Genomic DNA, 227,964 nt, shown 5'->3' with positions numbered 1-227,964 from the left:
CGATGTAGTCGGCGACCCGGTTGGCACTGAACATGCCCTGCGCGCCCATCTTGATGCGGCAGTGGGTCACCGTGTCCAGGGCGTGCAGCTGGATGAAGTGCTTGGCCAGCATCACCGAGACGACGGTGTCGCGATCGGTGAGGTCGCTGTTGGCGAGAGAGGTCTTGACCGCGTTGCCGAAGATGGTGCGCGCGACCGTGCCTGCCAGATCGGTGAGCAGGGTGTTGCGCACGTGCGGGATGTCGGCCATGACCGTCGTGGCGGTCGGCGTCAACGGCACCGCGCGCTTGGCGGCGTAGCGCAGCGCGATGTAGAGCGAGGCCCGCGCGGTGGCGTTCAGGCACGACGCGAGGGCCAGGCGGCCGACCGTCAGCTGGCTGATCGCGGAGGCGAACGAACGGCGCTGGCTGTCCTCGTCGTTCCAGGTCAGGACACCGTTGTCGTCGATGGTCGCCAGGTTTCCACCCAGCCAGGCGCTGCGGTCGACGCGGAGATTGTCGAAGCTGATGACCGAGTTGTCCATGATGACCAGCGGCTGCCGGTCGAGCTGGGTGATCGTGACACCGGGTGCGGCCGTGCCGTCGGCCACCCGCAGACGCGCGGTGAACAGGTGCACGCCCTGATCGACACCCGCCGCGTCGATGAAGCGGGCACCGACGACGCACACACGCGAGACCGGGATACCGACGCTCGGCATGAACTTGCGGGCCCTCGGGTTCGGGGTGTTGATGACGAACCCGCCGTCTTCCCACGTCGCCGTGGTCTGCATGAAGCCGATGTTGGAGCCGCAACCGTACTCGGTGAGCAGCATGACGCCGATCGCGGTGGCGTCGTCGAGGTCGTGCAGGTACGGCGCCGCCGAGTCGGAGTCGGTGAGCGTGGACAGCGAGCCCGACGCCAGGTTGAAGTGGCCCGAGATCAAAGGGATGAGGTCGGTCGCCAGCACCGCGGACCAGTCGAACAAGGCGAACAGCTGGGGGAGGTTGGTCGCGACATCGCTTGCCTTGCCGAGTTCCTTGACCAGGTCGCGCAGCTGGGCATAGGCGTTCTCGCGCCGCTGCGCTTGGCCCTGGTGCACGGTGATGGCGTAGTCGGGGTCGATCAGCAGTTGCTGCAACCGTTCCTGAAAATCTCGCTCACCGTGGCGGAGAAGTTCCGAAAGAGGGGTGTCTGCCGTGTTGCTTTGCGCCGTCATCATCGATCCTGCTCTCACGTGGGCGCCACGACGAACAGGTTCACGGCGCCCCTGAATACCGAAAATGCATTGTTGCACAGCGGATTACGCCAATTCTGTGAATCGTCACTTCACAACAGTCGGTGCAGGCAGACGCGGTCTTTCAGGATCGGACGAGTCGCGCGATGGCGTCGGTGGCTTCCTTGATCTTCGCCTCGGCCTCGGGTCCGCCCGCGACGGCGGCGTCGACGACGCAGTGGCTGATGTGGTCTTCGAGCAGTCCCATCGCGACCGCCTGCAGGGCCTTGGTCATGGCCGAGACCTGGGTGAGGATGTCGATGCAGTACTTCTCCTCCTCGACCATGCGCTGCAGGCCGCGGGCCTGGCCCTCGATGCGGCGCAGGCGCTTGAGGTAGTCGTCCTTGGCGGTGATGTAGCCGTGGCCGTGGTGGCCGGCGTGCTCGTCGGCGGGCGCGGTGTCGGGGGTGGGTGTGGTCACCGTGATCTCCTCGTGCGTCGGGCCCGCAGGCTGCGAGCTGATACCCCCCTAGGGTACAGTTTCTCGCCGGACTTGTCAGATATGGTCCCGGTGCTCCGCGCGACCAGGCCGGACGGGAGAATCAGCGGTATGAGTTCGCATCCCCGGCCCGCCCTCGCCGTCATCGGCGGCAGCGGTTTCTATGACTTCTTCGACAACGACGCGGTGCACGTCGACGTCGACACACCGTACGGCACGCCGAGCGCCCCGGTCGCGATCGGCGAGGTGGAAGGCCGCCCTGTCGCCTTCCTCCCGCGCCACGGCAAGCAGCACGAATACGCCCCGCACACCCTGCCCTACCAGGCCAATATGTGGGCGCTGCGCTCGCTCGGCGTGCGCCGGGTGTTCGCGCCGTGCGCGGTCGGCAGCCTGCGCGCCGACTGGGGGCCGGGGACCGTTGCGGTCCCGGATCAGCTCGTCGACCGCACCTCGGGCCGCCCGCAGACCTACTTCGACGGCGGCGGTATCCACGTCTCCTTCGCCGACCCCTACTGCGACGACCTGCGCGGCGCCGCGGTGAAGGCGGCCGGTGCAGGCCAGTTGCGCGTCGAACCGTCGGGCACGATGGTCGTGGTGCAGGGCCCGCGCTTCTCGACGAGGGCCGAGAGCCGCTGGTTCGCCGGGCAGGGCTGGGACCTGGTCAATATGACCGGGCACCCCGAAGCCGTCCTGGCCCGGGAGCTCGAAATGTGCTACGCCGCAGTCGCTCTGGTCACCGATCTGGACGCGGGCCTGGAGGAGGGCCAGGGCGTGCACGCGGTCGACGTGTTCGCGGAGTTCAAGAAGAACCTCGGCCCGTTCAAGGAGCTCATGCGCAGCGCCGTGGCGGCCGTCGACGGCACCGACACCTGCGAGCGCTGCCAGGTGCACGCCGGGGTGTCACTGCCCTTCGAACTGCCCTGAGACGGACTGGCTCAGCCTTCGAACTGCCCCGGGGCGAGTCGCACCTGAGCCAGGACGAACAACGGCGTGCCGTCACCCGGCGCGCCGGGCAGGGGTGACACCTCGACGTCGGCCACCAGCCACTCACCCGACTCGGTGGCCAGCCGCAACCCCGGCAGTGTCGCGTTCGTCGCCCCCGCCAGGATCTGCTCGCGCACCTCGAGGATCCTGACCCGGTCCTCGGGGTGCGGGATGTCGCGGTCGTCGACCTGGTGCCAGCGCACGCCGGGCAGCGGCTCGGTCACCCACCGCACCGGACGCGCCTGCACGGTGTCGATGATGGCCAGATACAGCCCGGGCTGGGTGTCGCGCAGCAATTCGAGGGTGGTCGCCTCGAGTGATTTCGGTTGTGGCGCAATGCTGTCGGTGACGTCGATCGACACCCCGCGCCACTGGAACCGGTCGACGGTCTCGTTGCGGGCGGCGATCAGCATCGACCGAGGCCCGATCCCGGAACGTATGGTGGCGATTCCCGACCAGCGACTGCCCGGCTCCGAGCGATTCAGCGCGGCAACGAGATCGAGCGCCGCGTCGAAGCGCTCCACCAGCTGGTACGGCTCGGCGCCACGGTATTCCCTCGGTTCGGCACCGAAATGGGCGCCGAGGCCGCCCGGCCTGCTGCGCACCCGGCGGGTGCGCGCATCGATCCGGAACGGCGAGACACCGAGCTCCTCGGTGGGCGCTTGCCTGCCCACCCACACTTTCACCGCATGCGGCGGCGAGCCCGGCCAGACCACGGGGACCGCGCGAAAGCGGTGCTCCGACCACGGTTTCCGCGACTTCGGCAACACCTTGTCGACCGGTTCGCCCGAGTCGTAGGCGGCCACGACCAAGGGCCGCAACTGCGCCGAGATCGCCCGCTCGTAGGACGTCCACTCGCGCGGCGTCGTGCCCGAAGTGAGCATCGACCAGGTATGCGCTTCCCCCAGTGTTTCCACCAACTGCCAGCGGTCGAGAATCATGAGCGTCCCCCTTCGTCACACGTCGCCGGAACATGAACGAACGGTGACCATCGTGCCTGATCCGCCCACTCGTATCGGCGCCGGGGCAGCATCGATAGGCTCAGGGTATGGATGAACCACTGCGGTTGGAGGTCATCGTGGCCAGCACCCGGCCCGGCCGGTTCGCGCCCGTGGTGGCCGACTGGTTCCTCGGGGCGCTGGCCGACCGGCCGGAATTCGAGGTGGGGGTGCTGGATCTGATCGATCACCCGATGCCGACCGAGCTCACCGAAACCCCGCAGGTCGAGGCATTCCGGGAGCGGCTCGGCGCCGCCGACGCCTTCGTGGCGGTCACCTCCGAGTACAACCACGGCTATCCGGCCTCGCTCAAGGCCGCGCTCGACAGCGCCAAACACGAATGGCGGGCGAAGCCGATCGGGTTCGTGTCCTACGGCGGGCTGTCGGGTGGATTGCGCGCGGTCGAGCAGTTGCGGCAGGTCGTCGCCGAACTGCACATGGTCTCGGTGCGCGAATCGGTGAGCTTCGCCCAGGCCAAACGTCACTTCGACCCCACCGACGGCGCGGCGGTCGACGCCCGCGAGCGGATGCTTCGCCAATTGGCCTGGTGGGGAACGGTTCTGCGGGAAGCCCGGCCGACCTATCCCGGCTGAGACGCCATCGCCCGCTGACCGCGTGGCTGACCGATGTAGGTCGACTCGCGCGGAATGGAGACCAGCGTGAGGTTCACCCTCGTCGTGCCCGTCCGCAGCACCACCCGGTTGCCGACCGCACCCGGCTGGTAGATCTCCAGATCGGGGCGGGAAGCGGGCCAGCCGTTGGGATCGGCGGTGAGGTAGATCGTGGTGACACCGGCGTGCGGGGCGGGCGCGAGCACACCGTCGACGATGGTCGCGGTGAATCCGGCATCGGACTGGTGTGTTTCGACCGCGATCGTCAACCGCTCGGGATTGCCGACGGTGGTCACCAGCTGCTCCCAGGCGTGAGCGCGATCGGTGCGGATCAGCACCCGCTCGCCGACGGCGAGCGCACGGAACACCAGCTGCTGAGCCAGGTACAGCTCACCGGCGACGTAGACGGTGGAGATACCGGCGCCGATGATGCGCGTCGCCACACCGTTGCCCTCCTCGTCGGAACCGAGCAGCTGCCCGCACCCGGCCGAGGGCAGGTGCAGCGCGCCGATGACGTCGATCGGGTACTCGGTGGTCGGTACCGTGTCGTCGACACCGGGCACCGCGATCGGCAGGTGCGCGAGCAGTGCGTCGCGGTGGCGTCCGTTCATCGAGATCATGCCCTTGGTCTTGGCCTTCTCGGGCAGTTCGCGCGCGGTCAGGCGCCAGGCCGCGCCCACGCTCACCGATTCGGCGTCGCTACCCGGGCGCAGCCGCACGGCGACGGTCGTGCCGCGCGACGGCGCGACCCACAGCTGGGCGAGCAGGTCCGAACCGAGCTGCGCGGGGTCGACCGCGCTGCCGATATTGACCGCGTTGCCGATCTCGGCGTACTTCCAACGCTGGGTGAGCGTGCGCGGATCGAGCCCGACGGTGATCTGCTGCACGGCTTTCCGGATTTCGGGAGCGGTGAGGATGCGGGCGTTGCAGTCGGCGTCTTCCAGCGTGCGCATGATGCGCTGGGTGGCGATGGTGACCGCGCGGGACGCGCCTTCGGTACCGCCGCCGCGTCGGGCCGCGGCCTCGGGGCACTGCACCGCGTCGAAGCTGATCGCCAGCCACACCGTGCGATGCGCGGTGGCGGGCAGCGGGCCGAGCAGCGACTCGTAGATCGCGCCCGCGGGTGTGCCGGAGCGGCTGCGGTGGCCGTGGCTGATGATGTCGATGCCGCTGAGCAGGATGTCGTGCTGGGTGAGGCAGGCGGCGAGTTCGGGCAGCGGCAGCAGGTGGGAGGCGTGCACGGCGGTCCGCGCGATCCGGGTGAGTCCGCCCTTGGGCGGCAGGACCTCGACCACGGTGACCACCCGGCTGCCGTCCCAGTACAGTCCGAGCGAACGGCCGTCGGCACCACGGAAATCCACGGTGTCGCCGAGGGTGTAATCCCGCTTGCTCGCGTAACCGCGGATGGTGGCGAGCCAGTCGAGGATCGTGCGCTTGCCGATCGGGATCAGCGGAACGAGCATCACCGCGACCGCCACCCCGAGCGACGGCAACGCGCCGAGGCCGACCACCAGCGCGACGAGCCCCGCGACGAGACCGAGGACCTGCGCGATGAGCAGATGCGGCAGCGAAATCCGACCGAACAGCGGACGCGGACCCGCACCGGTGAAGTCGGCCATTCGTTCCTCCCCCAAGTACCCGATTACCGATCGACCGATGGCCGAATGCGAACAAGTGCTGCCGGGAACTGTACTGTGTTGCCCGGACAAGAGCACTGTTCGGGGGAGGAACCATGCCTTCAAAACCCACTACGCGCTGGCAGGTCAGCGGTTACCGCTTCCTGGTGCGGCGGATGGAGCACGCCCTTGTACGGCGCGACGTGCGCATGCTGCACGATCCGATGCGCGCCCAAACCCGTGCCTACGTGGTCGGATTGGTTCTCGGCATCGTCGTTCTCGCCGGTTGCGGCGTGCTCGCCCTGCTCAAACCGCAGGACAAGATCGGCGACAACAAGATCCTGATCGGTAAGGAATCCGGCGGCGTCTACGTGGTGATCGACAATGTCGTCCACCCCGCGCTCAACCTGGCCTCCGCCCGACTGGCCGCGGGTGAGGCGGCCAAAGCGGTGATCGTCAAGGAGTCCGAACTCGGCAAGAAGCCGCGCGGTCAGCTCGTCGGTATCCCCGGTGCACCCTCGTCGATCCAGTACGACAAGGACGGCAAGGGCAGGCCCTGGTCGGTGTGCGACCGGCTCAAGGCCGACGGCAGCACCGACCTCACCACCTCCGTCCTCGCGGGCGCCCCCGAACTCGGCGACAAGGCATCCAAGGTCGACACCGGTAAGGCGATGCTCGTCAAGGGCAAGGACGCCACCTACCTGATCTACGACGGCAAGCGGGCCCGCGTGAAGATGGACGACCCGCCGGTCACCCAGGCGCTCGGCATCAGCGGCGAAACACCGCGCCCGATCAGCGAGGGACTGCTCAACGCGATTCCCGAGATGCTGCCGATCATCACCCCGGTCATCGACAACCCGGGCGGCACCCCGCCCTACAAAGTCGGCGGCCACCGGATCGGTGACGTCGTCCAGGTCTTCAACGAGCCCAACCAGAACTATGTCGTCCTCCACGAAGGACTGCAGGCGGTCTCGGCGTTGACCGCCCAGATCATCCGCAACTTCTACCCGACGGACATGCCGGGCACCACGATTCAGGCGACCGACAAGACCTTCGCCCCGCACGTGCAGACCCTGCGGGTCCAGGACTATCCCGCCGAGCGGCCGACCCTGATCACCGCCAAGGACCAGCCGGTCAGCTGCATCTCCTGGAAACCGATCGCCGGTGCCACCGACAACGACGACAGCACCGCTCGCGCCGAACTTTCCCTGATCACGGGAATCGACATGCCGATCCCGAACAAGGCCAAGCTCGTCGACCTGGCTCAGGCCGACGGTGTCGGCCCGAACGCCGACTCCGTCTACATCCCGCCGGGCGTCGGCGCCTACGTGCAGTCCACCGGCATCGAGCCCGACAGCCGCCGCAAGGACAGCCTGTTCTACATCGCCGATACGGGCGTCCGCTTCGGCATCAAGAACGCCGAAGCGGTGAAGGCCCTCGGCCTCGAGAACGTCACCGCCGAACCGGCGCCGTGGGCGATCATCGGGCTGCTCGCCGGCGGCCCGAGCCTCGGCCGTGAGGACGCGATGGTCGCGCACGACGGTGTCTCGCCCGATCCCTCACCCGCGAAACAGCCTGTCGCGTCGGTGAATTAGCCGCCAGGGGTTTCCCGCTCGGTGGTCAGCTCGGCCACCTCGGCACGCAGCGAACGCACCTCCTCGACCAGTTCGGCGAGAGTGCGTTCGGTGCGGTCGGCTACCTCGTCGACGGTTTTGAGCTGCTCGACCACCCAGCTGGTCATGGTGCCGATGGCGAAGGAGATCAGGCCGATGCCGAGCGTCATCAGGACCAGCGACACCAGGCGACCCTCGGGCGTCACCGGGTAGACGTCGCCGTAGCCGACGGTGGTCACCGAGACCGCCGACCACCACAGCGCGTCGGCGAAGGACTTGATCTTGCTGTCCGGTGCGCCGTACTCGGCATCGAAGAACGCCAGGCTGCACAGCAGCAGGATGAGCAGCGAGCTCGTCGCGACGAAGGTCATCAGCCGGGTGCGCGGTTTGGTCGCGCGGTTGAGGCTGTCGAGCAGCAGTAGTGCCACGCGCAGCAGTCGCAGCGGCCGGAACGGTGGGACCAGGACGACGAGCAGGTCGAGCGGGTGTTTGCGGACGAATCGACCACGGTTTGTCGACAGATACAGCCGCACCGCGAAATCCACCGCGAACGCCGCCCAGATTGCGATATCGGCCCAGATCAGGGTGACGTCGAGCGTGGGAGAGGCCTGGGTGTCGAGTACCCGCCAGGCGTAGATGAGCAGGAAAGCGATCGCGAGCACCATCAACGGCAGGTTGGTGCGCTGCTCCCAGCGTTGCCGCCGGGTGAGCGGGCGCTCGGTCGTCGTTGTCATCGCTACCTGCCTCGCTGGACTACACGTCTGAGCAGGACAGTAGCGCGCCCGGCCCACCGCCGAGGACAGTGCTGGACCGACGAAAAAGGGGCTGCCTGCCCACCGGTCGAATCCCGTTGGGCGGCAGCCCCGTCCGTGCGAAAGCTACAGACCGCGCACCAGCGAGTAGAGATCGGCGACCCAGAACACCAGCGGAAGCACCGCGGCGACGAAGCCGTACTCGATGAGTTCGGCGGCCCGGCGCATCGGCGGGGTGGCGGACTGGTTGGGCACGATCAGGCCGATGATCAGCGCGGCGACCAGGATCACCAGCGCGGCCCCGAACACGACGAGCGGCTGTTCCATCCCGACCGCGACACCGATCAGCATCAGCAGCACGATCGCCGAACCACCCGCGATCAGCACGACGGCCTGTTCGGCGCCCGCGTAGGTGCGGCTGCGGAACATCAGCACCACCGCGCAGACCAGGGCGAGCGCGATGCCGGGCCAGTACGGGTCGTCGGCGGACGGGTTGGTCGCGAGCAGCGCGCCGACGACGGTGACCAGCGTGGTCGCGCTGACCAGCCCGGCGAGGTAGTTGCGGGCCCGTTCCGAACGGGCGCGCAGGTTGTCGAGGGTCGGCAGGGCGCGGTGGTCGTCCGGGTCGTCCTCGGTGGGGTCGATCGGGGTGCCGGGGGAGGGGACCGGCGGCAGCGGCAGCTTGGCCAGCAGCATCGAAACACGCGGCGAGAGTGAAAGACCCGCGAGCGCGAGCGCCGCGACGACGGCGCCGATGGCCTTCACCGGCTGATCGGTGAGCAGACCGACCAGTGCGGCGGGAACGACGAACACCGAAATCGTGGCGGTACCGATGAACAGCGCGAGCCCCACCCCGGTCACCCGCCACGCGAGCACCGCCGTCGCACCGAACAGCGCGGCGCCGAGCAACAGATTCGCCCAGCCGTAGTGGTCGGGCACCAGCATCATGCCGCCGGTGAACGCGGTCGGCAGGGCGCAGCCGCCGAGGACCAGCGCGGCGGAGGTGTCGCCGTACATGCGGCTGAGCACGGTTCCGGCGATCACGCACAGCACCGCGACGAACAGGGCGAGCGACCCGCTCACCCAGAACGGCACACCGTCGGGGGCGGCGAGCAGACCGAAGCAGCCGACCAGCATCGTGAGCGCGGCGAGCACGGAACCGGTGATGCGCGCGGTCTTGGGGGTCCAGCTGCGGTAGTGCTCGGCGTCGGCGATCGCGACGTTGTACATGATGTCGTCGAACAGCGGCGTCGGCGCGGTGTGCGAGGCGCTCTCGAGCATCAGCAGCTCACCGTCGCGCACGCCGTGTTCACCGAGACTCAGCGAGTTCGAGAAGGGCGGGTGGCCGATGCGGGCCAGGACCCATTCGGCGGGTTCATAGCGTTCGCCGTCGTTGTCGAAGTCGTTGGAGCGGCTGTGCGCGGCGACCATGTCGACCACACTCGGGATGACGAGCGCGACCGGAACGTCCACCGGAATCGCCATGTCGACCTGTGTGTGCTTGGCCAGAATCGTCACCCGGGCAAGGTCGGGTGCGCGAACGATTCCGCGCGCGGAATCCTCTTCCACATGATCGAGTCGCGCGTGCGTCAAAACTCCCCCAACTCCGTCTCTACCTCGCGTTTCCGCTCGACCGGTCAGCGGTCGACAGTTTGCGGAACCCACCGTTCGGACAGCAGAATGCCTGACGAACCATACGACATGTCGGCCGCGACCTCTACACTGAGCCCGTCGCGAGGACAGACAGCGAGTAGTCAAGCAGGGGGAGTCTTCGACCATGAGCACAGTCCGGTTCCAGCGCCGTGCCCGGCGCGAGATGCCGCGCACGCCCGGTGGCGAAGTCACCCTCCAGCCGCCGCCCGAGATCCCACGCATCACCCCCGGAAATCTGCTGATGAAGCTGATGCCCGTGGTCATGGTGGTCGGCATGGTCGGCATGATGGCGCTGATGTTCACCCAGGGCAGCGGCATGCTGTCCAACCCGATGTCGATGATGTTCCCGCTGATGATGATCATGTCGATGGTCACCATGTTCGGCCAGGGAAACGGCAAGGGTGCCAAGGCCGCCGAGGCCAACGAGGATCGTAAAGACTACTTGCGTTATCTCGATCAGGTCCGCAAGGACGTCGACGAGACCGCCAAGCAGCAGCGCGCCGCCGTCGAGTGGAGTCACCCCGAGCCCGGCCTGATCTGGATGCTCGCCGGCACCAGCCGCATGTGGGAGCGACGCTCCGGCGACAAGGACTTCTGCCACGCCCGCATCGGCCTGGGTGGTCAGCGCCTCGCGACCCGCCTCGTGGCCCCCGAGACCGGTCCCGTCGAAGAACTCGAGCCGATCGCGGCGGTCTCCCTCCGTCGTTTCGTCCGCGCGCACTCCACCGTCCCCGACCTGCCGACGGCCATCGCGGTGAAGGGTTTCGGCACCATCGCCCTCGACGGCGACCGCGCCCAGGCCCGCGACATGACGCGCGCGATGTTGTTGCAGCTGTGCATGTTCCAGGCCCCCGACCAGGTGCTGGTCGCGGTGGTGTGCGGTCCCGACACCGCCCGTGAATGGGAGTGGACCAAGTGGCTGCCGCACACTCAGCACCCCGAGGTGACCGACGGTGTCGGCACCCAGCGCATGTTCTACGGCTCCATCCGCGAAGCGATGTCGGGCCTGCACCCGCTGCTCGGCAACCGGGTGCGTTACTCGCGTAACCAGCCGAACAACCCGAACATGGTGCACGTGGTGATCGTGGTCGACGGCGGTCTGCTCGAGGCCGAGGACGACCAGCTGCGCGAGTCCGGTTTCGAGGGCGTCACCATCATCGACCTGTGCAATTACGCACCGCGCCTTGCTGTTTCGCGCGGCATCAAGATGGTCGTCGAGAACGGTGAATGCCTCGGCCGCGGTGCCACCGGCAATCAGGAACGTTTCGCCACCATCGACCGCGTCAGCGCCGAGCAGGCCCAGCAGGCCGCCCGTCGCCTCGCCCCCTACCGCGCCGCCACCCAGCGCAGCAGCGATGTGGAGACCGACGAGTCCGAGGCCATCACCAGCTGGGCGCAGCTGATGAACCTCGGCGACATCGGCAACTTCAACCCGGCCAGCGCGTGGCGTCCCCGGTACGGCCGTGAACGCCTGCGCGTGCCCTTCGGCCTCGGCGCCGACGGTGCCCCCGTGGAACTCGACATCAAGGAAGCCGCCGAGAACGGCATGGGCCCGCACGGCCTCTGCATCGGCGCCACCGGTTCCGGCAAGTCCGAGTTCCTGCGCACCCTCGTGCTCAGCCTGCTCGCCACCCACTCACCCGACCAGCTCAACCTCGTCCTGGTCGACTTCAAGGGTGGTGCCACCTTCCTCGGCCTCGACGGTGTCCCGCACGTCGCCGCCGTCATCACCAACCTCGAAGACGAAGCCGACCTCGTCGACCGTATGAAAGACGCCCTGGCCGGTGAGATGAACCGCCGCCAGGAAGTCCTGCGTCAGGCGGGCAACTTCGCCAACGTCTCCGAATACGAGAAGGCCCGCGCCGCGGGCGCCGACCTCGACCCACTGCCCGCCCTGTTCGTCGTGCTCGACGAGTTCTCCGAACTCCTCACCCAGCACCCCGATTTCGCCGAACTGTTCGTGATGATCGGCCGCCTCGGCCGCTCGCTGCACGTGCACCTGCTGCTCGCCTCCCAGCGTCTGGAAGAAGGCAAGCTCAAGGGCCTCGAGTCCCACCTGTCCTACCGCATCGGCCTGAAGACCTTCTCCGCCAACGAGTCCCGCCAGGTCCTCGGCGTCCCCGACGCCTACAACCTGCCCAACTCACCCGGTGGCGGTTACCTCAAAGCCGACTCCGGCGAGATCCAGCGCTTCCAGGCCTCCTACGTCTCCGGCCCCTACGTCGGCGGCGGCTCCCAGCGCGAGGTCACCAGCGCGGGCATCGTCGGCGGCGAGATCGACGTCAACGCCCGCCCGTTCAGCGCCACCCACGTCGACTTCCGCACCTCCGACCGCATCCCGCTGCCGGTCGAGGCCGAGTACGAGCCGGAGCCGACGGGCGACGAGAACGACCAGGTGTCGAACCTGAACATGCTCGTCTCCCGCATCCAGGGCCATGGGCGTCCCGCCCACGAGATCTGGTTGCCGCCGTTGGACGAGGCGCCGACGTTGGATCAGTTGATTCCGCGGTCGATTCTCACGGGGGAGTACTCCGCCGCGGCCACCTTGCGCGCGCCGATCGGCATCGTCGACAAGCCTTACGACCAGCGTCGTGACCCGTTGATGCTCGACCTGTCCGGTGCACGCGGCCACGTGGCGATCGTCGGTGGCCCGCAATCGGGTAAGTCGACTGCGTTGCGTTCGCTCGTGATGGCAATGTCGTTGGCGCACACGGCCGAACAGGTGCAGTTCTACTGCCTGGATTTCGGTGGTGGCACCCTGGGCAGCCTCGAAGGCCTGCCGCACGTGGGTTCGGTGGCGAGCCGTCTCGATCCCGACAAGGTCCGCCGGACCGTCGCGGAGATGTCGACTCTGGTTCGGCAGCGAGAGAAGCGCTTCCACCAGCTCGGTATCGAGTCCATGGCCGAATACCGGCGCCTGCGCGCCTCCGACCCCAACAGCAGCCCCGCCGCGGCCGGTGCCCACGCCGACCCCTATGGCGATGCTTTCCTGGTGATCGACGGCTTCGGCACGATCCGCCAGGACTACGAAGCCCTCGAGCAGCAGATCACCAACCTTGCGCTGCAAGGCCTTTCGTACGGCGTGCACGTGGTGATCTCGCTGTCGCGGTGGATGGAAGCCCGCCCTGCCCTCAAGGACCAGATCGGCACCCGCATCGAGCTCCGCCTCGGTGACCCCATGGACTCCGAGATCGGACGCAAGTTCGCCTCGCTCGTTCCGCAGGGCAGGCCCGGTCGCGGTATCACGCCCGACGCCTTGCACATGCTGATGGCGCTGCCGCGGGTCGACGGCAGTTCGGACCCGACGGATCTGAGCACCGGGGTCGCGCACGCCGTCGACTTGATCGCCCAGCGCACCCCGGGCCGCCCGGCCCCGGGCACCCGCACCCTGCCCGACGAGCTCGATCGCGCATCCCTGCTGCGCGCGATGAACGACTGGCCCGCCGGCATCGACCCGTCGCGCCCGAACCTGCAGGTTCCGATCGGCGTCAACGAGTCCGAACTCGCCCCGGTGATGCTGAATCTCGCGGAGACGCCGCACTTCTTGGTGTTCGGTGACAGTGAGTGCGGTAAGACCGCGTTGCTGCGTGGCATCTGCCAGGGCGTGGTGGAATCGAATACGCCCGGGCAGGCGAAGATCATCCTCGGCGACTACCGCCGGACCCTGCTCGGAACGGTCGAGGGGAATCACCTCGCCGGCTACGCGCCGTCGTCGGAAGTTCTTACTCCCTTCGTCCAGCAGGTCGTCGGCATCCTGAAATCACGGATGCCCGGTCCGAACATCACCCAGCAGGAGCTGCGCGCCCGCTCCTGGTGGTCGGGTCCGGAGCTCTACCTGATCATCGACGACTACGACCTGGTAGTCACGTCGTCGGGTAATCCGCTGACGCCTCTGGTGGAATACATCCCGCACGCGAAGGACATCGGTTTCCACCTGATCATCGCCCGTCGCTCGGGTGGCGCGTCGCGCGCCCTCTACGAGCCGGTCATCTCCCGCATGCGTGATGTCGGCTGCATCGGCATGGTGATGAGCGGTAGCCGCGACGAAGGCCAGCTCTTCGGCAATATCCGCCCGAGTGCGATGCCTCCTGGCCGAGGCACTCTGATCACCAGAAATGCGATCGACCTGGTGCAGGTGGCATGGTCGCCGGCGTTGTGAGCGTCATTGACGTAGTAATCGGCGGTGCGCGCATCTGGGCGCGCACCGCTGCCCACCACGCTGATGTGCTCCCTTCGGTACTGCCCGTTCAGGGCGGGATCGCGGTCGGAGCTCCCGTCGGGGCCGAGCAGCCGTCGGCACCTGTGTTGACCATGGCCGACGCGGCATGGATCGGATTCAGTCCGACACCGGTGTCGATGCTCGAAGCTGTGAATGCGGTGGTCGATCAGCTGTTCTCCGGGCTGAGTCCGATAACTCCAGGCTCGGCAATCGCTGTGGCACACCCTGGTTCGTGGTCCTCGGCGCAGCGCGGTGTCTTCGAGAACTCGCTCGCCAGGCATTCGAGTGCTGTGACGCTCGAGCCGCTCGCCACGCGCGTCGCTTCGTTGCGGCAAGCCTTGGCTTCCTCCGAACTGATTGTCGTGGTGGAGGTCGAGCCCCTCCACCTCACGGTCAGTGCCGTCACGCGCGCTCACGATCAGGTGCGGCTCACCGCATGCGAGCACGATCCGACCTTGGGCGCAGAGGAACTGGACGAAGCGGCCTTCGAACGTCTGGCCTCGATGATCCGTCAGGTCGTGGAGGGCCACCGCCCGTCGACCGTGATCGTGATCGGACAGCACGACGGTTCGCTGGATGAGCAGCTCCGCGATTTCGTATCCGAGCTCTGGACCGCTCAGCCACCGTTGGTGCAGTCGTCGGCGTTCACCGCCCTGCTCCCTCCGCAACCCCGCACAAATGGCGCACAAGGCTCGCCAGGCCAACCGAACCGCCGGGATTGGGTCGGAACCTTGCGTGAGCGCGCAGCGGTGTCAGCGCCCAGCCCACGCGCCGGGATGGCGAAAGTTGTTGCGGCGGCCGTAGTTGTACTCGTTCTGGTCTCGTTGGGCGTCGTCGGCCTCATAGCGGTCGATGGCGGTGACGGGGAGGCTTCGGCGGCCGAAGCCGCGCTGACGACAACCACCTCGAGCCCCACTCAGCGACCGCCGACAACACAATCTGTGCCGCTGTCCAGCCGACCGGCAACACCTTCACCCAACCATGTGATGGGCCGCGTCTCCTTCGATATCCCCGCGAACTGGCAGCTCGCGGCGGTTTCGACCCCGGAACGAGCGGTACTGACACCGAAGTCCGCGGCGGCGGCCCGAATCACTGTGACGTACAACACTGTTGCAGATCTCGCCGGATATGATGAAGTGCTAAGGGACATCACGTCACGAATCGAGCGGGCACAGCCTGGTCGCTTCACTACACCGGAACGTGACGTGGTGTTCGCTGGGCGCCGGGGGATCGGCTACCAAGAACTTCCTGGTGACGGGTCCGTCGTCAGGTGGTATGTCCTGCTAGACCATGGTGTCCAAACCAATGTTGGTTGCCAGCATGGAACAGAAGGATGGGGGACTGTCGGATCAGCGTGCGAGGACGTGATGAGATCTGTCGCAATCACGCCGTAGATCCAGGAAATTTTCTCCGAAATGACGGAACCGAACACACCGTCGGTGCGTCCAACCAATATGAAGGGCTCAGATCGCCACCAGGGGGGTCTGGTCCACCGCTGACCACGAAGGAGCCAGAAGATGGGATTCAACGCAACTCCTGCGGAGATCCAGGCGTTCTCCACCAGGATGAAGGACAAGCACGACGCGATCCAGGGGATGATCACGCGGGCCGAGGGGCATGCGAGCGACGTCAATAGTCCTGCGTTCCAGGGTGCTGCGGGCCAGGCCTTCCAGAATTCGATGCAGGAGTACCTCGCCAACGCGAAGAAGTTGAACGACGCTCTGTACCAGGCGTCCGACACCGTTTCGACGATTGCTTCCACGATCGATGACAAGGAAGTCGAGAATGCTCAGCAGATCATTCAAAGCGGCCAGCTGAACATGGACGCCTAGGTCCTCCACTTCTATAGATCTCTCTCGAAAGGAACACAATGGCTGACATCGGTAACATTAGGTACGACTTCGCCGCGATTGATGACGCTGGTTCGGGTCTGAAGGCGCAGGCGCAGAACATCACCACCGCTCTGCAGGACTACGAGAACGAGTTCCAGCGCTTCATCGAGGAGAACTGGTCCGAGGGTGAGGGTTCGGCTGCGTTTACGATCATGCAGACGAAGTGGTCGCAGGACTCGCTCAACCTGAATGCGAGCCTCCAGAAGATCGGTGCGACGACCCTGTCCGGTGCCGAGAGCATGCGCGCCACTGACGCACGCCTGGCGGCGATGCTGGCGCAGTAGCCTCTGAATTGACGAGCGGGTGGGTTCGGCACGGCCGGAACCACCCGCTCGTTGTTTGGTGGATCCGACGGGGAGACCTCGAGTCTCGTACCCGGCGCTGCTCGCAGCTCCTGTCAAGTTCTCCTCTCAGGAGGCTCTCTCAGGAGGCTATGGACGCTATGCGGCGAGTCAAGCAGCTGAAGAGTTCAATTTCGAATCGGCGGAACCAATTGCGCCGCGAATCTTTTTCGCCATATTAAGAAGGCGCGCTGAGTGCTTATCTGACTTCTTAGGGCCCACTGCTGGCGTAGTGGGTCGCCTTTGTTGGATGGCCAGTTGTTTACACCGACCGTCCTGCTCCTACTCGGTTAGGAGGAGGTACTGTGCCGCAGCACGCTGGTAGACGTCCTGAAGATTTGCACCACCGACTCGAACCAAGTACCTGCCTACCGTGAACCTGCAGCTTGGCGGGATGGAACGGTCGGTGTCGCCGACATTGCAGAGCGCTGACGGCATATTTGGCGGCGCGTCAGCCACTTTCATGGGTGCCCCAGATGAAAGCGCATCGCTTCCGAATGCGGCTGCGAGTCGCTCGGCGCCAGCTGAGTCTTTGGCCCTGTAGACAAAGGCGCCACTCCACACGATGTAGTCCACGCCCGCGTCTTTGTATGCGGCGGACACCACCACTGGCTTTTGAGCTTGCGCGACAGCAACATGGGTGGGAATTACACCATTGCGGCTGGTGAACTTCTCTGCTGGAAGAGTGCGACTAAGCATTCCGTCGACATCCAATGGAAGACGAGATATCTCGTTGATCGGAGTTCGAATGTATCCTGATAGCCGTTCAATTTGAGCGTCGTAGAACTTTTCGATGATCTCGGCATTGTCGAGTGGGTCGAACGGTCGACTAACTGGATCCCTGATCTGCAGGTAGAGAACCATGTCATCCTGGACAAGCCAAGAATGCATCTTGGCGGTTACGGATGGCTCAGCTTGGGTCACTTTCGTGTACGCGTCGCCATACTTTGCTAACGAATACGCTGTGCCCGGAGCGAGTGTTGACATTTTGATCGCCGCGTTTCGGGCACTTTCGGGTGTATCGAATCTGACTGTGTACGTGTCAATAATTCTACCCATGTTCATTTCTAATCGGCGGGTGCCGTGGGTGCGCCACCCAGCAACCAAGCCCGGGAATTCATTTGAAAAGTTCTTACGTTCCAGCTTGATTCCGACTTCGTCGGGGTAGGGTGGTTCATCTGGCGTTATTATTTGGCTTCGGTTGTAATCGGGGCCGTACGCAAATCTGCTGTCGTATTCGAACGGGATCGGGGTCACGGCGCCGATGCGGATAGCTTCGCGGATCGAACCGGAGGAAGCGTTGCGTAGGGTCTCCACATCAAAAGGGGTAGTCGCGTAGTTCCCCGCATCCAGCTTAGCTGTGTCGATCGCTGGTGCGGATGTCGCCTTGTCGTTACTGCAGGCTCCGGTGTAAACCAGAAGCACAGTAGCGATCGCTGCGAATCGTTTCTGCATCGCTTACTCGCACTTCTCCAGGATTATGTATTGGGCCGCTGTACGCTCCTGGAGGCCGCTGTCGAGATGCGTAAATCCGGTGGACCTGCCTGAAATAACAGCGACATATCTGCCATGTACGACAGCACACAGGGCGTTGTCTTCGTTGTCATCGATGCTATCGAACCGAACGCATTGTGCGTCCGCGATCCCTGGTGGAGGGTCAAGGGCAGTGTCGTCTTTCCCCCTGCGTGACAGGAAAGTCTGCAGGCTGAAAGCTCCTTCCACATCCCGTGTTCTGAACACGATACTAGCCCGCTTTCCGACGAGATCAACGCCAGATTTCTCAAATTCGTTCTTGGCATCCACAGGGTTTCTCTGGAAGTGCAGGATCCCGGCAGGCAGGTAAACTCCGAAATCGTCAGTGGAAATGATCGTGTCTCTGTTGTCGCGGTCCATTGTTCGCCTGACGATGTTGTCAGGGTCAAGGGGTGTATCGAGGACATCGTCCAGGGGTATCGGGCGCTGTGAATCCAGTGCTTGTTTCTGAACATCGAGCGCGGCGTCCACTTCGGAAATCAGGTCATCGATATTGCCGGCTTGTTCCTTTACGCTGACCAGAACGACGTATGGCCCGTGCTTCTGCCAAGTATCTATCTGCGAATTCCCGAGAGCCGACGAATAAGTACCGGGATTTCCGGGTATCACGGTGCTGTCGCGTTCGCCTGACGCCATTGAAATCCTATTGAGCTCCGCAGCTGCACGGTCGCTTTCTAGTTCGGATTCGAACTGCAGAATTGCGACGCTGATTTCCTTGGGGTTTCGCACACTTCCGTTGTCTCGAACGGAAGCAGCTCCGGCAATGAACTTGACATTGTCTTTTGTCACACTCTTGTGTTCATCCAGAATTCCTGCAGAGACTGGTATCCCTACATGAGTTGCGAACACGGCGGTGGTCCCTGGATTGTGCACGTCCGGATCTATGTCGGAAGGCTGGATCAGGTAATTGAGTATGCGACGGGCCTCGATTAGACGGACACTATCTGGCTCATCGACACCGGTATTCAACTTGAAGGGCGTGGGATCGGTCTGGAACGGTCCTGCTCGAAGTTTGGTCACGTCGACCGTCGTGGTTCCGGGTTGCGGTGTACCGACGACTGTTGAACCACATCCGGTGCAAAGTGCCACGGCCCCGGCAATGGCCGACGATCGCAGGACGTGGAGAAATGAGGAGCGACGACCCGCATGCATCGAGTATCAGCTACTTTCTACTGCAAGGCTTTGGCTATGATCGGTACCATCTTCTCAATGAGAATTTGCTCCGACTGAGCACTCCACACCTGGAATGCTTGGATCGTGGCTGCGTCATCGATGATGACGGTTTTTCCGCTACCGCCAGTTAGCGAATATGGTAGTCCGCGGAATCCGCCATTGCCGGCTTGGCTATCTGTTCGAAAGATGAGCACGACGTCCGTGGTGTTTTTCACGTTGTAGTCGCCGACGGATAGCGCTCTCGGCGACTTCTCGTTACCGACCGCTTTGAATTCCGGATTGTAGTCGAAATCCAAATCTCGCAGGAACTTCCACTGGTCGCTGGGGTTCAAGACTACGGACAGGCTGGAGTTGCCGAAGTTGTAGGCCGTGATGGTTTTGCCGCTGAACTGGGGGTTCTGGGCTCTGGCTTCGCTCATCGGGTCACCAGCAGTTGCCGCACCATCTGGTCTCGTCAGAACAAACACACCTGTGCCGACCAGTGCTGCGACGAGGAGCGCAATCAAGCCAGGTAACAAGAACTTTCGCGCTCGTTTCGGCGAACGCAACGGCTGGGGGTTACGTGCGGTGACGATGTCGCTTTCCGGGACACTGCCGTGGTAGCCGGTGTTCGTAGCGATAGGTCGGCTGGGGTCGGTGGTCCACCGCGGCTGACCGACCGGTTCGGTGGCGATGGTCCTCGGCCCGGTCGTGTGAGCAGTAGGCATGCTCGGCGTCGTGAGGAAGCCTTGCGAGGCAGGGGCTTGCATGGGGGCGCCGAAGAGGGCGGTGTGGGCGTCTTGGACGAACTCACGGCAGGTGTTGTAGCGCTGGGCGGGGTCCTTGGCCATCACCTTGGCGATGACGTGGTCGATCGCGGGCGGAAGGTCGGGGCGGACGGCGGTCGGACGCGGTGGTGGTTCGTGCAGGTGGCCCATCATCACCATGGCCGACACTGTTGCCGGGTAAGGGTTTTGGCCGGTGAGGAGTTTGTAGAGGGAGCAGCCGAGGCTGTAGATGTCGGCGCGGTGGTCTAGCTTGGAACCCATCAGCTGCTCGGGGGGAGCGTAGGCGATGGTGGCCATGATGTTGCCGGTGGACGTGAGTTCCTGGCCGTCGTCCGACGACTTCGCGACGCCGAAATCGGTGAGCAGCACACGCTCCTCGTCACCGTCCTCGGCGGCGGCGATGAGGAAGTTGGCCGGCTTGATGTCGCGGTGCAGCAGCCCGCGGCGATGGGCGTAGTCCAGGCCCTTGCCGACTTCGCCGATGATGCGCAGCGCGCGATGCGCGGGCATCCGCGCCGGGCCCTTCGCGACCTCGGCCGAGGCGTCGGTTCCGTCGATGTACTGCATGGCGATCCAGAGCTGACCGTCCTCGTCACCACGGTTGTACACCGCGACGATATTGGGATGGTCCAGGCCGGCCGCCAGGTTCGCCTCACGTTCGAAGCGGGCGCGGAACTCGGAGTCGGTCGACAAGTCGCCGCTGAGCACCTTGAGGGCGTCGCGGCGTGGCAGGCTGGGGTTCTGGGCGAGGTAGACGGTGCCCATGCCACCGGCACCGAGGACCTTGATCACTCGGTAGCCACCTACAATTGCGCCGGGCCGCAAGGCCATTCGCATCTCCTCATCCTTCGCGCGCCCCGCAGTGCACGTGCCAACCAGGGCAATCTAACAGGTGCCGCGTTACCGCACCGTCCACGCATTCATCAGCTGAAACCGTGCAGGAGCTTGTACTGGGCGGCCAGCTGTTGCTGGGCGTCCTGCAGATTCATGCTCTGGGATTTGATGACATACCGACCTATGGTCGTGATGCACATCGGCGGTGCGTCGGAGGCGTATTTCACCTCGGGTTTGGCGTTGTAGCACTCCGCGCCTGGCATATCGGCCGGTCCGTCCACCTTCATGTGGTCCTCGGTCGTCGAATCGGTTGCTTCGGCGACCATGTACCTGATGGCGGCATCGGCGTCACGCGCACGGAATACCGATCCGCCGGCGAAGCTGGCGTAATCGATGCCCGCATCGGTGATGGCGGCGATCAGCTTGTCGCGGCGCGAGCCCGCCAGATGCAGGACTGCCTGCACCGGGTAGGCCGCGCCCTCGCTTTCCTTCGTTTTCGCCGGAAGGGTGTGGGCGAGGAGACCGTCGACATCGAGCGGTAGTTTCCCGAAATCGGCTACCGGCGTGGGTTTGTACGATGCGAGCAGTTCGAGCTGCTTGTCGAAGAAACGCTTCACGATGTCGGCATCGGCCGCCGCGTCGAACGGAATGCTGATCGGGTCGGACAGACTCGCGTGGATGAGCAGGTCGCCCCGGAGCAGCCAGGCGCGCAAGTACTGGGTCGTGTACGAACCCTTGTTGATATCGACACGGGTCTGGACTTCCGGGTGATCCGGAATCGCGGGACCCGGTACACCCTTGGTCCGCTTGCCGATCTCATCGGCGGCGAAGCGGGCCTGATCGGCGGTTTCGTAACGCACGACCATAGTGTCGATTTCGCGGCCCGCGTTGAACTCCTCACGTCGTTGCCCGGCTGTTTCCCACCCCGCGACCACACCGGGAATGGCAGCCGAAGTGTCTTTGCCGTTCTCGAAATCGGTACCGGGATACCAAGGCGGAGCTTCGGCCGTGACTGCGTGACCGGGACGGGCCGCGAAGACGAATCGATTGTCGTAGTCGTACGGGGTCGGCGAGGCGGCGGCGATCCGGATGGATTCGCGCAACGCGCCCGACATGGCGGTGCGGGTGCTCTCGACATCGAGCGGCGCGGTCGGGTAATTGCCGGAATCCAGCTTCGCCACATCGACCTGGGGTGCGGGCGGTGCGGCCGGTTCCGGATCGTCACCACAGGCACCGAGCAGGAGAGCGAGGGCGGCAAAAGTGCTGTAGGCGCGGGTCTTTCGCATGGTCGTCTACTCGCTCTTCTCGAGGATCAGATATTGCGCGGCGGTCCGCTCCTGCAACACCGGATCGGCTTGGAGCGCGGTGCGAGACGCAGTGGCCATTGCCATCACCACCGCGACGTAACGGCCGTGCACCAGCACGCAGAAGCCGTTGTAGCCGCGGTTGGGGTCGGCATCCGAGAGCCGCACGCACTGGGCGTCGGCAATGCCGGGCGGCGGATCCAGCACGGCGTCTTCTTTGCCACGTCGGGCCAGCGCGGTCTGTAGCAGGAACGCGGACTCGACGTCGCGCGTGCGGTAAACGGTGCTGTAGCGGCGGCCGACCAGATCGACGCCCGCCGCTTCGAATGCCTTGCGGGTCTCGAGAGTGTTGCGTTCGTAGTGCAAGATGCCCGAGTGCTGGAAGGTGCCGAAATCTTCCTGATGAAAACTCATGCCGAACGGGTCACCGGCCGGCGATTTGCCCATGGTCCGGCGCATGATGCCGTCTTGATCCAACGGCAGGTCGAGCAGGTCGTCGGCAGGAACCGGCTTGTAGGAGTCCAGCGCTTTGATCTGGGCGTCCAGCACCATCTGGATCTTCTGCGGCAAGGCCGTGCGGTCGGGCTGGGGCTGCTGGATCGAGGTGACGACCACGAACGGTCCGTGCGCCTGGAACGCATTGACGCTTGCGGTCCCGATGGTGCCGTTGGCCTGGGGGTAGCCGGGGATTTCGATCGGCTGGCGGGGTGGCTCGCCTCGCGTACTCACTTCGAACATGCCGGTGGAGACGTTCTTGGCATTCTCGGCTGTACCGAAATGCAGCACTCCCACATACATCGACTCGGTGGCGCGAGCACTGCCGTTGGTCCGGACTGTCGACACCCCGGACACCAGGTCGTTCTGGTCGACGATCGGGTTGAAAGTGCTCGGCAGGCCGCCGGTCTTCGACATCTCGGACGAATCGGCGAAGATCCGAGTGTGGTCCAGTTCGGTGAGGCTCGGCATGAAATCGATCGGGTGGACGAGAAGATTCAGCAGTTGCCGACCCTCGATCAACCTGATGCGTTGTGCGGTATGCGAGCTGAAATTGAGTTCGAACGGAGTGGGCTCGACGACTTGGGCGCCGGTCTTCAACGCGGCTATGTCGACGGGGGTGACGCCTGGTTTGGCCTGACCGGAAACCGTTGACGCACAGCCTGATCCAAGAGTCAGTACGGTGAGCAGCCCGATAAGCCGCAGGGAATTCTTCATCGCGGATTCCTTATCGAGCGGCCAGCAGAATGTACTGTGCGGTCGTCTGCTGGTGCAGGTCCTGTAGGTTCTTGTTGCGAACCTGAACGGCGTAGCGGTCCACCTGCAGGTAGCAGATGTGGTCGACGGGTTTCACCTGGCCCTCGGAGTCTTTGTAGGTATTGGCGAAACACTTGACGGGCACCGGAAGCTTTTGGGGCGCCTCGACCTCTTGCTTGTCGTCCGCCGGGGCAATCGCCTCCTGATACATGCCATTCGCGCCTGCCGCTGTGGTCGACCGGAAGATGACGGCCTCGCCGAAGGTGATGAGGTCGATCTGATGCTCGGCGAAATCGGCCAGCACATCCGGTGACGGTTCGGCGAACAAGCTCAACGCGCCGCGGCCGGTGGAGTACCCGTCGGGCTGCGCGCGTACGGGTGCGCCGGGATCCGAGGGCAGGGTGCGGCCGAGTAGTCCGGTGGGGTCGAGCGGAACGTGCTCGAGTTTGTCCGAGGGCGTCGGCACGAACTTGTCGAGCAGGGGGATCTGCACCTCGAGTGTCTTCTCCACCTGGCTCGTGAGCCACGGCAGGTCCGGTGCGCGGGTTTCGTCATCGATCTTCATGAAGATGACGTAGCGGTCGTGCACGGTCCACGAACCGATCGACGACACCGACGGACGCCAATGCGCGAAAGTCTTGGGGTACTTGGTGATCGGCACCTTCACGTTCTCGGTGTTGAAGGTGAAGTCGTCGTGCTCGAGCGTCGGACCCACGGACTCCGCGGTTTTCGCGTCGGGGAACATCAGCACCGAGAGATGCAGTTTGCGCGACTTGTTCTCGGCGTCGAGTTCGGTGGCCCACGAGTTCAGCCAGCCGGCGACGAGGTCTTCGGCGACCTCGTCGAAGGTGTCGTTGACGATGAGCCCGCCGAGACCCTTGCGGTTCAACACGATCTGAGTGCTCGGAACGAACGAATCGAATCGCGCGTCACGGACGTACGCGGGATCGACCTCGAACGGGACTGCCACGTAGTCCGCGAGGCGCTGGGCCTCCCACGCTCGCGCCTGGGTCAGACTCTTGGCATTGCCGACCACCCGAGGTTCGGTCTGGTAGTTGCCGAAGTCGAGGCCCGAGGTATCCGGCGCCTCCCGCGTGGCCGAGCCGGACACCTGTCCGCCGCACCCGGCGACAGTGGCGGTGATGACTCCGGCGACTGCCACCTGAACTGCGAAACGGGTTATCGATGCGCCACGACAGAACCTCACGCCTCCCCCTCCAACTAACTCTTTCGATCCGATGTGAGCTCGATGGCCCACCTCGTCCCCGGTGATCTGGTTCGCGGGCATAGTAGCGCACCGATGGTTATGACTTCCTTGTCAGACGCTGGGATCGGAGCCGTCTACAGCATCGCGCCCGACAACTGTCCATTCACCGGTTCTCGAGGATGGGGGCATGGCGGGAGAGGCGGTCGCTCGGAGGCGGCGGTCCAGAACGGATGGCGGTTGCGGTGAGGGGGTCGTTCAAGGGGACGACCGGTGGTTCGGGCAGGAAAGTTGGCAAGCGAAGCCGTGAGACCGCGGCTCTGCGGGCGTAGGAGAGATCGACCTGCTTGCCGAAGAGGTTGATGAATCCGCCTGTCCCTTACGCATCAATGAGTATTGCTATTTGTCCAATATGCTCAGGTCATGAGTGGCTATTGACTCCCGAATTCGATGCTGGGCACTCCACGCGTTCCTCAAGAAATCCAGAAAATTGTTCGCCAATAACTTTACGTCCGGATTGCCTTCCTGGTAGTAGTAAACCGCATCGGATCCGGCTTCAAAGAAATAGACTTTGTATCCTTGATGGTCGCCGAAGTAGAACCTCCTATCCGGCAACATTCGCTCCCCGAGAATATCTTCAGCGGCATCTCTCGAGTCGAGCATGCGGGGGAAGAAAAGGTCGGTCCCCCGGAATAGAGTACCGGCCTGCTTTCCCATGATTTCCAGGAACGATCTGTAAAGCTGGAGAATTGGGAACCCATCGGGCGCAACCGACTCGACCTGAGAAATTTCTTCTGGGTCGCAACCGATGATTGTATCCGGAGTGGCGAAGCCAGAATTTATCAATTCCTGGCCGAATGCTTCAATTGCACGTCTTTGTTGACTATTATGGTCCATATGTTACGTTCACCTCCACGCCGGGATATCTCTGCTTGAATTGGTCGATCACGCTCTGGCATGCATCGCAAGGTGCTCTCTCAGTATATAGGTTGATCGTTCCCTTGGCATCAGGGCTGAGCTGTTGTGCCAGGTTGTCCAGGATTTTGAACTCGGAGTCGTACGGCCGGTCTGTTGTGCCGTCCTCGGATACCGGCCGAAGCGTAGGATTGGCCGGAGCCTCGACTGTACCGCTGGGGGAACTTTGGCCGCTCACCGCATCGAGGTTTATTTCCTCGCCATCGATCTCTCCACGCGCGACCGCTACGTTCTTCTTCTTGCCGACTGTTTCGCCATTTTCTGCCAGGCGATCGCGAAGATCCTGGGCTTCCCGCTGGCCGTCGAAATCAGGATTCTGGCTCTTCGGTTTGCTGTTGTCGCCGCCCGTTCCGGTTGGGCTTTCGTCGTCTAGGTTCTTCGCTTCATCGGTCTTTCGTTTGGAGTCGCCGAGGTCGCGTTGCTTGCGGTTGGCTTTTGCCTGTGCTCTCAGCTTGCGCCAGTCAGCCACCTTGTCGGCAATTTTACGAGCGTAGTCGATGACGGTATCTGCGATCGCGGCCGCGCCGATGACCGCGGAAGCGCCGAAGGTGAGGAAGGATGTGGCTGCGGTGAGGATGAATCGTTCGGCGACTTTGAGGCCGAGTTCTTGGAGGATGCTCCATAGCATCTCTTTTCGCAGGGTCCAGAGTGCGTCTTTGAATTCGGTGCACATCGCTGACAATTCGCCACACGTCGCCAGAACATCACCGACGACCCCTTCGAGACCGCGTAGCTTCTCCGCGATTGCACGGGCGTCGTCGGCGTCGCAGGTGTCCATGAGAGTGGCAGCCTTCGTCAGGACGGAGGAAAGCTGTGCTGTGTAGTCGTGTTGAAGCCGGTTCCAGGCTTCTGCTGCAGCCTGGAGTTGGTCGGTGTCTCCGTCGGGAATGGCGATTCCGACCTTGTTGGCCAGACCGATGACATCGTCGGCGGCATCGCGCAGACCTCCCTGCAGATCTGCGCCCGCTTTGCACGGTGCACCATAGAACCGCCGCTCGACGGTCGGCATAGCTGGCATGGCGGTTGGCGGGGAGACCGGATTGATGATGCTGTTGTAATTCCCCATATAGAGTTCGTAGCCACAATGGACCGCTACCCTACCGAGTCTCTGAACGGCTTCACCGAGATCAGCGACAAGGGTCAGAAGTTCGCTTACGCGGGTGTCGTAATCGGTGGCCCATGCTTTGCCTTCTTCGTCCACACCGGCCATGCCGTCACAATTGTTCAGCTTCCCGGTTTCGGTCGTGAACGCGGCATGCAGGTCATCAGCAAGCCCGAAGCACGCATTTCCGACCGAATAATACGCACCGTAGGTGAGATCCATCTAAAGTTTCCCCCGCAAAATGTGTCGCTACAAACCTAGGCGTTTGAGGTTCGCCGCCATAGCACCGCTGTAATTCGTGTGCGCGGTTTGCGCGGCCTTCTCCATCACGTCCAGCCCGTCCTGCACGTCGGTCGCGCCGTCGGCCCAGTCCTGGTGCGCGGTCTGGTAAGCAGCCGCAGCCTCACCGCTCCAATTGGGCATCACAGCTTTGGCTTTGGCATCCAGGGCGGCGAGCTGGTCCACCACATAAGCTTTCAAGCCACGCATCCGCGCGGTGACCGCGTCGAGGTGTTCGAGATCCACTGCGAATCCATCGTCTGCGGTGCTCATGACATGTTCAACGTGACGGTCGCAGCGGCATTGTCGTCATCGGTCGCACGGAAGTTCTCGGCGGTGATCCCGAGCCGTTCGGCCAGGACGTACAGCGTGTCCCAGACATCCAAGGCTCCACGGTGCATCTCATCCCAACCGGCCAGATAAGAATCGGCGGCCGCACCCTTCCACGTGGCGGTCAGGCCCTGCACCTCGGTATCCAAACTTGCCGAAGCAGAACGCAACTCCTCGGCAATGCGATAGGCCTCACGCCCAAAACTCTGCACATCATCCGGGACAACGCCGACGACTCCGGCGGCAGGCTGCTCGCTCGCCATCTCTCCCCCACAAATCCGCGACAACCTACCTGCCGCCCCCATGTTGCTGCGTACGACCGGCCGACAGCCTACCGCGCCGCAAGAACTGGGGCTCACCGTGCTGTATCTCTGCCGACATGGCTCAGGGCTGGGCTTGGCAGATCTTGCGTCGCGCCCACGTCTGGCCGGCTACTTCACCCGATTCTTCAGGATCGGGACGAGGCGGGAGAGGAGGGTTTGTTCGGAGGTGGTGGTCCAGGTGCGGATGGCGGTGACGGTGAGGGGGTCGTCGATGGGGATGACGGTGGCTCGGGAGCCGGTGAGTTGGTAGGGGAGGCCGAGGAGGCCGCCGCCGCCTGCTTTTTCGTCGCTGCGGACCGCGAGGATGTAGCTGTCGTCGGGGGTGTCGAAGCGGGCGGTGGTGCTGGTGACGGGGCGGGGGGAGGGTTCTTCGCCGGTTTTCGTGTAGTTGAGGTTGTAGACGAAGCCGAGGTCTTCGAAGAATTTCGTGGGGAGGGTGCCGCCGAGGTAGGTGGCGAGTTTGCCGTCGGCGGCCACATCGACCATGAGGACGGTTTTGCCTGCGAAGGCGGGGTTGTCCTTGCGGGCCTGTTCCAGCGGGGTCAGGGCGGCGGTGGTGCTGGTCGAGGGGCCGGGTGGGGCCGAATCTCCGCTCGAGGCCCAGATGCCGATACCGGCGGCGACCGCGACCACCGCCACTGCGGCCGCGCCCGCGAGGAGCAGCTTGTTCCTCGACTTCTCGGGTGCCGGGGCGGCGGCTGCGGGAGGAGTGGGTGGTGACCACTGCTGCGGCACCTGGACGGGGTAGGTGGGGGCGGTGTGGTGGCCGGTGAGGTGCGAACCGGGGACCAGGGCGGCGGTCGCGGCGTCGGTGAATTCGCGGCAGGTGCCGAACCGCTCGTTCGGGTTCTTGGCCATGGCGCGGGCGATGACGTGGTCGATCGCGGGCGGCAGGCCGGGGCGCACCGCGGTCGGCCGGGGTGGCGGTTCGTGCAGGTGACCCATCATCACCATGGCCGGTTGCGTTGCGGGAAAAGGGTTTTGGCCGGTGAGGAGCTTGTAGAACGAGCAGGCGAGGCTGTAGATGTCGGCGCGGTGATCGAGGTGTGCACCCGACAGTTGCTCCGGCGGCGCGTAGGCGATGGTGGCGAGGAAGTTGCCGGTCTGGGTGAGTTCGGAGGCGTCGTCGGTCGACTTCGCGACGCCGAAATCGGTGAGCAGGACTCGCTCTTCGTCGCCGTAGCTGCTCGACAGCAGGAAGTTCGCCGGTTTGACGTCGCGGTGCAGCAGGCCGCGCCGGTGCGCGAAATCCAGGCCCTTGCCGACCTCGGTGGTGATGCGCAGGGCGCGCAGCGGGGTCATGGCCTGCGGGTCGCGGGCGAGTTCGGCGGCGGCGTCGGTGCCCTCGACGAACTGCATGGCGATCCACAGCTGGCCGTGTTCCTCGCCGCGGTTGAAGACGGAGACGATATTCGGATGATCCAGTCCGGCAGCCAGATTCGCCTCCCGCTCGAAGCGGGCACGGAACTCGGGGTCGTTGCTGAGTTCGGCGCTGAGGATCTTCAGCGCGTCGGTGCGGGGCAGGCTGGGGTGGGCCGCGAGATAGACCGAGCCCATCCCGCCCGCGCCGAGCTTCCGGATGATCCGGTACCCGCCGACGATGGTGCCGGGGCTCATCGCCATATCTCACGATCTCCTGACTCGGTGCATCCTGTCCCGCTCGGGCCGGAGCATAGCGAAACCGGCGTGGGCGGGGCGGTCATCGGGTATTGGCGAACAGCGCGTATTGCGCCGCCGCACGCTGGTGCGCGTCGAGCAACTGATTGCCGCCGACGACACCCACGTACTGCTTGTACGCCACCACACAGCTGAAACGCTTGGCCCCGTCCAGGGTTCGGTTCTCGGTGCAGGCCGCGTGGGGCAGATTGGGTGGTGGCGCCGCGTCGGCTTTGGGGTGGTGGGGGAGGAGTTTGTCGGTGACCGCGCGCAGGGCCGAGGCCGGGTCGGCGGTGCGGACGGCCATCGAACCGTGCGAGAAGGCGACCTGTTCGGCATTCATCGCGGCGAATTGCTCGGCGAGGCGGTCGCGTTCGGGGGAGAGCGGGACACCGGAGGCACCGGCGAAGTGGAGGGCGCCGGCCCTGGTGGTGACCGTGTGGGTGCCGTCGCCTTCGGGGAAGGTGAACTGGTCGGGGTTGAGGGTGCGGACCAGCAGGTGGTCGGGGTCGAACGGGAGGGTGTATACCTCTTCGTCGGTGAGGACGGGGACGTCGGCCAGCGCGCCGATCTGCTTGTCGTAGGCGGTGGCGGCCCGGGTGGTGAGGGCGTCGAGGTCGGGTTTGTCGACCGAGAGCAGGAACGCGAGCACGTACGGGCCGTGGGGGAGCAGGGTGCGCAGGAACGGCGAGTCGGGCCGCCAGTGGGAGCGGGCGGCGGGGTGGCCGGGGATGCTGACGGGCTGGTTGTGGCCCTCGTGGGAGGCGAGGTCGGCGTCGTGGAATTCCTGGGCCGCGGCGGTGGCACGGGCGGCGTCGGGGAATTGCAGCACCATGGTGGCGGCGGTGAATTTGTTCGTCGGTTCCTTGGACGGCCACCCGGTCGAGCTCACGGTGGAGTCGGTCGAGGCGCCGGTGGACAGGAATCCGTAAAGCATGTTGTGCTTTTCGGCGATCGGTTCGACGACGTCGTAATCGCCGAGCTCCCACGGGGTTGTGCCGTCGGAGAAGGCACGGGCGCCGGTGCCGTACTTCATCTGCGGATCGATGGCCGCGGCGTCGATGACGTGACCGGCGATACGCATACCGGCCACGTTGTACATCTCGTAGAAATCGGGGACAGGATCGTCGTCGTGGGCGTTCACCGGTTCGGTGGGGAAGCTGCCGACATCCAGGGTGCGGATATCGATCTCGCCGGGCAGCGCGGTACCGGCGACCTCGGAACCACAGCCCGCGAGGACGACGGCGAACAGGGCAATCGCGAGACGGCGGATTCTCATGACGCGTTCACCAGCAGGGCGTACTGGGCGGCCGCGCGTTGCTGCACGTCGAGGAGCTGGTTGGACCACACGTACGCGGCGTAACGGTCGTAGGAGACCGCGCAATAGAAGCGGATCGCGAAGCGCTGATTGCGCCCGATGTATTCCTTGCATCGGGCGCTCGGCAGATTCTTCGGTGGGTCGGCGGCGGTGAATTTGCGGGTGAGACCGCCCAATTCGTCGCGCACGGCCTGCGCGCCCGCGATATCGCGCGCCCGGTAGACGTCGGCGCCGTCGCTGGCGTACAGGTCGACACCGTTGTCGGCGATCATCGCGGTCGTGCTCACCGGGTCGGAGGTGAAATGGCGGGCGGTGCGGCCCGCGTAGACGCCGGGCGGGTTGAGCCAGGAATCCTCGCGCGGGCGGGGCGCGGTGCGGCCGAGCATGCCTTCGCGGTCACGCTGCAGAGTCATCAGATCGGCGGTGGGAGTGAAGTTCGCGACCGAGGGGACGATGGTGTCGAGACTCTTGCGGGTCAGCTCGAGCAGGGCCTGCTTGTCGACCTTGCCGAGCCAGATCTTCAGATAGTCGAAGAACCAGGTGTAGATCACCAGATGTCCGGTGGCGAACCACGATCCGATCGACTGCTGGTCGGGCTGCCAATGTGCTTTCGCCGCAGGGTAACCCGGTATCTCGATCGGCTGATTGTTGGGCGCATAACCGAAATCGAGTTGCTCGAGCGCGGTCGCGGCGGCGGTGGCCTTCTGCGCGTCGGGGAAGATCATGACGGCGTTGACCATGTCGATGCCGTGGTTGTCGGGCTTGGTCTGGGCCGAACTCACGAAACCGCCGATGAAGTCGGGGGCGATCTCGCCGAACCGGTCGACGGCCATGATCTTGCCGAGCGCCGCCTCGGGATCGATGAACACCGAGGCGATCGACGGGTTGGTGTGAATGAACCGGGGATCGATATCGGCGGGGGCGGGGACGTGATCGCCGAGGCGTTCGGCCTCGATGAACCGGGCCTGATCCATGCTCGCGACGGCGCCGACCACCCGGGGCTGCGTCGGGTAGTTGCCCACATCGAGGGCGGCCAGGTCGACCGGCGGATCACTCGCCGCGGCCGCTTCCTCCCCGGAACCGCACGCCAGCAGGCCGGTGAGCAGGACGGTCGCCAGTGCGGCGCAGGCCGGTTTCCTCGACAGCACGGCGATCATTCCTCCCCGAAACGACGGTCGGCGGAATAGTAACCCGTTCTGGCGACCTACAAACTGTTGGCCAGCAGGGCGTATTGGGCGGCGACTTTCTGCCGGATCTCGGGTTCCTGCTCGGCGCCGACAATAGCCAGGTAGCGCTTGTACGGAACGTAGCAGCGGTATTCGGAATCGATGTCGGAGTTGCCCTTCGAATTGAGTTCGAAGCATTTGGCGCCGGGCACGTCGGTGGGCGCGGGCACGGAATCGTAGTGCTCGGCGGAATCGATGAAGCCCTGCATCAGCGCTTCGGCCCCCGCCTGATCGCGGACGCGGGCGATGGCGCCACCTTCGACCAGGGCGTACCGGTCGGCGCCCGCGGCTTCGAGGAGGCGTTCGCGGGCGGTCTCGTCGTCGACCCGGCTCACGATGTGCTCGGGGCTGTACACGGCGAAAGTGCTCTGGTCGGGCTCGGTCTCGGTGGTGTCCTCGACGACGGCGCGGGCCAGCAGGCCGTCGGGGTCGACGGGCAGGTCGGCGAGCTTGTCGTAGGGGGTCGGGGTGAACTTCGCGAGCTGGGCCAGGCTCGCTTCCAGCGACATATCGATCCAGGACACGAGGTCGTCGGCGTCGGCGCGCGGCCGCTGCACGAACAGCGAGATCACGAATTCCTTGTGCGCGTGGAAGGCGCCGACGGTGGGGATGCCGGGACGCCAATGCACGTATGCCTCGGGGTATTTCGTCGAGGCGAGCTTGCGGTTGTCCGGGGAGACGCCGAGGTCGACGTCCTCGAGTTCGCGGGCGGCCAGCGTGGCCGAGGCGCTGTCGGGAAAACGCAGCACCGCGGTGGTGATGGCGGTGGCGTCGGGGCCGGGTCGTTTGCTGCCGTCGGGATCGGCGCGGTCGGCGCCGAGCGTCACGTAGCCGGTGACGAACTTGCGGTTCTCCAGTACCGGACGCGACACATTGGCGATGAAGTCGAGCGCGCGTTCCACCGACGGGATCACGGTCGACCCGCGCCCGTACGACATCGACGGATCGATCCGGACCGTCGGCGGCACGGCGCCCGACATCCGCATGCCCTCCACGAGCGGACCTGCGCTACCGGCCTTTTCATCGTGCGAGCGCTTCTCGACGGCGAATGTCCCCACCTCGAGTTTGCGCACATCGATCTCACCTGCGACGGGGGTGCCACTCACCGCGCAGCCCGTGAGGGCGATCGTGACTGCCGACAATGCGAACGCGACGCGGATCCTGATCATGGCTGCCCCTCGGTGTTCCTCCCGCTGTAGGTGTGAAGTTACCGGAACAAGCCCGCCCAGGGGGCCCTAAGTGTGGTGCTTTGCCATAGTCTGGATGTCATGTCGACGACCCTGCTGCGCGGTTCCGGTGGAGGCCGATACCTGTGAGGGATCGGCAGGTCGAAATCGTGCCAGGCGCGCATGCCGTGGCGCATGTGGCGGGAGCGGTGATCGCGGTGGCGCACCGGCAGCCCGGACGCCTCACCCCGGAATCCACCGCCGCTGTCGCATTGGAATCGCTGGCCGAGCTCGTCCGCACCGCGGTGGAGGCGGAACCGGCCGGGCCGGGCGCCTCGGTCGCGCGGGAGGCCACCCGGTGGCTGATGAAGCACGCCGAGCAGATCTCGCCGGGTGTGCCGATCGACTTCGGGGTCCTCTCGGCCGCCGACAACGGTGGTGTCGCGATCTTCCTGCACGGCGCGGTGACCGCCGTGCTCGCGGGCGACCGGGGACCCGAGTACTACCGCGGTAGTGACGCGGCGTTCACCGTCGACCGGGTGGCCTCCGAACCAGCCAAGGGCGTGGCGCTGTTCGTCGATGATGCCAAAGGCCGCATCCCCGACCTGCCCGCCGAACGCGGCATCGGCTGGCTGGTCGAAGGCATCGCGCAGGCGGCCGGGGCCGTGGTGTGGGCCAACGATGTGCGAAGCCGGGTGCGTACCGCCGACCCGGACGCTCGCCGCCTGCCGCCGCCCACTGCCCGCATCGACCGGGAACCACGCCAACCGCAACATGATTCGCGTCCGGCCGAGGCGCCTGCCACGGGGATGCAGCCCGCGACCTCGATGCTGGACGCGGTGACCGGGACGAACCACGACCTCGTCGACCCGCACAACGCCGAAACCCGCACCGCCGGAACCAATCCCGCCCCCGAACCCGACCCCGATCTGCAGCGCAGGCTCGAGGCGACGGCCCGTTCGACGGTGCTGACGGTGAAGGTGATGGGATTCAAGTGCGCGCGTGCGCATCCCAGCGACCCGCGCTCGGCGTTCTGCACGGTGTGCGGCATGCCGGTCGACCAGACCCAGGCGCTGGCCGAAGTGGTCCGCCCGCCGCTCGGCATGCTCGTCCTCGACGACGGCATGACCTACCTGCTCGCGGCCGATGCGGTGATCGGGCGCGACCCGGAGAATTCCGAAGCGGCCCAACGCGGCCTGATCCCGTTGCGCATCGACGACACCTCCGGTGGCATGTCACGTGCGCATGCCGAAGTGCACCTGGTGAATTGGGACGTGCAACTGCTGGATCGCGGTTCCACCAACGGAACTCGCAGCCGGCTGCCCGGCTACCGCGACTGGATCCGGCTCACCCCGAACCAGCCGCTGGTGCTCGTCCCCGGCACCGAGATCATGATCGGCAACCGGGTTCTGCGCTACGAACCCGCCGCGCCGCCCCCATTCGGCTGAGTCAGCTGTAGCGCGACTCGCAGGTTGTCGCGCCGTTGAGGACGCCCGCGCGGAAGGCGTCGACGCGGGAGAAGCCGCTGGGGACGGTGTTGCCCTCGGCGTCGCTGGCGGCGAGGCCGTCGGTGAGCAGGCCGGAGACCGCTTCGTCCAGGTCGCCCGCCGAGAGCTGGATGTCGCCCTGGCTGACCGGACGGCCGGGCTCGGCGAGTTTGCCGGTGACCACGCCCGACAGGCAGGCCGCGCGCAGGCCCGTCTTCGCGCCGGTGAGCGCTTGGCCGTTGCTGCGCTGCACGGCGAGGGTGTAGCGGGAGATGAACAGGACGTAGCCGTTGTAGTCGCCGCTCACCTTCACCGGGAGCGGGCCGTCGTCGCTGTCGTCGGCGGAACCGCGTTCGGCCAGGCCGGGCACGTCGGTGGCGATCACGTTCTTGGTGGGGCAGTAGGTGACCGGGTCGGTGACGGCACCGTCGTCGCACTCCACCTGCGATCCCGAGTAGTCGTAGGAGGGTGATTGCTGGACCGGCAGAATCGCCTGCAGGGCCTTGCTCAACTCGACCAGATTGCTCTGGGTGATGGGGTATTCGCCGCGTCCCTGGTCGCCGGAGAAACTCTGCGGCAGATTGCCACGGCGCGATTCGATCTCGTCCTCGTCGATGCCCTTGCAGCCGCGCGCACCGTCGGTGAAACCGATCTGCACCGCCGTGACCCGCTCGAACGCCGAACCGTGCACGCTCTCCGGATCGTCGGGGTCGGAATCGCGAATCGAAACCGTCGCGGCCAGTACGGAATTGAGGCCGTCGGAGGTGTTGATGGTGAAGTGCTTCGACTTGCCCTCGGCGACATGACGCATGAACGCCCCCGCGAAACAGTCGGCCTGCTGTTCCTTCACCAGTACCGGGGTCTTCTTGGTGACCATCTTGGCCATGGTCTGGATGGCGTGCCCGTATTCGTGGGCGAGCACCATCACCACCGACATCGGGCCGAAGGTCTCGCTCATCGTCGGCAGCAGCATCGCGCGGTCCCAGCCGATGGAGTTGTCGCTGCGGCAGTAGGCGGCGTTCACCAGGTGGTAGGTGGTTTCCTTGCAGAACTCGACCGCCGAGTTCCGTGGGGCGCGCGCGTCCCAGGAGATGAGGGTGGTGACCGGGTCGAACGTCTCGCCATGGAACTCGGTGCCGAACACCGACTCCCAGTAGGTCTGGATGTCCTCGATGGCGTTGAGGGCGAGGGCGTCGACCTCGCCGCCGTCACCGTTGGACGCGGTGAGCGACGAATCCGCGACGCCCGGTCGTGGGCCGTTCGGGCCGCCGGTGGTCGGCAGACCGGCCACCCGGAAGGGGTCGTCGTAGATCGAGACCGCGCGGCCGTCGACCGCCCGTGTGCAGCCCACACTCAGCAGTGCGCATAGCACGGCGGTGATGGCAACGAGCACTTGGCCTTTCGGCATCGGTCCCCCTGGTCGGCCGGATACACGTGCAGGTCGGTCGCCGGATCGGGTGTGAAGCCGTCTCGGGGGCACCGCCGATGTCCGGGCGATGGCATAGTATCCGCTCCATGTCTTCACCGGGGGCGCAGACCATCACCGTGCGCCATGATGGAACCGAACGAGTCTTCGAAGCGAGCCAGCAGATCACCATGGGCCGTGCGCCCGAGGTCACCCTGTTCGTGGACAGTCCGCTGGTCTCGCGCGTGCACGCCACTCTGCGCTTCAGCAACGGCGCCTGGGTACTCGCCGACAACGGCAGTACCAACGGCGTTTTCGTAGACGCCCGCAGGCTGAGTCAGCCGGTCTCGATCGACCGGCCGACCCAGGTGCGCCTGGGTGACGCGATCAGCGGGCCGCTGCTGCACCTCGTGCCCGCGGCGCCGGGGGCGGGATCGCGGCACGCGGCGACCATGGTCGCGCCGCCTTCGCAGCAGCAACAGCAGCACCGTCCGCCGCAACGCCCGTCCTTCCAGCCACCGTCACATCCGACTCCGCAACAGCAGCAACCACCCGCCCGGCCGCAGTACGTGCCGACCTCGCAGCTGCCGTCGCAGCCGGTCGCGCCGCAGGACAACATCAATATGACCCGCCGCGCCGACTCCTCGATGCTGCCGCCGGTGCGCAAGGCGGCCTCGACCGAACCGGTGGCGCGCGGCGACCGCATCCCACCCGGCGGCCTGAGCATCGGTCGCACCTCCGACAACCAGATCGTGGTGAACGACCCGCTGGCCTCGCGCAAGCACGCGCGGCTGGTTTCCTCGCCGGAGGGGCTGGTCGTCGAGGACCTCGGGTCGGCCAACGGCACCTTCGTCAACGGTCACCGCCAGCAGCGCACGGTGCTGCACGAGCGGGACATCGTCACCATCGGCAACATCGACTTCGTCGTCGCGCAGGGCGCGCTGGTGCACCGGCAGAAGCCGGTCGCCGAGCTGGGTCTCACGGTGCACGGGGTCGGGTTCACCGTCGAGGGCAACAAGCAGTTGCTCGTCGATGTGAACATGCAGGCCGGGCGTGGCACGCTGACCGCGCTGATCGGCCCCTCGGGCGCGGGCAAGTCGACGCTGTCGAAGCTGATCGCGGGCAACACCCAGCCCTCCGGCGGTGTGGTCACCTTCGAGGGCCGCAACCTGCACGCCGAATACGAGGCGCTGCGTTCGCGTATCGGCATGGTTCCCCAGGACGATGTGCTGCACCGTCAGCTCACCGTCCGCCAGGCCCTCGGTTTCGCCGCCGAGCTGCGGCTGCCGCCCGATACCACCAAGGCCGACCGCCAGCAGGTGATCGACGGTGTGCTGCAAGAGCTTTCGCTCACCCAGCACGCCGATACCCGGGTCGACCGGCTGTCCGGCGGTCAGCGCAAGCGCGCGTCGGTGGCGATGGAGCTGCTCACCGGTCCGTCGCTGCTGATCCTCGACGAGCCGACCTCGGGCCTCGATCCGGCGCTGGACCGGCAGGTCATGCAGATGCTGCGCGAACTGGCCGACGCCGGTCGCGTGGTCATCGTGGTCACCCACTCCGTGGCCTGCCTGGACATGTGTGACCAGGTGGTGCTGCTCGCGCCCGGTGGCAAGACCGCGTTCGCCGGCCACCCCGGTGGTGTCGGCGCGGCGATGGGTACCAGCGACTGGGCCGAGATCTTCGCCAATGTCGCCGCCAACCCGGACCAGGCCTTCGCGGCGTATCGGTCGAGGCAGGCCTATGTGCCGCCGCCACCGCCGCCCCAGCCGTTGCAGCGCGGCAATGCCGGTGCGCCGCCGCAGTCCAGTGGCATGCGGCAGTTCAGCACGTTGGCGCGCAGACAGTTGCGGTTGATCTTCGCCGACCGCGGTTATCTGGTGTTCCTGGTGGTGCTGCCGTTCATTCTCGGCGCGTTGTCGCTGGTGGTGCCCGGTGAGAACGGATTCGCCGCGGGGCCGCTGGTCGCCCAGCCCGACGGGTCGTTCGCCAAGTCCGGTGGTAGCGAGACCCAGCAGCTGCTGGTTGTGCTCATCCTCGGCGCGTGCTTCATGGGTGCGACGCTCAGCGTGCGTGACCTGGTCGGTGAGCGGACGATCTTCCACCGCGAACGGGCGGTCGGGCTGTTGCCGTCGGCGTACCTGCTTGCCAAGATCGCGGTGTTCAGCGTGGTCGCGTTCCTGCAGTCCGCGGTGCTGATCGGCATCACCCTGCTCGGCAAGAACCCGCCCGGTGCCGGGTCGCTGATTCCGAACGGCAGCATCGAGCTCTACATCGACATCGCCATGACGGCGGTCTGCTGTGTGGTGTTCGGTCTGCTGATGTCGAGCCTGGCCAAGTCCAACGAGCAGGTCATGCCGATGCTCGTGGTGATGATCATGGTGCAGCTCGTGATGGCCGGTGGTCTGATCCCGGTGACCGACCGCGTCGGCCTCGAGCAGGTGTCGTACCTGTTCCCGGCCCGCTGGGGTTACGCGTCGGGCGCGTCGACCGTCGATCTGAAGAACCTGTTCTGGGGTGCGCAGGACGATTCGCTCTGGACGCACTCGGTCGGCATCTGGATCCTCGACATCGCCATGGTGCTCGTGATCACCGCCGCCCTGGCGTTCCTCACCTGGACCCGCCTGCGATTGAAGCGGTCGCAGGCATGATCGGGCAGGTCAACGTCGTTTCGGCGGACACACTGCGCGTGTCGAGCGCCGACCGGGCACACTTGAGCCTGTGACCGTTCGAGTTGGCGCCCTGCATCTGGGGTGGGATGTGGTGTCTGTCGCCGCGGGTGGCGGTGAGACCCCCATCCGCCCGGTTCAGGTGGAGGGCACCTACACCCCGCCCGCCTACCTGCTCGCCGACGCCGCGGGCAGGTTGCACACCGCCGGTGTCGACCGGCAGCGACCCGATCTGGGGATGGCGATCGCCGACGTGCGCGACATCCTCGGGCACCCGCAGATCGTGATCGCCGGCGCCACCTGGCCCGCCGAACTGGTGTTCCGGGCCCGGCTCTACAACCCGCTGGCCGCCGTCGGCAAGTATCTGCGCGGTAAGCCGCAGCTGGTGGCGTTGCCGTATCCGGACAGCTGGCCGGAGGAGAAGGTCGAGGTCTACGCCGGGCTGGTCGAACAGCTCGACGTGGTCGTCGAACCGCTACCGGAGAGCGTCGCGCTGTCGGGTTACCTGCGCGCGCTCGGCCTGGTCTCGCCGCCGAGCGAGCGGCACCACACCGGCATCGGCGCCACCGGCATCTACTCCGACGGCCGCACGCTGCTGGTCGTCGCGGTGCACAGCGACGACGAGCAGCCGACCGAATCGGTGGAGGTCTCGGTGAACCCGGAGGCGCTGCGCGACGCGCGCACCGCCGACAACGTGGTGATCGAGGCGATGGCCGCGGCCCGTTCCATCGGCGCCGACACCTCGACGGTGCTGCTCGCGGGCAACGTCTGCTTCAACGACGCACTGCGCCTGGCCTTCCAGAACCACCTCGGACAGCGGCTGCAGGTGGCCGATCATCCGATGCACGCGCTGGTGCTCGGCGCCGCGCATCTGCTGGTCACCGAGCCGTTCGACGAGGACGACTACCCCGAGCCGCAGCATCCGGGGCAGGCCTACGCCGCCCAGGTCGGCTGGGGTGCGCCGCCTGCCGCGCCGCCCGCCGCCCAGCCACCGGGGCCCGCCGGTTTCGTGGCCGGACCGCCCGCCCAGTCCGGTGGGCGGCACGCGCTCGACGACGAAGCCGACCAGCGCGGAAAGCTCCTCGGCAAGGTCAAGAAGGGCTTCTTCGGCGCACCCGCCGTGCTCGGTGCGCTGGCGCTCGCCGCCACCGGCTGGCAGACCGACACCACCCTCGCGGCCGACGCCTCGGACTGCGCGTTCACCCCGTACGTCAACACCACGCCGCCCGAGGGCATCGCGACCGCGGACGGCAGCATCGTCGACGGGTGCGCCACCCCCGGCATCGACAACCTGCGCTACCTGATCCCTGGCCCGGCGCGCACCACCGACCCGGGCCCACCGGTGGTCATCTAGTCCGATTGTGGGGGCGTCATACCCGGCTGGTATCGTTGGCCGCTGGCGTGTGGAACGTCGACCCGTTCGCGGTTCGGTGTCTCCGCGATGTCCCGGGTCTCCACCGGCCGCCGGGACAAATCTCGACTACGGGATCCATAACAGTTGGCCGGCAACACCGACGACAGACAGGGAACGACTGTGCCTACGTACAGCCCCAAGGCAGGTGACGTCACCCGCAAGTGGTACGTCATCGACGCCACTGACGTAGTCCTCGGCCGTCTCGCCGTGCAGGCCGCTGGCCTGCTGCGCGGCAAGGGCAAGCCGACCTACGCACCCCACGTCGATGGTGGCGACTTCGTCATCATCATCAACGCGGACAAGGTTGCCATCTCCGGCAACAAGAAGCAGGACAAGCTGATCCACCACCACAGCGGACACCCGGGCGGCCTCAAGTCGCGCACTGTCGGCGAGGTGTTGGCGACCCGTCCCGATCGTCTCGTGGAGAAGGCCGTCAAGGGCATGATCCCGAAGAACAAGCTGGGCAACGCGATCGCGGGCAAGCTGAAGGTCTACGCAGGCCCGAACCACCCCCACGCCGCGCAGCAGCCGGTTCCGTTCGAGATCAAGCAGGTGGCCCAGTGACCGCTCCTGAAGAGTTCACCCCCGAAGAGTTCGACGCGGTCGACGAGACCGTGGTCGAGGTCGTCGAAGACGGCGAAGGCTACGACGAGGGCGAGACCGTCTACGAGGCGTCCTACGAGCCGATCGTCATCGATCGTCCCGTGCAGACCGTCGGCCGTCGTAAGGAAGCCGTCGTCCGCGTGCGACTGGTTCCGGGCTCCGGCAACTTCACCCTCAACGGCCGCACCATCGAGGATTACTTCCCGAACAAGGTGCACCAGCAGCTGGTGAAGTCCCCGCTGGTGACCGTCGAGCGGACCGAGTCCTTCGACATCGTCGCCCTGCTGCACGGCGGCGGCCCCTCGGGTCAGGCAGGCGCCCTGCGTCTGGCCATCGCCCGCGCGCTGATCGAGGTCACCCCCGAGGATCGCCCCGCGCTCAAGCGTGCAGGCTTCCTGACTCGTGACCCGCGTGCCACCGAGCGCAAGAAGTACGGCCTCAAGAAGGCCCGTAAGGCGCCTCAGTACTCGAAGCGCTGATTTCGGCACTGCCGACCACCGTCTTCGCCTACCTTGGCTGAGGCGGTACGGTCTGCGGAGCACGTGTGCGAGAGCAGGCTTCCAGCACGGCTGGTCGCCTGCTCTCGTGCTGTATATGGACCACCTACAAGGGGCAGGTATGGGACAGCTTTTCGGTACGGACGGCGTTCGTGGGCTCGCCAACGAGTCTTTGAGCCCGGAGCTGGCGATGCGGGTCGCCGGTGCGGCGGCGCAGGTACTCAGCCGGGGCAAGAAGCGTCCGGTCGCGGTTCTCGGCCGTGATCCGCGGGCCAGCGGCGAGATGCTCGAGGCCGCGGTGACCGCGGGCCTGACCGCCACCGGTGTCGACGTGCTGTCCGTCGGTGTGCTGCCCACCCCGGCCGTGGCCTACCTCACCGGGCTCTACGACGCGTGCTTCGGCGTGATGATCTCCGCCTCGCACAACCCCATGCCCGACAACGGCATCAAGATCTTCGCGGCGGGCGGGCACAAGCTCGACGACGCCGTGGAACAGCGGATCGAGGCCCTGATCGCCGACGGCACCACCGTGCGCCCGACCGGCGCGGGCATCGGTCGCGTGCGCGGCGACTACACCGTCGAGGGCACCCACGAACGCTATGTCGAGCACCTGCTCGAATCGACCGGGGAGAACCTGTCCGGGCTCACCGTTGTCGTCGACTGCGCGCACGGCGCGGCCGCCGAGGTGGCGCCGCAGGTGTACCGGGAGGCGGGCGCGACGGTGATCGCGATCAACGCCGAACCCAACGGTCTCAACATCAACGACGGCTGCGGCTCCACCCATCTGGACGCGGTCCGCGCCGCGGTGCTCGCCAACGGCGCCGACCTGGGTGTCGCGCTCGATGGCGACGCCGACCGGTGTCTCGCGGTCGATGCCGCCGGCGAGGTGGTCGACGGCGACAAGATCATGGCGGTGCTCGCGCTGGCCATGCGTGAGTCAGGTGAGTTGGTCGAGGACACCCTGGTTGCCACGGTGATGAGCAACCTCGGTCTGCATATCGCCATGCGCGAGGCTGGTATTCGCGTGCTCACCGCCGCTGTCGGTGACCGCTATGTGCTCGAGGAACTGCGTCGCGGCGGGTTCAGTCTCGGTGGCGAACAGTCGGGTCACGTGGTTTTCCCGCGCTACGGCACCACCGGCGACGGTGTGCTCACCGGACTGCGGTTGATGGCGCGGATGGCCCAGACCGGTCGTGGGCTCGGGGAGCTGGCGTCGGTGATGAGCACCGTGCCGCAGGTGCTGGTGAACGTGAAGGTGTCGGACAAGGCCGCGGTCGCCGCTGCCCCCGAGGTGCGCGACGCGGTGGCCGAGGCGGAGCGCATGCTCGGTGAGTCGGGCCGGGTGCTGTTGCGCCCCAGCGGCACCGAGCAGCTGGTTCGGGTGATGGTCGAGGCCACCGATCCGGCGCAGGCGCGTCAGCTGGCCGACGACCTGGCAAAGCAGGTCGCCGCCGTCTGATCGGCTGGCGTGCCGTCGCCGCTGCATCTACTATCGGCGTACGCCGTAAGGACCTGTGTGCCCGTGGCGCGTGTGCTCGCTCGGCGCACCGGAAAGTTAGGCGCGCAGCATGATTCGAAGGGGGCCGATCATGGCGCCGCTGCCTGCCCGCAACTACCAGGATCAGTACTACGAGTACGGCGAGCCACACCGCTGCGGTGGGGCGTGCGGACGGCCTGGGTGTCGCGAAGTGCCGCAGGGGTATTCGCCGACGGTGCCGATCCGCGACGAAGGATATGGTCAGCGCATCGAGGCCGAGACGTCGCGCAGCGGTGCGGTGGCGGTGCCGCGGCCCTCGCCGCGCTCACGGCCGCTGATCGCGGTTGTCGCGATCCTGCTCGCCACGCTCGTGGCCGGATTGGTCGGGATCAAGTTCGGGTCCGATATCGACCTGTTCGGTGCGGCGGAAACGGCTGTGGTCCAATCGATCTGATCAGAACTGGCCGGCGATGAAACCGGTGAACAGCACGAGGAAACCACCGACCTCACCCACGATCAGCCCGTACATCGACAGCTTCAGCGCGCCGGAGATCTGCCCGGCGAACTGGTCGGTGGTGTCGCGGCGCAGGCCGTGCATCGCGTAGCTGGCGATAGCCCCGGCGAAGAACGCGAGAACCACCAGGTCGGCGGCCAGATTCACGAGTGTGGGCCAGGCGCTGAGCTCGGTGAACACGGCAAGCACCAGGCCCGCGAAGGAGTACATCAGGGCCGCACGGTGCGCGATGTCGACGTAGACGTGCGCGGCGCCGTCGACCCGGATGCCGCGATACTTCCAGATCCCGAGCAGCAGCGCGCTCAGGAAGATCAGACCGGCGACGAGCAGGGTGACGCGGGTGTCGATACCTAATGCCATGCGGTGTCCTACTTCTCGGCGAGCTGCCCGGCGGCCATGTGCCAACGACGAGTCGCTCGCACAGAATCCAGCATGCGGCGGTCGTGCGTCACCAGAATCAGGGTGCCCGTGAAGGATTCGACCGCCTGCTCGAGCTGTTCGATGGCGGGCAGGTCGAGGTGGTTGGTCGGTTCGTCCAGGACCAGCAGGTTCACCCCGCGCGCCTGGAGCAGGGCGAGGGCCGCGCGGGTGCGTTCGCCAGGTGAGAGCGTGTCGCACGCCCGGATCACATGCGGACCGCGCAGCCCGAACTTGGCCAGCAGCGTGCGGACATCGGCGTCGGGCCAGTCCGGCATGGCCGCGCCGAAGGTGTCGACCAGCCGGTCGGTGCCGCGGAACAGGCCACGCGCCTGGTCCACTTCACCGATGGCGACACCGGAACCCAAAGCGGCAGAACCGGAATCGGGTGCGATCTTGCCGAGCAGCAACCCCAGCAGGGTGGACTTGCCCGAACCGTTGGCGCCGGTGAGCACGATCCGGTCCGCCCAGTCGATCTGGGTGGTGATCGGTCCGAGCGTGAACTCGCCGCGGGTGACGGTGGCGTTGTTGGCGGTGGCGACCACCGCGCCACTGCGCGGGGCCGCGGCGATTTCCATCCGCAGCTCCCACTCCTTGCGCGGTTCCTCGACCACCTCGAGCCGTTCGATGCGGCGCTGCGTCTGCCGGGCCTTCGCCGCCTGCTTCTCGGTGGATTCGGCGCGCGTTTTGCGGCCCATCTTGTCCGAGTCGTTCTTGCCCTTGCGCCGGGCATTGCGCACACCGTGCTCGAGCCAGTTGCGCTGCATCTGGGCGCGTGCCTCCAAACCCGCTTTGGTGTCGGCGAATTCGTCGAACTGCTCGCGAGCGTGTTTGCGGGCGATCTCGCGCTCGGTGAGATACGCCTCGTAGCCACCGTCGTACATGCCGTACTGCTGCTGGGCCAGGTCCAGTTCCAGCACACGATTGACGGTGCGCGCCAGGAACTCCCGGTCGTGGCTGATCACCATCAGCGGCACCCGCACACCGGTGACGAAACGTTCCAGCCGATCCAGGCCGTCGAGGTCGAGATCGTTGGTCGGTTCGTCGAGCAGCAGAATGTCGAAGCGCGACAACAACACCGACGCCAGCCCGGCACGCGCCGCCTGGCCACCCGACAGGCCAGTCATCGGGGTGTCGAGGCCACCGGCCAGACCATCGATGAGGCCGAGTTCGGCCGCGACCTCCTCGGCCCGCTGCTCGAGGTCAGCGCCGCCGAGGGCGAGCCAGTGTTCCAGCGCGGGGGAGTAGTCGTCGTCTCCGCCCTCGCCGAGGCGTTCGGCCGCGGCGTCCATCACCCGCTGCGCGTGCGCCACTCCCGTTCGGCGGGAGAGGAATTCGAGCACGGTCTCGCCCTCGATGCGCTCGGGTTCCTGCGCCAGGTAGCCGACGGTGGCGTCCGGCGGGCTCAGGGTGATCGTCCCGTCGCCCGCGTCGCGCTCGGCCAGCATCCGCAGCAGCGTCGACTTGCCCGCGCCGTTCACGCCGACCAGCCCGATCACATCGCCCGGGGCGAGGGTGAAATCGAGGTCGGCGAACAGGGTCCGTTCGGCGTGTCCCGCGGACAGGCCGCTGGCGTGCAATGTCGTGCTCACCGCTCGAGTCTGCCCGATCTCAGGGTGTGACCCTGAGATGGGGTGGCCCGAAATCAGGGTGCGGATGGGTCCGTCGACCGATGCCGGGGAGCGGCACCCGACGGCACTGTGGAGTCATCACCGCTCGACCAGGAAGGCGCACCATCATGACTGCCCCCACCCGCCGCTTCACCCGCTCGACCAGCGACAAATGGATCGCAGGCGTCTGCGGCGGCATCGCCGACTACTTCGGGTGGAGCCCGAGCGTCGTCCGCCTCGCCTTCGTCGCCTCCTGCCTGCTGCCAGGACCCCAGTTCCTGCTCTACCTGATCCTGTGGCTGATCATGCCCAAGAAATAACACCCGACGTGGCCGTGAGCCGCTCGCGGATGACAGGATGGTGGAGTTCCGCCGCGCCGTCATCCGCGAGTTTCCCGTTTGAGGAGGAGCCATGGTCACCTCGGGCGACATCCCCGGCTTCGGCCTACCCGACATCGACGCGCACACACCCCTAGACAGCCTCGGCCCCGTCGAACTCAACTCCCCCTCCCAAGACCTCGACACCGACGGCGTAGCCGACTCCCTCACCCACACCGACCCCAACTCCACCACCATCTGGTCCGACTACGACGAGGACGGCCTCGCCGACCACGTGACGGTGATCGAGGAGGACGGGGACTATGCGGCGTGGGAGTACCACCGGCATCCGGATGGGACTTCGGAGTGGAGGAAGACTGATCAGGGGAATCTGGGAAAGTAGATTGCGCGGGAACCAGTGGAAGGGTTCGCGCGTCGAAGTAGGTAGGGCGTCATCCGGGCGCCGTGTGTTGGGGAGGTGGGGGAGATGGGCGACAAAGCTTCCGGCGGACTCATCGTCGACCAGGTCGCGATGAAACAGACCGCCGACACGGTGCAGGAGACCGTGACAGCAACCCGTACCTCGGCGAAGGCGGTCGACACCCTGGAATGGGTCGCGGCCGACGCCGGGAGGGCTTACACCGGCAGCGGACAGAAGATCGATCAGGCATTGGGTCGGGTGGTCGGCTGGGCCAAGGTCTGGACGAGTGCCTCCGAGGGGCTCGCGGATGCGATCGGGAAAGCGGTTGTCGAGTACACCGCTGTCGACGTGAATACCGCGCGCGGGCTCGACGGTGCCGCCCCCGCTCCGGCGAAGTAGGAATGGCCGTGACCAAGTCGATCGACAACCTTCTCGATGACGGTGCTCCCGGCCTGCAGTATTTCGAGCAACTGGGCCCGCGCTATGCAGCCGCCTTCGGTGCAAGCTTCGACTTCTACGCGTTGGTGCGACCGTACGACGACGAGCGTCAGATGAACATCACCAAGCTGGACGCCGCGGCCGTTGCGGTACGCCAGCTGTTGACCACGGCAGACGCCAAAGTCGCTGCGCAACAGTCGGCCGCACAATCAATGCAGTCCGGATGGCAGGGCGCAGCCGCCGAAGCCGCTGCCGCGCAGCTCGGTCGGATCGCCACGATGGCGAGCGAAGATCGCGATGCGGTGCGCAATTTCGAAGCGGCGCTGACAGCGGCGGCGGCACAGATCCCCGGGCTGGTCAAAGCCAAGGCGGATACGGTGCTGAAGCTGATGGACGGCTCGGTGGACAAGTACGTCGGGGGGAACCAGAAGGCGGTGCCGACGGTCGGCGGACTGGATCCGATCGGTATCGACAGTGTGATCGACGGGGCGAAAACCGGGAGCGGTGTCCTCGACAGCGAGCTGACAGCGATGACCTCCCATCGCAACTCGGCCGGCGTGACGGATATTGCAGACACCACTGCGGGTATTGAAAATACGACTTCCCAAGAATACAAGGACGCGATCAAAGACATCTGTAAGCGTTGGCTGTCGATCGTCTTCTTGCCGGACTACAACGACAAGGTGCGGATCTTCAACGACCAGTGCACCACGACCAAAATTGCTATCGAGAATTTGTTCACGGCAGTGGAGACGGCGGCCGCCGGTGTTGTCGAGCGCGGTTATCCGTCTGTGTCGGGAACCGGAGTAGCGCCTGCCCAAGACAAGCAGACCAAGGATGACCAACCTGCGGCCGGTGACCAGTCGAAGGCGAAAGGTGACCAAGGAGGCTCGGGTGGCCAGACAGGGGACGCCGCTGGTCAAACCTCGGCTGCAGGTACACAAATCGGTGACACGTCCAACGGGTCGACTGCGAAGACAGCGACCGGGACTAAAGAATCCACCGACGACGACTCGACGACGACCGATGACTCGACCACCGACATGAGCTCGGCCTTGTCAACCATCGCCTCGACGGTCGGCGATCTCGCCACGACCGCGTCCGAGGCGCTGACCGGCGACCTCGGGACTACGCTCACCTCCACCATCGAATCGGTCGGCACGTCGATCGGCGACGGCTTCGAGCAGCTCACCGAACAGGCGAACAACCTGCTCTCCCAGGAGCACGAGGCCACGTTCCAGCTCGGCGGAACCGAGGTGAGCATCGAGGCGGGCCCGAATGGGTTGTCGCTGACGACAACTGACGCCAGCGGTGCCACGAACCAATACACGCTGTCGTTGGACGAGAACGGGCAACCCGTATTGACGCAGGAATCCGCCCCGTCGACCGCCGAGGACGAGTCCACCGGCATCCTCGGTTCGGGCACACCACAGTCCGGTACAGGCCAAGGTGAAGCCGGTGCCGATACCAGCAGCGATTCGAGCGCCCCCGATGCGACCGGTCCGCAGACTCCCGACCTCAGCGATGCCCCGGTGACAAGCGAAATCGGTTCGGGCGAAGAGTCGTCGGGCTCGGTAGCGGGCGGTGTTCCTGTCGCCCCACGTCCGCTCCAGCAGGGAACCGACGATGAGCATGTACCGAGCATCGATCTACCCGTGAGCGATCCGGGTGACAGCGGAGCGGTCCTTGCCGAGGCAGGTCCACTGTGATCGTTGGCGAATCGCCCTCGATTTCGGAAGGATAGGCGATCGTGGACTACGCGGCAGAGATCGAGCAGATCGCGGCGGAAGCGCGGCGGCGGTCTTCGCTGCTGATGGGCGAGATCGATGAGGCTAATCGGCAGACTGCGATGCGCGCGGAACAACTGGCCGTCGACGCAGCCGCTCGCTTGCGAGAACTGGCCGAGGAGGAAGCTGAGGCAGCCGAAACCGCTGAGCCGCAACCTGTGCAGCCGGAACCAGCTTACGAGGCTCCTGTCCGCACGACTGCGGCCCCCGCCCCCGCTCCCTTCGTACCGGACCCGACCATGACCCCCGAAGAGCAGCGGCAGGCCGAAATCCGGGCGGCGGTCGCCCGGGCACGTGCCGCGCGGCAGGCCAGATCGACGGTCGCCCCCTCGGACGGCGACTACGATCCAGAGGCCGAGTATTACCGCCGCTCGACATGGCTGGACTGAGCCGGTCGATGGGGTCCGAGCAGGATCGATGGAGACGTGTTCGGCGGATGCGTTGGGGGACAGGTTGTTGAAGGCGGAATCGCGGGGTTCCGGGTCCGGCCTCTAGGAGACCGTCACGGTGACTACCCGTTGCGCCGACAGTAGCCCGGTCGCATGCGTATTCTGGGCGGCCGACGAGGGGGAATGAACTGATGAGCATGGGGTCTGTCGCGGGGTATGAGTTTGAGCGGTTGCTCGGGCGGGGTGGGATGGGGGCTGTGTATTTGGCGCGGCATCCTCGGCTGCCGCGGTCGGTGGCGGTGAAGGTGCTCGATGAGCAGATGTTCGGCGATGCGGAGGCACGGGCTCGGTTCGAGCGGGAGGCGGACCTTGCTGCGCGCCTGGATCATCCGAATATCGTGACGGTCTACGACCGGGGGGGTCGAGGGGAATCACCCGTGGATCGCGATGCAGTATGTGCCGGGCACCGACGCTGCGGCGGTGGGAGTACTCGAACCGCCGCGGGCCGTGCGGATCGTGTCAGAAGTCGCCGAGGCGCTGGATTTCGCGCACAGTCGTGGGGTCCTGCATCGGGATGTCAAGCCAGCCAATGTGCTGCTCGCAACGGCGGATCCGGGTCGTCCCGAGCGGGTGTTGTTGGCGGACTTCGGCATTGCCCGGTTGCATTTCGATCGTAGTCCGCTGACCAGGACTGGAACCTTCACCGCTACTTTGGCTTACGCGTCGCCTGAGCAGCTGGCCGGGCTGGCGCTCGGACCGCAGTGCGATCAGTATTCGCTTGCCTGCACCTTCTTCGCGCTGTTGTCTGGTCGCTCCCCATTCGAAGCCACCAATCCGGTAGCAGTGATTCAGGCACACATGTCCGCGACTATTCCCTCGATCGTAGGTGTTCGTCCCGAACTTCCGCCCGCACTGGACGAGGCTCTGGCCCGGGCGACCGCGAAAAGGCCTGTGGATCGGTTCGATTCGTGTGGCGATTTCGCCGCTGCCGTGAGCCGGTCCTTCCTCGGTGAGCCGGTCCTTCCTCGGTGATCCTGATCCTGTCGACGTGTCCCGACGGGCGGTGCCGCACCGGAGCGCGCCGACCATAGTTGTCGATCGTGGCACCCTCGACGCTGGCCCGCCGCGAACACCTGTGGTGAGAAGCGGGCCAATAGGGGTCGCGATGACGACTCGGGCGGGCGTCGACGAACCGGCTATCAGCATGGATTCCGACGGACGGTCGACCAGCTTGGGTCCGCGCGTGATCCTCACCCTGTTCTACGTGTCAGTGCTGGTTATGGTGCTGGCCTGGATCCTCGCCTTCACCAACGTCGCCCGCTGATACCAGCTGACTGTCAGCCCTTGATGAGTTTGGCGATCGTGCCGACGGACAGCTTCGGCGCTTCCACTTCCACCGCGGCGTGGGGGTCGACGACCGTGGTGTGGGGGATGGCGGCTTCGGGGTCGGCGAAAGGTTTGTATTTTTTGTCGCCGACGAGGGTGGTGAGGAGGTAGCCGGTGAGGAGGGCTCGGGTGGCCTTGTCGGTTTTGTATTCGTAGCGGCCCGCGCCGAGGGCGGCGAAGAGGCGGCGGCCTTCGATGATGCCGTTGTGGGTGGCGCCGTCGAGGCGGCGCAGGAGGCAGGGTCCCGACCAGGCGGTGGCGAGGGGGCGGGCATTGGAGTTGATGGAGTCGAGGTCGTCGCCTGCCAGGATCAGGGCGGGGGTGTCGAGGTCGGTGGCGATGTTCTCCGCAGCGGGGGAGGTGGGTGCGGGGAAGAGGGCGGCGACGGTGGCGACGGGGCGCTGGGCGGCGGCGATCACGGCGGCGCCCGCGCCCATGCCGTGACCGGCCAGGGCGAGGCGGTCGGGGTGGACGCTGATGGTGCCGTCGCCGAGGCGGACCTTGCTCAGGATGTCGAGGGTGGTGAGCAGGTCGGTGGCGAGGTCGAGGTGTGACGGGATCGGTCCGCGTTCGGTGTCGGGGGCGGCGACCACGAATCCCCACGACGCGATGTGCTCGAGCAGGCCCTTGTAGTTCTCGGCGCTGGTCAGCCAGCTGTGCGCGAACGCGACGGCGGGCAGGTTCAGCCCGGACTCCGGGGTATAGACCACGCCGGGTTGACCGGCGATCCCGAGGTTGCCACGCAGCACCCGGTGAGGACCGCGCATGGACAGGGTGCTCAGGAGCGATTTCACGGAGTCCGACACGGCGTGAAGAGTATCCGATCAGTAGGGTGGTGGACCATGTGCGGAATCGTTGGCTACGTCGGATACCGGGATGCGCTCGGCGTTGTCGTCGACGCGCTGCGTCGCATGGAGTACCGGGGCTACGACTCCGCGGGGGTGGCGATTCTCGACGGAAACGGGGGAATCGCGGTCGAACGCAAGGCGGGGCGGCTGGCGAATCTGGAAGCTGAACTCGACGCCGCCGACGGCGCGAAATTCGCCGGGACCAGCGGAATGGGCCACACCAGGTGGGCCACGCACGGCGCGCCGACCGACCGCAACGCCCACCCGCACCGTGACCCGTCCGGCAAGCTGGCCGTGGTCCACAACGGCATCATCGAGAACTTCGTACCGCTGCGTCGCGAGCTGGAGGACGCCGGGATCGAGCTGCTCAGCGACACCGATACCGAGGTCGCGGTGCATCTGGTGGCGCGCGCGTACGCCGAGGGGCCGACCGCCGGTGACTTCACCGCGAGCGTGCTCGCCGTGCTTCGCCGCCTCGACGGCGCGTTCACGCTGGTGTTCACCCATGCCGATCATCCGGGCACGATCGTCGCGGCGCGGCAGTCGACGCCGCTGGTCGTCGGGGTCGGGCAGGGCGAGATGTTCATCGCCTCCGATGTGACCGCGTTCATCGAGCACACCCGCGAAGCCGTGGAGCTCGGCCAGAACCAGGCCGTCGTGATCACCGCCGACAGCTACGCCGTCACCGACTTCGACGGCAATTCCGACGTGACGAGCAGGCCGTTCACCATCGACTGGGACCTGGCCGCCGCCGAGAAGGGCGGCCACGACTACTTCATGCTCAAGGAGATCGAGGAGCAGCCGACCGCTGTCGCCGACACCCTCATCGGGCATTTCGTCGTCGACGAGAACGGCGGGCGGATCGTGCTCGACGAGCAGCGCCTCGCCGACCAGGAACTGCGCGAATTCGACAAGGTGTTCGTGGTGGCCTGTGGCAGCTCCTACCACGCGGGCCTGCTGGCCAAATACGCCATCGAGCACTGGACGCGGGTGCCGGTGGAAGTGGAGCTGGCGAGCGAATTCCGTTACCGCGACCCGGTGCTCGACCGGTCGACGCTTGTGGTCGCGATCTCGCAGTCGGGGGAGACCGCCGACACGCTGGAAGCGGTGCGCCACGCCAAGGAGCAGAAGGCGCGCGTGCTCGCGATCTGCAACACCAACGGCGCGCAGATCCCGCGCGAGTCCGACGCGGTGATCTACACCCGCACCGGGCCGGAGATCGGCGTGGCCTCGACCAAGGCGTTCCTGGCGCAGGTGGCCGCCAACTATCTGGTCGGCCTGGCGCTGGCGCAGGCGCGCGGCACCAAGTACCCCGACGAGGTGGCCCGCGAGTTCGCCGAGCTCGAGTCGATGCCGAAGCTGATCGCGCGGGTGCTCGACACCGCGCCGCAGGTGCGTGCCATCGCCCGCGAGCTGGCGCATGTGCCGACGGTGCTGTTCCTCGGTCGCCACGTGGGTTACCCGGTGGCGCTCGAGGGTGCGCTCAAGCTCAAGGAACTGGCCTACATGCATGCCGAGGGTTTCGCGGCGGGCGAGCTCAAGCACGGGCCGATCGCGCTGATCGAAGACGGTCTGCCGGTGATCGTGGTGATGCCGTCGCCGAAGGGCCGCGCGGTGCTGCATTCGAAGCTGCTCAGCAATATTCGCGAGATCCAGGCCCGTGGGGCGCGCACGATCGTGATCGCGGAGGAAGGCGACGACACGGTCCGCCCGTTCGCCGACGACCTCATCGAGATCCCGGTCGCCCCGACCCTGTTCCAGCCGTTGCTGTCGACGGTTCCGTTGCAGATCTTCGCCGCCGAGGTGGCGCAGGCGCGCGGCTACGACGTCGACAAGCCGCGCAACCTGGCGAAGTCCGTCACCGTCGAATAGGGCTTATTCGACGGTGATCTGGCCGCGCATCTCGGGGTGCAGGGAGCACAGGTAGCGGTAGGTGCCGGGCTGGGTGAAGGTGTAGGACCATTCGCCCTTGTCGATGATGGGGCTGTTGATGCCCATCGCCTTGTCGCCGATGCCCTGCACGTTGTGGGGGGCCTTGTCGGAGAACTTCCAGGTGACGGTTTGACCGACCTTGACGGTCGCCTGGGCCGGGCTGTACTTCATGTCGCTGACCTCGACCGTGAGGGCGGCGTCCACCTGGACGCTCGGCGTGGTCGTGGTGCTGACCGGGCGGGGTTTGCGGGTTGTGGTGGTGGCGGCGTTGTCCGCGTCGCCGGAGCAACCGGCGGCGAGCAGGGCGGCGACCACGGTGAATCCGGCGGCAACCCGTGCGGCGCGGTGACGAACCATCGACATGGTTGTGCAGCGTAGTCTGCGAACGATCGCGGGACGGTCGTGGCCCGCGCGGGCGCAGGTGGGAGGCGAACGATGGTTGCTCGGCGTGACTATTTCACCGTCGATCAGGTGCGGGCGGCCGAGGCGGAACTGTTCACCCGGGTACCCGACGGTGTGCCGATGCGGCGCGCGGCGTTCGGGTTGGCGCGGGTAGTCGCCGATGAATTGCGTTCGCGCACAGGGGGAGTGGTCGGGCGTTCCGTTGGTCTGCTGGTCGGTTCCGGTGACAACGGCGGCGACGGGCTGTGGGCCGGTGCGATGCTGCGGCGACGAGGGGTGGCGGTGCAGGCGGTGCTGCTGAACCCGGAGCGCGCACATGCGCAGGGGCTCAGTGCTTTTCGGCAGGCCGGTGGTCGAGTGGTCGATCGGCTGGGCGAGGTCGACGTGGTGGTCGACGCGATCGTCGGTATCTCCGGCAAGGGGCCGTTGCGACCTGCTGCTGCGGAAGTGGTTGCCGCCATTGATGTCCCGATTGTTTCCGCCGACCTGCCCAGTGGTGTCGACCCGGACACCGGGGCCATCGAGGGGCCCGCTGTGCGCGCGGACGTGACGGTGACGTTCGGGTCTTACAAACCCGTACATGCCCTGGCGCCTGCGAGTTGCGGACGAATCGTCCTGGTGCCCATCGGCTTACAGCTTCCCGCTCCCACGCTGGCGCAACTCGATCCCGCCGAAGTGGGCGCCGAATGGCCGGTGCCCGGTGCCTTCGACGACAAATACTCTCAGGGCGTGACCGGCATCTGTGCGGGCAGCGACAAGTATCCGGGCGCCGGGGTGCTCTGCACAGGCGCTGCCGTAGCGGCAACCTCGGGGATGGTGCGCTACGCGGGCAGCGACACCGAGGTCGTCGAACATCTCCCGGAAGTCGTTGCCGCACCGAGTATTCAGCAGACCGGCCGGGTGCAGGCCTGGGTGTTCGGACCAGGCGTCGGTCTCGACGCACGCGACGGTCTCGCCCGGATACTCGCCACGGACCTGCCGGTCGTCGTCGACGCCGACGGGCTGAGCATCCTCGCCCACGAACCCGATCTGGTGCGCGACCGCCGAGCCCCGACCGTGCTCACCCCGCACACAGGCGAATTCGCCCGCCTCACGGGAACAACGCTCGGACCCGACCGAGTCGCAGCCGTACGTCGCCTCGCCGAGCAATGGGGTGTGACGGTGTTGCTGAAGGGGCGCGCCACCGTCATCGCGACCCCGGGCGAGACCACCCTGGTCAACGACGCGGGCGCATCGTGGGCCGCCACCGCGGGCTCCGGCGACGTCCTCGCCGGCATCATCGGCGCCCTGCTCGCCGCAGGCAAACCCCCGACCTGGGCGGCGGCGGCCGCGGCCCGGGTACACGCCCTCGCCGCCAATCTGGCCGCGCACGACGCGCAGACCGCGGGCGCACCCATCTCGGCAACCCCATTGCTCAACCACGTCCGACCGGCGGTGCGGCTACTCCGGCAACTCGCGCCGACCCGCGAACAACAGGGAACTTAGGCGCCACTCTCTGTTAGTTGATCGAACACCCGCTGGTAGTAGCGGGTGAAAAATCTGCGACCGATGACGCGCATCATCAGCAGCCCGACCTTCGCCGAGTTGTTCTTCGCGGTGTTGGTCCAGACTCCGTGTACGTCGCTGCCCCCGCCGGGTGCCGCGATCGCCGTCACCGAGTGGTAGCTACCGGTCTCCAGGTACGGGCTGTCGGTGACGGTCATGCTCACCGTGCCCGGTACAGACCAGTCGTAGTGCCAGGTGGCATAGATCTTGGGTAGATTCTGTCCCTCCTGAACGACGGCTTCCGTGTCGCCGACGGAGTAGACATGGAACAACCCGGCCGACAGCGCAGGCCACCGCTTCGGTCGATTCGCCGAGAAATCTGTCAGCACCTCCACGATCTGGTCGGGGGTAGCCGTTGTACGCAGGTCGAATTCGAACGAAGTGCGCATGGTCGCCTCATCACGTCGAAAACCACTGGTACCTCAACTGTAGAACCGGCGACGGGCCCGTCGGCTCCGACACATCACGCGCGGGGTCCGGCCCGAGGCACGTCTGCCCGCACCTAAGTCCGGCCCGAGTTTCGGGGAGGCGGACCAGCCAGGCAGGATCGGAAGGGTGAATGCGCAAGTGGAGACGGTCATCGACCTCGACGCCATTGCTCACAACGTGCGCGTGCTGCGTGGCTTCGCGCAGGGTGCCGCGGTGATGGTCGTGGTCAAGGCCGACGGGTACAACCACGGTGCCGTGCAGGTCGCGCGTGCCGCGCTGGGGGCGGGCGCGCGGGAGCTCGGTGTCACCACGGTCGCCGAGGCACTGGAATTGCGGGCGGCCGGTATAGACGCCCCGATTCTGTGCTGGCTCAACACCATCGACGCCGATTACGGCGCGGCGATCGCGGCCGACGTGGAGATCGGGGTGTCCTCGCTCGAGCAGGTGCGGGTGGTCGAGCAGGCCGCGCGCAGGACCGGCCGCACCGCGACGATCTCGCTCAAGGTCGATACCGGACTGAACCGCAACGGCGTCTCGGTGACCGAGTATCCGCAGGTCCTGGCCGCCGTGCGCGCCCTTGTCGACGACCGCGTGCTGCGTTTGCGCGGGATCTTCTCCCACCTCGCGCACGCCGACGAACCGGGCAATCCCGCCATCGACCGGCAGCGGGAACGGTTCCTCGAGGCCGTCGCGTTGGCCAAGGAACACGGCCTGGAGCCGGAGCTGATCCACCTGTCGAATTCGGCGGCCACCCTCACCCGCCCCGACCTGCACTTCGACCTGGTCCGGCCGGGTATCGCGGTCTATGGGCTCTCACCGATCCCCGAGCTCGGCGACTTCGGATTGCGGCCCGCGATGACGCTGCAGGCCGAGGTCACCCTGGTCAAACGGGTGGCTGCGGGAGAAGGTGTGTCCTACGGGCACCGGTGGATCGCGCCACGCGACACCACCGTGGCCCTGGTGCCCGCCGGATACGCCGACGGTGTGTTCCGTTCGCTCAGTGGGCGTTTCGAGGTGTGGCTCGGCGGCGCGCTGCACCGTAATGTCGGAAGGGTGTGCATGGACCAGTTCATGGTCGACCTGGGCGACAACGTCGGCAATGTGCGCGCGGGTGACCGGGCGGTGCTGTTCGGTGGCGGCGCGGGACACCCGCACGCCCTGGACTGGGCGCGGCTGCTCGACACCATCGACTACGAGATCGTGTGCTCGCCACGCGGTCGCGCGGTCCGCCGCTATGTGGGGACCGGTCGATGAGGCGCCGTCAGGTGGTGCGCGGCGGGTTCGCCACCGCAGGCGTGCTCGGGGCGCTCGCCCTCGCCCACACGCTGCGCCGCATCGGTGCGCGGGTGCGCTGGCCCGCCGAACGCGACGAGTACCGCGACGAGAACTTCGCCCTGATCGATGAGGACGAGCCGGGTGAGGTTCGCGCCGACGACGGTGTGTCGCTGGCCACCCGCACCTACGGCGACGACAGCGCCGAGGTGACGCTCGTCTTCGTCCACGGCTTCTGCAACAGCATGGACTCGTTCCACTTCCAGCGCCGTGACCTGGCCCAGCAGTGGGGTCCGCGGATCCGGATGGTGTTCTTCGACCAGCGCGGTCACGGCCGCTCCGGCATGCCGAGCACCGACAGCTGCACTATCGCCCAGCTCGGCCGCGACGTGGCCACCGTGATCCGCACCTGCGCCCCGAAGGGGCCGGTGGTGCTCGTCGGACATTCGCTCGGTGGGATGGCGGTGCTCGCGGCGGCCGCGCAGTTCCCCGAACTGTTCGCCACCAGGGTGGTCGGGGTCGCCCTGCTCAACACCGCCGCTGCCGAGGTCACCTCCACCGGCGTGCTGCAGCTGCTGCGGCATCCGGCGCTGGGCGTTTTCGGGCTGGCGGTGCGGTCGGCGCCCGCGCTGGTGCAGTTCGGGCGCTCGGCGAGCAAGCATGTGGTGACGCCGATCCTGCACGTCAGCTCGTTCCACGGGCCGGTGAGTCCCACGCTGTCGCGATTCACCACCATGATGATCGACCGCACGCCGGTCGCCACGGTCGAGAAGTTCCTGAAAACGATTGAGTTGCACGATGAATCGGCCGCGCTGCCGACGCTGAACAAGCTGCCCGGGCTCGTCCTCGGCGGTGCGCACGACATGGTGATCCCGTTCGAGAACTCGCGCCTGCTCGCCGAGGCACTGCCCAACTGTGAGCTGGTGAAGATCGGTGAGGGAGCGCACATGCCGCACCTGCAGTTCCCCCAGGTGACCCTCGACGCGCTCGACCGGCTGCTCACCCGCGCGGGCGCCGAGAGCTTCGGCGGGGAGGCCGTCGGTGGCTGATCAACGCACCCGCGTCCTGCCGTCGGTCGACGACACCGAGGCGCTCGGCCGCGAACTCGCGCAGACACTTCGCCCCGGCGATCTGGTGGTGCTCGACGGCCCACTCGGCGCCGGCAAAACCGCCTTGACCAGGGGCATCGCCGCCGGTCTCGGTGTGCAGGGGAGGGTGAGCTCGCCGACGTTCATCATCGCCCGCGCCCACCGCGCCGGGCAGCGACCCGACGGCTCGCCCGGGGTGCCGATGGTCCACGTCGACGCCTACCGGCTCGCGGGCGACCTCGACGAGCTCGATTCTCTCGACCTCGACACCGACCTGAACCACGCGGTGGTCGTCGTGGAGTGGGGCAAGGGCGTGGTCGAACACCTCGCCGACCGGCACCTGCGCGTGCAATTGGTGCGGGAACCGGAATCCGATGTGCGCACGGCGATCTGGGAATGGATCGGCTGACGCGCGCGGACCCGATCCACCAGTGCGCGCCGGTCGCGGATACCACCCGGTATTGTTGAGACAATCATGCTCGTACTAGCAGTCGACACCGCGACACCTGCCGTTACAGCGGGATTGGTGCATCTGTCACCGGCCGACGACGCGGACTCCCGACCCGCCGTGGCCACCCTCGCCACCCGGGTGAAGGTCGACGCACGCGCCCACGCCGAGGTCCTCACCCCGCAGATCCTCGAATGCCTCGCCGAAGCCGGGGTGGCCCGCGCCGACCTCGACGCCGTCGTCGTCGGAATCGGGCCGGGCCCGTTCACCGGCCTGCGCGTGGGCATGGCCACCGCCGCCGCCTTCGGTGACGCGCTCGGCCTGCCCGTGCACGGCGTGTGCAGCCTCGACGCCATCGCCGCCGACAGCGCGGACGAACAACGCGAGGCCGGCGAACTGCTGGTGGTCACCGACGCACGCAGGCGTGAGGTGTACTGGGCGCGCTACCTCGACGGTGCGCGTGTGGCCGGGCCCGAGGTGTGCAAACCCGCCGACGTACCGATGGGCGACGCCGTCGCCATCGCGGGGTCGGCCGCCCACGTCGACGACTTCGACCTGCCGGTCCTGCCGAACGAAACGCCGTCGCCCGCGGGCCTGGTCGCCGTCGCCGCACCCGCCCTGCTGGCCGGTGCGGTGCCCGAGGCGCTCGTGCCCCTGTACCTGCGTCGGCCCGACGCCGTGGAGAACAGCTTCCGCACCCTGGCGGGCGCCTCGTGACCTACCGCATCGCCCCGATGACCGTGCACGACATCGACCGCTGCGTCGAACTCGAACACCTGCTGTTCCCGGAGGACGATCCCTGGCAGGCGGTGTCGTTCCGGTCCGAACTGGCCGGGGCGCACAACCGCTACATCACCGCCCGCGACGAGAACGACACCATGGTCGGCTACGCGGGCATCGCGCTGCTCGGCGACAACGCCCATCCCGAGGCCGAGGTGCACACCATCGGGGTCGACCCGGAGTGTCATCGCGGTGGCATCGGGACCCTGCTGCTCGAGGCCCTGCTGGCGACGGCGGCCGAGCGCGGTGGCCCGGTGTTCCTCGAAGTCCGCACCGACAACGCGCCCGCGATCGCGCTCTACGCCAAGCACGGTTTCCACATCATCGGGTTGCGCAAGAACTACTACCACCCGAGTGGGGCCGACGCGTACACGATGCGGCGCCCGGAACTCACCGCCGCGGCCGACGAGTGGGCCGCGCGCGGTCGCCAGGACGAGGTGCTGTCGTGAACGGCGCGCGCTGTGCTGCCGTATTCGCCTACCGGATCGGATCGACTGTGAGCGGGGTCGCGGCGTGATCGTCATGGGGATCGAGAGTTCGTGCGACGAAACGGGAGTCGGCATCGTGCGCCGCCACCCCGACGGGTCGGTCGAACTGCTCGCCGACGAGGTGGCCTCGAGTGTCGACCAGCACGCGCGTTTCGGCGGTGTGGTGCCCGAGATCGCCTCGCGCGCGCACCTCGAGGCGATCGTGCCCGCCATACGCCGCGCGCTGGCCGCCGCCGGGATCAGCAAGCCGGACGCGCTCGCCGTCACCATCGGGCCCGGCCTCGCCGGTGCGCTGCTGGTCGGTGTCGCGGCCGCCAAGGCGTACGCGGCGGCCTGGGACGTGCCGTTCTACGCGCTCAACCACCTCGGCGGGCACGTCGCGGTCGACACCCTCGAACACGGTCCGCTGCCGCCCGCGGTGGCGCTGCTCGTGTCGGGTGGGCACACGCATCTGTTGCAGGTGAGCGATCTCGGCTCGCCCATCACCGAGCTGGGCAGCACGGTCGACGACGCCGCGGGCGAGGCCTTCGACAAGGTCGCCCGGCTGCTGGGCCTCGGCTATCCGGGCGGGCCCGCGCTTGACGCCATGGCACAGGACGGTGACCCGCGTGCCATCGCCTTCCCGCGTGGCATGACCGGCCCGCGCGATGCCCGCTACGACTTCTCCTTCTCCGGCCTCAAAACCGCCGTCGCCCGGTATGTGGAAGCCGCGCAGCGCCAGGGCATCACGCCCGACCAGCTGCCGATCCCGGATATCGCCGCGTCGTTCCAGGAGGCCGTGGCCGATGTGCTGACGATGAAGGCGGTGCGCGCGGCGACCGATGTCGGTGTCGACACGATCGTGCTCGGCGGCGGTGCCACGGCGAACTCACGGATCCGCTCGCTGGCCGAGGAGCGCTGCGCCGCAGCCGGATTGACTTTTCGGGTGCCCAAGCCGCGTCTGTGCACGGACAACGGTGTGATGATCGCGGCTCTCGGCGCGCATGTGATCGCGGCGGGCGCCGAACCGGCCGAGCTGACGGTGGCGACCGATCCAGGGCTCCCGGTGTCGGTGAGCGCGCTGCGCTAGATCTGCTGGTTCTAGTCGACCGGGACGAGCGGGGTTACGCCTGTTGTCGGCGGAACCACGAGGCTGCCACTGGCCGGTGCCTGGGTGGGCGAGGTGTTCGGGGTCGACGGACGCTGCTGGCCGCGACCGGATCCGCTGTTGATGCCGCCCGGCGATTCCGGGTAGGGGATCTGCGGGAGGTTCGGGTCGGGGCGCAGGGTCGGTGCCGTCGTCGTGGGCGACGGGGACGGCGCGGGGGTGGTCGACGGTGTGGGCGTGGGCGGTGTCGTGGTGGTCGGCTCCTGGGTGGGAGCGGGCGACTCGACGACCGGCGGGGCAACGGTGGCCCCGGTGCGGTCGGTGCTCTCTCGATAGGTGGGTGTCGGTGCCTGCGGCACCACGGGTAACGGCGGCTGACGCACTGTGCTGCTGGTGCCGGCGGGCGTCACATCGGGGGCATCCGGCGAGATGGTCCGCACGCCGTAACCGATCACCAGCCCGACCACGACCACCGCACCGGCCAGCGTGCCGATGACCTTGGCGAAGGTGCCGCTCGGCGCGTCACCGAGGGTGGCGACCTGCAAGCCCGAGGGGGCCGCCGCGTCGGCGAGCAGGGCCGCGCCCTTGGCGATCACGGCCTCGGGGTCAGGCACCGTGACCACCGGGATGTCCAGGCGCGCTTCGAGGGTGTCGACGACGCTGGGGATGTTCGCGCAGCCGCCGATCACCGCGACCGCTTCGGGGTACTTCGGCGCCCTGGTGAACACCGAGGCCGAGAACACCGCGATATTGCGCAGCAGCCCGCCGATGAGCTCTTCGAAATCGGAGCGCGTGAGTTTCAGCGGCTGCCCGGCCACATGGTCGATGGTGACGGCGGGCGCGACGGTGAGGTGTTCCTTGGCGGCGCGGCCGCGATTGGTGAGGGTCTGGCGGTTGGGCCTGGTCCCGCGCCGGGCGTAGTGCAGGTCGACGAGGTGGTGGTAGATCAGCTCGTCGATGGCGTTGCCGCTGAGGGTCGGGGTGCGTTCGGTGTGCAGGACCGTACCGTCGGCCTGGTCGGCCACGGTGACGGTGAGGCCGGTGGCGCCGAGGTCGACCACGGCCACGGTCGAATACCGGTCGAGCAGACCGGTGTTGCGCAGATAGGCGAGTGCGGCGGTGCCTTCGGGGACCAGGCGCAGATCGCGGTGGTGCGAACACGCGGCCCGGATGGCCTGGGCCTGCTCGCGATTGCGGTAGGCGACGGCCACACTGGTCGGTGGGCGCGAGCGCGTGGCGACGGCACGGCGGTGCGCGCCGGTGGAGTAGCGTCCGAGCGGTTCACCATCCAGCTCCACGTGCTGCTGGGACACGGGTAACTGGTTGGTCATCAGTTCGATCGACGACGACACGAGGTCGCCGAGGTCGGAGTGCGCGGCGTCGGCGGAGACGACGCGGTAGTCGAAGTTCTGTTCGCCGGATGGAGCGGTGGCGACCAGAGCCGAGCACACCACCTCGTTCCCGGCGGAAATGCCGAGGGATGTTCGCATGTTCACCTCCCTTCGAGCGGATGGTTCCAACGGAGGCCGACCATCTCGAATGGAACGATATGCATACTCTGTCACAGCCTGTTATGCGAACGTTACAGATTCAGTCGGTCGATGTGAAGATCACCATTACGCGCGGGCGTGTCGATAATGCGACATTGGCAGAACCCGACCTTGAGCGCTGGCACTCTCGCGTATAGAGTGCTAGTCGGCACTGTGTAGCTGTGCTTGTGCCAACGACGACTACTGGGCTCGGAGTCCCGGCACCCGCGACGACGGGGCCTGCGCGCAGGGTCGCATGCTGAACCGAACCCGGTCCGGGGCAACAGTTCCGGACAACCGAATTCCCCTGAAAGTGGAGGGCTCAACGTGGCGAGCGTGAACATCAAGCCGCTCGAGGACAAGATCCTCGTCCAGGCCAACGAGGCCGAGACGACGACGGCCTCCGGCCTGGTCATCCCGGACACGGCCAAGGAGAAGCCGCAGGAGGGCACCGTCATCGCCGTCGGCGAGGGCCGGATCACCGAAAAGGGTGACCGCATCCCCGTCGATGTCAAGGAAGGCGACGTCGTCATCTACAGCAAGTACGGCGGCACCGAGATCAAGTACCAGGGCGAGGAATACCTCATCCTCTCGGCGCGCGACATCCTGGCCGTCGTCACCAAGTAAGGCCGACGCCGCACCAGCGTTCCGCCCCGGCGTCTTCGTGACCCCGGGGCGGAATGCGTTAAAACACAGGAGCTTTTAGATGCCCAAGCAGATCCGGTTCGACGAGCAGGCTCGTCGGGCACTGGAACGCGGTGTGGACAAGCTGGCCGACGCCGTCAAGGTCACCCTCGGCCCGCGCGGCCGCCACGTGGTCCTTGCCAAGGCCTTCGGTGGCCCCACCGTGACCAACGACGGTGTCACCATCGCGCGTGACATCGACCTCGAGGACCCCTTCGAGAACCTCGGCGCCCAGCTCGTCAAGAGCGTCGCCACCAAGACCAACGACGTCGCGGGCGACGGCACCACCACCGCCACCGTGCTGGCCCAGGCGTTCGTGCGCGCCGGCCTGAAGAACGTCGCCGCGGGCGCCAACCCCATCACGCTCGGCCAGGGCATCGCGCTCGCCGCCGAGAAGGTGTCCGAGGTGCTGCTCGCCGCGGCCACCCCGGTCGAGGGTGCCCAGGCCATCGCCCAGGTCGCCACCGTCTCCTCGCGTGACGAGGAGATCGGCGAGATGGTCGGCAAGGCGCTCACCACCGTCGGCAAGGACGGCGTGGTCACCGTCGAGGAGTCCTCGACCACGCAGACCGAACTCGTCGTCACCGAGGGTGTGCAGTTCGACAAGGGCTACCTCTCGCCCTACTTCCAGACCGACCCCGAGACCCAGCAGGCCGTGCTGGAGGACACCTACGTCCTGCTGCACCGCGACAAGATCAGCTCGCTGCCCGACCTGCTTCCGGTGCTCGAGAAGATCGCCGAGTCCGGCAAGGGTGTGCTGATCGTGGCCGAGGACGTCGACGGCGAAGCGCTGTCGACCCTGGTGGTCAACTCGATCCGCAAGACCATCAAGGCCGTCGCGGTGAAGGCGCCGTTCTTCGGTGACCGCCGCAAGGCGTTCCTCGACGACCTCGCCGTCGTCACCGGTGGCACCGTGATCAACCCCGATCTCGGCGTCACCCTGCGCGAGGCCACCCTCGAGCAGCTCGGCCAGGCGCGTCGCGTCGTCGTCACCAAGGACGAGACCGTCCTCATCGACGGTGCGGGCACCGAGGCCGACATCGCGGCCCGCAGCGCGCAGCTGCGCCGCGAGATCGAGGCCACCGACTCCGACTGGGACCGCGAGAAGCTCGAAGAGCGCCTCGCCAAGCTGGCCGGTGGCGTCGCGGTGATCAAGGTCGGCGCGGCCACCGAGACCGCGCTCAAGGAGCGCAAGTACCGCGTCGACGACGCGGTCGCCGCCGCCAAGGCCGCGGTCGAGGAGGGCATCGTCCCCGGTGGTGGTTCGGCGCTGGTCCAGGCCGCCGCCGCGCTGGTGGAGCTGCGTGACTCGCTGACCGGCGACAAGGCCGTCGGCGTCGAGGTGGTCCGCAAGGGCCTCGAGGCGCCGCTGTTCTGGATCGCCACCAACGCGGGCCTCGACGGCGCCGTGGTGGTCAGCAAGGTGGCCGAGGGCAAGGAAGGCTTCAACGCCGCCACGCTCACCTACGGCGACCTGCTCACCGACGGTGTCGTCGACCCGGTCAAGGTCACCCGTTCGGCCGTGGTGAACGCCGCGTCCGTCGCCCGGATGATCCTGACCACCGAGAGCGCCATCGTGGAGAAGCCGGCCGAGGAGGCCGACGACCACGGACACGGTCACGGTCACGCGCACTGACCTGACATGACGAAGGCCCCCTGACCTGTCGGGTCCGGGGGCCTTTCGTTGTGCGCCTAGCTGGCTACGGGTGGTTCTTCGGCCTCGATCGCGGCCAGTAGCCGAGCGCGCAGAGACGGGGGTGGTGGGGTGGCGGTGAGTTCCGAGAGTTCGGTGAGAGCCGCGCGGGTGGCGCGGATCTCGTGCAGAAACTCGGTACACAGGGTGGGGTCTTCGGTATCGATGATGGTCTGGATCGCGTGATGGTCTTCGTCGTCGATCAATCCGAGCGCGACGGTGTGCGCGAGATCGATCTGGGCGTCGTTCATCTCACGTCACCCCCAAACTTTTCTTCAGTCGTGTCAATCCGTCCCGAATACGGGACTTAACGGTCGGTAATCCGATGCCGAGGTGCTGAGCTACCTCCGCATACGTCCGCCCGCCGTAGTAGGCGAGCGAGATCGCCTCGCGCTGGGTCTCGGTCAATGTCGAGAGCCCGCGCCGGACGGCCTGCTGTTCGAGTCTGCGTTCCACCTCCTCCGTGACCTCGTCGAATTCGTGACCGAGTACCCGGATCCCGTACGCGACCTCGCGCTGGGTGTGGGCTTGCTCGGCACGAACCCGGTCGACCGCGCGGCGGTGGGCCAGCGTCATCAGCCAGGTCACCGCCGACCCCTTGGCGGGGTCGAAACTCGTTGCGGTGCGCCAGATCTGAAGGTAGACCTCCTGCGTCGTCTCCTCGGCGTACCCGGGGTCGTGGAGCACCCGCAGGATCAGGCCGAAGACGCGGGCGCAGGTCCGGTCGTACAGTTCGGCAAAGGCTTGCTGGTCGGCAAGGCCGCATCGTTCCAACAGTGCAGCTAGCTCGACTCCTTCGGCCGCGCGTGCGGTAACCGCAGAATCCACGCTCGGTGGGAAGGCTTCGCTTCGGAACCCATTCTGTGTCATCGGTCACGAATGTAGCCCGAGGCTATGACACCCCTGCGAGCGGGGTGCCTGGAATCGGGTGCCAGCTGTTTGCTAGGAATTCGGCGCCCCACGCAGGATGGATGGGAACGGATTTGCGGAGGGTTCCGCGAAGGGCTCTAGACCGCCATGCGCCGCCGGTTGCGGCGGGCGTGCATCTCGCGTTCGGTCTCGGACATGCCACCCCAGATGCCGTAGGGCTCACTGACCTTGAGGGCGTGGGTGCGGCACTGCATGAGCACGGGGCAGGCCCGGCAGATCTCCTTGGCGCGCATCTCGCGCGCGGTGCGGGCGCGGCCACGTTCGCCGTCGGGGTGGAAGAAGACGGCCGAGTCCTGGCCGCGGCACGAGCCACGCATCTGCCAATCCCAGACGTCGGCGTTCGGACCGGGGAGGTGGGTGGGCATGGGCATGGTGAACTCCTTGTGGTGCGAGCTCGTCAGCGTTGTCGAGCGAGTGGTGCGGCAGGTCAACGCGGCCCCTCGGTTGAGTGGCCGGCTCGACGGTGCCTGACGGTGCCGAGTGGATGGTCGCTGCAATTTCGCGCGGCGCCGTCCCCGGCGATGAGCTACGTTAGGGCTCGGCGGGAAATTCCGTCAATAGTTCCGCGCATTGGTTCAGCAAATCGTCAACGCTGAAATTTAACCTGCGAACTGTTTACATTTCACTCCCCGTCCGTCCATACTGTTCGGTTGGCTATGGATGGGTCGAGTGACTCCGTGGAAGCCCCCGGCTATTTCCCCTGGTAACGGCCTTTTCGATGCATTTCGAGGGCTCGACGCCCCGCTCAGCGTCGTGCCGCGGGTCACAGTGGCTCCCGCGACCGTAACCTTCGACATGGCGCAAAGAGGGCACTCAGGTTAATTGCGAGAAACGCATGTGAATTCGAGACTTTGCGGCGGGGGCATCCGGGAGCGGAGATTTACCTGATGGCAACATCGGCCATGGAAAGAAAAGCTGAACGGTTGCTACCCGGCCGCGGTCGTGACATATCACGAGAAACGACGAGGACCATCGGGAGCTAGAGTCACCGCGTGCATACTGCGGCCTCATCGGCGGATATCGGTTCCGAAATCCTCGCTTCGACAGCATTCGGTCCCACCCCCGGCCGGGCCGCTGCGCAGTTGCCGGAGCCTGCCGACCCGCGCTCGCGCTGGCACCGGGCGGTCGCCCTCGGTGGACAAGGCCACTACGCCGCCGCCCGCGCCGACCTGCGGGTACTCGCCCGCACCCGCCTCGATCCGGGCCTGGCCTCGTTGGTCGAGAGCACCACGGGCTCGCTGCTGCGTCAGCTCGGCTGGCACGGTGCCGCCGCCGCCAACGACGGGCGCGCGGCCCGCCTCGCCTGCGCCGCGACCGGAGCCGCCCGCGCCGAGGCCCTGGCCGACGCCTACACCGGTCTGGCCGCCGACGCGCTCGGCACCGGCCGCCTCGCCCTCGCCACCCGACTGCTGGGCCGGGTGGAACCGCTGCTCGACGAGGCGCCTGCCCGAGCCCGGGTGCGCTGGCACTGGGTCCGCGCCGAAACCGCGCTGGCCCGCGGCGAATTCGCGCTGGACGACGCCACGCGCGCCGCCGCGCTGGCCGAGGCCCTTCCCTCCGTGCGGCACCGGGTGAAATCGGCACTGCTCGTCGCGGCCGCCACCGCCGCCACCGGAGAGCTCGCGGCCGCCGCGCGACTGGCCGAGAAAATCGACTCTGAGTGCCGTGCCAACGCCCTGCTGCCCTTGCGCTGGGCGTGCGCGATGCTGCGCGCCGGAGTGGCCGCGGAGCCAGCCGCCGCGGCGGCCGCCGCGAACGAAGCCGCAGATCACGCCGCACGTCTGCGTTCCCTCGGTGGAGACTTCCGGTCATCCCCCCGATGAGGCCGCCCGGCGATCTTCCTGAGAGCACCCTCAGAACAACCCGGGGCCGCTGGCGGGTGATCATCGGGTCGCTATTGTTAGTTCCGTTCCGCCACATCGGTGGAAGCTCGGTCACATGTGACCGCGCCACTCGTAACGCCAGGAAAATCTCTGACGATGACGCATATGGGCGAAGAGTTGGACCTCGCCGTCGCTGCGGCTGCGCAGGGCGACAGGACCGCTTTAGCTCAGGTACTGGAACTGGTCCGTCCCTTGGTGGTTCGCTACTGCAGGGCGCGGATCGGTGCCGCGGAGCGCGGGCAGCTCTCCGCGGACGATGTTGCGCAAGAGGTCTGTTTGGCTGTGATGACCGCCCTGCCCCGCTATCAGGATCAGGGTCGGCCCTTCATGGCCTTCGTGTACGGGATCGCCTCGCACAAGGTCGCCGACGCCCACCGCAATGCCGCCCGTAACAAGGCGGAGGCGATGGCCGAAGTACCAGATGTCATATCCACCGACCACGGACCGGAACAGCGAGCTCTCGACTCGGAGACCAGCAGGCAGATGAACACTCTGCTCGCCACACTCCCCGAGAAACATCGGGAAATCCTGATCTTGCGACTGGTGATGGGTCTGTCAGCAGAGGAAACCGCAGTCGCCGTGGGCAGCACGGCGGGCGCGATACGGGTGGCCCAGCACAGGGCACTCGCAAAACTGAAGTCACAAGTGGCGAGGGCAGGTGAAATGTATGGCTAGGGATGGCGAGCGCGGTCGAGGCGACCGGAAGGTTTGGCGTGGGTCGCACGACAGCGGTCCCTACGCCGCCGAGGGTGCCGGCGATTCCGGTCCGGTCGACATTGCGGCGGTGCGCAGCGACGATGCGCTGATCGACGCGATCGCGAGCGACGGACCGGTGCATACCGACAGCACCGAGGAGTTCCAGCTGGCGTCACTGCTCGCGGATTGGCGGGCCGATCTGTTGGCCGAGCCGATGCCGGCGGGCCCCGATCTCGACACCGTCTTCGCGGCGGTCGATCAGGAGATCGGTGCCAGGCAGGTTCGAACCGGAGCCTCCTCGCGCGGACGTCTGCGTCTGGTCCGGCCCCTGCTGGGGTCCGCCGCGGCACTCGCCGTGGTGTTCGGCGGTATCACGGCATTCTCCTACAGTGCGGCACCCGGTGATCCGCTGTGGCGGGTCAAGGAAGTGGTGTTCAGCGAACAGGCACAGACCACCGTCGTGGCTCGCGCCGACGACGACCTGGCCGCCGCGCAGAACATGATCGCCGCGGGCAATCCGGAACAGGCTCGCGCCAAGCTGGAGCAGGCCTCGGCGACCGCCGATCAGGTCAGCGACCCGAAGAAGCGCGAGGACCTGCTGGCTCGCTGGAACCTGCTGCGCGACCAACTGGTGAAGCAGGCACCCGAACTCGGGTCGCTGTTGCCGCCCGCGCCGCTGCCGGGCACCACCGCGCCGTCCTCGTCGCCGTCCGCACCTTCTCCGTCGCCGGCCAAGCCGGGGACCACCGACCCCGCGGCGCCGATCGACCCGGGTAACTCGGGCACGACCGATCCGACCGTGCCGCCGGAGATCATGCTGACGCCTGCTCCGGAGACCGTGGATCCCCGCCCGACCGAGCCGTCGCCACCGCCCGTGACCACGGTGCCACCGACTCCGCCGCCGGTCACCGTCGAACCGACCCAACCCCCGACGACCATCGCAGAACCGCCGCCGACCGCTCCGACGGCGGTTCCGCCGACGCCGCAGGTCCCGCCGGCCGTTCCATCCATGACGATTCTGCCGCTGCCCGGCACCCCCTGATCGACACGAAAGAGGCCCCGAACCACAGTGGTTCGGGGCCTCTTTCGTGTTGTCTGTATCGGTAGCCGTCCGGCGCGTGCGCGACTCACGCGGGACCGCACGTGCTCGGTCCGCCGATCAGTGAGCGCTCAGTTGTCGAACCCGTCGAACCCGTCGCCGTGGAAGGCCTCGTTCATCGAGGCGTCCGCGTAGCCGCGGCAGTAGTCCCAGGTGACGTACGCCTCGGGCGTCGGGTCGTAGGCGGGCTCGTGCGGCCGTACAGTGCCGTCGACGAGTAGCTGCAGCAGGTTCGCCCGCAGCATGTCCCAGTCGTGGTAGTGATCTTGCCGACAGTCCTCGCAGCTGACGACGAGCCCGCGGATGCCACGATGGGCGAGCAGGGCTTCGTAGACCGCGAGGTCGGCGAGATCTTCCTCGACCGCGAGGCGCTCATGTGGATCCAGCGGCTCACCGGGCTCGATGGCATCGAGCGCGGCAGACGGGTCGGAGGGGTCTCCGGCGAAGGGATCCGGCGGCAGGCCAGGTGGTAGATGGTCACGCACAACCCCACGGTACGCAGTGGTGGCCGGTCTGCGCCAGCGATGCACCTGGCAAGTTTTGCGCGAGGGCTCACTGCACAGCGTGTCACGGCCGACCGATACCATGGAATGCAGGCGTCGGCGAGCTCGTTCTCACCGACCATCAAGCTTTCCGCTCAGCACCGACGCGCGTCATCTCCTGCGTCGGTACTCCGACGACCAGGAGGGGTCGATCCGAATGAGTAATCCCGTGTCGGGCGAACGAATCGCGGTGCGCCCTCCTACGGGTGGCGACGATCCGAACAAGATCGCCATGCTCGGCCTCACGTTCGACGACGTGCTGTTGCTGCCTGCCGCCTCGGATCTCATCCCCAGCTCCGTCGAGACCTCCAGCAGGCTCACGCGTGACATCACGCTGCGTACCCCGCTGGTGAGTTCGGCCATGGACACCGTCACCGAGGCGCGCATGGCGATCGCCATGGCTCGTGCGGGCGGCATGGGCGTGCTGCACCGCAACCTGTCGGCCGTCGACCAGGCCGCCCAGGTGGAGACCGTGAAGCGGTCCGAGGCGGGCATGGTGACCGACCCGGTCACCTGTCGTCCCAACGACACCCTCGCTGACGTGGACGCCATGTGCGCCCGTTTCCGCATCTCGGGCCTGCCCGTGGTTGACGAGACCGGTTCGCTCGTCGGCATCATCACCAACCGCGACATGCGCTTCGAGGTCGATCAGGACCGCCGCGTCGACGAGGTGATGACCAAGGCGCCGCTGATCACCGCCCAGGAGGGTGTCACCGCCGAGGCCGCGCTCGGTCTGCTGCGCCGCCACAAGATCGAGAAGCTGCCCATCGTCGACGGCAACGGCCGCCTGCGGGGGCTCATCACGGTCAAGGACTTCGTCAAGACCGATCAGTACCCCAACGCCACCAAGGACCGCGACGGCCGCCTGCTCGTCGGTGCGGCGATCGGTGTGGGTGAGGACTCCTGGTCGCGCGCGATGACCCTGGCCGACGCGGGTGTCGATGTGCTGATCGTCGACACCGCGCACGGGCACCAGTCGCAGGTGCTGCAGATGGTCGCCAAGGTGAAGGCCGAAGTGGGCGACCGCATCCAGGTCGTCGGCGGCAACGTCGCCACCCGGGCCGGTGCCGCCGCGCTCGTCGAGGCGGGCGTCGACGCTGTCAAGGTGGGTGTCGGTCCCGGCTCCATCTGCACCACCCGCGTGGTGGCCGGTGTCGGTGCGCCGCAGATCACCGCGATCCTCGAGGCCGTCGCCGCGTGCAAGCCCGCCGGTGTCCCGGTGATCGCCGACGGTGGCGTGCAGTACTCCGGCGATGTGGCCAAGGCCATCGCCGCCGGTGCGTCGACGGTGATGCTCGGTTCGCTGCTCGCGGGCACCGCCGAGTCGCCCGGCGATCTGATCCTGGTGAACGGCAAGCAGTTCAAGAGCTACCGCGGCATGGGTTCGCTCGGCGCGATGCAGGGCCGCGGCCAGGCCAAGTCCTACTCCAAGGACCGCTACTTCCAGGACGACGTGCTCGCCGAGGACAAGCTGGTCCCCGAGGGCATCGAGGGCCGCGTCCCGTTCCGTGGCCCGGTGAACCAGGTGATCCACCAGCTCGTCGGCGGCCTGCGCGCCGCGATGGGCTACACGGGTTCGCAGAACATCGAGCACCTGCAGGGCGCCCAGTTCGTGCAGATCACCGCCGCGGGCCTCAAGGAGAGCCACCCGCACGACATCACCATGACCGTCGAGGCCCCGAACTACACCGGCCGCGGCTGAGTACAATAGATGCGTTTGTGCGCCGGGGGGTACGCTCCCGGCGCACAGCCATGCAAGCCGTCAGGTTTGTGAAAACGCGCGCACACGCGCGCCCGGACACAGGGAGCAACTGTGCGTGACATGGTCGAGATCGGGATGGGTCGGGTCGCTCGGCGAACCTACGAGCTGGACGACGTCGATATCGTTCCCTCGCGGCGGACGCGGTCGTCGAAGCAGGTCTCGCTGGCCTGGCAGCTCGACGCCTACCGCTTCGAGATCCCCGTGCTCGCGCATCCCACCGACGCGCTGGTCTCGCCGGAGTTCGCGATCGAGCTCGGGCGCCGTGGTGGCCTCGGTGTGATCAACGGTGAGGGTCTGTGGGCTCGGCACGCCGATGTGCAGGCCAAGATCGATCAGCTCATCGATCTGGTCGACAAGGGGGGTTACGAACGCGCGATCTCCTTACTCCAGGAACTGCACGCCGCCCCGATGCAGCCCGACCTGCTCGCCGCCGCCGTGGCCCAGGTGCGCGCCGCCGGTGTGACCACCGCCGTGCGGGTTAGCCCGCAGAACGCCCGCGCGCTCACCCCCGCGCTGGTGCAGGCCGGTGTCGAGCTGCTGGTCGTGCAGGGCACCATCATCTCCGCCGAGCACGTCGGTGACGGCGAACCGCTCAACCTCAAAACCTTCATCGCCGAACTCGATGTGCCGGTCGTGGCCGGCGGCGTGAGCGATCATCGCACCGCCCTGCACCTGATGCGCACGGGTGCGGCGGGCGTCATCGTCGGGTACGGCTCCTTCCCCGGCGCCACCACCACCGGCGAGGTGCTCGGTATCGGTGTGCCGATGGCCACCGCGATCGCCGACGCCGCCGCCGCGCGTCGCGACTACCTCGACGAGACCGGCGGCCGCTACGTGCACGTGATCGCCGACGGTGACGTGGCCACCTCCGGTCAGCTGGCCAAGGCCATCGCCTGCGGCGCCGACGCGGTGATGCTCGGTGTGCCGCTGTCGGTGTCGGCCGAGGCGCCGGGCCACGGCTGGTACTGGCCCTCGGCCACCGCGCACCCCTCGGTGCCGCGCGGTTCGTTCCTGCCGGTCGACGAGTCGTGGCTCGACGGCCCCGACGGCGCCACCGACCGCCCGAGCCTCGAGCGCGTCCTCTACGGCCCGTCCGACGACCCGTTCGGTTCGCTGAACCTGGTCGGTGGTCTGCGCCGCTCGATGGCCAAGGCCGGTTACTCCGACCTCAAGGAATTCCAGAAGGTCGGGCTCAGCGTCCGCTAACGGACATGGGCCAGTGACACCCGTTCGCGCAGGAACCGGCCGATGGCGGCATTGACCGGTTCCGCGTGGGTCATCGTGACACCGAGGCGGGCGCCGTCGATCTCCACGTAGGTGGAGGCGGTGAGGCCGTCGGCGAGCATGCGGGCCCTCTTCCCGGCGATGCCGCTGTGGGTGGCGTGGATGACCAGCGCCGGGCAGGTGATCTCGGGCAGCCGTTCGAGCACCGAGTCCCGCCCGAGCAGGCACCCGACGGCGGCGTCGAGCCCGTTGTGCGCGTCGTCGACCCAGCGGCGGGTCCAGATCTCGCGGTAGTGGTTGTCGTCGCCGATGAGCCAGTCGGCGAGCTGGGTCGCGGCTTCCTCGCGCGAACCCCGGTCGTGCCATTCGTCGAGGAAACGCTGTGTGGCCGTGGACTGTTCACGGGTCGGTCCGTGGGCTTCGGTGCTGATGAGGATGAGCGCGGCCACCCGTTCGGGGGCGACGAGCGCCGTGCGTAGCGCGGTGAACCCACCCTGGGCGGTGCCGCCGACGATCGCGCGTTCGACGCCGAGCGCGTCGAGCACGGTGAGCGCGTCGCGGGCGGCGGTCCAGTAGGTGAACGGCAGCCGCTGGTCCCTGGTGCGGCCGTGGCCGCGCGCGTCCCACGCGACGACCCGGAATTCGGGGGCGAGTGCCGTCTGTTGCGCCTCGAACATCGTGCGGTCCATGAAGAATTCGTGGGCGAGCAACACCACCGGACCCGTGCCACCGCTGTCCTCGTAGTAGATGTCGGCATCGATCGCGCGGGCGAATGGCACGAGCACGAGGATAGCCAGCCCCGCCCCGCCCCGCGCAAGGATTGACGGTGCGTCGTGGTCTGTCACAGCGTGGCGTGGCGTCGCATCGATGCCCCGTGCTCGGCCATCTGTCACCCTCACTAAACTGGGCAGGTGGCAGAAACTCAGAGACCGGTCCTCGTCGTCGACTTCGGCGCACAGTACGCACAGCTGATCGCCCGCCGGGTGCGTGAGGCCAGGGTGTTCTCCGAGGTCATTCCGCACACCATGACGGTCGAGGAGATCGCCGAGAAGCAGCCGCTCGCGGTGATCCTGTCCGGCGGCCCGTCCAGCGTGTACGCCGAGGGCGCCCCGCAACTCGACGCGCGGTTGTTCGACCTCGACGTGCCCGTGTTCGGCATCTGTTACGGCTTCCAGGCCATGGCCCAGGCCCTCGGCGGCACTGTCGCGCACACCGGCACCCGCGAATACGGCCGCACCGAACTCAATATCGACGGTGGTGTGCTGCACGGCGGCCTGCCGACGATCCAGCCGGTGTGGATGAGCCACGGCGACGCCGTGACCGACGCCCCCGAGGGGTTCGAGGTCACCGGCACCACCGCCGGTGCGCCGGTCGCCGCGTTCGAGGATCGCGCGCGTCGGCTGGCCGGTGTGCAGTACCACCCCGAGGTGCTGCATTCCCCGCACGGTCAGCAGGTACTGAGCCGCTTCCTGCACGAGCTGGCGGGCATTCCCGCGGCGTGGACCCCGGCCAATATCGCCGAGGCCCTGATCGAGGACGTGCGCGCCCAGATCGGTGACGGTCACGCCATCTGTGGGCTGTCCGGCGGTGTCGACTCCGCCGTCGCCGCCGCGCTGGTGCAGCGTGCCATCGGTGACCGCCTCACCTGTGTGTTCGTCGATCACGGTCTGTTGCGCGCGGGCGAGCGCGAGCAGGTGCAGCACGATTTCGTCGCCGCGACCGGGGCCAAGCTGGTCACCGTCGACGCGGTCGACAAGTTCCTGGGTGAGCTGAAGGGCGTCTCCGACCCGGAGGAGAAGCGCAAGATCATCGGCCGCGAGTTCATCCGGTCCTTCGAGGACGCGGTGGCCGGCATCGTCGCCGAGCAGGGTGGCGACGGGACGGCGCCGAAGGTCGAGTTCCTGGTGCAGGGCACGCTGTACCCGGATGTGGTCGAGTCCGGTGGCGGCACCGGCACCGCCAACATCAAGAGCCACCACAATGTCGGCGGCCTGCCCGACGATCTCGAGTTCGAGCTGGTCGAGCCGCTGCGGTTGCTGTTCAAGGACGAGGTCCGTGCGGTGGGTCGCGAGCTCGGCCTGCCCGAGGAAATCGTCGCGCGCCAGCCGTTCCCGGGCCCCGGCCTGGCCATCCGCATCGTCGGCGAGGTGACCGCCGACCGGCTCGACCTGCTGCGTCAGGCCGACGCCATCGCCCGCGAGGAGCTCACCGCCGCCGGACTGGACAAGCAGATCTGGCAGTGCCCCGTGGTGCTGCTCGCGGACGTCCGCTCGGTGGGTGTGCAGGGTGACGGCCGCACCTACGGTCACCCGATCGTGCTGCGCCCGGTGTCGAGCGAGGACGCGATGACCGCGGACTGGACCCGCCTGCCCTACGACGTGCTCGAACGCATCTCCACCCGCATCACCAACGAGGTGGCCGAGGTGAACCGCGTAGTGCTCGACGTGACGAGCAAGCCGCCGGGCACCATCGAGTGGGAGTGAGTCAGGCCGGTCGCGGTCGCGGCACCGCCTGGGTGAGCAGCAGCCTGCCCAGGAGGTAGCCACCGTTCTGCGGTCGGTGGGTGATCGGTGGCAGTGCTTTCGCCACGGGAGTAGCCTGCCGGTCTGCGGAATTCGCCATAGCCGTTGCCCTTCAACAGAAATGGCCCGTCTGATGACGGGCCATTTCTCGTTTTCGTGTCGTGTTCTCGTCAGTGTCGTTTGCGGCGGGGGGAGAGGACGAGCAGCAGGCCGACGACGCTGGCCACGATCACCACTCCCCAACCCATCGGCACGATGCCGCCGCCGTCGGGGGTCGGTGCGCCGAGCAGGGCCCACACGCTCACCGCCAGGGCGAGCAGCCCGGTGACGAGCAGGGAAAAGGCCGGGCGGCGTTCGGTTTTCGTCGAGTCAGCCACGGGTCACCTCCACGTCGCCGAGGTGCATCGTGATGTGCAGGTCGAGGACCGGTGCGCCGGGGGTGTTCGGTCCGCTCAGGCCCTCGTCGCACGGGTTGTCGGCGACGCGGATGTCGCAGGTGGTGTTCACCGTCATCCCTTCCGGCAGCTTGATTTTCGTATCACCGATGTTCACCGCGACTTCGACGCTTCGTGATTCGGTGAGGGTGAGGCCGCGCAGATCCAATGTGCCCGAACCGATGTCGAGGGCGTAGCGAGGCTGCAGTTCCTGCACGGAGGTCGGCGCCCACACGCGGTCGCCCACATTGCCGCTGTTCTCGAAGTCGATCGGCCCGATCAGCGAGGCCAGCAGGACGAAGCCGGCCAGCGGTGCGGTGAGGACGAGCAGTCCGTAGCCGCGCCGCAGGAACGCGCCTGCGACGAGGCCGAGGCCGACGACGGCTAGGGCGAAGGCGGCGATACGGGCGGGGGTCATCCATTCGACGCCCGACGCGGCGGCCGCACCCGCTGCCGCGGCGGCGAGGATGGCCAGGCCGATGGTGATCGGCGTCAGCCGGGAGCGCGGGCGTTTCGGTGGTTGTGGGGCGACCGGGGCGAAGGTGGGGACGGCTTCGGGGAGCTCCCAGGCCAGCGGGGCCACGGCCAGGGGATCCCAGCCGGGTGGCACCTGGGCGCGTAGGTGGGGGCTGCCCGGCGTCTTGGGCAGGATCGCGGTGTCGCCGATCGTCGACAGGCCGGTCGGTTCGGGGTGGGCGGCCGGCTCGGGTTTCGCGAGATCGATGATGGATCGGTCGTCGCCTGCGGTCGGTGTTGTATCCGCTGTCGGCGTCGCCCCGAATTCGTCAGGTTTCGGTGCGGCCGCGAGTTCTGCGTCGATGGGCGCGGAAGGGCGAGCATCGGTGTGCTCGGAAGGCGCAGTGCTGCCGGTAGATTCGGCATCTTCCGGGGCGGGCACGGTTTCGCCGATGGTGGTCGACGACTGTGGTGGCACAGCGTCGCTGTGCTTGCGCAGTGCTACCGTCTCGGCCTCGTCGACCCGCAGCAACGGCATGGGTTCCGCTGTCGCCGCGCGGTTTTCCGTGCGGGGGAGCACGGTCGTCGCCGGATCGGGGACGTAGGCGTCGGGGAGTTTGGTGTACGGCGTGTACATCCCGTCGCCGGTGTACGGGTACATCGCATTCGGGTAGCCCGCGCCGGGGTACCCGGTGGTGCCGAGCGGGGCGGGATGGCTGTCGAAACCGGCAGGCAGCTCGGGATGGCGCAGATAGAGCATCCACCACCCGGCCAGCATCAGGCCCATGCTGATCACGCCGCCACCGCCGAGCCCCAACCCCATCGGGCCCATGGTCGACACCGCGATGGCCAGCGCCACGATCAACACGATCGTCTTCGTCTGCGAATGCGACCCACGCCCGCTGAGCGACTCGGCCGCCGACGCTTCGTTGCCCGCGGAGCCGAGCACCAGCCACGCCAGCAGATACAGGATGATCCCCGCCCCGCCGAAGATGGTCGACACCACGAACGCCACCCGCAACAGCACCGGATCCACGCCGTAGCGCAACCCGAACCCGGCGGCCACACCGGCGATCGGCCCCTGCCGGGGCAGCCGGACGGGCCGCGTGTGCCACATCTGCTGAACCTGATCGCCGAAGCTCGTTCTGCTCATGGGTTCCATGGTGTGCTGCGCGACCCCTCTAACACATCGGGGGGAACCCTGAAAATTGCCCCGGGTTCAGGAACAGGGTGCGCGGTAGGGGCCGTTGGCGACATGCGTGCGCCAGACCGCCTCGGTGAGCATGCCTGTGCTCGCGCAGATGCGGGTGGCGACGGCTTCGGGGTCGAGGTCCCAGACGCCGAGTTGGCCGTCGTCGGTCACGAGCACGAGTTGTTCACCACGTGGGTGCATCGTCACCTGTCGGGTGCGGCCGTCGGCGGGGCCTATCGGACCGAGGTGGTGGCGGGGCGCGCGCGGATCGGTGATATTCCACAGGCCGGTGGTGCCGTCCTCGCTCGACACCAACAGTTCGGTGCTGTCGGCGTCGGCGGAAATCCAGTTGATCGGCGCCACCTCGGTACGTACTGCGTCGACGAGCGGGGTGAACGATTCGGGGTCGTCGGTATCCCACAGGCCGAAGTGGTCACCTCGGACAACGGCGACGGTCCGGTTGTCGGGCAGGAACTGCGAGGGGTGCAGCGAAGTATTCAGATCCAGTTCGGTTTCGGAGACCAGCCTGGGGTTGGCCGGATCATCCAGATTCCAGATCTGGCGGAAATAGTGCGTTTCCCAGTGGCCGCGGTCGTCGAGGAGCATGAGTTCGAGCCGGGTTCCGTCGGTGCTGAAGCTGCTGCCGACGATTACTCCCACCCGGGCCGTGATCGGTGCGCTGAGTGGCGACGGTGCGGAGCGGTCGGTGACGTCCCACATCCGCACTGCGGCGTGGGAGATTCGCAGCATGCGGTTGCCTTCGACGGTCGAGAAATCGTCGTCGCCGGTCGGCCAGGCGGGCAGCATCCGCGGATGAAAAGGGTCGTCGAGCGCGAAGACGACGCGCCGCTTTCCCGATTGGTCGTGCAGCGTCAGGGTGCGTCCGTCTGGGCTGAGGGCCGGATTGGTCAGTCCGGGCAGTCCGGGAAGGGGCGCGGTTCTGACCGGGCGCCGGATGTCGGTGGAATCCCAGACGACGACCTCGCCGGTTCTGGTCAACATGGCCATTCGGTCGCCGGTGCGGTCGAAAACCGGTCCCGAGGGCATCCTGGGAATGACGTCGATCGTCGAGCGGGGCAGGGTCCAGATTCGCAGCAAACCGTCGTCACCCGCTCCGACCAGGGCCGTCTTGCCGGGCAGGAAGAGCATCGTTCGCGGGCCGCCACTGCAGAGGGCGAGCCGGGCCTGGGGGCAGGCAGCCGGGCTCACCGACAGTGCAGGCCCGGCCTGCGTGAGTTGGGCCGGGTCGGCCACGTTCCACAGCAGCGCGGCCTCATCGGAGCCGGTGGCCAGTAGGTTTCCATCAGGGTGGAACGCGATCGAAGCCAGTACGTCGTTGTCGATTCGGGTCGACGATCCGTACGAACGTGGGTTGTGCGGATCGGTGATGTCCCAGAGCTCCAGCTGGCTCGATGGTGCACTGTTCGTACCCTTCGTACCGTGTGTGCCGACGGCAAGGCGGGTGCCGTCCGGGCTGAGCGCGAAGGCCTTCAGGAAGTCGCGGGGCGAGGTGGATATCGGGCGTCCGAGGGGACGCGCGGTGGCGGGATCCCACAGCTGCACGGTGTCGGGGATGCCTTCGTCGTAGGTGGCGGCGCCGATCGCCATCGCCGTGCCGCCGGGTCCGAATTCGACGTTGTGCAGGTCGCCGGGCAGTGGGCTGCTCGCTATACGAGTGGGGCGTGCGCGATCACGGATATCCCAGACGGTCAATGTCAATGCGTTGATCTCGGCGAGTCTGGTTCCGGTCGGGTCGACCTCGATCACCTCCGCATGCAGCGTGCCGAGCGTGTGGATCAACCGGGGAGATTCGGGACGGGCCAGATCCCACAACTGGGTACCGGAGTGACCGAGCGTGACCGCGTCCGTACTGCCCGGAATGAAGGCGAGTTCGGAGATCTTCGTGCTCAACGAAGTGGTCAGACGCCGTGGCTGGGCCGGATCGTGCAGGTCCCAGAACACTGCATCGCTCACCTGGTCGATCGAGACCAGCAGCGCGTCGGCCGGACGCAGGGCGAGCGTCGAGATGCCACGTGTATGAGCGGGCACGGTAATCGACAGCGGCGAGTCCTGACTGTTCAGTAGTTGGGTGCGGGTCGCATCATCGGGCCGGAGCCGATACGCGGCAAGCAGGAACTGAGCGGACACGGAAGGATCGGTCGTTCTGGTCCGCTGGGCGGCGGCGATCAGCTCCGCATAGTCGCGGTCCAGCGCCCGCTGGTCGGCGAGCCGGTTGCGGTCGAACGCGATGACACCCGTGGCGAGCAGAGCGAACACCGCCATGATCGCCACGATCCGCCGTCGGTTGCCATTGCGGGCCGCCCGTCGTGAGGCTTGTAGAAAGGCGCGGACCTGTGGGTTGTCGCGCGTGCGCCCGACGTGTTCGCGCGCCCGGTCGAGCCTGGTACCCCGATACAGCAGCGCCGGATCCTGTCCGGCGACTGTCCATTCGATCGCGTCGCGCTCCAGCCGTTGGCGGACCGCGTGCCCCACCCGGTCCGCATCGATCCAGTCGCGCAATCGTGGCCAGGCCGTGAGCACGATTTCGTGGGTGAGCTGCACGGAGCTGGCGTCCAGGGTGACGATTCGGCTGGCGGCGAGCACGTCGAGCGCTTGCGCAGCCGCCTCGGAATTCCCACTGCGACCGAGTAATTCGACGCGGTCGACGGTGCGGCGGGTGTCGCGGGTGTCCTGCCCGACGGTGACCAGCGCCCCGAGCAGCTCCTGGGCGGCGATCTGCTGCGCCCCGGTGAGTTCGCTCCACGCGAGTTCGGCGGTCTCGGCGACTGACCCCGCGACCCCACCGGCCTTGCGGTAACCGGCCACGGTGAGCTTGCGCCCCTCCCGCTGCTGCCAGGTCGCGGCCATCACGTGCGACAGCAGCGGCAGCGTGCCGGGGTCGTAACCGTCGAGATGCTCACCGAGACCGCGTAATTCGGCGAGAACCAGTTCGGCGAGCCCGGGTTCGAGGGTGAGTCCGGCGGCAGCGGCAGGACCGGTGATCGCGCGGGATACTTCGTCCATCGACATGGCGCCGAGCAGATAGCTGTTGTGCTGCAAGCTGTTCCGTAGCACCGGGTAGTGCAGGCACGGTTCGTAGAAGTCGGCGCGCAGGGCCAGGACCACTGTGCGTGGATCGGTGTCGCGGGTGGTGAGTTCGGTGAGCGAGGTCAGGAACGTCGAGCGTTCGGCCTCGTCCTGGCAGAGGGTGAACAGCTCCTCGAACTGGTCGACGATCAGCACCGCCGGGTCTTCGCGCAGCGCCGTGGCGAGGGCGGTGACCGGTGTCGCGCCCGGTGTCATGGTGACGGCCACCAGGTCGATGGCCGGGCGCAGGCCTGCGGCGAGCAGCGAGGACTTTCCCGCCCCCGACGCCCCGATCAGCACGACGATGCCCGTGGTGTCGCGGACCAGCGCGGCGAAGTCGGCGGTGGCCTGTTCGCGTCCGAAGAACAAGGTGTGCTCCTCGGGTCGGTAGGCGCGCAGGCCGGGGTACGGGCAGGTGTGGTCGTCGCCCGCCGTCGCCGTCCAGGTGACCGATTCCTGCCACAGCCGTCGCCATTCATGCGGGTCGGCCAGTGTTCTCGGCAGGTCACGCTGGGCCTTCTCGGTCATCTCGACGAGCGTGAGGACCACGGGCAGCAGGGATTCGAAGCGGGCGGGAACATTGCGACCGGCTTTCCAGTCGCTGATCCGCTGCGCCGACGGCGTGCCCGACCCGGCATTGCGCATGCGCCGCTCGGTGGCCGCGGCGACCCGGCGCAGGGTCGGGTTGCCCGCCGCGGCGTAGAGCTCGCCGAATCGCTGGGCGAAAAGCGCACGTGGCGACGAGATCTCACTGTCGACGACAGTCAACGAACCCCCCGTTCGATGAAAAGATGACCACCGCAATGATATTTCCCGGTTCGGCTACAGGAACATGGTGTCGCCGAAGACCGAGTTCGTGGCCTCGACCTGACCGGTTCCGGCGGTGACCGTCGCCCAGGAGTAGACATTGAGCGGGCCGCCGCAGTTGCCGACCATCAGGTGGAAGTCGCGGTTCACCAGGTAGGTGGTGCCCGAGCTCAACGGCATCGATCCCATGTCGATCTTCTTGATCTCGCCGGGGGCCAGCGACAAACTCAGGTTCAGACCTGCCGAGATCGACGGACCGATATCGACCGAGCCGTCGGGACCCGACGAGCCGAATCCCACGCTCGCCCCCGCATCCACCGAGATCCCGCCGTCGAGGCCGACCGACAATTCCAGGTCGACGGCACAGGCCACGAGATAACCGGAGCTGAGGTCACCGGTCGCGCCGGGCGGTGCGGTGACGTAGGCGGTGTTGTTCAGGAACACCTCACGGTTGGTCGGCATGGCGTTGAGTGGGGGGACCAGCCGGTAGGACTGGTCGGTATGGCCGATGGTGAGCTGGAAGCCCTCGGGGCCGTGGTAGGTCGATTCGTGCGGTGCCATCGGCGTGGCCGAGGCGATCGGTGTCATCCCGAGAGTGCTCAGTCCGATGGTGGCGGCACCCAGCACGGTGGTGATGATGTTCACGTGTTCCTCCCCTGAAGCGGCGGCCGTGGTTCCGGCCTGCCATCAACGTAGGAAGATCGTCTGTGCCCGGGCTTTCGAAATACCGGTGTGATCGCTGAAAGCCCTGCTGGGGGCGGCACTTTCGGTTTTCCGGTCCGGCATTCGCCGCCGGTTTTCCTCTATTGCACCGGTTTGCGAATAGTCGCAGGTCATCGCTGATTTTTGTCCGGACCGGACAGGGTGCGCCGCAGGTCGGCACGGAATCGGGGACATCGGGGCACAGATCAGGGTCTTTCCTGATGTCGGCTACCGCTCGCGCGTGCCAGTATCGAAGTATGGATCCGTCTGTTCCCACCCGCACCGCCGCCCAGGGGCTACCCGGGCCCGGCTTCGCCCCCGGGATCAACGGCTCCGCGCGCATGCCGGGGCCCGTGGCGCCTCGGCCGAGCGGCAGGCGGTATCGCGAAGCTGTCCGGCAGTACCGCCGAGCGGCCCAGCAGTTCGGTGCAGGCCCGGAGTACAGCGGGGTTCAGCAGTACGGTGTCGCCCAGCAGTACCGTCCTGGCGCGCAGTATCTGCCCACGCCGTCGCCGTACCGTCCGGCCGTCGGCTACTCGCCCGTCCCGCCGCCGGGTTACGGCGTGCCGCGCGGGTATCTCCCCGGTGTGCTCCCGGTTCCCGCGTCCGAACCAGGCGACCCGACATCGCCGACGACCCCCCGGCTGGTCCGGCGGACCGGTGGCCGGGTGATCGGTGGCGTCGCGGGCGGCCTGGCCGATCACCTGGGCGTCGACGTGTTCAAGGTGCGGCTGGCGTTCGTGCTGCTGTCCGCGCTGGTCGGTGCGGGCCTGGTGGCCTACGGCCTGCTGTGGATCTTCACCCCGGCCGGCGGCGACGCGACCGCACCGACCGGCGACGAGCGCAGGCAGGCGATCGGGCTCGCGCTGCTCGGGATGGTGCTCGCGGTCACCGTCGGCTGGTTGTTCCAGGGCACGGCGGCGAAGGTGATCGTGCCGGTCGTCGTCGTGGCGGTCGGCGCCGCTCTGGTGTGGCGCGAATACGATGTGGCCGCGCCGGGACCGCGGGCGCTGTTCGGGTTGCCCGCGCGACCATCGGTGGTCACCTGGTCGCGCATCGTGGCCGGGGCGACGCTGATCGTGTTCGGGCTCGGTGTCGTCGTGCTGGCCCGTATCGACCTGAGCTCGCTCGGTTCGGCCTTGATCGCGGTGGCGGTCACCCTGGTCGGCGCCGGCCTGCTCACGGTGCCGCTGTGGCTGCGCATGGTCCGCGCCCTCAACGCCGAACGCGGCGCCCGCATCCGCAACGAGGAACGCGAGGAGATCGCCTCCCACCTGCACGACTCGGTGCTGCAAACCCTCGCGCTGATCCAGCGGCAAGCCGAAGATCCCCAGGAAGTGTTGCGCCTGGCCCGCAGCCAGGAACGCGAACTGCGCAAATGGCTCTTCGACGATGCCGCGCCCGCGCATTCGAGCCTGTCCGCCGCCCTGCGCACCATCGCCGGTGAGGTGGAGGACCAGCACGGTGTGAAGGTCACCCCCGTCACCGTCGGCGATGTCGCGATGGACCCCGGCGACACCGGCGCCGGACTGCCCAAGGAGCACTTCACGGCCCTGCTCGGCGCCACCCGCGAGGCGCTGGTCAACGCGGCCAAGCACGCCGACGTGCCCGAGATCGACCTGTTCGCCGAAACCGAACCGCACCAGGTGAGCATCTTCGTGCGCGACCGCGGCGCCGGTTTCGACGTGTCGTCGGTTCCCGCCGACCGGCGCGGGATCGCCAAGTCGATCTGCGCGCGTGTCGAGCGGCGCGGCGGTACCGCCGAGATCGACTCGACCGTCGGGCGCGGCACCGAGGTGCGGATCGTCATGCCGCGCACGGACTCCGGTACCTCCGAGCCGAGCGAGGCGGAACAGCCGACCGACGCCGATTCGCCGACCGTCGCCCTGCGTCTGGACCAGGCGCACCGTGATCATCCGGTCGGCCGCTGACGCCGGGTTGCGCGGCTCGGACATTGTGGTGGCGGGAGGGCACCGTTGCGTCGCTCGGATGTCGTGATGTGGCCGTGGAGGGTCCGGTTGCGGCCGCGCGGATGTCGTGGTGTGACCGCTGATGGTCCGGTTGCGTCACGCGGACATCATGATGGGGGCGCTGATGGCCCGATCGCGTCGCCCGGACATCGTGGTGTGGTACCGATGAGCATCAGGTTCGCGGTTCGAATGAGGAGTCTCGAGTGAGTGTGCGGGTGTTTCTGGTCGACGATCACGCGGTCTTCCGGTCGGGGGTGCGAGCGGAACTGAGCCGGGAAGCCGACATGGAGGTGGTCGGTGAGGCCGGGGCCGTGGCGGAGGCCGTCGCCGGGATCGACGCCGCGAAACCGGATGTGGTGCTGCTCGATGTGCACATGCCCGACGGCGGCGGTGTCGCGGTGCTGAGTGGAATCGCTTCGGGCCCGGTGTGTTTGGCGCTGAGCGTGTCGGACGCGGCCGAGGACGTGATCGCGGTGATCCGGGCGGGCGCGCGCGGGTATGTCACCAAGACCATCTCCGGCGCCGAGTTGGCCGACGGCATCCGCCGCGTCGCGGGCGGTGACGCGGTGTTCAGTCCACGGCTGGCCGGTTTCGTCCTCGACTCGTTCACCGGCCGCTCCCCGGTCCCCGAACCGCCACTCGACCCCGAACTGGACTCCCTCACCCCGCGCGAGCTGGAAGTGCTGCGTCTGCTCGCCCGCGGATACACCTACCGCGAGATCGCCGAAAGCCTGTTCATCTCGGTGAAAACCGTGGAGACCCACGCCTCGAACGTGCTGCGCAAAACCCAGCAGTCCAACCGCAACGCACTGACCAGATGGGCCCATCGCCGCCGCATCGAATGAGCGGCCCCGGGCGAGGCAGCGCCTACATCACCGCGATGATGAGGGCGATGAGGATGACCAGGCCGATCAACACACCCGCACCGATCGCCAAGGGCGCGCCGTTGGGCAGGTCGTCGAAGAAACTGCCGGTGCGCTGGGGGCGCGCGGCGGGTGTGGCCAGGGGTGCGCGGTGCGGGCGGGGCAGCGGCTGGGCATTGGGGCTGCGCACGCCGCTGGCGCCGCTGCGCGACGCCCAGGCCGGGATGGTGCCGTCCTCGGTGCGCAGCGGGACACCGAGAATGTAGGCGCCGGTGCCGGGACCGAAAGCGGCCGTGAGGATCTCGTCGCGGGCCTCGGCCATGGTCGGGCGGCGCTGCGGCGCGGGCTCGAGCATGTGCAGCAGCGGCTGGGTGAGGATGCCGCTGCGGGTGGGCGGGATGATGCGGCCCATCGCGGCGCGGGTGACCACATCGTTCTCGTCGTCGTCGAAACCGAACGGCGGCTGACCCTCGAGCGCGGTGTAGAGGGTGGCGCCGAGGGAGAACACGTCGCTGGCCTCGGTGGGCTGGGCGCCACGCGCCACCTCGGGCGGCAGGTAGGCGGGGGTGCCGGTGATCACGCCGTCGGGTTCGTCACCGTGCGGGTCGCCCGCGCCACGGGAGATGCCGAAGTCGCTGAGTTTCGCCTTGCCCAGGTCGGGGCCGCGGTCGGCGACGAGGATGTTGCCCGGTTTGATATCGCGGTGCACGATGCCCGCGGCGTGGGCGGCGGCGAGCGCGTCGGCCACCTGCGCGCCGATCTGGGCGACCTCCACCGCGGGCAGTGCGTCCACCAGCGAGAGCGCCTTGGCCACACTGCGCGAGGGTAAGTACTCCATGACGAGCCACGGCTCGCCCGCTTCGATCACCACGTCGTAGACGGCGATGGCGTGCTCGTGCGACAGCTTGGCCGCCACGCGGCCCTCGTGCACGATGCTGTTGCGCACCCGCTCGGCCTCGGCCTCGCTCAGGCCGGCGGTGGTGAGCACCTGCTTGATCGCGACTTCCCGGTTGAGCAGCCGATCGGTGGCCAGCCAGACGGCGCCCATGCCACCCCCGCCCAGCTTCGACTGCAGGCGGTAGCGGCCCGCGACCAGGTAGTCGGGGCCGATATGGGGACGAGCACGTTCGGTCACGGGTGCGAGGGTAGCCGAATCTGCCGCTGACTGGCCGGGATCTTCCCTGTGGACAGGGACAGGGGTGCCTGTCACGCTGGTCGCGATCGAACGTATATTCGAATACGATCGATAGCTGGAACGGTGCTGTCGTTTCGGTGACGAGCGGTTCGCCGCTCGCGGGTCCATCGTGGAAGTAGGTGGTGTTGATGGGTTCGAACGGTTTGCCGCCCGAGCCGGGTACGCGCGAGCACACGCTCGACGAGTTGCGCAGGCGGATGGCCTCGGTGCCGGGTCGCGGCGCGTCCGTGGCCGCACACATACCCCGTGAACAGCCACTTCGCCGCGATCTGCTGCCCGTTCCCGCACCGTTGGCCGACCTGCTTCCCGACGGCGGACTGCCGAAGGGGTCGGTGGTCGCCTACTCCGGTGCGCACTCGCTGCTCACCGGTCTGCTCGCCGCGGTCACCGCGGGCGGTGGTCACGCGGCGGTGGTCGGGCTGCCGCGGCTCGGTTTGCTGGCCGCCGCCGAGATGGGTGCGCAGCTGTCGCGGCTCGCGGTCGTCCCCGACCCGGGTCCCGACCCCGCCGAGGTGGCCGCGGTCCTGCTCGACGGCCTGGACCTGGTGGTCCTCGGCCTGCACGGCCTCGCCGTCCCCCCGGCTCGCTGCCGCGTGCTCGCCGCCCGCGCCCGCAACCGTGGCACCACTCTCGTCGTCGCGGGCGGTGAGTGGACCAACCCGGCGCTGCGCCTGGACACCCGCGTCGCCGGTTACGACGGCCTGGGCCCCGGCCGCGGCCGCCTGCGCTCGGTCTGCCTCGACGTGCGCGTCAGCGCCAAGGCGGGCCCACCCCGCCAGGGCCGCATGGACCTGTGCGCCCGCGCGGGCCGCACCGAATGGCTGGCCCGCGAGAACGTCGCACGCCCAACCGAAGTGACCGCCTTACGCGAGGCCGTGTCGTGACCCCGCGTCCGTTGCCCACCTTCGCGCGATGGGCATGAGCACCTCCATCGCGCACCCCGCGCCCCTCGACCGGGCGCGATCGACCGCCGTCCGCGGGGTCGTGGTGTGGGGCGGGGCCGTGTGGTCGGGGTGTTGTCGTGAGGCGCGCTGACCGGGTGGTCGCGGTGTGGTGCCCGGATTGGCCTGCGGTGGCGGCGGCGGCCGGGATGGGGGTGGCGGCGCAGCGGCCGATCGCGGTGTTGCGCGGGAACCGGGTTGTCGCGTGTTCGGCGATCGCGCGGGCCGAGGGGGTGCGGCGTGGGATGCGCAGGCGGGACGCACAAGGGTGCTGTCCGGAACTCGTTGTAGCCCAGGACGATCCGGATCGGGATGCGCGGCTGTTCGAGCCGGTGGTCGCGGCTGTCGATGCCACCGTGCCGGGGGTCGAGGTGTTGCGGCCGGGGCTGATCGTGCTCGGGGCGCGGGGTGCCACACGGTATTTCGGGTCCGAGGAGGCGGCGGCGGAGCGGTTGATCGACGCGGTCGCGGTGGCAGGCGCCGAGGCGCAGATCGGGATCGCCGATGCCATGTCGACGGCGGTCATCGCGGCCAGGCGCGGCGCGATCGTCGAGCCGGGGGAGGGTGCCCGCTACCTCTCGCCGCTGCCCGTGTCCGAGCTCGCGGCCGAACCGAGTCTGTCCGCACCGGACCGCGTCGACCTCACGGACCTGTTGCACCGCTTGGGTTTACGCCGCATCGGCGACTTCGCCCGGCTCGCACCCGCCGAGGTGACGTCGAGGTTCGGTGCCGACGCCGCGCACGCCCATCGCATGGCGCGCGCCCTCCCGGAACGCCCGCCTTCGGCGCGCAGACCTGCCCCGGAACTGGCCGTCGAGCTGGCCTGCGACCCACCCATCGACCGGGTCGACGCGGCCGCCTTCGCGGGCAGACAGCTGTCCACCCGCCTGCACGCGGCCCTGTCGGCGGCGGGGGTGTCGTGCACTCGGCTCGCCGTCACCGCCCGCACCGAGACCGGCGAGGAGCTCACCAGGATCTGGCGGTGCGCGCGCCCGCTCACCCCGCCCGACACCGCCGACCGGGTCCGCTGGCAACTCGACGGCTGGCTCACTCATCGCGCCCGCCCGACCGGTCCCATCGTCGCGCTCACCCTGGAACCGGTCGAGGTGGTCGCCTCGGGCGCGTTGCAGCTGGGTCTGTGGGGCGGTGAGGGGGAACAGACCGAACGCGCCAGGCGCGCGCTGGTGCGAGTGCAGGGCCTGCTCGGCGGTGAAGCGGTGCGCATCGGTGTGCTCAGCGGCGGTCGTGGCCCCGCCGAACGCATCACCATGATCGCCCTCGGTGACGAACTCACCCCCACCGCCGACCCCGCCCACCCGTGGCCCGGCCGCCTCCCCGAACCGGCCCCCACCCTGCTCCTGCTGCACCGCCCCACCGTCCACCTGACCGCCGCCGACGGCACCGAGGTCGGCGTCACCGACCGGGGCCTGTTCACCGCCGACCCCGCGATCCTGCGCTGGGGCCGCAAACAGTGGTCCCTGCTCGGCTGGGCAGGCCCCTGGCCGGTCGTGGAACGCTGGTGGTCCGCTGCCGAACACGCCACCACGGCCGTCCGCGTCCAAGTCCAGCTCGACGCCCACCCCACCGAGATCCGCGCGGTCCTACTCGTCCACGACGAGCAGAACTGGCACGCCGAAGGGGTCTACGAGTAGCACCGCGCTGCTGTCGGTCGATCTCCTCGGCCGTGGACTGCTTCGCTGTCACCGCTGCTCGGCAAGGGTGTGAGCCGTGCACTGCCGGGCGCCTCTACAGTGAACTCCGGTCAGGGAACGCCCCGGCGAGCGAGGAAGGAGGTGCGGTGATGAATCCGTTCGAGGGCATGGTGTGTTCGGCGGCCGCTGCCGACCTTCCGCTGCTCGGTACGGCGGTGCACGCCACGGGGTGGTTGTGTATCGAGCATCCCGGGGCGTGGGGGCGCGATGTGCTGGGTGACGAGGTGCTCGGGCCGGAGATCACCGCTGAACTGGCCGCGTGCACGTCGGCGGCGAAGGTGCGTCCCACCTTGATCCGCCGTCCCGGGCGCTACGAGTTCACCGGCACGCGCACGGTGCTGCTGGCCAGTGCGCGGCCCGAGGGTTCGTGGTGTGTGCGATTCGAGATCACCGACCTCCGTGAGCTTTTCGATATCGATCTGCACCTGGTGGACGGGCCAGCCCCCGAAATCGGTGTGCCGGTGGACGATCCGATCGTCCTGGTCTGCGCACACGGCAAACGCGACCAGTGCTGCGCCCGCCTCGGCCGCCCGATCGCCGCCGCCTTGGCCGCCGAACAGCCCGGCCGCGTCTGGGAGGCATCCCACACCGGCGGCCACCGGTTCGCCCCCGCCGTCGTCCTGCTCCCGTCGGGCCTCACCTACGGCCGCGTCGACATCCCCGCCGCCCGCGACCTGCTCGCCGCCGCCGACACCGGCGAGGTCTCCCTCACCGGCCTACGCGGCCGCAGCTGCTACCCCCCGATCGCCCAGCTCGCCGAAGTCGCTGTCCGCGAACAGGTCCCGGCCCCCGCCGACGCCCTCACCGTCACCCTCGACCCAACCCCCACACACGACCCGACCCTCGCGGGCGCCGCCATCGTCACCCACCGCGACGGCCGCCGCTGGCGCGTAACCACCCGCACCACCCCCGCACTCCCGCGCCCGGCCAGCTGCAACGCCAACCCCAAACCCGCCGGCTACCTCGAACCGGTCTCCATCGAACAACTCCCCACCCTCTGACACACGCACACCACCCGGCAAGGCCTGCGAGCGCTCCCGCCCCCTGCGACGCCCGTTCTCAACGGCGGCTGTCCGAGCTCGCGGATCCGCTCGTGCGTAAGGACCCCGCATGGAGGCTGGCCGAAGTCGAAGCAGCCGGCCTTCCGTGGTGATCTTGAAGCGGCTACCAGTGGGTGCCGGGGACCCAGCGGGCGGCACGGCGGACGGCGGCGCCTGCGGCGGTGCGGACGGGGGATTTCTTGGGCTCGGGCTGCGGTGCCGGGGGTGTGGGGTCGGGATCGGGGGTACTCGCCTCGCCCTTGGCCGCGGGGGAATCCGGGATGGCGCGGTAGTAGCGGTGCAGGATGCGGTCGCGGAGTTTGGGGGTGAACAGGGCGCCGTACTCGGCGAGGGTGCCGAGGGGGACGTCGATGCGTTTGGGGCGTTCGGTGAGGGCGCGGACGATGGTGGCCGCGGCCCATTCCGGTGATTCGGCGGGGCCCTGTTCGCCGGTCGGGGCGATCATGGGTGTGCGCACGAGCGGCATGTGGATGGTGGTGAAAGTGACTCCGTCGGCGAGGGTTTCGACGGCCGCCACCTCGGTGAACTTGTCCAGCGCCGCCTTGCTGGCGAGGTAGGCGGAGAAGCGTGGCGTCGCCACCTGCACGCCGGCGCTGGAGATGTTGACGATGTGGCCGAAGCCGCGTTCGCGCATCTGTGGCAGCAACGCCATGGTCATCCGCAGCGCGCCGAAGTAGTTGACCGCCATGGTGCGCTCGTAGTCGTGCAGGCGGTCGGTGGAACGGTGGATGGCGCGGCGGATGGACCGCCCCGCGTTGTTGACCAGCATGTCGACGTGATCGTGCTGGTCGAGGATGGTCTTGACGGTCGATTCGACGGATTCGGCGTCGGTCACATCGCACTGGTAGCCGTGCGCCTGCCCGCCCGCCGCGCGGATCTCGTCGACCACCTGGGCCAGCTCGTCGCTACGCCGCGCCAGCAGCAGGACGACGGCGCCTTTGTCGGCCACGGCGAGGGCGGCGGCACGTCCGATGCCGGAGGACGCGCCGGTGATCACCACGTGCCTTCCGGTGAGATCGCGCCGGTTCTTCGGGGAAACCTGGGACATCACTGCTCCTTTGCAGCTCGCTCCCTCTAACTTACTTCAAAGTAAGTTACGCGACCAGACCTGTGAGAAACTCGAAAATATGTTCGAACGCCTCTGGTGGATATTCGAACGTATGTGCGATACTGGGGGCATGGCGGACGATCGGATGGCGGACATCTATGCCGCGGTGCGGCTCGGCGGATTCGACCCTGCGGCGGCGCGCGCGGCGCTGACCCGGCTCTGGGACGAACTAGGGGAGGGCGGCGACCCGTTGCATCGCTGCGTGGTGGCACATCACCTTGCCGATGTGCAGGAACTACCCGAGGGCGCGTTGCTGTGGGACCAGCGGGCCCTGGCCGCGGTGTTCGGGCCGGGCATCCCGCTGGACGAGGGGCTGCGCGGATTCCTGCCCTCGCTGTACCTGAATCTGGCCGACAGTCACCGCCGGGTAGGCGATTTCGACATGGCGCGCATGCAGCTGACCATCGCCCGTGGCCACCTGGACGTGCTCGCCAACGATGCCTACGGCGCGGTGATCCGGGCGGGCCTGGCCCATGTGGAGGCGGCGCTGGAGTCGCAGTCGATGGAGCGGTTGCCTGCGAATTGAGGTGTCGGGCAGGGCGATCGAGGTGAGGGGGTAGGGAGAGGAGCGGGTGCGTGGGTTGGAGCAACGGGCCGCCGACCTGGTCGGAGCTGGAACGGGTGCTCTCGGGCAAGCCGAGTGCCCGCCCGGCCGAGGAGATGCACCCGGGCGATGGGGGCGACAGCCCGGCCTGGTCGCGCAAACGCGGCGAATACCGTGCTCCCGAACTGGAACTCCCGGCGGGCCCGGCGGTGCCCTACGCCGAGCTGCACGCCCACTCGGCCTACAGCTTCCTCGACGGCGCGAGCCCGCCCGAGGAGCTGGTGGAGGAGGCGGTGCGACTCGGCCTCGAGGCGCTCGCGCTCACCGACCACAACGGGTTCTACGGGACCGTCCGGTTCGCCGAGGCGGCCAGGGAATGGGGAATGCCAACGGTTTTCGGTGCCGAACTGTCACTGGGAACCGATGCGGAGGCGGCGCCGGGCCGAGGGGATGCGGTCCGGCGCCGTACTGTTCCGCGCGGCGGTTTGCGCGAGATCGGCGATGCGCGCGACGCGTCGTCAGGCCGCCGGGATCGCCGCCCCGGGCACGTGGCTGCCCCGAATTCGATGCCACGCACCGGTTTTCCCGACCCGGCGGGCCCGCACCTGTTGGTACTGGCCCGGGGTCAGGAGGGTTACCGCCGCCTCTCCCGCGAGATGGCCGCGGCGCATATGGCGGCGGGGGAGAAGGGTGTCCTGCGCTACGACCTGGACACGCTCACCGCCGCGGCGGGCGGCCACTGGCACATCCTCACCGGCTGTCGCAAAGGTCACCTGCGCACCGCTCTCGAGCAAGACCTGCTCGCGGGTGACACCGACCTGCCCGAAGCGGAAGCGGCCCTGCGTGATCTGGTCGAACGTTTCGGTGCCGACCGCGTGAGCGTGGAACTCACCCACCACGGCATCGCCACCGACGACGAACGCAACGGCTACCTGGTAGCCCTCGCCGACCGGCTCGGGCTGCCCGTGCTGGCCACCACCGGTGCGCATTTCGCCGCGCCCGCTCAGCGCCGCCGGGCCATGGCCTTGGCCGCGATCCGTTCGCGCAGCAGCCTCGACGACATGGCAGGCTGGCTGCCCAGCACCGGCGGCGCGCATCTGCGTTCGGGCGCGGAGATGGCGCGGTTGTTCGCCGAGTACCCGCACGCGGTGACCAATGCGACGGCCCTGGCCCGAGAATGCGCCTTCGACCTGGGCTTGATCGCCCCGAAACTGCCACCGTTCGAGGTGCCCCCGGGCCACGACGAGAACTCCTGGCTGCGTGAGATCACCTACCGCGGCGCCGCCGAACGATACGGACCTCCCGAACGCGACCCCAGGGCGTACAAGCAGATCGAGCACGAACTCGCCGTGATCCGACAACTGGAGTTCCCCGGCTACTTCCTCGTCGTGCACGACATCGTCGAGTTCTGCAAGCACAACGACATCCTGTGCCAGGGCCGTGGGTCCGCGGCCAATTCCGCGGTCTGCTTCGCCATCGGCATCACCAATGTCGATCCGGTCGCCAACAATCTGCTGTTCGAGCGGTTCCTCTCACCCGAACGCGACGGCCCGCCCGATATCGACGTCGATATCGAATCCGACCGGCGCGAAGAGGCCATCCAGCACGTCTACGCCAAGTACGGCCGTGACTACGCGGCTCAGGTGGCGAACGTGATCACTTATCGCGGCAAGTCGGCCGTGCGCGATGCCGCCCGGGCGCTCGGCTTTTCGCCCGGTCAGCAGGACGCGTGGAGCAAGCAGGTGAGCCGCTGGTCCGGGGTGAGCCAGGAGACCGGCACCGATATCCCCGACGCCGTGCTCGAGCTCGCAGGCGAACTCGACGGTCTGCCACGGCATCTGGGCATCCACTCCGGTGGCATGGTGATCTGCGACCGCCCCATCGCCGATGTGTGCCCGGTGGAATGGGCGCGCATGGCGGGCCGCAGCGTGCTGCAGTGGGACAAGGACGACTGTGCGGCGGTCGGTCTGGTGAAGTTCGACCTGCTCGGCCTCGGCATGCTCTCGGCCCTGCACTACATGATCGACCTGGTGCGTGAGCACAAGGGCGAGCAGGTGGAACTGCACGCCCTCGACCTCACCGAACCGGCCGTCTACGAGATGCTGCAGCGCGCCGATTCGATCGGGGTTTTCCAGGTGGAATCGCGCGCGCAGATGGCGACCCTGCCACGGTTGAAGCCGCGAAAGTTCTACGACCTGGTGGTCGAAGTGGCGCTGATCCGGCCGGGGCCTATTCAAGGTGGCTCGGTGCATCCCTACATCCGCAGGCGTAACGGCAAAGAACCTGCGGTCTGCGACCATCCGGCGCTGGAGAACTCGCTGTCGCGCACCCTCGGCATCCCGCTGTTCCAGGAGCAGCTGATGCAGATGGCCATCGATGTCGCCGGTTTCAGCGCCGCCGAAGCCGATCAGCTGCGCCGCGCCATGGGCTCCAAACGCTCACCGGAGAAGATGGAACGGCTCAAGAGTCGCCTCTATCAGGGCATGCGTGAGCTGCACGGCATCACCGGCGACCTGGCCGACCGCATCTACGAAAAGCTCTACGCCTTCGCCAATTTCGGTTTCCCCGAAAGTCATTCGCAGAGCTTCGCCGCGCTGGTGTTCTATTCGTCGTGGTTCAAGCTGCACCACCCGGCCGCGTTCTGCGCCGGGTTGCTGCGCGCCCAGCCGATGGGGTTCTACTCACCGCAGTCGCTGGTCGCCGATGCCCGCCGCCACGGCGTGCTCGTGCACGGCCCCGACATCAACGCCAGCCGCGCCGAACCCACCCTGGAGAACGCGGGCACCGAGGTGCGCCTAGGCCTGGCCGCCGTCCGCCACATCGGCGACGACCTCGCCGAACGCCTCGTCACCGAACGCACCGAACACGGCCCCTACACCTCGATGCTCGACCTCACCGCGCGAGTGGGATTGACTGTCGCCCAAGCGGAATCCCTCGCCACCGCAGGCGCCCTCGACATGCTGGTCGACACCGATCCGTCGTCGGCTGCGAGTGGGGCCGTGGTGGACGGCGGCGGGTCGGTGCGGGGTACGCGGGGCAGCAGTGTGCGGCGGGCCGCGTTGTGGGCGGCGGGTGCGGCGGCGGGGGAGCGGCCCGATCTGTTGCCGGGGACCGGTGCGGTGACGCAGGCTCCGTCGTTGCCCGGGATGAGCGCCCTCGAGCTGGCCGCCGCCGACGTGTGGGCGACCGGTATCTCGCCCGGTACCTACCCCACCGAATTCCTTCGCGCCCATCTGAATTCACTCGGCGTGGTGCCTGCCGCCGATCTGCTGCTCGTCGAGGACGGTTCACGCATCCTCGTCGCGGGTGCGGTCACCCACCGGCAGCGTCCGGCCACCGCCGCCGGTGTCACCTTCCTGAATCTCGAGGACGAGACCGGCATGATCAATGTCGTCTGCTCGGTCGGGCTGTGGACCCGCTACCGGCGCTTGGCCCAGAGCGCGACCGCCCTGCTCATCCGTGGCCGCATCCAGAACGCCGAGGGGGTGGCGAGCTTGGTCGCCGAGCATCTGGAACACCTCGACCTGCGCATCGTCGCCCGGTCCCGCGACTTCCGCTGAGCACTCGCCCCGCTGCGCGCCCACAACGCATTACGCTGCGACCATGCGCAAGCTTGCCGTGGTGATGATCGCGTTGCTCGGACTGATGTTCCTGGCCGGGTGCGGAGACGACGAAGCAGGCGTTCGAAGTCCCGAACCCGGGGCTCTCGACGCGTCCGCTCCCGCGGTGGCACCCGGCTTCCGGGAGGGCGCGCCGTCGAAAGAAAGTCCCGCGCCGTCGGATTCGTCGACCCGTAAAGAGGTGATCACCGGCTCGGTCGACATCACCGCCGACGACCCGATCGCCGCCGCGGGCACCGTTGTCGACCGGGTGACGGCGCTGAACGGGCGCGTCGACAGCCGCACCGAACAGCCCGGCACCGACAAGCGGGTCGCGCGCGCCGTGCTGAGCGTGCGGGTGCCCGCCGACAAGACCGACGCCTTCATCACCGACCTCGGCGACGCGGGCACGGTCACCGAGATCAGCACCAACCGCGACGACGTCACCATGCAGTGGCAGGACCTCGATGCCCGCATCAACGCCCTGCGCGCCTCCGTCGACCGGCTGAAAGCGCTGATCGCGGGCGCGAACAACACCGCCGACCTGATCGCCGCCGAGGAGGCGCTGTCGAGCAGGCAGGGCGAACTCGACAGCCTCACCGCCCAGAAACGCAGCCTCGACGACCAGGTCGCCTTGTCGACCCTCACGATCACCCTCACCGCCGAGAAGAAGCAGGCGCCGGGCGAGCCCGACTCGTTCTGGGACGGCATCGTCTCCGGCTGGAACTCGCTGGTCGACTGGCTCGGCGACGCGGTCGTCTTCGCGGGCAAGGCGGTGCCGTGGCTGGGCCTGTTCGCCCTGCTCGGCGGCGTGCTCTACGCAGTCCTGCGCGTCGTCCGCCGGAAACCGCGATCCCACACCGCGAAGGAGACCGCCGGTGCCCACAGTGCGGGCGACGATCAAACCGAACAGCCGTAAAGGCCCGCTGGTCGAAACCGCCGCCGACGGCACCCTCACCCTCTACGTCCGCGCCCCCGCGACCGAGGGCAAGGCCAACAAGGCCGCCGTCGAACTGCTCGCCGACCATTTCGGCGTCCCCAAGTCCACCGTCCACCTCACCGCGGGTGCCACCTCCCGCTTCAAACGCTTCGAGATCGACTGATCAGACCGCGTCCGGGAATCCGTGCTGCCGCCACGCCTCGTACACCGCGACGGCGGCGGTGTTCGACAGGTTCATCGAACGGCGGCCGGGCAGCATCGGGACGCGCACCTGGTCGGTGATGTGCGGATCGGTGAGAACCTCCGGCGGCAGGCCCGTCGGTTCCGTGCCGAACAGCAGGATGTCGCCGGGCTGGTAGGCGATGTCGGTGTAGCGGGTGGTGGCCTGGGTGGTGAACGCGAAGACCCGTTGCGGTCCGATCGCGGCCCAGGCCGTTTCGAGGTCGGGGTGCACGGTGACCGAGGCCAGATCGTGGTAGTCCAGCCCCGCGCGGCGCAGTTTCGATTCCGACAGGTCGAAACCGAGGGGCTCGATCAGATGCAGGGTGCACCCGGTGCCCGCGACCAACCGGATGGCGTTACCGGTGTTCGGCGGGATCACCGGCTGATGGAACATCACATTGAACACCCGCAGCAGGGTAGCGGGCCCCTGTGTGCGGACAGCGCGCCGCACTGCGACAATCGGCATCGTGAACGAGGCGCAGACCACCGGCAAGCATCGCGTCGTGCGGCTGAGCGCGTGGCAGCAGTACCTGCGCAGCCACCTGCCGATGACCGTGGTGAGCGTGCTGATCGTGATCGCGATCGCCTTCGTCGCCTGGGACCGCTGGCGACGCGGCGCACTCATCTTCGGCAGCGCGGCTCTGGTGGCCGCCGCGTTCCGGCTGTGCCTGCCGACCGTGCAGGTCGGCCTGCTCGCGGTTCGCAGCAAGCCCTTCGACGTCGCCTGGCTCACCGCCCTCGGCAGCGCCATCGTCTTCCTCGCGGCCACCATCAACACCCTCGGCGTCAGCTGAGCACGGGGTAGCGCTCCGCGAACACCGTCTGCGGACGGGGCCTGCGCCCGGGATGCGGCGGGGTGCCGGCACCGTATCCGACCGTCACCAGCACGGCGATCGCCAGGTCCGACTCGGGGTCGATGCCGACGGCCCGTTTCACCGCCGCCTCGTCCCACCCGTTCATCGGTGCCGATGCCAGGCCGAGCCCGGTCGCGGCGAGTATGACATAGGTGGCCGCGATCATCGCGTTCTTCACCGCGTTCTCGCGCAGCAACCCCCGCTCGCTCAGCGAGTGGTACTCCGCGCGCCCGTCGAACATCGCCCGGAATTCCTCGTTCCATGCCCCATTGGCGACGGCTCGCTCCGCGATATCGGCCCGGGCCCCACGCCAAGCGTGCGGGTCGGCGACGAATACCAGCACCGCGGGCGCCTCCAACGGCTGCGGCTGCCCGAATGCCGCCTCCGACAGGGCTCGTCGGCCCTGCTCGCTGCGTACCAGGACGATGGACCGGTCCTGCATGTTCCACGCGCTCGGCGCCTCCACGACCAGGTCGAGCAGCTCGTCGAGGACGGTGGGCGGGATCGGGTCGGGCCGGTAGTGGCGAACCGTGCGGCGGGTGCGGATGGCGTCGGTGACCGAAAGTGTCTGCGTGATCATGTTTCTAACTATCGGAGAGTTACATCCGATAGGGAAGTAGGCACCTGAAAGTGCGTTAAGCTCGATCAGGTGGCCACCATTCACGAACTCAGCGGACTACCGGCCGACGTGTACTCGGCGAAATGCCCGACGCGCGAGGTGCTCGACACCATCGCGGGGAAATGGACCGTGCTGATCGTCGATGCGCTCGCTGACGGCACCCTGCGCTACACCGATCTGCGCCGCCGCATCGACGGCATCTCCCAGAAGATGCTCACCCAGACCCTGCGTCAGCTGGAGACGGACGGGTTCGTCGAACGCACCGTGTATCCGACGGTGCCGCCGCGCGTCGAGTACGCCCTCACCGATCTCGGCCGCAGTCTGCGCGAACCGATCACGGCGCTGCGAGAGTGGATCGAGACGAACATCAATCGCATCGAGGACGCCAGGCGCCGCACGGCGTAGTCATCGAATTACCTGCTGATCAGGCGGTTTCGCTCACTCGCGACTCCGTCCACAGGCTCGCGTCGCCCTTGCTCCCGTAGAGCTTCCTGGCTCGCTGCGGCGTGATCGTCGCCAGTGTTTCCGGCGGCGCGGAGGCGGCGGCGTGCGCGGCCAGGATCTTTCCCGACATCGGCGCGATATACGGCGCGGCCTTGATCATGGCCCAGTTGTCGCGCCGCGCGGCGGTCCAAGCGATGACCTTCGCCGGAATCCGCATCAGCGGGTCGACCACCGGCGGAACGGCGAACCGGCCGAGCGTCCGCATCCACCGCGGCAGGCTCGGGATGCTCGCCAGCGAGAGCAGCCTGCTGCCGATCGCGAAGTGCCAGCCCTTGCTCGGCGGCGTCCACAGCAGGTAGTGCATGCCCTCGACGGCCCGCTCGGTGACACACAGTCGCGGCCGCACCCGGTCGAAATAGGCGCGGACCTCGGCGCGATCGCGCGGCACATCGGCCGGCTTGCAGGTCTGCAGCTCGGCGGCGACCGCGCACTCGGCCCAGTAGCGGTCCTCCTCGTCGGGGCTCAGCGGTCCCGGCCCGTACATCTCGTAGGCCTTGAGAACCGAATGCCAGCCGGTGATGTGGATCCACAGCTGGGAGTCGGGGCTGTTGGCGCTGTAGCGCTTGCCGCTCACCGGTTCGATGCCCGTCATCGGCGCGTGCACCCGCATCAGGTGCTCGGCGGCCTGGACGGCGGTGCGTCCGTCACCGACCGCGACCAGCAGGAAGTAGGCGAGGGTGTGGTCGAGGCGGGTGGCCGGATTGTCGTAGATGCCGTGGGAGTCGGCCACGGCGGCGGTCAGGAAGGGGTCGAAGTGTTCGAGGGTGACCGCGCGCTGGAAACCGATCAGCGCGGTCGGTGCCGCCCAGACCTTCCAGCTGGGGGAGCCCGGACCGAAGAATCCGTAGTCGTCGCGGCGCAGGGTGGTCGGATCGAAGGCCATGGCACGTGCTCCTTTGCACAGCTGGGGCGAACCTCGCAATGAATACAACGCCACCGTAGCAATTGCTCGCATCGAATACAACGGGTGCGTAGGATTTCCGCGCACGGCATGCGAGGTATCGTCGTCCGGACGGAGAGGCAGGTGAGGACCGATGACCGCCACGCGCGATCAACGACCGCGCCGCCGCTATGCCCCGCGCCTGCCGCCCGAACAACGCCGCGCGCAACTGCTCGACGCCGCGTTCACCGTGCTCGGCCGGATGGAACTGCACGAACTGAGCATGGAAGCCGTCGCGCAGGAGGCCGGTGTCGGAAAACCGGTGCTGTACACGGTGTTCAAGACCCGTGCCGAACTCGTCGAGGCCCTGCTCGAGCGGGAACGTGAGCGTGGGCTCGAGCAGATCGCCGACACCCTCCCGCAGGATCTGCTCGGAGTCGATCCGGTGGCGGCCGCCTCGGCGACGGTCGAGGCGTTCGTCGATGTGGCACTGGCGAATCCGACCCGCTGGCGACTGATTCTCGCCACCCCGGCCAGCGCGCCCGCCGAATACCGTGCCGCGCTGCGCGATTCCCGCGCCGACATCCTCGATCGGGCACAATCGCTTGTCCGCGTGGGCATCTCGCTGTCGCCACGCTGGTCGGGCATGGATGCCGAACTGCTGGCGAACTCGACGCTCACCGTCGCCGAGATGCTCGGCAGGCTGGCGGTGAGCTCCCCGCAGGAGTATCCGCGCGAACGTCTACAGGCCTACGTGCGGTCGATCGTCGCGTTGCTCACCGGGTCCTGAACGGGCTCAGCGGTTTTCGCGGGCCAATCGCATCGTTTCGGTGAGCAGTTTGGACACCGCCGCGGCCTCGGTGAGGAAGCCGTCGTGCCCGTCGCGGGAATGCACGATCTCCAAACCCGCACAGCCGGGCAGACCTTCGGCCAACTCGGCCTGAGTGTGCAAGGGGTACAGGCGGTCCGAGTCCACGCCGCCGACCACGCACGGAACCGGGGTCGAGGCCAGCGCGGCGGCCACACCACCGCGGCCGCGACCCACGTCGTGCCGGTTCATGGCCTCGCTGAGCAGCACATAGGTGGCCGGGTCGAAACGCTGGCCGAGCTTGTCGGCCTGGTGCTCGAGGTAGCTCTGCACCGCGTACCGGCCGCCCGCCCACGGGTCCTCGTCACCCTGCGCGTGATTGGCGAAACGGTGCTCGAGCTCGCCCTCGGTGCGGTAGGTGAGGTGGGCGATGCGCCGGGCCAGGCCCATGCCCGTCATCGGCGCGCGGCCGGTGCCGTGGTAGTTGCCGTCCTGCCAGTCCGGGTCGGCGGTGATGATGGCCATCTGGGTGGTCTGGGTGCCGATCTGATCGGCGGTGGCGCGTGCGCCGACGGCGAGCACCAGCGCCGCCGACACCCGCTGTGGATGCCCGATGATCCACTCGAGCACGCGCATGCCACCCATCGACCCGCCGACGACGGCACCGAGCCGCTCGATGCCGAGCAGGTCGAGCAACTGCGCCTCGGCGGTCACCTGATCGCGAATGGTGACCCAGGGAAACCGTGCGCCCCAAGGCTTTCCGTCGGGCGCGAGGGAAGACGGACCCGTGCTGCCCTTACAGCCACCGAGCACATTGGTGGCGATCACACACCACTCGTCGGTGTCGATCGGCGCGCCGGGCCCGACCATGCCCTCCCACCAGCCGGGCGCCCCGTCGGGCCCACCGACGACATGGGAGTCGCCGGTGAGCGCGTGTTCGACGAGCACCACGTTGTCGAGCGTGGGGGACAGCTCACCCCACCGTTGCACCGCCAGCCGCACATCGGGGACGACCGCGCCGTTCTCCAGCGTCACGTCCCCGATGGCGACCACGCCGAGTCGCCCGTCCGGTGGTGGCAGCAGGGCCACCCCGGTGCCGGGACGGGTGATCGGCGATTCGGTGCTCACAGTCACGTCGTCGCCGCCGCGAAACCGGCCCGCAGATCGGCCAGGATGTCGTCGATTCCCTCGATACCCACCGCGAGCCGGACCAGGCCGGGAGTGACGCCGGCGGCCAGCTGCTCCTCCGGTGTCAACTGCGAGTGCGTGGTCGACGCCGGGTGGATCACGAGAGAACGCACATCACCGATGTTAGCCACATGGCTGTGCAGGCTGAGCGCGTCCACGAACTTCTTGCCCGCGTCGACACCGCCTGCCAGCTCGAACGACACGATCGCGCCCGCACCCTTGGGCGCCAGCTGTTTGGCCCGCTCGTGCCAGGGCGAGGACTCGAGTCCCGCGTAGTGCACCGCGTCGACACCGGGCTGCGCGGCGACGAACTTCGCCACCTCGACCGCGTTGCTCACGTGCCGTTCCACCCGCAGGCTCAGCGTCTCGATGCCCTGGGCGATGAGGAAGGCGTTGAACGGTGACACCGCCGCGCCGAGGTCGCGCAGCAACTGCACGCGGGCCTTGAGCGCGAACGCCGGTGCGCCGAGATCGGCGAAGACCGCGCCGTGGTAGCTCGGATCGGGCTCGGTGAAGCCGGGGAACCGGGCGTTGCCCTCGGCGTCACGCACGGTCCAGTCGAAGGTGCCGCCGTCGACGATCACGCCCGCCACCGCGGCGCCGTGGCCGCCGAGGTACTTCGTGGCCGAGTGCACCACGATGTCGGCGCCGTGGGCGAGCGGCTGGATCAGGTACGGCGTGGCGACGGTGTTGTCGACGATCAGCGGCAGCCCGTTCTCGTGGGCGACACCGGCGATGCCGGGGATGTCGAACACCGCGCTGCTCGGGTTGGCGATGGTCTCGCCGTAGAACGCCTTGGTGTTGGGGCGGATGGCTGCCTGCCACTGCGCGAGGTCGTCGGGGTCCTCGACGAACGACACCTCGATGCCGAGCTTGGGCAGCGAGTAGTGGAAGAGGTTGTAGGTGCCGCCGTAGAGGTGCGGGCTGGACACGATGTGGTCACCGGCGCCTGCCAGATTCAGGATGGCGTAGGTCTCGGCCGCCTGGCCCGAGGCCACCAGCAGTGCCGCGACGCCGCCTTCAAGGGCGGCGACTCGCTGCTCCACCGCGTCCTGGGTGGGGTTCATGATCCGGGTGTAGATGTTGCCCGGCTCGGCGAGCCCGAACAGCGCGGCGGCGTGCTCGGTGTCGCGGAAGGTGTAGGAGGTGGTCTGGTAGATCGGCAGTGCCCGCGCGTTGGTGGTCGCGTCGGGGGCCTGGCCCGCGTGGATCTGCTTGGTCTCGAACGACCAGTTCTCGGGCAGGGCGGCGTCGGTCATGGTCAATGCTCCAGGGGTTGTGCGTCAGGGTTCAGCTGGGGCGGATCGACGGACAACAACACATGGGGGCCTCCTGAAATGCGCGCTTGCTCCCGACCTTCGGGAGCCCGGTCATCACCCGGAGCACCCCACCGCAGCTGGAGGGTTGCCGACCAGCGAGCCGGGGCTTCGCGCTGGTACTCATGACCTTGGACGACATGTTAACCGGACATCGCGCCGGTGGGGAAACTTCCCCCGCGTTTCCTGCCTCACATCACCGTGCCGCCGGTGCGGCGAAGCCTGGTGTGTCGTCGGCCGGTGCGCCGCAGACCTGCCGCAATCCGTGATAGGCGCGCAGGATCGCTTCGCGGGTGACCCGCACCGCCGCCTCCGGTGAGGTGGGCAGTACGTGCTCGGTGTCGGCGACGGCGAGGTGACACAGCGTCTGCCACGTGCCCGCGACCAGTTTCACCAGAAAGTCGTCGGGTGTGGTCCCCATCCGGCGGGCCAGTTCCTCGCACACCGCGACGTTCTTCTTCTCCGCGTATTCCAGGGCCCGCGCGTTGACCGCCTGGCTGGCCCGCATGATCCGCTGCGTCTGCAGGAACTGGTGCAGGAACCGCAGGCCGTCGGCATCGGCCTCGGACTCGACCACCTGGAGGTAGGCGCCGCACAGGGCCCGCAGTTCGTTGCCGGTATCGGGCTGGCCGCGCAGCGCGACGGCGACGGCGTGGCCGAAGTCGTCGATCGGGGCGAGCACGATGTCCTCTTTGAGCGCGAAGTACCGGTTGACGGTGCGGGGGGATACGTCGGCTCCGGCGGCGATCTGCTCGACGGTTGTCGCGTCGAAGCCCTGTGTATCGCACAGGTCGAGTCCGATCGCGACGATCGCGGCCCTGGTCTGCGCCTTCTTGCGCTCGCGCAGGCTCGGCGGAGCCGGCCGGTCGGCGGCGGTCGGAGTGGTCGAGTCGAGCATTTCGCCAGCTTAGCGTCTCCGCGCGGACGCCTGTCGCACCCTGCCAAGTGGCGCGGTCAGACAAATTTCTCTTGACGCCAATTGTCGCACGGTGCCAGGATTGGCCGACGCATGCCGAGCGATGAGGAGCCCAGGTGACCGGCACCGAACTGAAACCCGAAGATGCTGCAGCCCCGGCGAATTCGATGCGATGGTGGGCGCTCGTCGTGCTCTCCGCCGCGCAGCTGATGGTGGTGCTCGACGCCACCGTCATCACCATCGCGCTGCCGTACGCCCAGCGCGACCTCGCCATCACCGACGGCGACAAACAGTGGGCCATCACCGCCTACACGCTGATCTTCGGCGGATTGCTGCTGCTCGGCGGGCGGATGGCCGACTACCTCGGCCGCCGCCGCATCTTCCTGGTCGGCCTCGTCGGCTTCGCCGTCGCCTCGGCGCTGGCGGGCCTGGCGCAGAACACCGTGCAGTTGTTCCTCGGCCGTGGACTCCAGGGCGCGTTCGCCGCTCTGCTCGCGCCCGCGGCGCTGTCGCTGCTGTCGGTGATCTTCACCGACGTGCGCGAACGGGCCCGCGCGTTCGCCGTGTTCGCCGGGATCACCGCCGGTGGGGTGGCGTTCGGGCTGATCGTCGGCGGTGCGCTCACCGAGTTCGCGTCCTGGCGGTGGACGTTGCTGATCAACACCCCGATCGCCCTCGTCGCGGTGGCCGGTGCGCTCGCCGTGATCGCCCGCGACATCCCCGCACCACGCACCGGCGGCTACGACCTGCCAGGTGCCGTCACCGTGACTCTCGGTCTGGTCGCGATCGTCTACGGATTCAGCCGCGCCGCCGAGCACGGCTGGCTGGCGCCGAGCACGCTCGGACTGCTCGGTGCCGGTTCCGCGTTGCTCCTCGTCTTCGTCGTCATCGAGGCCCGATCGACGAATCCGCTGCTGCCCCTGCGCATTCCCGGGGAGATCAACCGCGGTGGTGCTTTGCTCACCGCGCTGCTGATCCCCATCGCGATGTTCGCCATGTTCCTGTTCCTCAGCTTCTACTACCAGAACACCCTGGGATATTCGCCGCTCGAGGCGGGCATCGCGTTCCTGCCGTTCCCGATCGGCATCGGCATCGCGGCGGGCATCACCAGTTCGCTGCTGCCCAAGTTCGGCCCGCGCCCGGTGATGGTGGTCGGCGCCCTGCTCGGCGTGATCGGGCTGGTCTGGCTGGCGCAGCTGAGCTACGGCGACGGTTACGCGCTGAGCGTGCTGCCCGCCCAGATCGTGATGGCCTTCGGCATGGGCCCGCTGTTCGTCGGTATGCAGGCCGTCGCGCTGCACCAGGTGCGCGCCGAGGATTCCGGTGTGGCCAGCGCCCTGCTCAATGCCGCCCAGCAGGTCGGCGGCGCGGTGGGCACCGCACTGCTCACCACGCTGTCGGTGCAGGCCGCCGAGCACTACATCGCCGAGCACCCAACCGTCGACCATCTCGTCGAACGCGCCTCGATCTACAGCTACGACGTCGCCTTCTACGTCGGGGCGGGATTCTTCCTCGCCGCCGCCGTCGTGATCGCCCTGATGATCAAGGACAAGCCGGAAAACCTGATCGAAGGCGACGAGCGCGCGACGGCCGCGCCGATTGTTGTCTGACCAGGGACGGGCAGGTCCGCGTGGCCCTCGCCGCGGTTACCGCCCGGTAACCGATCGAAGGCGGATGGGGTGCGGGTGCGCGGAGTAGTTTCGAGGTGTGCCGCACAGCGGGACCTCCCGTCGCGGTGAGGTCCCGGGCAGCAGTACGCTCGTCATGTTTGCACCTACACGTCCCGCAGACAACGCGGGGCATATACGTTGTCTGTTGGAACTGCTGGGGTCCGCTCACAAGCGTGTTCGCCCGGCCGTGCAATGAGGGCACCCACCGAGGAGGACACGAAGATCCATGTCCAAGATCAAGGTTGAAGGCACCGTCGTAGAACTCGACGGCGACGAGATGACCCGGATCATCTGGCAGTTCATCAAGGACAAGCTGATCCATCCCTATCTCGACGTGAATCTCGAGTACTACGACCTCGGTATCGAGTACCGCGACAAGACAGACGACCAGGTCACCATCGACGCGGCGAACGCCATCAAGCAGCACGGCGTCGGCGTGAAGTGCGCCACCATCACCCCCGACGAAGCGCGGGTGAAGGAATTCGGTCTCAAGAAGATGTGGCGCTCGCCCAACGGCACCATCCGAAACATTCTGGGTGGCACCATCTTCCGCGCGCCGATCATCATCTCCAACGTGCCGCGCCTGGTGCCCGGCTGGACCAAGCCGATCATCATCGGCCGCCACGCGTTCGGCGACCAGTACCGCGCCACCGACTTCAAGGTCTACGAGGCGGGCACCGTCACGCTGACCTTCACCCCGGAGGACGGCAGCGAGCCGATCGTGCACGAGGTCGTGAAGATGCCCGAGGACGGCGGCGTCGTCATGGGTATGTACAACTTCAAGAAGTCCATCGAGGACTTCGCGCGGGCCTCGTTCAACTACGGCCTGCAGCAGAACTACCCGGTGTACCTCTCCACGAAGAACACCATCCTCAAGGCCTACGACGGCATGTTCAAGGACACCTTCCAGGAAGTCTTCGACGCCGAGTTCAAGGCCGAGTTCGACGCCGCGGGCCTCACCTACGAGCACCGCCTCATCGACGACATGGTCGCCTCCTCCATGAAGTGGGAGGGCGGTTACGTGTGGGCCTGTAAGAACTACGACGGCGACGTGCAGTCCGACACCGTCGCCCAGGGCTTCGGTTCGCTGGGCCTGATGACCTCGGTACTGCTCACCCCGGACGGCAAGACCTGCGAGGCCGAGGCCGCGCACGGCACCGTCACCCGGCACTACCGCCAGCACCAGCAGGGCAAGCCGACCTCGACCAACCCGATCGCGTCGATCTTCGCCTGGACCCGTGGGCTCGAGCACCGCGGCAAGCTGGACAACACCCCCGAGGTGATCGGCTTCGCGCAGGCGCTCGAGGACGTCGTCATCAAGACCGTCGAAGGGGGGCAGATGACCAAGGACCTGGCGCTGCTCGTCGGCGGCGATCAGGGCTACCTGAGCACCGAGGAATTCCTCGGCGCGCTGGACGCCAACCTGGCTCGCACACTGAAGTGAACTCGTGCGGGTTCGCGAGGCGAACCCGCACAGCCGTGAAACGCTCGCATCGAACGCCTGATGCGAGCGTTTCTGTTTCAGCAGGCTCTCACCACTGCTGCTGCGCGCCGCCGTTACAGGGATATACCTGCACGCGTCCGTTCAGCGTATGGCCGTCCAGGGTCACCGCGTCCAGGCATACGCGCTGATCCAGGCCGTTGCGCAGGCTGTGGCTCGGGCCGACGACCCACTGTTGCTGCTTGCCGCCGTTGCAGGCCCATACCTGGACACGCCCTGTCAGTGTGCGCCCGTCGAGGGTCACCGCGTCCAGGCACAAGCGCTGGTCGAGGCCGTTGCGCAGACTGCCGTTGGGGCCGGGAATCCACTTCTGCTGCGCGCCGCCGTTGCACGTCCACACCTGCGCCCGGGCGCCGTTGGCGACCGTGCGCCCGTCCAGGGTCAGTGCGTCCAGGCAGAGGCCTGGGTTCAGGCCGTTCGGCATCGTGATCGCCGCGGCCGAACTCGCGGGTGCGAAGACCAGCGTCGCCACGGCGGCCACGACCGCCCCGGTGCCGAGCGAGCCGACGAGTCGCCGAGCCAACCGTCCAGGTCCTTTTCGTCCCGTGCGGCTGACCTCGCCAGTCGACGAATTCTTCATCTTGTCCCCTCCGATTTGCGTGTGTAGACCCGAATTACATTGCTGCTGTTGTAGTTTCGGTTCTGATGACAAAAATATAATGAGAGTGACCTGCGGGATCCTTAATGAAGGCTTTCGCAGGTGCGATCCGGCGTGATCGCTGATGTCGTCGTCGACCGCAGTCGTCACAGGTGGGATAACTCACGGCTGTCTCGGGATGCGGTGGGATGCTCGGGCCCGTTGCATAGAAGCGTGACTTCTTCCCTCGCGACTCCCGAACGCCTCGACGCGCCACGCACCAGCTGGCATGTCCCGGCGATGCTCGCGTTGGCGCTGGGCGGGTTCGGCATCGGGACCACCGAGTTCGTGACCATGGGCCTGCTGCCCGATATCGCCGCCGCCTTCGGCATCTCCGAGCCGTCGGCCGGGCACGCGGTGTCGGCGTATGCGCTCGGCGTGGTGGTGGGCGCGCCGTTGATCGCGGCGCTGTGCGCGCGGGTGCCGCGCAAGAAGCTGCTCATCGTGCTGATGGCCGCGTTCACCCTCGGCAACGCGGCGACAGTGCTCGCGCCGACCTTCGGGACGCTGGTGGCGGCCCGGTTCGTGTCGGGTCTGCCGCACGGTGCGTACTTCGGTGTGGCCTCCCTCGCCGCCGCGACGCTCGCGCCTGTCGGGCAGCGGGCCAAGGCGGTGGCGGCGGTGATGCTCGGGCTCAGCGTGGCGAATGTGGTCGGTGTCCCCGGCGCGACCTGGCTCGGACAGCACTTCGGCTGGCGCGACGCCTACGTCGTCGTCACCTTCATCGGCGTCGCGACCGTGGCCGCGCTGTGGCGCTATCTGCCCGCCCTGAGCGATATGAAGATCACCAACCCGATGACCGAACTCGGTGCCCTGCGCCGCCCCCAGGTGTTGCTCACCCTCGCGGTCGGCGCCATCGGCTTCGGCGGCATGTTCGCCGTGTACACCTACATCGCCACCACCATGACCGACGTCGCGGGCATGCCGATCGGTGCCGTGCCGATCGTGCTCGCCCTGTTCGGCCTCGGCATGATCGCGGGCAACATCATCGGCGGCATCCTCGCCGACCGAGGTGTCGACCGGTCGATCTTCGCCGCGATGATCGCGATGGTGGTCATTCTGGCCGGCTTCGTCCTCGCCGCCCACAACCCGATCACCGCCGCCATCGGCGCCTTCCTCGTCGGTGCCTCCGGCGCCGCCCTGGCCCCCGGCCTGCAAACCCGCCTCATGGACGTCGCCGCCGACGCCCAAACCCTCGCCGCCGCCCTCAACCACGCCGCCCTCAACATCGCCAACGCCGCGGGCGCCTGGCTCGGCGGCCTCGTCATCGCCGCAGGCCGCGGCTACACCGCCCCCGCCCTCGTCGGCGCCGTCCTCGCCGTCGCAGGCGTCGCCCTCTTCACCGTCACCGTCCTCCTGGCACGCCGCACCACCCCCAACACGCCGTAACCGATTCCGCGCGGAATACCTTGCGGCATAAGGTGCTCCGCATGCCGAGCTACCTCCACGAGGGTTTGCTCGATCTGTTCCGCACCGATGCTCTGCTGGCACCGACGTCGACGACGCGTTGACCCTCGCGGCAAGCCGACGCCTGGAGGACCTCATGAAGAACACTCCCGAGTACCGGGGTCGCATCGCCACGAAATATGTGGCGAAAGGGCGTGAGGAGGGCCGGGCCGAGCAGGCAGCACGGGCGGTGTCGACCGTGCTCACTGCGCGGGGGCTCGAATTGTCTGCCGCTCAACGCGCGCGGCTCGCCGCCTGTACTGATCTGGACCAGCTCGATGCGTGGCTGGAGCAAGCCGTCACGGCGACCAGTACGGACGAACTCTTCGGCTGAATCCCGGATCTGCCCGGGCGGAGTCGAGGCCGCCCGGGCAGGTGCGAATTCAGGCGGGGCAGACGGCGGCGGAGCCGCACTGGAGCTGGCGGAAGAGGTCGGCGAAGTCATCGAGGATGGCGCTGCCGGAGGTTGCTCCGCCCGGGGCGGGCTCGCCGGGGGCGACCACGGGGGCGAGGGGAGCCGCGGTGGCGGGGGCTGCGGTGAGGACTGCTCCGAACGCCAGTGCGGTGATGCCCGCGGCGAGCAGCTTGGTGAACGACATGGTGGATCCTGTTCGGTTCTCGATGGTGGATAGCGGTTCGCAGTCTCGCATAGTTGACCGATCAGTCTCAATAGATGTGCGACGTAAACCGTTGCGGGCATAGCTGTTTCCGGCAGAAACAGAACGATCAGTCTATTTTGTCGGCTTGTGATCGGAGGTCGGTGGCGGCAACTCCGGCGCGGAAATCGCAGGTGGGGCACGGGCGTTGGGTGCCGGGCAGGTGAGCGGACGGGTTCGCGCTGTATATGATCCACTCGCTGTGCTCGGGGGGAAGTTCTCATGGAGACCCCGCGCGTCTTTCAACAGGAGGGGTTGTCCGTGCGAAACCGAATTGCGCTGTGCGCCACCGTCGTGGCTACGGGAATGCTGCTGGCCGGATGCCAGGAAGATCTGCCGAGTGGCAAGCCCGCCCCGTCGACGTCCGCCACGACTACCGCCCAGGCGCCCGCGACGCCGAACGCCGACGGCGTGCTGAACCCGGGTGACATCGGCAAGCTCGAATCGGGTGTCGAGCTGTCGATCCTGAAGGTCGAGGCCGACGAGGTGGAGCGCGAGGGTACCGTGTCGGTGTTCACCTTCCAGCTCAACAACACGGGAAAGACCACGCTCGACAACTGGTCGCGCCCCACCCTGGTGTACGGCGCCGACGGCACCGCCGCCGAATACGTGCTGTCCCTGGACAAGAAGTACCAGTACGGCATGGAGGGCAAGCTGCCGCCCGGGTCCAAGCAGACCATCAAGATCGCCTACGCGGTCCCGGTCGACAAGCTGAACCCCGCGGTCATCACCTCCGAAGAGCTGATCTGGCGCGGCGACTTCAGCAAGTACAACAAGGGCTGAGAAACCTCCGCCGACCGGATCGATGTGGCCATCCGGTCGGCGTCGCGCCCCCACACTGGCTAGCGTGGGTGGATGGAATCGCACTACGAAGCACCGCGACGTTCGACCGGGGCGCTGTCATGAGCCGCGGGACCGTGCTCATCACCGGCGCCAGCTCGGGCCTCGGCGCGGAGATGGCAAGGCAGTTCGCGGCGCTCGGGTACGACCTGGGCCTGTGCGCCCGCCGCACCGAGCGCCTCGAAGAGCTGCGTGTGGAAGTCCTCGAGAAACACCCTGACCGGGTGGTTTCGGTGAAGCAGCTCGATGTCGCCGACGACTCTGCCGTGTTCGCCGTCTTCGACGAATTCGCCGAGGAGTTCGGCGTTATCGATCGGGTGATCGTGAATGCGGGTCTCGGCAAAGGCGCACCGTTGGGCACCGGCAAGCACGCGGCCAACCGCGAGACCGCGGTGGTGAATTTCCTTGCCGCACTGGCGCAGACCGAGGCCGCGATGAAGATCTTCCGCGCGCAAGGACGCGGTCACCTGGTCATGATCTCCTCGATCTCGGGGCTGCGTGGCATGCCCAAGACTCTCACCACCTATGCCGCCACCAAGGCAGGCGTCGCCGCGTTGGCCGAGGGTCTGCGCACCGAAGCCGTTCCGGGCGTGGATGTATCGGTGGTCTACCCGGGTTACATCCGCTCGGAGATGAACGACCGCATCAAACACGAGCCGAAGTTCATGGTGGACACCGAAACCGGCGTACGCGCCATGGTCGCCGCCATCGAGAAACGTCGCGCCAAGGCGTACGTTCCCAGCTGGCCGTGGCTGCCCCTCGGTTACGCCCTGCGCGTCCTGCCGTCGACGGTCGTGCGCAGACTCATGTGAGAACCACGAAAGCCGTGTGGGCGAACGTATTCACCCACACGGCCTTCGGCGTCGACATCAGTGCTGACGCGGCAGCAGATGCACGCCGTGCTTGTCCGTCGACAAGGCCAGCGACGAGATGTACTGGATCTCGCCCTCGGGGCCGGGGACGGCCGAGGCGATCATGTCGGGACGTTCGAACTCCAGGCCGGTGACGTGGCAGGGGAGTAGTTCGCCCGAGGGGTTGCCGTGTTCGTCGAACATGGGGGTCTCGATGCCGTCGTCGGAGCGGCGCAGGTAGTACTTGCCCTTGGTCGCCAGCGCGGTGAGCGGGGTGGCGATGAACGACACGAGGACCGCGACCAGCGGGGAGTACGGCTTCAGCAGCTCACCGAACAGGCCGAAGAAGGTCATGATCGACAGCGCCGCCGACAACCCGAAACCGACCAGGCCAACGGGGTTGAAGTCGTAGAGCATGCCGCGGCGGAACTCCGGCACCTTCGGCGAGATCTTCAGCAGGTACTTGTTGACCGCGATATCGGTGGCGACGGTGACGATCCAGGCGATGCCGCAGTTGGCGTAGAAGCCGAGGATGCTGTTGAGGAAGTCGAACATGTTGGCTTCCATCAGGATCAGCGCGACAACCAGGTTCACCACGAGGAACACCAGGCGACCGGGGTAGGTCTTGGTGACACGGGTGTAGGAGTTGGTCCAGGCCAGCGAGCCGGAGTAGGCGTTGGTCACGTTGATCTTGACCTGGCTGATGACCACCAGCACCACCGCGAGGGTCATGGCCAGCCAGCCCGGCACCATGTCCTTGTAGATCTCCAGGAACTGGTGCACCGGCTGGTTCGCGATCGACTGCGCCGCAGGCAGATTCGCGATCAGATACACCGCGAGGAACAGGCCGACGACCTGCTTGGCCGCACCGAACAGCACCCAGCCGGGCCCGGCAAGCAGCATCCAGCCCCACCACTTGGCCCGGTTCTCGGGGGTGCGCGGCGGCATGAAGCGCAGGTAGTCGATCTGCTCGGCGATCTGAGCGATCAGCGACAGGCACACACCGGCGGCCAGCAGCGCACCGGACACGCTTACACCCTGGCCGTCCTTACCGCCGTAGGCGAAGAACGAACCGACCGATTCGGGGTGGTTGAGCAGCAGGAACCCGAACGGCGCCACCATCAGCAGCAGCCACAGGGGAGTGGTCCACACCTGCAGTTTGGCCAGGGTGTTCATCCCGTAGATGACCAGCGGGAAGATGATGATCGTGGAGAGTAGATAGCCCATCCACAAGGGAATTCCGAGGCCCAATAACAGGCCCTGAGCCATGATCGAACCTTCGAGCGCGAAGAAGATGAAGGTGAACGACGCGAACACGATATTGGTGATCACCGACCCGTAGTAACCGAATCCGCTACCGCGTGTGATCAGGTCGAGATCGATGTTGTAGCGCGCCGCGTAATAAGCGAGCGGAAAGCCGGTGAGCATCACGACGATGGCGAAGATACCGATGCCGATCAGGGCGTTTCCGGTGCCGTGCGCGATGCCGATATTGGCGCCGATCGCGAAATCGGCCAGGTACGCGATGCCGCCGAGCGCGGAGATGCCGACGACCGCCGGGCTCCATTTTCGGTAGCTCCGGGGGGCGAAGCGCAGCGTGTAGTCCTCGAGTGTTTCTTTGGCGGCGGTATCTGCTCCGGCCATTTACCTCTCTCCTTCATCCGCTGCCGCTCGAATTCGGCGACTCACCGACGGTCGTGCACGGATGTAGACGGGTATTTTCCGATTCGTTACGCCGCTGTTACGTACCGCGAGGGTGACCGGGGTCACCGAAACCGTCCACACCGAAACAAGCACGGATGTATGTTTCGCAGAAGGACGAACGTCAGGAGCGAACAGTGTTCGAGTGGTCCGAAACCGATCTGATGATCCGCGATGCCGTGCGGACCTTCATCGACAAGGAGGTCCGCCCGCACCTCGACGCCCTCGACAGCGGCGAGATGCTGCCGTACCCGATTCTGCGAAAGCTGTTCAGCCAGTTCGGCATCGACACCATGTCCGAGGACATGGTCACCAAGATGCTCGCCAAAGAGGAGAGCGGGGAGGGTGGCTCGGGCAAGCGCAGCCCGTTCGGTGATCAGCAGTCGATGATGGCGGTGCTCATCAGCGAATTGTCCGGCGTATGTATGGGTTTGGTGTCCGCCCTCGGCGTGAGTATCGGCCTGGGCGCCACCACCATCATGTCGCGCGGCACGCTCGCGCAGAAACAGCGCTGGCTCGCCGACATCGTCACCCTGCGTAAGGTGGCTTCCTGGGCGATCACCGAACCGGACTCGGGCTCGGATGCGTTCGGCGGCATGAAGACTCGCGTCGAACGCGACGGTGAGGACTACATCCTCAACGGCCAGAAGACCTTCATCACCAACGGCCCGTGTGCCGACGTGATCATCGTCTACGCCAAGCTCGACGAGGGCGACGGCGCCGACAAGCGTGACCGCAAGGTGCTCACCTTCGTGCTCGACAAGGGCATGGCGGGCCTCACCCAGGGCAAACCGTTCAAGAAGATGGGCCTGCACTCCTCACCCACCGGCGAGCTGTTCTTCGACAACGTCCGGCTCGGTAAGGACCGGCTGCTCGGCGAGACCGAGGACCACCGAGGTGGTGACGGAAGGGAAAGCGCCCGAGCGAGTTTCACCGCCGAGCGGATCGGCGTGGGCTTCATGGCGCTCGGCGTGATCGAGGAATGTCACCGGCTGTGTGTGGATTACGCGCGCAACCGCACCCTGTGGGGTCAGGAGATCGGGCGCTTCCAGCTGATCCAGCTCAAGCTGGCCAAGATGGAAGTTGCGCGGATCAATGTGCGCAACATGGTCTTCAACGTGCTCGAGCGCGGCAAGGCCGGTAAGCCGCCGAGCCTGGCCGAGGCCTCGGCGATGAAGCTGTACTGCTCCGAGGCCGCGACCGAGGTGGCGATGGAGGCCGTGCAGCTGTTCGGCGGCAACGGGTACATGAGTGAGTACCGCGTCGAACAGCTCGCCCGCGACGCCAAGTCGCTGATGATCTACGCCGGCAGCAACGAGATCCAGGTGACCCACATCGCCAAGGGGCTGCTCGCGCGCTGATCACACCGCGCGCAGGTGCCCCCGGCTGGCGTAGATGTGCTCGGCGATGAGCGTCGCGATCCGGTCGGGGGCCTCCAGCATCGGCACGTGCCCCACCCCGTGTACCAGGATGCGATCCGCCGACGCGGGGAGTTCGCGCAGGTAGTGGGTGGCGTAGACGCTGTTGGGGATGATCCGGTCGTGCTCGGCGAGCAGCATGCGGATGGGTGTTTCCAGTTCGGCGAGGTCGTCCATGCCGGGCGCACGCAGGCTGCCGAGGATCAACGGCACGATGACGTCGCAGTGCAGTGCGGCGATGAGTGTGGTGACCAGTTCGTGGCGTGGCACGGCTCCGGTGCGTTTGGTCAGCAGCAGCGCCGTGGCGTGCTGCACCAGCCGGTTGTCGATCGCGATGTCACCGAGACGCCTGCCGACCGCGACGAACGGCAGCAGCGACGCGAACTTGGCGCCGATCCTGATCTGGGTGATCGAGGGCGAGGCCCAGCCGCCCGCCGCCGCGATGGTGGTGAGCGTGCGGGCCCGACCGCGTCGCGCGAGCTCGAGACCCACCCAGCCGCCGAGCGAATTGCCCGCGATATGGCAGGTGCGCCAACCCAATTCGTCGAGCTGGTCCTCGATCTGGTCGGCCAGGGCGTACACGTCGAGCGTCCAGCCCTCGACCTTCGGTCCGCCCCAGTGCCCGGCGAACGCGGGCGCGTACACCTCGCAGTGGGCGGCCATGCGGTGGGCGACCTGCTCCCAGCAGTGTGGCGACAACATGAATCCGTGCAACAGCAGCACCGGGTCGCCGGACCCGAGATGCAGGGCCGCGATCGGCTCCGGGCGGGCGGGGGACTTGGCGGTGCGTGACGTCATCGTCATCACCCCTTCCTGGACGACAGTGTCCTGTTACCCGAGGTTACGCGGGGGAACCGCCGAGCGCGGGCTGTTGCCGTGCCGGCGATCACAACGTTCGCGCCGCCGGGTTGTTCCCCTACACGTGGGGGAATACCCGCCGATGTACCGTCCTACGCGTGGCAATCATTCTCTCGACCGTGAACGTCAACGGCGTCCGCGCGGCGGCGACCAAAGGCATGCTCGCCTGGCTCGACGCCACCGAAGCCGACATCGTCTGCCTGCAGGAGACCAGGGCCACCGACGCGCAAACCGCCGCCGCGCTGGCTCCCGCACTCGCGGCCGGGTGGGTGCTCACCCACGCCGAACCGGAGTCGAAGGGCCGCGCGGGTGTCGGCATCCTGTCGCGGCGCGCGCCCGACGCGGTGCGGATCGGCTTCGGCAGCACCGAGTTCGCCGCGTCGGGGCGCTACCTCGAGGCCGACTTCGGCGAACTCACCGTGGCGAGTGTGTACGTGCATTCGGGCGAGGAGAACACACCCAAGCAGGACGAGAAGTACCGCTTCATGGCCGAACTCGGCGCCTACCTGAAGGCCAGGACCGGCGAGTTCGTGGTGAGCGGTGACTGGAACATCGCGCCCGCCGAGGTGGACCTGAAGAACTGGAAGGGCAACCAGAAGTCGGCGGGCTTCCTGCCCGAGGAACGCGCCTGGATCGCCGAACTGCTCGCCGCGGGCTACGTCGACGTGGTCCGCGCCCTGCACCCCGATGTCGCGGGCCCGTACAGCTGGTGGTCCTACCGCGGCCGCGCCTTCGACAACGACTCCGGCTGGCGCATCGACTACCAGCTCGCCCGAGGGGAACTCACCGGCCGCGCCAAGCAGGCCGTCGTCGAACGCGCCGCCGCCTACGACCAGCGCTGGTCCGACCACGCGCCGGTTACTGTGCAATACCGATGAACATCTCACGGAAAACTCTCGGTCTGCTCGGCGGACTCGTCCTTGTCCTCGCCGCGCTCGGTCTGACGCTGTTCGGTGGTCGTGGTTCGGATACGACTACGGCGGCGACCACCACCCGCGCGGTCGCGTCGTCGACCGCGCCGAAACCCGCGGCACCTGCGGCGAAACCGTCGGCGAATCCGTCGGCGGCGCCGGTCACGAAGGTGGCGGGGGTGCCGGATCGGGCCTACGCCACGCTCGTCGAGATCGATGCGGGGCGCTGGCCGGATTCGGCGAACGCGCCCGGCACCAAGGGTGGCGAGCAGTTCATGAACCGGGGAACCAAACTGCCGCCCAAGGATTCGGCGGGCAATCCGGTGAAGTATCAGGAGTGGGATGTGAATCCCAAGCAGCGCAACCGGGGTCGCGACGCGGAACGCATCGTCACCGGCAGCGACGGCAGCGCCTGGTACACCGGTGACCACTACGAAACGTTCACGAGGATGCGCTGATGCCGATGACGCTGTCGCAGTTCCTTGCCCGCCCACCCGCCGACGCGCCCGCAGCGGTCGACGCACCGGTGCTCGGCGCCATGGCGGTGGATGCCAACCAGTTCAGCGCCATCCGCTACGACGCCCCCGCCGACTACCGCGTGCGCGAACTGCGCGGCACCAAGATGCGCGATGTCACCACCCTGTTCGACGAGTTCGCGGCCGCCTTCCAGTTCCCGTACTACTTCGGCGCGAACAAGGACGCCTTCGACGAATGCCTGCGCGACCTCGACGATTTCGTCGGCGACGCACCCGGTTACGTCGTGGTGGTCCGCACCGCCGACGACCTGCTCGCCGACGAGCCCACCGAACGCGCCTGGTTCGAGGCTGCCATGCGCGACTGCGCCGCCTACTGGTCGCGCCGCGATGTGGTGTTCCGGGTTGTCCTGCAAGGCGACCCGGTTACCTTCGGTGCGGTAGCGATCAGCGGATGATGCCGAGGGAATTGGCGTCTCCCGCCTGCTGATCGGCCCGCTTAACGTTGCCGCCGGTGCGGCCGATTCGAGGCCGCCGGTGAGGAGAACACGATGAAGCGAGTACTGGCGAGTGCGGGCGTTGTGGCCGCGATCATGGCGGCGGGCCCCGGAATCGCGGCGGCCGGTGCGGCGGTGGCGCCGGTAGCGGGCCCCGCGGTCGGGTCCACCGAGGATTTCCCCGGTGTTGCCCTGCTTCAGGCACTCGGACTCGGGTCCTCGCAGCCGTGCGACGGCATCATGCTCGACACGTGCGTGCCGACCGGGCCCGCGAGCGCCCAGCAGGCCATCGCGCAACCGGTCGCCGACAGCGGATCGGGGCTGCTGAATCAGGACATCAACTCGGTGTTGGGCTACGCGATCGGCTGGCTGGCCAGCGGATCGTCGGAGCCGTGCTACAGCTTCGGCCCAAACTGCGCTTGGGAATGAAGCGCGGCGTGTGAACCCGGTCGGCGGGTCCTAGCGATAGCGGCCGGCCAGGTCGTCGCCGAGTAGTACGAAGACGTCGGTGATCTGGTCGATCAGTTCCGCGCGGGTCAGGTCGAGATCGCCCGCGAGCCACGTCGTCAGGGTCTGGGTCAGGCCGCCGACCAGGTAGATCGCCCGGAAATCGACCAGGTTCTGCGGTACGTCGCCGCCGTAGAAGCCGGTGCCCTCGGCGGCGACGAGCCGGGCGAACGCGCGAACCGTTCGCGCGGTGCGCGCGCGGAGTTCGGGCGTGGCCATGCCGGCGATGAGCGCGGCGCGGGCCTTGCGTGGGTCGTCGAGCAGAACCGCCACGCCCGCCTCGATCGCCGCGTGCGCCTGGGCGCGGCTGTCGGGCGGCGCACCGGCCAGGGCCGCCATGATGGCGGCGGCCAGTTCCTCGGCGATGCGATCGAGCAGTGCTTCGAGCACGCTCTCGCGTCGTTCGAAGTTCTCGTAGTAGTAGCGCTCGTTGAGGCCGGCGCGGGCACACAGCCCCGCGACGGTGAGTTTGGCCTGCCCGTCCTCGGCGAGGATGTCGAGCGCCGCGTCCAGCAGCGCTGTGCGGCGCTGCGCCTGGCGTTGTTCGGCGGAGACGCCCCCGTATGTCCGTTGTGCAGCCACGGGCTCCATTGTGCTGCCACCGTCCGTTCGCGGGTGTTTTGGTAGAGACTCTTGCCAGATTACCAATTCTGGAGGATTCTATTGCCAGATGCACTCGACGAGGAGGCGCGACATGGCCGCACGGCAGGGCGAACCCGGATATTTCGCCGACGATTCGATGATTCGCAGGGTGATGAGCAAGCGCGCGGTCGGCGTCACCTACGGTCTGCGCGCCCTGGTCATCGGCGCGGTCCACCCGCTGCTGTTCGTCGGGACCAGCGAGCACACGGCCCATCGGGCGACCCCCTACACGCGGCTGGCTGTCACCGGCGCCCTGTTCGAATCGGTCTTCCTCGGCAGCAAGGCCGAGGCCGACCGGGCGCTCGCCTTCACCCGGCGCAAGCACGAGCGGGTGGTCGGCGCGCTGCCCGAGGATGCGGGTCCGCACCACCGGGCGGGCACTGCCTACGCGGCCCTCGACCCGCACCTGATGTTCATGACCATGGCCTTCACCTTCGATTCCGCCGAGGTGATGTACGACCGGCTGGTCCGCGAACTCGCCCCGACCGAACGCGAGGACCTCTATCAGGACTACGTGCGCTGGGGTGAGCTGTTCGGCATGCCACGCGAGGCCGCCCCCGCCGACTACCCGGCCTTCCGTCGTTACTTCGACGCCTACCTCGACTCGGCCGAACCGTTCCTCACCGACGAAGCCGAGCTGGTCGGCTCCTACCTGGCCGGTCATCGCAAGGCCTACCGGTTGCGCCCACCCGTCGAACAGGTCGGCAGCGCGCTGTATCTGCTGGTCCAGGGCAGTCTGCCCCCGCGTATCCGGCGGATGTACGGCATCGAGTGGGACCTCGCCGACGAACTCGCACACCGCGCCCTGTGCCGCAGCATTCGCACCGCGCACCTCGCACCGCCGCTGGCGCCGCGCGTGCTCGCCGGTGCGCTCGCCGGCCGGAGCACCCCGTCCTATCAGCTGCTCGCCCGCCGCGAACAGCACATGATCCGGCAGGGGAAGCCGAGCATGCCGGGCGTCGATCCGCGCAACTGGGTGCAGCGAAATTGCGGTGCGACCGGCGGGCCCGGAGGCGGTAGCGCAGCGTAACCACGCAGGGCCCTCGGGAGCACCGCCAGACAAATCAGTTTGAGCGGCGTGGAAAGATTGGGGGCATGTCCAGTCCTGCCCCGGCCGCGACGGCCGAACGTAAGCAGCGGGTGCTGTCGGGCATCCAGCCCACCAGCGACTCCTTCCACCTCGGCAACTACCTGGGTGCGCTGCAGTACTGGGTGACGATGCAGGACGACTACGACGCGCTGTACTTCATCCCCGACCTGCACGCCATCACCGTCAGCCAGGATCCGAAGGCGCTGCGCGCGCGCACCAAAGCCGCTGTCGCCCAGCTGCTCGCCCTCGGCATCGACCCCGAGAAGTCGACCCTGTTCGTGCAGAGCCAGGTGCCCGAGCACGCCGAACTGTCGTGGGTGCTCAGCTGCATCACCGGTTTCGGCGAGGCGGGCCGGATGACGCAGTTCAAGGACAAGTCCGCCAAGCAGGGCGCCGAGAACGCGACCGTCGGCCTGTTCACCTACCCGGTGCTGATGGCCGCCGACATCCTGCTCTACCGTCCGCACCAGGTGCCCGTCGGCGAGGATCAGCGCCAGCACCTCGAGCTCACCCGAAACCTGGCCCAGCGCTTCAACACTCGCTTCAAGAAGACCTTCGTCGTGCCCGAGCCGCACATCGTGAAGGGCACCGCCAAGATCTACGACCTGCAGGATCCGACCGCGAAGATGAGCAAGTCCGCGGCCAGCGACGCCGGGCTCGTCAATCTGCTCGACGATCCGAAGGTCACCGCGAAGAAGGTGCGCTCGGCCGTCACCGACACCGGCCGCGAGATCGTCTACGACCCCGACACCAAGCCGGGCGTGAGCAACCTGCTGGTGATCCTCAGCTCGCTCACCGAAACCCCGATCGTCAGCTTGGAACAGAATTTCGCGGGTAAAGGCTACGGTGAGCTCAAGGCCGAAGTGGCCGACGCGCTGGTCGAATTCGTGACGCCCGTGCAGAAGAAGGTGAAGGACTATCTGTCGGATCAGGCAGAGCTGGACCGGATCCTGGCTTCCGGGGCCGAGCGGGCGCGTGAGATCGCAGGCAACACACTTGCCCAGGTGTACGACCGGGTCGGCTTCCTCGCTCGCTGACCCGGTGCGCACCTGAGGTTTCGGCTGAAGAGGGGCGCGTGTCATGCAGTTGATCGACAACATCTCGGCCACTGTCGAGAAGCAGGTCAAGAGCAGGCCTTGGCTGGACCATCTGGTCCGGGCCGGTGGGCGGTTCCAGCGTCAGCGCGGTGACTACTACGCCGCGGGCATCACGTATTTCACTGTGCTTTCGCTGTTTCCGCTGCTGATGGTCGCGTTCTCGATCGCGGGTTTCATTCTCGCCGGGCAACCGGACCTGCTGAACGAATTGCAGGGCAAGGTGATCGAGAAGGTACCCGGTGCCTTCGGTGAGCAGATCAACGACCTCATCAAGCAGGCGGTCGATTCGCGCGGCACCGTCGGTGTGCTCGGTCTGCTGACCGGTCTCTACACCGGTCTCGGCTGGATCGCGAACCTGCGTGCGGCGCTCACCGAGCAGTGGGAGACCCAGACTCCCGACAAGCCGTGGTGGCGGGAGAAGCTGTCCGATCTCGGCGCGCTGTTCGGCCTGTTCCTCGCCCTCGTCGTGTCGCTCGGACTGTCGACGGTCGCCAACAGCGGACTCGCCGCGAAGCTGCTGAAAACCTTTGGCCTCGACGGTGTCCCCGGCGCGTCGGTGGTGTTGTCGATCGTGTCCATCGCGCTGGGGATGATCGCCTCCTGGGCGGTGTTCGCCTGGGTGATCGCCCGGCTACCGCGCGAACCGGTGTCGCTGCGCAGCGCGGCGAAGGCGGCGGCCATCGCCGCGGTGGCATTCGAGATCTTCAAGTTCGTCGGCGCCATCTACCTGCGGATGGTGCTGTCGAGCCCGGCGGGCGCCACCTTCGGTTCGATCATCGGTCTGATGGTCTTCAGCTACATCACCTTCCGCATCCTGCTGTTCGCCACCGCGTGGGCGGCGACCTCGTCGGACAACGACCACACCGAGATCGCCCCGCCCGCCCCGGTCGTCATCCAGCCGCGCGTGGTCGACAAGAACCTGTCCACCGGTGCCGGTGCGGCCGCCTTCGGCGCGGGCGCGCTCGCCGCCCTGGCCCTCGTCGTGTTCGGTCGCCGCCGGTAGCTCAGCGACTGCGCCAGGCGCGGCGGGCCAGGAACAGCAGGGTGAGGATCAGGACCGGGCCCGCGACGAGCGCGGCGATGCGCGCCCCTTCGTGGGCGGACCGCGAGATCTCCGGCCGGCTGCCGTCGGCGCGCGGCGGGGGTGAGGCGAGCGGGACGCTCGGCTGGATCATGTCGTCGCCCACTTCGGGGAGCTTGCCGATGCGCGCGTCGGAGTCGAGGGCGAAGCCGTAGTCGAGCAGGCGTGCGGCCTGCTCCCAGGGGCGGATGGGGCGCACGTCGGCCTGCAACAGGGTGACCACGAGGCGGTGTCCGTCGCGTTCGGCGGCGGCCACGAAGGTCTGGCGGGCGTCGTCGGTGAAGCCGGTCTTGCCGCCGATGGCGCCGGGGTAGTTGTAGAGCAGCTGGTTGTCGTTGCCGATGGGGAAGCCGGGGTGGTCCTCGTCGCCGGGGATCTTCGGGTCGGCGGGGTAGCCGGGGAAGTCGACCTGTTCGGTGTGGATGAACTCGGCGAACAGCGGGATCGACATCGCCTCCCTAAACAGCACCGACAGGTCGTAGGCCGAGGTGCTCATCCCGGGGCCGTCGAGGCCCGACGGCGTGGCCGCGCGAGTGTCCATGGCGCGCAAGGACTTCGCGAGGTCGTTCATCTTCGCCACCGCCGCCTTGTCGCCACCGAGCTGGGTGGCGATGGCGTGTGCGGCGTCGTTGCCGGAGCACATGATGAGGGCCTGCATGAGCTGACGGTTGGTGTAGCGGCCGCCGGGCCCGATGCCGACGCGGGTGCCGTCCACATCGGCGTCGGCTTGGGTGCCGACCACCACCTTGTCCAGATCGAGGGTGCGCAGGGCGACGATGGCCAGTGCCACCTTGATGGTGCTGGCGGGGCGATAGCGGCCGTGCGGGTCCTTGGCGGCCAGCACGCGTCCGGTGTCGAGGTCCGACACCATCCACGCGGTCGCCGAGATGTCGGCGGGCAGCGGTGCTGCCCCGACCGGCAGCACCACGCCGCATTCGCCGAGCCGGTCGCCGCCGATCGGCTTGCCGGGAACCGGCAGTTCGGCGGGCGCCGATTCGCCCGGCGCCGGGACCTCCGAGGAGTCGATCGGGGCCGGTGGCCTGGTCTTCTGCGGGCAGCCGTCGGTGTTCGGCGTGGTGAACGGTGTGGTGGTGGTCGAGCCGGTGGGGCTGGGCTGGGCCTGTGCGGGACCGAGCGTGAGAGCGGCCGCGGTGGCGGCGGCGCCGAGGATGCAGGCGGCGCGCACGCCGTGTTCGCGGATCTTCATCAGCGCAGAGCCTAGCGAGCCGACACGCCGATTTCCCGTCGAGCCCATGCGCCTATTGACACCCACCTCTAAATGAGAGTTACTAGCAAATGACAGTAGCTCTCATTATTGGAGGAGATATGCGGACCGACGACACCCGCCGCTGGCTGGCGCTCGGAGCGCTCGCCGTGGCGATGCTCACCATCGGACTCGACGTCACCGTGCTGACGGTGGCCATTCCCACCCTCGCCGTCGACCTCGACGCGAATACCGCTGCGCTGCAATGGTTCAGCAGCGCCTACACCCTCGCCCTCGCCGCGCTGATGCTGCCCGCGGGCGCACTCGGGGACCGCTACGGGCGTAAGAAGGTCCTGCTGTGCGCCCTCGTGCTGTTCGGCCTCGCCTCGCTGGGCTGTGCCTTCGCGACCACCGCCGGGCAGCTCATCGCCGCGCGCGTGGTGCTCGGTGTCGCCGCGGCGGCGATGATGCCGCTGTCGATGGCGGTGATCCCGGTGCTGTTCAGCGACCAGGGGCAACGCCAGCGCGCGCTCACGGTGTGGGTCACCTCGACCGCCCTCGGGTTGCCGCTCGGCCCGGTCGTCGGTGGTTGGCTGCTGCGCAATTACTGGTGGGGTTCGGTCTTCCTCATCAATGTGCCGCTGGTGATCCTCGGTACCCTCGCGGTCATCTTTCTCGTTCCGGAATCGCGCGGCGACAAGGCCTTTCGCATCGACCTGCCCGGTGCCGTGCTGGCGGCGCTCGGAATGCTCGGACTCACTTACGGTTTCATCCGGATCGGCGAATACGGATGGGGTGAGGCGGCGGCCTGGGCGATGATCGTCGCGGGTCTCGGTGCGCTCGCCGTGTTCGGGTGGTGGCAGCGGAGGGCCGCGCACCCGCTCATCGATACGGCCCTGTTCGCGTCGTCCGGATTCCGCTGGGGCACAGCCATTTCGCTGATGGTCAGCTTCGCCATGTTCGGCATGTTCTTCACCGTGCCGCAGTACTTCCAGGCCGTCCTCGGCGTCGACGCGCTCGGCAGCGGACTACGGTTGCTGCCGATGATCGGCGGGCTGGTGATCGGCAGCAGGCTGGTGGATCTGCTGTTGCCTCGCTGGGGTATCCGGCCGGTGCTCGTCGCCGGGTTCCTCGTGCTCGCGGCCGGCATCGGTCTCGGCGCGCTCACCCGCGTCGACAGCGGTTACGGACTCACCGCCACGTGGACGACGGTCCTCGGCGCGGGCATGGGAATGGTGATGCCCGCGGCCATGGGGTTGGCGATGAGCGAGCTCGACACCGCGCGATCAGGCTCGGGTTCGGCTCTGCTGCAGGCACTTCGGCAGGCGGGTGGCACGATCGGTGTCGCCGTGCTCGGCACCGTGCTCGCCACCGTCTACCGCGCCGATCTCGGCGAGCTGAACCGGCCGCCGATCTCCGACGGAGTCAATGCGGGAGTCACCGCGACCGCACACGACCCCGTCGCGCTGCAGGAGGTGCGGCACGCCTTCGTGCTCGGCATGGACACCATGCTCGGTGTGTGCGCGGTGGGATGCCTGCTCGCGGCTGTCCTGGTGGCGCTGGCCTTCGGGCGGCGCCACGCCGTGACAGCCGACGATGCGGCAGAATCGCTGCATGTCGGTTGAGACGTCGTTGCGCGCGCGGAAGAAGGAGCGGACCCGCCGAACCATCCGGCTCGAGGCGTTCCGCCTGTTCCGGGAGCAGGGCTACACCGAGACGACCGTCGAACAGATCGCCGCGGCCGCCGAGGTCTCCCCGAGCACCTTCTTCCGCTACTTCCCGACCAAGGAACAGCTCGTCATGGCCGACGACCAGGACGCGCTGATGATCGAGGCGCTGGCGGCGCAACCACGGGGCCAGAACCCGCTCACCGCGGTCCGCCGGGCCACCGAGGCGGTGTACGCGTCGATGTCGGCCGAGGATGCCGCCTTCGAACAACAACGGCAGAAACTGCTCTACCACCTGCCGGAACTGCGCTCGGCGATCGGCCTGGAATTCCAGCGAAGCATCGACCTGGCCGCCCAGTTGCTCGCCGACTACACCGGCCGCCCGGTCGACGACTTCGAGGTCCGGGTGGCGGCGGGGGCGATGGTCGGGGCGATGCTCGGCATCGTCACCACCGGACCGGTGGACGCCGCCAAGGTCGGCCATGCCCTCGACCTGCTCGAGGCGGGCCTGCCGTTCGACGACGACAGGCCCGCGAGCTCCTAGTCGGCCTTGCCGTGCTGCACGGGGCAGCCGTGCGCCAGCGGGCCGAGCAGCTGATTGTTGTCGTAGAAGTGCTCGAGCTCGACGATGCGCAGGTCCTCGGTGACGCGGGCGATGGTCACGCCGTACATCTCGATCTGCTCACCGGTGGGCTGGTGGCCCTTGTACTCGCCGTCGTACTTGCCCCAGTGCCGCCAGCGGAAGCTCACCGTCGGCGGGCCCGACAGCACCTCGAGCACCTCCCAGAAGAAGCCACCGGGGAAGGCCGTGTGGAAGATCTTGTGCGAGGACTCGAAGGTCTCGTTCGCCGACTCGTAGTACGGGTTGTCGCCGATCAGGATGTTGTAGCTGCCGATCCGCGCGAATTCCTCCGCGTCCTGCCACACACCGCCGTTGACCCGGCCGCGGTACTGCTCGGCGACCACCGACAGCCAGGTGGCGGGGTCGGCCTTGTGCGAGACCTCCATCTCGAAGACCTTCACCAGGTCCTCGACGATGGCCTCGAGCGAACCGGGCGCGTGCTGGGCGACGCGCTCGCGGGGGATCACCTCGTGGCTCAGTTCGTAGTCGGGAACGTTGCCGCGCCACTGGTCGGGGGTCGCCGCGGCGATCACCGCCTCGCGGCCCTGCAGCCACAGCGGGGCCTCCGGCTCGGGATTCTGATCGTCGCGCGTATCAGTCACGTCCACAGTCATATTCGGTCTACCCGACCCTTTCGCAAAGCTTGAAGAACGGGTCGAACCTACCGCCGCGACTTTGCCCGCGCGCACCCTGGTCCCATTATGTGAGACGCATCGGAATTGCCAAGTATATTCTGCGCCAACGGTTTACAGCCGACTACGCGGCGGGGTGAGCACGGCCGCCGAGCCGGGCCGGGGTGTCGTCGTCCATGGTCGCGAAGAATTCGCCGAGCACGTCCACGAGCTGATCCACCGAATCGGCACAGAACAGCACCGGCTGGTAATGGGTGATGTCGTAGCTGATGGTGCCCATCTGCGCCACGTCGAGCGGGCGCAGCGTCGCCTGGCGGAATTCGTCGATCTCGCCGTAGGACGACAGCAAACCCGCACCGTAACAACGGATCTCTCCGTCTTCGCGAACCACGCCGAATTCCAGCGAGAACCAGAACACGTCGGCGAGGAACTTCAGCGCGGCATCGGTCTCCAGCCGTCCGACCGCCGCGCCGACGGTCTCGTACAGACTCGCGAAGCGCGGACTCGCCAGCTGGTTGGCGTGCCCGATGATCTCGTGGATCGCATCGGGTTCCGGCGTGTACAGCGGGGCCGAATGGTGACGGATGTACTGGGTGGAATGGAAGGTGCGGTCCACGAACGAACCGAAGAACTCGCGCAGCGGGACAAGCCCGGCGGCGGGTACGTACCGGAAACCGGTGAGCGGATGCAGCAGCCGTGAGACGTCGTCGAGCTGGGGGATGTGGTCGCGCGGCAGGGCGAGCCGGGCGGCCGCCTCGCGCACCTCTCGGCAGGCGTACACCTCGTGCTTGCGGGCGAGCTCGGCCGAGGCGATCCGCCAGACCCGCTGCTCGTCGTCGGTGTAGTCGATGCGCGGGACGGGTTTGCCCGGCTGGTAGTCGAGGGCGAGCGCGGCGATGGCATTGCGCCTGGTGCGGTAGTGCTCGTCGTCGACGCCGGGGTGGTCGTCACTCAGGTGCACAGTGACGTCGCCGTCGCGCTCGCGCGTCACCGGCGAATACAGCTGGGCCTCGGTGAACATGCCTCAAGGCAAGCACCGCTGGCGCGTCGCGACAACACACCGGTGCGCAACTACGCAAACTGCACAGTTCGCCCGCCCGAATTCGGTAACGACGCGGTGAAACGGCGGACGCGCCGACCGCGCATCGCGCAAGATTGCGTTTGTACCCGAGGAGGATGCTTGCGAAGCCTGCGGATAGATCTCGATCAAGAACTGCTGGATGCCGCCGCCGAGATCATGGGCACGGCCGACAGCAACACCACCGTCAACGAGGCATTGCGGCGGATCGTCGTGCACGAGCGCCAGCTGCGCAACCTCGAACGGCTGATGGCCGATTCGGTGTTCAGTCCGGAACCACACGATATCGACACGGATTCGCCCGCGGTGGCTGAGCGATAGCCGAACCTGTCGGTGCCCTCTGCGAGTATCGGTCTCGTCACCGATGACGTAGGGGGGAATGTGTCGGTACCGATCGCGAATCTGCCCGTCGCCCAGCGCCCGCGTGAGCGTTTGCTCGCGCTCGGCCCACACGTGCTCACCGACACCGAATTGCTCGCGCTGCTGCTCGGTCAGGGCACGCGCGGGCAATCCGCACTCGAACTCGCCGCCCACCTGCTCGCCGAATACGGCGGCCTTGCCGAACTCGCCGCCGCCCGCCCCGAGGAGCTGGCATCGCAGGCCGGGATCGGCCCGGCCAAGGCCGCCGCCGTGATCGCCGCGTTCCACCTCGGCACCCGTTCACGAACCAGCGAACCGGTACCGAGGCTCACCGCACCCGACGACATCGCACGCGCCGCCGCCCCGCTGTTCGCGGGCGCCCGCGTGGAACGCCTGCTCGTCCTGATCTGCGACACCCAGAACCGCCTGCGCCACCGGGTTTTCGTCGCCGAGGGCGCCATCGACCACGTCGCGGTCCCCGTCCGCGAAATCCTCAACACCGTCCTGCGCCACGACGGCCGGGCTTTCGCCGTAGTCCACAACCACCCCTCCGGCGACCCCACCCCCAGCCCCGACGACCGCCGAGCCAGCACCCTCCTCTACCAGGCCGCCGCCACAGTCGGCCTCCGCTACCTCGACCACGTCGTCATAGCGGGCGAGAACTGGGCAACGGCCGCGCCGTATCCGTAACAGTCTTCGCCGCGTCAGCCGGTGTAGCCGAAGACCGGGTAGTGGTCGCTGTAGTCGGTGTAGGTGTAGGTGGTGCCGTCGGCGGTGACGCTCCAGCTCGGGCTCTTGGCTCGGCGGGTTTCGTTGACGTAGCGGTCGGGCACGGAGTGGCCCTTGATGGGGAGCACGTAATCGAGGTGCTCCGAGGCGTATTCGGGGCCGTACTGGTCGCGGCAGACCGAGTTGTCCGCGCAGTCCCAGGAGAAGGCGTGACCGGTGTGCTGGGGGCCTACGGCAGCGAGATCGGCCAGCATGGCACCGTATTCGGGACTGGATTCGATCACGTTCATATCGCCCGCGACATATACCGGCTCATCGGCCGGAATCCGCTCCGCCGCGAGGAAGGCCTTGATCTGTGCGCGCTGCTTCGCCCGCACCTGACCGGGCTGGCCCGAGCTGCACCCGTCGTCCTCGGACTGCATGTGCGTGCCGATCACGTGCACCGGACCGCCGGGCGCGGCGAGCTTCACATACGCGAAACCCTTGTTGGAGAACCAGTCCGCACCACACGCGTCCTTGTACACGAACTGCACCTTGCGGCTGATCGGCCACCGGCTCGCGATCGCGACACCGCCGTCCTCGGGTGTGGTTGCCGAGTACGAGCCCTGGGTGGCATCCCAACCGGAGCGGGTGCGGCCGACCACCGGCGTCTGATTCGGGAAGTCCCGCTTCAGGTTGTTCAGCAACTGGTCGCCCGCCTCGTTGTGGAACAGCTCTTGGAGAACCACGACATCCTGCCCTGCGAGGACGTTCTGCTGCGCGATGAGGTCGGCGCGCTGCTCCTGCCCCCAGTTCGGGTAGAGGGCCTCGGCGAGCATGAAGACGTTGTAGGAGGCGATCTTCGGATCGGACTTCGGCGCCGCATCCGCGGGGACGGCGACGGGCAGGAGGGCGGCTGCGCCACAGACCGCGGCGAGCGTCAATCGTTTGAACATGAGGCAGTTTGGTCACATGACCAGTTCTGCGACGACCGCTCGAGCGTCCCGACATCGAATCGTTACGCGGAACGTAAATTTGTAAGCCCTGGTTCAGGACCTGTTGGTGCCGAGTGCGGCCTATCGATACCGGGCGGCCGCGTCGAGGACGGCGGCGCGATAGGAGCGGCCGAACAGGACGGCGTGAACCAGGAGCAGGGGAAGTTGATGGAGTGGGATGCGCTCCTGCCAGCCCGCCTCGAGCTGATGGATTTCGTTGTACGCGGCGGTGATTCGGGAGAGGTGGGGCGCGCCGCCGAAGAGGAAGAGCGTGGCCAGGTCGGTTTCGCGGTGGCCACCGTGCGCGGCGGGATCGATCAGCCATGGGGTGTCGGACGGGCCCCAGAGGATGTTGCCGGGCCACAGGTCACCGTGGATCCGGGACGGCGGTTCGGCGGGGGCTTCGAGGTGGATCGACTCGACGGTGGTGGCATCGGCCGGGTCGAGTGCGCCCGCATCGACGGCGAGCCGCAGGAACGGAAGGATTCGGCGTTCCTGGAACCAGCTCGGCCAGTCGTGGCCGGGGGTGTTGTCCTGCGGCAGGCTCCCGAGGAAACCGTCGACTGGAGCGCCGAATTCGGCCGCACCGGCGTTGTGCAGCCGAGCGAGCCCCGCGCCGAATCGTTCGGCGGCGGCCGGGGAGGGTTCGGCGTGGTCGACCCATTCCATGAGCAGCAGGTCGTCGGAGACGGCGTAGACCTCGGGGATCGCGACACCGCCCGCCTCCCGCAGCCGGCGCAGACCGCGTGCTTCGGCTGCGAAGAATCCCGGCGGGGCGGCCGCCGGGGCGCCGTCGGTGGGCGCGGCCGAGATCCCGCCGGGCCAGGTTTTGAGGAACAGTTGGGTGCCGTCGTCGAGGCCGATGCGCTCGGCCACCGCGATCGACCCACCGCCGACCGGGGTGGTGCGCAGGCGCTGATGCGCGAGGAAGGTCGGCAGCAGGTGCGGGTTGGCTCGCAGGTACGGCAAGTCCACGCCGCCATCTTGCCCAGCGGAGTCGGCGCGCGCACGGATTCGCGCCATCTTGCCGACCAGGTTTCATAAACAGGTATTACTAAAACCTGTTCACAAATGGGTGCGGCGTGGTTTCATCGATCAGAACGTGTTCTACATCACGTTCTGGAGTCAGCCGAAGGAGACACCGTGACCAGCACCGATATCCCCGCGGGATTCGATTTCACCGATCCCGACCTGCTCGCGCAACGCCTGCCGATCGAGGAGTTCGCGCAACTGCGGCGCACGGCGCCGGTCTGGTGGTGCGCGCAGTCCGACCGGGCGAGCGGCTTCGACGACGGCGGCTACTGGGTGGTGTCGACGCTAGCCGACATCAAGGAGATCTCGAAGAACCCCGAGGACTTCTCGTCGCACGAGAACACCGCCATCATCCGGTTCAACGAGGAAACCACCCGTGAGCAGATCGACATGCTCGGCAACATGCTCATGCTGAACCTGGATCCGCCGCAGCACACCAAGATCCGGCGCATCGTGTCCAAGGGATTCACCCCTCGCGCGGTGGAGAACCTGCGGGCCGCGCTCACCGAACGGGCCGAACGCATCGTCTGGGAGGCGAAGAAATCCGGTCGGGGTGATTTCGTGCAGCAGGTCGCGTGCGAGCTGCCCCTGCAGGCCATCGCCGAACTGCTCGGCGTGCCGCAGGAGGACCGGATGAAGCTGTTCGACTGGACCAACCAGATGATCTCCTACGACGATCCGGAGTTCGAGGGCAATCACCACACCGCCACCGCCGAGGTGATGGGCTACGCCTGGAACATGGCCGAGCAGCGGCGCGGTTGTCCGGCCTCCGACATCGTGACTCAGCTGGTGAACGCCGATGTCGACGGCGAGCACCTCGGCTCCGACGAGTTCGCCTTCTTCGTCATCCTGCTGGCGGTGGCAGGCAACGAGACCACCCGCAACTCGATCACCCACGGCATGAAGGCCTTCGTCGACAACCCCGAGCAGTGGGAGATCTACAAGGATCAGCGGCCACGCACCGCCCCCGACGAGATCGTGCGCTGGGCCACCCCCGTGCACGCCTTCCAACGCACCGCGACCCGCGACCTCGAGCTGGGCGGACAGCAGATCAAGAAGGGCCAGCGTCTCGGATTGTTCTACAGCTCGGCCAATTTCGACGAGACCGCCTTCACCGACCCGTTCCGGTTCGACGTGCTGCGCAACCCCAATCCGCACGTCGGGTTCGGTGGCACCGGAACCCACTACTGTGTCGGCGCGAATCTCGCCCGCCTGGAGATCGACCTGATGTTCAATGCCATTGCCGACGCGATGCCGAACCTGCGTCAGGTCGCCGAACCGGTGCGCCTGCGCAGCGGCTGGCTCAACGGCATCAAGCGGTGGGAAGTCGAATACTCTTGAGCCCGAACAGCAGCGAGGGGGTGGGCGGTTGACGACCAAGGCACGCGGCCGGGCGCCCGTCGTGGCCGACACCGATATCCGGCGGGTCGCACGGGCGCTGCTGGCCGAGCACGGCCCCGACGCGGTCACCCTGCGGGCCATCGCGCGCGAACTCGGCGTCACCGCCCCCGCGCTGTACCGGCACTACGATTCCCGCGACGAGCTGATCGAGCGGTTGCGGGTGGAATTCTGTGCCGATCTCGGCGACTTCCTGTCGTCGGGCATCGCGGACCTGCCCGACGACGGCGCGGTGCAGTTCCTCGCGATCTGCCGGGGTTTCCGGCGGTGGGCGCTGGCCAACCCCAGGGAATTCACCCTTGTGTTCGCCTCGCCCACCTCGAGCCGCGCCATGCTGCGCCGCTTCGACGAGCCCTTCGGCCGGATCTTCCTCGCCGCTGCGGGCCGGTTGCTGGCCAGTTTCGAAATCGCCACCCCGCCCGGCGAATCCATCCCCGTCGAACTCCGCGACGACCTCATCGACTTCCAGACCGAACTGCTGGCCATGCTCTCGGATTCGGGCCAGAAGTTCCCCGCCGAGAAATTGGACCTCGGCGTCACCTACGTGATGGTGCAGACCTGGGTTCGCTTGTTCGGCCACGTCACCCTAGAGGTGTTCGGCAACTACCCGATTCCCCTCACCGACCCCGAAGTCATGTTCGACACCATGCTCGCCGACCTCGCCCGCACAACCGGCTTCGCGTAATCACCGCTGAGCGGACACGCGATCCCGGGTGGCCGGAGTGAGGGAACCCGTCGCCCAGATCGCAAAGCCGATGTACAGCAGCTGTTCCGGGACGCGCTGCCACAGGGGAGACGCGGGTTCGCCTGCGAAGGTGACATTTTCGACGGCCGCGTAGATGTTGGCGGGCAGCAGCAGCACGAACAGCGGTACCAGTGCCCAGCCCGCGATCCGGCGCGTCCGGGTGAGGATCAGGCCGACGGCCGCGAGCAGTTCCAGCACGCCGGTGAACAGCACCATGAACCCGGGGAACGGAACGAACGACGGCACCATCGCCACCAGGTCGCCGTAGTTGGGCATCACGGTGACGCTCGACGGCATGAAGTGAGCGGAACCGGTCATCATCAGCATGACGGCCAGTGCGTGCGCGGCGGCCGCGGACCAGGAGGCGAACCGGCTGACGCCGAGCGCTCCTAGTGCCCGGAATCCCAGGAGCGAGACGAGAAGAACGACGACGATCACGGCGACTCCATAGTAGATAGTTGCACTGTCTACTATGGATAGTAGCGCTATCTATTCTTTCGTCAAGCCCGTCCGCGCAGTAGTTCCGCGCCGCGATTAGTTCGGTAGCCGCGCACCGTCGTAGTAATCGACACACTCACCGCTCACCGAGGAGAAGTACCGATGAGGAAGATCACCGCCGGTCTGTTCATGTCTCTCGACGGCGTGATCGCCGACCCGCAGGACTGGCATTTCCCCTACTTCGACGACGCCATGGGCGCCGCGGTCGACGCCCAGCTCGGCAGCGCCGACACACTGCTGCTCGGCCGCGTGACCTACGACAGCTTCGCCGGCGCATGGCCCGGCCGCGAAGCCGAAGGTGGACCGGACGCGCCGTTCGCGAAGAAGCTCGGCGACGCGCGCAAACTGGTGGTGACCCACGAGGACCGCGATTTCCCGTGGCGCAACTCCGAGCGCCTCGACGGCGACCTGACCGCGTCCGCGGCCGAGCTGAGGAAAGGGTCGGGCGGCGATATCGCCATCAGCGGCTCGGTATCGGTGGTGCGCCAACTCCTGGCCGCGGGACTGCTGGACGAACTGCACCTGCTGGTGCACCCGATCGTGGTCGGTAAAGGGGAGCGGCTCTTCGAGGACGGGACGACGATTCCCCTCCGCCTGCTCTCCTCGGACACCTTCGGCACCGGGGTGCTGCACCTGGTGTACACCAAGGACGACACCGCCCCGAGCGGGTCCTACGAGGACGCCAAAACCCATCTCGCACAGGAAGAGTGACAGCAAAGGCCGCCTCCATCGAAAGATGAAGGCGGCCTTTTGCAGGGACCGGGGGAGGTCAGCGGGCGAAGAGGAGGGCTCGCTTGACTTCCTGGATGGCCTTGGTGACCTCGATGCCACGGGGGCACGCGTCGGTGCAGTTGAAGGTGGTGCGGCAGCGCCACACGCCTTCGACGTCGTTGAGGATGTCGAGGCGCTCGCGGGCGCCTTCGTCACGGCTGTCGAAGATGAAGCGGTGGGCGTTCACGATCGCGGCCGGGCCGAAGTAGCTGCCGTCGCTCCAGTACACGGGGCAGGAGGTGGTGCAGCAGGCGCACAGGATGCACTTGGTGGTGTCGTCGAAGCGGGCGCGGTCGTGCTGGGACTGGATGCGCTCGCGGGTCGGCTCGTTACCCGAGGTGATCAGGTACGGCTTCACGGCACGGAACGCGTCGAAGAACGGTTCCATGTCGACGACGAGGTCCTTCTCCACCGGCAGGCCGCGGATCGGCTCGACGGTCATGGTGAGGGTCTTGTCGCCCTTGGGCAGCATGTCCTTCATGAGGACCTTGCAGGCCAGCCGGTTCACACCGTTGATCCGCATCGCGTCGGAACCGCACACACCGTGGGCGCAGGAACGCCGGAAGGTGAGGGTGCCGTCCAGGTAGGACTTGATGTAGATCAGCACGTTGAGGAAGCGGTCGGTCGGCAGGACCGGCACCTGGAACGAATCCCAGTACGCGCCCTTGTCGTTCTCGGTGCTGAACCGGGCCACCTTCACGGTGACCATGACCGAGCCCTCGGGGACGGGCGCGGGCTTCTGCGTGGTCGGTTCTGCTACAGCAGTCATCAGTACTTACGCTCCATCGGCTCGTAGCGGGTCTGCACCACCGGCTTGAAGTCGAGGCGGATCTCGGAGATGAGCTCCGGGCCCTCCTTGTACGCCATGGTGTGCCGCATGAAGTTCACGTCGTCGCGATCCGGGTAGTCCTCGCGGGCGTGGCCACCACGCGATTCCTTGCGGTTGAGCGCGCCGACGACGGTGACCTCGGCCAGCTCGAGCAGGAAGCCCAGCTCGACGGCCTCGAGCAGGTCGCTGTTGTAGCGCTTGCCCTTGTCCTGCACCGTGATCCGGGTGTAGCGCTCCTTGAGCGCGTGGATATCGGTGAGGGCCTGCTTGAGGGTGTCCTCGGTGCGGAACACGGCGGCGTTCATGTCCATCGTGTACTGCAGTTCGGTGCGGATGTCGGCCACGCGCTCGTTGCCGTGGTCGGACAGGATCAGCGCCAGCCAGTCCTGCACCATCTGCGCCGGGTTCTCCGGCATCTCGACGAACTCGGTGCGCTGGGCGTACTCGGCGGCCGCGATGCCGGCGCGACGGCCGAACACGTTGATGTCGAGCAGCGAGTTGGTGCCGAGACGGTTCGCGCCGTGCACGGACACGCAGGCGCACTCACCGGCGGCGTAGAGGCCGGGGACCACGTCGGTGTTGTTGCGCAGCACCTCGCCACGGATGCGGGTGGGGATACCGCCCATCACGTAGTGGCAGGTCGGCATGACCGGCACGAGCTCCTTCACCGGGTCCACACCCAGGTAGGTGCGCGCGAACTCGGTGATGTCGGGCAGCTTCTCCTCGAGCACGTCCTCGCCGAGGTGGGTCACGTCGATGTAGACGTAATCCTTGTTCGGCCCGGCGCCACGGCCTTCGAGCACCTCGAGCACCATCGAGCGGGCGACGATGTCACGCGGCGCGAGGTCCTTGATGGTTGGGGCGTAGCGCTCCATGAAGCGCTCGCCGGAGGCGTTGCGCAGGATGCCACCCTCACCACGAACAGCCTCGGAGATGAGGATGCCCAGGCCCGCGAGGCCTGTCGGGTGGAACTGGTGGAACTCCATGTCCTCGAGCGGCAGGCCCTTGCGGAACACGATCGCCATGCCGTCACCGGTCAGCGTGTGCGCGTTCGAGGTGGTCTTGTACATACGGCCCGAGCCGCCGGTGGCGAACACGATCGACTTCGCGTGGAAGACGTGGATCTCGCCGGTGGCCAACTCGTAGGCGACGACGCCGGTGGCGACGGGGCCACGGTCGGACTCGGTCATCACCAGGTCGAGCACGTAGAACTCGTTGTAGAACTCGACGTCGTGCTTGACGCAGTTCTGGTAGAGCGTCTGCAGGATCATGTGACCGGTGCGGTCGGCGGCATAACACGCGCGACGCACGGGCGCCTTGCCGTGGTCACGGGTGTGGCCACCGAAGCGACGCTGGTCGATCTTGCCCTCGGGCGTGCGGTTGAACGGCAGGCCCATCTTCTCCAGGTCCATGACCGCGTCGATGGCCTCCTTGGCCATGATCTCCGCGGCGTCCTGGTCGACCAGGTAGTCACCACCCTTGACGGTGTCGAAGGTGTGCCATTCCCAGTTGTCTTCTTCGACGTTGGCCAGCGCGGCGCACATGCCGCCCTGGGCCGCGCCGGTGTGGCTGCGCGTCGGGTAGAGCTTGGTCAGGACCGCGGTACGAGCCCGGGGACCGGCCTCGATCGCCGCGCGCATGCCCGCGCCACCGGCGCCGACGATGACCACGTCGTAGCGATGTTCCTGAATCGGACGGGATTCACTCATGCGAGGTGGCCTGTTCCTAACCGGTGATGTTGGGGTCGAAGGTGAAGATGACGTAGGTGCCCACGCTCATCACCAGGATCATCGAGACCACGAGGATGGTCTTGAGCCAGAACCGGGTGGAGTCCTTGCGGGAGTAGTCATCGATGACGGTGCGCAGACCGTTGCCGCCGTGCAGCTGAGCCAGCCACAGCATGGACAGGTCCCAGAACTGCCAGAACGGGCTGGACCAGCGACCGGCCACGAACGCGAAGTTCAGCCGGTTCACGCCGCCGTCGATCATCAGCATGATGAACATGTGGCCGATGACCAGCACGATCAGGAACAGGCCCGAGATGCGCATGAACAGCCACGCGTACTTCTCGAAGTTGCTGTTGGCCTTGCCGCGGGGGGCGCGCGGGGCGTCGAGGCTGGCGGGGCGGTCGTAGGACTTGCCGAGGACAGGTGCAGACATATCAGTGCTCCGTCAGCAGGTAGAAGAACTGGCGGCCGACGCCCGCGGCGGAGACCAGGATCCAGATGGTCAGCACGACCCAGAGCATCTGCTTCTGGAAGCGCGGACCCTGCGACCAGAAGTCGACGAGGATGACGCGGACGCCGTTGAGCGCGTGGAACAGGACGCAGACGACGAGGCCCATCTCCATGAGCGCGACCAGCGGGTTCTTGTAGAGCTCGATGGCTTCGTCATAGGTGTTCGGGTTCACCCGAACCAGTGCCGTGTCCAGCACGTGCACGAAGAGGAAGAAGAAGATCGTGACACCGGTGATCCGGTGCAGCGCCCAGGACCACATGCCGGGGTCGCCGCGGTACAGCGTCTTCCGCTTCGGCTGGGCCGGAGCCGGAGCTTCTATCGTGGTCATAGAGTGCGGTGCCTCCAACGTCGTTGATGGACCCGGTCACAGATCCGACGCCGGCTGCGTGGAGAGGCAAATGCCCAGGTGGCTGCGCTGTATTCTCGAGCGCTGGCCCGCCGCCGGGAACCTGAACCGATCTTCGGCTGACTCTAATCCTCTCTGTTTCGCGGAACTAATTCGGCGTGCCGTGCGTTGTGCACGAATCGGCCGAGTTAGGTTTACCTTTCTCGATGCCGAATACTGGTGTCCGAGCCCCCGCGCGGACATGTTCGGCGGTATCGGCTGGAGGTTCGCGATGTCCGAAATCGACTGGAATACCTTGCGCGACATGGCAATTCGCGTAATGGGTAGCGCGTATGCCCCGTACTCGGGTTTCCCGGTCGGTGCTGCGGCTCTCACGACGGACGGTCGAATTGTGAGCGGTTGCAATGTGGAAAATGTCTCATATGGACTAACCCTGTGTGCCGAATGCGTACTCGTCGGTAACTTATTCGGGTCGGGTGGGGGCCGCCTCGTGGCGGTATCGGTGAGCGATTCCCGTGGCGAAATCTTGATGCCGTGTGGGCGGTGTAGGCAGCTGCTGTTCGAGCACGGCGGGGGTGAGTTGCTCGTGGACCATGCCGAGGGGCCCAAACCGCTGAGCGAGCTGTTGCCGTACGCGTTCGGGCCCGATGATCTGGCGGCCGGGCAGCGCTGATCGCACCGGTCGACCAGTGCCCGACCCGAACGACGCGCGGGTCCTGCTCCGACCCGATGGAGGTATGGCCGGGGCTCGCTCGGTGTGCGGAGTGCCGCGGCCGATATCGCGTGCCAGACTGGCCGCATGACGGCACTGGACGCGGTATCGATCATTCGGGCCAAACGGGATGGCGGCGAGCTCTCGGATGAGCAGATCGACTGGGTGGTCGACGCGTTCACCCGGGGGATCGTGGCCGACGAACAGATGTCGGCCCTCGCGATGGCCATCCTGCTGCGTGGCATGAACCGGCGTGAGATCGCTCGGTGGACGGCGGCGATGATCGGCTCGGGGAGCCGGATGAATTTCACCGACCTGCCGCGGCCCACCGTCGACAAGCACTCGACCGGTGGCGTCGGCGACAAGATCACCCTGCCGCTGGCGCCCCTCGTGGCGGCCTGCGGCGCGGCGGTGCCGCAGCTGTCGGGGCGGGGCCTCGGCCACACCGGCGGCACCCTGGACAAGCTCGAGTCGATCCCCGGCTGGCAGGCCGACATCACCGTGCCCCGGATGCGCGAGATCCTCGCCGACCCCGAGATCGGTGCCGTGATCTGCGCCGCGGGCGCCGACCTCGCCCCCGCCGACAAAAGGCTGTACGCGCTGCGTGATGTGACCGGGACGGTCGAGTCGATTCCGCTGATCGCGAGTTCGATCATGAGCAAGAAGATCGCCGAAGGGACCGCGGCGCTGGTGCTCGACGTGAAAGTCGGGACCGGGGCGTTCCTGAAGACCCTCGACGAGGCGCGCGAGCTGGCCGCCGTGATGGTCGAGCTCGGGCGGGATGCCGGAGTGAAGACCGTCGCGTTGCTGACCGCGATGGACACCCCCCTCGGCCGGACCGCAGGCAATGCGCTCGAGGTCGCGGAGTCGGTCGAAGTGCTGGCCGGAGGTGGGCCCGCCGATGTGGTCGAACTGACGCTCGCCCTCGCACGCGAGATGGTTGCCCAGGCCGGACTGCACGTCGACCCGGCCGAGGTGCTTGCCGACGGCCGGGCGATGGATCACTGGCGGACGATGATCCAGGCACAGGGCGGCGATCCCGATGCCCCGCTGCCGACCGCGCGGCATACCGAGACGGTGCGGGCCGAGTCGGCCGGGGTGTTGACGCGGCTCGACGCGATGGGCGTGGGCCTGGCCGCTTGGCGGCTCGGTGCCGGGCGTGCGCGGCAAGGCGAGCAGGTCCAGGCGGGTGCGGGTGTCGAGATGCACGCCAAGCCGGGCGATTCGGTTGTGGTCGGCCAGCCCTTGTTCACTCTGCACACGGACACCCCCGAAGCGTTCGCGGGCGCGTTGGAAGCACTCGACGGTGCAGTGGGGATCGAACTCACCCCGGAGAGCAAGCCCGGCGAGCTTGTGCTGGGACGGGTCGATTGAGGTAATAGTCGTGGCCGCACGGCCACGATCGGGAGGTTCGTTGTGTCGGTGGTCGGGGCGGGAGACCGCGGCAACGGAAGGCGGACGGCGGCGGTCGCGCGGGTGCTCGCCTTCATCTCGGCGCTGATCGCGTTCGCGATCGCCGGGCTGATGATTTTCGACGCCGTCAGGGTGGTGAACGAGCCGATCGAACCGGATCAGGTGGACTTCCGGCTCGTCACGGGCGTGCTGCTGGTGATCATGGCCGCGATCGTCGCTCCGGTCGGCGTGCTGAACCTGATCGGCGGCCGCCTGCTCGGCCGCCGAAAGCCGCGCGGACGGACGTCGGTACTCACCGGGTCGTTGCTGGGCGCCGTGGTGGCATTCATGGTCGGCGCCGACGCGCCGATGGTGGCTTGGGTGTCGGTGATCGTGCTGTTCATTGTCACGGCGATTGCGGCTGCGCTACCTGGGACCAAACGCTGGGTCCATTGCGCGCCATCGCCGAGTGAGTCGGGGGAGTCGGATCTCGGGCGGGTCGGCTGAGCGGCTTTACCTGCCAACTGATCTCGCGGGAACATGGGTAACTCGCCGGGTACGGGCTCACTCGGCCACCGACATCGTCTGGCCGCCGACGCAAGTCCCCCCGCACCTGAGTCCGGCCTGAAGACGCGGAGAGGCGGAACGGCTAACGTTTGGATATGACTGGACCGGCGCCCCTCGACCTTGCTTCGATCCGACGTGCACCCAAAGCCTTGCTGCATGACCATCTCGATGGTGGTCTGCGGCCGGAGACGGTGCTAGAGCTCGCCGCCGAGTGCGGCTACGACCAACTACCCGCGCAGGATGCCGAGAGTTTGGGGGCGTGGTTCCGGGACGCCGCCGACAGCGGGTCGCTCGAGCTGTACCTCGAGACGTTCGCCCACACCGTCGCGGTGATGCAGACGCCGGAGGGTTTGCGGCGGGTGGCTCGGGAATGTGCCATCGATCTGGCCGCCGACGGGGTGGTCTACGCCGAGGTGCGGTTCGCGCCCGAGCAGCATCTGGAGAAGGGGCTCACGCTCGACGAGGTGGTCGAGCACACCCTTGCCGGGTTTCGGGAGGGGGAGGCGATCGCGGCGGAGCAGGGCAACATCATCCGGGTGACATGTCTGCTCACCGCCATGCGGCATGCCGCGCGTTCCCGGGAGATCGCGGAGCTCACGGTGCGCTTCCGCGACAGCGGGGTCGGTGGGTTCGACATCGCGGGGGCCGAGGCCGGGTTCCCGCCCACCCGGCACCTGGACGCCTTCGAATATCTGCGAGTGAACCACGCGCACTTCACGATTCACGCGGGGGAGGCGTTCGGGTTGCCGTCGATCCACGAGGCGCTCGCCTTCTGCGGGTGCGACCGTCTCGGGCACGGTGTCCGCATCACCGACGACATCAGCGTGCCCGGGGCCGTCGAGGACGCCCAGCTCGGGATCGTCGCCAACTATGTGCGTGACATGCGGGTTCCGCTGGAACTGTGCCCGTCGTCGAACGTGCAGACCGGTGCGGTGCCCTCGCTCGACAAGCACCCCTTCGACCTGCTGGCCCGGCTGCGGTTCCGGGTCACCGTCAACACCGACAACCGGCTGATGAGCGACACCACCATGAGCCAGGAGATGCTCAAACTGGTGGAAACCTTCGGCTACGGCTGGAGCGACCTGGAACGCTTCACCATCAACGCCATGAAGTCGGCGTTCATCCCGTTCCCCGATCGCCTGAAGATCATCGACGAGATCATCAAACCGCGCTACGCGGTCCTGGTCGGATGACGAAGAAGGGTGGCACCTCCTCGGTGCCACCCTTCTCGCCTTGCTACTCGCTGACCAGCCGTGCTTCGAACGCGCGTTGCAGTTCCCGGAACTGCTGGGCCTCGGACGTGAACGGCGGGTTCGGGGCCAGCCGGTTCGGGTCCGGGTTGAGCAGGTAGGAGACATACCAACCCAGCGGGTTCGACGCGGCAAGCGCCTGTTCCACGCTGTCGTCATCGGCGTAATCGGCTGCGTCGGTGAACAATTCGACAGCCAGGTCGAGCTGTTCGATGTCGACGGCCTCCGGCCCCTCGGCCAGATCCTCCACGAGGCCGGTGAGCACGTAGACGTTCTCGTCGCTCACCTCCACCTCGAGTGAACCGTCGACCGCGGCGGTCTGCACGTCGCCGAAGGTCGACACCCGGGCAAGCTCGTGCTCGTGGTCGTCGGCCAGGTAGCGGGCCAGCGCGCGCTCGGAACCGAACACCGTGATGGTGCGGCCGTTGCCGAGGAAGATCGGCTCGTCGTCGAGGTAGCAGCGCAGGGTGAAGTGCTCACCGTCGGAGGTGACGATCTTGACCGGGTCGATGCCGACCTCGTGCCAGAAGGTCTCGTCCTCGTCGTCGGCGGTGAGGTCGACGCTTTCGAACTCCTCGTCCTCCTCGACCACGTCGTCGGCGTCGACCACGTTCTCCTCGGCGGCCAGCAGCTCGGCCTCGGCGACCTCGACCGCCGCGGCATCCACCTCGGGGGTGGTGACGATGCTGTCGATCGCGTCGAGCACGTCGTCCCAGCCCTTGACGATGGCGGCACCGACCTGGTCCCACAGCTCCTCGCCGTCGCGCCCGGTGAAGGTGCCGACGCCGTTGGCCAGCACACCGAGTACCGGGTTGTCGTCGAAGAACGCCGTCACCACGTCGAGCTCGCACACGTCGCCGATGTTGCGAACCATGGCCAGGGTGTCCTCGAGCTCTCCGACCACCTCACCGTCGGGTTCACCGGCGGCCAGCTCGGGCACGGAGACCAGATCGAAGGTGAAGTTGTCCTCCGGCTCCAGTTCGGCGGCCGACAGACCGGCGACCACCGCCCACGACGGATGCTCGACGAGATCGTTGTCGGTGTTGGTGCGGATGAACGCGGCCAACTCCGCAACGGACTCGAAACCGTAGAGGTCGTCCTCGTGTCCGAGGAACGCCATGTACTCGTCGTCACCGTCACGCCAGCGCGGTGCCCACAGGGTGACGAGATCGCCATCGGTCAGACCGAGCTCGATCGGGACGATGTCTCCAGAAGCCATGACGCGAAGCCTATCGAGCTTCAGCGCCGCGCACTATCCGGCCCGGGTGCTAATTCCCCCGGCGGGTGTGCAGTGCCGCCGGTGAGCGATTCGTTCAGTGTCGCAATGATGTTGGAGCGTGCTTCGCCCGCGGTCTCGGTGGCCTGCCTGCACGCCGACAGGATCAGCTGCGCGGCCTCCGCCGGCGGCAGGGCGGTGATGCCCTCGTCCAGGCGCAGATCGACCAGCGCGCCGTCGCTGTTCACCTCGGCGGTGACCAGCCCGTCTTCGGTGGTGAACTTGCCGTTGACCTGCTTCAACCCGTACAGCGCAGCCTCGAGCGCCTCGAGTTTCTCGGTCACGCCCGCGACCAGGGCGTCCATTTCCGCGCTCACAGGGGCCTCATCCAGCTCGTCTGACCGGTGTCGGCGTCGTCGATGCGGTCGAGCTCGTCGACGGCCTGACGCCGGGTCGGCAGGTTCATTTTGTCGAGCAGGGCATCGGGGATGCCGGCCTGCTCGCTGTACACCTCGCGCAGGCGCGCGGCGGCCGCGATGGTCGAACGCCTGGTCAGGCGAAGGATCTCATCGGCGAGGGCCTGCGCGCCGTACTGGTATTCGCTGCGCTCGAACTTGAGCGCGATCGGCAACCCCATGCTGGTCGCACGCACCGAGATGGTGCCCGACCGGTTGGTGCTGACCGCGGTTTCCACATTGGGAACCTCGGGGATCGGGGTTTCGCTCATGAGGTAGGCCTGTAGAAGCCGTAGAACTCCATGCCACTGTTCTCCGTTCGGATCGAACTGATCGAGACCGGGTCGCCCGCCTCGACGAGCTGCCCGTTGCCGACGACCATGGCGACGTGGCCGTCCCATACGGCCAGGTCACCGGGCATCAGGTCACCGGGTGACACCTGTGGGTGTCCGATGTGCTGTTCCTGGGCCAGGCGAGGCAGTTCCACCCCGGCCTCGCCGTAGGCGTACTTGGTGAGCCCACTGCAGTCGATGCCCGAGCCCGGGTCGTTGCCGCCCCACACGTACGGGGTGCCGACCGCGCCGATGGCCGAGCGCACGGCCGTGGCGGCCTCCTCGTTGGGGGCTTCGACCACGCTGCCGTCGGGCAGGGTGACCTTGACGCCGGTGCCGGTGGAGCCCGTGGACGACCCGGTGGGGGTCGAGGTCTTGCCGTTGTTGGTCGAGTTGCCCGTGCTGGTCCCGCCCGAACTGCTCGAGTCGCCGCCGCCCATGGCCGTCGACAGTCCCGACGACACCGCGCTCAGCATCGAACCGCCCGCGCTCGTCGCGGTGGACAGCAGCGTGGAGGCGGCCGAGGTCGAGAGGTTGGCGGTGTTGGCGAGGGGAGTGCTCGACGGTGCCGGGGTGAGCTCCTTGATGGCGGCGGTCTGGGTGCCGAGTTCGTCCTGCACCCGTCCGACCACGCCCATGCCCTGGCCGATGTGGTCGATCGCCGAGGCGACGACGGCGGTGAGGCCCGCCGGGGTGGCCAGGACCGGGCTGAGCGCGGAGACCTCGGTGAGGAAGGAGTTGACGATTCCGTCGAGTTCCTTCTGCCCGGTCTGCACATACGCGGCGGCCTGGTCGACCACGGTGGCCATCTCGTTGCCGGTGTCGGACAGGGTGGCCGAGGAGGTCTGCACGCGCAGCGCCTTCGAGGTGACCGCGTCGACGGCCAAACCGTCCCAGGCGGTGTTCACCGCATTGATGCCGGTGCGGCCGAGTTGATAGATCTGGTCGATCTCGGCGGAGGTGCTGCGCAGGCCGTCGGACGCGCCGCCGGTGCCGAGGACACCGCTACCGAAGCTGGACAGCAGGTCGTACAGGGGTTGAGCCAGTCCGCTGAGGTCGATCATGCGAGTTCGCCCGCTGCCGATTCGATGGCGGCGGCATTGCCCGTGTCGGTGTCGACGAGGGTGGTCGCGGCGCCTGCCGTTGCGGTGCCCATGCTGGCCATCACGGCCGAGAGCTGGGCGATCGCGGCGACGTGACCGGCCTGGGCGGCGGCGTAGGCGGTGACGAAATCGCCGCCGATGAGTCCCATCACCGGGCCGAGCAGAGCCGGGTTCGATGCCACCGATGCGGCCGCCGCCGTGGCGAATTCGGTGGACATGGTTCCGGCGGTCGCACTATAGGCGACGATGCCCTCGGCATCGGCCGACATCTTTACCATCGAACTTCCCCCAATCCTCGAGTTCCCGGGCAGAGTACGTCATTCACCTGATTCGACGCACCGGCTCCGCGTTCGGTTCCCTCTTCCGCGAAATTTCCCCAGCGGACGCACCGGAAGCGCGTGGTGACCCTATCGTTTTTTCATGCGCACCGACACCGTCGACCATCCGCTCGCCGCCACTCTGCTGAGCACGATGCGAGACGCCCGCACCGACAACGCCACCTTCCGCAACGCATTGGCCGACCTCACGGGCATTTTGATGTACGAGGCCCTGCGTGACGCGCCCGTCGTCCGCGAACCGATCAACACGCCGGTCGCCGTCACCGACGGTGTCCGCCTGGCCGCCCCGCCGCTGCTCGTCCCGGTCCTGCGCGCGGGTCTCGGCATGGTCTACGCCGCCGCCGATCTCGTGCCACAGGCCCGCGTCGGGTTCGTCGGCATCGCCCGCGACGAGGAAACCCACCAGCCCGTCCCGTACCTGGAATCCCTGCCGACCGACCTGACCGACCTCCCCGTCTTCGTCCTCGACCCCATGCTCGCCACCGGCGGCTCGATGATCCACACTCTGGAACTCCTCGTCGCCCGAGGCGCCACCGACATCACCGCCGTCTGCGTCGTAGCCGCCCCCGAAGGCGTTGCCGCCCTGGCCGACTCGGGCCTTCCCGTCCGCCTCGTCACCGCCGTCGTCGACGAGAAACTCAACGAACACGCCTACATCGTCCCCGGCCTCGGCGACGCGGGCGACCGCCAATTCGGCCCCCGCTGAATCGGCTTACCACCGAACGGATTTCGTGGGATCCTGCTGGTATGGGGAGTTCGGATATGCGGGAGCGGGCGTACGCCACGGTGGACGAGTGGGTCACGGAGTATTTCGCGCCGTTGTTCGGCGACGATCTGGCCTACGTGCCGGGGGATCGGCTGTCGTGGTGTCCGCAGTGGTGGCGGCACCCGAGTGCGGCGGTCCGGCTCCACGCGCTGTGGCAGGCGTGGGAGCACTATCGCCTGCTGGGCGGCCCGGCGCTCAGTGTTTGGTTCCTCGACCACGCCGACCCGCATGTCAGGCAGTTGACCGCGCCGAACGGCCCTTTCCGACGCTGCTCGGTCGAGGGCGGGCACAAGGTGAACTTGCGGCTGCCGATCGCCGAGAGGCCCGAGGTGATGGCGGCTGAGCCGCCGATCAAGTGGGACTGAGCGCCCTGCAGAAGCCGGCCAGTTCGCTGAGCCGGTTGCCGGCTTCCAGGCGCGCCGCAGGCAGATTCGAGAGCTCGGTGACGGGGGCGAAGACCTCCAGGTAGCACTTCAATTTCGGTTCGGTACCCGACGGCCGGACGACGATGCGGAAGTCGTCGGCCTCGAAGATCAATGCGTCCGTGCGCATTCGGCCGCGCACCTGGGCCTGATCGGTGAATTTCACCGGTGTGCCCGCGATCTCGACGGGTGGGTTCGTGCGCAGGGCGGCGGCGAGGGTTGTTGCCGCGGCCTGGTCGGGTAGGCGTAGCGACACTTGATCGCCTGCGTGGAGGCCGAATTCGACCGCGTAGGAATCGAGTTCGTCGAGGAGGGTGCGGTCCTGCGCCTTCAACAGGGCGACCAGATCGGCGGCGGCCACCGCGGCGGAGATGCCGTCCTTGTCGCGGACCTTCGACGGGTCGACGCAGTGGCCGATTGCTTCCTCGTAGGCGTACACCAGGCCGTCACCCGCCCTGGCCAACCATTTGAAGCCGGTGAGGGTCTCGGCGTAACGGGCCGAACGCGCGGGCGCCAGCTTCGAGAGCAGGCGCGAGGAGACGATCGTGGTCGCGACCAGCGGGTCGTCGGAAGCGGTGCGCAGCACGTAATCGGCGAGCAGCACACCGGTTTCGTCGCCGCGCAGCATGCGCCAGCCGTCCGGTCCCGGCACGCCGACGGCACATCGGTCGGCGTCGGGATCCAGGGCGATCGCCACGTCGGCGCCCACCCGCTCGGCCAGTGCGAGCAGCAGATCGGCCGCTCCCGGCTCCTCCGGATTGGGAAAGGCGACGGTAGGGAAGTCGGGGTCCGGGGCGAACTGTTCGTCCACCACGTGCACGTCGGGGAATCCCGCGGCGTACAGCGCTCGCACGGCGAGGTCGCCGCCCACACCGTGCATGGCCGTCAAGGCGATCCGCACCTCGGCTCGCGCCCCAGGACCGCCCAGCACACCGGGCAGTTCGGCGACCCGCGCCAGGTACCGGTCGACCAGTTCGGCCCCGGACGGTGAAACAGGCGTCCGCTCGACCGGTTCGACGACCTTCTCGATGTACTGCTCGATCTCGGCATCGGCCGGTGCGATGAGCTGTGAGCCACCGTCGAGATACACCTTGTACCCGTTGTCGGCGGGGGGATTGTGCGAGGCGGTGATCTGCACGCCCGCCACCGCACCCAGCTCACGCACCGCGAACGCCACCACCGGCGTCGGCACGGTCTCGGGCAAGAGGGTCACGGGAAACCCTGCGGCCGTGAAGATCTCGGCTGTCGCGGTCGCGAATTCGGCGGAACCGTGCCGGGCGTCGCGCCCGACCACCACCGCACCGCCGCCGAGACACCGCGCCCGCAACCAGTCGGCCAGGCCTGCGGTCGCCCGCGAGACGGTGGTCACGTTCATCCCGTCCGGTCCCTCACGCAACGGGCCACGCAGGCCCGCGGTCCCGAAGCGCAGCATCTACACCCGCTCCAGGATGCCGCGCAGCAGTTTGCCGAGCCGGGGCGCAGCGGCCTGCCCTTCGGCCAGCACCTCCGCATGCGACAGATGCTGGCCGGTGACCCCGGCGGCCAGGTTGGTGACCAGCGAGATGCCGAGCACCCGCGCCCCGCGTGAGCGGGCTTCGATTGCTTCGAGCACCGTCGACATGCCGACCAGATCGGCGCCGAGAGTGGCAAGCATGCGGATCTCGGCGGGCGTCTCGTACTGCGGCCCGAGCAGCCCGGCGTACACGCCTTCACCGAGTGAGGGGTCGAGTTCCTTTGCCAGCGTGCGCAATTCGGGATCCCACGCGTCGACCAGGTCGACGAACCGCGCCCCCTCCAGTGGGGTGCGCGCGGTGAGGTTCAGGTGGTCGGCGATGAGGACCGGTTCACCCACCCGCAGCCCGCCCCTGATCCCGCCCGCGGCATTGGTGAGCAGCACGATCTCCGCACCGGCCGCGATCGCCGCCGACACCGGGTGCACCACCTGCTGGGGCGTGTAGCCCTCGTACAGGTGCTGACGGCCCATCAGCAGCAGCACATTGTTGTCGTTGACGGTGACCGAGTGCACCATCCCGCCGTGCCCCTGCGCGCTCGGCCTGCCGAAGCCGGGCAGCTCCGGCATGGCGATCGAGGCATGCGGCGCACCGATCTCGGCCGCGGCCTGCTGCCACCCCGATCCGAGCACCACGGCCACGCGATGACGCGGCACTCCCGTACGTTCGGCGATAGCCTCGGCGGCCTTCTCGGCAAGCATGGGGATAGCTTATGTCCCTGGAGCGCTGGCGCGCTCGAGTCGGCGGCCCCGCAAGTCCCGACCGCCGCTTCGCGGCGATCCCTCCTCGAGGTCGGGATGTGCGGGCTGGGAAAGGTGTCTACCCGCGAGTAGGGGAGTGTTCTGGGGCGGACTATTCTCCCTGCATGCCGTATTTGGAGCGCTCTGGTGAAGTTTTCGTCCTGTACCTCGGTGACGAGGGGCAGACCGACAACGAGAACCGTTTCTCGCCGGACTGGATCGACGCCTTCCACGCCGAACTCGACAAGGTCGAGGCGTCCGAGGGTGCCGCGGCGCTGGTCACCGTCGCGACCGGCAAGTTCTACAGCAACGGCCTCGACACCGACTGGGTGTTCGGCAACCTGGACAAGATCCACGGTTACCTCGACCGTGTGCACACCCTCTACTCCCGGCTGCTGACCTTCCCGATGCCGACCGTCGCCGCCATCAACGGCCACGCCTTCGGTGCGGGCGCCATGCTGGCCTCCGCGCACGACTTCCGGGTGATGCGCGGCGACCGCGGCTTCTGGTCGCTGCCCGAGGTGCACCTCGGCATGCCCTTCACCATCGGCATGAACGCGCTGCTGCAGGGCCGCCTCAGCAATCAGGTGTGCGTGCAGGCGATGACCACCGGGCACCGCTTCGGCGCCGACGAGGCGATCGCCGCGGGCATCGTCGACGCGAAGGCCGACGCCGACCAGGTGCTGCCCACCGCCGTCGCCCGTGCCGCCGCGCTCACCAGCCTGCGCAAGCCGATCACCCCGATCATCAAGACCTCGCTGCACGCGGAGACCCTCGCCGCGCTCGCCACGCCGGTGACCCCGGAGAACCTGCCCTTCGGCGGCTGAGGTCCTTCGCCGGTGCGCCCGGGCGCAGCACTGATGCGAGACTGAGTGCATGGCACCCTCGCGTACCGGCGAATTCTCGGCGACCGCAGCCGATACCGCGATCCTCGCGGCCTCGGACGAGCTGATCGGGCTGTCGCACGCGATTCACGCCGAACCCGAACTGGCCTTCGACGAGACCCGGAGCGTCGCCAAGGTTCTCGCCCCGCTACGCGCCCGCGGCTTCGAGATCACCACCGGAATCGCCGGACTGCCCACAGCCTTTCGCGCCGTCTACGGCAGCGGCCCGCTCACCGTCGGCATCTGCGCCGAATACGACGCGCTGCCCGAGATCGGGCACGCCTGCGGGCACAACATCATCGCCGCGTCCTCGACCGGTGCCGCGCTCGGCCTGGCCGAGGTTGCCGATCAGCTCGGCCTCACCGTCGTCGTGCTCGGCACACCCGCCGAGGAGAGCGGCGGCGGCAAAGTACTCATGCTCGAGGCGGGCGCCTTCGACGACATCGCGATGGCGATGATGGTCCACCCCGGCCCGGCCGACATCGTCGGCGCCCGATCGCTGGCGCTGGCCGACCTCGCCGTCACCTTCCACGGCCGCGAGGCGCACGCGAGCGCCGCCCCCGAACTCGGCCTCAACGCGGGTGACGCGATCACCGTCACCCAGGTTGCTCTCGGCTTGCTGCGCCAGCATCTGCGGCCGGGCCAGCAGCTGCACGGTATAGTGTCCGACGGTGGTGTAGCCCCCAACATCGTGCCCGGACGTGCGGAGTTGCTGTACTACCTTCGCGCTGCCGACGCCGCGTCCCTGGACGACCTGATGCGCCGGGCGAAGGCATGCTTCGCGGCGGGCGCCCTGGCGACCGGCTGCACCCACGACATACGGACGCTCGCGCCCACCTATACCGAGCTCACCCCCGACCCGGTTCTCATCGCTGCCTACCGCGCGCAGATCACCGGTTTGGGACGGGTGCCGATCGCGCCCGAGCTCGAGGTGCTGCGACCGCTCGGGAGCACCGACATGGGCAACGTCACCAACGTGATCCCCGGCATCCACCCGGTGATCGGCATCGACGCCGGTGGCGCGGTGACCCACCAACCGGACTTCGCGGCGGCCGCGGTGAACGCCTCGGCGGATCGGGCCGTGATCGACGGTGCGCTCGCGCTGGCGCGTACCGCTGTCGCGATCGCGCGCGATGAAGTACACAGGGACAGGTTGTTGCAACGTCTGATCGAACGACAGGAGGACATTCGGTGAGTATTTCCGGCCATTCGGGCACCGCACACGCAGGCGCTGACGCTCTATCGATGGGTGTCGCCACCCCGTCGGTGATGCGTGAGCCCACGGTGTTCCCGACCCGGCCGGCCGCCGAACCAACCATGATGTCGGGAACCGAGATCGTCGACGCATGGCTGGCCGAACACACCGGTGACCTGGTGCAATGGCGCAGGCACATCCACGCCAACCCCGAGTTGTCGCGGGCGGAGTTCGCCACCACCGAGTTCGTCTCCGGCTGGCTCACCAAGGCGGGCCTGACCTGGGAGGTGCTGCCCGGAGGCACCGGCCTGATCTGTGATCTCGGACCGTCCGACGGACCGCGCATTGCTCTGCGCGCCGACATGGACGCCCTGCCGATGCAGGAATTCACCGGCCTGAGCTTCGCCTCGACCGTGCCCGGTGTGTCGCACGCCTGCGGTCACGACGCGCACACCACGGTGCTGCTCGGGACCGCGCTCGCGCTGGCCGAGGCCGAACACACCCTGCCGGTCGGCGTGCGGTTGATCTTCCAGCCCGCCGAGGAAGTGATGCCCGGCGGCGCGCTCGACGTGGTCGCGGCGGGCGGGATGAACGGCGTCGACCGGATCTTCGCGCTGCACTGCGACCCGCGGCTGGAAGTGGGCAAGGTCGGGCTGCGGACCGGGGCGATCACCTCGGCGGCCGACACCGTCGAACTCGTGCTCGACTCGCCCGGCGGGCATACGTCCCGGCCGCACCTCACCAGCGACCTGGTGTACGCCATCGGCACCGTCATCACCGGGCTGCCCGGGTTGCTGAGCAGGCGGGTCGATCCGCGCACCAGCACCGTGATGGTGTGGGGCGCGGTGAGCGCGGGCAAGGCGCCCAACGCCATCCCGCAGACCGGCATGCTCACCGGAACCGTCCGCACCGGCGACCATCCCACGTGGTTGTTGCTCGAGCCGCTGGTCCGCGAGATCGTCGACAGCCTGCTCGCGCCGACCGGTGTGCGGTACCAGCTCAACTACAAGCGCGGCGTGCCCCCGGTGGTCAACGACGCGGCCTCGACCCTGATGTTCGAGAACGCCGTCCTGGCGATCGGTCCCGACGCGCTGGCCGACACCCCCCAGTCGGGCGGCGGCGAGGACTTCTCCTGGTATCTGGAACACGCGCCGGGCGCGATGGCGCGTCTCGGTGTGTGGTCGGGCACCGGCGAGCAACTCGACCTGCATCAGCCGACGTTCGATATCGACGAACGCGCGCTTGCCGTCGGAGTGCGGACCCTGACGAACATCGTGCTGCAGGCCTGAGGGGCGGCGGGGAGTGCGGTAGGTGGCGCACTCCCCGTATCGGGGCTCGGCTCAGGCCGACCCCGGACCCACATTCTTGCTGTTGCGGGTGCGCAAGGCGTGCACGTAGTCCTCGGGCGCGCCTGCCTTCTCGGCGGCATCGGCGATGACACCCAGATAACGCGCCGACGGCAGCCCACCCTCGTACGCGTCGAGCACGTACAGCCAGGCCAGCCGGGACTCGCCCTGGGTGCCGGTGACCCGCAGCCGGATCTTCTTGTGGATGCCGAAGTCGGAGCCCTCCCAGCGGTCGAGGCGTTCCTCGTCCTCCGGGGACACGTCGTAGAGGACGACGAACACCCGGGAGCCCGGATCTTCGACGACGGTGGCCAACGGCCCTTCCCAGCCGATGTCGTCACCGGCGAAGGTCAGGCGCCAACCTTCCAGCCACCCGGTCCCCGACATGGGCGAATGCGGGCAGCGTTCCAGCATCTGCGTGGAGTCCATGTTGGACCCGTAAGCGGCATAGATCGGCACCTGAGGAACTGTAGCCAATAAACCGCGCGGAATTCCTGTCTCCCACCCAGATCGGCTCACTGTCACACTCGGCGGTGACGGCGAACACGCCGAACCTTGTTCACCGAGCCGACCCGGTCGCGTCACGGCGCACCTGAAATGATGGGGCGACAGCGCGGGCGGCCCTCACAAGGGGCGATGCCCGATCAGGCGAGCACAGGAGCGTGACTGGTGGCACGGATTGCGATCATCGGCGGTGGACCGGCGGGATACGAGGCGGCTCTGGTGGCCGCCCAGCACGGGGCCTCGGTGACCCTGGTCGATGCCGACGGCATCGGTGGCGCCTGTGTGCTGTGGGATTGCGTTCCGTCGAAGACGTTCATCGCCTCCACCGGTCTGCGTACCGACCTGCGCCGCGCCCGCGACCTCGGCATCACCCTCGACGCGAGCCAGGCGAAGGTGAACCTGCCCGAGGTGAACGGCCGCGTGAAGGCGCTCGCCCTCGCCCAGTCCTCCGACATCCGCGCCAAACTGCAGGCCGCGGGTGTGCAGCTGCTGGCCGGGCGCGGTGAATTGGTCGGTCCCGCAGCCGGTTTGGCGCATCGTGTGCGTGCCACCATGGTCGACGGCAGCACCGAGGAATTCGAGGCCGAAGTGGTGCTCATCGCCACCGGCGCCAGCCCGCGGGTCCTGCGCGGCGCCGAACCAGACGGTGAGCGCATTCTCACCTGGCGCCAGCTCTACGACCTGCCGGAACTGCCCGAGACCCTGGTGGTGGTCGGATCCGGTGTCACCGGTGCCGAATTCGTCTCCGCCTACACCGAGATGGGTGTGCGGGTGAAGCTGGTGTCCAGCCGCGACCGCGTGCTGCCCGGTGAGGACGCCGACGCCGCCCTCGTGCTCGAGGAAGCCCTCGCCGAACGCGGTGTGGAACTGGTCAAGCACGCCCGCGCCGACGCCGTGGAGCGCACGGCCGACGGCATCGTGGTGAAGCTGTCCGACGGGCGGACCGTCACCGGCACCCATGCCCTGATGACCGTCGGATCCACCCCGAACACCGCCGATCTCGGTCTCGACCGGGTCGGTATCGAACTCGACAACGGCTACCTGCGTGTCGACCGCGTGTCGCGCACCTCGGTGCCGGGCATCTACGCGGCGGGTGACTGCACCGGCCTGCTCCCGCTCGCCTCGGTGGCCGCGATGCAGGGCCGGATCGCGATGTACCACGCGCTCGGTGAGGGCGTGAGCCCCATCCGGCTCAAGACCGTCGCCTCGGCGGTGTTCACCCGTCCGGAGATCGCGACCGTCGGCGTGAGCCAGACCGCCATCGACAACGGTGAGGTGCCCGCACGCACGGTCATGCTGCCGCTCAACACGAATCCGCGCGCGAAGATGTCGGGACTGCGCCGGGGTTTCGTCAAGATCTTCTGCCGCCCCGCCACCGGTGTGGTGATCGGCGGCGTGGTCGTCGCCCCCATCGCCTCGGAGCTGATCCTGCCGATCGCGCTCGCGGTGCAGAACAACCTCACCGTCACCGACCTCGCGCAGACCTTCTCGGTGTATCCGTCGCTCACCGGATCGGTCACCGAAGCCGGTCGTTTGCTGATGCGCCACGACGACCTGGACTGAGCCCCCACGGCCGATATCCGAAAGCTACTGCCGCGTTGCCTGTCTCGCGCTCATATGGTTGACTCACGGCCGAGGCGCGTTCGAATGCGAGCGCGTGGTGGATTGTGGGGGATTCCCTCCGGGAAAGGGATTAGCGAAAAGTGAAGCATCGTAAGCCGAGTCGGGCGCAGCGAGCGATGGCAAGCACGTCGTTGCCCCTGGCCGCCGCCGCGGCCGTGGCGACCCTCCTCGCGGCTCCGGCCGGCGCGGTCCCCAGCGACCAGCCGACCACACCCGCGACTCCGGCTCCTGCGCAGCCGGGCACCGAGACCCCGAGCCAGCAGCCGGGGGAGACGCCGGAGACGGTCACTCCTGAAGAGAAGCAGCCGGAGACCCCGGAGAACGTGAAGCCGGGCGAGTCCAAGCCCACCCCCGCGCAGCCGGGTGTCACCACCCCCGCGCCGGAGGAGCCGGAGCAGGCCAAGCCGACGCCGAGCCAGCCGGGTGTCACCACCACCCCGCGTACCGCGCCGCTGCCGGTGCCGGGTCAGGCCGGTCAGGGCAACCCCGCCCAGCCCGCCGTGAACAACCCGGAGAAGCCGGAAGAGGCCGCGCCGGGCCAGCAGGGCGGCACCCCCGCCCAGCAGACGCCCGCGCAGCCTTCGCAGAACCAGCCCGCCGCCCCGCAGGCGCAGGGTGGTGCCGAAGACGGCCCCGAGACCCTGGTGCAGGAGCCGCAGGAAGCGCAGGAGCCCGCCTGGCAGGCGCCGCGCCTGGCCAACGCGCCCGCCGCGCCGGTCGTCGAGATGGAAGGCCCGCACCAGGAAGTCGGCGTCACCGTCGACGGCGGTTCGCTGCTGCCGGGTGTGCTGGCCAACACCCACCACTACAACAACGCGTCCGGTTACGTCGGCACCATCGGCTACCGCACGCCGGGTGGCGGCTTCGGTGACGCCGGTGTGGCGGTCGAGTACGTCGGCGAGAACTCGGTGAAGGTCACCACCTTCAACGGTGGCGACGGCCGCCCCGACAACACCATGGTCACCGTCCTCGACACCACCCAGGCCAACCTGGCCAAGGCGGCGGTCGAGAACTGGATCAAGGCCCAGCCGGGCGGTGCCGCCGCGATGGAACAGGCCGCGAAGGCTACACTTCCGGTGCCGGGGGAGCTGCTGCAGACGATCAACGTCGCGGGTGTCACCACTCAGTGGGGTGGCTCGCTCCAGTACTGACACGCAGTACGTCGTGTGGGGCGGTCGGATGGCGACCGCCCCACACGTGTGTCCTGGGGAAAGGATGGGACTGTGGCCACCGAGGATGACGAGAACGAGCGCGGCCGTAACCGGCCCGCGAGTGAATTCGGTCCTCCCGTAGGCGATTTCGGGCCGCCGGTCGACGACGCCGGTTTCGGTGGTCCGCTCGCCGTGCCGCCGCCCGCTCCGCCGGGACCGCTGCCGGAGGTCGGTTGGCGACCAGCGCAGCCGGGCTCCGCACCCGCGCCCGGGCCGTTCGGTGCGCCGGTGGGTGCGCCGATGCCCCCGGCCGGACCCGTTCCGCCCGCCGCTCCTGGTCCGGTGCCTCCCGCCGGGAACGTTCCGCCGAATGGGCCTGTTCCGCCGCGCGGGTCCGATCCTGTTGTGCCGCCGCGTCGTTCGGCTCCGACATCCGTCTTCGGCGACGCCGTGTCCACGCCGCCGCCCACGAGTCCGCCTGCGCCGCGTCGTTCTTCGGCACCGACCTCCGTTTTCGGTGGGGCCACGCCGCCGCCCGCGAATCCTGTTGCGCCGCCGCGTCCTTCGCCGTTCGGTGACGCTGTCGCGACACCGCCGCCCGCACGACCCACCCCGCCCGCCGATCCGACGGTGCGTTTCGGTGCCGACGCTTCCGCCGCCGGTAGCTCGGTGTTCGGCGACTCGGTGCCGGTGACTTCCGGGAAGGAAGAGACCGAGGTCATCCGGCGCAACTCCGCGCCGCGCCAGCAGCGGGTCACCGAGCCGGAACGCGCCCCCGAACCGCCGCGCGCACCGGCCAAGGACAACGACGCCGAGGACCGGGCCTGGTGGAACAGTCCCGACGACGACGGCGGCGTCCCCAAACCGCCCGAACCCGGCCTGTCCTGGGCCGACGACCCCATCGCCCGCAGGCTCGCCCCGAAGACGCCGGTCGCGCCGGTCGCCGAGGAGTCCGAGCCCGACAACCGGATGCGCTGGATCATCGGCGGTGTCGTGGCCGCGGTCCTGCTCGTCGTCGCGCTGGTGCTGACGATCGGGCTGGTCAAGCGTGGTGGCGGCGAGGATCCCGGGCCTACCGCGGCGCCGGTCACCTCCGCCGCGGGTGCCGACTGCCGGACGATCGCCGACGAGGGTCTCACCGTCGGCAACGGCCCGGGCGACACATCCTCGGGCGCCAGGGCGATCCTCGGCTTCCAGTACGCCTTCTATGTCGAACGCTCCGGTGCGCGCGTGCGTGAGTTCGTCGCGCCCGACGCGGTGACCATCTCGCCCGCCGATGTCATCCAGAAGGCGATCGACGATCAGATCCCGAGGGGTACCACGCACTGCGTGAAGGTGCGCGAGACCGGTGTCGGCGTCTATGACGTGGAACTGCGTGAGTGGCATCCCGACCGTACGTCGGTGGTCTATAAGCAGGAGATCGTCACCAGCCTGACCGATGGGAAGTGGCAGGTCAAGTCCATTACCGCCCTCCCATAGTCCCATTATCTGGGACAACAATTTCATATTCTGGTGAATGCTGTGCGATCGTTGGTCATCGCGTCCCCTGGCGTTCCCGGAGGTTTCCATGTCGCTGACCAGTCCAGCATTGGCGGGCAAGCTCGCCGGTTTGCAGAGTTCGGCGATCAGGGATCTGCTCAAACTCACCGCGCGGCCGGAGATCATCAGCCTTGCCGGTGGTCTGCCGGATGCGGCGCTGATGCCCGGCGAGCGGATCGCCGCCGCCGCCGAGTCGGCCCTGCGTGATCCGGCGGTGCTGCAGTACACGGAGTCGCCCGGCTGGCCCGCGCTGCGTGCGGTGATCGCCGAGCGCGAGTCCGCCAAGATCGGCAGGTCGGTGCCGGTCGGCGAGGTGTTCATCACCCATGGTTCGCAGCAGGCGTTGTCGCTGCTGGCCGAGGTGCTGCTCGATCCCGGCGCCCTGGTCGTGGTGGAGGATCCGGCGTATGTCGGTGCGCTGCAGGTGTTCCGGGCGGCCGGTGCGCGCATCGTCGCCGTGCCGCTCGACGCCGACGGACTACGTATCGACGTGCTGGAGGAGCTGCTGGCCGCCGGTGAGCGTCCGGCCGTCGTCCACACCGTCGCCAACTTCCACAATCCCGGTGGGGTCACCCTGGCACCCGAGCGCCGCCGTCGCCTCGCCGAACTGGCTGAGGCACACGGCTTCTGGGTGATCGAAGATGATCCCTACGGCGAACTCTGGTTCGACCAGCCGGCCCCGTCGCCGGTCGCCTCCTATTCACCCCAGGTGATCCGGCTGTCCAGCGTGTCCAAGATCCTGGCCCCCGCCCTGCGCGTCGGCTGGTTGATCGCCCCCGAAAAGGTCTGTCGCGCGGTCGAACTCCTCAAACAAGGCGCCGACCTATGCGGCTCGGCCCTCACCCACCAGATCACCACCGACCTGCTCACCGACACCGACTGGCTCACCACCCACGTCGACACCATCCGCGCCGCCTACGGCACCCGCGCCCGCGCCCTCGTCACCGCCCTGCGCACCACCTTCGCCGACCGCGTCCGCTGCACCGACCCCACCGGCGGAATGTTCATCTGGGCCGACTTCACAGACGGCACCAACGCCTCGACCCTCCTCCCCACCGCCCTGGAAGCAGGCGTCGCCTACGTCCCCGGCGCCGCCTTCGCCGTCACCGACGCCTACCAGACCTCCATGCGCCTCTGCTTCACCACCTCCGACGAACCCACCCTCGCCGAAGCCGTCCATCGCCTGGCAAAAGCAGCCACGACCAGCGTCTGATAGTGGCTCACCGGTCGCTCGTAAGGGCCTCGACTCTTCGTGAGGCCTTGTGCGCCGGGGTGATCAGGATGCAGTCATGCGCGATTCGGCGGCGTCGACAGGCCGAATCCGGGCACACGGGAACACTGTCTACAACGATTGACCGGACTCCGAGCCCCCGAGCCTGAACTGTTGTCGCCTCGGAGGCCGCTGTAGCGATGTTCGAAATGCGAGCACGTGAATCAGTGTTTTGCGATGGTGCTGCTCAGTGGGTGTTTTTGCGGCCGGATCGGGGTCGTGAATGCGAGTTGGCAGCGGGTATTCGGGGCCGGATTCTGTGCGTATGGAGTATTCGAGTTATGTGAAGTTCCTGCCGGTTCGGTATCGGGAGAAGGTGGTCGAGCCGGAGTCGACGTGGTGGGAGTGGCGGGGGCGCAGGGTGCATGTGGCCAGGGCGGAGCGTGGGGACGCGGGTGTTCGGGTGTTGGCGTTGCACGGGGCGGGTGGGCATGCGGGGTTGGTTTGGCCGCTGCTCGGAATTGCTGCAGGGAAGGGGGTTTCGGTCGCGGCGCTGGATCTTCCGCTCTACGGCGACACCGTCGAGCCGAAGCCCACGTCGGTGCGGTATCGCGACTGGGTGGAGCTGGTGAGCGAGTTCGTCTGTGCTGAAACCGAATACGACAGCAGGCCGCTCGTGCTGTTCGGCGCGAGTGTCGGCGGGATGCTCGCGTACGAGGTGGCGGCGCGGACCGGGCGGGCCGCGCATGTGGTGGCGACCTGCCTGCTCGACCCTGCTGACCCGGCCGCTCGTCGGGCGGCTGCCCGCTGGAAGACATTGGGCGCGTTGCCACGTGGCGTTCTCTCGGGTGCGGGGCGAGTGGCGGGCGGTGTGCGCCTGCCGATTCGATGGATGGTCGATATGGCGAACATGAGCCTGGACCCGGCACTGTCGCGACACTGCGGCAGCGACCCGCGGGGCGGCGGCGTGTGGATTCCGGTCGGGTTTCTCACGGACTTCCTTTTGTTCGAACACACACCGCCACAGGACTATCAAGGTTCACCGGTCACGCTGGTCCACCCCGCGGCGGACCGGTGGACGCCGCCGGAGCTGAGCGTGCGGTTCCTCGACCGGATCGCCGCCGACACGAAAGCGGTGTTGCTCGAGGGATGCGGTCACTTCCCCGTCGAAGAGCCGGGGCTGACGCAGCTGGCCGACACCTTGCGGGAGGTCATCGGCTCGGTCCGCCCGCTCTGACCGGCCGGAATCGCGCCGTCCACTGCCCGTTCAGCCCTCCGGCAGCAACTGCCGCGCCAGTACGAGCAGCGCATCCGCATCGACGGTATGTCGCGTCATGACGCGGTGCACCTGGGTGTCGACGGCGTGGACCAGGGTCCGTGCGGTGAGCTGCGGATCAGCTCCGCCGCGCCCGAATCGCCGCAGATGGAACTCCACCTCGGCGACGAGGTAGTCCTCGAAGGCCCGCATCGCCTCCCACTCCGCGGGCAGCCGCAACGCGACGCGGTGCATGAGGGCGTGCAGGGCAGGCCGGTCGCGATGCAGACCGGCGACAGCCGTCACGATCGCACGCAGCGTCTCGTCGAACGGTGGCTCCTCGGACCGCAACCGCGCGAACACCTCGCCGAGTCCCGTCGCGGCGGCGAGGAAGTGGCGCTCGGCCAAGGCGCGCAACATCGCCGTCTTGTTCGGAAAGTACTGGTACAGCGTGCCGATCGAGACGCCTGCCCGCTCGGCGATCCGGTTGGTCGTGGCCGCCGCGCCCTCGCGGGAGAACACCTGGGCGGCGGCCTCGAGCAGCGTTTCCACGGTCTCGCGCGCCCGGCGTTGCCGAGGCAGCTTGCGAGGGCGGTCGTCCATCCTCAGGACCAGTTGTAGGTGCGTTCCACGGCCTTGTTCCATTCCGAATAGCGTTGGGTGCGTTCGGATTCAGGCATGTCGGGGGTCCAGGTGTGGTCGGCGATCCAGTTGTCGCGCAGGTCGTCGAGGCTGGACCAGTAGCCGACGGCCAGGCCCGCGGCGTAGGCGGCGCCGAGGGCGGTGGTTTCGCGGACCACCGGGCGGACAACGGGGACGTCGAGGATGTCGGCCTGGAATTGCATGAGCAGGTCGTTGCCGGTCATGCCGCCGTCGACCTTGAGGGTGGTCAGTTCCAGGTCGAGGTGCTGTGCGGCGGCGTCGGCACGCATGGCGTCGACCACCTCGCGTGTCTGGAAAGCGGTGGATTCCAGTGCGGCTCTTGCCAGATGGGCCTTGGTGACGAAGCGGGTGAGGCCCGCGATGACGCCTCGGGCGTCGGGCCGCCAGCGCGGGGCGAACAGGCCGGAAAAGGCGGGGACGAAGTAGGCGCCGCCGTTGTCGGGGACCGTGCGGGCCAGGGTTTCCACTTCGGGGGCGGAGGAGATGATGCCGAGGTTGTCACGCAACCACTGCACCAGCGAACCGGTGACCGCGATGGACCCTTCCAGCGCGTAGACGGCGGGAGAGTCACCGATCTGGTAGCACGCGGTGGTGAGCAACCCGTGCTTGCTGAACACCGGTGTCGTCCCGGTATTGAGCAGCATGAAATTACCTGTGCCGTAGGTGTTCTTGGCTTCGCCGGGCGACAGGCACGCCTGCCCGAAGGTGGCGGCCTGCTGGTCGCCGAGAATGCCCGCCACGGGCGCGCCGGCGAAGGGCCCGGCGGTGATCTCCGCGTACACCTCCGAGGAGCTGCGGATCTCGGGCAGCATCGACATCGGCACGTCGAATTCCGCGCAGATCTGCGAATCCCAGCGCAGCGTGCGCAGATCCATCAGCATCGTGCGCGAGGCATTGGTGACATCGGTGCGGTGTTCACCGGTGAGATTCCACAGCACCCAGGTATCCATCGTGCCGAAACACAGGTCACCCGCCTGCGCCTTTTCCCGTGCGCCCGCCACATTGTCGAGGATCCAGCGCAGTTTCGGACCGGCGAAATAGGTCGACAGCGGCAATCCGGTGCGGTCGGCGTACCGCGACGGACCCTGCTCGCCACCGAGCTCGGTGCACAGCTGATCGGTGCGGGTGTCCTGCCAGACGATGGCGTTGTACACCGGTTCGCCGGTGGTCCGGTCCCACACGACGGTGGTCTCGCGCTGGTTGGTGATACCGATGGCGGCCAGATCGCCCGCCGAGCAACCACTGTTGCCGAGCGCGGCGCCGAGCACCCATTCGGTATTGCGCCACACCTCGACCGGATCGTGCTCCACCCAGCCGGGCCTGGGGAAGATCTGCCGATGTTCGCGTTGCGCGGTCCCGACGATCCGGCCCTGCCGGTCGAAGACGATGCACCTACTCGAAGTCGTGCCCTGATCGATGGCGGCCACATAGCGACGCATTCAGGCAGGCTACCCAACCGCGCGGTCGTCGTAGCAAGCTTTGTCGCCGACGACGAGCGGGAATCGCCCGGTTGGGCGCGGGTGCCGAATTTCGGCCACGCGCCTCGCCGGGTTCGTCCCACACGCCGGGCGGGCACTACGTTTAGCCTGTAGGCAGCGCCGGGACGTGCCCGGCGTCTGCACCCAACTGTCGGCTGGGACCGGCCGTACACGGTCGGCGGCGAGGAGTCGAGCATGTCGCAGACACCGGAGTTTCCGTTCCTGAACCCTGGTGAGTTGGTCGCAGGCGGAAAACGGGACCGGCTCGGCCCCGGTGAGCTCGGGCCCGAACACCGGCGCACCGCCTGGGAGCGCCTCGGCAAGGACCGATTCGACGTGCTGGTCATCGGCGGCGGCGTGGTCGGCTCCGGGATCGCGCTCGACGCGGCGACCCGTGGCCTGTCGGTCGCCCTCGTTGAGGCGCGTGACCTCGCCTCGGGCACCTCGAGCCGGTCGTCGAAGATGTTCCACGGCGGTCTGCGCTACCTCGAGCAGCTCGAGTTCGGGTTGGTGCGCGAGGCGCTCAAGGAGCGCGAGCTGGCGTTGTCGACGCTGGCGCCGCACCTGGTGAAGCCGCTGCGGTTCCTGTACCCGCTCACCCACCGGCTGTGGGAACGGCCGTACGTCGCCGCCGGCCTGACCCTCTACGACACCATGGGTGGCGCGAAATCCGTTCCGGGACAGCATCATCTGACCCGTCACGGGGCGCTGCGATTGGCGCCGGGGCTGCGCCGTGACGCGCTGATCGGCGGTGTCACCTACTACGACACCGTCGTCGACGACGCCCGCCACACCATGACCGTCGCCCGCACCGCCGCCCACTACGGTGCCGTCATCCGCACGTCCACCCAGGTGGTGGGACTGCTGCGGGAGGCCGACCGGGTGGTCGGGGCGAAGCTGCGCGACACCGAGGACGGGCGGACCGCCGAGGTGCGCGCGAGCGTGGTCATCAACGCGACGGGCGTGTGGACCGACGAGGTGCAGGGTCTGTCGCATCAACGCGGCCGATTCCACGTGCGGGCGTCCAAGGGTGTGCACATCGTCGTCCCGCGCGACCGCATCGTCAGCGACGCGGCGATCATCCTGCGGACCGCCACCTCGGTACTGTTCGTCATTCCGTGGGGCGCGCACTGGATCGTCGGCACCACCGACACCGACTGGAATCTGGACCTCGCGCATCCCGCCGCGACCAAGGCCGACATCGACTATCTGCTCGACCGGGTGAACGAGGTGTTGGTCACGCCGCTCACCCACGCCGATATCGACGGCGTGTACGCGGGCCTGCGACCGCTGCTGGCGGGGGAGAGCGACGAGACGTCGAAGCTGTCGCGTGAGCATGCCGTGGCGCGGGTGGCGCCCGGCCTGGTGAGTATCGCGGGCGGCAAGTACACCACCTACCGGGTGATGGCGGCCGATGCGATGGACGAAGCGGCGCAGGACATTCCGGCCCGTGTGTCGCCGTCGATCACCGAGAAGGTTGCCCTGCTCGGCGCCGACGGGTACTTCGCGCTGGTGAACCAGACCGTGCAACTGGCCGAGCACTACGGCGTCCACCCGTACCGGATGACCCACCTGCTCGACCGCTACGGCTCGGTCGTCGACGAGGTGCTCGCCATGGCCCAGGGCAAACCCGAACTGCTGCAACCGATTACCGATGCCCCCGCCTACCTGCAGGTGGAAGCGGTGTACGCGGTCGCCGCGGAGGGCGCCCTGCACCTCGACGACATCCTGGCCCGGCGCACCCGCATCTCCATCGAATACCCCGACCGGGGCGCCAACTGTGCCGAGCAGGTCGCGCACCTGGTGGCGCCGATTCTCGGCTGGGACGACGACGACATCGAGCGCGAGGTGTCGACCTACCAGGCGCGGGTGCGCGCGGAGATCGAATCGCAGACCCAGCCGGACGACAAGTCGGCCGACGCCTTGCGGGTCGCCGCCCCGGAGCCGCGTCCGCAACTGCTGGAACCGGTACCGCAGGACCGCTGACCCTCAGACCGGGTCGATGCGCGCCTTCAGCAAGCAGAAGTAGTTGTCCTCGGGATCGGCCAGCACATGCCACTGCTCGTCGCCCGTCTGGCCGATATCCGCGGGACGTGCGCCGAGTTCGAGCAGGCGCGCGAGTTCGGCGTCCTGATCGCGGTCGGTGGGGTTGACGTCGATGTGCAGGCGGGCCTTGCCGGGCGTGGGGTTGTCGGTGGGGCTGAGGATGATCGTCGGCTGCGGGCCGCCGAAGCCTTCGCGTGGCCCGATCTCGATGCTGCCGTCGTCGTCGCGATCGAGCACGACGAAATCGAGTACCGCGCACCAGAACTGGGCGAGCGTCTCGGGCTCGCGGCACTCGAGTACGAGCTCACTGATCCGACATGCCATTGCGAAACCTGCTCTCTACCTGGTGAACTGCCGGGAAGTTAGCGGTGGGAACGATTCTGGTGAGCGTATCGGACCACGGCGGCGACGGCGAGCTGTTTTCAGGGAACCGGCTGGCAGCGCGGACAGAAATAGATGCCACGCTCGCGCTGGGTGATGCGGTCGGCGGGGTCGTCCTCCCCGAGGAGCTGGGAGGCGATGGCGGTGCCGCAGCGCGGGCACGGCCGGCGGGTGCGCCCGTAGACCATCGGCCGCCACGGTGGTTCGTGCGCGGCCTTGCCGAGAACCCGGTGTGACTCGTCGACGAGGGCAGGGAGATCGGCGATCTCGCCGACGGGCGTGGCCGGGTGGACGCGGCGCAGGAAGCAGATCTCGCTGCGGTAGATATTGCCGATGCCCGCCAGATTGCGCTGGTCGAGCAGGGCGAGGCCGACGGGGCGGCGCGGATACCCGGACAGGCGACGCAGCGCCTCGGCGGCGTCCCAGCCGGGCCCGAGCAGATCGGGGCCGAGGTGATCGATGACGGTGTGTTCCTCGGCGCGCGGCAGGACCTGCACTTTGCCGAGCGAGAAGCCGACGGCCTCGACCTCCTCGGTGGCCAGCACGAGTCGCGCGGTGACCCGCGGTTTGGTCCAGCGCTGGCCGCAGTGGAACACCCGCCAGGTGCCCTCCATTTTCAGGTGGGTGTGGATGCTGGCCCGGTCGGTGCGCACGAACAGGTGCTTGCCGTAGCTCACTACATCGTCGACGACTTCGCCGACAAGGTCGACGGTGGCGTAGCGCGGCACACGGAAGTCGCTGCGGGTCAGCGTCTTCCCGGCCAGCGCGGTGCGTAGCCGTTCGGCGGTGCGGAAAACGGTGTCGCCCTCGGGCATCGGCTACACCTGCCTGCGCAGTCGGAGTCCGCGTGGTGTCATCGAGAAGCCCGCCTCCACGAGGACGTCGACGAAGGTGTGGCCATGCACGGTTTCACCGTTGATCTTGTCGATCACCAGGCCGTCGACCCGGCGGTCGGTGACCAGCTGTGCCAAGGCGACGGCCGCTGTGCGGCGCAGGCCGATGTCCTCGGTGAAGCTGAGCAGGGTCTTGCCGCCGCGCTCCACATAGAGCACCAGTTCACCGCCGACCAGCACCACCAGCGCCCCCGCTTTGCGGCCCGGCCGGTGACCACTGTCAGCATCGCCCTTGGGCCACGGCAGGGCGGCTCCGTAGGGGTTGGCCGGGTCGCAGGCGGCCAGGGCCACGGCGACGCCTGCCCGGTCGTTGTCGCGGTCGGTGTCGAAGGAACGTAATCGGTCGACGGTGTCGGTGGTGGAGAACTGCGCGCCACCGAGAGTGTCGACGAAGTAGCCGCGCCTGCACCGGCCACGGTCCTCGAACTCGGTGAGCACCCGGTACATCAGCGCGAACCCGCCCGGCACGCCTTCGTTCTGTACGGAGCCGCGCGTCAGCACGCCGTATCGCTCGATGAGCTGATCGGCCGTGGCGTGGGCACGAACAGTGTTGTCGCGCACGCGTTCCGGGAGTATCGACCATCGTCCAGCCACGGTCGGCGGGCCCGAGCGGGTCGGCATCGATGGGCGGGGGAGGTATGCACGGGCGCGGGGAGCGCGGCGCGGGGTGCGATGGGCGGTGGTGCTGCGCGCGGTGCCCGACAGGAGTGCCCGCACCGGGGCGAAGGTGTCGCCGGAGACGTAACCGGCCCAGACCAACTGCCAGAGAGCGTCGCCGACTGCCTTGTCGTCGAGCAGCCCGGTCGCATCCGACAGCTGGCGGAAGAAATACGCGCCGCCGCCGCTGAGGTTCGCCGGAATTCGACGGTCGTCCCCACCGGCGGGTACGTCGAGATCTATCGCCTCGCTCGCGTACCCGGTGCTGCCGACCCGACCGGTTCCCTTCGGGGGACGTGCCCGATCCGGTCCACTCGTACTGGATGCGTCAGGGAAGTCGGATGTGCTTGTTTGCGAGGTCTTCCCGACGTTCGAGCGGTCGGCGTCGATATCGACAGCGTCGGGCCTTCCTGGCGCCGAACTGTCGTGGGCGGCCTCGTCGGCGGGTTTTGTGGACTCGGAGCTGCGCCGGGTTTGTGGGCGGGGCTCGATGTCGGCGCCGAGAGCGATGAGGAGGTCGAGTTGGACGTCGGTCGGGTCGATGTCGTCGGGTGGGGGCAGGGTGACCGGGGCCTGTTCGGCCAGGTGCAGGGCGATCCAGCCGTCGCGGGCGGTGATAGCGCCGTGCCCCGACCAGATCACCTCGCCGGTGGCCATGAGTTCGTCGAGCATGGCGGGGGAGTAGTCGCGCACCCGCATCGGCAGGATCAACGATTCCCACGCCGAGGCCGGAACAGGTACGCCCGCAAGCTGTTCCACCACCGTGGCCACTCCGTCGATGCCACGCAACTCTCCCGAACCGACGTGTTGCCAGGCAGGCAGGAAGCGAGCGAATGCCGCGGTGGCGACCGGCTCGACCTCATGCCGCGCCGCCGCGAGCGAACGACGCCGCAACCGTCGCAACACCTGTGCGTCACACCACTCACCACCGGCCGCACCCGGCGTGAATTCCCCCTCCACAACGCGCTTTTCTGCAAGCAATCGATGCAGAGCGGTAACCGCGACCGCCGTCCCCAAGCCGAATCGCTCGGCAATGGACGCAGTCGTGAACGGCGCGTGCGTGCGCGCATACCGCCCGACAAGATCACCCAGCGGATCCGGCACCGGCTCGATGAACGCGGCGGGCACCCCGATGGGCAACGGCACCCCCAGCGCATCCCGCAACCGAGCCGCGTCCTCCACCGCGACCCACCAGGTCCGTCCGGCGAACGAAACCTCCAGCGCCCGCCGCGACTCCCGCAGTTCCGCGAACCACGCCGGGGCATCGGAGTCCGCGAGCATCTGCGACTCGTCGCCGCCCACCGACGTACCTCCGTCGGCAGCACAGCTGGCGGCTGTGAGGGTTCCGGGGCGGGGTACGCAGCGGGCGGCGGCTTCGGTGGGCGTGAGGGGGCCGAGGAGGCGCAGGAGATCGGCCAGGCCTTCGGCGTCGCGGGCGTGGCGTTCGGGGGTGAGGCGTTGGAGTTCGCGTTCGGTGAGGTCGAGGACGGCTGGGTCGAGGAGTTCGCGCAGTTCTACGCGGCCCAGGAGTTCGGCGAGCAGGCTCGAGTCGAGGGCGAGGGCGGCGGCGCGGCGTTCGGCCAGCGGGCTGTCACCGTCGTAGAGGAACTGGCCGATGTAGGAGAACAGCAGGGCGTTGGCGAACGGTGACGGGGTGGCGGTCTCCACCTCGACCAGGCGGATCTCCCGGCGTGCCACCCGGGTGAGCAGGTCGCGCAGGGCTGGCAGGTCGTACACATCGCGCAGGCATTCGCGCACGGTTTCCAACAGGATCGGGAACTGCGGGAATTTCCTTGCCACATCGAGCAATTGGGCCGACCGTTGCCGCTGCTGCCACAGCGGGGCCCGCTTACCCGGGTCGCGCCGTGGCAGCAGCAGCGCGCGGGCGGCGCACTCCCGGAACCGGGACGCGAACAGCGCCGAACCACCGACCTGTTCGGTGACGATGTCGTCGATCTCGTCGGGTTCGAACGCGAACAGTTCGGCACCCGGCGGCTGATCCGTGGTGTCGGGCAACCGCACGACAATGCCGTCGTCGGACGCGGTCGGCGCCGCGTCGATCCCGAACTGTTCCTGCAGACGCGCCCCCACCGCCAGCGCCCACGGTGCGTGCACCGGCGTGCCGTAGGGCGAATGCAGCACGAGCCGCCAGTCACCGAGTTCGTCCCGGAACCGCTCGACCACCAGGGTGCGATCGGTAGGCAATTGCCCTGTCGCCGTGCGCTGTTCGTCGAGCAACCCGACCAGATTGGCCGTCGCGTTCTGATCCAGCCCAGCTGTGCGCACCAACTCCTCGAGCCGCGCAGCGGGCTTACTCAACTCCGCCCCGACCCGATTCGCACCGCGTGATCGCGCCCGGCTTTCCAGCGGGACACCCTTCCCAACAGGGGATTCCGCCGAATCGGGGGTAACTCCAGGAGCCGAGACCTCGGCGCCCATGTCGGACACGATCTGGGTGAGCTCGTCGGCGGGAACCTGCCCAGCCGTGCGAACGAATTCGCCCAGCGCCGCACCCAATTCGGCCGGCCGGCCCAGCCCGTCGCCGTGCCAGAACGGCAGCCGACCGGGCAGCCCGAACGCAGGCGACACCAGCACCCGGTCGAAGGTGATCTCCTCGATCCGCCAGCTGGTCGCACCGAGCGCGAACACATCACCGACCCGGGACTCGTAGACCATCTCCTCGTCGAGTTCACCTACCCGAGAAGCTTTCTCACCCACCATGAACACCGCGAACATTCCGCGATCGGGGATCGCCCCACCCGAGGTGACGGCCAGGCGTTGCGCACCGGGGCGCCCGGTCAGCGTGCCCGCATCGCGATCCCACACCACGCGGGGCCGCAGCTCCGCGAACTCGTCGGACGGATACCGACCGGCGAGCAGATCGAGCACGGACTCATACGCCGAGCGGGGCAGCTGCGCGTAGCTTCCGGTCGACCGGACGACATCGAACCAGGCGTCGACATCGAGCGGTTCCAGCGCGCAGGCGGCAACGGTCTGCTGGGCGAGGATGTCGAGCGGATGCGCGGGAATCTGGAGCAGTTCGATCTGCCCGGACAGCATGCGCTGGGCGGCGACGGTGCAATGGATGACATCGGTGCGGTGCTTGGGGAACAGCACACCCCGCGAGATCTCGCCCACCTGGTGCCCGGCCCGCCCGACCCGCTGCAACCCGCTCGCCACCGACGGCGGCGCCTCCACCTGTACGACCAGGTCGACCGCACCCATGTCGATGCCCAGCTCGAGACTGCTCGTGGCGACCACGCATCGCAGTCGGCCGGTCTTGAGGTCGTCCTCGATGATCGCCCGCTGCTCCTTGCTCACCGACCCGTGATGCGCACGCGCCAGCAGGTGGTCGGCACCGTGGATCACCTCGGTGGACGGCCCGAGCTGGGCGGGCGGGGCGTGCTCGGTCTCGACCGGTTCGCCGAGCTTGGCGGCGTAGGCCTCGTTGAGCCGGGCGGTCAATCGTTCGGCGAGGCGTCGCGAGTTCGCGAACACGATCGAGGAACGATGCTCGAGCACCAGGTCGACGATGGCCTCGTCGACATGCGGCCAGATCGAACCCGGCTGATCGGAGTCGCCGCCCGGATCGGTCATATCCGCCACCGGCACCCGAACCGACAGGTCGAAGGTCTTCGGCGCGGGTGGCCGGACGATGGTGATCGGCGCGTCGCCCACGAGGAATCGCCCGACCTCCTCGGGCGGGCGGACGGTGGCCGACAGCCCGATGCGCTGCGCGGGCCGTTCGGTGAGCTGATCGAGCCGGGCCAGCGACAGCGCCAGGTGCGCGCCGCGTTTGGAGCCCGCGATGGCGTGTACTTCGTCGACGATCACCGTTTCGACCTCGGCGAGGGTTTCGCGGGCCGCGGAGGTGAGCAGCAGGAACAGTGATTCGGGTGTGGTGATGAGAATGTCGGGTGGGGTGCGCTGCATCGCCCGGCGCTGTGCGGGGGTGGTGTCGCCGGATCGCACGCCGACCGAGATCTCCGGCGGGTCGAGCCCCAGCCGCTTCGCCGTCTGGGTGACTCCGACCAGCGGGGCTCGCAGGTTCCGCTCCACGTCCACTGCCAGCGCTTTCAGTGGTGAGACATAGAGCACGGACGTCCCTCGACGGGTACCGGGCTCAGCGGGCCCACGCTGGGCGAGCTGGTCGATCGCCCACAGGAACGCCGACAGCGTCTTGCCCGAGCCGGTCGGCGCGACGACAAGTGTGTGCTGCCCGTCGGCGATGGCCTGCCACGCGCCGAGCTGAGCCGACGTCGCCTCGGGAAAGGCGCCGTCGAACCACTGCGCGGTAGCGGGGGAGAACCGGTCCATGAGATTCAGTGTGCACCCACCCACCGACAGGTTCCGCGATCCGCGCGCCGCCCGCGACCAGCGTCGATGGCACGGCCGTCGAAGATTCCCCGGTCGAGCCGGGGTGAGGGGTGTGGCCCGGAACACGCTCGCCGTACCCTGGTCCATCGTGCAAACGGTGCTGAGAGTCGACCTCGTCGGCCACGGCCTCACCGAGGCGGTACGCAAGGCGCGTTTCCCGGTCGACGAACCCCTGGACACAGCGGGCCTCGCCGCGCTGGATACGTGCTCGCCGCTCACCGGAGCGCAGGTGCGGACGGGCCCGGAACGTCGGGTACGCGAAACCGCCGAGGCGCTCGGGCTGGTGGGCGAGCGGGACGAGCGACTACGTGACCTGGACGCGGGGGCGTGGCGGGGTACCGAGATGAGCAGGCTCCCGCAGGATCAGCTGTTCGCCTGGCTCACCGATCCGGAATTCCGCGGGCACGGTGGTGAGTCGGTGACCGACCTGGTGGAGCGGGTGCGGTTCTGGCTGGCCGAGATAGCGACGGCGGGTGTGGAAACCGTCGCGGTGACACATCCCTCGGTGATCCGCGCGGCGCTGCTGGTCGTCCTCGACGCGCCGCCGAAGTCCTTCTGGCGCATCGATGTTCAGCCGGCGAGCGTCACCCGGCTGCATTTCCGCGGCAACTGGACATTGCGACTGGGATGAACGACGAAAGCCCCGGAGTCGAAACTCCGGGGCTTTCGGGTGGTAGCGGGAACAGGATTTGAACCTGCGACCTCTGGGTTATGAGCCCAGCGAGCTACCGAGCTGCTCCATCCCGCGTTGCATTCACTACTGTACACGCGGGGTGGCCGAAGGCGAAATCGCCGCTGTGATCAGCCGAAATGGATGCCCTGGGCGAGCGGGAGTTCGGCGGAGTAGTTGATCGTGTTGGTCGCGCGGCGCATGTAGGCCTTCCAGGAATCGGACCCGGATTCGCGCCCGCCGCCGGTGTTCTTCTCCCCGCCGAACGCGCCGCCGATCTCCGCGCCGGAGGTGCCGATATTGACATTGGCGATGCCGCAATCGGATCCGGCGATGAACTGTTCGGCTTCGCGCTGGTCGAGGGTGAAGATGGCCGAGGAAAGGCCCTGGGTCACACCGTTGTTCAGTGCGATGGCCTCGTCGAGGTCGTCGTAGGTGAGCACGTACAGAATCGGTGCGAACGTCTCCTCGCGCACCAGTTCGGTCTGCGCGGGCATTCGCACGAGCGCGGGCCGCACGTAGTACGCCTCCGACCCGATCAGCTCCACCCGCTCACCGCCGCAGACGATTTCGCCGCCCTCGTCCTTCGCGCGCAGCAGCGCCGTCTGCATGGCGGTGTAGGCACGTTCGTTGATGAGCGGGCCGACGAGCACACCGTCGTCGAGTGGATTACCCACGGGCAGTTGGCTGTACGCCGACGACAGCCGCTCCACGAGCTGATCGGCGACCGAGCTGTGCACGATCAACCGGCGCAGCGTGGTGCATCGCTGACCCGCCGTGCCCGCCGCCGCGAACACGATCCCGCGCACCGCGAGCTCCAGATCGGCACTCGGCGCCACGATCGCGGCATTGTTGCCACCGAGCTCGAGCAGGCACCGCCCGAACCTGGCCGCCACCCGTGGCGCGACGATGCCACCCATCCGCACCGACCCGGTCGCGCTCAGCAGCGCCACCCGTGGGTCGTCGACGAGCGCCTCGCCGACGGTGGCGTCACCCTGGACCAGCTGGTGCACTTGCGGATCCGCGCCGACCTCGAGCGCGGCCCGGCGCAGCAGCGTGTGACAGGCCAGTGCGGTGAGCGGGGTCGTCTCCGACGGCTTCCACACCACCGTGTCACCGCAGACCAGCGCGATAGCGGTGTTCCACGCCCACACCGCGACCGGGAAGTTGAACGCCGAGATCACGCCGACCACCCCCAGCGGATGCCAGGTCTCCATGAGCCGATGCCCGGGCCGCTCCGACGGCATGGTCGCGCCGTAGAGCTGACGCGACAGGCCGATCGCGAACTCGCAGACGTCGATCATCTCCTGCACCTCGCCGAGTGCTTCGGCGCCGATCTTGCCCGCCTCGAGCGTGACCAGCTCGGCCAGCTCGTCCTGATGGGCGACCAGCAACGCCGACAATCTGCGCACCAGCGCCGCGCGCACCGGGGCGGGCACTGTGCGCCACGATTCGAACGCGCCGGCCGCGCGACCGATCGCGGCGTCCACGTCGGCCGTGGTGTCGGGAGTGAGCGGGAGCAGGACACCGCCGGAGATCGGGGTACGCGCGAGCAGCACGCCCGGCTCGGGCACGTCGGCGCCGAGGCCGTGCAGCAAAGCCCTCGCGCGCAGCGAGAGCTGTTCGGAGAAATGCTCGGTCACGGTGTGCGTCATCACTGTTCACCTTCTGCTGTTGGTACGACTCACGGAAAAGTTCGCTCGGATTTCGGAGGAGAACAGAAAGAAGTCTTCCCCGCGCAACCCCCGGCCTGCGTTAGCCTTCGCTGATGGCGGATACACCGGCTAGACCCCAGCTCGACGATATCGACCGGCTCCTGATCAGAGAGCTGATGAACGACGGGCGCGCCACCCTGTCGAATCTGGCGGAGAAGGCCAGCCTCTCGGTGTCGGCGGTGCAGTCGCGGGTGCGCAGGCTCGAGGCGCGCGGCGTGATCCGCGGATACACGGCCAACGTCGACCCCGAAGCGCTCGGGCACCTGCTGTCGGCATTCGTCGCGATCACTCCTCTCGACCCGTCCCAGCCCGATGACGCGCCCGCCTTGCTGCAGCACGTTCCCGGCATCGAGGCGTGCCACTCGGTGGCGGGCGAGGAGAGCTACGTCCTGCTGGTTCGGGTGGCCTCACCCCGGCATCTCGAACAGCTGCTGCAGGAGATCCGGGCCACCGCCAACGTACGGACGCGCAGCACCATCATCCTGCAGACATTCTACGACAGGTAACGATTCTTCGTAATTAATCCGTCATTCCGTGGATGTTCCGTAAATAGTTGCGTACCCTCGGGTCGTGACCATCGAACTGGAGCGCCCCGGCGCGGCGGTCACCCCCGCCAACCGGGTCCACGAAATCCTGTCCTCGCACATCCTCGCGGACGGCTTCGACCTTGTGCTCGACCTGCACAAGTCCCACGGCCGCACGCTCATCGACGAACGCGACGGCACCGCCTATCTCGACATGTTCGGCTTCTTCGCCTCCAATGCCCTCGGCATGAACCATCCGGCGCTGGCTCGCGACGAGCGCTTCCGCGCCGAACTGGCCACCGCCGCAGTGAACAAGCCGAGCAATTCCGACGTCTACACCGTCGAGATGGCCCGCTTCGTCGACACTTTCGCCCGTGTCCTCGGCGATCCGCGGCTACCGCACCTGTTCTTCGTCGACGGTGGTGCGCTCGCGGTGGAGAACGCGCTCAAGGTGGCCTTCGACTGGAAGAGCAGGCACAACGAATCCCACGGCCGCTCACCGGAACTCGGCACCCAGGTGCTGCACCTGACCGGCGCTTTCCACGGGCGCAGCGGCTACACCATGTCGCTGACGAACACCGATCCGGTCAAGACCGCGCGCTTCCCCAAGTTCGACTGGCCACGCCTGGACACCCCGCACACCTTCGCGGGCGAGGACCTCGACGCGCTCGAAGCCGAAACCCTCGCTCAGGCCGCCCGCGCGTTCGCCGACCGTCCGCACGACATCGCCTGTTTCATCGCCGAACCGATCCAGGGCGAGGGCGGTGACCGGCATCTGCGGCCGCGGTTCCTGGCCGCGATGCAGCGGTTGTGTCACGACAACGACGCCCTGTTCGTCCTCGACGAGGTGCAGACCGGTGTCGGGCTCACCGGAACCACCTGGGCCTACCAGCAATTGGATGTCGCGCCCGACGTTGTGGCCTTCGGGAAGAAGACGCAGGTCTGCGGCATCATGGCGGGCGGCCGGGTCGACGAGGTGCCCGACAATGTCTTCCGGGTGAGTTCGCGGCTCAACTCCACGTGGGGTGGCAACCTCACCGACATGGTGCGTGCGCGTCGCATTCTCGAAGTGCTGGAACAGGATCGGGTGATCGACAAGGTCGGCCCCCTCGGCCGGTACCTGCTCGATCAGCTGGGTCAGCTCGCCGCCGCGTACCCGGAGAAGGTGAGCGAGGTGCGTGGGCGCGGGCTGATGTGCGCGATCACCCTTGCCACGCCGCAACTGCGGGACCGGGTGGTGACGGCCCTGCGCGAGCGTGAACACGTGCTGCTGCTCGGGACCGGCGAACGCGGAATCCGGTTCCGTCCGGCACTCACCGTCACCGAAGCGGAACTGGGCAAGGTTGTAGACGCCCTCGACCGGGTACTCGCGACCATCGTGGAATGACGGCGAACCTGTTGGGAGAAACCCGATTCGGTGCCTCCGGGTATTTGACCGAACGGTCAGATATGCCAGACTCGTCATCCGAGCGAACAACTCGATCGACAACTACCGAACAGGACTCTCGATGAAGAAGCTCGTTGCTGTCAGCGCTGTGATCGCCGGCCTCGCCCTCCCCGTCACGACCGCCAATGCGGCCACCGCACCCGATATCGCCCCCGCCGCGACCCAGGTCGGGTCCTCGACGGGCGACATCTTCTCGGCGGTATGCGAATTCCTCAACGGCGGCTGGGCAGGCCGGCCCAAGCCCTGCATCTACTGACGAGACCCAGCACCTGCGGCTTAGCCCAATTCGGGGCTGAGCCGCGGCGTGAGGGCGAGGGCGCCTGCGACGAAACGGGTCACCGATTCGACGCCGGTGGCCAGGGCGTCGGCGAATCCGTCGCGCGCCCAGCCGGTGATCAGGGCGGTGCCGTCCGCGTCGGGGGTGACGCCGATCTCGGCGATCATCTCCGCCGTGGTCGGCACGCACACCGCCCACGACAGATGCGATTCGTCCACCCACCCGCTGTCGCGGCGGGCGATGTAATCGGGGTCGACGATGCCTGCTTCGGCGAGCGCGGGCCGGTCATCGATCCGTTCGTCGGCGCGCAGGGCACGCAGGTACCAGGAGCCTGCGTTGATCTCGATCGGTTCCACGGGCCGAGCCTAGCCGGGGCGTCACCGGTAGTACGGCGTGGCCTGAACCCAGTGGAAACCGCGCGAGACGACGGGGAACTGGTCGAGGTCGACCTGGTCGAGCCGCATCCGCACCTGGCGGCCGCCGAGCTTGCCCTCGAGGATCAGCTGATTCTCCTGTGGGCGAAGGTAAGTGAAGGACGCGATGGTCCACTGGTGGTTGGTGTCCTTGGACAAGGTGACGGTCTGCTTGCCGGTGTCGACGCGGGCGGGGAAGGACACCAGCGAATCGTCGAGGCGCTGGGCCGTCATGCCCTGCGGGATGTCGAAGATGATGCGGCGGAACCGTTCGGTCGCGTTCGGCAGGCCGGTTGCCGGTGCGTCGAAGTCGACCAGCGCGGGCACCTGCTCGCCGTCGACCGAATACTCGGTGACATTCCAGATTCCGTAGAGCGGCGACTTCGGCCGGGCATTGCCGTAGGTGTGCCAGCCGTCGTAGGCCTCGACCGCCGTGGCCACGAGGAACCACAGGCCGAGCACTGCCTGAGCGCCGAGCATCAAGCGGTTGCCGCGCGGTGAGGTGAGCAGGGTGGTCGGCGGGCTCGGTTCGACAGCACGGCCGAGCAGCGCCCGGACCAGACGTGCGAGATCAGGTGCCGCGAGAAGCAGTGCGTACAGCAGCAATTGGAGGGCGAACAGCTTCACCGGCACATCGAAGGTGAGGTTCATCAAGACCACCTGCAACGCGACGATCACCGCGAGCACCGACCCGAGCCCGGCGGTGAGCGGCAGGATCAGCAGCACCGCCGCCGTCACCTCGGCCGCCCCGAGCGCCATCTCGTACGGTTCCGACAGCGACGACTGCGCCCACAGCACGGCCATCGGGCTCATGTGCCCGAACGGTTCGACCAGCCGCTCCAGATTGAACGACATCTGCGTCGGCATCAGCTTGATCATCCCGTACAGCATCAGCGCGCTCACCAGCGTGAACCGCACCAGCAACCGGAACCAGCCGTACAGACGGGCATAATCGGGGCGATGCCGGTCGAGTACCGACCACAGCGCGGTCACCGGAACCGCTACCAGGATCAGGGTGAAGACGCTGATCCACTTGGCGGCTGTGTCACCACTACCGGTGACCGTGTAGTCGACCCGGACATCGAACAGCCGGGCGCCCACCCAGTCCGTGAGCGGATGCAGCGCAGTCCATTTGCCGATCTCGGCCACCACCTGCTGCGGTAGGCCGAGAGTGCGTAACAGCGCGTGCAGCAGCCACGCACCGGCCATCCCGATTCCGACGGTGACGAACGTGAACCGGAACAGTACCCGGACGGCCGGATGCCATCCCCGCTCCTCCGGCTCCTCATGACCGGCGGACTCCACCGACGGTCGAGCCAGCACCTGCGTACCCATCCCGGTCTCCTCTGCATCATGCCCTCGCCGGTGAGACGCTAAGGGAGCGAGCAGAACTGGGAAATCCGGCAAAACCGGTGCCCCGGAGTTCCGGGGGTCGCCTCAGGCCGGGCTCGGCCGATCGCCGAGCAGTGCGTGGACGGCGGCGCGGCCGAGGTCGAGGGCCTGGGTGAGCAGGGTGGTGTCGCGGGCGGCGCTGTCGACCGGCGGGGCGTCGGCAGGGGGATGCACCTGCAGTACGCGGTCACCGAGGCCCGCGAGATAGCTGTCCTCCACCGCCTGCTGACCGGGTCGCGCCGACCACGCGCGGAAAGCGCCGGGCGCGACCGCACGCAGATATCCGCCGCCGACCACCCGGTGCACCAGGGGAGCGGGCGGACGTAGTTCCCCGGTTCGCCGCGTGCGCAGGACGAGGGCGTGGGTTGCGCCCGCGCTCACGGCACTTCGGATCGGCACGGTCTCGGAGAGACCACCGTCGAAATAGCTGCGGCCGGCCAGCTCCACCGGCGGGCCCGCGAGCAACGGCAATCCCGCCGACGCGCGCAGAGCCGTGAGCAGCGTCGGCTTGTCGACGATGAACGGCGCGAGATCGACCGGCTGCCCGGTGCGGGTATCGGTGGCGATCGGATGGAAGCTGGTCGGATTGGCGAGAATCGCCGGGAAGTCCATCGGCTCGATCCCGTCGTACACCCGGTGCACCAGGTAGTGCAGATCGAAAACCGGTCGCCCGCGCACGATCCGCACCGGGTCGACCACTCGCCGCATGATGGTGCGATCCGTCCACGACCGCATCCCCGACGCTGCCCGCCCGCACAGCAGCCACGCCCCGTTGATCGCCCCGGCCGACGTGCCGTACACGGCATCGAACACCGCCGACAGCCCGAGCTCCTCGAGCGCCTGCACCATGCCGCTCGAATACACCCCTCGGCTGCCGCCACCCTCGATCACCAGGGCGAGACGGTGGCCGTCGTCGCGATGCCCGGCGGCCTGCCTGCCGCGAATCACCTCCGCGACCGGCACCGGATCCGGTGTGGCTGCGGAATCCGGTTCGATGTGCGCACTGCTGGTCACCCGACCCACATTACGACAGGCCACGGACGCGGCGCCCGGCCGCGACCGCGATCTTCGCCGCCCGTTCACTCAGGGCAATCGTCCCTGAACGCGAACGGACGCCGGTCTACAAGAGACCGGCGTCCGTTCGCGAAATGATCCTTTTACTTGATCTCGGCCAGGACGGTGCCCTGGGTGATGGCGGCACCCGCCTCGACGGCCAGCCCGGTGACCACACCGGCCTTGTGCGCGTTGACCGGGTTCTCCATCTTCATGGCCTCGAGCACCACGATCAGGTCGCCTGCCTCGACGGTCTGACCCTCTTCGACGGCGACCTTCACCACGGTGCCCTGCATGGGCGCGGTGACCGCGTCACCGGACGCGGCACCGGCACCGCCGCCACCACGCTTGCGCGGCTTGGGCTTCTTGCGGACCACACCGTTACCGGCCGCACCGGCGGCACCGCCACCGAGGGAGAACTGACCGGGCAGCGACACCTCGACGCGACGGCCACCGACCTCGACGACAACCTTCTGCCGGGGCAGTTCCTCGTCGTCGTCGGCCGGGGCACCGCCGCCGGTGTACGGCTCGACGGTGTTGTTCCACTCGTTCTCGATCCACTTGGTGTAGACGTCGAACTTCTCGCCGTCACCGATGAACGCCGGGTCCTCGACGATCGCGCGGTGGAACGGGATGACCGTGGCCAGGCCCTCGACCTCGTACTCGGCCAGCGCGCGACGGGCGCGCTGCAGCGCCTGCTCGCGGTTCTCACCGGTGACGATCAGCTTGGCCAGCATCGAGTCGAACTGGCCGCCGATGACGCTGCCTGCCACCACACCGGAATCCACGCGCACGCCGGGGCCCGAGGGCTCGCGGTACACGTTGACCGGTCCGGGGGCGGGCAGGAAGCCGCGACCGGCGTCCTCACCGTTGATGCGGAACTCGAACGAGTGACCACGCGGGGCGGGATCCTCGGTGATGCTGAGCTCGTGGCCCTCGGCGATGCGGAACTGCTGGCGCACCAGGTCGATACCCGCGGTCTCCTCGGTGACCGGGTGCTCCACCTGCAGGCGGGTGTTCACCTCGAGGAACGACACGGTCTCGCCCTGCACCAGGTACTCCACGGTGCCCGCGCCGTAGTACCCGGCCTCGCGGCAGATGCGCTTGGCGGAGTCGTGGATCTTGGCGCGGACCTCGTCGGACAGGAACGGCGCGGGCGCCTCCTCGACGAGCTTCTGGAAGCGGCGCTGCAGCGAGCAGTCACGGGTACCGGCGACGACGACGTTGCCGTGCTGGTCGGCGATGACCTGGGCCTCGACGTGGCGGGCCTTGTCCAGGTACTGCTCGACGAAGCACTCACCACGGCCGAAGGCGGCGACGGCCTCACGGGTGGCCGACTCGAACAGCTCGGGGATCTCCTCGATGGTGTGGGCGACCTTCATGCCGCGGCCACCGCCACCGAAGGCCGCCTTGATCGCGACCGGGACGCCGTATTCCTTGGCGAACGCGACGACCTCGTCGGCGTTCTTGACCGGGTCCTTGGTGCCCGCGGCCATCGGGGCCTGCGCGCGCTCGGCGATGTGGCGGGCGGTGACCTTGTCACCCAGGTCGCGGATCGACTGCGGCGAGGGACCGATCCAGATCAGCCCGGCGTCGATGACGGCCTGGGCGAAGTCGGCGTTCTCGGAGAGGAAGCCGTAACCGGGGTGGATCGCGTCGGCGCCGGACTTGGCGGCGGCGTCGAGGATCTTGTCGAACACGAGGTACGACTCGGCCGAGGTCTGGCCACCGAGGGCGAACGCCTCGTCGGCGAGCTTCACGAAGGGAGCGTCGGCATCGGGCTCGGCGTACACCGCGACGCTGGTGATCCCCGCGTCCTTGGCAGCCCGGATCACGCGGACCGCGATCTCGCCGCGGTTAGCTACGAGTACCTTCGTGATCCGTGCGCTGGCATGGCTGGGCACTGAGCCTCCTGTGTGCAATCTTTGGTCGCTTCGGACGGGTCACCGTGTGGGCCCCGCGCCCGGTATCGACAACTTTCGTCTCGGGCGAGTGTAGGCAGTGTGCCAATTCGCCCCGAACTCGGCTAGCCCTACTGTTCAGTAGGTCGTAGGTCACACTACGCGGCGCGCCGACCTGTGAACCCGTTTCAATTCCGCTGATCGACGGTGCCCGGTTCGTCGCCCGCGGCGATCGGCAGGCGAACCGAGTTGCCCCATTCGATCCACGAACCGTCGTAATTGCGCACCGACCTGCGGCCGAGCAGGAAGGTCAGGACGAACCAGGTGTGGCTGGAGCGTTCGCCGACCCGGCTGTAGACCACGAGATCCTCGGCGGGCAGGGCACCGTAGACCTCGTCGAGTTCCGCGCGCGATCGGAATCTTCCATCGGGTGAGCAGGCAAGTGTCCACGGGATGTTAACGGCGGTTGGCACATGACCCGCCCGTTGCGTTTCGGGTTCCTTGTCGCCGCCGGGCTCGCCCGCGTACTCCTGCGGCGAGCGCACGTCCACGAGCGGGCGGCCCAGACGGGCGAGGACCTCCTCGCGGAACGCGCGGGCGGTCGTATCGTCACGCTCGACCGCGGGGTAGTCGCTGCGCTCGGGGACGGGCGTCTCGAAGGTGGTGTCGCGTTCCTCGGAGATCCAGGCGTCGCGGCCGCCGTCGAGCAGGCGCACGTCCTCGTGGCCGAACAGGGTGAAGATCCAGGCGGTGTGCGCGGCTTGGGCATTGCCGCGATCGCCATAAATCACCACGGTGTCCTCGCGCCGGATACCCTTGGCGCGCATCAGTTCGGTGAATCGGTGGCCATCGATGTAATCGCGGGTCACCGGGTCGCTCAGATCACCACGCCAATCGATCTTGACCGCGCCGGGCACATGTCCGATGTCGTAGAGAAGAATGTCGTCGTTGGATTCGATGACCTTCACACCGGGCACCCCGATGTTTGCGGACAGCCATTCGGTGGTTACCAATCGATGCGGGACTGCGTAGGAACCGTAGGCGGGGTGCGGATCCGGGGCGACGGGCACAGTGTGGTCCTTCACGCGAGAGTTGGGCGGGTGCGGCAGTGTCGAGGCCGTAGCCGATGGTATGTCTGTGGTGGCACATCACGAATCGACGCAATGGGCGAATAAAGCGCAGAGCTGTCCGATAAAGTCTCTGGAGAGGAGGGGTGAGCTATGTCCGATTCATGGCCGCGACGGCGACTGCTCGCGATCCTACGTGGCGCCACCGAGCCCCTCGATGCCCAGGAACTGGCCCGCATCACCGGACAGCACGTCACCACCGTCCGTTTCCACCTCGACGTTCTCACCCGCGAATCGCTCGTGCGCCAGTTCCAGCAACCCCCGCGCGGACGTGGCCGACCTCGCATCGGTTATCGCGCGGTGCAGCGGTCGGTCGGCTATCAGGAACTGGCCCAGGTGCTCGCCGACCACCTCGGACCCGACCCGCTGAGTCGCTCCGCCGCCGCCATCGAGGCGGGCCGTGCCTGGGGCCGTCGCATGGATATCGGCTCCCACCAGGTGGAAACTCTCGCCGACGCTCGTGACATCACCATGTCGCTGATGTCGGAACTCGGCTTCGCGCCGGAAAAGGACCCGGTCGGCGAGACCGACGAGCACGTCGGGATCAATCTCACCGCCTGCCCGCTGCGCGAACTGGCCCGCTCACACGCCGAAGTGGTGTGCGGAGTGCATGTGGGTCTGATGCGCGAAGTGCTGGAACGCAACGGTGCGCGCGGCCGGGTGGAGGTGCGGCTGCACCCGTTCACCGAACCGGAACTGTGCCACGCCAGGCTCGAACTCACCCTCGGTGCGGAAGCCGTCGAGCACGCGGCCGAGGAGCACGGCGAGCGGCCCGCCCGGCCGGCGATCGGCGAGGACCAGGCCGCTCAGCGCATGATCACGCCGTCAGGACCGCGCGTCCCGCCACAGTTGCGTGACACCGACGCCGACGTCTTCGAGCAGCCTGCGCAGCAGTGGTAGCCCGATCCCGATGACACTCGACGGATCACCCTCGATCCGGTCGACGAACCAGCCGCCGAGACCGTCGAGCGTGAACGCGCCCGCCACCTGAAGCGGTTCGCCGGTGGCGATGTAGGCCTCGAGTTCGTCCGGGCCGGGTTTGGCGAAATGCACGGTGGTGGAACTGCATTCGGCCGATTCGGCGACGATCTCGCCGTCGCGCAGGCGGAGCACACAGTGGCCGGTGAGCAGATCGGCGCTGCGCCCGGCCATGCTCGCCCAGCGCTCGCGCGCCACCTCGGGGGTGTGCGGTTTGCCTTGCAGCCGCCCGTCGACGAGCAGCATGGAATCGCAGCCGACGACGACACAGTCGGCGGCGAGTTCGGGAATGGAGCCCGCCACGTCGAGCGCCTTGGCACGGGCCAGGGCGACAACGACATCCTCGGCGGAGGTATCAGCGGGAAGCGCGGCCGAGACCGCGTCCTCGTCGACGCCGGAGACGCGGACGACGGGATCGATACCCGCCGTCCGGAGCACCCCGAGCCGGGCGGGGGACGCGGAGGCCAAGACCAGCCGGGTCACCCTCAGCGCAGGTGCGACAGCAGCGGGTACACGTACGGCGAGAACGGGGACGAACCCCGGTGCATCAGCGTCGCCTGACCCCAGCCGTCGACCGGCTGCGGAGCGGTCGGCGCCGGTGCGCTCGCGGCGGCGGCGCTGAACACCGCGACCAGCGCGGCGACGTCCTCGTCGGTCGGCGAGCCCTTGAGAATGCGCAACAGCGGCTCACCGGCGGGTTCCGCCGGGGCCTCGGTCGGCGTGCCGGTAGACAGTTCGACCTCGTCGACGAGTGGTTCGACGGCGAGCTCGAGCTCGGCGGCGGTCAGCACGTCTTCTTCTGCCACAGTGGTCACAGTGCCAGATCCTTCCTGCGCGTACTTCGGTTCACGGCGCGGTGTCCGCGATCATTCCCGGTACAACAGCACCGGGCAATAGTTGATTTCCCCAACAAGTGTGCGCGGCACACGAGGAATATCGCGTTTTCAGAGCGGAATGTTGCCGTGTTTCTTGGGGGGAAGGGTCACCATTTTGCGTTCGAGCAGTCGCAGCGCCGACACGATCTGGCCTCGCGTGTGCGACGGCGGGATGACCGCGTCGACGTAGCCACGCTCGGCGGCCACGTACGGGTTCACGAGGGTGTCCTCGTACTCGTTCTGCAGCTCGAGGCGCAAAGCGTCGACGTCGGCGCCGTTCTGGGCGGCCTCTGCCAGCTGTTTGCGGTAGACGAACCCGACGGCGCCCGAGGCGCCCATCACGGCGATCTGCGCGGTCGGCCACGCGAGGTTCACATCGGCACCCATGTGCTTGGAACCCATCACGTCGTAGGCGCCGCCGTAAGCCTTGCGGGTGATGATCGTGATCTTGCCCACAGTGGCCTCGCCGTAGGCATAGAGCAGCTTGGCGCCGCGGCGGATGATGCCGTTGTATTCCTGGCCGGTGCCTGGCAGGAAGCCGGGCACGTCGACCAGCGTGATGATCGGGATGTTGAACGCGTCGCAGGTGCGAACGAAGCGCGCGGCCTTCTCCGAGGCGTCGATGTCGAGGCAGCCGGCGAACTGGGTGGGCTGGTTGGCGACGATGCCGACGCTTCGCCCGTCGACCCGGCCGAAACCGACGATGATGTTCATCGCGCGCTCGGCCTGCACCTCGAGGAATTCGTCGTCGTCGAGCAGACGACGGATCACCTCGTGCATGTCGTAGGGCTGGTTCGGCGAATCCGGGATGATCGAGTCGAGCTCGAGATCTTCCTCGGTGAGCGAGTCCTCGATGGCGCCGAAGATCGGGTCGGTCGGCTCGGTGCGCGGTGCCTCGGCGCGGTTGTTGCTCGGCAGGTAGCTCAGCAGGTCCTTGACGTAGTCCAGCGCGTCCTGCTCGCCGGAGGCCACGTAGTGGGCGACGCCGGACTTCACCATGTGGGTGTGCGCGCCGCCGAGGTCTTCCATGCTGACCTCTTCGCCGGTGACGGTCTTGATCACGTCGGGACCGGTGACGAACATCTGCGAGGTCTGATCGACCATCACCACGAAGTCGGTGAGCGCGGGGGAGTACACGTGCCCCCCGGCGGCGGCACCCATGATCAGCGAGATCTGCGGGATCACGCCGGAGGCCTGCACGTTGCGGTGGAAGATCTCGCCGTAGAGGCCGAGGGAGACGACGCCCTCCTGGATGCGCGCGCCCGCGCCCTCGTTGATGCCGACCAGCGGACGACCGGTCTTGATCGCCAGGTCCATCACCTTGACGATCTTCTCGCCGTAGACCTCGCCGAGGGAGCCACCGAAGACAGTGACGTCCTGCGAGAACAGGCACACGTCGCGGCCGTCGATGGTGCCGTAACCGGTGACGACGCCGTCGCCGGTGGGGCGGTTGTTCTCCAGTCCGAAGTTCACGCTGCGGTGCTTGGCCAGGGCGTCGAGTTCGACGAAGGAGCCCTCGTCGACCAGTGCGAGGATGCGCTCGCGGGCGGTCATCTTGCCCTTGGCGTGCACCTTGTCGACGGCGGCCTCACCCATCGGGTGTTGCGCTTCTTCCAGCCGATTCCGCAGATCAGCCAGCTTCCCGGCGGTGGTGTGGATGTCGGGGGCGCCCGCCGATTCCGACGCGGGCTGCTGCTGGACACTCGTCATGGGTTGCGAGTGTAACGAGTGATACCGCCCCGCACTACGGCAGTGCGCCTACCGGCCAGTACAGAAACCGCAGCTAGGTGTGGTGATGCCCCATAGCACGCGGCGGCGGGTAGCGTGCCAGGAATGAACAGGGCACCGATCGACGCGCACCGTCTGCGCAGCTCTCTCGTCTCTCCGGCACCGGTGTTCTTCGACCGGATCGATGTCGTCGAATCGACCGGTTCGACCAATGCCGATCTGGTGGCCCGCGCGGCCGATCCCGCTGTCGACCGGCAGGCGCTGCTCGCCGAGGAGCAGGTCGCGGGTCGCGGTCGACACGCGCGCGAGTGGGTGAGTCCGCCGCGGGCCCAGATCTCGCTGTCGATCCTGGTCCGGTTGCCCGGTATCGACCCGGTGGCGCTCGGCTGGTTGCCGTTGCTCACCGGCATCGCGGTGGTCGACGCGCTGCGTGGCGTCGCGGGTCTTTCGCCGGAGTTGAAGTGGCCCAACGACGTTCTGCTCGACAACCGCAAGCTCGCGGGCATCCTCGCGGAGGTCGCCGCCACCGGCATCGCGCCCGCCGTGGTGGTCGGTGTCGGCCTCAATGTCGACCTGGACGAGTCGGAACTGCCTGTGCCGCATGCGACTTCGCTGGCGTTGGCCGGTGCGCAGACCACCGATCGCACCGCGCTCGCCGCCGCGATCCTCAGCGAATTCGCCCGCCGGTTCACCGATTGGGAGCGGGCGGGGTGGGCCACCGACGAACTCGCGGCGGCCTACCGCGAGCGTTGCGCGACCATCGGGGTGAACGTCCGGGCAGAGCTGCCGGGTGGGAAGGTGCTCACCGGTGTGGCCACCGGGGTAGACGCCACCGGGCGACTGCTGATCGGCGACGAAGCGGTGTCGGCGGGAGATGTGACCCACCTGCGCGGGCAGTACTGACCGCGACGCGTTCGCGGCCGCCGGTCAGGCGCTGTGGTCGTCACGACGCCTGACCGAACGGTCGCTGCCGATCAGCGCGCCGCTACGCCGGTTCCCTTGCGTTCGGCGACCTCACGCTCGCGCGCCAGCAGCCTGTCGCGCTGCTCCTCGAACTTCAGCACGTCCTTCTCCAGCTTGGCCAGGAACTGCGCCAGCTCGTCGCGGGCGGCCTCGCCGCGTGGCCCGAAGTCGTCGCGGCCGAAGATGTTCCACTGCTTGAGCACCGGCAGCACCACCTCGTCGAGGTGCTGGCGCAGGTCGTAGATGCCGTGCTTGGCCATCAGCACGCCGTTGCGCCGCCAGTTCGGCATGCCCGCGCCGGGCATCTGGAAATTGGTGAGCACCTTGGTGATCGCGGGCATCGCCTGATCGGGGACCAGGTCGAGGGCGGCCGCGCACAGGTTGCGGTAGAAGATCATGTGCAGGTTCTCGTCGGTGGCCACGCGCGCGAGCATGCGGTCGGCGACGGCGTCGTCACAGACGCGGCCGGTGTTGCGGTGGCTCACCCGGGTGGCCAGCTCCTGGAACGTCACGTACGCGACGTTGACGAGGAACCCGCCCCAGTTCGCCGGTGCGTGTGCGCCCTGGGTCATGTGGATCATCCTGGCGTTCTCCAGCGCGACCGGGTCGACCCCTCGGGTCACGACCAGATAGTCGCGGATGACGATGCCGTGCCGGTTCTCCTCGGCGGTCCAGCGACCGACCCAGGTGCCCCAGGCGCCGTCCTGGGAGAAGTTCTCGGCGATCTCCCGGTGATAGGAGGGCAGGTTGTCCTCGGTGAGCAGGTTGGTGATCATCGCCGCCTTGGCGACATCGGTGAGCTTGGATTGTTCCGGCTCCCAATCGATTCCGCCCATCGCGGCGAAATTGCGACCCTCGTCCCACGGCACGTAGTCGTGCGGGTGCCAGTCCTTGGCGATGGACAGGTGCCGGTTCAGATTCTGTTCGGCGACGGGTTCGAGAGCGGTGAGGATTTCGAGCTGAGTCAGAGCTTTGGTCACGCGAGCCTCCACTGTCGTTGTCGAGCAAGGAGAAATGGGCAAAACCTGGCTTCTAGCGCGGAAACCACAGTATCGCCTCCGCCGTGGCATCGAGAAATGCACCGTCATCGCGCGGTACTGTGCGCATATGGGTTACCCGGAGGATGTCCTCGCGCCCGACGAGCAGCTGATCCTGCACCGCCACCCGCACTGGAAGATGCTGGTCTGGCCGATCATCACGCTCATCGTCGCCACCGCCCTCGCCGGTTTCCTCGGCGGCCTGGCCTGGCGCAACACCACCGGGCACGTGCGAACCGTGCTGCTGGTGCTCATCGGCCTGATCTGGTTCGGGATCATCGCCTGGCGGGTGATCGCGCGGGTGATCGCCTGGAAATCAACGCATTTCATCGTCACCCAGCGTCGGGTGCTCGTGCGTGAGGGCGTGCTCACCCACACCGGTATCGATATCCCGCTCAGCCGCATTTCCAGCGTGCAGTTCAGTCACGGCGTCTTCGACCGGCTGCTCGGCACCGGCACCCTGATCATCGGGTCGTCGTCGGAGGAGCCGCTCGAATACGACGACATCCCCCAGGTGCAGCAGGTGCACTCGCTGCTCTACCACCAGGTTTTCGAGGCGGGCCGCTCGCCGACCGATCAGCACTGGGGTGGCGGCTACCGGTGAGCCGCGGGTCCAGACCACTTAACCTGGGCACATGACCGCAGTACTTCTGGCCGAGGACGACGAGGCGATCGCCGCACCCCTGTCGCGCGCACTGGGGCGTGAGGGCTACACCGTCACCGTCGAACGCTTCGGCCCCGCGGTGCTGCGGCGCGCTCTCGAAGGCAACCACGACCTGCTGATCCTCGACCTCGGCCTGCCCGGAATGGACGGGCTCGAGGTGTGCAGGCAGGTACGCGCGGGCGGCGCCGACATCGCGGTGCTGATGCTCACCGCGCGCACCGACGAGGTCGACTTCGTCGTCGGGCTCGACGCGGGCGCCGACGACTACGTCGGCAAACCGTTCCGCCTCGCCGAACTGCTCGCCCGCGTGCGAGCCCTGTTGCGGCGCAGCGGAATCGGTGACGACGCGGTGGAGGTCGGCGGCATCCGCCTCGAACCGGCGGCGCGCCGCGTGCTGGTGAACGGGGCCGAGGTGAACCTGGCCAACAAGGAGTACGAGCTGCTCAAGGTGCTCATCGACCGGGCCGGTCAGGTGGTCGGCCGCGAGACGATCCTGCGCGAGGTGTGGGGCGATGCCGACCTGCGCGGTTCCAAGACCCTCGACATGCACATGTCCTGGCTGCGCCGCAAGATCGGCGACGAGGGCCCGATGGCCGAGCGGCGCATCGTCACCGTGCGCGGGGTCGGCTTTCGCCTCAACACCGACACGCACCGGAGCTGACGGGTCGTGCGTCGTCGCATCCTGCGCTCGATTCTCACCGTCCTCACCATCACCACGGTGGTGCTCGGCGTACCGCTGATCTACACCGCCTGGCTCTGGGTGGAGGACATCACCCGCAACGATCTGCAGAGCAGGCTGGAACGCATCGCGGCCGAGGTGATCGCCCAGGAACAGGTCGACGGTTACGTCCACGACGGGCTGGACGTGCGCGCCATCCGGGCGCTGGTGCCCGAGGGCGGCAGGCTCACCGTCGTCTACCCCACGCCGACCGACAATGCCGCGCGTACCGACATCGGTGCCGAGAAGATCGACGATCCCCTGGTGGAGTCGCTGTCGATGGGGACTTCGGCGTCGTTGCGGCTCGAGGTGCCCGCCGGACCCATGCACGCCCGCCAGGAGCAGGCCGTCGCCGCGGTGGCGCTTGCCGTGCTCGCCTCACTCGGTGCGGCGTTCTCGGTGGCCGTGGTGACCGCGCGCCGCGTCGCCGATCCGCTGCGCGACGTGGCCGCCCGCGCGGCCCGGTTGGCGATGGGCGACTTCCGGCCCGACCCCCGCAGGCACGGCATCGCCGAACTCGACCGGGTCTCCGATGTGCTGGACTCGGCGACCGTCGAGATCGCCGGCCGTCTGCAACGTGAGCACGCCCTGGTCGCCGACGTTTCCCACCAGCTGCGCAGCCGCCTGACGGCCGTGCGGCTGCGCTTGGACGAGCTGTCGACCCACAACGATCCGGAGGTCGTGCACGAGGCCGAGGAGGCGATGGCGCAGGTCGACCGCCTCACCGACGCCATCGACGACCTGGTCCGCGCATCCCGCTCCGAGGACGCCGCCGACCGCGACCCGGTGCCGGTGATGGCCGAGCTGCGGGGTGTGGTCGCCGAATGGACGCACCCGTTCCACGAGGCGGGCCGCGAACTGAGCCTGATCGGCGACGAATCCCTGCGCGCGCCGATCACCGGTTCGCGGTTGCGTGAGGCGGTCGCGGTGCTGGTCGACAACGCGCTCATGCACGGCGGCGGCACCTGCACGGTGTCGGTGCGCACGGTCCCGACGATGAGCGCACGTGACCCGCTGATCTGCGTCGAGGTGGCCGACGAGGGCGAAGGCATTCGCGACGAAATGGCCCCGCACATCTTCGACCGTGGTTTCTCGGCCGGTGGATCGACCGGTGTGGGGTTGGCGCTGGCCCGTGCGCTGGTGGAGGCCGACGGTGGTCGCCTGGAGTTGCAGCGGCGGCGTCCGGCGTTGTTCGCGGTGTTCCTCGGTTCCACGGTCAACCGTTCGCCCAACGCGACCCTGACGGAACCGCGCTGACCTCAGCTCTTGCCGAGCGGTTCTTCCTCGACGAGGTCTTCCAGTTCGGCGACGATCTCGTCCATCTCGTCGGGGAACACCCACCGGCGCATCGCCCAGAACCGGAACGCCATCTGCAGCAGATTGCCGATGACGAACGCGCTCACGAAGTCGGCGATGTTCTCGGTCAGGAAACTCACATTCGGCTGGCGCAGATCGAACACATAGCTCGAGATCCACAGCGGGATATTGCTCAGCACCACGCCGATGCCGCTGACACCGAAGAACAGCAATGCCTCGTGATGTTTCTCGCGGCCACCGCGATTCTTGAACGACCATTCGCGGTTGAGCACATAGGACGCGATCACCGCGACCACGCCGGAAATGATCTTGGCGGTGACCGGCTTTTCCGACAGAACGGTCCATTTGAGCAGGTAGAACAAGCCGCTGTCGATCACGAACGTCGTCGCGCCGACGATGGCGAACTTGATCAGCTCTTTATGCCGGAGCGCGAGCTCGCGCAGGCGCGGGGGAAGGACGCTGACCACGTCGTCGACGATTGACACGAGTTCCGAGTGTACCGGTAGCAAAGATTCGCATTCGACATGACAACATTGCACGACGTGACTGCACGTTCGTTCGATCCGTCTGCCATGCCCACCGTCACGATGGTCGGTGGGGGCCAGCTCGCGCGCATGACGCACCAGGCCGCGATCGCCCTCGGCCAGCGTCTGCGGGTGCTCGCCGAGAACCCCGGCGACCCCGCCGCCCAGGTGAGTCCCGATGTCGTGCTCGGTAGCCACGACGACCTGTCCGCGCTGCGCACGGCCGCCAAGGGCTCACACGCGCTCACCTTCGACCACGAGCACGTGCCGACCGAGCACCTCGACGTGCTCGTCGCCGAGGGCGTGAATGTGGCGCCGCCGCCGCAGGCGCTGATCTTCGCCCAGGACAAGCTGGCGATGCGGACCAAGCTGTCCTCGCTGGGTCTGCCGGTGCCCGCGTTCGTCGAGGTCACCTCGCCCGCCGACGCCGTCGCATTCGGTGACGAGCACGGCTGGCCCTTCGTGCTCAAGGCCGTGCGCGGCGGGTACGACGGGCGCGGGGTGTGGATGCCCGCCGATGCCGAGGAGGCGACGGCGCTGGTCACCGACCAGCTCGCGCACGGTGTGCAGCTGCTCGCCGAGGCGAAGGTCGATCTCAAGCGTGAGCTGTCGGCGATGGTCGCTCGTTCGCCGTTCGGGCAGGCGGCCACCTGGCCGGTCGTTGAGACCGTGCAGCGCAACGGTCAGTGCGCGGTCGTCATCGCGCCCGCCCCCGACCTGCCAGAGGACACCGGCGCCCGTGCGGAGACGATGGCGCTGGAGCTGGCGGCCGGGCTCGGCGTGGTCGGTGTGATGGCGGTCGAACTGTTCGAAACGCACGACGGCGAACTGCTGGTCAACGAGCTCGCCATGCGCCCGCACAACTCCGGGCACTGGGGCATGGACGGCGCGCGGACCGGCCAGTTCGAGCAGCACCTGCGTGCGGTGCTCGACTACCCGCTAGGTGACACCACCCCCTTGGCGCCTGTCACGGTGATGGCGAACATTCTCGGCGCTGCCGAGGCACCCGAGATGTCGATGGACGAACGGCTGCACCACCTGTTCGCCCGGATGCCCGAGGCAAAGGTGCACCTCTACGGCAAGGGTGAACGGCCCGACCGCAAGATCGGGCACATCAACATTCTCGGCGACGACGTGGCCGAGGTTCGCGAGCAGGCCGAGCGCGCCGCGCATTGGATGTCGCACGCGGTCTGGACCGATGGTTGGGACCCGCACGGCGAGTGAATCGCTGACAACCCCGCGCACCGCACCTCCGCCGAAAGGAATCAGATGAGCACCACCGGACCCCAGGTCGGCCTGATCATGGGCAGCGACTCCGACTGGCCGACCATGGAAGCCGCCGCCGAGGCCCTCGCCGAGTTCGGTATCCGCTTCGAGGTAGGCGTCGTCTCCGCCCACCGCACCCCCCAGCGCATGCTCGACTACGCCCGCGAAGCAGCAGGCCGCGGCCTGAAAGTCATCATCGCGGGCGCGGGCGGCGCTGCCCACCTCCCCGGCATGGTCGCCTCCGCCACCCCCCTCCCCGTCATCGGCGTCCCCGTCCCCCTGAAATACCTCGACGGCATGGACTCCCTCCTCTCCATCGTCCAAATGCCCGCAGGCGTCCCCGTAGCCACCGTCTCCATCGGCGGCGCCCGCAACGCAGGCCTCCTCGCCGTCCGCATCCTCGCCTCCTCCGACGAATCCCTGCGCACCCGCATGGAACAGTTCCAAGCCGGCCTCGAAAAAATGGTCCTCGCCAAAGACGAAGCCCTGCGCACCAAACTCCTGGGCTGAGAGACCACGCCGGTCGCCTCCCTCGGCGACCGGCCGCCCGAATTGCCGAATTCCGGTGAACCGCCGCGATTTTCGCACAACGATTCACCGTCGCATACCTTCACCGCATGGTGACCTCATCGCACGAAGCGATGCATCGGATCTTCCAGCACGATGCCGCGGCAATTGCCCACGCGTTCGTCGTCTTGGATCTGCCGTTCGCGAAACCGACTGCGGTGGAGCAGGTCTGCGTGGATCTGACCGAAACCGCTCCGGTCGAACGGCGTGCCGACACCGTCCTCGACATCACAACGGTCGACGACCGGTTTCTGATGGTGGTCGAGGCGCAGTCGGCGCCCGATGATTCCCGGCCGGATGCGTGGTCGTATTACGTCACGTTTCTGCGCAACAAATACCGGCTGCCGGTCATCCTCGTAGTCGTCTGCCACGATCATTCGACGGCACGATGGGCCGACGCTCCAATGGCGATCGGGCACACGTCGTGGACCACGATCACCCTGCACCCGCTTGTGCTCGGCCCGCACAACGTTCCCGCCATCACCGATCCCGCCGTGGTGGCCCAGGATCTGCCTCTGGCCGCGTTGTCGGCGGTGACTCATGCCCGAGAGAACGACATCGGTGCGATACTGGAAGCGATCGTCACAGCTCTGCGCAGGATGGACGGCAACGAGGCGACCGAGTTCTACGTCGAATTGATCGAGCAGGGTATCTCCCATACCGAAGCCGCTGAGACCTGGAGGAAGTACATGACAGCCGATCTCTCGTTCTTCCGTTCCGAGTCCGCGCAGAAGCTCAGGGAGCAGGGCCGCGCTGAGGGGCGCATCCAGGATCTGCTGATGATTCTGCAGCACAGAGGGGTCGCGGTCTCTGATGCGGCAGCGGATCGGATTCGAGCCTGCGATGACGAAGCACAGCTGACCACGTGGCTGCGGCGATCGCTGGACGTATCGTCGGTCGACCAACTGTTCGGTGAGTGAGACGCCCGCGAGCAAGTGGGCGTGGGCGTCGGGTGAGGCGCTCGGGCGATGGTGACTACGGTTGACGTCCGTGGCACAGGATGATGCGGCGCAGTTTCGGCTGACGGTGGTTGATCAGGCGTTGCGGTTGTTTGCCGAGCGGGGGTATGAGGCGACGACGGTCGACGAGATCGCGGTGGCGGCGGGGATTTCCCGGCGGACGTTCTTTCGGCAGTTCCGGTCGAAAGAGGATGTGATCTTCGCCGATCACGAGTTCCAGCTGGCTTCGGCACAGGAGTTTCTGGCCGAGGTGCGGGGGGATCCGTGGGATGCGGTGTGCGAGGCCGTGATCGGGGTGTTCGAGCGGTTCACGCAGTGGCGCGATATCGCGGCGCGGCGGTATCAGGTGGTGCGGCGGGTGCCCGCGTTGCGGGAGCGCGAGATCGTCACCGTGTTCCGGTACGAGCGGTTGTTCACCGAGTTCCTGCGCGAACGGCTGCCGGAGACGCCGGATCTGGCGCGTATCCAGTTCACGGCCGCGGTGACCGCCACCCACAACTACCTGTTGCGGCGGATGGTGCGTGGCGAGCCGGGGGCGGCGGTGAGCGATCTACGGACCGAACTCGCGCTGATTCCCCGTGGCAGGCGCGACGCGGCGGAAGGGGAGGAGCTGGTGGTCGCGGTGTTTCCACGCGACATGCCGCCGCGCGAGCTGGCCGACCGGCTCACCGCGCGCCTCGGTAACCTGTGAGCCACCGGGCTCGCGACACCACACATCAGTGACACTCGGTGCCACACCCATATCCCCATGTAGCGATAGAGTGCCCCGGGTATAATCTCTGTGGATTGGCACTGCGTGCCGAACGTAAGCCCGCTGTGCGAGGCGCAGCGAAAACCACCAGAACCAGGAGTGTGCCTTCGATGGCTGGAAACCCCGATTTCGACCTGTTCAAGCTCGAGGACTTCCACGACGAGCTGCGGCAGGCCATCCGCGGCCTGGCCGAGAAGGAGATCGCGCCCTACGCCAAGGACGTCGACGGCAACGCCCGGTTCCCCGAGGAGGCGCTCACCGCCCTCAACGCCGCCGGCTTCAACGCCGTGCACGTGCCGGAGGCCTACGGCGGCCAGGGTGCCGACTCGGTCGCCACCTGCATCGTGATCGAGGAAGTCGCCCGCGTCTGCGGTTCCTCCTCGCTGATCCCCGCCGTCAACAAGCTCGGCACCATGGGCCTGATCCTCAACGGCTCCGAGGAACTGAAGCAGAAGGTCCTCGGCGACCTGGTCGAGGGCAAGATGGCCTCGTACTGTCTGTCCGAGCGTGAGGCCGGCTCCGACGCCGCCTCCATGCGCACCCGCGCCAAGGCCGACGGTGACGACTGGATCATCAACGGCTCCAAGTGCTGGATCACCAACGGCGGCAAGTCCGAGTGGTACACCGTGATGGCCGTGACCGACGCCGACAAGGGCGCCAACGGCATCTCCGCGTTCATGGTGCACAAGGACGACGAGGGCTTCGTCGTCGGCCCGCTCGAGCACAAGCTCGGCATCAAGGGTTCGCCGACCGCCGAGCTGTACTTCGAGAACTGCCGCATCCCCGGCGACCGCATCATCGGCGAGCCCGGCACCGGCTTCAAGACCGCGCTGCAGACCCTCGACCACACCCGCCCGACCATCGGCGCGCAGGCCGTCGGCCTGGCCCAGGGCGCGCTCGACGCCACGATCGCCTACACCAAGGACCGCAAGCAGTTCGGCAAGTCCATCGCCGACTTCCAGAACACCCAGTTCATGATCGCCGACATGGCGATGAAGATCGAGGCCGCCCGCCTCATGGTCTACACCTCCGCGGCCCGCGCCGAGCGTGGCGAGAAGAACCTCGGCTTCATCTCCGCCGCCGCCAAGTGCTTCGCCTCGGACGTCGCCATGGAAGTCACCACCAACGCCGTCCAGCTGTTCGGTGGCGCAGGCTACACCACCGACTTCCCGGTGGAGCGCATGATGCGCGACGCCAAGATCACCCAGATCTACGAGGGCACCAACCAGATCCAGCGCCTCGTCATGAGCCGCCAGCTCCTGCGCTGATCCCGACATCGAACGCCCCCGGCAGGATTACTGCCGGGGGTTTCGTGTTGCAGGGACCCGAAGGAAGTACGCGTCTTTTGGTAGTCGGCACAGCTCGTGGTGGGGAGCCCTCCGTCGATAGCTCGGTTCACTAGCGTGATCGCCCGAGTGGCCGGGAATGCGGCCGGGTGAGTCTCGAGGTGATGTGGTGCGACGTGACCGGATGGTTCGGTGGGTCGCGGTGTTGGGGGTGGGGGTGGCGTTGGCCGGGTGTGCGGCCGAGGAGGCGCCGGGGATCGTGGCGCTGAAATCGTTGCCTCGGCTGGCCGAGTATCCGGCCGGGTATTCGCTGATGGGCAAGCCTGCCAGTATCACCGCCGCCGAGGCGGGTACGGCGTTGCCGCTCACCTTCACCGACGAGGCGTGCCGTCCGCTGATCGAGAATCCGATCGGTGCGGGGGCGCGGGAGTCGGTGGCTTCGAATACGAGCCCGGCGGTGTTCCTCGTCCAGATCGTCGAATCCGACTCGGCGGTGGCGGGTTTGACGGGCCTGGTGCAGCGGTGCGCGAACGTCGAGGCGCGGACCGGGGACCGCACCTTGAAGATGGCCGTGTCGACGGTGGAGGCGCCGAAAACGGTGGCCACGGAAGCCGTTGTCATCCGGACGAACGGGAATCAGGAGACGCGCGTCGATGGTGCGCCGCCGGTGCAGACACCGGTCGCCCAGCAGCGCGTTGTCGCCAGGGTCGGGAAGTACGTGGTGTCCGCGCTGGTGATGCTGTCCTCGATGCCGGAGCAGAGCCAGACCGCCGAGCTCGAGGTGCTGCGGCGGGTCTACGAGATCGCCGTGGACCAACTGGCCCGCGAGATCGCGTGAGCGCTCAGGGGACCAGTTCGGCGTATTCGGGGTGCTCGGCGATGTACTTCTCGACGTACCAGCAGGTGGGCACGACCTGGTAGCCGTTGGTCCGAGAGTCGTCGAGGCCGTATTTGACCACGTCGGCGGCGACCCCGCGGCCCCGGAACTCGGGGAAGGTCATGGTGTGGTGGAAGTCGCGGACCTTGGTGTCCTCGCGTTCGGCGTAGTCGGCGTATCCCGCGAGGACATCGTCGAGGTAGATCTCGTAGCGGGTATCGGCGACGTTGTGCTCGAGCCTGGTGGTCATACCGGATGCTAACCCGTCGCGGTCGGCGGATGTTCCTACAGGACCGCGCCGGGGTTGAGGATGCCCGCCGGGTCGAGCGCGTCCTTGATGCGGCGGGTCAGGGCCATCACCTCGGGGCCGACCTGGTTGGGCAGCCACGCCTTCTTGAGCCTGCCCACGCCGTGCTCACCGGTGATGGTGCCGCCGAGGGTGATTGCCAGGTCCATGATCTCGCCGAAAGCACGGTGGGCGCGAGCGGTGTTGTCGGGGTCGGTGGGGTCGTGCACGATCAGCGGGTGGGTGTTGCCGTCGCCCGCGTGGGCGATGACGGAGACCAGCACGTCGTTGCGTTCCCCGATGGCGGCCACGCCGGTGATGAGCTCACCGAGCCGGGGCAACGGCACACCGACATCCTCGAGCAGCAGCGCCCCGATCCGTTCCACCGCCGGAATCGCGAACCGCCGCGCGGCGGTGAAGGCTTCGCCTTCCTCGGGATCGGCGGTGTGGAAAACCTCTGTCGCCCCGGCCTTTTCGCAGAGCTCCAGCATCGTCTGGGCTTCGTGCGTCGCGTACTCGCCCGGTGCGTCCGACCGGGCGACGAGCAGTGCGGCGGCGGTGCGATCCAACCCCATCCGCATCTCGTCCTCGACGGCGTTGATCGCGACGGTGTCCATGAACTCGAGCATCGCGGGCCGCAGCGCCGAGGTGATCGCGAGGATCGCGTCGGTGGCGGCGGTGAGCGTGGCGAATCCGGCGACCACGGTGGCCTGCGGCGGTTGGGCGGGCAGCAGGCGCAAGGTGAGTTCCGTGATGACCCCGAGAGTGCCCTCACTGCCGACGAACAGCTTGGTCAGCGACAACCCCGCCGAGTCCTTCAGGCGAGGCCCACCGAGCCGAACCACGGTTCCGTCGGCGAGCACCACCTCCATGCCGAGCACGTAATCGGTGGTCACACCGTATTTCACGCAGCACAGCCCACCCGCGTTGGTTGCCGCGTTCCCACCGATCGAGCACATCTCGAACGACGACGGATCCGGCGGATACCACAATCCTTCCGCCGCGACGGCCCGCTTCACCTCCGCATTGAGCAGACCCGGCTGCACCACCGCTGTGCGCGTCACGGGATCGACGTTGATCTCGCGCATCAATTCGGTGGACAGCACGATCCCGCCGTCCACCGCCGTCGCGCCACCCGAGAGCCCCGACCCTGCCCCGCGCGGCACCACCGGCACCCCGCGTGCCTGCGCCCAGCGCAGCGTGGCCGCCACATCGGCGGTGCTGCGCGCCCGCACCACCGCGACCGGCGTTCCCGCCTCGGGATCACGAGCCCAATCCTGCCGATACCCCTCCATCACATCGACATCGACTACAACAGCCCCCTCGGAAACCTCCGAAACCAGCGAATCCAGATCCACCCGGCGATCGTCCATTCCCAACGCTAACCCGACCAGGCCCTCTCAAGTATGCGATCACCACGCTCTGGTGGCGGCATCGTTGGAGAGCCGAACCGTGGTGATCAACCGTCCAGATGTGATGTGCGTCCGAACAGGGCCGCGCGGGCATGATTGTGATTCGGCGCGGCTGGTTGGTGTATACGGCGTCCGAGTGGTCACAATGCAGGGGAGGGTGTGATTTGTCGGGGCGCCCGGCGTGTTTTCCTGTTCCGTCGCCTGCGCATCGCGTACGCGATGTCGTTGTGCCGCACTGTTTTTCGCAGGGAGGATCGGATGATGAGGGAACCTCGGGACCGGGCCGAGCTGGTCGGCGCGCTGCTCGGCGCCGATATCGAGGCCGACGCGATGCGTCGCGTGTACGCGGGCGACCACGACGACTGGATGACGGCGCTCGAGTCGACGGGTCTTTTCGATCTGCGCGCGCTCGCCGAGATCGCGAGCTCGTGGGCCGCCGACCCGCGCGTACTGCGTGACGCGCTGCTGGCCGAGGCCGACGAATTCACCCGCCGCCGTTGCCTCGCCGAGTGGGCGGCGCTCGAGCGCGGTCCGGTCGTGGCCGTCGGCCGCTAGCGTTCAGGGCGTTTGCCCGTTGCTCACCTCGATGTCATGTGCCGCTGGCAGGCTGGCCGGGTGGAGCAGCAGGCGAGTGTCACCGATTCGGCCGCCGACCGGTTCACCCGCTGGTGCGAGGGCGTTGTCGCCCGGTTGCCGTGGGGACTCGACCGGTACGTGCCCGCCACCTTCCTCGGCTTCGCCCTCATCAACAGCTTCACCTTCGGCGTCGATCTGCTGCTGCTCACCCTGCTGCACGACGGTTTCGATCTGCCGGTGTGGTTGTCCATCACGTGCGCCTATATCGTCGCGTTCGGCCTGAGTTTCCTGCTGAATCGGACCTTCAACTTCCACTCGCACGCCCCGATGGGCAAGCAGGCGGCGGTGTATGTGGTTGTGGTCGTGGTGAACTACCTGGCGTTCATCCTCGGCGTCGGCTCGGGTCTCACCGCGCTCGGCGTGCAGTACCACGTGGCGCGGTTGCTGGCCGGTGGGTGCGAGGCCGTGTACATGTACTGCGCGATGCGCTGGATCGTTTTCCGCAAACGGACACCGGCGCCCGACCTGGCCGAGGCCGACACCGCACGCTGAGACCCTCAGCGTGCCCCGCGCAGCACCTCGGTGTCCTCGCCGTCGACCACGACGACATCGTCATCGGTGAGCGCCCAGTGCGGGATGCCTTCTTCCTGGTAGCGCGCAAGCATTTTCGCCGATCCCTCATCCGGATCGGTGGCCGAGTCCAGGTGCACGACCAGCTGCCGATCCAGCAGTCCGAGCCCGTCCCATCGCGGTGCGGCCCCGGTGGTGGGCAACACCTCGCCCGGGTCGTCCATCGTCTCCAGCCCGTGCAGATCGGGCGTGAGCAGGCAGGCGCCCGCGCTGTACCCCGCGTAGGTCAAGGCGTCCTCGCGCAGCAGTGCGGGAAGCACCGAATCGGCTCCGCTGCGGGCGAATTGGGCACGCAGGACGAAGGTGTTGCCGCCGCGCACCCACACCATCGAGTAGTCGCGCAGCCGACGCTCCAGCTGCGCGGGCTGCCCGACGTACTCGCGCAGGTCCAGCACCTCGGGTGAATAGCCCTGCCTGCGTAGGGGTCCCATGTCGCTGGCGACCGCCGACGCCCACGCGGCGGGCCAGGCATCACACGCGTTCGGAATCACCGCGACCTTGCCCTTGCCGCCCGCCAGCGTGGCGAGCCGCTCGGCGAAACCGCCGAATCGGTAGGAGGCCAGGAACAACCGCATCAGATGGTGAAGGCCAGATTCTGGACGAGCCGATCGCCGAGGGCGGCATCGCCTTCGACGACCACCTTGCCCGGGTGTGTCGCCGCCGACTGCCTGCCGCCACGCAGACGCGCGAAAAGCCCCGAGTCCAAACGGATGACGGTTGTCGGCTCCCCGTCGGCTTCGTCGAGCACCGAACCGCGCCCGCCCTCCACCGCGAGGTGCACCTGCCGGGTGACCGGGCCGGTGAGGTCGAGTGTGATCCGTGAACCATCCGGCGCCTTGGCGCCTTTCACCACCGCGCGCCCGAGCCCGAGCGTGAGTTCGGTGAACGCCGCCTCCGCGCGCGCACCGCCCTCGTCGACGCTGCGGCCGATCCCGTCGGCCAGGTCGAGCTCGTGCATCCAGCAGTCGAACAGGCGCACCCGCATGAACCGGCCGTAGGCCACCTGCCCGACCGGCGACACCGTCGGCGCCTCCCACTCCTCGTCGGTCATGGCGGCAAGGGCGGCCCGCCGCAGCTCGGTGACCTCGTCGAACAGCGCGAGCAGGCGTTTGCCCGACAGCGGCCGCAACCGGTCGACCCAGATCTCGTTGAGCACGGCGACCTCGTTGCGCACATGTGGCAGCGTGCGCACATCGGTCTTGGGGCGCAACGGATCATGGGCGGGCGGGGTGCGCCCGAGCAACCACGATTCGGTACCGATCACATGCGCGACCACATCGAACAGCGTCCAGCCGGGCAGGGGAGACGGTCGGCGCCAGGCCTTTTCGTCGAGGTCGGCGACCAAGGTGGCGATGGTCTCCCACTGCTGGGCGAGCAGATCGGTGAGCAGTTCGCGCGGCGGTGTCGGTTCGGTCATCCCTGTACTCCTTCTGCTTCGCTCGACGGGCCCGGCCGATCAGGTTGCCGCCCCGGCGTATTCGCCTCGGCGTCGAGCGCGTCGATGCCCGCGCGGATCGCCGCCGCCGTCGAGGTGGGTTCGTGCGGACGTCGCAGCAGGAACCCCTTGGCGAAACCGAGTTTGTCACCGTGCTTGCGCGGCACCACGTGCAGGTGCACATGGCCGACGGTCTGGAAGGCCGCGGTGCCGTCGTTGATCGCGAGATTGGCACCGTCGCTGGCCAGCCCGCTGCGGCGCAGGGCGCGGGCCAGGCGATGACCCACGCGGAAGACCTGCGCGCCGAGATCGGGATCGAGGTCGTCGAGTTCGGTGGCGTGGGTCTTGGGAACCACAAGGGTGTGGCCTCGCGTGATGGGCCGGATGTCGAGGAACGCGCAGACGGCGTCGTCCTCGTAGACCTTTGTCGCCGGCGCGGCACCGGCCACGATCCGACAGAAGACGCAGTCGTTCACACCGTGAACCCTACGGTGTGGCCCTCGGGACGCAACAGTCCTTGCATGACACACGTCACGTCCCGCTCGGTGGTCGGCCGCCCTACCCGCACTCTCACGTCCAGGTAAGTATCGGACCTGCTTGTGCGTTCTTGTCCTCGCCTACCTGCGGCTACGAATGTGTACTCAGGCGCCACCCGGCGCCCGGCGGGCCGAGGAAGTGGCTGTCGCTGCGGAAACAGGTCCGCTCTGTCCGTTTTGTGGTCAAGAGTCCAGTTCTCCGCTGTGACGGGCATCTCCGCTAGGCTCACCGCGAGCCGAGTACAGTTGCGAGGATTTCAGTTGAACTTACTGACCGGTAACGTCGGCTGAACCGTTGTTCCCAGGCTCGAAGCCAGCACGAAAAGGAAGTCTGACTAGTGGAGACAACGCAAAACGTTGGCGAGGATTCGCCGCGCGGCGCGCGTGTCGGAGTCGTTCGCGAGTCCGGCGTGGGTGAGCGGCGAGTCGCCCTGGTACCCAAGATCATCCCCACCCTGTCCAAGCAGGGTGTCGAGGTGATCGTGGAAGCCGGTGCGGGCCTCGGCGCGCTCATTCCCGACGCGGCCTATGTAGAGGCCGGTGCGACGATCGGCGATCCGTGGTCGGCCGATGTCGTGGTGAAGGTGGCTCCGCCCAGCGATGCCGAGGTGGCCAGGCTGTCCTCCGGGCAGACGCTGATCGGCTTCCTCGCGCCCCGCAACGCGGAGAACCAGATCGGTGCGCTGAAGGCGGCCGGTGTGCAGGCCTTCGCGGTGGAGGCGATTCCGCGTATCTCGCGTGCGCAGGTGATGGACGCGCTGTCCTCGCAGGCCAATGTCGCCGGGTACAAGGCTGTGCTGCTCGCCGCGTCGGAGTCGACCCGGTTCTTCCCGATGCTCACCACCGCGGCGGGCACCGTGAAGCCCGCGACGGTTCTCGTGCTCGGTGTCGGCGTGGCAGGCCTGCAGGCGCTGGCGACCGCCAAGCGTCTCGGTGGTCGTACCACCGGTTACGACGTGCGTCCCGAGGTCGCCGACCAGGTGCGTTCGGTCGGTGCACAGTGGCTCGACCTGGGCATCGATGCCGCCGGTGAGGGCGGGTACGCCCGCGAGCTCACCGAGGAGGAGAAGGCCAAGCAGCAGCAGGCGCTGGAAGACGCCATCAAGGGTTTCGACGTGGTCATCACGACCGCGCTCGTGCCGGGCCGCCCGGCGCCGCGTCTGGTGACGGCCGCCGCGGTGGAGGGCATGAAGCCCGGCAGCGTGATCGTCGACCTGGCCGGGGAGACCGGTGGCAACTGTGAGCTCACCGAGCCCGGCGAGATCGTCGTCAAGCACGAGGTGACCATCGCCTCGCCGCTGAACCTGCCCGCCACCATGCCCGAGCACGCTTCGGAGCTGTACTCCAAGAACATCGCCGCGCTGCTGGAATTGATGCTGGTCGACGGCAAGCTCGCGCCCGATTTCAGCGATCAGGTGCTCGCGGACTCCTGCGTCACCCGTGAGGTGGAAGCCTGATGTACACCGAACTTCTCGCCAATATCGCCATTCTCGTGCTGTCCGGCTTCGTCGGCTTCGCGGTGATCTCCAAGGTCCCCAACACCCTGCACACCCCGCTGATGTCGGGCACCAACGCCATCCACGGCATCGTCGTGCTCGGTGCGCTGGTGACGCTGGGCAATGTGAAGGATCCCTCGCTGCTGGTGCAGGTGATCCTGTTCGTCGCCGTGGTGTTCGGAACGCTGAACGTCATCGGTGGCTTCGTGGTCACCGACCGCATGCTCGGCATGTTCAAGGGTAAGAAGAAGGCGGCCGAGTGATGCACGCAGTCGACAATATGACCTACCTGGTCAACGGCCTCTACATCGTGGCCTTCTCCATGTTCATCTACGGCCTGATGGGGCTCACCGGCCCCAAGACCGCCGTGCGCGGCAACCAGATCGCGGCCGTCGGTATGGCGATCGCCGTGATCGCCACGCTGATCTCGATCCGGCACACCGCGATGCTGAACTGGATCCTGATCGCCGGTGGCCTGATCGTCGGTGTGGCACTGGGTGTTCCGCCCGCCGTGCGCACCAAGATGACCGAGATGCCGCAGCTGGTCGCGGCGTTCAACGGCGTGGGTGGTGGCACCGTCGCGCTCATCGCGTGGGCCGAATTCATCGACAGCTCGGGCTTTTCCGCGCTGCACGACGAACCGACCATCCACATCATCATCGGTTCGCTGTTCGCCGCGGTGATCGGCTCGATCTCCTTCTGGGGCTCGATCATCGCCTTCGCGAAACTGCAGGAGATCCTGTCCGGCAAGCCGATCGGCATCGGCAAGCTGCAGCAGCCGCTGAACCTGCTGCTGCTGCTCGGCTCCATCGTGTGTGCCGTGGTGATCGGTCTCGGCGCCAACGACGGTGGCGTGTCGCAGCTCTGGATGATCGCGCTGCTGGTGCTGGCCGGTGTGCTCGGCCTGATGGTCGTGCTGCCCATCGGCGGCGCCGATATGCCGGTCGTCATCTCGCTGCTCAACGCCCTCACCGGTCTGTCGGCCGCGGCCGCAGGCCTGGCGCTGAACAACACCGCGATGATCGTGGCGGGCATGATCGTCGGCGCGTCCGGCACCATCCTCACCAACCTGATGGCCAAGGCCATGAACCGGTCGATCCCCGCGATCGTCGCCGGTGGGTTCGGTGGCGGCGGCGCGGTCGCCTCGGGTGCCGGTGGTGAGGCCAAGACGGCCAAGGCCACTTCCGCCGCCGATGCCGCGATCCAGATGGCCTACGCCAACCAGGTCATCGTGGTCCCCGGCTACGGTATGGCTGTGGCCCAGGCCCAGCACGCGGTCAAGGAGATGGCGTCGCTGCTGGAAGGCAAGGGTGTCGAGGTCAAGTACGCGATCCACCCCGTCGCCGGTCGTATGCCCGGGCACATGAACGTGCTGCTGGCCGAGGCCGAGGTCTCCTACGACGCGATGAAGGAAATGGACGACATCAACGGTGAGTTCAACCGCACCGATGTGGTCCTGGTGATCGGCGCCAACGACGTCACCAACCCCGCCGCCCGCGAGGACCCGTCCAGCCCGATCTACGGCATGCCGGTCCTCAATGTCGACCAGGCCAAGAGCGTCATCGTGCTCAAGCGCTCGATGAACTCCGGCTTCGCAGGCATCGACAACCCGCTGTTCTACGCCGACCACACCTCCATGCTGTTCGGCGACGCCAAGAAGTCCGTCGGTGCGGTCACCGAGGAACTGAAGGCGCTGTAAGACAAGCGATTCACGCACGAGAGGCCCCGCCGGTATCGCACCGGCGGGGCCTCTCGCTTTGTCGCCGAGCAGGTTCGCCGCAGCGTTTCACGACGTACTTCCGCCAGGGTGGGTTGTGGCGGATTTCGATGATGATCTGATCGACCGCGATGATCCCGGTGTGGTGATCGATGGGAGACCAGGCGATTGTCGTACCGGGGTGTGCCGTTCACCGGGTATGTCGAGGTCGGATCGATGGGTGGGCCGCGTGAATTCTGGAGCGGTGAAATGCGAATCACCCCGCCTGCCGGGTCGCGGCGGGCGGGGTGATCGTCGATCAGGTCGTGACTACTTGAAGGTGTCGGCCAGCAGGTCGAGGGTGGCCATGGACTGGCGGTAGTCCGGGCGCTTGCTGGCTGCGGGGAGTTCGTAGACCTGGTTCTTCTGGAATGCGGGGAGCATGGCCAGGGCCGGGTCCTGTTTCAGGGTGGGGATGTTGCGGCCGCCGTCGAGCAGGATCACGAACAGGACCGGGGCGTCGGCGACGGTGCTCAGGAGTTCGGGGCTGAAGGTGACCCAGTCGCCTGCCTGGGTGCGGGGCGGGTTGCCTGCCTTGGCCTCGATCTTGTCGTCGATGGTGAAGCCGACGTCGGCGAGGAGGTTGGACAGCGGGGTGCCGGGGGCGAGCAGGATGGGCTTGCCGTCGGCCTGGGACTGCATCACCGAGGTCGCGCCCTGGGGGATCTTCAGCTCGGCCTTCACCTCCGCGACCCGGTCCTTGTAGGCGGTGATCATGGACTCGACCTTGTCGGGGCGGTTCACGAAGTCGGCCACCGTCTTCAGTTGGTCCTGCCAGTTGGCGAGGTCCGAGGGGACGAGAGCGGTCGGTGCGACGGCGCTGAGCTTGTCGTAGTTCTTGATGGTCTGCAGGCCGGGGAATCCGGGCCCGCCGCCGATGATGAGGTCCGGCCGCTGGGCGGCGATGAACTCCAGGTTGAGGTCGTCACCGGAGGGAACCGCTTCGGTACCTTGCTCTTTCGCGTCGGCGGCCCAGGACGGCGGGAACTCGCCGGGTGCGAGGGTGACGCCGAGGATGCGCGGATCCGCGGCCTTCACGTTCGCGTCCAGGTCGTAAAGGAATCCGGCGAGGGCGCCGTTGAGCACCACGATGCGCTGTGGGTCGGCGGGCACGGTGATCTGGCCCTTGGCGGTTTCCACCTGGCGGGTGCCGGTGTCGGTCGACCCTTCGGAGGTGGAGGTGCCGCAGCCCACTGCCGTCGCGGTGACCGCGACGATCAGGAGTGCGACGGCGGCGCGCATGCGGGCCGTCATTCGGTGCGCTGACATAGGAGTTGTTCCTTCTTTCTATCCAGGTGGAAGTTCAGGTGCGGATGGCGGGATCCGCGTCGATGAGCGCGGCGACCTCGATCCAGCCGGTCGGCATCGCGATCTCGTTGTGGGTGTAGGGCAGTCGCCGGACCACCAGCTGGGCGCCCGCGGCCCGCCATCCGGTGAGCTGGGCGTGCACGCGCTCGGGTTCGAGACCGTTGTCCGCGCAGTACAGGGCCATCGGGCCGCTGTAGGAGGGGGACTCCGACTCGGTGACCATGCGCAGCAGTTCGGTCGCGGCGTGGGTTACCACGGATGCCAATTCGGCTGGGTACTCGTCGATTTCGGGGACGAGTGCGGCCATCCCGGAGGGATCCGCCAGGGTCGCGGCGGCCCGCTCGGTCAGGTTCGACAGCGGGTGCGAGTCGAGCAGACCCACATAGGCGACCTGCTCACCCTCGGCCTCGAGGATGGCGGCCATGGCGTGGGCGAGATTGCCGCCGAGCGAGTAGCCCAGGAAGTGGTACGGGCCGTGCGGTTGGATGCGGCGGACGGCGGCCAGGTAGTACCGCGCCAGGTCGTCGAGGGTGCGGGTCCGGGTGGTCGGCTCGGTGAGGTGGGGCATCTGCAGACCGATGATGGGTCGTTCGGCCCGCAGCAGCCTCGCGAGTGGAGCGTATTTCCATGCGGTGCCGCCGATTTGGTGGACGCAGAACAGCGGTGGAACCGAGCCCTCGGCGCGCAGTTCCAGGACCGGGTCGAGGCGGCGGCCCAGGCCGGCGAGGCCGTCCTTCGGTGCGGCGGTGGGGTCGGCCGCGCCGATGCGGGCTGCGAGTTTGCGGGGGGTCGAGGCGGTGAAGACGTCGTCGAGGACCACGGGTAGGTCCGCGCGGGTGAGTCGGCCGACCAGCCGCACGGCGAGCAGGGAGTGGCCGCCCTTGTCGAAGAAGTCGTCGTCTGTGTCGATGTCGGGGACCGAGAGGACAGCTGCCATTGCCGCGCGAATGGTGTCGACATTCTCGTCGTGCGTTCTGTCGACGAGCTGGGCCGAGCTGCGGACGGGCTTGTCGCCGGTGACAGCGTCGAGAGGTGTCCTGCTAGCTGTGGTGGGCACGGAGGCGGGATCGTGGGTGTTGCCCTCCGGGGTGCGCGACTCCGGTGCTGGGAGCGCCCGGCGATCGATCTTCTCCGTCGCCGTGCGAGGAATGTGATCCAGCACGACGATGGCGGCGGGGATCATATACGCGGGGAGCTTGATTCGGAGCTGCTCGCGGACCGCATCTGCGTCGAGCGTGATTCCCGACTTCGCCATGAGATAGGCGACCAGCCGCTGATCGCCCGGTGTGTCCTCACGCAGCTGCACCACCGCATGGGCCACGCCGGGGCACGTGAGCAGGGCCGATTCGATATCGCCCAGTTCGATGCGCTGGCCGCGCAACTTCACCTGGCTGTCGGTGCGGCCGATGTAGTCGAGTTCGCCGTCGGGGTTCAGTTTCACCAGATCACCTGTGCGGTACATCCTTTCGCCGCTGCCGAACGGGTCGGCGACGAAGGCCGCGGCGGTCAGGTCGGGGCGGGCCAGATAGCCCCGGGCCAACCGCACTCCGGTCATGTAGAGCTCACCGACGGTGCCTTCGGGCACGGGGCGCAGCCGGTCGTCGAGGATGCGGACGGTATCGGCGGGTGCACCGACGGGGACCGACGCGGTGTCGGCGTCGACGGTCTCGTGGAAGGTGAAGCCGATCGCCGCCTCGGTGGGACCGTAGAAGTTGTACACAGCGGTACCGGTGAGTGCGCGCATCCGCTGTGCCGTCGCCGGTGGCAGCACTTCACCGCCGGTGAGGACGCAGCGAAGGTCAGCGCAGCCCGAGAGGTCGGCCTCTTCGGCGAGCACGGTGAGCATGGAGGTCGTCATCCACATCGCCGTGACTCGCTCCGCGCTCATGAGTTGTGCCTGGTAGTAGGGGTCGCGGTGGCCGCCGGGGCGGGTCAGCACGATCCGGGCGCCGACGTGCAGCGGCAGGAACATCTCCATGAGCGAGGCGTCGAAGATCGGCGGGGTGCGGTAGAGCATGGTGTCGCCCGGACCGAACCGAACCTCACGCTGTAGCCATTCGAAGGTGGAGATGATCGCCGCGTGCGACAGGCTCACACCCTTCGGCACACCCGTGGAGCCGGAGGTGAACAGGAGGCAGGCGGTATTCGCCGGGCGCAGCGGTGCGAGACGGTCCGCATCGGTGAGCGGAGTAACGGCGAATTCGTCCTGCCCGGGGCCGTCCGATTGCTCGTCGACCATCGTGCGAATGTCATCGAGCGAGCTCAGAACCATTGCAGGAGCAGCGGTATCGATAATCTTCTCGACGCGTTCTGCGGGCTGTTCCGGGTCTATCGGGAGATAGACACCGCCGGCACGGCAGATCGCATGCGCCGTGACGACGGAATCGATAGTGCGCGGCATGGCGACGGCAACCACGGTCTCGGGACCGACACCACGCGAGATGAGCCACCGGGCAAGACGATTGACCCTGGCATCGAATTCGCCGAAGTCGATCGTGACGCCGTCCGCGGTCACCGCCGGAGCTGTCGGAGCGACAGCGATGCCCCACTCGGCCAGGGTGGTACCGCTCGGAGCCGCCACGATCGGCTGACTGAGCATGGCCCCATTGTTGAGCGGAGCAGCAGATCGGGCGGCAGTGTCGACGCGGGCTGTCGCTGGAGTGCCGTCGACGGCTGTTGCGGTGGGCCGCGCTGTGACGACTGGCTCGGCGACGACTTCTGGTGGCGGTGCGATGGGTCGCGCCGGCACGGCCGGATGCACGGCAGTTGGAGTGAGGGGCTTGATGAACTGGGTCGCGGGGGTGTCGGGGTCGGTGGTGATCGCCGTCAGCGTGGCGGTGATCCGGTCGGCGATGTGAGCGAGGGTGGTGTCGGAGATGACGCTGCGGTCGTACCAGATGACCAGCGTCAGCTGGTCTCCCGGCGGGGCGATCAGGGTCAGTGGGTAGTGGGTGTTGCCGTGGTTGTGGAATTCGCCGAGACGTAGGTCGTGGGAGTCCGGTTGTCCCGGGCCGGAGTTGGGGAAGTTCTCGAAGGCGACAAGGGTGTCGAAGAGGGTGCCGAGGCCGGCGATCCGTTCGATCTCCGCCAAGCTCGCATGGTCGAAGTCCTGCATGGCGAACTGGTTTTCCTGCAGGTCGGCCCACTGGTCGAGTAGCGGACGGGCGTCCAACGTGCAGCGGACGGGCACGGTGTTGGCGAACAGACCGACCATGCCTGCGACGCCGGGGAGTTCAGCTGGGCGGCCGGAGACCGTCGCGCCGAACACGACGTCGCTACGTCCGGTCAGAGCGGCCAGCACCAGCGCCCAAGTGCCCTGCACCAGGGTGTTCATCGTCAGACCGCGTCGGCGACCCAGTCCGGCCAGCGCGGTGGCGAGCGAGATGGGTAGCGCAACCTGCCATTGCCGGAATTCGCGCTCGCGGGAAGCTGCGGCCGGACCACCTTCCTCGGCTGTCGCGGGCGACGAGGGCGGCGAAATAGGCTGGTGCTGGTTGTCGTGCTCGCGAGATGAGTGGGCCGCGTCGGTGGTCGAATCGCCGACCAACGTTGCTGTTTCGAGCCCGGACAATCGCTGCGCCCAGGCGGCGCGCACGGCCTCGCGGTCGCGGGTGCCGAGCCAGGTCAGGTAGTCGCTGTACCGGGCAGCCGGGGGAAGTTCGTCACCGTGATAGGTGGCCAGTACCTCGCGCAGCACGATCGGGGTCGACCAGCCGTCGATCACCAGGTGGTGGGTGTTGAGGACCAAGCGGTGGGTGTCGCCGGGCAGGCGGATCAGCGTGGCGCGCAACATCGGTGACCGGTCGACCGCGAACCGGTGCCGGATTGCTTCGGCTTCGAGGCGGTCGGCGGCGGCGTGTGCGGTGCGCAGCGGCAGATCTGAGAGGTCGACCTCACGCCAGGGCATGCCAAACGAGCGCGGAACCGCCTGCACCGGCTGGTCGAGGTTCTCGTAGTGGAAGGCGGCGGCCATGGTGGGGTGTCTGCCGACAACGGTGGTGAAAGCCGCCGACAACCGTGGGCCGTCGAGTGGGCCGTGCAGGTCGACGCGGGCGCTCAAGGTGTAGACGTCGTCGGCACCGTCGCGAATCGCGTGGAACAGCAACCCTTCCTGCAAGGGGGAGAGGGGGAGGAGTTCGGCCAGTGGGCCGTGCGTGTCCTCCAGCGCGTCGATGGTGTCCTGGTCGACGATCACGCCGGAGCAGTCCGACGGTGTAAGTCCGCCGGGGTACAGCCTTGCGTGGGCGGCGAACGCCTCAAGCGCGAGTTCGAAATGCCGCTGGATTTCCGTGACCTGGTCGGCGCCGAGGATCCGGCTCGCGGCTGTCCACTCCACGGCCAGTCGCGGCGCACCGGCCTGCGCGGCTTCATGGACGAAGACATTGAGCGAAAGCACTTCGGTGAGTGCCTTTTCCGGTGGTTCCGTCACCGCGAACGCGTCGTGCTCGGGCAGGCTCCAACCCGGTGCCCCGCCGCCACCGAACCGGCCGAGGTAGTTGAGCAGCACCTCCGGTGCGCGGCGACTGGCGAATCGCGGCGCGGTCTCGGGGTCGAGCCTGCGCAGCACGCCGTAGCCGACGCCGTTCCCGGGAACAGCGCGCTTGGCCTCTTTCACCGCGCGCAGCAGGTGTCCGGCCGCCGCGCCACCGGACAAGGCCTCGGTGAGTCCGGCGGGATGGTCGATGCCGGTCGCGGGCGTCCACACCGGGAACTCACTGGTGAACCAGCCGACGGTACCCGTGAAATCGGTGTCGGGACGCAATGCTTCGCGCCCGTGACCCTCGACGGTGACCGGCCTGCCCGGCTCGAGCGCCTCGCCGCGCTCGTGCCGCCAGGCGTTGAGTGCGAGCACGAGTGCGGCGAGCAATACGTCGTCGGTCTTCGCCCGGTAGGCGGTCGGCAGTGTCGTGAGGAAGGCCTCTGTGATCGCTGGTGTCGCGAAAGTTCGTGTCTGCTCGGCACTCTCGACAAGGTCGACAGCGGGGTCGAGCGCCCTTTCCCCGAGGGTCGCGACGCTCGCATCACCGAGCGCCCGCTCCCAATGCGCCAGTTCCGAACGGTACCCACCCGCAACACCGGACTCGGCGAGCAGCGTGGCGTACCGCCGCCACGAACTACCCTTCATCGCCAGTCTCGCGGGGCGCTTCTCCCGCGCGGCGGAGCAGGCCTCATACAGCTCGGGCACCAGTATTCGCCACGAAACACCGTCTACCACCAGGTGATTGGCGACCAGCACCAACCGATCCGCGACGCCGGGCCCGCTACGTACCAGCGCGGCACGAATCTGGACACCCTCGGTGGGCGCCAACTTCCCTGCCAGCGCGAATGCCACCGACTCGACCAGCGCAGTCATCCCGCCATGCCGCGGCAACGAGTCCCCATTGGATGTAACGGCACCGACGTCCGCGCGCCTCGACTCGGCGTACTGCGGCGCACCGGCATGTCGTGGTTGCGTTGTCGCGGTCTCCACGCGGGATTCCTCTGTATGCGCGTGCGTATCCGTCGTCTCGATGCTTGTCGGGCTGAGCTCCGCGCCGCGGGTGACGGAAGGTGCGTCACGATCATGCGCCGTGGCGTGAACAGGGCTGAGCAGCTCGTTCTCGCCGGGAACGATCTCGCGGACCAGGTCGGACGCGCGCACCGTGCCCACTGCGGCGACCTCGAGCTGGGCGTCGCCGCCGGATCGGTCGAGGACCAGGCGGAGGGCGTCGTGGCGGTCGAGGAGGGTTTGCAGGCCGGTGGTGAGGTGGTCGACGGTGAGGTCTTCGTGGAGGGTCAGGGCCGTCCACTGGGCGTAGCCGGCGATGGTGCCGGAGTCCGCGTTCGCCTCGAGGAGGGCTGCCACCATGGGTGGGATTGGGACGGGGCCGGTCGGCTCATCCGGGGTCACGGTGGCGGTCGGGGCTTGCGCCATCTGGGCGGTGGCGGCGATGGTGGCCAGGTCGCGTTGGGCGAGCAGGGTTTTCGGTTGGACATCCCAGCCGAGGGCGCGGAGGCGGCTGCTCACGCCGATCGCGGTGATGCTGTCGCCACCGAGGCCGAAGAAATCGTCGGTCGCGTTGACCCGCGCCAGGCCCAGGACCTCGGCGACGATTCCGCACAGTGCCCGCTCCTGCTCGGTGCGCGGCGGTCGGCCGGTCGAGGTCAGTTGGGGTGTGGGGAGGGCGGCACGGTCGAGTTTTCCGTTGACGGTGGTCGGCAGGGCGTCGAGGACCACCAGGGCAGAGGGGACCAGGTGGTCGGGGACCAGGGTGGTCAGCAGCTGACGAAGCTGGTCGGCGTCGAGGGTGCGGCCGGCCTCGGGGACCAGGTAGCCGACCAGTCGGGTGCTGTCGCCGGACTTGCGGATAGTGGCGGCCGCTGCGGCTACGCCGGGCAGCGCGCCGAGCGAGGCTTCGACCTCGCCCAGTTCCACGCGATAACCGCGCACCTTGATCTGCGAATCTGCGCGCCCGAGGTAGTCGTAGCCGTGGCCGGGGAGCCATCGTGCCCGGTCGCCGGTGCGGTACATACGTTCCCCGGACGCGAACGGATCGGCGACGAACCGCTCCGCCGTCACCACCATGCGCCCGAGGTAACCGCGCGCCAATTGCGGCCCAGCCAAGTACAACTCGCCGATCTCACCGTCGGGCACCGGCTGCAAGGCGCCGTCGAGCAGGTAGGCGCGGGTGCCTGGCAGCGGTCCGCCGACGTGCGGCACAGCACCGGTCACCGGCGCACTCAGCGCGTCGACGGTGGCCTCTGTCGGCCCGTACATGTTGCGGGCGAACACCTTCGACGCAACGATGGCCGACCACAACGCGGGCGGCGTCGCCTCACCACCGAGCAGTAGCAGCTCCGGAGGGTGCGCGCTGCCGAGCAACCCGTTGTCGAGAAGCGCGGTCGCCATCGAGGGAGTGGTGTCGACGACATCGATCCGATCGGCCCGCAACGCCGCTACCTGTGCGGACGCGTCCTTCTGAATATCTATGTCGTACAAATGGATCCGGTGCCCGCACCACAGCCACAAGAGCTGATCCAGCGCAGCGTCGAAAGCGAAGGAATAGGTGTGGGCCACATGCAGCTGCCGCCCGCCCACTCGCGCGGCGGTATCGGCGTAGACGGTGCGCCGATGGTGGTGCAACAGCTGAGCCATCGCGCCGCACGAAATCTGCACACCCTTCGGCTTGCCGGTGGAGCCCGAGGTGTACACGACATAGGCAAGATGCCCGGCTGAACGAGGCGCGGCGAGTTCAGCCGTCGACAGCGGCCCGCTCGGCAGGCCGGTGATCGCTGCGCGAACCGCGTTGTCGGACAACAGGAGGGTCGCCGCCTGCCAGTCGGTCGCCTGCTCGTCGGCGGTGCGCAGCGAGGCCGATGTCGCTTCCGCGCCGGAGCTCCGGTCCGTGGTCACGTCAGTCGTGCGCCGATCCGCGAAGACCGCTTGCGCGACAATGTCATCCGTCAGGATCAGGACCGGATCGGCGTCGTCGATGATGTCTGCGAGGCGCTGGGCGGGGTGGTTGATGTCGAGCATCAGGAAGGCCGCGCCCGCGTGTTGAACCGCCAGGAGGGCGATCACCAGGTCGACCGAGCGGGGGAGGGCGATGCCGACGATGTCCTCGGGGCCGACGCCTCGGCCACGAAGGCAGCGCGCGAGCTGGTGCACGCGGGCGCCGAGTTCCGCCGCGGTGAGCCGGTGGGTGCCGTCGACGAGGACGATGTCGTCGGGCTGGGCCGCGACCATGCGGTCGAAGACCTCGACGACGTCGTCGGGACGACCGGGCAGGGCCGCACCGGCGCGCTCGACGGCGATCTGGGCCGCGATCTCGGCCGGGTACAGGGTGATCGCGCCGATCGGCTCGTCGGCATCGACCAGCTGAGTGATCAGTGTGACCAGCGCGTCCATCCGCCGCCGCACAGTGGCCGCGTCCAGTGACCGCGCGTCGACCTCGAAGCCGAGCTGCACGCGGTCCTCCGACAGCGGGGTGACGGTCAGACCGAGATCTTCCGGCGGCCCACCGGCCACATTGCGCAGGGTGCCGGTGGCACCGTCGAAATCGAGGGCGAAGTCGAAGGCCTTGAGATTGACGCCGATGCCGTGGAGCAGGGCACCGGTCTGTGCACCACCGAATTCTCGGGCCAGGTCCTCACCGCGAAAACGCTGGTGGGCGCGCATCTCGCGCAGTGCGTCGGCCACCCGCTTGCCCAGCTCACCCAGGCGGTCCTGACCGGACACCGAAACTCGCAGGGGCAGGACGTTGACCGCCATCGACGGAGTGGTGAGGGCGGTCTTGCCGACGCGCGCCATCACCGGCAGTGCGATGACCACATCGGTCTCACCGAGCAACCGGTGCACGAACCCCGCGTAACCGGCGACGAGCACATCGGCCCATGTGATACCGGCTTCGGTGGCCGCTGTCTTGACGCGACCCATCAGGTCGGCGTCGAGGACCGCGCGCACCTCGTGAGTCTGCTCGACCACGCCCTCGGGTGCCCGCCCGCGCCCGTCCAGCGGCGGCAGCGGCGTGAGCCGGTCGCGCCAGTACTCGCGGTCGTGCCGATGTGCCTGGCTCCCACGGTATTCCAGGTCCTCGGCCACGAGCGTCTCGACCGACCCCCAGCGCAGGCGCGGTGCCTCGGTACCGCGACGCAGCGCGGTGTAGTGGGCCGCGACCCGGCGCGACACCATGGCCGCGCTGTAGCCGTCGATGATCAGGTGGTGATAGAGCTGGATGCACCACACGTCGTTGTCGGTGAGGCGCAGCAGTGTGTAGGTGTAGAGCTGCCGGTCGACCATGTCGCGGCAATAGGTCGCGGCGCGTTCGCGTTCGGCGGCGACGAGCCGGTGCGCCGCGGCGACCGGGTCGGCTTCACCGCGCAGATCGACGAGTGGGCGCAGCTCCGGTTCCAGGTCGGTGATCTGCTGGCGCGGGCCATCGGGCGTCTCGCTGAAACGCAGTCGCATCGTGTCGGTTTCGGCGATGGTCCGGCGAATCGCGGTGTCCAGCAACGGCACGTCCACCGGCTCCGTACCCGAGATCTCGAGTACCTCGCCGACCAGGTAACTGAGCGACTCGGGGTCGAGGCGCTGCGCGTTCCAGATGCCCAATTGCGCTCCGGTGAGCGGTAATCCGGGATGTTCGGCGCTCACGTCGTCCCGATCCACCGAGCCCACAGCAACTCCTTCGTCAAAGTTCTCCACCCACCCATGCGGCTGCCGGACTCGGGAAGAGTCCGGCAGCCGCGCGAGGGCGTGTCAGGTTTGTCTTGGTTCGAATGGCGGAGCGTCCGCCGACGGGTCAGGCGTCTGCTTCGACCTGTGCGGGATCGAGCTGACGCAGCAGCTCCGAGGTCCCGACCACCGCCCCGCAACGCCGGGCGACGTAGTTCAGTGCCATCACATGCTCGTCGCGGCTGAAATCCGCCGTCGCGTCGTGGACGAGGAAGGGCCGCACATCACCCATGAATGCCTCGGCGGCACTGAGCATGCAGCCCATATGCGTGTAGACGCCGGTCACCAGGAGCTGATCGCGCCGGTAGTAACCGAGCAGTTCACGCAGGTCGGTGCGCTGGAACGCCGAATAACGCCACTTGGTCACCTGGATGTCCTGTGGTTCGGGCGCGAGGGCATTGATGACCTGCGTGTCGGCGCCCTCGGCCATCCCGCTGCCCCAGAAGTCGGCGAGAATGCCGCGTCGCGACGGGTGCTGGTTACCGGGCTGCATCGTGTAGATCACCGGGATGTCGAGCTCGTGGCAGCGGTCGCGCAACAGGGCGATATTCGCGATCAGGGTGCGGGCGGGATCGCGGTGCAGGTCGTAGGCGTCGAGGAAGTACTGCTGCATATCGTGGATCAGCAGGGCGCAACGCCCTGGTTCGGCAGTCCAATCGACCTGGTCGGCGGTGAACTCGTCGACGCCCGGCATCGGATAGGGCGCGATCGGGGGGATAGGCATGACGGTCTTTCGTTCGAACGGAAGTCGGCTCAGCCAACGGTGACGGGCAGATCCGCGATCCCGAGCGGAGCGAGGATGCGCTGGAATTTGCCGGTGGTCTCGGCCAATTCGGCGGCCGGATCGGAGGCGGCGACGATCCCGCCGCCCGCGTGCGCGAGCAGCGTGGTGCCGTGCTCGGACAGCTCGGCGCAGCGGATGCTCACCATCCATTCGCCGTTACCGTCGGCATCGCACCAGCCGACCGCACCCGCGTAGAAACCGCGTTCGCCCTCGAGTTCGGCGATGAGACGGGCGGCCGCGGCGGTGGGTGTGCCACAGATCGCCGGGGTGGGGTGCAGCGCTACGGCGAGCTCGAGCGCCGACGGACCGGCCAACGGGACGGCCGCGGTGATCGGCGTACCGATGTGCCACATGGCCGGGGTGGACATGAGTTCCGGTGCGGGAGTGTGCACTTCGGCGCAGCGATCACGCAGCACGGCCGACACCTGATCGGTGACGAAGCGGTGTTCGGCCAGGTCCTTGGTCGAGGCGAGCAGCGTGTCGGCGGCCACCCGGTCGGCATCGCCGTCGTCGAGTACCCGGCGGGCCGAGCCGGCCAGCGGATAGCTCACGACGTTGTTCCCGTCGCGGCGCACGAGGATCTCGGGACTGGAGCCGATGAGATGGCGGCCGGGATATCGGCCGCCCGCCGCGGACAGGTCGACCAGGAAACCGTTCGACATGGGGTCCGAGGCGACCATCAAGTCGAGGATGTCCAGCGCGCGAACGGGGGTCGCCGAGCGAGCTCGAATCGCGCGTGCCAGCACGACCTTTCGCAGGGGGTGGGCGGCGTCGGCGAGCAGTTCGACAGCGGTGGCGACGCGCCTGCGGTGCTCGTCCGGTGCGGGAAGCGCCGCGTCGAAGGCGAACTGCGGTAGGGACTGCGAATCGGTCATCGAGTCGCGCTCGAGCATCCGGGGTTCGTAGGGCGCGTCGGTGATCGTCACCGACTCCGGTGCCCACAACGCTGTCGGTGCGCCGGGTCGGAAGGGGAGTGCGCCGACGATGTGGCTGATCCGGCCACTGCGCAGCGCGGTGATCGCGTCGTGTGCCGAGCGGAAGACCGTCCCGCCCGCGCTCGCGGACACGGTCCGCTGCGGACGGGACAGCACAAAAGCGGGGTCTGAACTGGCGGTACTGATGGGGATCATCCTCTCGGTCACATGTCGAGCGTCGCGCCACCGTCGACCCGCAGGTCGTGCATGGTGATGTGGCGGGCGTCTTCGGACGCCAGAAAGTGGACTGCACCCGCGATGTCGGCGGGAGTGGCGATGCGCCGCAACGGGATTCCCAACCGGTAGGCGGCGGGATCACCGTCGAGCAGCGCGGTCTCGGCGGCGTCGTCCAGCGGTGTGCCACCGAACATGTCGCGCAACATGGCTGTGTCGGTGGAGCCGGGGGAGACCAGGTTGACCCGCACGCCCAGCGGTGCGACCTGCAGGGCAAGCGACCTGGTGAACGCGGTCGCGGCGGCCTTGGCGGCGCCGTACGCGGCCATGCCGACCCTCGGTGTGGCCGCCGCGTTGGAGGAGACCACCACGATCGCCCCGGTGCCGGCGGCGACCATCTCAGCGGCGGCACGCTGAGTGACCAGCATGGTCGCGGTGGCGTTCACGCTGAGGCAGCGCGCCCAGTCCGCAGGGTCGAGTTCGAGCGCGGGGCCGCCGACCATAACGCCCGCCGCGTGCACCAGCACCTCGACGGCACCGTAATCGGCCGTGAGCTGGTCGAAGGCCGCCCGCACGGCTTCGCTGTCGGTGAGATCGACGGTGACGCCGTGGACGTCGGACGCGGATAGAGTTGTCACGGGGGCGCTTCCGGTGCCGCGACGGACGGTGGCATCGTCGGACCGCTTCGCGATCGCGGCGGCGGTGCGGTGTACGGCCGGATCGAGGTCCCACAGCGAGACAACCCGTTCCTCGGCAGCGAACCGCGCGGCGATCGCGGCGCCGATGCCCCCGGCCGCGCCGGTCACGACGACGACCCGACCGCGAGAATCACCATTAAACATGAGGTTAGCCTAACCTGACTGTCGGTTATTTGGTTAGCTTCCCTCATAACTTTTGGCCGAAACACCGAACCGCCTGCTCGAAAGAGGTGCTCGACTTGACCGAACCCGCCTTCGCCGGCTTCACCCCCTGGCCCGCCGACCTGGCCGACCACTATCGCGCCCAGAATCTCTGGACCGGAGAGACTTTCGGCGAAGTCCTCGCCGCACGGGCCGCTGCCACACCGGACCGGATCGCGGTCCTCGACACCGCCGACAGCTGGTCCTATGCCGAACTCCATCACCGCGCGCGTTCGCTCGCCGCCGGTTTGGCCCGCCTCGGCATCACGCCGGGCGATCGGGTGCTGGTGCAACTGCCCAACCGAGCGGAATTCGTCGAGGTGATCTTCGCGCTCTTCGAGCTGGGCGCCCTGCCGGTGTTCTGCCTGCCCGCGCACCGTGCCGCCGAGCTGGTGCCGATCGCCGAGGCCGCCGCCGCGACGGCCGTCATCACCTGCGGAACCCATCAACGCTTCGACTACGCGGCGCTCGCGGCGACGGTGCGGGAGAACGTGCCGAGCCTGCGGCACGTGCTGCTCGTCCTCGACGAGGGGCAGGAACTGCCCGAGGGTGCGCGTGATATCGCAGAATTCCGGGACGAGCCGGTGGAACTGCCGGGTCCCTCGGCCGGTGACGTCGCGTTTCTGCAGCTCTCGGGTGGCAGCACCGGTATCCCCAAACTCATCGCCCGCACCCACGACGACTACCTCTACAGCGTGCGCCGCAGCGCCGAGATCTGTGAACTCGACAGCGACACTGTGTATCTCGCGACGCTGCCCGTGGCCCACAACTTCCCGATGAGCTCGCCGGGCATTCTCGGCGCGCTGTGGGCGGGCGGCGCGGTGGCCATAACGCCCGATCCCACACCGGCGACGGCCTTCCCGCTGATCGAGCGGTTCGGCGTCACCATCACCGGCCTGGTCCCGCCCCTGGCCCGACTGTGGACCGAGCGCGCCGAAGCCGGTGACACGCCCGATCTTTCGAGCCTGCGGGTAGTTCAGGTGGGTGGCGCCCGCTGCCAGGACGAGCTGGCTCGCCGGATCGGGCCCGCACTCGGCGTCACTCTGCAGCAGGTGTTCGGGATGGCGGAGGGCCTGGTCTGCTACACCCGGCTCGACGACCCGATCGACGTGGTGGTGAGCACCCAGGGCAGGCCGATGTCGGAGTTCGACCAGATCGCGGTCGTCGACGACAACGGTGTCGAGGTGGCGCCGGGGGAGCAGGGCAACCTGATCACCCAGGGCCCGTACACGATTCGCGGCTACTACGACAATCCCGAGGCCGACGCCCGCAGCTTCACCGCCGACGGCTGGTACCGCACCGGTGACATCGTCTCGATCCGCCCCGACGGCAACCTCGTGGTCGCAGGCCGCGCGGGCGACTGGGTGAACCGTGGCGGCGAGAAGGTCTCGGCCGAGGAGCTCGAGGCGCATCTGCTCGAGCACCCGGGCATCCGCGACGCCGTGATCGTCGGAACGCCCGATCCGGTGCTGGGACAACGTATCTGCGCCTTCGTGCAGCCCGTTGATCCGGAGCAGCGCCCGACTCTGACCTCCGTGCGCAAGTTCGTGCGGGAGCGCGGTGTCGCGGCGTGGAAGATGCCGGATGCGGTCGTCGTGGTCGACGACTTCCCGGCCACCGGCGTCGGCAAGACCAGCCGCAAGGACTTGCGGCAGGCACTGGCCGACGGTGCGCACGCCGATCGACCCGGACGCGCCTGATACGCGGGGCGGTGGCCGGTGGCCGTGCTGAGGCGCGGCGGTCGGCCGCGCCACCGTCAGGCCCCGGCCGACCCGACCAGCGTCCTCAGGCGAGCAGTTCGATCCACGTGCCGAGGACGGGTTCGCCCGCGAGCGTGGGAAAGTCGATATCCGCATGACCAGCCGACCGCCATTTCTCCACCAGCGACATGATGCGCACCGAATCGAGTCCGGCGTCGAGCAGATCGGTCTCGGCGCTCAGTTCGGTCGCCTCGACTCCCAGTACGGTGGCCACATCGGCGATCACCTGTTCGTCGGTCATGGTCATTCCTCTCGATCGAAGTCGGCGACGCCGCGCTTCCAGTAGCCGGCGATGAGCGAGTCCTTGGGGCCGATGCCCAGGTCGTCGCGGATGATCTTGCGGACACCACGCAGGCACCCGGCCTCGCCGGCCACCCACGCGAAAACCCGTTGTCCGGCAGCGGCTTTCACCTCGCGGACAGCCTGCTCGAGGATGTCGCTCGTGCCGGGTGCCGCGTCACCACGGTGCAGCCAGCGCACGGTCACGCCCACGGGCGGGTCGAGGGGGATCTCCTCGGCGGGTCCGGCGACCTCGATGAAGGCCCAGCCGGTGGTGTCGCGCGGCATGCGCTCGAGCCAGCGGGCGATGGCGGGCAGCGCGGTGATGTCACCGGCGAGCAGGTAGTCGTCGTAGGTTTCCGGGATGACGACACCACCGGGCGGACCGGCGATGTGGACCTTGGTGCCCGGGGTCACCGAGGCGGCCCAGTCCGAGGCGAGACCGCCGGGGTGGATGACGAAATCGATGTCGAGTTCGCCGTCCTCGACGCTGTGGCGGCGCACCGTGTACTCCCGCGAGATCGGTCGCGGATTGCCCCACTCGAGCATCGTGCCGTCGAGCTTCGGCAACCGGAGCACACCGTCCTCACCGGGGAAGATCAGGCGCACATGCTCGTCCGGCACATAGCTGTGGAACTTCGCGATGTCCGGACCGCCGAAGGTGATCCGCAGCAGCGCCGCGCCGACGGGCACGACCCGCACCACCTCCACTTCCTGCAGGCCGATCGGGTACGGCACCTTGGCGTAGTGGTGCCCGGCGAGCACCTCGGCGATGTTCGCCGCGTAGTCACTGCGATCCTTCACCGTTTTCCTTTCTGTGCAGTGGCCCGGCGACGAGCGCCATCAGGCCGGTGAGTACCAGGACGGCGACGCCGTAGAGCACGAGCGCACGTCCGGGTTCGAAGGTCTGGCCGACGAAACCGGCCACCATGGAGCCGACGGCGGTGCCTGCGACGGACTGCACCATCAGCAGGCCCGACATCCGTCCGCGCATGTGGTCGGGTGCGGCCTGCTGCAGCATCGTGTAGCGCAGCACCATGTTCACGGCTCTGGCCAGGCCGAATCCGGCAAGACCGAGGAACACCAGCGCCGCGTGCGACCACAGTCCGGCCGCGATCACGCCGATCGGCATCAGTCCGAGCGAGATCAGCAGCGCCCGACCTGTGTGTGCGCGCCCCATCCAGCCACTGGTCAATGTGCCGAGCACCGCGCCCGCGCCGGGTGCCGCGTAGAGCAGGCCGAGCGTGCCCGGCCCCGCGTCGAGTTCGACATCGGCGAAGGCGGGCAGCAGCACCAGCGGGCCGCTGACGAGCATCCCGATCAGCCCGGTGAGCAGAATGAGCCGGATGGACTCGTGCCGGACCGCGAACGCGATACCGGCCACCAGCTCACGGACCGGGTTCTCCAGGTCGCGTTGCGGTGGCGGCGACGGGCCGATCGCGGTGATCAGCCCGACGGTCGCGGTGGTCGCCAGAGCACAGAGGAAATAGGCCGTGGCCACACCGGTTTTCGCGACGAGCAGACCGGCGAACGCGGGGGTGATCATGGTGCCGAGGTCGGTGGTCAGCGAGACGAGAGCGCCTGCGGCCGCGACCTTCTCACGTCCGACCAGCACCGGGACCATGGCCATCAACGCCGAACCGCTCACCCCGCCCGCCAGCCCGTCGACGACGGCCGCGAGATAGATGGCGGACAGAAACGGCTCGGGCAGAACGGCATTCACCCCGAGGATCAGGAAGCCGATACCGGCCGCGCTGCGCGACCACTGGATCACCGTCCGGCGGTCGTACCGGTCGGCCACCACCCCGCCCGCGAGACTGCCCGCGAACAGCGCGACCGCGGTGGTGGTGGCGACACCGGCCACCTGCACACTCGATCCGGTCAGTTGATAGATCTGCAGCGGCAGGGCGACCATGAGCAACCCGATGCCGAGCACCGACACCAGCCGCGCCGCGAACGCGCACCGGAAGGGGCGCGACGCCCGCAGCGGGCTGAGGTCGATGAGCAGTCCCGACGTCACCGGAAACGTTCCACGAGCAGATCGAGTGTCGCCATGACGGTGCGGTAGTCCGGACGCGAGCTGGTGGCGGGCAGTTCGAAGACCTTGCCCGCCTGGAACGACGGCAGCGAGGCGTAGAGCGGATCGGCGCGCAGCTCCTCGAGCGAACGGCCACCGCTGAGCGGGATGGTGAACAGCACGGGCGCATCGATCACCGTGTTGAGCAGCTCCGGGCTGAAGCTGATGAAGTCGGCACTCTGCTCCTTGGCGGGGTTACCGGCCTTGGCCTCCACCTGCGTGTCCAGCGTGAAACCGACCTCGGCGAGCAACGCGGGCAGCGCGGCGGTCGGCACGAAGACGGTCGGCTTCTGGCTCTTGATCGACTGGAACACCGTCGTCGCGCCGACGGGCGGCTTGATCTTGCTCTTGGCCTCGGACAGCTTGGCCTGGTAGTTCGCGATCAAGGTGTCGACATTGGCCGGCTTGTCCACGGTCTCGGCGATGAACCGCAGCTGGTCCTGCCAATTGGTCGTCTCGGTCGGCATCAGCACGGTCGGGGCGATGGCGCTGAGCTGGTCGTAGGCGTTCACCGACTGCTGGCCGGGGTAGCCCTGGCCACCGCCGATGATCAGATCCGGACGCTGGGCGGCGATGAACTCGAGGTTGATGTTGTCGCCGGACGGAATGGCTTGTGTCCCTTGCGCTTTGGCGTCCTCGGCCCAGCCGGTGGGGAACTCGCCCGGCTTGGTCGGCACCCCGAGCAGACGCGGGTCGGCCGCGACGACGGGCGCCTCGAGGTCGTAGAGGTAACCGGCCAGGTTGCCGTTGAGCACGACGATGCGCTGCGGATCGGCGGGCACCTTGATGGGGCCCTTCGCGGACGGCACCTCGCGTGGGCCGGAATCGGCGGAGTTCGACGACGAGTCACCGCACCCGGTGAGCACCGCGACCAGCGCGAGAACCGGGACGACGAGGGCGGCGCGAAGCCGGCCCGAGGAACGGTTGGTGAACATGGACGGGGTTTTCCTCATTTCTTCAGTGCACCGGTGCGGCGTTCTCGGCCAGCGGGATCACCAGCGGCGTCCCGGTTTCCGGGTCGTCGACGATGCGGCAGCGCAGCGAGAACACTTCGTGGACCAGGTCCGCGGTGACGATGTCGGCGGGGGTGCCGGTGGCGACGATCCGCCCGTCGCGCATGGCGATCAGGTGGTCGGCGTAACGGAAGGCGTGATTGAGGTCGTGCAGTACGGCGACGACCGTGCGTTCCGATTCGCGGTTGAGTGCGCGGCACAGATCGAGCAGCTGGATCTGATAGGCGATGTCGAGAAAGGTGGTCGGCTCGTCGAGCAGGATGATGGGCGTCTGCTGGGCGAGCACCATCGAGATCCAGACCCGCTGCCGTTGACCGCCCGACAGTTCGTCGACCGGGCGGGCCGACAGCTCGGTGACACCGGTGGCCGCCATCGCCGCCGCCACCGCCTCCTCGTCGGCCTTCGACCACTGCCGCAGCAGCGTCTGGTGCGGGTAGCGGCCGCGTGCGACGAGGTCGGCCACCCGGATGCCGTCGGGTGCGGTCGAGGTCTGGGGGAGCAGGCCGATCTGGCGAGCCAGTTCCTTGGCCGGATAGTCGGTCACCGGCTTGCCGTCGAGCAGCACCTTGCCCGATTCCGGGGCGAGGAGTCGGGCCAGTGCGCGCAGCAGCGTGGACTTGCCGCAGGCGTTCGGGCCGATGATCACGGTGAACTTGCCGTCCGGGATGTCCACGGACAGTTGGTCGCTGATCGTTCGGCCCTTGTACCCGAGGCGGACCTGGTCGGCGCGCAACCGCGCGGCGTGAGTGTCGTTCATGTCGCTTCCTATTTCCGTCGCGCTTCGGCGACGAGCAGATACGCCAGGTACAGGCCGCCGATCGAACCGGTGACGATGCCGACCGGGATGGTGGTCGGGGCGAAGGCGTGCTGGGCGATCCAGTCGCAGGTGACCAGCAGGGTCGCGCCCATCACCGCCGCCGGGACCAGGGCGATCGACGGGGTGCGGGTGAGTTTGCGCGCCAGATGCGGTGCCGCGAGGGCGACGAAGGCGATCGGCCCGGCCACAGCCGTTGCCAGCGAGGTGAATCCGACACTGAGCGCGATCAGCCAGCCGGTGGCCTTGCCCGCGTCGAGCCCGAGGGCGCGGGCGGTGTCGTCGCCGAGTTCGAGGATCTGCAGACGCGGCGCGGCCGGGATCAGGGCCACCGCCAGCACGGCGAGCACGATCATGGTCGGCGCGACCTGCGGCCACGACAACCCGTTGAGCGAACCCGCACCCCAGGCCGCCGCCGACATCGCCGCGTCGAGATCGGCCCGCATGATCAACCAGGTGTTGACCGAGGCGAGCATCGCACTCACACCGATACCGACGATGATCAGGCGGAACCCGGTCACGTTGTGCCGGAAAGCGAGCAGGTGGATGACCAGCGCCGCACCGAGGCCACCGACCATCGCGCCCGCCGCCGTCTGGAAGCTGCCACCCCCGAGCGTCAGGATCACCAGAAGCGCGCCGGTGTAGGCACCGGTGCTGAACCCGATGATGTCGGGGCTGCCCAGGGGATTGCGGGTGACCGACTGCAGGATCGCGCCGCTCACACCGAGCGCCGCACCGAGGGCGAGCGCCAGCAGGATGCGCGGCAGCCGCCAATCGAAAACCACCAGCCGATCGAAGCGTTCGTCACCGATGAACAGCGCGCGCAGCACACGCGGCGCCGGGATCTCGAAATCGCCGCTACCCAGGGCGAATACAGCGGTCGCCAGGGCAATGGCCAGCAGGATCGCGCACACCACGAGCGTGCGCACACCGATCCGCGCTGTGAGACCCGCGCGCCCGGGGCGCACCACCAGCATGGTGCGACCGAAATCGATCTTCGTGCTCATGCCGCAGCTCCCACTCGTGAGCGGCGTGCCAGCCAGATCAGCATGGGTGCGCCGAGGAACGCCGTGACCAGACCGGCAGGGACTTCGTCGGGGCGAATGATGATGCGGCCGAGCACATCCGCGGTGAGAACGAGCAGCGGTGCCAGCACCAGTGAGTACGCGAAGATCCAGCGCTGATCGGGACCGACCAGCCAGCGGGCGATGTGCGGAACCGCGAGACCGACGAAGGCGATCGGACCGACCGCGGCCGTCGCGGTACCGCACAACAGCACCAATGCCAGCGCGGTGAGCAGTCGCGTGCGGTTGACGTGCACCCCGAGCGATCGGGCCTGATCATCCCCGAGCGCAACGGCATTGAGCGACCGCGCGCAGACGGCGGCGATCAGCAGTCCGACCACGATGAACGGCGCGGCGCCCGCGATGATGTCGAATCCACGCCCGGTGAGCGAACCGGCGTCCCAGCGGCGCATCTCGTCGAAAGCCTTGGGGTCGAGCAGGATCAGGCCGCGCGTGAGCCCGCCGAGGACGGCGGTGGCGGCCACTCCGGCCAGGGTGAGCCGGATCGGATCGGTGCCGGTGTGGCCCGCGGTGCCGAGCCGGTACACGACCACCGACACCAGCGCGGCGCCGGCGAAGCCGAACCAGACGTAGGACGTGATCTCCTCCACACCGAGCAACCCGACCGCGACCGTGATCGCGAACGCGGCACCGGCATTCACGCCGAGCAGTCCCGGGTCGGCGAGCGGGTTGCGGGTGAGTCCCTGCATCAGGCAGCCCGCGACGCCGAGCGCCAGCCCGGCGAGCAGCCCCAGAACCGTTCGTGGCAGCCGGTATTCGGTGACGGTGACGTGGTCGGGCGTGGTCGCGGCACTGGTCAGCGCCTGCCAGACCTCGCCGACCGGAATCGATTTCGTGCCGACCAGCAGGCTCAGCAGACAGGCCGCGGTCAGCAGCGCCACCGTCAGCAACCAGCCGAACCAGCGCGGACTTCTCATCAGGATCTCTCTCATATGGAACCGTGTCACGAGGAGGGTAGCTCATGTTTAGGTGAGCCTAGGCTTATTCAAAGTTAGCTAGGGCAAGGTCTTGATAGGTGAGCCTAACCTGTCTACAGTCCGAGCTGTTCAAGATCGGTGCGAATCGGTCACAACAGTTGATGAGGACATCCACGATGCGAAAAATGCTTGCGGCCACTGCGCTGGCCACGGCCGCGCTGGCCGTTGTCGGCGCAACGGCGAGTGCGGACACCTTCGTTCCGCTGCCCGACGGCGAGAAGGCTGGCCCCGGTGTGTTGATCAAGCGGGTGGCGGAAAGCGCCCTGATCTCGCCGTCCATGGCGGCCAACGGCGCAGGCCGTGTGGCGTGGGTGAGCGGAACCGTGCTGGCCGAGGTGGCCGAGACCCCGAAGGGTGAGCCTCGCCCGTTCGTCGGCGGCAACGGCGCGCCCGGCACCAACAACTCCTCCACGCACGGTTCTTCGCGCGTGAGCACCGGCTACATCGTCGGCTGCCAGGTGAGCATCGCCGACGACGCGATCTCGGCGGGTGTCTCGGGTGGCATCAACACCAGCGGCGTGAACGCGGGCGCCTCCATCGGCGTCAAGCTCGGCCCCGGCGAGGTGAAGTTCATCGGCATCGAGGGCTTCGACATCGTCGAGAAGGGCAACTACCACATCAGCTACAAGGATGTGGAGCTGCAGATCCAGGGCTGCGCCGGTTACGCGCAGGCCCGCGCCTACACCGTCGTGGAGATCATCGGCGACAACTACTCCAAGACCTCCCTCTACGGTGCCCCGTTCAGCATCGGCTGACCTGTCGCCCTTCTCGACGAATAGGAACAACTCCATGACCATCTTCACGAAGGCCGGTGCCCGTCTGGCCGGCGCCGCCGCGGCCGCGACTGTCGCGCTCGGCCTCTTCTCCACCGGCGCCGCCAACGCCGACACCTTCATCCCGCTGCCGGGCGGTGAGCTCACCCAGACCCTGCCCGACGGCACCGCGGTGACCATCCGTCTGGTCGGTGAATCGGTGAACATCAGCCCCTCCATGGGTGCGACTCCCTTGCATCGCAATGTCTGGGCCTCCGGCCGGGCCGAGGTGCAGGTCCACGCCGAGCACAAGGGTGTCAAGATCTCCCCCGGATACGTCGTCGGTTGCCAGGTCGACATCTCCGGCGGCAACGCCACCGGTGGTGCCAACGGCGCGGTGAACAACTCGGGCAACGGCAGCGGTGGCGTCACCTCCGGTGGCAACCTGACCCTCGGCCCCGGCCAGGCGTCGACCTTCTGGCTGCTCCAGGTCGAGGGCCCCGATGCCTACGGCGAGGAGAGCTACGTGCCCGCGATCAAGTTCTTCGGCCAGGAAGGTTCGGTCACCTGGGCCGACTCGACCCTCGGCCTCTCGGGCTGCGCGGGTTACGCCCAGGCGCGTGCCTTCGTTTCCGTCGAGGTGACCACCCAGTTCGGTCGCTCGGAGCTGCGCCTGTGGGGCCAGCCGTTCAGCCTCGGCTGATGCCCCGGGCCCCGCGGGGAGTTGCACGCTCCCGGCGGGGCCCCGGCTCATTTCTGCTCGTCGGCACGCTCGTTCGGTGCCGGAACGTGGCGAAGCAGGACGACGACCAGTCCGGCCGCGATCGCGGTGAGTCCGATACCAACGATCGAGTTCACTTGCAGCGCATGGGTATACGCCTGACGTGCCGTCGTGGTGAGCTCGGCGCCGAGGGATTCGGGCAGCATCGAGGCGACGTGCAGCGCTCCGGCGAGGGTGTCCTCGGCGGTGTGCGCGAGCTCGGCGGGCAGGCCGTTCGGTAGTTCACCGGCCATCTGCCCGCGATAGACCGCGGTGCCGATGCTGCCGATCACCGCGACCCCGAGCGCGGTCGACAGCTCCTGTCCCGTCTCCGAAATCGCGGACGCGGCACCGGCGCGTGCCGGGTCGACCGCGCCGACGATCAGGTCGAGGCCGAGCACGAACATCGGGCTCAGACCGAGCGCGAACACCACCATGCCGGTGACGATCAAGCCGAGATCGTCACCGCCCGCGAGCTGGGTGAAGATCGCGTAGCCGAACATCGCGACCACCAGGCCGCCCGTCATCAGATACGCGGGACGCACCCGAGGCGCGAGGGCGCTCACCGCACCGGCCGCGAACACCATGGCCACCGCCTGCGGCACCGTCCACAGCCCCGCCTCGAACGCCGAAAGACCGAGCACCAGTTGCAGATACTGCGCGAGCAGCAGGAACAGGCCGCCCATGGCGAGCATGGCGACCATCAGCGCCGCGAGCGAACCGCTGAACCGGACATTGCCGAACAGCCGCAGATCGATCAGCGGGTCGGTGAGTCGTTGCTGGCGCAGCACGAACGCGGTGCCGAGCACCAGCGCACCGATCAGGACGGCCACGGGCTCCACGGCCGGTCCGTCTTTGGCCAATTCCTTGATGCCGTAGATGACACCCATCACCGACACCAGCGACAGCACTGCACTGAGAATGTCGGGCTTGCCCGGATTCGGATCCTTGTACTCGGGCAGCAGGAACGGTCCCGCGGCGAGCAGCAACACCATCGCGGGAACGGCGACAAGGAACACCGAACCCCACCAGAAGTTCTCCAGCATGGCCCCGCCGACCAGCGGTCCGACCACCATGCCGACCATGAAACTGGTCATCCACACGCTGATCGCGGCGGTCCGCTGGCGGTCGTCGTGGAACATATTGCGGATCAAGGCCAGTGTCGAGGGCATCAGCGTGGCACCCGCGATACCGAGCAGTGCGCGCGTGCCGATGAGCATGTTCGCGCTGGTCGAATAGGCCGCGATCACCGAGGCGGCGCCGAAGGCCAGCGCGCCGATCATCAACAGCCTGCGCCTGCCGATCCGGTCGCCGAGGGTGCCCATCGTGATGAGGAAGCCCGCGACGAGGAACCCGTAGATGTCCAGGATCCACAACAGCTGTGAACTGCTCGGCTGCAATGCCTCGCTGATCTGGGGGATCGCCAGGTAGAGCACGCTCATGTCCATCGAGATGAGCAGGGTGGGCAGGGCGAGGACCGCCAACCCGATCCACTCCTTGCCCCCTGCGGTCGGAGTGGGTTCGTCGACCGGCCGTGGGCTCTGGGTGGAAGTCACCTGGCCGACGTTAGCGACGGATCGAGAACATGTGCCAGCGATTTTCCGGGCCCGGTGACCCAGCGCACAGCCGGGAAGTCGTTGGACATTCCGGGTCCGCGACCACGATCATTGGCGCGGTGTCCACACCTATCGACCAGCTCCGGGAACCGTCGCGGGAGACGGGCGAGCCGTTTCCGTGGTCGGCGGCCATCGATTCGACCTATTCCACCCGCGACGCCATCGACGCGCTCGCGCTCGCCCCGTTCCTGCGCGGCGAGCAGCCCTTCGCCCGGCAGGCGCACCTCGATCGGGTCCACCCCGACGCGCCGTTGCGGCCCGAGGGGTCGACGATCCTGCGCTCGGTCTTCGACGACGACAGCAGTGCGATGCTGGCCGCCGGGGCCGGCTGGTCGCTGCGGGCGGTGCGCTGGGCGGGCGGCTCGGCGACGGTCGAGGTGACCGCCGCCAGCGACGAACTCGCCGTCGAGGTGCTCGCGCGCGCCACCGAGGGCGCGGCCCAGGCTCGCGACACCGCGTCGACGGTGGAAATGGGCTTCTGGCACATGGATGTGCGGCGGCCCGCGCGCAGACGCAGGCAGATCGTCGCGCCCGCGTGGCCGGAGATCCGCGACAACTACACCGCGCCGGTATCGGCCGCGTTCGACCGGCTGATGAGCCTGGGCACCGACGACATCCGCGGCAGGCTCGTACTGCTGCACGGCGAGCCGGGCACCGGGAAGACCACCGCCCTGCGGGCGCTCGCGCGGGCATGGGCGCCGTGGTGCCAGGTCGACTGCGTGGTCGACCCGGAGGAACTGTTCAGCAACCCCGGTTATCTGATGGAGGTGGCGGCCGGCGCCGACGGTGACGACGAGGACGGCCGCTGGCGGTTGCTGGTGCTCGAGGACTGCGACGAACTGATTCGCGGCGAAGCCAAAGAAGCGGCGGGACAGAAGCTTTCGCGGCTACTGAACCTCACCGACGGCATGCTCGGTTCGGGACGCAAGGTGCTGTTCGCGATCACGACCAACGAGGACCTGTCCCGCTTGCACCCGGCGGTCGTGCGGCCCGGGCGGTGTCTCGCGCAGCTCGAGGTGGGCAGGCTCTCGCCCGAGGAGGCGACGCGGTGGCTCGTCCGTCAGGACCATGCCGCCGCCGCATTCCCCGACGGCGCCACGCTCGCGGAACTGGTGGCCCATCGTGACGGTGGAATTCAGATCCGTTCGACGGTCGAGCGGACGACCGAGGTCGGTATGTACCTGTAGGACTCGCCCTCAGCGATGGACGACGGAGGCGGCCGCCGCGCAGGCGAGGGTGAGGACCAGAGGGACGATCAGCGCCGCGGTGAGGGGGATGATCGCGGTGAGCCAGCCGATCACCGCCGGGCCCGCGAGCAAGCCGAGGTAGCCGATGGTGAAGACCCGCGACATCTCGGTGGCCGCCTTCGGCCCGCCCAGATTGCCTGCCGCCGTGAAGATCTGAGGTACGCCACCCGCGAGCCCGAGACCGCACATCGCCCAGCCGACCAGCGACAACGGCAGCCAGGGTGAGACGATCACGACCGCGAAACCGGCAGCGCACAACAAGCTTCCGTAGCGCAGCAGCGCCACCGGTCCGATCACCCCGCTCACCCGGTCGGCCAGGAAACGGCCGATGGTCATGGTCGCGGAGAACGCGCCGAACGCCAGCGCCGCGTCACCCTCGGACACGTCGAGGTGTTCGCGGACCTGTAGTGCGCTCCAATCGGCGGCAACACCTTCGGCCAGCAGCAGCACGAACGCGATCAACCCGAGCCACAACACCTTCCGGTTCCGGTGCGATCGCCGCTCTGCGTCGTTCAGGCTCGAGTCCTCGTCTCGGGCCCGCAGCTCCCGGGCTTCCGGGTTGATGCCCGATCCGGGAGCGCCGGTGAGGTTCTCGGACGATGTCGGTGGGAGGTCTTCGGCGGGAAGTGTGTCGTAGTGCTCGGGGTGGGAAGCGGGCTCGCGGTGGTGGGAGATGAGATGGGGGACAAAGGCCGCGGTGGTGACCAAGCCGAGAAGGCTCGCGGCGGTGAGCGTCACCTCGGGGGCGATGCCTGCGCGCTGGGTGGCGGCGCCGATGAGGGAGCCGACGAAGCCGCCCGCCGAGAACATGGCGTGGAAGGCCGACATGATCGGGCGGCCGTACGCACGTTCGACCAGCACCGCCTGCGCGTTCATCGACACATCGAGCGCACCGTTGCCGAAACCGAAGCAGGCCAACGCGATCGCCAGGGTCACCGGGCCGGTCGCCAGGCCCGGCCCGACGATCGTCACCGAGATCGCCGACGCGGCCAGTGCCACCAGCGTCCGGCTGCCGAGCCGGTCGGCGGCGGGGCCGGCCAGCCGCATCCCGATCAGCGCCGTCCCGGCGAGCAACAACACGAACATCCCGAGCGTCGAGGCCGACACCTCGGTCCGGTCGGTGATCGCCGGAATATGCACCACCCACATCGCGAGCAGCACCCCGTTCAGCGTGAAAGCGCCGAACACCGCCCCCCTGGCCGACCGCAGCCGACGATCAATCGCTGGCGTCACCCCATCGACGCTACCGGCCACCCGTCGGACCCTCCCCGAATTCAAGATCACCACGCTCTGGTTGCGGCGTTTCGCGGGAGGGCCGCGCCACCAGAGCGTGGTGATCAATCGTCCAGGATTTACCGCGGGGTCCAGACTCCGGTGGCGGCGGCCTCCTTGGCGTATTCGGTGAAGTCGCGGGGTGCGCGGCCGAGGGCGCGCTGAACTCCGTCGGCGGTGGCGGAGTTGCGGCCGTCGAGGATGGTCCCGAACAGGTAGTCGAGCAGCGCGACCTCGGGCTCGGGAAGCCCGAGTTCGCCGAGGGCGGTGACGAATTCGGGCCGGGTGAGCGGGACGAAGGCGATCTCACGGCCGGTCGCCGCGGCCACCTCGGCGACACCTTCGGCGAAGGTGAGCG

Annotated in this window: 212 protein-coding genes, 1 tRNA gene, 1 pseudogene and 1 riboswitch (2 of these 215 cut by a window edge); of the genes and pseudogenes, 110 read left to right on the top strand and 104 right to left on the bottom strand. The window is 67.8% G+C overall.

Features of this window, described 5'->3' with window-relative positions; translation table 11 throughout:
• Window positions 1–1,195: the 5' portion of an acyl-CoA dehydrogenase gene (locus tag AB0I19_RS11110; RefSeq protein WP_357147261.1), read on the bottom strand. It extends 563 nt beyond the left edge of the window; only the first 1,195 of its 1,758 coding nucleotides appear in the window; it begins with the start codon at window positions 1,193–1,195; the stop codon falls past the left edge of the window.
• Between the two features lie 142 nt (window positions 1,196–1,337).
• On the bottom strand, window positions 1,338–1,673 hold the full coding sequence (locus AB0I19_RS11105; RefSeq protein WP_067641208.1) for a metal-sensitive transcriptional regulator: 336 nt from the start codon (window positions 1,671–1,673) through the stop codon (window positions 1,338–1,340).
• Window positions 1,674–1,802: 129 nt separating this feature from the next.
• Between AB0I19_RS11105 and AB0I19_RS11100 the strand changes: the two genes are divergently transcribed.
• The gene (locus AB0I19_RS11100; RefSeq protein ID WP_357147258.1) at window positions 1,803–2,615 is read left to right on the top strand and encodes an S-methyl-5'-thioadenosine phosphorylase; all 813 of its coding nucleotides are present in this window, start codon (window positions 1,803–1,805) and stop codon (window positions 2,613–2,615) included.
• 11 nt (window positions 2,616–2,626) lie between these two features.
• Here the strand turns inward: AB0I19_RS11100 and AB0I19_RS11095 are convergent, their stop codons facing one another.
• Entirely contained in the window at window positions 2,627–3,616 is a 990-nt protein-coding gene (locus tag AB0I19_RS11095; protein ID WP_357147255.1) for a GAF domain-containing protein, read from the bottom strand.
• 107 nt (window positions 3,617–3,723) lie between these two features.
• Between AB0I19_RS11095 and AB0I19_RS11090 the strand changes: the two genes are divergently transcribed.
• Complete coding sequence (locus AB0I19_RS11090) at window positions 3,724–4,266, top strand: NAD(P)H-dependent oxidoreductase (RefSeq protein WP_357147252.1); 543 nt, start codon at window positions 3,724–3,726, stop codon at window positions 4,264–4,266.
• On the opposite strand, the gene eccE is transcribed toward AB0I19_RS11090, so the two are convergent.
• A complete protein-coding gene (gene eccE, locus AB0I19_RS11085) occupies window positions 4,254–5,903 on the bottom strand; it encodes a type VII secretion protein EccE (RefSeq protein WP_357147249.1) in 1,650 nt (549 codons plus the stop codon). The genes AB0I19_RS11090 and eccE overlap by 13 nt on opposite strands.
• A 113-nt stretch (window positions 5,904–6,016) precedes the next feature.
• On the opposite strand from eccE, the gene eccB reads away from it, so the two are divergent.
• A complete protein-coding gene (gene eccB / locus AB0I19_RS11080; RefSeq protein WP_357147247.1) occupies window positions 6,017–7,495 on the top strand; it encodes a type VII secretion protein EccB in 1,479 nt (492 codons plus the stop codon).
• Here eccB and AB0I19_RS11075 read toward each other — a convergent pair.
• Together AB0I19_RS11075 and eccD are read right to left on the bottom strand one after the other, a co-directional pair.
• The gene (locus tag AB0I19_RS11075; RefSeq protein WP_357147244.1) at window positions 7,492–8,247 is read right to left on the bottom strand and encodes a potassium channel family protein; all 756 of its coding nucleotides are present in this window, start codon (window positions 8,245–8,247) and stop codon (window positions 7,492–7,494) included. The genes eccB and AB0I19_RS11075 overlap by 4 nt on opposite strands.
• A gap of 144 nt (window positions 8,248–8,391) precedes the next feature.
• The gene (gene eccD, locus AB0I19_RS11070; RefSeq protein WP_357147242.1) at window positions 8,392–9,858 is read right to left on the bottom strand and encodes a type VII secretion integral membrane protein EccD; all 1,467 of its coding nucleotides are present in this window, start codon (window positions 9,856–9,858) and stop codon (window positions 8,392–8,394) included.
• Between the two features lie 184 nt (window positions 9,859–10,042).
• Between eccD and eccCa the strand changes: the two genes are divergently transcribed.
• The 4 genes from eccCa to AB0I19_RS11050 all read left to right on the top strand — a co-directional run bounded on the left by eccCa (window position 10,043) and on the right by AB0I19_RS11050 (window position 16,313).
• Complete coding sequence (gene eccCa / locus AB0I19_RS11065) at window positions 10,043–14,077, top strand: type VII secretion protein EccCa (RefSeq protein ID WP_357147239.1); 4,035 nt, start codon at window positions 10,043–10,045, stop codon at window positions 14,075–14,077.
• A complete protein-coding gene (locus tag AB0I19_RS11060; RefSeq protein ID WP_357147236.1) occupies window positions 14,059–15,531 on the top strand; it encodes a type VII secretion-associated protein in 1,473 nt (490 codons plus the stop codon). Before eccCa ends, AB0I19_RS11060 begins: the two co-directional genes overlap by 19 nt.
• Window positions 15,532–15,654: 123 nt before the next feature.
• Entirely contained in the window at window positions 15,655–15,969 is a 315-nt protein-coding gene (locus AB0I19_RS11055; protein ID WP_357147234.1) for a WXG100 family type VII secretion target, read from the top strand.
• Between the two features lie 38 nt (window positions 15,970–16,007).
• Window positions 16,008–16,313, top strand: coding sequence for a WXG100 family type VII secretion target (locus AB0I19_RS11050; RefSeq protein WP_357147231.1), 306 nt, complete (start codon window positions 16,008–16,010; stop codon window positions 16,311–16,313).
• Between the two features lie 339 nt (window positions 16,314–16,652).
• On the opposite strand, the gene AB0I19_RS11045 is transcribed toward AB0I19_RS11050, so the two are convergent.
• From AB0I19_RS11045 to AB0I19_RS10980, 14 genes are all read right to left on the bottom strand, one after another.
• Window positions 16,653–17,825: a hypothetical protein gene (locus AB0I19_RS11045; protein WP_357147228.1), complete on the bottom strand. Its 1,173-nt coding sequence runs from the start codon at window positions 17,823–17,825 to the stop codon at window positions 16,653–16,655.
• 3 nt (window positions 17,826–17,828) lie between these two features.
• Window positions 17,829–18,923: a hypothetical protein gene (locus tag AB0I19_RS11040; protein WP_357147225.1), complete on the bottom strand. Its 1,095-nt coding sequence runs from the start codon at window positions 18,921–18,923 to the stop codon at window positions 17,829–17,831.
• Between the two features lie 149 nt (window positions 18,924–19,072).
• On the bottom strand, window positions 19,073–20,674 hold the full coding sequence (locus AB0I19_RS11035) for a serine/threonine-protein kinase (RefSeq protein ID WP_357147728.1): 1,602 nt from the start codon (window positions 20,672–20,674) through the stop codon (window positions 19,073–19,075).
• A gap of 92 nt (window positions 20,675–20,766) precedes the next feature.
• Window positions 20,767–21,963: a hypothetical protein gene (locus AB0I19_RS11030; RefSeq protein ID WP_357147222.1), complete on the bottom strand. Its 1,197-nt coding sequence runs from the start codon at window positions 21,961–21,963 to the stop codon at window positions 20,767–20,769.
• Between the two features lie 6 nt (window positions 21,964–21,969).
• Window positions 21,970–23,193, bottom strand: a complete 1,224-nt coding sequence (locus AB0I19_RS11025; protein ID WP_357147219.1) for a hypothetical protein — start codon at window positions 23,191–23,193, stop codon at window positions 21,970–21,972.
• Window positions 23,194–23,203: 10 nt separating this feature from the next.
• On the bottom strand, window positions 23,204–24,394 hold the full coding sequence (locus AB0I19_RS11020; RefSeq protein ID WP_357147216.1) for a hypothetical protein: 1,191 nt from the start codon (window positions 24,392–24,394) through the stop codon (window positions 23,204–23,206).
• A 441-nt stretch (window positions 24,395–24,835) separates the two neighbouring features.
• The gene (locus AB0I19_RS11015) at window positions 24,836–25,333 is read right to left on the bottom strand and encodes an SMI1/KNR4 family protein (protein ID WP_357147214.1); all 498 of its coding nucleotides are present in this window, start codon (window positions 25,331–25,333) and stop codon (window positions 24,836–24,838) included.
• Complete coding sequence (locus AB0I19_RS11010; protein WP_357147211.1) at window positions 25,323–26,735, bottom strand: deaminase domain-containing protein; 1,413 nt, start codon at window positions 26,733–26,735, stop codon at window positions 25,323–25,325. Before AB0I19_RS11010 ends, AB0I19_RS11015 begins: the two co-directional genes overlap by 11 nt.
• 27 nt (window positions 26,736–26,762) lie before the next feature.
• Window positions 26,763–27,065: a WXG100 family type VII secretion target gene (locus tag AB0I19_RS11005; protein WP_357147209.1), complete on the bottom strand. Its 303-nt coding sequence runs from the start codon at window positions 27,063–27,065 to the stop codon at window positions 26,763–26,765.
• A complete protein-coding gene (locus AB0I19_RS11000) occupies window positions 27,062–27,385 on the bottom strand; it encodes a WXG100 family type VII secretion target (RefSeq protein ID WP_357147206.1) in 324 nt (107 codons plus the stop codon). The genes AB0I19_RS11005 and AB0I19_RS11000 overlap by 4 nt, the downstream gene beginning before the upstream one ends.
• Before the next feature lie 168 nt (window positions 27,386–27,553).
• The gene (locus tag AB0I19_RS10995) at window positions 27,554–29,068 is read right to left on the bottom strand and encodes a serine/threonine-protein kinase (protein WP_357147203.1); all 1,515 of its coding nucleotides are present in this window, start codon (window positions 29,066–29,068) and stop codon (window positions 27,554–27,556) included.
• A gap of 76 nt (window positions 29,069–29,144) precedes the next feature.
• Window positions 29,145–30,380 carry a hypothetical protein gene (locus AB0I19_RS10990; RefSeq protein ID WP_357147200.1) on the bottom strand — a complete coding sequence of 412 codons (1,236 nt, stop codon included), beginning with the start codon at window positions 30,378–30,380 and terminating at the stop codon, window positions 29,145–29,147.
• Entirely contained in the window at window positions 30,377–31,567 is a 1,191-nt protein-coding gene (locus AB0I19_RS10985; protein WP_357147197.1) for a hypothetical protein, read from the bottom strand. The genes AB0I19_RS10990 and AB0I19_RS10985 overlap by 4 nt, the downstream gene beginning before the upstream one ends.
• A 56-nt stretch (window positions 31,568–31,623) precedes the next feature.
• Window positions 31,624–32,814, bottom strand: coding sequence for a hypothetical protein (locus AB0I19_RS10980; protein WP_357147194.1), 1,191 nt, complete (start codon window positions 32,812–32,814; stop codon window positions 31,624–31,626).
• Between the two features lie 167 nt (window positions 32,815–32,981).
• Between AB0I19_RS10980 and AB0I19_RS10975 the strand changes: the two genes are divergently transcribed.
• On the top strand, window positions 32,982–34,259 hold the full coding sequence (locus AB0I19_RS10975; protein WP_357147191.1) for an FHA domain-containing protein: 1,278 nt from the start codon (window positions 32,982–32,984) through the stop codon (window positions 34,257–34,259).
• A 1-nt stretch (window position 34,260) separates the two neighbouring features.
• Here AB0I19_RS10975 and AB0I19_RS10970 read toward each other — a convergent pair whose 3' ends face one another.
• Window positions 34,261–35,706: a metallopeptidase gene (locus AB0I19_RS10970; RefSeq protein WP_357147188.1), complete on the bottom strand. Its 1,446-nt coding sequence runs from the start codon at window positions 35,704–35,706 to the stop codon at window positions 34,261–34,263.
• Between the two features lie 107 nt (window positions 35,707–35,813).
• Here AB0I19_RS10970 and AB0I19_RS10965 point away from each other — a divergent pair, with 107 nt between their 5' ends.
• The 6 genes from AB0I19_RS10965 (at window position 35,814) to AB0I19_RS10940 (ending at window position 42,814) form a co-directional block, all read left to right on the top strand.
• The gene (locus tag AB0I19_RS10965; protein WP_357147186.1) at window positions 35,814–38,351 is read left to right on the top strand and encodes an FHA domain-containing protein; all 2,538 of its coding nucleotides are present in this window, start codon (window positions 35,814–35,816) and stop codon (window positions 38,349–38,351) included.
• 70 nt (window positions 38,352–38,421) lie between these two features.
• Window positions 38,422–39,723 carry a hypothetical protein gene (locus AB0I19_RS10960; protein WP_357147183.1) on the top strand — a complete coding sequence of 434 codons (1,302 nt, stop codon included), beginning with the start codon at window positions 38,422–38,424 and terminating at the stop codon, window positions 39,721–39,723.
• Between the two features lie 180 nt (window positions 39,724–39,903).
• Window positions 39,904–40,347: a 50S ribosomal protein L13 gene (rplM, locus tag AB0I19_RS10955; protein ID WP_022567307.1), complete on the top strand. Its 444-nt coding sequence runs from the start codon at window positions 39,904–39,906 to the stop codon at window positions 40,345–40,347.
• Window positions 40,344–40,865: a 30S ribosomal protein S9 gene (gene rpsI, locus AB0I19_RS10950; RefSeq protein WP_357147180.1), complete on the top strand. Its 522-nt coding sequence runs from the start codon at window positions 40,344–40,346 to the stop codon at window positions 40,863–40,865. Before rplM ends, rpsI begins: the two co-directional genes overlap by 4 nt.
• A 139-nt stretch (window positions 40,866–41,004) precedes the next feature.
• Window positions 41,005–42,342: a phosphoglucosamine mutase gene (gene glmM, locus AB0I19_RS10945; RefSeq protein ID WP_357147177.1), complete on the top strand. Its 1,338-nt coding sequence runs from the start codon at window positions 41,005–41,007 to the stop codon at window positions 42,340–42,342.
• Between the two features lie 109 nt (window positions 42,343–42,451).
• A complete protein-coding gene (locus tag AB0I19_RS10940; protein ID WP_357147174.1) occupies window positions 42,452–42,814 on the top strand; it encodes a hypothetical protein in 363 nt (120 codons plus the stop codon).
• On the opposite strand, the gene AB0I19_RS10935 is transcribed toward AB0I19_RS10940, so the two are convergent.
• Both AB0I19_RS10935 and AB0I19_RS10930 read right to left on the bottom strand, forming a co-directional pair.
• Window positions 42,815–43,234 (bottom strand): hypothetical protein, encoded by a 420-nt coding sequence (locus AB0I19_RS10935; protein WP_357147172.1) that lies wholly within the window; start codon window positions 43,232–43,234, stop codon window positions 42,815–42,817.
• A gap of 8 nt (window positions 43,235–43,242) precedes the next feature.
• On the bottom strand, window positions 43,243–44,883 hold the full coding sequence (locus AB0I19_RS10930; protein WP_357147169.1) for an ABC-F family ATP-binding cassette domain-containing protein: 1,641 nt from the start codon (window positions 44,881–44,883) through the stop codon (window positions 43,243–43,245).
• A gap of 146 nt (window positions 44,884–45,029) precedes the next feature.
• Here AB0I19_RS10930 and AB0I19_RS10925 point away from each other — a divergent pair, with 146 nt between their 5' ends.
• From AB0I19_RS10925 to AB0I19_RS10890, 8 genes and pseudogenes are all read left to right on the top strand, one after another.
• Window positions 45,030–45,221: a PspC domain-containing protein gene (locus AB0I19_RS10925; RefSeq protein WP_067490919.1), complete on the top strand. Its 192-nt coding sequence runs from the start codon at window positions 45,030–45,032 to the stop codon at window positions 45,219–45,221.
• A gap of 91 nt (window positions 45,222–45,312) precedes the next feature.
• Entirely contained in the window at window positions 45,313–45,621 is a 309-nt protein-coding gene (locus tag AB0I19_RS10920; RefSeq protein WP_067490917.1) for a DUF6802 family protein, read from the top strand.
• 84 nt (window positions 45,622–45,705) lie between these two features.
• The gene (locus AB0I19_RS10915; protein ID WP_357147166.1) at window positions 45,706–46,038 is read left to right on the top strand and encodes a hypothetical protein; all 333 of its coding nucleotides are present in this window, start codon (window positions 45,706–45,708) and stop codon (window positions 46,036–46,038) included.
• Between the two features lie 8 nt (window positions 46,039–46,046).
• A complete protein-coding gene (locus AB0I19_RS10910; protein ID WP_357147163.1) occupies window positions 46,047–47,786 on the top strand; it encodes a hypothetical protein in 1,740 nt (579 codons plus the stop codon).
• A gap of 41 nt (window positions 47,787–47,827) precedes the next feature.
• Window positions 47,828–48,253, top strand: a complete 426-nt coding sequence (locus AB0I19_RS10905; protein ID WP_357147160.1) for a hypothetical protein — start codon at window positions 47,828–47,830, stop codon at window positions 48,251–48,253.
• Between the two features lie 191 nt (window positions 48,254–48,444).
• Window positions 48,445–48,606: pseudogene (locus AB0I19_RS10900) on the top strand (serine/threonine protein kinase); the annotation flags it as partial.
• A gap of 94 nt (window positions 48,607–48,700) precedes the next feature.
• Window positions 48,701–49,285 (top strand): serine/threonine-protein kinase, encoded by a 585-nt coding sequence (locus tag AB0I19_RS10895; RefSeq protein WP_357147157.1) that lies wholly within the window; start codon window positions 48,701–48,703, stop codon window positions 49,283–49,285.
• 133 nt (window positions 49,286–49,418) lie between these two features.
• On the top strand, window positions 49,419–49,577 hold the full coding sequence (locus AB0I19_RS10890) for a hypothetical protein (protein ID WP_357147155.1): 159 nt from the start codon (window positions 49,419–49,421) through the stop codon (window positions 49,575–49,577).
• Between the two features lie 13 nt (window positions 49,578–49,590).
• Here AB0I19_RS10890 and AB0I19_RS10885 read toward each other — a convergent pair whose 3' ends face one another.
• Window positions 49,591–50,445 carry a dienelactone hydrolase family protein gene (locus AB0I19_RS10885; protein WP_357147153.1) on the bottom strand — a complete coding sequence of 285 codons (855 nt, stop codon included), beginning with the start codon at window positions 50,443–50,445 and terminating at the stop codon, window positions 49,591–49,593.
• Window positions 50,446–50,481: 36 nt separating this feature from the next.
• Between AB0I19_RS10885 and glmS the strand changes: the two genes are divergently transcribed.
• Window positions 50,482–52,359 (top strand): glutamine--fructose-6-phosphate transaminase (isomerizing), encoded by a 1,878-nt coding sequence (gene glmS / locus AB0I19_RS10880; protein WP_357147150.1) that lies wholly within the window; start codon window positions 50,482–50,484, stop codon window positions 52,357–52,359.
• 3 nt (window positions 52,360–52,362) lie between these two features.
• Here glmS and AB0I19_RS10875 read toward each other — a convergent pair whose 3' ends face one another.
• A complete protein-coding gene (locus tag AB0I19_RS10875; RefSeq protein ID WP_357147147.1) occupies window positions 52,363–52,782 on the bottom strand; it encodes a cupredoxin family copper-binding protein in 420 nt (139 codons plus the stop codon).
• 72 nt (window positions 52,783–52,854) lie between these two features.
• Between AB0I19_RS10875 and AB0I19_RS10870 the strand changes: the two genes are divergently transcribed.
• Complete coding sequence (locus tag AB0I19_RS10870; RefSeq protein WP_357147144.1) at window positions 52,855–54,306, top strand: NAD(P)H-hydrate dehydratase; 1,452 nt, start codon at window positions 52,855–52,857, stop codon at window positions 54,304–54,306.
• Here the strand turns inward: AB0I19_RS10870 and AB0I19_RS10865 are convergent.
• Window positions 54,303–54,755: a hypothetical protein gene (locus AB0I19_RS10865; RefSeq protein WP_357147142.1), complete on the bottom strand. Its 453-nt coding sequence runs from the start codon at window positions 54,753–54,755 to the stop codon at window positions 54,303–54,305. The genes AB0I19_RS10870 and AB0I19_RS10865 overlap by 4 nt on opposite strands.
• A 157-nt stretch (window positions 54,756–54,912) precedes the next feature.
• Here AB0I19_RS10865 and alr point away from each other — a divergent pair, with 157 nt between their 5' ends.
• The 6 genes from alr to tsaD all read left to right on the top strand — a co-directional run bounded on the left by alr (window position 54,913) and on the right by tsaD (window position 59,940).
• Entirely contained in the window at window positions 54,913–56,049 is a 1,137-nt protein-coding gene (alr, locus tag AB0I19_RS10860) for an alanine racemase (protein ID WP_357147725.1), read from the top strand.
• The gene (locus AB0I19_RS10855) at window positions 56,046–57,116 is read left to right on the top strand and encodes an alpha/beta hydrolase (RefSeq protein WP_357147139.1); all 1,071 of its coding nucleotides are present in this window, start codon (window positions 56,046–56,048) and stop codon (window positions 57,114–57,116) included. Before alr ends, AB0I19_RS10855 begins: the two co-directional genes overlap by 4 nt.
• Entirely contained in the window at window positions 57,109–57,564 is a 456-nt protein-coding gene (gene tsaE / locus AB0I19_RS10850) for a tRNA (adenosine(37)-N6)-threonylcarbamoyltransferase complex ATPase subunit type 1 TsaE (protein WP_357147136.1), read from the top strand. The genes AB0I19_RS10855 and tsaE overlap by 8 nt, the downstream gene beginning before the upstream one ends.
• 66 nt (window positions 57,565–57,630) lie before the next feature.
• Window positions 57,631–58,320: a tRNA (adenosine(37)-N6)-threonylcarbamoyltransferase complex dimerization subunit type 1 TsaB gene (gene tsaB / locus AB0I19_RS10845; protein WP_067641277.1), complete on the top strand. Its 690-nt coding sequence runs from the start codon at window positions 57,631–57,633 to the stop codon at window positions 58,318–58,320.
• A complete protein-coding gene (rimI, locus tag AB0I19_RS10840) occupies window positions 58,317–58,832 on the top strand; it encodes a ribosomal protein S18-alanine N-acetyltransferase (protein ID WP_067490895.1) in 516 nt (171 codons plus the stop codon). The genes tsaB and rimI overlap by 4 nt, the downstream gene beginning before the upstream one ends.
• A 64-nt stretch (window positions 58,833–58,896) precedes the next feature.
• Window positions 58,897–59,940, top strand: a complete 1,044-nt coding sequence (gene tsaD, locus AB0I19_RS10835; protein ID WP_357147133.1) for a tRNA (adenosine(37)-N6)-threonylcarbamoyltransferase complex transferase subunit TsaD — start codon at window positions 58,897–58,899, stop codon at window positions 59,938–59,940.
• A gap of 11 nt (window positions 59,941–59,951) precedes the next feature.
• Here tsaD and AB0I19_RS10830 read toward each other — a convergent pair whose 3' ends face one another.
• Window positions 59,952–61,448 carry an Hsp70 family protein gene (locus AB0I19_RS10830; protein ID WP_357147130.1) on the bottom strand — a complete coding sequence of 499 codons (1,497 nt, stop codon included), beginning with the start codon at window positions 61,446–61,448 and terminating at the stop codon, window positions 59,952–59,954.
• A gap of 366 nt (window positions 61,449–61,814) precedes the next feature.
• Here AB0I19_RS10830 and groES point away from each other — a divergent pair, with 366 nt between their 5' ends.
• Window positions 61,815–62,114, top strand: a complete 300-nt coding sequence (gene groES, locus AB0I19_RS10825; protein ID WP_067490891.1) for a co-chaperone GroES — start codon at window positions 61,815–61,817, stop codon at window positions 62,112–62,114.
• A gap of 79 nt (window positions 62,115–62,193) precedes the next feature.
• Window positions 62,194–63,807 (top strand): chaperonin GroEL, encoded by a 1,614-nt coding sequence (gene groL / locus AB0I19_RS10820; protein WP_357147127.1) that lies wholly within the window; start codon window positions 62,194–62,196, stop codon window positions 63,805–63,807.
• A gap of 56 nt (window positions 63,808–63,863) precedes the next feature.
• On the opposite strand, the gene AB0I19_RS10815 is transcribed toward groL, so the two are convergent.
• The 3 genes from AB0I19_RS10815 to AB0I19_RS10805 all read right to left on the bottom strand — a co-directional run bounded on the left by AB0I19_RS10815 (window position 63,864) and on the right by AB0I19_RS10805 (window position 65,165).
• Entirely contained in the window at window positions 63,864–64,115 is a 252-nt protein-coding gene (locus AB0I19_RS10815) for a hypothetical protein (protein WP_067490887.1), read from the bottom strand.
• 1 nt (window position 64,116) lies between these two features.
• Complete coding sequence (locus tag AB0I19_RS10810) at window positions 64,117–64,692, bottom strand: sigma-70 family RNA polymerase sigma factor (protein WP_067490885.1); 576 nt, start codon at window positions 64,690–64,692, stop codon at window positions 64,117–64,119.
• Window positions 64,693–64,871: 179 nt separating this feature from the next.
• The gene (locus tag AB0I19_RS10805; RefSeq protein ID WP_022567299.1) at window positions 64,872–65,165 is read right to left on the bottom strand and encodes a WhiB family transcriptional regulator; all 294 of its coding nucleotides are present in this window, start codon (window positions 65,163–65,165) and stop codon (window positions 64,872–64,874) included.
• A gap of 621 nt (window positions 65,166–65,786) precedes the next feature.
• Here AB0I19_RS10805 and AB0I19_RS10800 point away from each other — a divergent pair.
• From AB0I19_RS10800 to AB0I19_RS10790, 3 genes are all read left to right on the top strand, one after another.
• Window positions 65,787–66,617, top strand: coding sequence for a hypothetical protein (locus AB0I19_RS10800; protein ID WP_357147125.1), 831 nt, complete (start codon window positions 65,787–65,789; stop codon window positions 66,615–66,617).
• A gap of 156 nt (window positions 66,618–66,773) precedes the next feature.
• Entirely contained in the window at window positions 66,774–67,352 is a 579-nt protein-coding gene (locus tag AB0I19_RS10795; RefSeq protein WP_067490881.1) for a sigma-70 family RNA polymerase sigma factor, read from the top strand.
• 109 nt (window positions 67,353–67,461) lie between these two features.
• Entirely contained in the window at window positions 67,462–68,415 is a 954-nt protein-coding gene (locus AB0I19_RS10790) for an anti-sigma-D factor RsdA (protein WP_357147122.1), read from the top strand.
• 128 nt (window positions 68,416–68,543) lie between these two features.
• Here AB0I19_RS10790 and AB0I19_RS10785 read toward each other — a convergent pair whose 3' ends face one another.
• Window positions 68,544–68,957, bottom strand: coding sequence for a DUF5319 domain-containing protein (locus AB0I19_RS10785; protein WP_022567296.1), 414 nt, complete (start codon window positions 68,955–68,957; stop codon window positions 68,544–68,546).
• Window positions 68,958–69,171: 214 nt separating this feature from the next.
• Between AB0I19_RS10785 and guaB the strand changes: the two genes are divergently transcribed.
• Together guaB and AB0I19_RS10775 are read left to right on the top strand one after the other, a co-directional pair.
• Window positions 69,172–70,716 (top strand): IMP dehydrogenase, encoded by a 1,545-nt coding sequence (guaB, locus tag AB0I19_RS10780; RefSeq protein ID WP_357147120.1) that lies wholly within the window; start codon window positions 69,172–69,174, stop codon window positions 70,714–70,716.
• 111 nt (window positions 70,717–70,827) lie between these two features.
• A complete protein-coding gene (locus AB0I19_RS10775; protein ID WP_067490875.1) occupies window positions 70,828–71,982 on the top strand; it encodes a GuaB3 family IMP dehydrogenase-related protein in 1,155 nt (384 codons plus the stop codon).
• On the opposite strand, the gene AB0I19_RS10770 is transcribed toward AB0I19_RS10775, so the two are convergent.
• Complete coding sequence (locus AB0I19_RS10770) at window positions 71,979–72,779, bottom strand: alpha/beta hydrolase (RefSeq protein ID WP_357147117.1); 801 nt, start codon at window positions 72,777–72,779, stop codon at window positions 71,979–71,981. The two genes, AB0I19_RS10775 and AB0I19_RS10770, sit on opposite strands and share 4 nt — an antisense overlap.
• Window positions 72,780–72,911: 132 nt before the next feature.
• On the opposite strand from AB0I19_RS10770, the gene guaA reads away from it, so the two are divergent.
• Window positions 72,912–74,483 carry a glutamine-hydrolyzing GMP synthase gene (gene guaA / locus AB0I19_RS10765; protein WP_067490873.1) on the top strand — a complete coding sequence of 524 codons (1,572 nt, stop codon included), beginning with the start codon at window positions 72,912–72,914 and terminating at the stop codon, window positions 74,481–74,483.
• A 209-nt stretch (window positions 74,484–74,692) separates the two neighbouring features.
• Here the strand turns inward: guaA and AB0I19_RS10760 are convergent, their stop codons facing one another.
• The 4 genes from AB0I19_RS10760 to AB0I19_RS10745 form a co-directional block, all read right to left on the bottom strand.
• On the bottom strand, window positions 74,693–74,899 hold the full coding sequence (locus tag AB0I19_RS10760; RefSeq protein WP_067490871.1) for a hypothetical protein: 207 nt from the start codon (window positions 74,897–74,899) through the stop codon (window positions 74,693–74,695).
• The gene (locus AB0I19_RS10755) at window positions 74,892–76,565 is read right to left on the bottom strand and encodes a PspC domain-containing protein (protein WP_357147114.1); all 1,674 of its coding nucleotides are present in this window, start codon (window positions 76,563–76,565) and stop codon (window positions 74,892–74,894) included. The genes AB0I19_RS10760 and AB0I19_RS10755 overlap by 8 nt, the downstream gene beginning before the upstream one ends.
• 66 nt (window positions 76,566–76,631) lie before the next feature.
• The gene (locus AB0I19_RS10750) at window positions 76,632–80,459 is read right to left on the bottom strand and encodes an NACHT and WD repeat domain-containing protein (RefSeq protein WP_357147111.1); all 3,828 of its coding nucleotides are present in this window, start codon (window positions 80,457–80,459) and stop codon (window positions 76,632–76,634) included.
• A 54-nt stretch (window positions 80,460–80,513) separates the two neighbouring features.
• Complete coding sequence (locus AB0I19_RS10745; protein WP_357147108.1) at window positions 80,514–81,143, bottom strand: MspA family porin; 630 nt, start codon at window positions 81,141–81,143, stop codon at window positions 80,514–80,516.
• A gap of 314 nt (window positions 81,144–81,457) precedes the next feature.
• Between AB0I19_RS10745 and AB0I19_RS10740 the strand changes: the two genes are divergently transcribed.
• Both AB0I19_RS10740 and AB0I19_RS10735 read left to right on the top strand, forming a co-directional pair.
• Complete coding sequence (locus AB0I19_RS10740; RefSeq protein WP_357147106.1) at window positions 81,458–83,131, top strand: PspC domain-containing protein; 1,674 nt, start codon at window positions 81,458–81,460, stop codon at window positions 83,129–83,131.
• 248 nt (window positions 83,132–83,379) lie between these two features.
• Complete coding sequence (locus AB0I19_RS10735) at window positions 83,380–84,015, top strand: response regulator transcription factor (protein ID WP_067491188.1); 636 nt, start codon at window positions 83,380–83,382, stop codon at window positions 84,013–84,015.
• Window positions 84,016–84,037: 22 nt separating this feature from the next.
• Here the strand turns inward: AB0I19_RS10735 and AB0I19_RS10730 are convergent, their stop codons facing one another.
• Window positions 84,038–85,168: a protein kinase gene (locus tag AB0I19_RS10730; protein ID WP_357147103.1), complete on the bottom strand. Its 1,131-nt coding sequence runs from the start codon at window positions 85,166–85,168 to the stop codon at window positions 84,038–84,040.
• A gap of 188 nt (window positions 85,169–85,356) precedes the next feature.
• Here AB0I19_RS10730 and AB0I19_RS10725 point away from each other — a divergent pair, with 188 nt between their 5' ends.
• The 3 genes from AB0I19_RS10725 to AB0I19_RS10715 all read left to right on the top strand — a co-directional run bounded on the left by AB0I19_RS10725 (window position 85,357) and on the right by AB0I19_RS10715 (window position 88,882).
• A complete protein-coding gene (locus AB0I19_RS10725; RefSeq protein WP_357147100.1) occupies window positions 85,357–86,112 on the top strand; it encodes a hypothetical protein in 756 nt (251 codons plus the stop codon).
• 206 nt (window positions 86,113–86,318) lie between these two features.
• Window positions 86,319–87,821: a DNA polymerase Y family protein gene (locus AB0I19_RS10720; RefSeq protein ID WP_357147722.1), complete on the top strand. Its 1,503-nt coding sequence runs from the start codon at window positions 86,319–86,321 to the stop codon at window positions 87,819–87,821.
• 149 nt (window positions 87,822–87,970) lie between these two features.
• Entirely contained in the window at window positions 87,971–88,882 is a 912-nt protein-coding gene (locus AB0I19_RS10715; protein WP_357147097.1) for a sucrase ferredoxin, read from the top strand.
• Between the two features lie 163 nt (window positions 88,883–89,045).
• Here AB0I19_RS10715 and AB0I19_RS10710 read toward each other — a convergent pair whose 3' ends face one another.
• On the bottom strand, window positions 89,046–89,990 hold the full coding sequence (locus AB0I19_RS10710; protein WP_357147094.1) for an SDR family NAD(P)-dependent oxidoreductase: 945 nt from the start codon (window positions 89,988–89,990) through the stop codon (window positions 89,046–89,048).
• Window positions 89,991–90,120: 130 nt separating this feature from the next.
• Between AB0I19_RS10710 and AB0I19_RS10705 the strand changes: the two genes are divergently transcribed.
• The 4 genes from AB0I19_RS10705 to AB0I19_RS10690 are packed head-to-tail and all read left to right on the top strand — an operon-like array spanning window position 90,121 to window position 95,296.
• Entirely contained in the window at window positions 90,121–90,576 is a 456-nt protein-coding gene (locus tag AB0I19_RS10705) for a hypothetical protein (RefSeq protein ID WP_084457285.1), read from the top strand.
• A gap of 50 nt (window positions 90,577–90,626) precedes the next feature.
• A complete protein-coding gene (locus tag AB0I19_RS10700; protein ID WP_357147091.1) occupies window positions 90,627–94,154 on the top strand; it encodes an error-prone DNA polymerase in 3,528 nt (1,175 codons plus the stop codon).
• A gap of 43 nt (window positions 94,155–94,197) precedes the next feature.
• The gene (locus AB0I19_RS10695) at window positions 94,198–95,112 is read left to right on the top strand and encodes a DUF4349 domain-containing protein (protein WP_357147089.1); all 915 of its coding nucleotides are present in this window, start codon (window positions 94,198–94,200) and stop codon (window positions 95,110–95,112) included.
• On the top strand, window positions 95,072–95,296 hold the full coding sequence (locus AB0I19_RS10690) for a DUF167 domain-containing protein (RefSeq protein ID WP_357147086.1): 225 nt from the start codon (window positions 95,072–95,074) through the stop codon (window positions 95,294–95,296). The genes AB0I19_RS10695 and AB0I19_RS10690 overlap by 41 nt, the downstream gene beginning before the upstream one ends.
• Here AB0I19_RS10690 and AB0I19_RS10685 read toward each other — a convergent pair whose 3' ends face one another.
• Window positions 95,297–95,761, bottom strand: a complete 465-nt coding sequence (locus tag AB0I19_RS10685; RefSeq protein ID WP_067491179.1) for a tRNA (cytidine(34)-2'-O)-methyltransferase — start codon at window positions 95,759–95,761, stop codon at window positions 95,297–95,299.
• 61 nt (window positions 95,762–95,822) lie between these two features.
• Here AB0I19_RS10685 and AB0I19_RS10680 point away from each other — a divergent pair, with 61 nt between their 5' ends.
• Window positions 95,823–96,149 carry a DUF3017 domain-containing protein gene (locus tag AB0I19_RS10680; protein WP_243749857.1) on the top strand — a complete coding sequence of 109 codons (327 nt, stop codon included), beginning with the start codon at window positions 95,823–95,825 and terminating at the stop codon, window positions 96,147–96,149.
• On the opposite strand, the gene AB0I19_RS10675 is transcribed toward AB0I19_RS10680, so the two are convergent.
• Window positions 96,142–96,789 carry a nitroreductase family protein gene (locus AB0I19_RS10675; RefSeq protein ID WP_357147082.1) on the bottom strand — a complete coding sequence of 216 codons (648 nt, stop codon included), beginning with the start codon at window positions 96,787–96,789 and terminating at the stop codon, window positions 96,142–96,144. The genes AB0I19_RS10680 and AB0I19_RS10675 overlap by 8 nt on opposite strands.
• Window positions 96,790–96,858: 69 nt before the next feature.
• Between AB0I19_RS10675 and AB0I19_RS10670 the strand changes: the two genes are divergently transcribed.
• Window positions 96,859–97,233 (top strand): helix-turn-helix domain-containing protein, encoded by a 375-nt coding sequence (locus tag AB0I19_RS10670; protein ID WP_067641309.1) that lies wholly within the window; start codon window positions 96,859–96,861, stop codon window positions 97,231–97,233.
• Window positions 97,234–97,252: 19 nt separating this feature from the next.
• Here the strand turns inward: AB0I19_RS10670 and AB0I19_RS10665 are convergent, their stop codons facing one another.
• Complete coding sequence (locus AB0I19_RS10665; protein ID WP_357147079.1) at window positions 97,253–98,215, bottom strand: oxygenase MpaB family protein; 963 nt, start codon at window positions 98,213–98,215, stop codon at window positions 97,253–97,255.
• Window positions 98,216–98,366: 151 nt separating this feature from the next.
• Here AB0I19_RS10665 and AB0I19_RS10660 point away from each other — a divergent pair, with 151 nt between their 5' ends.
• The gene (locus AB0I19_RS10660) at window positions 98,367–99,002 is read left to right on the top strand and encodes a helix-turn-helix domain-containing protein (RefSeq protein WP_357147076.1); all 636 of its coding nucleotides are present in this window, start codon (window positions 98,367–98,369) and stop codon (window positions 99,000–99,002) included.
• A 6-nt stretch (window positions 99,003–99,008) separates the two neighbouring features.
• Here AB0I19_RS10660 and AB0I19_RS10655 read toward each other — a convergent pair whose 3' ends face one another.
• The 3 genes from AB0I19_RS10655 to AB0I19_RS10645 all read right to left on the bottom strand — a co-directional run bounded on the left by AB0I19_RS10655 (window position 99,009) and on the right by AB0I19_RS10645 (window position 102,422).
• A complete protein-coding gene (locus AB0I19_RS10655; protein ID WP_067641315.1) occupies window positions 99,009–100,154 on the bottom strand; it encodes a homoserine O-acetyltransferase in 1,146 nt (381 codons plus the stop codon).
• On the bottom strand, window positions 100,151–101,467 hold the full coding sequence (locus AB0I19_RS10650) for a bifunctional o-acetylhomoserine/o-acetylserine sulfhydrylase (RefSeq protein WP_067641316.1): 1,317 nt from the start codon (window positions 101,465–101,467) through the stop codon (window positions 100,151–100,153). The genes AB0I19_RS10655 and AB0I19_RS10650 overlap by 4 nt, the downstream gene beginning before the upstream one ends.
• A 77-nt stretch (window positions 101,468–101,544) precedes the next feature.
• Window positions 101,545–101,655: riboswitch (SAM riboswitch) on the bottom strand.
• Window positions 101,656–101,720: 65 nt separating this feature from the next.
• Complete coding sequence (locus tag AB0I19_RS10645; RefSeq protein WP_357147073.1) at window positions 101,721–102,422, bottom strand: TetR family transcriptional regulator; 702 nt, start codon at window positions 102,420–102,422, stop codon at window positions 101,721–101,723.
• A 134-nt stretch (window positions 102,423–102,556) separates the two neighbouring features.
• Here AB0I19_RS10645 and AB0I19_RS10640 point away from each other — a divergent pair, with 134 nt between their 5' ends.
• Together AB0I19_RS10640 and AB0I19_RS10635 are read left to right on the top strand one after the other, a co-directional pair.
• On the top strand, window positions 102,557–104,050 hold the full coding sequence (locus AB0I19_RS10640) for an MFS transporter (RefSeq protein ID WP_357147070.1): 1,494 nt from the start codon (window positions 102,557–102,559) through the stop codon (window positions 104,048–104,050).
• A 286-nt stretch (window positions 104,051–104,336) separates the two neighbouring features.
• Complete coding sequence (locus AB0I19_RS10635) at window positions 104,337–105,554, top strand: NADP-dependent isocitrate dehydrogenase (RefSeq protein ID WP_067641320.1); 1,218 nt, start codon at window positions 104,337–104,339, stop codon at window positions 105,552–105,554.
• A gap of 88 nt (window positions 105,555–105,642) precedes the next feature.
• Here AB0I19_RS10635 and AB0I19_RS10630 read toward each other — a convergent pair whose 3' ends face one another.
• Entirely contained in the window at window positions 105,643–106,134 is a 492-nt protein-coding gene (locus AB0I19_RS10630; protein ID WP_357147067.1) for a ricin-type beta-trefoil lectin domain protein, read from the bottom strand.
• 354 nt (window positions 106,135–106,488) lie between these two features.
• Between AB0I19_RS10630 and AB0I19_RS10625 the strand changes: the two genes are divergently transcribed.
• Together AB0I19_RS10625 and AB0I19_RS10620 are read left to right on the top strand one after the other, a co-directional pair.
• Window positions 106,489–107,637, top strand: coding sequence for an MFS transporter (locus AB0I19_RS10625; protein ID WP_357147719.1), 1,149 nt, complete (start codon window positions 106,489–106,491; stop codon window positions 107,635–107,637).
• Between the two features lie 154 nt (window positions 107,638–107,791).
• Window positions 107,792–108,028 (top strand): hypothetical protein, encoded by a 237-nt coding sequence (locus tag AB0I19_RS10620; RefSeq protein WP_357147065.1) that lies wholly within the window; start codon window positions 107,792–107,794, stop codon window positions 108,026–108,028.
• A 49-nt stretch (window positions 108,029–108,077) separates the two neighbouring features.
• On the opposite strand, the gene AB0I19_RS10615 is transcribed toward AB0I19_RS10620, so the two are convergent.
• Window positions 108,078–108,293: a hypothetical protein gene (locus AB0I19_RS10615; RefSeq protein ID WP_357147062.1), complete on the bottom strand. Its 216-nt coding sequence runs from the start codon at window positions 108,291–108,293 to the stop codon at window positions 108,078–108,080.
• A 318-nt stretch (window positions 108,294–108,611) separates the two neighbouring features.
• Between AB0I19_RS10615 and AB0I19_RS10610 the strand changes: the two genes are divergently transcribed.
• Together AB0I19_RS10610 and AB0I19_RS10605 are read left to right on the top strand one after the other, a co-directional pair.
• A complete protein-coding gene (locus AB0I19_RS10610; protein WP_357147059.1) occupies window positions 108,612–109,133 on the top strand; it encodes a hypothetical protein in 522 nt (173 codons plus the stop codon).
• A gap of 119 nt (window positions 109,134–109,252) precedes the next feature.
• A complete protein-coding gene (locus tag AB0I19_RS10605) occupies window positions 109,253–110,002 on the top strand; it encodes an SDR family oxidoreductase (RefSeq protein WP_357147056.1) in 750 nt (249 codons plus the stop codon).
• A 57-nt stretch (window positions 110,003–110,059) separates the two neighbouring features.
• Here AB0I19_RS10605 and AB0I19_RS10600 read toward each other — a convergent pair whose 3' ends face one another.
• Window positions 110,060–111,685 carry a hypothetical protein gene (locus AB0I19_RS10600; protein ID WP_357147054.1) on the bottom strand — a complete coding sequence of 542 codons (1,626 nt, stop codon included), beginning with the start codon at window positions 111,683–111,685 and terminating at the stop codon, window positions 110,060–110,062.
• Between the two features lie 194 nt (window positions 111,686–111,879).
• On the opposite strand from AB0I19_RS10600, the gene AB0I19_RS10595 reads away from it, so the two are divergent.
• Window positions 111,880–113,103, top strand: a complete 1,224-nt coding sequence (locus AB0I19_RS10595) for an acyl-CoA dehydrogenase family protein (RefSeq protein ID WP_357147051.1) — start codon at window positions 111,880–111,882, stop codon at window positions 113,101–113,103.
• On the opposite strand, the gene AB0I19_RS10590 is transcribed toward AB0I19_RS10595, so the two are convergent.
• The gene (locus AB0I19_RS10590) at window positions 113,104–113,964 is read right to left on the bottom strand and encodes an alpha/beta hydrolase (protein WP_357147048.1); all 861 of its coding nucleotides are present in this window, start codon (window positions 113,962–113,964) and stop codon (window positions 113,104–113,106) included.
• 152 nt (window positions 113,965–114,116) lie between these two features.
• On the opposite strand from AB0I19_RS10590, the gene AB0I19_RS10585 reads away from it, so the two are divergent.
• The 4 genes from AB0I19_RS10585 (at window position 114,117) to AB0I19_RS10570 (ending at window position 116,328) form a co-directional block, all read left to right on the top strand.
• Complete coding sequence (locus AB0I19_RS10585; RefSeq protein WP_181697592.1) at window positions 114,117–114,896, top strand: exodeoxyribonuclease III; 780 nt, start codon at window positions 114,117–114,119, stop codon at window positions 114,894–114,896.
• The gene (locus AB0I19_RS10580; protein ID WP_067641336.1) at window positions 114,893–115,387 is read left to right on the top strand and encodes a ribonuclease domain-containing protein; all 495 of its coding nucleotides are present in this window, start codon (window positions 114,893–114,895) and stop codon (window positions 115,385–115,387) included. Before AB0I19_RS10585 ends, AB0I19_RS10580 begins: the two co-directional genes overlap by 4 nt.
• Window positions 115,387–115,860: a barstar family protein gene (locus AB0I19_RS10575; protein ID WP_357147044.1), complete on the top strand. Its 474-nt coding sequence runs from the start codon at window positions 115,387–115,389 to the stop codon at window positions 115,858–115,860. The genes AB0I19_RS10580 and AB0I19_RS10575 overlap by 1 nt, the downstream gene beginning before the upstream one ends.
• 93 nt (window positions 115,861–115,953) lie before the next feature.
• Window positions 115,954–116,328: a hypothetical protein gene (locus AB0I19_RS10570; protein WP_357147041.1), complete on the top strand. Its 375-nt coding sequence runs from the start codon at window positions 115,954–115,956 to the stop codon at window positions 116,326–116,328.
• 30 nt (window positions 116,329–116,358) lie between these two features.
• Here the strand turns inward: AB0I19_RS10570 and AB0I19_RS10565 are convergent, their stop codons facing one another.
• Window positions 116,359–116,997, bottom strand: coding sequence for a TetR/AcrR family transcriptional regulator (locus AB0I19_RS10565; protein WP_067641341.1), 639 nt, complete (start codon window positions 116,995–116,997; stop codon window positions 116,359–116,361).
• A 103-nt stretch (window positions 116,998–117,100) separates the two neighbouring features.
• Between AB0I19_RS10565 and AB0I19_RS10560 the strand changes: the two genes are divergently transcribed.
• The 3 genes from AB0I19_RS10560 (at window position 117,101) to yhjD (ending at window position 120,238) form a co-directional block, all read left to right on the top strand.
• Window positions 117,101–118,078, top strand: a complete 978-nt coding sequence (locus AB0I19_RS10560) for an oxygenase MpaB family protein (protein ID WP_357147039.1) — start codon at window positions 117,101–117,103, stop codon at window positions 118,076–118,078.
• 65 nt (window positions 118,079–118,143) lie between these two features.
• Window positions 118,144–119,175, top strand: coding sequence for a tryptophan--tRNA ligase (trpS, locus tag AB0I19_RS10555; protein WP_181697589.1), 1,032 nt, complete (start codon window positions 118,144–118,146; stop codon window positions 119,173–119,175).
• 43 nt (window positions 119,176–119,218) lie between these two features.
• On the top strand, window positions 119,219–120,238 hold the full coding sequence (gene yhjD, locus AB0I19_RS10550) for an inner membrane protein YhjD (protein WP_357147036.1): 1,020 nt from the start codon (window positions 119,219–119,221) through the stop codon (window positions 120,236–120,238).
• 1 nt (window position 120,239) lies between these two features.
• On the opposite strand, the gene AB0I19_RS10545 is transcribed toward yhjD, so the two are convergent.
• Window positions 120,240–121,523 carry a D-alanyl-D-alanine carboxypeptidase family protein gene (locus AB0I19_RS10545; protein ID WP_357147034.1) on the bottom strand — a complete coding sequence of 428 codons (1,284 nt, stop codon included), beginning with the start codon at window positions 121,521–121,523 and terminating at the stop codon, window positions 120,240–120,242.
• Between the two features lie 119 nt (window positions 121,524–121,642).
• Between AB0I19_RS10545 and AB0I19_RS10540 the strand changes: the two genes are divergently transcribed.
• Both AB0I19_RS10540 and AB0I19_RS10535 read left to right on the top strand, forming a co-directional pair.
• Window positions 121,643–123,145 carry an MFS transporter gene (locus AB0I19_RS10540; protein WP_357147032.1) on the top strand — a complete coding sequence of 501 codons (1,503 nt, stop codon included), beginning with the start codon at window positions 121,643–121,645 and terminating at the stop codon, window positions 123,143–123,145.
• Entirely contained in the window at window positions 123,135–123,731 is a 597-nt protein-coding gene (locus AB0I19_RS10535) for a TetR family transcriptional regulator (protein ID WP_357147029.1), read from the top strand. The genes AB0I19_RS10540 and AB0I19_RS10535 overlap by 11 nt, the downstream gene beginning before the upstream one ends.
• Here the strand turns inward: AB0I19_RS10535 and AB0I19_RS10530 are convergent.
• Both AB0I19_RS10530 and AB0I19_RS10525 read right to left on the bottom strand, forming a co-directional pair.
• Window positions 123,728–124,411: an ester cyclase gene (locus AB0I19_RS10530; protein WP_225282035.1), complete on the bottom strand. Its 684-nt coding sequence runs from the start codon at window positions 124,409–124,411 to the stop codon at window positions 123,728–123,730. The genes AB0I19_RS10535 and AB0I19_RS10530 overlap by 4 nt on opposite strands.
• A gap of 154 nt (window positions 124,412–124,565) precedes the next feature.
• Entirely contained in the window at window positions 124,566–125,462 is an 897-nt protein-coding gene (locus tag AB0I19_RS10525; protein ID WP_357147026.1) for a phenylalanine 4-monooxygenase, read from the bottom strand.
• 159 nt (window positions 125,463–125,621) lie between these two features.
• Between AB0I19_RS10525 and AB0I19_RS10520 the strand changes: the two genes are divergently transcribed.
• Together AB0I19_RS10520 and radC are read left to right on the top strand one after the other, a co-directional pair.
• Window positions 125,622–125,840, top strand: coding sequence for a type II toxin-antitoxin system VapB family antitoxin (locus AB0I19_RS10520; protein ID WP_067641359.1), 219 nt, complete (start codon window positions 125,622–125,624; stop codon window positions 125,838–125,840).
• A gap of 60 nt (window positions 125,841–125,900) precedes the next feature.
• Window positions 125,901–126,569, top strand: a complete 669-nt coding sequence (gene radC, locus AB0I19_RS10515) for a DNA repair protein RadC (protein WP_357147023.1) — start codon at window positions 125,901–125,903, stop codon at window positions 126,567–126,569.
• 14 nt (window positions 126,570–126,583) lie between these two features.
• On the opposite strand, the gene sph is transcribed toward radC, so the two are convergent.
• Window positions 126,584–127,543, bottom strand: coding sequence for a sphingomyelin phosphodiesterase (gene sph / locus AB0I19_RS10510; protein ID WP_357147021.1), 960 nt, complete (start codon window positions 127,541–127,543; stop codon window positions 126,584–126,586).
• A gap of 120 nt (window positions 127,544–127,663) precedes the next feature.
• Window positions 127,664–128,557, bottom strand: a complete 894-nt coding sequence (locus tag AB0I19_RS10505; RefSeq protein WP_357147018.1) for a fructosamine kinase family protein — start codon at window positions 128,555–128,557, stop codon at window positions 127,664–127,666.
• A gap of 168 nt (window positions 128,558–128,725) precedes the next feature.
• On the opposite strand from AB0I19_RS10505, the gene AB0I19_RS10500 reads away from it, so the two are divergent.
• Window positions 128,726–129,955, top strand: a complete 1,230-nt coding sequence (locus AB0I19_RS10500; RefSeq protein ID WP_067490801.1) for a cytochrome P450 — start codon at window positions 128,726–128,728, stop codon at window positions 129,953–129,955.
• 28 nt (window positions 129,956–129,983) lie between these two features.
• Window positions 129,984–130,697 (top strand): TetR/AcrR family transcriptional regulator, encoded by a 714-nt coding sequence (locus tag AB0I19_RS10495; protein WP_357147015.1) that lies wholly within the window; start codon window positions 129,984–129,986, stop codon window positions 130,695–130,697.
• Here AB0I19_RS10495 and AB0I19_RS10490 read toward each other — a convergent pair whose 3' ends face one another.
• Entirely contained in the window at window positions 130,698–131,195 is a 498-nt protein-coding gene (locus AB0I19_RS10490; protein WP_357147012.1) for a hypothetical protein, read from the bottom strand.
• 162 nt (window positions 131,196–131,357) lie between these two features.
• Here AB0I19_RS10490 and AB0I19_RS10485 point away from each other — a divergent pair, with 162 nt between their 5' ends.
• A complete protein-coding gene (locus AB0I19_RS10485; protein WP_357147010.1) occupies window positions 131,358–131,966 on the top strand; it encodes a dihydrofolate reductase family protein in 609 nt (202 codons plus the stop codon).
• 58 nt (window positions 131,967–132,024) lie between these two features.
• Here AB0I19_RS10485 and AB0I19_RS10480 read toward each other — a convergent pair whose 3' ends face one another.
• Genes AB0I19_RS10480 through sdhC form a run of 4 tightly spaced genes read right to left on the bottom strand, consistent with a single transcriptional unit; the run spans window position 132,025 to window position 135,421 of the window.
• A complete protein-coding gene (locus tag AB0I19_RS10480; RefSeq protein ID WP_067490793.1) occupies window positions 132,025–132,795 on the bottom strand; it encodes a succinate dehydrogenase iron-sulfur subunit in 771 nt (256 codons plus the stop codon).
• Window positions 132,795–134,564, bottom strand: coding sequence for a succinate dehydrogenase flavoprotein subunit (gene sdhA, locus AB0I19_RS10475; RefSeq protein ID WP_220139230.1), 1,770 nt, complete (start codon window positions 134,562–134,564; stop codon window positions 132,795–132,797). Before sdhA ends, AB0I19_RS10480 begins: the two co-directional genes overlap by 1 nt.
• Before the next feature lie 16 nt (window positions 134,565–134,580).
• Window positions 134,581–135,015, bottom strand: a complete 435-nt coding sequence (locus AB0I19_RS10470; RefSeq protein WP_181697572.1) for a succinate dehydrogenase hydrophobic membrane anchor subunit — start codon at window positions 135,013–135,015, stop codon at window positions 134,581–134,583.
• A 1-nt stretch (window position 135,016) separates the two neighbouring features.
• The gene (sdhC, locus tag AB0I19_RS10465) at window positions 135,017–135,421 is read right to left on the bottom strand and encodes a succinate dehydrogenase, cytochrome b556 subunit (RefSeq protein ID WP_181697571.1); all 405 of its coding nucleotides are present in this window, start codon (window positions 135,419–135,421) and stop codon (window positions 135,017–135,019) included.
• 289 nt (window positions 135,422–135,710) lie between these two features.
• Between sdhC and AB0I19_RS10460 the strand changes: the two genes are divergently transcribed.
• From AB0I19_RS10460 to AB0I19_RS10445, 4 genes are all read left to right on the top strand, one after another.
• Entirely contained in the window at window positions 135,711–136,112 is a 402-nt protein-coding gene (locus AB0I19_RS10460) for a cytidine deaminase (RefSeq protein ID WP_357147008.1), read from the top strand.
• Window positions 136,113–136,238: 126 nt separating this feature from the next.
• Window positions 136,239–137,525, top strand: coding sequence for a thymidine phosphorylase (locus AB0I19_RS10455; protein WP_357147005.1), 1,287 nt, complete (start codon window positions 136,239–136,241; stop codon window positions 137,523–137,525).
• A 42-nt stretch (window positions 137,526–137,567) separates the two neighbouring features.
• A complete protein-coding gene (locus AB0I19_RS10450; RefSeq protein WP_357147002.1) occupies window positions 137,568–138,050 on the top strand; it encodes a hypothetical protein in 483 nt (160 codons plus the stop codon).
• A gap of 155 nt (window positions 138,051–138,205) precedes the next feature.
• Window positions 138,206–139,303, top strand: coding sequence for an adenosine deaminase (locus AB0I19_RS10445; protein ID WP_357146999.1), 1,098 nt, complete (start codon window positions 138,206–138,208; stop codon window positions 139,301–139,303).
• 43 nt (window positions 139,304–139,346) lie between these two features.
• On the opposite strand, the gene AB0I19_RS10440 is transcribed toward AB0I19_RS10445, so the two are convergent.
• The 5 genes from AB0I19_RS10440 to AB0I19_RS10420 are packed head-to-tail and all read right to left on the bottom strand — an operon-like array spanning window position 139,347 to window position 142,744.
• Window positions 139,347–140,579 carry a primosomal protein gene (locus tag AB0I19_RS10440; RefSeq protein ID WP_357146996.1) on the bottom strand — a complete coding sequence of 411 codons (1,233 nt, stop codon included), beginning with the start codon at window positions 140,577–140,579 and terminating at the stop codon, window positions 139,347–139,349.
• 20 nt (window positions 140,580–140,599) lie between these two features.
• Complete coding sequence (locus AB0I19_RS10435) at window positions 140,600–140,953, bottom strand: YbaB/EbfC family nucleoid-associated protein (RefSeq protein WP_166655760.1); 354 nt, start codon at window positions 140,951–140,953, stop codon at window positions 140,600–140,602.
• Entirely contained in the window at window positions 140,950–141,303 is a 354-nt protein-coding gene (locus AB0I19_RS10430) for a hypothetical protein (RefSeq protein ID WP_067490779.1), read from the bottom strand. The genes AB0I19_RS10435 and AB0I19_RS10430 overlap by 4 nt, the downstream gene beginning before the upstream one ends.
• Window positions 141,300–142,427, bottom strand: a complete 1,128-nt coding sequence (locus AB0I19_RS10425; RefSeq protein ID WP_067490777.1) for a C40 family peptidase — start codon at window positions 142,425–142,427, stop codon at window positions 141,300–141,302. The genes AB0I19_RS10430 and AB0I19_RS10425 overlap by 4 nt, the downstream gene beginning before the upstream one ends.
• On the bottom strand, window positions 142,424–142,744 hold the full coding sequence (locus tag AB0I19_RS10420) for a hypothetical protein (RefSeq protein ID WP_067490775.1): 321 nt from the start codon (window positions 142,742–142,744) through the stop codon (window positions 142,424–142,426). Before AB0I19_RS10420 ends, AB0I19_RS10425 begins: the two co-directional genes overlap by 4 nt.
• Before the next feature lie 142 nt (window positions 142,745–142,886).
• Here AB0I19_RS10420 and upp point away from each other — a divergent pair, with 142 nt between their 5' ends.
• Window positions 142,887–143,510, top strand: coding sequence for a uracil phosphoribosyltransferase (upp, locus tag AB0I19_RS10415; RefSeq protein ID WP_356984886.1), 624 nt, complete (start codon window positions 142,887–142,889; stop codon window positions 143,508–143,510).
• A gap of 56 nt (window positions 143,511–143,566) precedes the next feature.
• Window positions 143,567–143,935: a DUF4913 domain-containing protein gene (locus AB0I19_RS10410; RefSeq protein ID WP_357146993.1), complete on the top strand. Its 369-nt coding sequence runs from the start codon at window positions 143,567–143,569 to the stop codon at window positions 143,933–143,935.
• Here the strand turns inward: AB0I19_RS10410 and AB0I19_RS10405 are convergent.
• Entirely contained in the window at window positions 143,922–145,424 is a 1,503-nt protein-coding gene (locus AB0I19_RS10405) for a phospho-sugar mutase (protein ID WP_357146990.1), read from the bottom strand. The genes AB0I19_RS10410 and AB0I19_RS10405 overlap by 14 nt on opposite strands.
• Window positions 145,425–146,204, bottom strand: a complete 780-nt coding sequence (locus tag AB0I19_RS10400) for a purine-nucleoside phosphorylase (RefSeq protein WP_357146987.1) — start codon at window positions 146,202–146,204, stop codon at window positions 145,425–145,427.
• Window positions 146,205–146,368: 164 nt separating this feature from the next.
• Here AB0I19_RS10400 and AB0I19_RS10395 point away from each other — a divergent pair, with 164 nt between their 5' ends.
• The 3 genes from AB0I19_RS10395 (at window position 146,369) to AB0I19_RS10385 (ending at window position 149,611) form a co-directional block, all read left to right on the top strand.
• Window positions 146,369–147,070, top strand: coding sequence for an enoyl-CoA hydratase-related protein (locus tag AB0I19_RS10395; RefSeq protein ID WP_357146985.1), 702 nt, complete (start codon window positions 146,369–146,371; stop codon window positions 147,068–147,070).
• Between the two features lie 49 nt (window positions 147,071–147,119).
• Window positions 147,120–148,322 (top strand): M20 family metallopeptidase, encoded by a 1,203-nt coding sequence (locus AB0I19_RS10390; protein WP_357146983.1) that lies wholly within the window; start codon window positions 147,120–147,122, stop codon window positions 148,320–148,322.
• 125 nt (window positions 148,323–148,447) lie between these two features.
• Complete coding sequence (locus AB0I19_RS10385; RefSeq protein ID WP_067490766.1) at window positions 148,448–149,611, top strand: M20 family metallopeptidase; 1,164 nt, start codon at window positions 148,448–148,450, stop codon at window positions 149,609–149,611.
• Window positions 149,612–149,662: 51 nt separating this feature from the next.
• On the opposite strand, the gene AB0I19_RS10380 is transcribed toward AB0I19_RS10385, so the two are convergent.
• Complete coding sequence (locus AB0I19_RS10380; protein ID WP_067490738.1) at window positions 149,663–150,127, bottom strand: gamma-glutamylcyclotransferase; 465 nt, start codon at window positions 150,125–150,127, stop codon at window positions 149,663–149,665.
• 210 nt (window positions 150,128–150,337) lie between these two features.
• Between AB0I19_RS10380 and AB0I19_RS10375 the strand changes: the two genes are divergently transcribed.
• The 5 genes from AB0I19_RS10375 (at window position 150,338) to AB0I19_RS10355 (ending at window position 156,932) form a co-directional block, all read left to right on the top strand.
• The gene (locus AB0I19_RS10375) at window positions 150,338–151,735 is read left to right on the top strand and encodes an NAD(P)H-quinone dehydrogenase (protein ID WP_357146980.1); all 1,398 of its coding nucleotides are present in this window, start codon (window positions 150,338–150,340) and stop codon (window positions 151,733–151,735) included.
• Window positions 151,736–151,911: 176 nt separating this feature from the next.
• Window positions 151,912–152,946 (top strand): hypothetical protein, encoded by a 1,035-nt coding sequence (locus AB0I19_RS10370; protein WP_210740789.1) that lies wholly within the window; start codon window positions 151,912–151,914, stop codon window positions 152,944–152,946.
• Window positions 152,947–153,018: 72 nt separating this feature from the next.
• Window positions 153,019–154,425 carry a hypothetical protein gene (locus AB0I19_RS10365; RefSeq protein WP_357146978.1) on the top strand — a complete coding sequence of 469 codons (1,407 nt, stop codon included), beginning with the start codon at window positions 153,019–153,021 and terminating at the stop codon, window positions 154,423–154,425.
• An 88-nt stretch (window positions 154,426–154,513) separates the two neighbouring features.
• Window positions 154,514–155,698 carry a PLP-dependent aminotransferase family protein gene (locus AB0I19_RS10360; protein WP_357146975.1) on the top strand — a complete coding sequence of 395 codons (1,185 nt, stop codon included), beginning with the start codon at window positions 154,514–154,516 and terminating at the stop codon, window positions 155,696–155,698.
• 322 nt (window positions 155,699–156,020) lie between these two features.
• Entirely contained in the window at window positions 156,021–156,932 is a 912-nt protein-coding gene (locus tag AB0I19_RS10355) for an alpha/beta fold hydrolase (protein ID WP_357146972.1), read from the top strand.
• 30 nt (window positions 156,933–156,962) lie between these two features.
• On the opposite strand, the gene AB0I19_RS10350 is transcribed toward AB0I19_RS10355, so the two are convergent.
• Both AB0I19_RS10350 and glpK read right to left on the bottom strand, forming a co-directional pair.
• Window positions 156,963–157,553, bottom strand: a complete 591-nt coding sequence (locus AB0I19_RS10350) for a TetR/AcrR family transcriptional regulator (RefSeq protein WP_357146969.1) — start codon at window positions 157,551–157,553, stop codon at window positions 156,963–156,965.
• A gap of 2 nt (window positions 157,554–157,555) precedes the next feature.
• Entirely contained in the window at window positions 157,556–159,052 is a 1,497-nt protein-coding gene (glpK, locus tag AB0I19_RS10345) for a glycerol kinase GlpK (protein WP_357146966.1), read from the bottom strand.
• A 234-nt stretch (window positions 159,053–159,286) separates the two neighbouring features.
• Here glpK and glpD point away from each other — a divergent pair, with 234 nt between their 5' ends.
• The gene (glpD, locus tag AB0I19_RS10340) at window positions 159,287–161,077 is read left to right on the top strand and encodes a glycerol-3-phosphate dehydrogenase (protein WP_357146963.1); all 1,791 of its coding nucleotides are present in this window, start codon (window positions 159,287–159,289) and stop codon (window positions 161,075–161,077) included.
• A gap of 3 nt (window positions 161,078–161,080) precedes the next feature.
• On the opposite strand, the gene AB0I19_RS10335 is transcribed toward glpD, so the two are convergent.
• From AB0I19_RS10335 to AB0I19_RS10325, 3 genes are all read right to left on the bottom strand, one after another.
• On the bottom strand, window positions 161,081–161,461 hold the full coding sequence (locus AB0I19_RS10335; protein WP_357146961.1) for a VOC family protein: 381 nt from the start codon (window positions 161,459–161,461) through the stop codon (window positions 161,081–161,083).
• 98 nt (window positions 161,462–161,559) lie between these two features.
• The gene (locus AB0I19_RS10330) at window positions 161,560–162,333 is read right to left on the bottom strand and encodes a DNA-formamidopyrimidine glycosylase family protein (protein ID WP_357146958.1); all 774 of its coding nucleotides are present in this window, start codon (window positions 162,331–162,333) and stop codon (window positions 161,560–161,562) included.
• A gap of 3 nt (window positions 162,334–162,336) precedes the next feature.
• Window positions 162,337–167,385 carry an ATP-dependent helicase gene (locus AB0I19_RS10325; RefSeq protein WP_357146955.1) on the bottom strand — a complete coding sequence of 1,683 codons (5,049 nt, stop codon included), beginning with the start codon at window positions 167,383–167,385 and terminating at the stop codon, window positions 162,337–162,339.
• A 148-nt stretch (window positions 167,386–167,533) separates the two neighbouring features.
• Here AB0I19_RS10325 and AB0I19_RS10320 point away from each other — a divergent pair, with 148 nt between their 5' ends.
• On the top strand, window positions 167,534–168,076 hold the full coding sequence (locus tag AB0I19_RS10320; protein WP_357146952.1) for a histidine phosphatase family protein: 543 nt from the start codon (window positions 167,534–167,536) through the stop codon (window positions 168,074–168,076).
• Window positions 168,077–168,116: 40 nt separating this feature from the next.
• Here AB0I19_RS10320 and AB0I19_RS10315 read toward each other — a convergent pair.
• Together AB0I19_RS10315 and AB0I19_RS10310 are read right to left on the bottom strand one after the other, a co-directional pair.
• Window positions 168,117–168,193, bottom strand: a tRNA-Met gene (locus AB0I19_RS10315).
• A 53-nt stretch (window positions 168,194–168,246) separates the two neighbouring features.
• The gene (locus AB0I19_RS10310) at window positions 168,247–169,770 is read right to left on the bottom strand and encodes an aldehyde dehydrogenase family protein (protein ID WP_357146949.1); all 1,524 of its coding nucleotides are present in this window, start codon (window positions 169,768–169,770) and stop codon (window positions 168,247–168,249) included.
• Between the two features lie 113 nt (window positions 169,771–169,883).
• On the opposite strand from AB0I19_RS10310, the gene AB0I19_RS10305 reads away from it, so the two are divergent.
• From AB0I19_RS10305 to AB0I19_RS10295, 3 genes are all read left to right on the top strand, one after another.
• A complete protein-coding gene (locus tag AB0I19_RS10305; protein WP_067490712.1) occupies window positions 169,884–170,336 on the top strand; it encodes an Lrp/AsnC family transcriptional regulator in 453 nt (150 codons plus the stop codon).
• Window positions 170,337–170,400: 64 nt separating this feature from the next.
• Entirely contained in the window at window positions 170,401–171,741 is a 1,341-nt protein-coding gene (gene lat / locus AB0I19_RS10300; RefSeq protein ID WP_357146946.1) for an L-lysine 6-transaminase, read from the top strand.
• A gap of 121 nt (window positions 171,742–171,862) precedes the next feature.
• Window positions 171,863–172,057, top strand: a complete 195-nt coding sequence (locus tag AB0I19_RS10295; RefSeq protein WP_357146943.1) for a hypothetical protein — start codon at window positions 171,863–171,865, stop codon at window positions 172,055–172,057.
• Between the two features lie 20 nt (window positions 172,058–172,077).
• Here AB0I19_RS10295 and AB0I19_RS10290 read toward each other — a convergent pair whose 3' ends face one another.
• The 5 genes from AB0I19_RS10290 to AB0I19_RS10270 form a co-directional block, all read right to left on the bottom strand.
• Window positions 172,078–172,434 (bottom strand): hypothetical protein, encoded by a 357-nt coding sequence (locus tag AB0I19_RS10290; protein ID WP_357146941.1) that lies wholly within the window; start codon window positions 172,432–172,434, stop codon window positions 172,078–172,080.
• Window positions 172,435–172,455: 21 nt separating this feature from the next.
• The gene (locus AB0I19_RS10285; protein WP_357146939.1) at window positions 172,456–173,826 is read right to left on the bottom strand and encodes a DoxX family protein; all 1,371 of its coding nucleotides are present in this window, start codon (window positions 173,824–173,826) and stop codon (window positions 172,456–172,458) included.
• Between the two features lie 102 nt (window positions 173,827–173,928).
• Entirely contained in the window at window positions 173,929–174,897 is a 969-nt protein-coding gene (locus tag AB0I19_RS10280; protein WP_357146936.1) for a patatin family protein, read from the bottom strand.
• 143 nt (window positions 174,898–175,040) lie between these two features.
• Complete coding sequence (locus AB0I19_RS10275) at window positions 175,041–176,840, bottom strand: acetyl/propionyl/methylcrotonyl-CoA carboxylase subunit alpha (RefSeq protein WP_067490697.1); 1,800 nt, start codon at window positions 176,838–176,840, stop codon at window positions 175,041–175,043.
• 185 nt (window positions 176,841–177,025) lie between these two features.
• Window positions 177,026–177,907: a sulfurtransferase gene (locus AB0I19_RS10270; RefSeq protein ID WP_357146933.1), complete on the bottom strand. Its 882-nt coding sequence runs from the start codon at window positions 177,905–177,907 to the stop codon at window positions 177,026–177,028.
• Between the two features lie 150 nt (window positions 177,908–178,057).
• On the opposite strand from AB0I19_RS10270, the gene AB0I19_RS10265 reads away from it, so the two are divergent.
• Entirely contained in the window at window positions 178,058–178,864 is an 807-nt protein-coding gene (locus tag AB0I19_RS10265; RefSeq protein WP_067490694.1) for a helix-turn-helix domain-containing protein, read from the top strand.
• On the opposite strand, the gene AB0I19_RS10260 is transcribed toward AB0I19_RS10265, so the two are convergent.
• The 3 genes from AB0I19_RS10260 to AB0I19_RS10250 all read right to left on the bottom strand — a co-directional run bounded on the left by AB0I19_RS10260 (window position 178,790) and on the right by AB0I19_RS10250 (window position 181,527).
• A complete protein-coding gene (locus AB0I19_RS10260) occupies window positions 178,790–179,425 on the bottom strand; it encodes a nucleoside triphosphate pyrophosphatase (RefSeq protein ID WP_357146929.1) in 636 nt (211 codons plus the stop codon). The two genes, AB0I19_RS10265 and AB0I19_RS10260, sit on opposite strands and share 75 nt — an antisense overlap.
• A gap of 2 nt (window positions 179,426–179,427) precedes the next feature.
• Window positions 179,428–179,757 (bottom strand): acyl-CoA carboxylase epsilon subunit, encoded by a 330-nt coding sequence (locus AB0I19_RS10255; RefSeq protein ID WP_357146926.1) that lies wholly within the window; start codon window positions 179,755–179,757, stop codon window positions 179,428–179,430.
• A 129-nt stretch (window positions 179,758–179,886) separates the two neighbouring features.
• Window positions 179,887–181,527 (bottom strand): acyl-CoA carboxylase subunit beta, encoded by a 1,641-nt coding sequence (locus tag AB0I19_RS10250; protein WP_357146923.1) that lies wholly within the window; start codon window positions 181,525–181,527, stop codon window positions 179,887–179,889.
• A 123-nt stretch (window positions 181,528–181,650) separates the two neighbouring features.
• Here AB0I19_RS10250 and AB0I19_RS10245 point away from each other — a divergent pair, with 123 nt between their 5' ends.
• A complete protein-coding gene (locus tag AB0I19_RS10245; RefSeq protein WP_357146921.1) occupies window positions 181,651–182,448 on the top strand; it encodes a biotin--[acetyl-CoA-carboxylase] ligase in 798 nt (265 codons plus the stop codon).
• 71 nt (window positions 182,449–182,519) lie between these two features.
• Here the strand turns inward: AB0I19_RS10245 and AB0I19_RS10240 are convergent, their stop codons facing one another.
• Window positions 182,520–183,488: an acyl-ACP desaturase gene (locus AB0I19_RS10240; protein ID WP_357146919.1), complete on the bottom strand. Its 969-nt coding sequence runs from the start codon at window positions 183,486–183,488 to the stop codon at window positions 182,520–182,522.
• A gap of 127 nt (window positions 183,489–183,615) precedes the next feature.
• Here AB0I19_RS10240 and AB0I19_RS10235 point away from each other — a divergent pair, with 127 nt between their 5' ends.
• Genes AB0I19_RS10235 through AB0I19_RS10225 form a run of 3 tightly spaced genes read left to right on the top strand, consistent with a single transcriptional unit; the run spans window position 183,616 to window position 186,184 of the window.
• Window positions 183,616–184,149 carry a PH domain-containing protein gene (locus tag AB0I19_RS10235; protein ID WP_067490654.1) on the top strand — a complete coding sequence of 178 codons (534 nt, stop codon included), beginning with the start codon at window positions 183,616–183,618 and terminating at the stop codon, window positions 184,147–184,149.
• Window positions 184,150–184,180: 31 nt separating this feature from the next.
• The gene (locus tag AB0I19_RS10230; protein ID WP_067490653.1) at window positions 184,181–184,870 is read left to right on the top strand and encodes a response regulator transcription factor; all 690 of its coding nucleotides are present in this window, start codon (window positions 184,181–184,183) and stop codon (window positions 184,868–184,870) included.
• 6 nt (window positions 184,871–184,876) lie between these two features.
• Window positions 184,877–186,184, top strand: a complete 1,308-nt coding sequence (locus AB0I19_RS10225; RefSeq protein ID WP_357146916.1) for a HAMP domain-containing sensor histidine kinase — start codon at window positions 184,877–184,879, stop codon at window positions 186,182–186,184.
• Window positions 186,185–186,186: 2 nt separating this feature from the next.
• On the opposite strand, the gene AB0I19_RS10220 is transcribed toward AB0I19_RS10225, so the two are convergent.
• The gene (locus AB0I19_RS10220) at window positions 186,187–186,729 is read right to left on the bottom strand and encodes a GtrA family protein (protein WP_357146913.1); all 543 of its coding nucleotides are present in this window, start codon (window positions 186,727–186,729) and stop codon (window positions 186,187–186,189) included.
• A gap of 39 nt (window positions 186,730–186,768) precedes the next feature.
• On the opposite strand from AB0I19_RS10220, the gene AB0I19_RS10215 reads away from it, so the two are divergent.
• The 6 genes from AB0I19_RS10215 to AB0I19_RS10190 all read left to right on the top strand — a co-directional run bounded on the left by AB0I19_RS10215 (window position 186,769) and on the right by AB0I19_RS10190 (window position 192,435).
• Window positions 186,769–187,992 carry a 5-(carboxyamino)imidazole ribonucleotide synthase gene (locus AB0I19_RS10215; RefSeq protein WP_225282071.1) on the top strand — a complete coding sequence of 408 codons (1,224 nt, stop codon included), beginning with the start codon at window positions 186,769–186,771 and terminating at the stop codon, window positions 187,990–187,992.
• Between the two features lie 45 nt (window positions 187,993–188,037).
• The gene (gene purE / locus AB0I19_RS10210) at window positions 188,038–188,544 is read left to right on the top strand and encodes a 5-(carboxyamino)imidazole ribonucleotide mutase (protein WP_067641439.1); all 507 of its coding nucleotides are present in this window, start codon (window positions 188,038–188,040) and stop codon (window positions 188,542–188,544) included.
• A gap of 107 nt (window positions 188,545–188,651) precedes the next feature.
• Window positions 188,652–189,521, top strand: coding sequence for a hypothetical protein (locus tag AB0I19_RS10205; protein WP_357146910.1), 870 nt, complete (start codon window positions 188,652–188,654; stop codon window positions 189,519–189,521).
• Between the two features lie 70 nt (window positions 189,522–189,591).
• Window positions 189,592–190,251, top strand: a complete 660-nt coding sequence (locus AB0I19_RS10200; protein ID WP_357146907.1) for a TetR family transcriptional regulator — start codon at window positions 189,592–189,594, stop codon at window positions 190,249–190,251.
• Window positions 190,252–190,421: 170 nt separating this feature from the next.
• Window positions 190,422–191,579: an acyl-CoA dehydrogenase gene (locus tag AB0I19_RS10195; protein WP_067641442.1), complete on the top strand. Its 1,158-nt coding sequence runs from the start codon at window positions 190,422–190,424 to the stop codon at window positions 191,577–191,579.
• Between the two features lie 187 nt (window positions 191,580–191,766).
• The gene (locus tag AB0I19_RS10190; RefSeq protein ID WP_357146904.1) at window positions 191,767–192,435 is read left to right on the top strand and encodes a hypothetical protein; all 669 of its coding nucleotides are present in this window, start codon (window positions 191,767–191,769) and stop codon (window positions 192,433–192,435) included.
• Window positions 192,436–192,439: 4 nt separating this feature from the next.
• On the opposite strand, the gene AB0I19_RS10185 is transcribed toward AB0I19_RS10190, so the two are convergent.
• Window positions 192,440–192,724, bottom strand: a complete 285-nt coding sequence (locus AB0I19_RS10185) for a GNAT family N-acetyltransferase (protein WP_067490634.1) — start codon at window positions 192,722–192,724, stop codon at window positions 192,440–192,442.
• Between the two features lie 35 nt (window positions 192,725–192,759).
• The gene (locus AB0I19_RS10180; RefSeq protein WP_357146901.1) at window positions 192,760–194,133 is read right to left on the bottom strand and encodes an FAD-linked oxidase C-terminal domain-containing protein; all 1,374 of its coding nucleotides are present in this window, start codon (window positions 194,131–194,133) and stop codon (window positions 192,760–192,762) included.
• 300 nt (window positions 194,134–194,433) lie between these two features.
• On the opposite strand from AB0I19_RS10180, the gene AB0I19_RS10175 reads away from it, so the two are divergent.
• Both AB0I19_RS10175 and AB0I19_RS10170 read left to right on the top strand, forming a co-directional pair.
• The gene (locus AB0I19_RS10175; RefSeq protein WP_067490675.1) at window positions 194,434–194,727 is read left to right on the top strand and encodes a hypothetical protein; all 294 of its coding nucleotides are present in this window, start codon (window positions 194,434–194,436) and stop codon (window positions 194,725–194,727) included.
• 36 nt (window positions 194,728–194,763) lie between these two features.
• The gene (locus AB0I19_RS10170) at window positions 194,764–195,300 is read left to right on the top strand and encodes a GtrA family protein (RefSeq protein WP_357147716.1); all 537 of its coding nucleotides are present in this window, start codon (window positions 194,764–194,766) and stop codon (window positions 195,298–195,300) included.
• Window positions 195,301–195,305: 5 nt separating this feature from the next.
• On the opposite strand, the gene AB0I19_RS10165 is transcribed toward AB0I19_RS10170, so the two are convergent.
• Genes AB0I19_RS10165 through AB0I19_RS10155 form a run of 3 tightly spaced genes read right to left on the bottom strand, consistent with a single transcriptional unit; the run spans window position 195,306 to window position 197,289 of the window.
• Window positions 195,306–195,953: a Type 1 glutamine amidotransferase-like domain-containing protein gene (locus AB0I19_RS10165; protein WP_357146899.1), complete on the bottom strand. Its 648-nt coding sequence runs from the start codon at window positions 195,951–195,953 to the stop codon at window positions 195,306–195,308.
• A complete protein-coding gene (locus AB0I19_RS10160; RefSeq protein WP_067490622.1) occupies window positions 195,953–196,795 on the bottom strand; it encodes a maleylpyruvate isomerase family mycothiol-dependent enzyme in 843 nt (280 codons plus the stop codon). Before AB0I19_RS10160 ends, AB0I19_RS10165 begins: the two co-directional genes overlap by 1 nt.
• On the bottom strand, window positions 196,792–197,289 hold the full coding sequence (locus tag AB0I19_RS10155; protein ID WP_245655424.1) for an HIT family protein: 498 nt from the start codon (window positions 197,287–197,289) through the stop codon (window positions 196,792–196,794). The genes AB0I19_RS10160 and AB0I19_RS10155 overlap by 4 nt, the downstream gene beginning before the upstream one ends.
• A gap of 398 nt (window positions 197,290–197,687) precedes the next feature.
• Between AB0I19_RS10155 and AB0I19_RS10150 the strand changes: the two genes are divergently transcribed.
• Genes AB0I19_RS10150 through AB0I19_RS10140 form a run of 3 tightly spaced genes read left to right on the top strand, consistent with a single transcriptional unit; the run spans window position 197,688 to window position 200,544 of the window.
• The gene (locus tag AB0I19_RS10150) at window positions 197,688–198,806 is read left to right on the top strand and encodes a Re/Si-specific NAD(P)(+) transhydrogenase subunit alpha (RefSeq protein ID WP_067641456.1); all 1,119 of its coding nucleotides are present in this window, start codon (window positions 197,688–197,690) and stop codon (window positions 198,804–198,806) included.
• A complete protein-coding gene (locus AB0I19_RS10145; protein WP_056818017.1) occupies window positions 198,806–199,108 on the top strand; it encodes an NAD(P) transhydrogenase subunit alpha in 303 nt (100 codons plus the stop codon). The genes AB0I19_RS10150 and AB0I19_RS10145 overlap by 1 nt, the downstream gene beginning before the upstream one ends.
• Before the next feature lie 17 nt (window positions 199,109–199,125).
• Window positions 199,126–200,544, top strand: a complete 1,419-nt coding sequence (locus AB0I19_RS10140) for an NAD(P)(+) transhydrogenase (Re/Si-specific) subunit beta (protein WP_357147714.1) — start codon at window positions 199,126–199,128, stop codon at window positions 200,542–200,544.
• Window positions 200,545–200,871: 327 nt separating this feature from the next.
• Here AB0I19_RS10140 and AB0I19_RS10135 read toward each other — a convergent pair whose 3' ends face one another.
• The 5 genes from AB0I19_RS10135 to AB0I19_RS10115 form a co-directional block, all read right to left on the bottom strand.
• Entirely contained in the window at window positions 200,872–201,870 is a 999-nt protein-coding gene (locus tag AB0I19_RS10135; protein ID WP_357146895.1) for an ABC transporter substrate-binding protein, read from the bottom strand.
• Window positions 201,871–201,904: 34 nt separating this feature from the next.
• Window positions 201,905–211,066, bottom strand: coding sequence for an amino acid adenylation domain-containing protein (locus AB0I19_RS10130; protein WP_357146892.1), 9,162 nt, complete (start codon window positions 211,064–211,066; stop codon window positions 201,905–201,907).
• A gap of 124 nt (window positions 211,067–211,190) precedes the next feature.
• Window positions 211,191–211,847, bottom strand: a complete 657-nt coding sequence (locus tag AB0I19_RS10125; protein ID WP_067490608.1) for an isochorismatase family protein — start codon at window positions 211,845–211,847, stop codon at window positions 211,191–211,193.
• 29 nt (window positions 211,848–211,876) lie between these two features.
• The gene (locus tag AB0I19_RS10120) at window positions 211,877–213,049 is read right to left on the bottom strand and encodes a chorismate-binding protein (protein ID WP_357146889.1); all 1,173 of its coding nucleotides are present in this window, start codon (window positions 213,047–213,049) and stop codon (window positions 211,877–211,879) included.
• Window positions 213,046–213,897 carry an SDR family oxidoreductase gene (locus AB0I19_RS10115; RefSeq protein WP_357146886.1) on the bottom strand — a complete coding sequence of 284 codons (852 nt, stop codon included), beginning with the start codon at window positions 213,895–213,897 and terminating at the stop codon, window positions 213,046–213,048. The genes AB0I19_RS10120 and AB0I19_RS10115 overlap by 4 nt, the downstream gene beginning before the upstream one ends.
• Before the next feature lie 86 nt (window positions 213,898–213,983).
• Here AB0I19_RS10115 and AB0I19_RS10110 point away from each other — a divergent pair, with 86 nt between their 5' ends.
• Complete coding sequence (locus tag AB0I19_RS10110) at window positions 213,984–215,654, top strand: AMP-binding protein (protein WP_357146883.1); 1,671 nt, start codon at window positions 213,984–213,986, stop codon at window positions 215,652–215,654.
• A gap of 85 nt (window positions 215,655–215,739) precedes the next feature.
• Here the strand turns inward: AB0I19_RS10110 and AB0I19_RS10105 are convergent, their stop codons facing one another.
• The 7 genes from AB0I19_RS10105 to AB0I19_RS10075 are packed head-to-tail and all read right to left on the bottom strand — an operon-like array spanning window position 215,740 to window position 221,899.
• Complete coding sequence (locus tag AB0I19_RS10105) at window positions 215,740–215,955, bottom strand: phosphopantetheine-binding protein (protein ID WP_357146880.1); 216 nt, start codon at window positions 215,953–215,955, stop codon at window positions 215,740–215,742.
• A gap of 2 nt (window positions 215,956–215,957) precedes the next feature.
• On the bottom strand, window positions 215,958–216,797 hold the full coding sequence (locus AB0I19_RS10100; RefSeq protein ID WP_357146877.1) for a siderophore-interacting protein: 840 nt from the start codon (window positions 216,795–216,797) through the stop codon (window positions 215,958–215,960).
• Window positions 216,781–218,013, bottom strand: coding sequence for an enterobactin transporter EntS (gene entS / locus AB0I19_RS10095; RefSeq protein WP_181697520.1), 1,233 nt, complete (start codon window positions 218,011–218,013; stop codon window positions 216,781–216,783). The genes AB0I19_RS10100 and entS overlap by 17 nt, the downstream gene beginning before the upstream one ends.
• Window positions 218,010–219,005 (bottom strand): ABC transporter substrate-binding protein, encoded by a 996-nt coding sequence (locus AB0I19_RS10090; protein ID WP_357146874.1) that lies wholly within the window; start codon window positions 219,003–219,005, stop codon window positions 218,010–218,012. Before AB0I19_RS10090 ends, entS begins: the two co-directional genes overlap by 4 nt.
• Window positions 219,006–219,027: 22 nt before the next feature.
• Window positions 219,028–219,840: an ABC transporter ATP-binding protein gene (locus tag AB0I19_RS10085; RefSeq protein ID WP_357146871.1), complete on the bottom strand. Its 813-nt coding sequence runs from the start codon at window positions 219,838–219,840 to the stop codon at window positions 219,028–219,030.
• A gap of 8 nt (window positions 219,841–219,848) precedes the next feature.
• Window positions 219,849–220,904, bottom strand: coding sequence for an iron chelate uptake ABC transporter family permease subunit (locus AB0I19_RS10080; RefSeq protein WP_357146868.1), 1,056 nt, complete (start codon window positions 220,902–220,904; stop codon window positions 219,849–219,851).
• The gene (locus AB0I19_RS10075) at window positions 220,901–221,899 is read right to left on the bottom strand and encodes an iron chelate uptake ABC transporter family permease subunit (RefSeq protein WP_357146865.1); all 999 of its coding nucleotides are present in this window, start codon (window positions 221,897–221,899) and stop codon (window positions 220,901–220,903) included. The genes AB0I19_RS10080 and AB0I19_RS10075 overlap by 4 nt, the downstream gene beginning before the upstream one ends.
• Before the next feature lie 185 nt (window positions 221,900–222,084).
• Between AB0I19_RS10075 and AB0I19_RS10070 the strand changes: the two genes are divergently transcribed.
• Complete coding sequence (locus AB0I19_RS10070; RefSeq protein WP_243749864.1) at window positions 222,085–222,714, top strand: MspA family porin; 630 nt, start codon at window positions 222,085–222,087, stop codon at window positions 222,712–222,714.
• Window positions 222,715–222,748: 34 nt separating this feature from the next.
• Window positions 222,749–223,414, top strand: coding sequence for an MspA family porin (locus tag AB0I19_RS10065; protein ID WP_067490567.1), 666 nt, complete (start codon window positions 222,749–222,751; stop codon window positions 223,412–223,414).
• Between the two features lie 47 nt (window positions 223,415–223,461).
• On the opposite strand, the gene AB0I19_RS10060 is transcribed toward AB0I19_RS10065, so the two are convergent.
• Window positions 223,462–225,027 (bottom strand): MFS transporter, encoded by a 1,566-nt coding sequence (locus AB0I19_RS10060; RefSeq protein WP_357146861.1) that lies wholly within the window; start codon window positions 225,025–225,027, stop codon window positions 223,462–223,464.
• A 119-nt stretch (window positions 225,028–225,146) separates the two neighbouring features.
• On the opposite strand from AB0I19_RS10060, the gene AB0I19_RS10055 reads away from it, so the two are divergent.
• Window positions 225,147–226,274: a DUF5925 domain-containing protein gene (locus AB0I19_RS10055; RefSeq protein ID WP_357146859.1), complete on the top strand. Its 1,128-nt coding sequence runs from the start codon at window positions 225,147–225,149 to the stop codon at window positions 226,272–226,274.
• 9 nt (window positions 226,275–226,283) lie between these two features.
• Here AB0I19_RS10055 and AB0I19_RS10050 read toward each other — a convergent pair whose 3' ends face one another.
• Both AB0I19_RS10050 and AB0I19_RS10045 read right to left on the bottom strand, forming a co-directional pair.
• Window positions 226,284–227,567, bottom strand: a complete 1,284-nt coding sequence (locus tag AB0I19_RS10050) for an MFS transporter (protein WP_357146856.1) — start codon at window positions 227,565–227,567, stop codon at window positions 226,284–226,286.
• Between the two features lie 119 nt (window positions 227,568–227,686).
• On the bottom strand, window positions 227,687–227,964 hold the final stretch of the coding sequence (locus AB0I19_RS10045) for an NAD(P)H-binding protein (RefSeq protein WP_357146853.1). 565 nt of this gene lie beyond the right edge of the window; 278 of the gene's 843 nt are visible here — the last part of the coding sequence; the start codon falls outside the window, past its right edge; it ends in the stop codon at window positions 227,687–227,689.

The organism is Nocardia sp. NPDC050413, from assembly GCF_040655475.1.
Taxonomy (GTDB): domain Bacteria; phylum Actinomycetota; class Actinomycetes; order Mycobacteriales; family Mycobacteriaceae; genus Nocardia; species Nocardia coubleae.
This window is presented reverse-complemented; position numbering and strand designations above follow the sequence as displayed.

Excerpts from the sequence above, each read along its gene's own strand:
- AB0I19_RS10140 (WP_357147714.1), top strand. The coding sequence starts at position 199,126 with ATGACCTACCTGGTCAACGGCCTCTACATCGTGGCCTTCTCCATGTTC.
- AB0I19_RS10180 (WP_357146901.1), bottom strand. The coding sequence starts at position 194,133 with ATGGACGATCGCCGGGTGGATCTGGATTCGCTGGTTTCGGAGGTTTCC.
- AB0I19_RS10935 (WP_357147172.1), bottom strand. The coding sequence starts at position 43,234 with ATGGCATTAGGTATCGACACCCGCGTCACCCTGCTCGTCGCCGGTCTG.
- AB0I19_RS10065 (WP_067490567.1), top strand. The coding sequence starts at position 222,749 with ATGACCATCTTCACGAAGGCCGGTGCCCGTCTGGCCGGCGCCGCCGCG.
- AB0I19_RS10370 (WP_210740789.1), top strand. The coding sequence starts at position 151,912 with ATGGCAAGCACGTCGTTGCCCCTGGCCGCCGCCGCGGCCGTGGCGACC.
- AB0I19_RS10185 (WP_067490634.1), bottom strand. The coding sequence starts at position 192,724 with ATGACCACCAGGCTCGAGCACAACGTCGCCGATACCCGCTACGAGATC.
- sph (WP_357147021.1), bottom strand. The coding sequence starts at position 127,543 with ATGTTCAAACGATTGACGCTCGCCGCGGTCTGTGGCGCAGCCGCCCTC.
- AB0I19_RS10565 (WP_067641341.1), bottom strand. The coding sequence starts at position 116,997 with ATGGAGCCCGTGGCTGCACAACGGACATACGGGGGCGTCTCCGCCGAA.
- AB0I19_RS10245 (WP_357146921.1), top strand. The coding sequence starts at position 181,651 with ATGAACAGGGCACCGATCGACGCGCACCGTCTGCGCAGCTCTCTCGTC.
- AB0I19_RS10445 (WP_357146999.1), top strand. The coding sequence starts at position 138,206 with ATGACTGGACCGGCGCCCCTCGACCTTGCTTCGATCCGACGTGCACCC.
- AB0I19_RS10590 (WP_357147048.1), bottom strand. The coding sequence starts at position 113,964 with ATGACGATGACGTCACGCACCGCCAAGTCCCCCGCCCGCCCGGAGCCG.
- AB0I19_RS11035 (WP_357147728.1), bottom strand. The coding sequence starts at position 20,674 with ATGGCCTTGCGGCCCGGCGCAATTGTAGGTGGCTACCGAGTGATCAAG.
- AB0I19_RS11095 (WP_357147255.1), bottom strand. The coding sequence starts at position 3,616 with ATGATTCTCGACCGCTGGCAGTTGGTGGAAACACTGGGGGAAGCGCAT.
- AB0I19_RS10105 (WP_357146880.1), bottom strand. The coding sequence starts at position 215,955 with ATGACCGACGAACAGGTGATCGCCGATGTGGCCACCGTACTGGGAGTC.
- glmS (WP_357147150.1), top strand. The coding sequence starts at position 50,482 with ATGTGCGGAATCGTTGGCTACGTCGGATACCGGGATGCGCTCGGCGTT.
- AB0I19_RS10195 (WP_067641442.1), top strand. The coding sequence starts at position 190,422 with ATGGCTGGAAACCCCGATTTCGACCTGTTCAAGCTCGAGGACTTCCAC.
- AB0I19_RS10070 (WP_243749864.1), top strand. The coding sequence starts at position 222,085 with ATGCTTGCGGCCACTGCGCTGGCCACGGCCGCGCTGGCCGTTGTCGGC.
- AB0I19_RS11050 (WP_357147231.1), top strand. The coding sequence starts at position 16,008 with ATGGCTGACATCGGTAACATTAGGTACGACTTCGCCGCGATTGATGAC.
- AB0I19_RS10695 (WP_357147089.1), top strand. The coding sequence starts at position 94,198 with ATGCGCAAGCTTGCCGTGGTGATGATCGCGTTGCTCGGACTGATGTTC.
- AB0I19_RS10720 (WP_357147722.1), top strand. The coding sequence starts at position 86,319 with ATGGGGGTGGCGGCGCAGCGGCCGATCGCGGTGTTGCGCGGGAACCGG.
- AB0I19_RS10865 (WP_357147142.1), bottom strand. The coding sequence starts at position 54,755 with ATGCGCACTTCGTTCGAATTCGACCTGCGTACAACGGCTACCCCCGAC.
- AB0I19_RS10265 (WP_067490694.1), top strand. The coding sequence starts at position 178,058 with ATGTCCGATTCATGGCCGCGACGGCGACTGCTCGCGATCCTACGTGGC.
- AB0I19_RS10205 (WP_357146910.1), top strand. The coding sequence starts at position 188,652 with ATGGTGACCTCATCGCACGAAGCGATGCATCGGATCTTCCAGCACGAT.
- AB0I19_RS10115 (WP_357146886.1), bottom strand. The coding sequence starts at position 213,897 with ATGTTTAATGGTGATTCTCGCGGTCGGGTCGTCGTCGTGACCGGCGCG.
- AB0I19_RS10890 (WP_357147155.1), top strand. The coding sequence starts at position 49,419 with ATGACGACTCGGGCGGGCGTCGACGAACCGGCTATCAGCATGGATTCC.
- trpS (WP_181697589.1), top strand. The coding sequence starts at position 118,144 with ATGTCCAGTCCTGCCCCGGCCGCGACGGCCGAACGTAAGCAGCGGGTG.
- upp (WP_356984886.1), top strand. The coding sequence starts at position 142,887 with ATGCGCACCGACACCGTCGACCATCCGCTCGCCGCCACTCTGCTGAGC.
- AB0I19_RS10420 (WP_067490775.1), bottom strand. The coding sequence starts at position 142,744 with ATGGTAAAGATGTCGGCCGATGCCGAGGGCATCGTCGCCTATAGTGCG.
- AB0I19_RS10705 (WP_084457285.1), top strand. The coding sequence starts at position 90,121 with ATGGCGGACGATCGGATGGCGGACATCTATGCCGCGGTGCGGCTCGGC.
- AB0I19_RS10970 (WP_357147188.1), bottom strand. The coding sequence starts at position 35,706 with ATGCCGAAAGGCCAAGTGCTCGTTGCCATCACCGCCGTGCTATGCGCA.
- AB0I19_RS10485 (WP_357147010.1), top strand. The coding sequence starts at position 131,358 with ATGAGGAAGATCACCGCCGGTCTGTTCATGTCTCTCGACGGCGTGATC.
- AB0I19_RS11005 (WP_357147209.1), bottom strand. The coding sequence starts at position 27,065 with ATGAGCACCGCAGACGATGGATTCGCAGTGGATCTCGAACACCTCGAC.
- yhjD (WP_357147036.1), top strand. The coding sequence starts at position 119,219 with ATGCAGTTGATCGACAACATCTCGGCCACTGTCGAGAAGCAGGTCAAG.
- AB0I19_RS10570 (WP_357147041.1), top strand. The coding sequence starts at position 115,954 with ATGAAGCGAGTACTGGCGAGTGCGGGCGTTGTGGCCGCGATCATGGCG.
- AB0I19_RS10460 (WP_357147008.1), top strand. The coding sequence starts at position 135,711 with ATGTCCGAAATCGACTGGAATACCTTGCGCGACATGGCAATTCGCGTA.
- AB0I19_RS11010 (WP_357147211.1), bottom strand. The coding sequence starts at position 26,735 with ATGGATCTCACCTACGGTGCGTATTATTCGGTCGGAAATGCGTGCTTC.
- AB0I19_RS10410 (WP_357146993.1), top strand. The coding sequence starts at position 143,567 with ATGCGGGAGCGGGCGTACGCCACGGTGGACGAGTGGGTCACGGAGTAT.
- AB0I19_RS11045 (WP_357147228.1), bottom strand. The coding sequence starts at position 17,825 with ATGCAGAAACGATTCGCAGCGATCGCTACTGTGCTTCTGGTTTACACC.
- groL (WP_357147127.1), top strand. The coding sequence starts at position 62,194 with ATGCCCAAGCAGATCCGGTTCGACGAGCAGGCTCGTCGGGCACTGGAA.
- AB0I19_RS10915 (WP_357147166.1), top strand. The coding sequence starts at position 45,706 with ATGGGCGACAAAGCTTCCGGCGGACTCATCGTCGACCAGGTCGCGATG.
- glmM (WP_357147177.1), top strand. The coding sequence starts at position 41,005 with ATGGGACAGCTTTTCGGTACGGACGGCGTTCGTGGGCTCGCCAACGAG.
- AB0I19_RS10360 (WP_357146975.1), top strand. The coding sequence starts at position 154,514 with ATGTCGCTGACCAGTCCAGCATTGGCGGGCAAGCTCGCCGGTTTGCAG.
- AB0I19_RS10635 (WP_067641320.1), top strand. The coding sequence starts at position 104,337 with ATGTCCAAGATCAAGGTTGAAGGCACCGTCGTAGAACTCGACGGCGAC.
- AB0I19_RS10405 (WP_357146990.1), bottom strand. The coding sequence starts at position 145,424 with ATGCTGCGCTTCGGGACCGCGGGCCTGCGTGGCCCGTTGCGTGAGGGA.
- purE (WP_067641439.1), top strand. The coding sequence starts at position 188,038 with ATGAGCACCACCGGACCCCAGGTCGGCCTGATCATGGGCAGCGACTCC.
- AB0I19_RS11055 (WP_357147234.1), top strand. The coding sequence starts at position 15,655 with ATGGGATTCAACGCAACTCCTGCGGAGATCCAGGCGTTCTCCACCAGG.
- AB0I19_RS10355 (WP_357146972.1), top strand. The coding sequence starts at position 156,021 with ATGGAGTATTCGAGTTATGTGAAGTTCCTGCCGGTTCGGTATCGGGAG.
- AB0I19_RS10455 (WP_357147005.1), top strand. The coding sequence starts at position 136,239 with ATGACGGCACTGGACGCGGTATCGATCATTCGGGCCAAACGGGATGGC.
- eccCa (WP_357147239.1), top strand. The coding sequence starts at position 10,043 with ATGAGCACAGTCCGGTTCCAGCGCCGTGCCCGGCGCGAGATGCCGCGC.
- AB0I19_RS10250 (WP_357146923.1), bottom strand. The coding sequence starts at position 181,527 with ATGACGAGTGTCCAGCAGCAGCCCGCGTCGGAATCGGCGGGCGCCCCC.
- AB0I19_RS10535 (WP_357147029.1), top strand. The coding sequence starts at position 123,135 with ATGTCGGTTGAGACGTCGTTGCGCGCGCGGAAGAAGGAGCGGACCCGC.
- AB0I19_RS10160 (WP_067490622.1), bottom strand. The coding sequence starts at position 196,795 with ATGACCGAACCGACACCGCCGCGCGAACTGCTCACCGATCTGCTCGCC.
- AB0I19_RS10715 (WP_357147097.1), top strand. The coding sequence starts at position 87,971 with ATGAATCCGTTCGAGGGCATGGTGTGTTCGGCGGCCGCTGCCGACCTT.
- AB0I19_RS10990 (WP_357147200.1), bottom strand. The coding sequence starts at position 30,380 with ATGAGAATCCGCCGTCTCGCGATTGCCCTGTTCGCCGTCGTCCTCGCG.
- AB0I19_RS10675 (WP_357147082.1), bottom strand. The coding sequence starts at position 96,789 with ATGATCACGCAGACACTTTCGGTCACCGACGCCATCCGCACCCGCCGC.
- AB0I19_RS10805 (WP_022567299.1), bottom strand. The coding sequence starts at position 65,165 with ATGCCCATGCCCACCCACCTCCCCGGTCCGAACGCCGACGTCTGGGAT.
- AB0I19_RS10740 (WP_357147106.1), top strand. The coding sequence starts at position 81,458 with ATGGATCCGTCTGTTCCCACCCGCACCGCCGCCCAGGGGCTACCCGGG.
- AB0I19_RS10725 (WP_357147100.1), top strand. The coding sequence starts at position 85,357 with ATGGGTTCGAACGGTTTGCCGCCCGAGCCGGGTACGCGCGAGCACACG.
- glpD (WP_357146963.1), top strand. The coding sequence starts at position 159,287 with ATGTCGCAGACACCGGAGTTTCCGTTCCTGAACCCTGGTGAGTTGGTC.
- AB0I19_RS10665 (WP_357147079.1), bottom strand. The coding sequence starts at position 98,215 with ATGGCCTTCGATCCGACCACCCTGCGCCGCGACGACTACGGATTCTTC.
- AB0I19_RS10545 (WP_357147034.1), bottom strand. The coding sequence starts at position 121,523 with ATGAAGATCCGCGAACACGGCGTGCGCGCCGCCTGCATCCTCGGCGCC.
- AB0I19_RS11025 (WP_357147219.1), bottom strand. The coding sequence starts at position 23,193 with ATGAAGAATTCCCTGCGGCTTATCGGGCTGCTCACCGTACTGACTCTT.
- AB0I19_RS11000 (WP_357147206.1), bottom strand. The coding sequence starts at position 27,385 with ATGGCGAGCGAGCAGCCTGCCGCCGGAGTCGTCGGCGTTGTCCCGGAT.
- eccE (WP_357147249.1), bottom strand. The coding sequence starts at position 5,903 with ATGGCCGACTTCACCGGTGCGGGTCCGCGTCCGCTGTTCGGTCGGATT.
- AB0I19_RS10625 (WP_357147719.1), top strand. The coding sequence starts at position 106,489 with ATGCTCGCGTTGGCGCTGGGCGGGTTCGGCATCGGGACCACCGAGTTC.
- guaB (WP_357147120.1), top strand. The coding sequence starts at position 69,172 with ATGAGTAATCCCGTGTCGGGCGAACGAATCGCGGTGCGCCCTCCTACG.
- AB0I19_RS10815 (WP_067490887.1), bottom strand. The coding sequence starts at position 64,115 with ATGAACGACGCCCAGATCGATCTCGCGCACACCGTCGCGCTCGGATTG.
- AB0I19_RS10215 (WP_225282071.1), top strand. The coding sequence starts at position 186,769 with ATGACAACATTGCACGACGTGACTGCACGTTCGTTCGATCCGTCTGCC.
- AB0I19_RS10660 (WP_357147076.1), top strand. The coding sequence starts at position 98,367 with ATGACCGCCACGCGCGATCAACGACCGCGCCGCCGCTATGCCCCGCGC.
- AB0I19_RS10575 (WP_357147044.1), top strand. The coding sequence starts at position 115,387 with ATGCCGATGACGCTGTCGCAGTTCCTTGCCCGCCCACCCGCCGACGCG.
- AB0I19_RS10605 (WP_357147056.1), top strand. The coding sequence starts at position 109,253 with ATGAGCCGCGGGACCGTGCTCATCACCGGCGCCAGCTCGGGCCTCGGC.
- glpK (WP_357146966.1), bottom strand. The coding sequence starts at position 159,052 with ATGCGTCGCTATGTGGCCGCCATCGATCAGGGCACGACTTCGAGTAGG.
- AB0I19_RS10600 (WP_357147054.1), bottom strand. The coding sequence starts at position 111,685 with ATGGCCGGAGCAGATACCGCCGCCAAAGAAACACTCGAGGACTACACG.
- AB0I19_RS10965 (WP_357147186.1), top strand. The coding sequence starts at position 35,814 with ATGTCTTCACCGGGGGCGCAGACCATCACCGTGCGCCATGATGGAACC.
- AB0I19_RS10525 (WP_357147026.1), bottom strand. The coding sequence starts at position 125,462 with ATGTTCACCGAGGCCCAGCTGTATTCGCCGGTGACGCGCGAGCGCGAC.
- AB0I19_RS10080 (WP_357146868.1), bottom strand. The coding sequence starts at position 220,904 with ATGAGCACGAAGATCGATTTCGGTCGCACCATGCTGGTGGTGCGCCCC.
- AB0I19_RS10620 (WP_357147065.1), top strand. The coding sequence starts at position 107,792 with ATGAAGAACACTCCCGAGTACCGGGGTCGCATCGCCACGAAATATGTG.
- AB0I19_RS10430 (WP_067490779.1), bottom strand. The coding sequence starts at position 141,303 with ATGAGCGAAACCCCGATCCCCGAGGTTCCCAATGTGGAAACCGCGGTC.
- AB0I19_RS10995 (WP_357147203.1), bottom strand. The coding sequence starts at position 29,068 with ATGGCGATGAGCCCCGGCACCATCGTCGGCGGGTACCGGATCATCCGG.
- AB0I19_RS10175 (WP_067490675.1), top strand. The coding sequence starts at position 194,434 with ATGAGGGAACCTCGGGACCGGGCCGAGCTGGTCGGCGCGCTGCTCGGC.
- AB0I19_RS10395 (WP_357146985.1), top strand. The coding sequence starts at position 146,369 with ATGCCGTATTTGGAGCGCTCTGGTGAAGTTTTCGTCCTGTACCTCGGT.
- AB0I19_RS10795 (WP_067490881.1), top strand. The coding sequence starts at position 66,774 with ATGACGCATATGGGCGAAGAGTTGGACCTCGCCGTCGCTGCGGCTGCG.
- AB0I19_RS10330 (WP_357146958.1), bottom strand. The coding sequence starts at position 162,333 with ATGCCCGAGGGCGACACCGTTTTCCGCACCGCCGAACGGCTACGCACC.
- AB0I19_RS10145 (WP_056818017.1), top strand. The coding sequence starts at position 198,806 with ATGTACACCGAACTTCTCGCCAATATCGCCATTCTCGTGCTGTCCGGC.
- AB0I19_RS10350 (WP_357146969.1), bottom strand. The coding sequence starts at position 157,553 with ATGGACGACCGCCCTCGCAAGCTGCCTCGGCAACGCCGGGCGCGCGAG.
- AB0I19_RS10295 (WP_357146943.1), top strand. The coding sequence starts at position 171,863 with ATGAAGAAGCTCGTTGCTGTCAGCGCTGTGATCGCCGGCCTCGCCCTC.
- AB0I19_RS10425 (WP_067490777.1), bottom strand. The coding sequence starts at position 142,427 with ATGATCGACCTCAGCGGACTGGCTCAACCCCTGTACGACCTGCTGTCC.
- AB0I19_RS10925 (WP_067490919.1), top strand. The coding sequence starts at position 45,030 with ATGACTGCCCCCACCCGCCGCTTCACCCGCTCGACCAGCGACAAATGG.
- AB0I19_RS10170 (WP_357147716.1), top strand. The coding sequence starts at position 194,764 with ATGTGCCGCTGGCAGGCTGGCCGGGTGGAGCAGCAGGCGAGTGTCACC.
- AB0I19_RS10940 (WP_357147174.1), top strand. The coding sequence starts at position 42,452 with ATGATTCGAAGGGGGCCGATCATGGCGCCGCTGCCTGCCCGCAACTAC.
- AB0I19_RS10335 (WP_357146961.1), bottom strand. The coding sequence starts at position 161,461 with ATGGCATGTCGGATCAGTGAGCTCGTACTCGAGTGCCGCGAGCCCGAG.
- AB0I19_RS10830 (WP_357147130.1), bottom strand. The coding sequence starts at position 61,448 with ATGCGAACATCCCTCGGCATTTCCGCCGGGAACGAGGTGGTGTGCTCG.
- AB0I19_RS10235 (WP_067490654.1), top strand. The coding sequence starts at position 183,616 with ATGGGTTACCCGGAGGATGTCCTCGCGCCCGACGAGCAGCTGATCCTG.
- tsaB (WP_067641277.1), top strand. The coding sequence starts at position 57,631 with ATGCTCGTACTAGCAGTCGACACCGCGACACCTGCCGTTACAGCGGGA.
- AB0I19_RS10230 (WP_067490653.1), top strand. The coding sequence starts at position 184,181 with ATGACCGCAGTACTTCTGGCCGAGGACGACGAGGCGATCGCCGCACCC.
- sdhC (WP_181697571.1), bottom strand. The coding sequence starts at position 135,421 with ATGACCACGATAGAAGCTCCGGCTCCGGCCCAGCCGAAGCGGAAGACG.
- AB0I19_RS10650 (WP_067641316.1), bottom strand. The coding sequence starts at position 101,467 with ATGACCGACGCCGCCCTGCCCGAGAACTGGTCGTTCGAGACCAAGCAG.
- AB0I19_RS10075 (WP_357146865.1), bottom strand. The coding sequence starts at position 221,899 with ATGAGAAGTCCGCGCTGGTTCGGCTGGTTGCTGACGGTGGCGCTGCTG.
- AB0I19_RS10125 (WP_067490608.1), bottom strand. The coding sequence starts at position 211,847 with ATGCCTATCCCCCCGATCGCGCCCTATCCGATGCCGGGCGTCGACGAG.
- AB0I19_RS10135 (WP_357146895.1), bottom strand. The coding sequence starts at position 201,870 with ATGTCAGCGCACCGAATGACGGCCCGCATGCGCGCCGCCGTCGCACTC.
- AB0I19_RS10285 (WP_357146939.1), bottom strand. The coding sequence starts at position 173,826 with ATGGGTACGCAGGTGCTGGCTCGACCGTCGGTGGAGTCCGCCGGTCAT.
- eccB (WP_357147247.1), top strand. The coding sequence starts at position 6,017 with ATGCCTTCAAAACCCACTACGCGCTGGCAGGTCAGCGGTTACCGCTTC.
- AB0I19_RS11015 (WP_357147214.1), bottom strand. The coding sequence starts at position 25,333 with ATGGACCATAATAGTCAACAAAGACGTGCAATTGAAGCATTCGGCCAG.
- AB0I19_RS10440 (WP_357146996.1), bottom strand. The coding sequence starts at position 140,579 with ATGGCTTCTGGAGACATCGTCCCGATCGAGCTCGGTCTGACCGATGGC.
- AB0I19_RS10325 (WP_357146955.1), bottom strand. The coding sequence starts at position 167,385 with ATGGACCGGTTCTCCCCCGCTACCGCGCAGTGGTTCGACGGCGCCTTT.
- AB0I19_RS10470 (WP_181697572.1), bottom strand. The coding sequence starts at position 135,015 with ATGTCTGCACCTGTCCTCGGCAAGTCCTACGACCGCCCCGCCAGCCTC.
- AB0I19_RS10870 (WP_357147144.1), top strand. The coding sequence starts at position 52,855 with ATGGTTGCTCGGCGTGACTATTTCACCGTCGATCAGGTGCGGGCGGCC.
- AB0I19_RS10875 (WP_357147147.1), bottom strand. The coding sequence starts at position 52,782 with ATGTCGATGGTTCGTCACCGCGCCGCACGGGTTGCCGCCGGATTCACC.
- AB0I19_RS10855 (WP_357147139.1), top strand. The coding sequence starts at position 56,046 with ATGAGGCGCCGTCAGGTGGTGCGCGGCGGGTTCGCCACCGCAGGCGTG.
- AB0I19_RS10090 (WP_357146874.1), bottom strand. The coding sequence starts at position 219,005 with ATGTTCACCAACCGTTCCTCGGGCCGGCTTCGCGCCGCCCTCGTCGTC.
- AB0I19_RS10615 (WP_357147062.1), bottom strand. The coding sequence starts at position 108,293 with ATGTCGTTCACCAAGCTGCTCGCCGCGGGCATCACCGCACTGGCGTTC.
- AB0I19_RS10305 (WP_067490712.1), top strand. The coding sequence starts at position 169,884 with ATGGCGGATACACCGGCTAGACCCCAGCTCGACGATATCGACCGGCTC.
- AB0I19_RS11060 (WP_357147236.1), top strand. The coding sequence starts at position 14,059 with ATGGTCGCCGGCGTTGTGAGCGTCATTGACGTAGTAATCGGCGGTGCG.
- AB0I19_RS10560 (WP_357147039.1), top strand. The coding sequence starts at position 117,101 with ATGGCCGCACGGCAGGGCGAACCCGGATATTTCGCCGACGATTCGATG.
- AB0I19_RS11100 (WP_357147258.1), top strand. The coding sequence starts at position 1,803 with ATGAGTTCGCATCCCCGGCCCGCCCTCGCCGTCATCGGCGGCAGCGGT.
- AB0I19_RS10400 (WP_357146987.1), bottom strand. The coding sequence starts at position 146,204 with ATGCTTGCCGAGAAGGCCGCCGAGGCTATCGCCGAACGTACGGGAGTG.
- AB0I19_RS10710 (WP_357147094.1), bottom strand. The coding sequence starts at position 89,990 with ATGTCCCAGGTTTCCCCGAAGAACCGGCGCGATCTCACCGGAAGGCAC.
- AB0I19_RS10980 (WP_357147194.1), bottom strand. The coding sequence starts at position 32,814 with ATGATCAGGATCCGCGTCGCGTTCGCATTGTCGGCAGTCACGATCGCC.
- AB0I19_RS10920 (WP_067490917.1), top strand. The coding sequence starts at position 45,313 with ATGGTCACCTCGGGCGACATCCCCGGCTTCGGCCTACCCGACATCGAC.
- AB0I19_RS11075 (WP_357147244.1), bottom strand. The coding sequence starts at position 8,247 with ATGACAACGACGACCGAGCGCCCGCTCACCCGGCGGCAACGCTGGGAG.
- AB0I19_RS11030 (WP_357147222.1), bottom strand. The coding sequence starts at position 21,963 with ATGCGAAAGACCCGCGCCTACAGCACTTTTGCCGCCCTCGCTCTCCTG.
- AB0I19_RS10310 (WP_357146949.1), bottom strand. The coding sequence starts at position 169,770 with ATGACGCACACCGTGACCGAGCATTTCTCCGAACAGCTCTCGCTGCGC.
- AB0I19_RS10165 (WP_357146899.1), bottom strand. The coding sequence starts at position 195,953 with ATGCGGTTGTTCCTGGCCTCCTACCGATTCGGCGGTTTCGCCGAGCGG.
- AB0I19_RS10085 (WP_357146871.1), bottom strand. The coding sequence starts at position 219,840 with ATGAACGACACTCACGCCGCGCGGTTGCGCGCCGACCAGGTCCGCCTC.
- AB0I19_RS10540 (WP_357147032.1), top strand. The coding sequence starts at position 121,643 with ATGCGGACCGACGACACCCGCCGCTGGCTGGCGCTCGGAGCGCTCGCC.
- AB0I19_RS10755 (WP_357147114.1), bottom strand. The coding sequence starts at position 76,565 with ATGAGCAGAACGAGCTTCGGCGATCAGGTTCAGCAGATGTGGCACACG.
- AB0I19_RS11090 (WP_357147252.1), top strand. The coding sequence starts at position 3,724 with ATGGATGAACCACTGCGGTTGGAGGTCATCGTGGCCAGCACCCGGCCC.
- AB0I19_RS10480 (WP_067490793.1), bottom strand. The coding sequence starts at position 132,795 with ATGACTGCTGTAGCAGAACCGACCACGCAGAAGCCCGCGCCCGTCCCC.
- AB0I19_RS10645 (WP_357147073.1), bottom strand. The coding sequence starts at position 102,422 with ATGCTCGACTCGACCACTCCGACCGCCGCCGACCGGCCGGCTCCGCCG.
- AB0I19_RS10580 (WP_067641336.1), top strand. The coding sequence starts at position 114,893 with ATGAACATCTCACGGAAAACTCTCGGTCTGCTCGGCGGACTCGTCCTT.
- AB0I19_RS10385 (WP_067490766.1), top strand. The coding sequence starts at position 148,448 with ATGTCGGGAACCGAGATCGTCGACGCATGGCTGGCCGAACACACCGGT.
- AB0I19_RS10895 (WP_357147157.1), top strand. The coding sequence starts at position 48,701 with ATGCAGTATGTGCCGGGCACCGACGCTGCGGCGGTGGGAGTACTCGAA.
- sdhA (WP_220139230.1), bottom strand. The coding sequence starts at position 134,564 with ATGAGTGAATCCCGTCCGATTCAGGAACATCGCTACGACGTGGTCATC.
- AB0I19_RS10390 (WP_357146983.1), top strand. The coding sequence starts at position 147,120 with ATGGCACCCTCGCGTACCGGCGAATTCTCGGCGACCGCAGCCGATACC.